Genomic DNA, 218238 nt, shown 5'->3' on the forward strand with positions numbered 1-218238 from the left:
TGAGCTTCCTCGAGGAGCTGCGCGCCTGGTTCGCCGCCGAGCGGCCCCACGCGGCGATCCTCGTCGGCGATCTCAACATCGCCCCGCGCGAGGACGACGTCTGGAACCACCGCCAGCTCCTCCGGATCGTCTCGCACACGCCGGTCGAGACCGAGGCGATGGAGGCGATGCGCCTCGCCGGGCACTGGGTGGACGTCACGCGCAAGGACATTCCCGACGGGCGGCTCTATTCCTGGTGGTCGTACCGCTCGCCGAACTGGGAGGCGGCGGACAAGGGCCGCCGGCTCGACCATATCTGGGCGACGCCCGACCTGGCCGAACGCTCGGGCGGCAGCCGGATCCTGAAATCCGCCCGCGGCTGGACCCAGCCGAGCGACCACGTTCCCGTCGTCGCGGAATTCGAGGTTTCATGATGATCGACGCCCGTCTGGACGGCCGGACCGGCCGGCTCACGCTGAACCGGCCGGAGGCGCACAACGCGCTCGACGCCGCCGCGCTCGGGGCGCTGCGCGAGACGCTGGAGGCATGGGCGGAGGAGGATCTCCGCGCCCTCGTGCTGACGGGGACGGGCGGGAGCTTCTGCTCCGGCGTGTCGCTCGGCGACGTGGCGGAACTCGATTTCGCGACGGACAACCCGCTGACGCGCCTCTGCGACACGCTGGAGCGGTTTCCCGCCCCGACGATCGCGGCGCTGAACGGCGGGGTCTATGGCGGCGGTGTCGAACTGGCGCTCGCCTGCGACTTCCGCGTCGGGGTGACGGGCATGCGCGCCTTCGCGCCCCCCGCCCGGCTGGGCATCCATTACGAGCCGGCGGGCATCGATCGCGCGATCCAGCGGCTCGGCGCGCAGATGGCGCGGCGGATCTTCCTGCTCGCCGAGGAATTCGAGGCGGAGGCGCTGCTGGCGCACGGCTTCCTCGATCACCTCGTCGCGCCCGAGGCGCTCGACGCGAAGGTGTCCGGGATGACGGCCACGCTGGAAGGGCTCGCCCCGCTCGCCGTGCGCGGCATGAAGCGCACGATCCTCGAACTGACGCGGGGCGCGCTCGACGCCGAGGCCGCCCGGACCCGCGTCGCCGCCTGCTTCGCCTCGGCCGACCACGCCGAGGGGCTCGCCGCTCGGAAGGAACGCCGCGCGCCCCGGTTCGAGGGCCGCTGAGGCGAGCCCTCCGGGCGGTGGCGCCGCGTCTGGCGCTCCGCCCGTGGCAAGGCCGCGCCCGCGGCGCGCTCCGGAACCTTCGCCTCTCGGGGCGCTCCGCCGGAAGCGGCGCGCCACGTCGCATCCGCCGGCTGTTCGGGCCGCCGGGTGCCCGGCGCGCGGCTCGCTTCTTCCCATGTTTCATATGGGCATGAAATCTATCGGGCAGTCCGCGCAGGAGCCGTCAGGCGCCGGAGCGAGGGGCCCCGCCAACAGGCGGGGAGAAAAAGGACTCGCGGCCAAAGCGCCGCTCCGTCCGATCCCGCCACAGGCGGGATCGCCCCCGCCCGGCTCAGTCCGGCGCCAGCATGTAGCCCGAGCCCCGCACCGTCTGCAGATACCGCGGCGCCTTCGGATCGAGTTCGATCTTGCGCCGCAGCCGGGTGATCTGCACGTCGACCGCGCGCTCCTGCGCCTCGGCGATGCCGCCGCCGAGATCCTCGACCAGTTCCTGCCGGCTCACCGGCTCATGCGCCCGCGCGGCGAAGATGCGCATCAGCATCGCCTCGGTCGCGGTCAGCCGGATCGGCTCGCGCCCGCGCCAGAGCTCGCCCCGCGTCAGGTCATAGCGTACCTCGCCGAGCTGCAGGGTCCTCGGCGGCTCGGCCTTCGCCGGCGGCTTCGGCACCCGGCGCAGGATCGCGTGGATCCGGAGCAGCAGCTCGCGCGGCTCGAATGGTTTCGGCAGGTAGTCGTCGGCGCCCGCCTCCAGCCCCTTGATCCGGTCGTCCGCGTCGCCGCGCGCGGTCAGGAGCAGGATCGGCGTCGAGAGATGCTCGCGCAGGCTCGCGGTCAGCCGGAGCCCGTCCTCGCCCGGCATCATCACGTCGCAGACGATGATGTCGAAATCGAGCCCCTCGAGCAGCCGGCGCGCATGGGCCGCGTCGCGCGCGGCGGTCACCCAGAACCCCTCGCGGGTCAGGAACTTGCGCAGGAGCTCGCGGATGCGCGAATCGTCGTCGACGACGAGCACATGCGCCTCCTTGCCGGGTCTCTCCCCGTTCATGGCCGCGCCGCCTCGAGCGAGCGCAGCACCTGTTCGCGCAGTTCCGGATCGATCATCTGCTCCAGCACCTGGCGGAAGCCGTGCACCGCCTCGGGTCCGGCGTTCGAGAAGGCGACGCGCATGCGCCGGCGCTGCGCGGCGGAGAGCTCCTGCTCGAGCTGCCGGCCGGCCTCGGTCAGATAGAGGTTGCGCTGCCGGCGGTCCTCCCGGCCGACGCGACTCGCCACCAGCCGGTCCTCGACGAGCTGGCGCAGGACGCGGTTGAGGCTCTGCTTCGTGACCCGCAGGATGTCGAGAAGCTCGTTGACCGTGAGCCCCGGCCGGCGGTTGATGAAATGGATCGCGCGATGATGCGCCCGGCCGTAGCCGCGCTCCTCCAGCATCCGGTCCGGATCGGCGGTGAAGCCGCGATATGCGAAGAACATCAGTTCGATACCCTGGCGCAGCTGCTCGTCCGTCAGGAACAGGAGCTGCTCGCCCCGGGTCGTGGTCGCGGAATGCCTGCCCTGTGCCATGTCCTGCCTCGCAGCCCCTCGTCGGGCCGCCTTGCTCCTCGGGCGCGCAGTTTATGTCAGACATGTTGACATTCCAAGGGGCGAATGATACCGCCAAGGCCGAAGCCGGGAAAGAAACTGTCGCACGCGGCACCGGCTGCGAAACAAGCTGAAACGAGACTGTGAAATTCTAGGAGCGTATCATGGCTGGGGCGTATGACGACCGCGACGGTGTCATCTGGATGGACGGCGCCTTCGTGCCGTGGCGCGAGGCCAAGGTGCATGTGCTGACCCACGCGCTGCACTATGCGAGCGCCGTCTTCGAGGGCGAGCGGAGCTACGGCGGCAGGATCTTCAAGAGCGCCGAGCACACGACGCGGCTCCTGAACTCCTGCGACCTGCTCGACATGCCGCATCCCTTCTCCTTCGAGGAGATCGAGGCGGCGAAGGCGGCGACGGTCGAGAAGATGAACATGCCGGATTCCTATGTCCGCGCGATCATCTGGCGCGGCTCGGGCGAGGACATGGGCGTGGCGTCGAACCGCAACCCGGTCCATTGCGCGATCGCGGTCTGGGAATGGGGCGCCTATTACGGCGATGCGAAGATGAAGGGCGCCAAGCTCGACATCTCGAAATGGAAGCGTCCGAGCCCGGAGACGATCCCGAGCGCGGCGAAGGCGGCGGGTCTCTACATGATCTGCACCATGTCCAAGCACGCGGCCGAGGCCAAGGGCTGCTCGGACGCGCTGATGATGGACTACCGCGGCTATGTCGCGGAGGCGACCGGCGCGAACGTCTTCTTCGTCAAGGACGGCGAGGTGCACACGCCCGAGCCCGACTGCTTCCTGAACGGCATCACCCGCCAGACGGTGATCGGGATGCTGCGCGCGAAGGGCATCCGCGTGAACGAGCGCCATATCGAGCCGAGCGAGATGGCCGATTTCCAGCAGTGCTGGCTGACCGGCACCGCCGCCGAGGTCACGCCGGTCGGGCAGATCGGCGAGTACAGCTTCGAGGTGGGCGAGCTCACGAAGGAGATCGCGCGCGACTACGAGAAGCTCGTCCGGGGCCAGCTCGTTCCCGCCTGATCCTCCGGACCTTCCGGAAGGGGCCGGCCGCCGTCGCGGCCGGCCTTCCCGTCTCCTGGAGTCGCCATGACCTCCGCGCCCCGCAAGATCATCATCGACACCGATCCCGGCCAGGACGACGCCATCGCGATCCTGCTCGCGCTCGCGAGCCCGGAGCTCGAGGTGCTCGGCCTCACCGCCGTCGCGGGCAACGTGCCGCTCGCGCTGACCGAGCGCAACGCGCGCCGGATCTGCGAACTCGCGGGGCGGAGCGATCTCGCGGTCCACGCCGGCGCGGCCCGGCCGCTCAGCCGGAAGCTCGTCACGGCCGAGGCGGTGCATGGCCGCACCGGGCTCGACGGGCCGGACCTGCCGGAGCCGGTCATGCCGCTCCGCGCGGCCCACGCCGCCGATTTCATCGTCGAGACGCTGCGGCGCGAGGAGCCGGGGGCGGTCACGCTCTGCACGCTCGGCCCGCTCACCAACGTCGCGCTCGCCTTTGCGAAGGCGCCGGAGATCGTGCCGAGGGTGCGCGAGATCGTGACCATGGGCGGCGGCGCCTTCGAGGGCGGCAACACCACGCCGGTCGCGGAATTCAACATCCTCGTCGATCCGCACGCGGCGAAGGCGGTGCTCGGAGCGGCGGGCGCGGCGGGCGTGCCGGTGACGATGATGCCGCTCGACGTGACCCACAAGGCGCTGACGCGGGCGGACCGGATCGCCGCGATCCGCGACCTGCGCACGCCGGTCGGCGACGCGGTGGTCGCGCTGCTCGAATTCTTCGAGCGGTTCGACGAGGCGAAATACGGCACCGACGGCGGGCCGCTGCACGATCCTTGCGTGATCGCCTGGCTGCTCGCGCCCGGGATCTTCGGCGGCGGGCTCGTCAATGTCGAGATCGAGACCGGGTCGGAACTCACGATGGGGCAGACGGTGGTCGACTGGTGGGGCGTCACGACGCGCCCGCGCAACGTCCGCTTCATCCGCGAGATCGACGCCGACGCCTTCTTCTCACTGCTGACCGAGCGGATCGGCCGGCTCCCGCGCGAGGCGGGGCCGAGCCATCCTTGACGCGGCGCCGACGGCCTTCTTGAGAGAAGGGGGCATCCGCGCTACATTATGGGATGTCAGCGCCGGGCGAACGGCGCAAGTCACGGAGGAACAGAAACCTGTCCCAGCACTCCCCGGCGGCCTCGGCCGCGTCCCCCGCGGACAGCTTCATGCCCGCTTCGGGGAAATCCGACGGCGGTTCGCTGCTGTCGACCGTCCTCGCCTCGCTCGAAGACGACAAGGCGGAGGACATCCTCTCGATCCCGCTCGCCGGCAAGTCGGAAATGGCCGATCACATGGTGATCGCCACGGGCCGGTCGTCGCGCCAGGTGGCCGCGATCGCCGAGCATCTCGCCGACCGGCTGAAGCAGGATCTCGGGCTTCTGGTCCGGACCGAGGGCCAGGAACTCGGCGACTGGGTGCTGATCGACGCGGGCGACGTGATCGTCCATGTCTTTCGCCCCGAAGTGCGCGAGTTCTACCAGCTCGAGAAGATGTGGATGCCGCGCGAGGCGGCGAAGCCGACCGCCGCGACCACGGTCTGAGCCAGGCCGGCGCCGCTCCGTCCGGGCGGCGCCCCGATCCCCCGCCCCCCGGCGCCTCGGGAGCCGGAGATGCGCGGGCAGGCCTGCGCGCCCGATCCGCCTGTCCCGGCGCCTCACAGGCGCGCCGCGATCCCGGCGGCGTCGGATTCCGGCCCGCCCGGATCGGTTCCCTCGGCGAAACACGCGACAGTGACGGGATCCGGCCGATCCGGAAAGTGATAGACCGCGCAGGTCCCGAACGGCCCGCCGCCCGAATGGCCGATCGCGCGCCCGGCCTTCCCCATCCTTCCGATCATCAGCCCGAGGCCATAGCCATGCTCCGTCCAGGGCCGCCCCGGCACGGCGTCGCCGAGGCGGCGCGGCGCGCGCATCGCCCGCCATGCCTCGGCGCCGAGCAGCTGGCCGGAGACGAGGCCGCGCAGCAGCATCGCGGCGTCGCGCGCGGAGCCGATCAGGCAGCCGTGATAGACCCATCCCGGATGGTAGCTGGCCGCGGCGCGCCAATGCACGCGCGAGAAGGCCGCGCGCGTGGTCGCGAGTTCGACGCTTCCGAGGCCGAGCGGCCGGAGGATCATCTCGTCGAGCAGGCTCGCGAGGCTCCGGCCCGTCGCCGCCTCGAGATGCTCGCGGGCGAACATGTAGCCGATGTTGGAATAGGCCCAGCCCTCACCCGGCGCGAAGAGCGGCCCGCCCGCCAGCGCCGCGCCGAGGAGCCTGTCGCGCGGCCAGGGATCCTCGCCCGCCGCGACGGCGCGGTGATAGGCGGCGAGGGCGCCGTAGTCCGGCAGCCCGGCGGTATGGGCGAGAAGCTGCCGCGGCGTGTAGCCGGTGCCCTCGAGCGGCGCGTCGAGATCGATCGTGCCACGTTCGTGGAGCCCCAGCGCGCGGATGGCGATCGCGGTCTTGGTGAAGCTCCACCAGGGGAAGATCAGGGTCGGGTCGCCCCGGACGTGCTCCCGGCCGCTTTCGGTGATCGCGAAGGCGTGGCTCTCCGGCATCCGCGTGGCCTAGCACGGATGGCGGGGCGGAGACAGCGCGGCGGCGCGAACGTCTCGACAAGCCGGCCGGCGCGGCCGATCATGAGAACAGGGAGGCCAACATGCGGGTCCATATCCTCGCCATCGGCCGGTTGCGCGGCGGGCCGGAGGCGGCGCTGATCGAAGACTATCTCGGCCGGTTCGACCGAACGGGCCGGGCCCTCGGGCTCGGGCCGGCGCGCGTCGTCGAACTCGAGGACCGCAAGGGCGGCGGCCCGGAGGCCGAGGCCGCGCTGATCGAGGCGGCGCGGCCCAGGGGCTCGCTCCTCGTCGCGCTCGACGAGCGGGGGCAGATGATGACCTCGCCCGAATTCGCGACCAGCCTCGCGCGCTGGGCCGAGACCGGGACGCGCGACCTCGCCTTCGCGATCGGCGGCGCGGACGGGCTCTCGGGGGGGATGCGCGACCGGGCGGACTACCTGCTCTCGCTCGGGCACATGGTCTGGCCGCACATGCTGGTCCGGGTGATGCTCTGCGAGCAGCTCTACCGCGCCGCATCGATCCGCGCGGGCGGCCCCTATCACCGGGGTGGCTGATCGCCCGGGCGCGCCATCGGCGCCGGGTGCCCGTGGTGCCGCTTGTGGAACCAGTGCGCCACCCGGTCGCCGAAGAGATAGACGAGCAGCGCGACGCCGAAGTTGCGCGCGCCCCGCGCGAGCAGCACGGCGACGGTGAAGCTCAGCGTCGGCACGCCGAAGGCGCCCGCGCCGATCATCAGGATCTGCGTCGGCAGCGGCGTGAAGCCGAGCGCCACCACCGCCCAGAAGCCCCATTCCTGCAGGAACTGCTCGGCGTCGCGGAACTGCGCCTGCCAGCCCATCCAGGCGATCAGCGGCGCGCCGATCTGCTCGTAGGCGAGCGCCCCGATCGCGAATCCGGTGATCGCCGAGGCGAAGAACCCGGCGAGCGCGATCGCGGGGATGAGCCAGAGGATGTCGCGGCGAAGCTGCATGAAGGGAACGATCACCGCCTCGATCGGGATCGGCAGGATCGCGCCTTCGAGATAGGCATAGCCGAACAGCGCCGGAAGAGCGAAACGCCGATGCACGACGCGATGGAGGAATTCGCGCGGGTCGCGCAACCACTTCATGAGCAGGCTCCGGCCGCCCGTCTCGATGCCCGGGCCGCTGGCGACTTAATCCTTCCGGCCGCCCGTGCCAAGGCTTCCGGACCGATCGGGGCGGGACGGAGACCGGTTCCGCCCTCTCCGCGCGATGTGCGCCGCGGCGCAAAGTCGCTGGACCGACGGCTGGTTCCGTTCTAAACGGCTGGGATACCCGACCGAATGGAGGCATCCGGCGGAGGGATCGAATTGCGCTCCCTCGCGCGGGGTAAGGCAAGGAGAAGGCGTGTGGCCCATGTAGACGAACCATCCGGAACGCGGCGCGATTTCCTTTACGTCGCCACCGGCGCGGCGGGTGCGATCGCCACCGGAGCCGCCGTCTGGCCGCTCATCAACCAGATGAACCCCAGCGCGGATGTGCAGGCGCTCGCCTCGATCCAGGTCGACATCTCGGGGGTCGAGACCGGCAGCCAGCTGACCATCAAGTTCCTCGGCAAGCCGGTCTTCATCCGCCGCCGCACCGCCGAGGAGATCGAGGCCGGCCGCGCCGTGGAGATATCCGAGCTCGTCGACCCGACGGCCGAGAACGAGAACCTGACCCCCGACGCGCCCGCGACCGACCAGAATCGCACGCTCGACGAGGCGGGCGAATGGCTGATCATGACCGGCGTCTGCACCCATCTCGGCTGCGTGCCGATCGGCGAGGCCGGGGACTTCGGCGGCTGGTTCTGCCCGTGTCATGGCTCGCACTATGATACCGCCGGCCGCATCCGCAAGGGTCCGGCGCCCAGGAACCTGCACATCCCCGTGATGCGCCGCGTTTCCGATACCGTGGTCGAACTGGGCTGAGCGGAACGAGGGAGAGAAAATGTCTGGAATTCCGCACGACCATTACGAGCCCGAGACAGCGGCGGAGAAATGGGTCGAGAGCCGCGTGCCGGTGATCGGCCTCGCGCATGCGACGCTGACCATTCCGACGCCGAAGAACCTGAACTGGATGTGGATCTGGGGCATCGTGCTCGCGTTCTGCCTCGCGCTCCAGATCGCGACCGGCATCGTGCTCGCGATGCACTACACGCCCCATGTCTCGCTCGCCTTCGCCTCCGTCGAGCACATCATGCGCGACGTGAACGGCGGCTGGGCGCTGCGCTACGTCCATGCGAACGGCGCCTCGCTCTTCTTCTTCGCGGTCTACTGCCACATCTTCCGGGGCATCTACTACGGCTCCTACAAGACCCCGCGCGAGATCACCTGGATCATCGGCATGCTCATCTACCTGCTGATGATGGGCACGGCCTTCATGGGCTACGTGCTGCCCTGGGGGCAGATGTCCTTCTGGGGCGCGACCGTGATCACCGGCCTCTTCGGCGCGATCCCGGTGGTGGGCGAGCCGATCCAGACGCTGCTCCTCGGCGGGCCGGCGGTCGACAACCCGACGCTGAACCGCTTCTTCTCGCTGCACTATCTGCTGCCCTTCGTGATCGCGGGCCTCGTGATCGTCCACATCTGGGCCTTCCACACCACCGGCAACAACAACCCGACCGGGGTCGAGGTGCGGCGCACGTCGAAGAAGGAGGCGGAAGCCGACACGCTGCCCTTCTGGCCCTATTTCGTGATCAAGGACCTCTACGCGCTCGTCTTCGTGCTGGTGGTCTTCGCCGCGATCGTGGGCTTCATGCCGAACTTCCTCGGCCACCCCGACAACTACGTCGAGGCGAACCCGCTGCAGACGCCCGCGCATATCGTGCCGGAATGGTACTTCCTGCCCTTCTACGCGATGCTCCGGGCGATCACCTTCGACATCTGGTTCATCGACTCGAAGCTCGGCGGCGTGATCGCGATGTTCGGCTCGATCATCCTGCTCGTGCTGCTGCCCTGGCTCGACACGAGCGCGGTGCGCTCGGGCCGGTACCGTCCGATGTTCAGGATCTGGTTCTGGCTGCTGGTCGTCGATTTCGTGCTGCTGATGTGGTGCGGCTCGCAGCCCGCGGAGCAGCCCTACATCATCATCAGCCAGCTCGCGACGCTCTACTGGTTCGCCTTCTTCCTGGTGATCATGCCGCTCCTCGGCGTGATGGAGAAGCCGGAGACCCCGCCCGCGACGATCGAGGAGGATTTCGCGGCCCACTACAGCCCGGCGACCGGCGGAACCACGCTGGTCGGAAACCCGGCGGAATAAGACGAGCGAGGGACAGAGCCAATGCAAGCCAAGACCATTCTCGTCCGTCTCGCGGGCCCGGCGCTGATCGCGCTCGGCCTCGTCGCGACGCCCGCGATGGCCGCGGAGGAGCCGGAGATCACCGACTTCTCCTTCTCCTTCGAAGGACCGTTCGGCCGGTTCGACCAGTCGCAGCTGCAGCGCGGGCTGCAGGTCTACACGGAAGTCTGCTCGGCCTGCCACGGGCTGAAGTTCGTGACCTTCCGCACCCTGGCCGATCCCGGCGGCCCGGCGCTGAGCGAGGAGGCGATGCGCGCCTTCGCGGCCGAGCATACCGTCACCGACGCCACGACGGGCGAGGACCGGCCGGCGACGCCGACCGACCATTTCCCGATGTCCTCGCTCCCGAACGCGCCGGACCTCAGCCTGATGGCCAAGGCCCGCGCCGGCTTCCACGGGCCGATCGGGCTCGGGATCAACCAGATCCTGTTCGGCATGGGCGGCCCGGAGCACATCGCCTCGATCGTCAACGACTTCACCGGCGAGGAGAAGGAAGAGGCGGGCGTGACGCTCTACGGCAACCACGCCTTCCCGGGCGGCTGGATGGCGATGGCGCCGCCGCTCTCCGACGACCAGGTGGAATACGCCGACGGCACGCCCGCGACGGTGGAGCAGATGGGCGAGGACGTGGCCGCCTTCCTGATGTGGACGGCGGAGCCGCACCTGATGGCGCGCAAGCAGGCGGGTCTCGTCGCGGTGCTGTTCCTCGCGCTGCTCTGCGTGCTGCTCTACTTCACCAACAAGAAGATCTGGTCGCCCTTCAAGGGTGGCAAGAAGCGGGCCTGACCCCAGGCCGGCCCGACGGCATCAAGGCCCCGCCCGACCGGCGGGGCCTTTTCGCTTGGCGGCGATGCCCCGCCCGCTCCTCCGCGCGCCGGCCCGGTCAGTCCCCGGCGTAGCGCTCCTCCGCCCAGGGATCTCCGCGCATGTGATAGCCGTTGCGCTCCCAGAAGCCCGGCGCGTCATGGGCGCGGAACTCGATCCGGCGCAGCCATTTCGCGCTCTTCCAGAAATAGAGCCGCGGCAGCACGAGGCGCATCGGCCCGCCATGCTCAACCGTGAGCGGCGCGCCCTGCCAGTGGGTCGCGAGGATCGCATCCGCCGCGGCGAAATCGGCGAGCGTCAGGTTCGTCTCGTAGCCGTCGTGGCTCGTCAGCATCACCGCCCCCGCTTCCCCGTCAGGCTGGACGAGGTCGAGCAGGTCCCGCGTCAGCACGCCGCCCCAGTCGTTGTCGTAGCGCGACCAGGTGGTGACGCAGTGGATGTCCGAACGGGTCTCGCTCCGGGGCAGCGCGCTGAAAGCCGCCCAGTCGAGCGTGACGGGATTGCCGACCATGCCCCGGATGTCGAGCCGCCAGGCCGTGAGCGGCACCTCGGGCTGTTCGCCGAGATCGAGCACCGGCCAGTCCCGCACCAGATGCTGGCCCGGCGGCAGCCGCTCGGCCTCCGGCCGGCCGTGCTGGCCGGTCAGGAAGCGGCCCTGTTCCGCCCAGGCACGCTTGGTCCGGGTGAGCTTGGTCTCGGGGGGCGTTTCGGCGGGCGTCTGGTCGTCGGACATCGGGCCTCGCTCCTGCATCCTGCGGGCCGCGATGGTTCCAGAGTCCCGCGCGGCTGTAAAGCGGCGGCGCGAGGCCCGGGGCTTTTCGCGGCCCCGCCCGCGCGCTAAGGGGAGGCGCCCGCGCAGAGGAGGAACGCCCCCATGTCGATCAACGGTTTCGGCCATCTGTTCCGCGTCACCACCTGGGGCGAGAGCCACGGGCCGGCGCTCGGCTGCGTCGTCGACGGCTGCCCGCCGGGCGTGGCGCTGTCGGAAGCGGCGATCCAGCCCTGGCTCGACGCGCGCAAGCCCGGCACCAGCCGCTTCACCACCCAGCGGCGCGAAGCCGACGCGGTCGAGATCCTCTCCGGCGTCTTCGAGGGAAGGACCACCGGCACGCCGATCAGCCTGATGATCCGCAACACCGACCAGCGCTCGAAGGACTATGGCGACATCGCCGAGAAGTTCCGGCCGGGCCACGCGGACATCACCTATTTCCAGAAATACGGGATCCGCGACTATCGCGGCGGCGGCCGGTCCAGCGCGCGGGAGACGGCGGCGCGGGTCGCCGCGGGCGGGGTCGCCCGGGCCGCGCTGGCGGAACTCGTCCCCGGGCTGCGGATCCGGGGCGCGATGGTGCGGATGGGGGCGATGGCGATCGATCCCGCCGCCTGGGACTGGGAAGAGGTCGGGGCGAATCCGTTCTGGTGCCCCGACAAGGGCGCGGCCGCGGACTGGGCCGACTATCTCGACCAGCTGCGCAAGTCCGGCAATTCGATCGGCGCGGTGGTCGAGATCCGCGCCGAGGGCGTGCCGCCCGGCCTCGGCGCGCCGGTCTACGGCAAGCTCGACACCGAGATCGCCGCGGCGATGATGTCGATCAACGCGGTCAAGGGGGTGGAGATCGGCGCGGGCTTCGCCTCGGCGGAACTGACCGGCTCGGAGAACGCGGACGAGATCTTCATGGGCAACGACGGCCCGCGCTATTCCTCGAACCACGCGGGCGGCATTCTGGGCGGCATCTCGACCGGGCAGGAAATCGTCGCGCGCTTCGCGGTGAAGCCGACGAGTTCGATCCTGACGCCGCGGCGCACGATAACGAAGTCCGGCGAGGAGACCGAGATCGTGACCAAGGGGCGCCACGATCCCTGCGTCGGCATCCGCGCGGTGCCGGTGGGCGAGGCGATGATGGCCTGCGTCCTGCTCGACCATCTCCTGCTCCATCGCGGCCAGGTCGGCGACCGCGGCGGCCGGATAGCGTAGGGCGGACATCTGTCCGCCACCCCCCGGCCCGCCATCCCGCGCCGCGCCTCTCCGGCGGACCGAGGTCCGCCCTACCGGGTGAGGGCCGCCGCGATCTCGACATGGCCGGACCAGCGGAACTGGTCCACGACCTGGACCCAGTCGAGCCGGTAGCCGCCCTCGGCGAGGATCGCCACGTCGCGTGCGAAGGTGACGGGATCGCAGGAGACCATCGCGACCCGGCGCACGCGGGAGGCCGCGAGCGCGCGCGACTGCGCCTCCGCCCCGGCGCGGGCGGGATCGAGCACCACCGCCTCGAACGCGTCGAGTTCCGCGCCGGTCAGCGGCCGGCGGAAGAGGTCGCGCCGCTCGGTCGTCACGCGACGCAGGCCCCGCGCCTCGCGCCAACCCCGGTCGAGCGCGGCCAGCGCCGGCGCGGAATTCTCCACCGCGCGCACCTCCGCCCCCTCGGCGAGCGGCAGCGAGAAGGTGCCGCAGCCCGAGAAGAGATCCGCGACCCGCCGCGCGCCGCCGGCCGCCTCCAGCACCGCGCCCGTCAGCGCCGCCTGTCCCTCCGCCGTCGCCTGCAGGAACCCGCCCGGCGGCGGCGTCACCCGCGCGGCGCCGAAGGCCTGCCAGGGCGGGCGGCGCAGCGCCACCGTCTCGCCGTTCCAGCTCAGCCGCGCGAACTCGCCCGCCTCCGCCAGCCGCGCCGCCGCGACGAGCCCCGCCCCATCGAGCGGCTTCGCCTCGCGCACGTCGAGATCGAGCCCGCCCTCCGAGCTCGTGAGCGCGAGCCGGATCGTCCCGCCCCGCCCCGCGCCGAGCGCGGTGAACTCGGCGAGGAGCGGCTTGGCCGCGAGCAGTTCGGGCCGGATCAGCGGGCATTCGATAATATCGACCACCGCCTCCGACCGGCGCGCGTGAAAGCCGAGCGCGACGGTCTTGCGCGTCCGCCGCCCGGCGAAGCTCGCGCGCCGGCGGGAGCGCGCCGGCGAGGTCGCGACCGGCCGGAACGGCGCCGAAAGGCCGTGGCGGGCGAGCGCCACCTCGACCGTCTCCCGCTTCCAGCGCGCGAGGAAGGCGTCGGAGGCATGTTGCAGCGCGCAGCCGCCGCAGGTTCCGAAATGCCGGCAGGGCGGCGTCACGCGCTCCGGCGCGGCCTCGACGATCTCGTCCGGAACGAGTATCCCGTCGACGGGCAGGCCCCTCACCCGCTCGCCGGGCAGGGCGAAGGGCACGGTGAGCGCCGCCTCGCCGCCCGCGACGCCCTCGCCCGCGCGGTTCAGCCGCTCGACGCGCGCCTCGCGCGGTGCCTCGCCCGCCTCCGTCATGCCCCGCTCCCCCCGCGGATCCCCGGCCGCCTCAGCGGCGGGGCGGCGCCGCGCCCTCGAGGCCGATCCGCGCGCGCATCTCGGGATCGCGGAGCGAGATCTCCTCGCCCGCGAAGGCCGCCGCCGCGTCGGTGCAGAGCCAGACCAGCGCCTTCGCCGGATCCTCGGGCGCCGCGTGGCTCGCGAAATCCATCTGGCTCACCGGGTTGATGCCCGAGGCCTTGATCCGGCGCTGCATGTCGGTCGCGACCGTGCCTGGCGAGAGGCCGAAGACGCGGATCCCGTGCCCCTTCATCTCGAGATGGGCGCAGCGCGTCAGCATCGCCACCCCCGCCTTTCCGGCGCAATAGGCGCTCCAGCCCTCCAGCGGATTGCGCGCGGCGCCGGAGCTGAGGTTCACGATCACCCCCCGCCCGCGCGCCCGCATCGCCGGGAGGGCGGCGCGCATCCCGTGATAGATCCCCTTCAGATTGACGTCGATGTGATGCGACCACTCGCCCGGATCGCCGGTCGCGAGCGGGGCGATCGGGTCGATCATGCCGGCGTTGTTGATGAGCGCGTCGAGCCCGCCCAGCCAGTCCGCGGCGTGGCCGATCGCCGCCTCCACCTGGGAATAGCGCGCCACGTCGCAGGTCATCGCCTCGACCCGCGCGCCGCCGGCGCGCAGCTTCTCCGCGAGCGCCGTGAGCCCCTGCGACGAGCGTGCGAGCAGGAGCAGGCTCGCCCCCTCCGCCGCCATCGCCTCCGCCGCCGCCGCGCCGATCCCCCGGCTCGCGCCGGTGATCACGATCGTCTTGCCGGCCAGCCTGTCGCCCATGGGTATTCTCCTTCGATCCGCGGGGCCGATAAAGGCGCGGGGATACCCGGAACGCAACCCCGCCATCGGAACCGGCTCGCGGTTGTCTCCCCGGGCGGAAGGGATTACCTCTGCCAGGTCCCGTCCTGCCAAAGGTACCGCGCATGCCGCCCGAAGTCACGCAAGGGCTTGTGATCCCGGAGTTCCGCGCCGGCCTGCCCGGCGCCGGACGCGGGCTCTCCGCCAGGGGCGCCGGGCGCGCCCTTCCCACCCCGCCGAGGATTTCCTGACATGGCCCCCGATACCGCCCGCGACGCGGGCCCAGACCTGACGCTGCTGACCGAGGCGCTGCTCGACGCCGCCCGGACCGCGGGCGCCGACGCCGCGGACGCGATCGCCGTCCAGGGCGAGAGCCTCTCCGTCGGCGTGCGCGACGGCGCGCTGGAACAGGCGGAACGGTCCGAGGTCGTCGACATCGGGCTTCGCGTGCTGATCGGCCAGCGCCAGGCCTGCGTCTCGTCGAGCGACATCCGCCCGGACACGATCGCCGCGATGGCCGAGCGCGCCGTCGCCATGGCGCGGGAGGCGCCCGAGGATCCCTGGTGCGGCCTCGCCGAGCCCGAGGAGATCGCGCTGGAATGGGATGCCGAGGGGCTCGACCTGATCGACCACGTGCATCTGCCCGGCCCCGAGGACCTGCGCGCCGCCGCGCTGACCGCGGAGGCGGCGGCCCGCGCCGTGCCCGGGGTGAGCCGGATGGACAGCGCCGGGGCGAGCTGGGGTGCGAGCCGCTTCCATCTCGCCGCCAGCAACGGCTTCTCCGGCGGCTACGGCCGCACCCACCACGGGATCGAGGCGGTGGCGATCCAGGGCGAGGGTCTCGCGATGGAGCGCGACTACGCCTATGACTCGCGCACCCATTTCACCGACATGGAGGATCCCGAGACCATCGGGCGGCGCGCCGGCGAGCGGGCCGTGGCGCGCGGGGGCGCGCGCAAGCCGCCGACCGGCGCCTTCCCGGTGGTCTTCGACGAGCGCGTGGCCCAGACGCTGATCGGCCATCTCGTCCAGGCCGCGAACGGCGCCAGCGTCGCGCGCGGCTCGAGCTGGCTGCGCGACGCGATGGACACGCCCGTGCTGCCCGAGGCCTTCGACCTCATCGAGGATCCCCACCGCCCGCGCGTCGCCGGATCGCGTCCCTTCGACGCCGAGGGCATCCTCGCGCGCCGCCGCGCCATCGTCGCGGGGGGCGCGCTGCGCTCCTGGACGCTCGACCTCGCGACCGCGCGCCAGCTCGGCCTCGCGACCACCGGCAACGCGAGCCGCGGCACCTCCGCCCCGCCCTCGCCCGGTCTCTCGAACCTCGCGCTCACGCAGGGGACGGCCAGCCGCGACGAGCTGATCGCCGCCATGGGCACCGGGCTCATCGTCACCTCGCTCATCGGCGCCTCGATCAACCCGACCACCGGCGACTATTCGCGCGGCGCCGGCGGCTTCTGGGTCGAGAAGGGCGAGATCGTCCATCCGGTGAACGAATGCACCATCGCCGGCAACCTGCGCGAGATGCTGGGCTCCATCGTCGCGGCGAACGACGCGCGGACGCACCTGTCGCGCGTGGTGCCGAGCCTGCTCCTCGAAGGGATCGTCATTGCCGGCGACTGATCTCGCGCTCATCACCGAGGCGGCCGAGGCGGCGGGCGAGATCGCGCGCCGCCATTTCAACGCCGCCCCCCGGACCTGGGAGAAGCCGGGTGGCTTCGGACCGGTGACCGAGGCCGATCTCGAGATCGACGCGATGCTCCACGAGCGGCTGCTCGGCGCGCGACCCGGTTACGGCTGGCTGTCGGAGGAGAGCCCGGACGATCCGGCGCGGCTCGAGGCCCGGCGCGTCTTCGTGCTCGACCCGATCGACGGCACGCGGGCCTTCATCGCCGGGCAGAAGGGCTGGGCGCATTCGATCGCCGTCGCCGAGCGGGGCGAGATCGTCGCCGCCGTGGTCCACCTGCCGATGCTCGGGCGCACCTACGCCGCCCGCCTCGGCCATGGCGCGACGCTGAACGGCCAGCCGATCGCGGCGAGCGGGCGCGAGGCGCTCGACGGCGCGCGGCTGCTCGCGACCAGCGCGACGATGGATCCGGGGCGCTGGGTCGGGCGCGCGCCGGAATTCGACCGGCACTTCCGCCCCTCGCTCGCCAACCGCGTCTGCCTCGTCGCCGAGGGCCGTTTCGACGCGATGCTGACGCTGCGCCCGACTTGGGAATGGGACGTCGCGGCGGGCGACCTGATCGCGCGGGAGGCCGGCGCCGCCGTCGCCACCGCGACCGGCGCGGCGCCGCGCTACAACGCGCCCGATCCGCGCCTGCCCGGCTTTCTCGCCGCCGCCCCGGCGCTCCGCGCGCCCCTCCTGCGGCGGCTCGCGGCCGACTGAGAGGGCTTCTCGCGGGCGCGGCATTGATTTCGCGGCCGCGTTGTCTAAGCTTGGCCAACCCCTTCCAAGAGCAAGGACGCTCCATGGCCCAACTGTTGCATCTCGTGTTCGGCGGCGAACTGACCGATACGCGCGGAACCGAATTCCGCGACGTGGACGCGATTGATATCGTGGGAATTTTCCCGAACTACGCGACCGCCTACGCCGCCTGGAAGGCGAAGGCGCAGGGTACGGTCGACAACGCGCAGGTCCGCTATTTCATCGCGCATCTGCATCGGCTACACGACGAGCCGAAACCCGCCCCCGGCGGCTGACAGCTCTGAGGGATCATGGCCTCCGTCGCGCCCCGCTCGGCCCTGCTTGGCCTCTACCTCTTCGTGTCGCGACGCCTCGGCCGGGTGACCCTGCGCCTGCTCGCCCGGCGCAAGGCGGAGGGCAAGGAGCATGGCGAGCGCATGCCCGAGCGCATGGGGATCGCCGGGACGCCCCGGCCCGACGGGCGGCTCGTCTGGTTCCACGCGGCCTCGGTCGGCGAGGCCGCCTCGCTCCTCGAACTGCTGCGCCGGCTGCAACTCGCCCGTCCCGAGGTCACCACGCTCGTCACCACCGTGACGGTGACCTCGGAGCGCTTCCTCGAGGAACGCCTGCCGCCGGGCTGCGTCCACCAGTTCGCCGCCGCCGACGTGCTGCCCTGGGTCGAGCGTTTCCTCGACCACTGGCGCCCGGATGTCGCGGTCTGGACCGAAAGCGAACTCTGGCCCGCGACGCTCTACGCGACCTCCGCCCGCGGCGCGGCGATGCTGCTCATCAACGCGCGGATCTCGCACCGGAGCTACCGGCGCTGGCGCCTCGTCCGCGGCCTCTCCCGCGCGCTGCTCGGCCGCTTCGACCGGATCCTCGCGCAGGACGATCTCGCCGGCCAGCAGCTGATCGCGCTCGGCGCCGATCCGGAGCATCTGAGCGTCACCGGCAGCCTGAAGGAAGGCGCGGCGCCCCTGCCCCATGACGAGGCCGAGCGGGTGGCGATCGCCCGCGCCTTCGCCGGCCGGCCGGTCTGGCTCGCCGCCTCGACCCATCCGGGCGAGGAGGAGGCCGCGATCGCCGCGCATCTGACCGCGCGCCGCGGCCTGCCGATGCTGGCGCTGATCCTCGCGCCGCGCCATCCCGTCCGGGGCGACGAGGTGGCCGCGCTCCTGCGCGCGCGCGGACTCACGGTCGCCCAGCGTTCGAAGGGCGAGAAGATCGGGGCGGAGACGGATGTCTATCTCGCCGACACGCTCGGCGAGATGGGGCTCTGGTACCGGATCGCCTCGGTCAGCTTCATCGGCGGCAGCCTGGTCGAGGTGGGCGGGCATAATCCGTTCGAACCCGCGCTCCTCGGCAGCGCGATCCTCTACGGGCCGCATGTGCGCAACTTCGCCGACGCCTATGCGCGGCTGAAGGCCGCCAACGCCGCGATCGAGGTGACCGACGCCGAGGAACTCGGCCGCGAACTCGCGACCGCGCTCGCCCCCGACCGCGCGGCGGCGATGGCGGCGAATGCCTGGGCCGCCTGTTCCGAGGGGGCCGAGGTCACCGACACGGTTCTCGAGACGATCACCGCCCTGCTCGACCGGCCGCGCTGATGCGCGCCCCGCGCTTCTGGGGCAATCCGCCCGCGCGGCCGGGCTGGCAGGCGCGGCTGCTCGCGCCGCTCGCCTGGCTCTGGGCGGCGGCGACCGCGCGGCGCCTCGCCCGAGGCGCGCGCGCGCGCGTCGGCGCGCCGGTGATCTGCGTCGGCAACATCACCGTCGGCGGCAGCGGCAAGACGCCGACCGTCATGGCGCTCGTCGAACGGCTGACCGCGCGGGGCCGGAAACCGCATGTGATCTCGCGCGGACATGGCGGAAGCCTCGAAGGCCCGCTCCTGGTGGACGAGCGGCGGCATACCGCGGCCGAGGTCGGCGACGAGCCGCTGCTCATCGCCCCCTTCGCCCCGGTCTGGATCGGCGCCGACCGCGCCGCCTCGGCCGCCGCCGCCGTCGCCGCGGGCGCGGACGCGCTGGTGATGGACGACGGTTTCCAGAACGCCGGGCTCGCGCAGGATCTCGCCATCGTCGTGGTCGACGCCGAATACGGTTTCGGCAACGGCCGCGTGCTGCCGGCCGGACCGCTCCGCGAGCCGGTCGCGGCCGGCCTCGCCCGCGCCGATCTCCTGCTCGCCGTCGGTCCGGAAGCGGCCCGCGCGCGTTTCGCCCGCGACTGGCCGGCCCGCGTTCCGCTGCTCGGCGCGGAGCTTCGCCCGCTCGCGACCGGAATGGACTGGACCGGGCTGCGCGCGCTGGCCTTCGCGGGGATCGGCCGGCCGGAGAAGTTCTTCGCCACGCTGAGGGCGCGGGGGGCCGAACTGGTCGCGACCCGCGCCTTCGACGATCACGCGCACTACGATCCGCGCCTGCTCGCGCGCCTCAGGGCCGAGGCGAAGGCGCTCGGCGCGCAGCTCGTCACCACCGAGAAGGACGCCGCGCGCCTGCCGCCCGCGCTCCGCGCCGGGGTGCTGGCGCTGCCGGTACGGCTCGCCTTCGCGGATCCGGCCCCCCTCGACGCCGCGCTGGACCGGCTCGGCCTCTAGCCCTTTCGCGCCGCGATCAGGTACTCCGTATTGCCGTCGCCGCCGAGGATCGGGCTTACCTCCTCGCCGATGACGCGCCAGCCCGTTCCGGTCAGGAAATCGCGCACCGCCGCCCGGGCGCGCGCGACCGCCTCCGCGTCGCGCACGATCCCGCCCTTGCCGACGAAGGCGGGGCCGACCTCGAACTGCGGCTTCACCAGCGCCACCAGCACCGCGCCCGGCCGCGCCAGCGCCAGCGCCGGGGGCAGCGCCTTGGCGAGCGAGATGAAGGAGAGGTCGGAGACGACGAAATCGGGCGGCGGCGCGTGCTCCGGCCCGAGGTCGCGGGCGTTCAGCCCCTCGATCGCCCGGAGCCTCGGCTCGGCCCGCAGCGCCGGGGCGAGCTGGCCATGCCCGACATCGACCGCCCAGACCTCCGCCGCGCCGCGTTCGAGCAGCACCTGGCTGAACCCGCCGGTCGAGGCGCCGAGATCGAGCGCCACCGCACCCGCCGGATCGAGCCCGAAGGCATCGAGCGCGTGGACGAGCTTCAGCGCCGCGCGGGAGACATAGGGCAGCGGATCGCCGGTCAGCGCCAGCGCCGCCTCGGGCCCGACCTTGCGCGCGGGCTTGCGCTCCACCGCGCCGTCGACCGTCACCACGCCGGCGGCGATCAGCGCCTGGGCCCGCGCCCGGCTCTCCGCGAGGCCGCGCGCGACCAGCGCCTGGTCGAGCCGCGCGCTCATCGGAAGTATCCGGGCGAGGCGCGGAGGGACGGCGGACCAAGGTCCGCCCTACGCGGGCCGCTCCGTAGGGCGGACCTCGGTCCGCCATCCCCCCCGCCCCGCAGCGCGCTCCGTAGGGCGGACCTCGGTCCGCCGTCCCCCCCGCCCCCCGTCATTCGGCGGCGAGGTCGATGAAACCGCCCGACTGGCGGTTCCAGAAGCCCGCGTAGAGCCCGCCCCGGCGCAGGAGTTGGGTATGGCCCCCCTCCTCGACGATCCGGCCGCCGTCGAGCACGACGATCCGGTCCATCCGCGCGATGGTCGAGAGCCGGTGCGCGATCGCGATCACCGTCTTGCCCTCCATCACCGTGTCGAGCGTGTCCTGGATCGCCGCCTCCACCTCCGAATCGAGCGCCGAGGTCGCCTCGTCGAGCACCAGGACCGGCGCGTTCTTCAGGATCACGCGGGCGAGCGCGATCCGCTGGCGCTGGCCGCCCGAGAGCTTCACGCCGCGCTCGCCGAGATGGGCGGCGTAGCCCTCGCGCCCCTTGAAGTCGCGCAGGCCCAGGATGAAGTCATGCGCCTCCGCCCGCCGCGCCGCCTCCTCGACCTCCTCGATCGTGGCGTCGGGCCGGCCGTAGCGGATGTTCTCGAGCGCGGAGCGGTTGAACATCGCCGTCTCCTGCCGCACCACGCCGATCTGGGCGCGCAAGCTGTCCTGCGTCAGGTCGCGGATGTCGGCGCCGTCGAGCAGGATCCGCCCGCCCTCGACGTCGTAGAGCCTGAGGAGCAGCGAGACCGCCGTGGTCTTGCCCGCGCCGGAGCGGCCCACCAGCGCCACCCGCTCGCCCGGCCGGACGCGGAGCGTGAACCCGTCGAGCGCCGCGCGGGTCCGGCCGTAGCCGAAACGCACCTCCTCGAAATCCACCTGCCCCCGCGCCGGGGCGGCGGCCGGCGTCGCATGGGAGGCGTCGGTGATCCGGTGCGGGGGCGAGAGCGTGCGCATCCCGTCCTCGATCTCGCCGAAATTCGCGACGATCCCCATCGCCGTCATGCTGACCCAGCCCGACATCTGCGCGAGCCGCGTCGCGATCATCCCCGCCGTCGCGATCTCGCCCGCGCTCGCCGCGCCGCGCGTCCAGAGCAGGAGCGAGCCGCCGACGAGCAGCACCGGCAGCCCGCCCGAGAGCGTCATCAGCCAGAAGCGGAAGGACGCGCTCGCCGTGCCGAAGCGGATCGCCGCCTGACGATAGCCGCCGAGCGCCTCGCTCGTCGCGCGGTCCTCGCCCTCGCCATGGGAGAAGAGCTTCACGGTGGCGATGTTGGTGATCGTGTCGACCACCTGGCCCGTCACGATGGCCCGCGCCGCCGCCCGCGCGGTCGAGCCGCCCCGGATCCGCGGCATGTAGGTCCGGATCAGCACGACATAGCCGCCGAGCCAGACCAGCATCACGACGCCGAGCCAGAGGTTCACCCCGGCCATCACCGCGATCGCGCCGACGATGGCGGTGACCGCGAGGCCGAGCGTGTTGACCGTCTCGCTCACCGCCTCGGTGATCGCGCGCGCGGTCTGCTGCTGCTTCTGCGCGATGCGCCCGGCGAAATCGTCGTCGAAGAAGGAGAGCGACTGGCCGAGCGTGTGCCGGTTCAGCCGCGACAGCACCAGCGGATAGAGGTTCGGGTTGAGCGTGAGCGCGTTCACCGCCGCGCCCGCTCCCATGAGCGCGGGCCGCAGCAGCAGGAAGAAGCCCATCGCGAGCAGGAGCTGGTGCCAGTGCCGGGCGATCAGGTCGGCCGGCCCGCTCGACTGCGCGAGGTCGATGAGCCAGCCGATGATCTGCGCGCTCAGCACCTCGGTGACCCCGACCGAGACCGAGATCGCGAGGCCGATCAGCACGGCCGGCAGCGCGCCCCGAAGCGCCCAGCGCAGGAAGATCCAGAGCCGGTCGGGAGGCGGCCCCTCCGCCGTCCGGGTATGATCGATCAGTTCGGAAAAGAACCGCTTCACTCGGCCGCCTCCAGATTGATGAAGCCGCCCGACTGGCGGTTCCAGAACATCGCATAGAGGCCTCGGCGCGCGAGAAGCTCCGCGTGGGTGCCTTCCTCGGCGATCCGGCCCTGATCGAGCACGACGATCCGGTCCATCCGCGCGATGGTCGAGAGCCGGTGCGCGATCGCGATCACCGTCTTTCCCTCCATCACGCCGTAGAGCGTGTCCTGGATCGCCGCCTCGACCTCCGAATCTAGCGCGCTGGTCGCCTCGTCCAAGATCAGGATCGGCGCGTCCTTCAGGATGACGCGCGCGAGCGCGATGCGCTGGCGCTGGCCGCCCGAGAGCTTCACGCCGCGCTCGCCCACCACCGCGTCGTAGCCCGCGCCGCCCTCGGCGTCGCGGAGCGCGGTCACGAAGTCATGCGCCTCGGCCCGGCGCGCGGCCGCGATCATCTCGGCCTCGCCCGCCTCCGGCCGGCCGTAGAGGATGTTCTCCCGGACCGAGCGGTGCAGCAGCGAGGGATCCTGCGTCACCATCCCGATCCGCCGCCTGAGGCTGTCCTGCGTGACCGAGCGCAGATCCTGGCCGTCGATCGCCACCGTCCCGCCCTCGGGATCGAAGAAGCGCAGCGCGAGGTTCACGAGCGTCGACTTGCCCGCGCCGGAGCGGCCGACGAGCCCGACCTTCTCGCCCGGCGCGATCGTCAGCGTCAGCCGGTCGAGCCCGCCCGCGCCGCGGCCGTAATGATGCGAGACGGCGGAGAAGACGATGCCGCCGCCGCTCACGCGAAGCTCGGCCGCGCCGGGCGCGTCGGGCAGGTCGATCGGCTGCGCGATGGTGCGCATCCCCTCGCGGATCACGCCGATCTCGCGGAAGAGGCCGGAGAGGACGAACATGATCCAGTAGGTCATCGAAGTGAGCCGCAGCGTCAGCGCGGTGGCCGCGGCGACCGTCCCGACGCTGGCCGCGCCGAGGCCCCAGAGCCAGGCGGCGTAGCCCACGACCGCGACGATCAGGAGTCCGTTCAGCAGCGACAGGCCCATGTCGAGCAGCGTCATCTCGCGCGCCTGCCGGAAATGGGCGGCCCGGCTCGCCGCGATCGCCTCCTCCGCGTAGGCCTCCTCGGCCCGGCCATGGGCGAAGAGCTTCACGGTCTGGATGTTCGCATAGGCGTCCACCATGCGCCCGTTGAGCGTCGAGCGCGCGTCGGAGAAATCGCGCGACGCCGCCTCGAGCCGGGGGATCATGCGCCCGATCAGCGCGAGATAGAGCCCCGTCCAGACCACGAGCGGCAGCGCGAGCCGCGGATCGGTCCCCGCGAGCAGCCAGATCGCCCCGCCGAGATAGACGACCGCGTAGGCGAGCGCGTCGAGCACCTGGAACATCACCTCGGTGACGGCGGGCGCGGTCTGCATCAGCCGGTTGGCGATCCGGCCGGCGAAGTCGTTCTGGAACCAGCCGACCGACTGGCGCAGCACATGGGCATGCGCCCGCGACCGCGCCAGCGCCTCGACATTGGGCATCAGCGACTGGTTGATCAGCGCCGCGCCCAGCGTCTGGACGAGCGGCTTCGCGACGAGGAGCAGCGCCGCGGCGAGGGCGAATTCGCCGCCGTGCCGCGCCCAGACCTCCGCCGGCGCGCCCGAGGCGAGCAGGTCGACGAGCCGCCCGGCGTACCAGATCAGCAGCACTTCGCCCGCGCCGACCAGGATGACCGTGGCGAGCGTGAGGAGAATCGCCGTCCGCGCCGGGCGCAGATACGCCGCGACGAAGGGCCGGAGCCGGTCGGGCGGCGGCGCGTCGCGGTCATGGGGCGCGGCTGGGTCGACGAGCGACTCGAGAAAGCGGAACATGGCGGGAGACCTTGGAAGAGGGAGGCGGAGCTGTGGAAGCGGGGCGAGCCACGCGGCCCGATTCGCGGGACGGCGGCTCAGAAGCGCGCGGAAATCCCGGAAATTGCCATTCCACATATCCCTCCCGAAGGTCGGCGGCCTTTTACCGCGGACGCGGCCGGATGTCACGCCTCGATCGGCCCGGCGCTTCGCGAAGGCTTGATTCAGCGCAAGGCGCGCCGGGCGCGGCGGGCGCAGACCGCTCGGCGGCGCCGCGGGTCCATCGCGGCTGGACAGGAGCGGAAAGATGTCGGTAACCGGGATCCGGAAATGCCGGGATGAGGATCAAATGGTCGGTCGGGTCGAAGTCGAGACGGTCTCCGAGGAGGCGAGCGCGGAGCGCAAGGCCCGCGCCAGCGCCTGGTTCACGGAGTTGCGCGACCGGATCCGCGCCGCCTTCGAGGCGCTGGAGGACGCGCAGGACACCGGCCCCTTCGCCGACCTGCCCCCGGGCCGGTTCGAGCGCAAGGAGACCCGGCGCCAGTCCGCCGTGGCGGGCGAGGACGCCGGCGGCGGCGTCATGTCGGTGATGCGCGAGGGCCGGGTCTTCGAGAAGGTGGGCGTCAACATCTCGACCGTGCACGGCACGCTCGAGCCGATGGCGCGGCGGCACCTGACCGCGCGCAAGGAGATCCCGGGCCTCGACGAGGATCCGCGCTTCTGGGCGAGCGGGATCAGCCTCGTCGCGCACATGCGCTCGCCGCTGACGCCGGCGGTGCACATGAACACGCGGATGTTCTGGACCCCGGCGGGAAGCTGGTTCGGCGGCGGCGCCGATCTCAACCCGATGTTCGACGTGGCCGAGGACACGGCCTTCTTCCACGCGAAGCTCCGCGAGGCCTGCGACGCGCATGATCCCTCCTACTATCCCCGGTTCAAGGAATGGGCGGACGAGTATTTCATGATCCGCCACTGGAACGAGCCGCGCGGTGTCGGCGGGATCTTCTACGACGATCTCTCGACCGGCGACTGGGAGGCGGATTTCGCCTTCACCCAGGACGTCGGCCGCGCCTTCCTCGCCGCCTTCCCCGCGATCACCGAGCGGCACATGCGCGAGCCCTGGACCGAGGCGCAGCGCGAGGTCCAGCTCGTGAAGCGCGGGCGCTACGCCGAGTTCAACCTAGTCTATGACCGGGGTACCCAGTTCGGACTGCGGACCGGGCACAATCCCGAGGCGGTGCTGATGTCGCTGCCGCCGGTCGCCAAGTGGCCGTGACAGCGCCCGATATGTAAACGCATATCGCGCCGCCGGCGACGGGATCGGCGGCGCTCCGGGTGAATATGCATATGCATATTCGCCGCGCTCAGGCGCCCTGGGCGGCGGGGTGGCGCAGGAGGTCGGCGCGGGTGAGGGTGAAGCCCGAGTCGATCCAGGCCCCCTCCAGCGCGCGCAGCGCCGCGCCGAGCGCGGGGCCGCGCAGCGGCAGGTCGGCGGCGGAGACCGGCATTTTCGCGGCGGCGCCGCGCGCGATCTCGCCGGCGAGACCCGGGTCGGGCACGGCCGCGAGGGTGGCGACGCGGATCAGCGCCGCGTCCCGCGCCGCCTCCGCCCCGTGGCGATAGGCCGCCTCCGCCGGATTGGCGCGGCCGAGCGCGGCGCCGATCGCCGCGATCCGCCGCGCCTCGGCCTTGGAGAGCCGCAGCCGGTCCGCCCAGTCGGGCGCCCCGCCGAGCGCGGCGAGCCGGCGCGGCCAGTCCGGGCCGACCCCGAGCTTTCGCTCCGCGAGCAGGAGCGGCCCGATGGCCCGGGGATCGGCGCCGGGCAGGATCCGGGCGAGGATCCCGGTCCCGGCCATCGCGCCGAGCGCCGTCGCCGGATCGGGCGCGGCGAGCAGCTTGCGCGTCTCCGCGCCCACGCGCTCGCGCGAGAGCGCGTCGAGCCCCTCCTGCCCCGCCGCGCAGGCGGCGAGCCCCTCCGGGTCGAGCCCGCCCTCGGGATCGGCGTACCAGGCATGGAAGCGGAAGAAGCGCAGGACGCGGAGGTAATCCTCGGCGATGCGCTCCTGCGGATCGCCGACGAAGCGGAGCCGGCGCGCCGCGAGATCGGCGAGCCCCTCGCCCAGCGGATCGAGCACCGCGCCCGATCCGTCCGCGTAGAGCGCGTTCATCGTGAAGTCGCGCCGCGCCGCGTCCTCGGCGAGCGAGTCGGAGAAGGCGACGACCGCGTGCCGGCCGAAGGTCTCGACGTCGCGGCGGAAGGTGGTCACCTCGAAGGGGGCGCCCCTGAGCACGAGGGTCACGGTGCCGTGCTCGATCCCGCTCGGCACCGTCCGGATCCCGGCGGATCCCGCGAGGTCCAGCACGCGCTCCGGCCGGGCGTCGGTCGCGATGTCGATATCCGTCGCCGCCGCGCCGATCAGCGCGTTGCGCACGCAGCCGCCGACGAAATAGGCGCGATGCCCGGCGCGGGTCAGCAGCGCCATCGCCTCGGGCGCCCCGCCCCCGACCAGCCAGTCCGCCGAGACGCGGGTCGCGAGGGTCACGGCGCGCCGATCAGGTCGCCGAGCGTCGCGAGCATCCGCGCCGTGGCGCCCCAGATGTAATAGGGGCCGTAGGGGATCGCGAGATAGATCCGCCGCCCCCCTCCCCAGGCGCGGCTGTGCCGCCGCCGGTGCGCCGGATCGACGAGGAAGGCGAGCGGAACCTCGAAGACCTCCTCGACCTCCGAAGGGTCGATCCGGGGCTCGAATCCCGGCGTCACCAAGCCGACGAAGGGCGTCACCGAGAACCGCGTCACCGTCTCGTGCCGGTCGAAGGAGCCGAGGATGCTGACCGAGGCGGGATCGAGCCCGATCTCCTCGCGCGCCTCGCGCAGCGCCGCGTGCAGCGGCGTCGGATCGCCCGGATCCTGCTTGCCGCCCGGAAAGGCGATCTGCCCCGGATGATGCCGGAGCCGCGCGGCGCGGCGCGTCAGCACGACGTTGAGCCCCGCCCCGCGCGCGATCAGCGGCACCAGCACCGAGGCGGCGCGGAGCCGGAGCGGTCCCTCCGGCCGCCATTCCGGGTTGAAGTCGAAATCGGAGGTTCCCGCGAAATCCCCGCCGTCCGGCGGGCGCAGCGCCGATCTGATATGTGCGATGTTGAGCCGTTGCTGATCCATGCCGACGCCGCGGAAATCCCTTTCGGAAAGGATGGTATGCCAGCCCCCCGCGTGCAAGCCCGGCAAGCCCGGACCGGCCGGGCGAAAGAGCCGATTCGCCGCCGCGACGCCGCTCGCGCGCGAAATCGTGTCGCAATCGCGCGCGCGGAGGGGGAGGAACGGGGCTAGGACGGGGGACGTTTTGCCGGGTTCCCCGCGATCTGCGATCGCGGTATCAGTCCCGGCGAAATCCCTCATGGCCCGGAGTACCGCCCCCGTGAAAGACATCCCGACCGAAAGCGGCTTTTTCACCGAGAACCTCGGCTCGCGCGATCCGGAGCTGGCGCGCGCGATCGGCAACGAGCTGACGCGGCAGCGCGACGAGATCGAGCTCATCGCCTCGGAGAACATCGTGAGCCTCGCGGTCCTGCAGGCGCAGGGCTCGGTGCTGACCAACAAATACGCGGAGGGCTATCCCGGCCGCCGCTACTACGGCGGCTGCCAGTATGTCGACGTGGCCGAGCAGCTCGCGATCGACCGGGCGAAGCAGATCTTCGGCGCCGGTTTCGCGAATGTGCAGGCGAATTCCGGCAGCCAGGCGAATCAGTCGGTGTTCCTCGCGCTCTTGAAGCCGGGCGACACCTTCCTCGCGATGGATCTCTCGGCCGGCGGTCACCTGACGCATGGCGCGAAGCCGAACATGTCGGGCAAGTGGTTCAACGCGGTGCATTACGGCGTGCGCCAGCAGGACAGCACTCTCGACTACGACCAGATGGAAGAGCTCGCCCGCGAGCATCAGCCGAAGCTCATCATCGCCGGCGGCTCGGCCATCCCGCGCCAGATCGACTTCGCGCGCTTCCGCAAGGTCGCCGACGAGATCGGCGCCTATCTGATGGTCGACATGGCGCATTTCGCGGGCCTCGTGGCCGGCGGCCAGCATCCGAACCCGCTCGAGCACGCGCATGTGGTCACGACCACCACGCACAAGACCCTGCGCGGTCCGCGTGGCGGCATGGTGCTCACCAATGACGAGACGATCGCGAAGAAGATCAACTCGGCGATCTTCCCGGGGCTTCAGGGCGGTCCGCTCATGCATGTGATCGCCGGCAAGGCGGTGGCCTTCGGCGAGGCGCTGCGGCCCGAATTCTCCGAATACGCGGCGAACGTGGTCGCCAATGCCCGGACGCTGGCCGAGACGCTGATGAAGGGCGGGATCGACATCGTCACCGGCGGCACCGACACGCATCTGATGCTGGTCGACCTGCGGCCCAAGGGCGTGACCGGCAAGGACGCGGAGGCCGCGCTCGGCCGGGCGCATATCACCTGCAACAAGAACGGCATCCCGTTCGACCCGCAGCCGCCGACCGTGACCTCGGGCGTCCGGCTCGGCACGCCCGCGGGCACGACGCGCGGCTTCGGCGAGGCGGAGTTCCGCGAGATCGGCGAACTCATCGTCGAGGTGGTGGACGGTCTCGCGAAGAACGGCGTGGACGGCAACGGCGAGGTCGAGGCGAGCGTGAAGGCGCGCGTGCGGGCGCTCTGCGACCGCTTCCCGCTCTACCCGGGCCTCTGATGATCCGGGCGCGTCCAGCGCGCCCGACACGCCCCGCGCGGCGGTTCGCCGCGCGCGCGGGGCTCGCGCTTCTCGCGCTCATCCTCGCCGCGACCGGCGTCGCGGCGCAGGAGGCGCCGGACGCCGCCCTGCCGGAGGGCGTCGAGCGCTATACCAAATCCCGCTCCGACTGCTTCCTGCCCGGCGAGCGCCGGGACTATGACAAGTGGATCGCGCAGTTCCGCCAGCCCCTGGCCGGCTGCGACGTCGGCGTGATCGCGCCGCCGCGCGTGATCCAGTCCCACCGTCTCTACAAGGAGCGCTCCGGCTGGATCGTCGACTGCGTCGGCATGCGCCAGAAGGAATTCGCCACCCGCTTCATCGACACCTATCTGGGCGAGATCGTGTCCCGCGCCGAGGAGGCGGAGACCTCACCCGCCGCTGCGACCTGCGGCGCGAACATGTTGCGGGTCTGGGCCGAGGCCGATGCGATGACCGAGATCGGCGACGGGGGGTACGAGGGCCAGAGCGAACTCAAGATCAGCTGGACCTTCGGCGGGCTCTCCGCCGCCTATTTCATCCATCCGAAGCTCCGCGAGGCCGCGCGGGAGATCAGGACCGCGGACGGCGGCACGGCGGATCAGGAAATCCTCGCCTGGTTCCGCAAGCTGTCCGGCCCGGTCTCGGCGCAGATCGACCGCGAGCGCGCGGAGAACAACGAGGACAACCTCCAGTACTGGCGGGGCTATGCGATCCTGCCCACCGCGTTCATGACCGGGGACGCCGAACTGACGCGGCAGAGCCGGCGGGTCTTCGACGCGGCGCTCGGCCAGGTCGTCATGGGGTCGAAGGATCCGGCCGACGACGGCTGGCTGCCGTACGAGATGGAACGCGGGCCACGCGCCCTGCTCTACCAGATGTACGCGACCACGCCGGTGCTCGCGATGGCGCTGCTGTCGAAATCCGAGGGCTGCGGCTTTCTCGCCGGCGAGGAGGCGCGGGCGCGGCTGACGATGATGCTCACCCGCGTGCTGGAAGGCTGGTCCGATCCGACGATCGTCTCCGCCCAGGTGGCGCGCTATGGCAGGAACGGCAAGCGGCTGAGGCAGATCAGGACCGGGACGCCGCGCCGCGCGGCGCGGCTCCTCTATCTCGCGAACCAGATCGACCCGAAGCTCTACGAGGCGGTGGATCGGAACCTCGCCGCCTTCACCGGCGAGCCGAGTCCGGTCTTCAAGCCGACGACCGGCGCCAAGGCGGGCAACGACCGGCTCGGCGGGGATTACCGGGACATCGCCGCCGCGGCGGAACGGCCGGGGCCGCCGCCGGCGGCGATCGCCGGCGTCTGCCGCGCCAAGGGCTGAACCGGCGGCTGAACGGGCGCCTGGCCCGCCCCGGGGGTGGGAATCAGGCCGTCTCGGCGGGCTTGTCGAAACGGTGCTTCACGTAGCTTCCCGGCGCGGGCTCGACAATGCCATGCACGGCGCCGGGCTCGCGCGCGGCGACCATCTCGCCCGAACGCTCCTTCAGCCAGGCGTCCCAGTCCACCCACCAGCTGCCCGGCGTCTCGTGCGCCCCCCTGAGCCAGTCGTCGAGCTCGGCCCCGGACATGTCGGCGTTGGTCCAGAACTGGTACTTGCCGAGCACCGGCGGGTTGACCACGCCCGCGATATGGCCGGAGCCGGAGAGGACGAAGCGCAGGTCCGCGCCCTTCATCTCCTTCGCGCCGCGATAGACCGAGGCGGCCGGGGCGATGTGATCCTCGCGCGTCGCCACGTGATAGACCGGCCCCCTGATGTCGGCGAGGGTCACCGGCACGCCGCGGACGCTGAACTGGCCCTTGGCGAAGGCGTTCCGGATGTAGAACTGCTGCAGGTAGAAGCCGTGCACCCGCGCGGGCATCGCGGTCGAATCGGCGTTCCAGTACAGCAGGTCGAACGGGAACGGCTCCTTGCCGAGCATGTAGTTCGAGACGACGTAGCCCCAGATCAGGTCGTTCGCGCGCAGCATGTTGAAGGCCGAGGCCATCCGGTCGGCGGGCATGTAGCCCTTCTCCATGTCGCCGTCGATCACGCCGATCGTCTGCTCGTCGACCAGGATCTGCAATTCGCCCGCGTCCTCGAAATCGAGCTGCGCGGTGAAGAAGGTCGCCGAGTTCACCCGGGTGTCGCCGGTCTTGCCCATGTAGGCGAGCATCGTTCCCGCGAGCGTGCCGCCGATGCAGTAGGAGGCGATGTCGAGGCTGTCCTGCCCGGTCTCCCGCAGCACCTCGTCGATGGCCGCGGACATGCCGTTGAACATGTAGCTGTCCCAGGTCTCGCCGCCGTGCCGCTCGTCGGGATTGACCCAGGAAACCATGAAGACCGTGTGGCCCTGATCGACCAGCCACTTGACGAGGCTCTTCTTCGGATTGAGGTCGAGCACGTAGTACTTGTTGATCCAGGGCGGGATGATCAGCAGCGGCTTCGCACGCACCTGCTCGGTCGTCGGCGCGTACTGGATCAGCTGCAGGATCTGGTTCTGCCAGATCACCGCGCCGGGCGAGACGGCGGTGTTCCGCCCCACCTCGAACGCGTCCATGTCCGTCTGCCGGATGATGAGCTTGCCCTTTCCGCGCTCGAGATCCTGCAGCATCATCTTGAGGCCGCGCACGAGGTTGTCGCCCTTCTGCGAGACCGTGGCCTCGAGCACCTCGGGGTTGAGCGCGAAGAAATTCGCCGGGTTCATCGCCTCGGCGAACTGGCGGGTGTAGAAGGCGGCCTTCTTGCGCTCCTTCGGATCCATCTCGCCGACGGTTCCGACCGCGTCCTGGATGAAGCCCGAGGTCAGCAGATAGGACTGCTTGAGATAGTCGAAGACCGCGTTCTCGCTCCAGTCCTTGTGCGCGAAACGCTTGTCCGCCTTCATCATGTGCGGCAGGTCGAGATTCTCCGGCACATCCTTCGCGCCGAGCCACTTCAGCATCGAATTCTGCCAGAGCGCGTTCTGCGCCGCCCAGTATTCGAGCGTCTTGTCCGCGACCTGCTTCGGGTTGTCCCACATCTGCCGGTAGAGCTCGGCGAAGGTGGGCCAGGTGTTCAGCGGGTCGGGACGCACCTGCCCGCCGCCTTCCTGCATCTGCGCCGCGAGAAACTTCTGCCAGATCTGGCCCGAGATGTCGAAGACCTCGGCCATGTTGTGCGCGACATGCTGGCCCTGCTCCGCCAGCGTCTGCTCGTCCTTCGTATCCATGGCCACGCGTTTCCCCTCCGAGATAGACCGCCGAGCTTGCCGCCCGACTTTGGTACCGATACTACTGTCACGCGGGCGGGCGCGCCAACAGCGAAAATCCTCATTCCCGGGAGCGACATGCGACACTCCGGCGCCCTGCCAGACCGGTTGCCCGCCGCGCCGCGGCGCGCCGGACGGCTGCTCGGCCTCGCGCTTCCGGGCCTCGCGCTGCTCGGTCTCGCCGCCTGCGACGCGCCGCCCGAGGCGCGGTTTCCGATCTCCGAGAAGGGCGCCGCCCTGCCCACGCCCGAGCTTGGCGAGACGGCGCGTTTCGGCCGGGTCGCGGGCACGTCCGGGACCGAGGGCGGCGCGCTCGAGGCCGACCGCGCCGCGCTCGCCGCCCGCGCGGAGGCGCTGCGCGCGCGGGCCGCCGATCTCTCCGGCCCCGTGCTCGATCCCGCGACCCGCACGCGTCTGCTCGACGCGCGCGAGAGCGGGGCCGCGGCCCCGCCGCCCTGACCGCCACCTTGACCGCCTTCGCGCCGCGCGCGCTTTCGAACGGGGCCTCGCGATGATCTCCGACTTCGCCCGACAAGCGATCGTGCTCGGCCTGCTCGGCGCGGTCGGCCCCTTCGCGATCGACATGTATCTGCCGGCGCTTCCCACCATCGCCGCCGATCTCGGGGCGACGACGGCCGCGACGCAGATGACGCTGATGGTCTTCTTCCTCGCCTTCGGCCTCTGCCAGCTGATCTACGGTCCGGTCTCGGACATGACCGGCCGGCGGCCGCCGCTGGCCTTCGGCCTCGGCCTCTTCGCGCTCGCCTCGCTCGGCTGCGCGCTCGCGCCGACGATCGAATGGCTGATCCTCGCCCGCTTCCTGCAGGGCGTGGGCGCCTCGGCGGTGATGGTGATCCCGCGCGCGATCATCCGCGACCGCTATACCGGGACCGAGGCGACGCGGATGATGGCCCTCGTCATGCTGGTGATCAGCGTGAGCCCGATGCTCGCGCCCCTCACGGGCAGCGCGCTGATCGCGCTTTTCGGCTGGCGGGCGGTCTTCGCCGGGATCCTCGCCGCCTCGCTGCTGAGCCTCTTCCTGGTCCTGCGCGTCCTGCCCGAGACGCACGCGCCGGAGAAACGGGCCCCGCTCAGCTTCGCCGCGCTCGGCCGGGGCTTCGCCACCCTGGCGCGGGACCCGGTCTTTCTCGGCCTCACCTTCATCGGCGGCCTCGGCATGGCGAGCTTCTTCGCCTTCCTCGCCGCCTCCTCCTTCCTCTACATCGACCATTTCGGGCTGACGCCCACGCAATACAGCCTCGCCTTCGCGATGAACGCGATCGGCTTCTTCGCCGCCTCGCAACTCGCGGCCCGGCTCGGGGAGCGGCACGGCGCGCCGAAGGTGGTGAGGGCGGCGACGGCGGGCTACGCGGCGGGCATGCTCACGCTGCTCGCCGTGACGCTCGCGGGGATCGACAGCCTGCCCGCGCTGATGGCGCTGCTCTTCGTGAGCTTCGCCTTCCTCGGGCTGGTGATCCCGACGGCGATGATCCTCGCGCTCGAGGAGCACGGCGAGATCGCCGGCATCGCCTCGGCGCTCGGCGGCACGCTCCAGATGGTGCTGGGCGCGCTCTCCATCGCCGTGGTGAGCGCGCTCTTCGACGGAACGCCGCTGCCGATGGTCGCGACCATCGGCGTCTGCGCGACGGTGGCGCTCGTCCTGTCGCGCACGGCGCTCCGCCGGCTGGGGGCGTGAGGGGGGGAGCCGGGGGGGGTGGCGGACAGATGTCCGCCCTACGGAAGGGGTGGCGGACTGAAGTCCGCCCTACGATTCGAGGACGGTCTCGAAACCTTCGAAGCGGGGGCCGCCGACGTAGAGGGGCTTGCGCTCGCCGGCCCCGGCATGGGCGTGGCGGAACTGTTCGGAGCGCGTCCAGGCCTCGAAGGCGGCCCGGTCCTTCCAGAAGGAATGCGAGATGTAGAGCGTATGCTCCTCCGTGCTCGGCCCCCGGAGAAGCCGGAAGCTCTCGAAACCGGGCACCTCGCGGAGCCGGCTGTCGCGGTTGCGCCACATCTCCTCGAAAGCCGCCTCCGACCCGGGAACGACCTGGAAGCGGTTCATCGCCACGAACATCACTCACCCTCCTGACTGGCCGGCGCACCATCGCGAAAGACGCGGCGCGCCGCAAGCCCGGGGCACGGAAACGCGAAAGCCCCGCGCGCGGGCGCGGGGCCTCGTCGCATCCGCGCCGGGGGCGGAATCTATTCCTCGTCGTCCTCCTCGGCCGGGCCGAGGCCGGTGAACAGGCTCTCGGCATCCACCTTCGCCTCCTCCCGCGAGCGTTCGCCCGCGCCGATCTTGAAGTTCTCGAGGCCCGAGATGCTGGAGGGAACGCGCGGCTCCGGCTCCTGGCTGAGCGATTCCTGGGTCGAGACCAGCTTCATCCGCTCCGCGTCGCTCATCACGCCGTCCTTGCCCTGCTTCGCGACGGCCTTCGCCACGGCGATGTCGAGCTCGGACTGCTTGCACATGCCGAGCGCCACCGGATCGACCGGCGAGATGTTGGCGATGTTCCAGTGCGTGCGCTCGCGGATCGATTCGATCGTCGGCTTGGTCGTGCCGACCAGCTTCGCGATCTGCCCGTCCGAGAGCTCGGGATGGAACTTGACGAGCCAGGCGATCGCCGCCGGCCGGTCCTGCCGCTTCGAGAGCGGCGTGTAGCGCGGACCCTTCCGCTTCTGCTCCCCCTCGGCCGCCGGATTGCGCCAGAGCCTGAGCGTCGCGCGCGGATCCTTCTCGCAGCGCGCGATCTCCTCGGCGGTCAGCTGGCGGTTGGCGACCGGATCGAAGCCCTTGATCCCCTGCGCGACCTCGCCATCGGCTATGCCGTTGACCTCGAGCTCGTGCAGGCCGCAGAATTCGGCGATCTGCCGGAAGGTGAGCGTGGTGTTCTCCACCAGCCAGACGGCGGTCGCGCGTTGCATCAATGGAAGCGCCATGAGCCGAATCTCCTCCTGTCGAACAAAACCCTCCCCGAGCCGAAAACTCGGGTGTGCCGCGGCACAGGATACGGTCTTCGTGGGGAATACGCCGTGCTATATAGGCGCTCGGATGCGAATGATAAAGGGGCTTCGACTCCTGCTCGCGGCGGCCGCGCTCGCGCTCGGCGCGGCGGGGGGCGCCTCCGCCGTCGATCCGGAACCGGGCGATTTCGACTACTACGTGCTGGCGCTGAGCTGGAGCCCCACCTGGTGCGAGGCGGAGGTGGCCGCCGGCGACGCGCCCGATCAATGCGCGCCGCATCGCGACATCGGCTTCGCGCTGCACGGGCTCTGGCCGCAATACGACGACGGCGGCTGGCCGGAATACTGCGACACCGCCGAACGCGATCCTTCGCGCGGGCAATCGGCCGCGATGAAGGACATCATGGGCTCGCCCGGCCTCGCCTGGTACCAGTGGAAGAAGCACGGGCGCTGCTCCGGGCTCGGCGCCGCGCCGTATTACGACCTGTCGCGCCGGGCCTTCGAGAAGGTGAGGATGCCCGGGATCGGCGGGAAGACGATGAGCGCGGAGGCGATCGAATCGGCCTTCCTCGACGCCAACCCCTGGCTCGCGCCGGACGACCTGATCGTCACCTGCGCCGGGGGCAAGCTGCGCGAGGCGCGGATCTGTCTCTCCCGCGATCTCGCGCCCCAGGCCTGCGCCGCGGACGTGCGCGCGGATGCCTGCCGCGCCGGCGCCGCGCTGGACGTGCCGCCGATCCCCTGACGCGCGTCAGACGACGCTGAGCACGATCTTGCCCACATGCGCGGAGCTTTCCATCCGCGCATGCGCCGCCGCCGCGTCCTCGAGCGGGAAGACCCGGTCCATCACCGGCGCGATCCGGCCGCTGGCGAGATGCGGCCAGACCTCGCGCCCGAGCGCCTCGGCGATCCGCGCCTTCTCCTCGATCGAGCGCGGGCGCAGCGTCGAGCCGGTGAGCGTCAGCCGCTTCGTCATCACGAGGGCGAAGTTCACCTCGACCTTGGCCCCCCCGAGGAAGGCGATCATCACCATCCGCCCGTCGGGCGCGAGCGCGCGGATGCCCCGGGGGATGTAGTCGCCCCCCACCATGTCGAGGATGAGGTTGACCCCCTCGCCCCCGGTCGCCTCCTTGACGACAGCCACGAAATCCTCGTCGCGGTAGTTGATCGCGACCTCCGCGCCGAGGTCGCGGCAGGCGGCGCATTTCTCCGGCGAGCCCGCGGTCGCGAAGACCCGCGCGCCCCGGAGCGCGGCGAGCTGGATCGCCGTCGTGCCGATCCCCGAGGAGCCGCCGTGGACGAGGAAGCTTTCGCCCGCCCGAAGCCCGCCCCGGTCGAACACATTGCTCCAGACCGTGAAGAAGGTCTCGCAGAGCGCCGCCGCCTCGGCCATCGTCAGATCGCCCGGGATCGGCAGCGCATGCGCCTCGGGCGTCACCGCGTATTCGGCGTAGCCCCCGCCCGGCAGCAGCGCGCAGACCGGGTCGCCGACGCGCCAGCGCGTGACGCCGGCCCCGACCTCGGCCACCACGCCGGCGCATTCGAGCCCCGGCAGGTCCGAGGCGCCGGGCGGCGGCGCGTAGGCCCCGGCCCGCTGCAGCGCGTCGGGGCGGTTGACCCCGGCCGCGTGCACCGCGATCAGGATTTCCCCCGCGCCCGGCACCGGCGCCTGCCGCTCGGCGAGGCGCAGCACCTCCGGTCCGCCCGGCTCCGTGATCTCGATCGCCCGCACGCCCGTTCCTCCGTCGTCTTGATGTCGTCGCAACGGCGGGCCAGGCCCGCGGACCCGCGGGCGGCCCATGGGCCGGTGGTCGCGGGATCCGCGGAGGCCCGGGCCGCCGCCTTCCCGCAATACCCCGGGCTCAGTCCGCGTACCACCCCGGCAGATCGCGGCGCGGCGGCGCCGCGGGCGCCCGGACCCGGCCGAGCAGCCGGAGCGGGCCGCTCAGCACCGCCCGGGCCACCGGATTGGCACCGATCCGCGCCTTCGCCTTCTCGAACCGCATCAGATCCTCGATCCGGCGCCGGGTGAAGGCGCGGGTGCGCGGAAAGCCCGGCTCGTCCTCGCCGAGCCAGTAGAGCAGCGCCGAGGAATAGATCGCCGACAGCGTCGCCCGTTTCGAATACCAGTTGAAATCGTCGCTCGTGTCGCCGAGCGCCGTCCAGATCGCATCGGCGGTGTGCCAGAGCGCCAGCGCCCCCTCCGGCGCGTGACGCGGCAGCGCGAGGAGCGCCACGCCGCGGCGGACCGCGTCCTTCTCCCCGGCGACGACGTCGAGCCGGGTGTCGATCGCCACCGCCACCTTGTCGCGGAACCGCAATCCCTCGAGATCCAGCGCCGCCAGCCGTTCCGCGAAATCCCGGTCCCGCGCCCTGTGATAGGCGAGCAGAAGGTCGAGGCCGCCGCGCGCGAACTCGAACCGCGCGAGCGCCGGATCGACCCCGGCCTCCGCGATGGCGAGCGCGAGCGTCTTGTCCGTCCAGCCGTCGAAGGGCACATGCGGCAGCGCGGCGGCGATCACATGCGCGCGCAGCCGCTTGCCTCCGACGGGGTTCGCGACCTCCGTTCCGCTGGCGGGCATTTCGGGGAAATCGGCCATTCACGCTCCTCTCTCCGGTCACGGGGAACCGGGCACACCGGACTCGGCCGCGACCGGTGGACATGGCCGGTCGCATCCCCTATATAGCGCCTTCCTGCCGAATTTCGAAACTCTTGACTGGAAGGTGGTGACTACCCGTGCAGGTAATGGTTCGTGACAACAACGTCGATCAGGCGCTCCGTGCTCTCAAGAAGAAGCTGCAGCGCGAAGGCGTGTTCCGCGAGATGAAGCTGAAGCAGCATTTCGAGAAGCCCTCCGTGAAGAAGGCTCGCGAAAAGGCCGAGGCCGTGCGGCGCGCGCGCAAGCTGGCGCGCAAGAAGATGCAGCGCGAAGGTCTGCTCTGAGGCGACCTCAAGCCATGCAATACTTGCGCGGCCTCGCGCCGCGCACCGCCAGAACCCCCGGGGCCCCCGCCTCGGGGGTTTCTTCTTGCGGGGCGGACTTGCGCCGCCTTATCCGGCCCGTCAGGGCTTCGGGCCGGGGGCGGTCGCGTCCTGTTCTTCCCAGACCTTGTTCTGGCCCTTGTCGTTCTCGTAGATCCGATGCGTCCGCACACCCGGCAACTCCGCGAAATCGCGGTGAATCGATTCGGGGAAGAGCGACGAGCCGACCACGCCGGTGAAGGGCGGCACCGGCTTGAGCACGTCGGCGACCGCGAGCGCGCATTCCATCTTCAGGCTCTTCCCGTGCTCCACCGCGTTCGCGAAGATCCGGTCGGCCTCGGCCTTCGTGACCGCCACGCGCTGCGTCTCGACGTAATAGCCGGCGCGGGCATGGTAGCGTTCGTAGTAGTCGACGAAGCGCGGCGTCATCCCGTAGTGGATGTCACCGGCGCGGGGCAGGTCGGGATGGGTGAAGGTTCCCGCCGGGTCGAACAGGACCTGTTGCGACCCGTTGATCAGCAGCCCGGCATGCGCCGACTTGTCCGACCGCTCGTCCACCATGGAAAGGAGCGTGATCGAGGGCGGTTCGGGGCTGATGTAACGCGCCCGGGCGATCTCCTCGGGCGAGGCGGGGGTATAGAACTCGCAACCCGACAGGGTGGCCGCGACGACCGCGGCCAGCAACAGACGCGACAACACCGAACGGAACTCTCGCGAAGGGCGATCAGCTGTTGAACAGCGCGAGGAAGATCAGCACGAGAATCGCACCGCCGAAGAGATAGACCCAGAACTTCATGAAGGCCCCGAACATCCTCTCATGCTCGGTGATATCCATCGTCCCGGGGACGTGCTCGGTCGCGGGGTGATGCTCGGCCATGCGTGAACTCCGTGGTCTTCGCCCCTGCTCCGGGGCCTCGCGCGGCACTCTAGCCGCGCTCGGCGGCGCTGTCAGCGGCAATCGGCGGGGATGCGACCGATTGCCTGGTCGGCGCGCGCGGCCTTCGCGCTTTCCGGCGGCGGCGCGACGGGGTAGAACCGTCGGCGCCGGCCGGGTGGCGGCGAGGGACCGGCGCGCGGAGGATCTGTTGGCGGACCTGATGAACACGATCCTGCTCTCCGATACGCCCCGCGGCCTGCGCGCGGCGGCCGGGCTGCTGCGCCAGGGCGGAACCGTGGCCTTCCCGACCGAGACCGTCTACGGCCTCGGCGCCGATGCGCGGAACGACCGGGCGGTGGCGCGGATCTACGCCGCCAAGGGCCGTCCGAGCTTCAACCCGCTCATCGTCCATGTCCGCGACCTCGCCCATGCCGAGGCGATCACCGAGATGTCGCCCGCCGCGCGCGCGCTCGGCGCCGCCTTCTGGCCCGGGCCGCTCACGCTGGTCCTGCCGCGCCGCGCCGCCGCGGATCTCTCCGAACTCACCACGGCGGGGCTGCCGAGCGTGGCGATCCGCGTGCCCGACCACGATCTCGCCCAGCGCCTGCTCGCGGAATTCGGCGGCCCGCTCGCCGCGCCCTCGGCCAATCCCTCCGGCCGGGTCAGCGCGACGCGGCCCGAACACGTGATGGAGGGGCTCGAGGGCCGGATCTCGGCGGTGTTCGACGCCGGGCCGACGCCGGTCGGGCTCGAATCGACCATCCTCGCCTTCGACGGCGACACGCCCGTGCTGCTGCGCCCCGGCGGCCTGCCGGTCGAGGCGATCGCCGCGGCGCTGGGCCGGCCGGTCGACACGCGCGCCGCGCGCCACATCACCGCGCCGGGCCAGCTCAGTTCGCATTACGCGCCGCGCGCCACCCTGCGGCTCGAGGCGGCGGGACCGGGCCCGGACGAGGTCTGGCTCGGCTTCGGGCCGCTCTCGGTGCTGCGGCCGGGCCTGAACCTCTCGCCCCGGGGGGATCTGGTGGAAGCGGCGGCGAATCTCTTCTCGCATCTGCGCGCCGCGGACGCGCTCGCGGCCGAGACGGGGGCGGCGCGGATCGCGGTGGCGCCGGTGCCGCGCACCGGGCTCGGCCTCGCGATCAACGACCGGCTGGAACGCGCGGCCGCGCCGCGCCCGGGAGAGTTCTCCGCGACGCTCTGAGCCGCGCGGTCAGGCCCGCCCGCCCTCGGCGGAGAGGAGCCGCGGGTCGATCGAGATCGAGCGCAAGGCTCCGGACCATTTGCCCGCATCGGCCGCGCCGAAGACGAGGTCGCTGTCCGCCGGCGCGGTCAGCCAGCCGTTGGCCTGGATCTCGCCCTCGAGCTGCCCCGGCCCCCAGCCGGAATAGCCGAGCGCGAGCAGCGCGCGTTTCGGCCCCTGGCCCCGCGCGATGTCGCGCAGGATCTCGACGGTCGCCGTCATCGCGAAGTCGCTGTTCACCCGCAGGCTCGATCCCTCGACGTGATAGTCGCCGGAATGCAGCACGAATCCCCGCCCGTGCTCCACCGGGCCGCCCAGATGCACCCGTGTCTCGGGCAGATCGGCGGCGGCGGGGATGCTCAGCTGTTCGAGAAGATCGGCGAACCGCAGGTCCGGCGCGGGCTTGTTGACGATGAGCCCCATCGCGCCTTCCTCGGAATGGGCGCAGACGAAGACGAGCGAGCGCTCGAATCGCTGATCCCCCATCCCGGGCATGGCGATGAGAAACTGACCGCAGAGAAAGTTGGCATCCGGGTTGTCCATGCAGCCAGAGATTATAGCGCCGCCGCGCGTTTACAATGGAGAGGCGGCGAAATCACGCGGTCTTCGCGGGGCCGCGCGCGGGAAGCCGCCGCGGCTCGCCGCGATTTGACCGGGCGCGGGGCGCGAGGGGCTTTCGCCGCGGCGCCCGGCGTGGAAAATGGGACCCATGTTCCATGCCGCCCCGCCCTCGCTGATCGCGCCCGCCTTCTTCGCCGGCCTCCTCGCCGCGACCGCCCTCGCAGGCCCCCACGCCGCCGCCGCCGAGGCCGCGCCCGACGGGGCGGCGATGGTCGATGGCGCGGCGCGCGTCTCGCTGATCGACGGCTGGCGCGCGCCGGACGGGCGCGTGGTCGCAGCGATCTCCGTGAGGCTGGCGCCGGGCTGGCATACCTACTGGCGCAATCCCGGCGACGTCGGCATGCCGCCGAGCTTCGACTGGGGCGGGTCGGAGAACCTCGCCGGCGTCGCGATCGACTGGCCGCGGCCGAAGCTGTTCGAGGCCTTCGGCGACCGCTCAATCGGCTATGACGGCGATCTCGTCCTGCCGATCACGCTGACGCCGCGCGATCCGTCGCGTCCCGTGGACCTGTCGCTCGACCTCGCGATCGGTGTCTGCTCGGATGTCTGCGTCCCCGACCAGGCGAAGCTCTCCGCGCGGTTCGGGCCCCGGCCGAGCGATCCCGATCCCGCGCCGATCCGCGCGGCGCTGGCGGACCGGCCGCGCACGGCGGCGGAGGCGGGCGTCGCGGAGGTGACCTGCGATCTGGCGCAGGGTCCGGACGGGCTCGAGATGACGGCGACGGTCACCTTCGACGGCCCCGCGAAGCCCGGCCAGATGGCGGTGATCGAAAGCTCCCAGCCCGGCCTCTGGATCGGGGCGCCGGAGGCGCGGTCCCGGGGCCGCTCCCTCGTCGCGCGCGCGCCGGTGGAGGCGAAATCCGCCGCGATCGACCGGGGCGACCTGCGCCTCACGCTGGTCGGCGACGACGACGCGATCGACATCCGGGGCTGCGGCTCGGCGCGTCGGGCCTCCGCCGCGCGCTGAGGCGCCGCGCGGCCTTGCCGCCCGACGGCGCGGAACCCATCTGAAAGGGGTGTGGGGACCGCGCCGGGGGAGGCGGGGTCCGGGGGAGGCGTCTTGTGATCGAGATCCGCTGGTCGACGGCCGAGGACGCCGAGCCGCTGGCGCGGCTCCACGCCGCCTCCTGGCGGAACGCCTATGCCGGCATCCTGGCGCGGCCGGTGATCGACCGGATGATCTCCTACCGGAGCGCGGCCTTCTGGCGGCGCACCGGCGGATCGGGCCGCGCGCTCGTCCTCGTGCTCGACGGCGCGGTGCTCGGCTATGCGACGATGGGCTTCGACCGCCGCGCGCTGCGCGCCGGGACGCGCGACACGGGCGAGATCTTCGAACTCTATCTCGCGCCCGAGGCGCAGGGGATCGGCCTCGGCCGCCAGCTCTTCGAGGCCGCCCGGCGCGAACTCCGCGCCCACGGCTTCCGGCGGCTGCGCGTCTGGGCGCTCGCCGAGAACGAGATCGCCCGCCGCTTCTACGCCGGGCTCGGTGGCCACGAGGAGGAGCGGGCGGTGGAGCGCATCGGCGAGCGCGACGTCGAGAAGGTGGCCTTCACCTGGGACTGAGCCGTGCCGGCCACGATCCTTCCGGAAACCTTCGCGGCCGAAACCCGTAGCCACGCGCGGCCGCGCGTGGCACAAATATTCCTCAAGGTCCTCAAGGGCCACCAAGGGGAGGAATATCCATGCTGACACGTCGCGGCTTCAACGCCCTGACGGCCGGAGCGCTCGCAACCCTGTCGGCGCCAGGCATCGTCCGCGCGCAGGACAAGATCACCGTCAAGTTCAGCCACGTCGTCGCGCCCGACACGCCGAAGGGCAAGGGCGCGCTCCGGTTCAAGGAACTGGCGGAGCAGTATACCGACGGCGCGGTGACGGTGGAGGTCTATCCCAACAGCCAGCTCTACAAGGACAAGGAGGAGCTCGAGGCGCTCCAGCTCGGCGCGGTGCAGATGCTCGCGCCCTCGCTCGCGAAATTCGGCCCGCTCGGCGTGCAGCAGTTCGAACTCTTCGACCTGCCGATGCTGATGAACAGCCGCGAGGATCTGCGCAAGATCACCGACGGGCCGGTCGGCAAGCAGCTGCTCGGGATGCTCGAGCCGAAGGGGATCATCGGCCTCGCCTACTGGGACAACGGCTTCAAGATCATGTCGGCGAACTCGCCGCTGCACGTTCCCGACGATTTCCTCGGCCTCAAGATGCGCATCCAGTCCTCGAAGATCCTCGAGGCGCAGATGGAGGCGCTCGGCGCGGTGCCGCAGGTGATGGCCTTCTCCGAGGTCTACCAGGCGCTCCAGACCGGCGTCGTCGACGGGACCGAGAACCCGCCCTCGAACATGTATACCCAGCGGATGAACGAGGTGCAGAAACACGCGACGCTGTCGCGCCACGGCTATCTCGGCTACGCGGTCATCGTGAACGCGGACTTCTGGAAGGGCCTGCCGGAGGATACCCGCGCCAGCCTCGACAAGGCGATGGCGGAGGCGACGGTCTATGCCAATTCGATCGCCGAGGAGGAGAATGCGAACGCGCTCCAGGCGATGATGGACGCGGGCACCACCACCTTCTACGAGCTCCCCCCCGACGAGCGGGCGGAGTGGGAGGCGGTGCTGAGGCCGGTGCACGAGCAGATGGCGGACCGGATCGGCCCCGAGCTGATCCAGCAGGTCTACGACACGCTCGGCACGCCGAGCTGATCCATCCGCGGGCGGGCGGAGGATCCGCCCGTCCCCTGCCCGAGGGCGTGCCATGCTCCTGCGTATCCTCGACCGGTTCGAGGAGATCCTGATCTCGGTGCTGATGGCGCTCGCCGTCGCGCTCATCTTCGTCGCGGTCCTGCACCGCTTCTCGATCGGCTTCGCCGCCGACCTGGTCGGCTGGGCGAGAGCCTACGAGCTGCCCTGGCTGATGGATTTCGCCCGCTCGACCTTCAAGGCGATCAATTCGATCAAGCTCACCTGGGCGCAGGAGGCCTGCATCTACCTCTTCGTCTGGATGGCGAAGTTCGGCGCCGCCTATGGCGTCAGGATCGGCATCCATGTCGGCGTCGACATCCTCTCCGACCGGCTGCGGGGCCCGGCGAAGACCATCATCACCGTTATCGCCATGTCGGGCGGCATCCTCTTCACCGCGATCATCGCCTGGATCGGCGCCGAATTCGTCTGGCACGTGCGCGCGGGCGGCCAGACCTCGCCCGATCTCGAGATGCCGATGTGGATCATCTATCTCGCCGTCCCGCTCGGCTCGGCGCTCATGTGCTTCCGCTTCATACAGGCGCTCTGGATCTACCTGCGGACGGGCGAGATCGCGCATCATGATCTCGCCTCGGTCGAGGGCGTCAGGGAAGAGGGGCGCGACGTCGCCGAGGGAGGCCACGGATGACCGCGCTCATCATCTTCCTGATCCTCGCCGCGCTTCTGATCACCGGCATGCCGGTCTCGATCGCGCTCGGCCTCACGGTCTTCGCCTTCCTGTTCGGCTTCACCACGATCCCGCTCGATTCGATCGCCCTGAAGCTCTTCACCGGCATCGAGAAGTTCGAGATCATGGCGATCCCGTTCTTCATCCTCGCCGGCAATTTCCTGACCCATGGCGGGGTGGCGCGCCGGATGATCCGCTTCGCGACCGCGATGGTCGGGCACTGGTACGGCGGCATGGGGCTCGCCGCCGTGCTCTCCTGCGCGCTCTTCGCGGCGATCTCGGGCTCCTCGCCCGCGACGGTGATGGCGGTCGGCTCTATCCTGCTGCCCGCGATGGTCCAGCAGGGCTATCCGCCGCGCTTCGGCGTCGGCACGGTCACGACCGCCGGCGGGCTCGGCATCCTGATCCCGCCCTCGATCGTGATGGTGATGTATTCGGTCGCGACCTCCGGCATGGTCGCGACCGGGCCGGACGGCGGGCAGGTGCTCTCCGCCTCGATCGGCACGCTCTTCATGGCGGGCGTCGTGCCCGGCATCCTGCTCGCCATGATGCTCGGCGCCACGACGATCTTCCGCGCCTGGCGCAATGACTACCCGAGGATGGAGCGGGCGGGCTGGGGCGAACGCTGGCGGGCCTTCCGCGAGTCGATCTGGGGGCTCCTGCTCATCGTCATCATCATGGGCGGGATCTACGGCGGGATCTTCACGCCCACCGAGGCCGCGGCCGTCAGCGCGGTCTACGCCTTCGTGATCGCGGTCTGGGTCTATCGCGACATCCGGCTGCGCGACGTGCCCCGGGTGCTGCTCACCTCCGCGGCGATGTCGGCGATGCTGCTCTACATCATCACCAACGCGGTGATGTTCGCCTTCATCCTGACCTCGGAACAGATCCCGCAGGCGATGTCGAGCTGGATCGTCGACCAGGGCCTCGGCAGGATCGGCTTCCTGCTCGTCGTCAACGTGCTCCTGCTCGCGATCGGCATGGTGATGGAGCCCTCGGCCATCGTGCTGATCATGGCGCCGATCCTCTACCCGGTCGCGGTCAGGCTCGGCGTCGATCCGGTGCATTTCGGGATCATGATGGTGGTCAACATGGAGATCGGCCTCTGCACGCCCCCGGTCGGGCTCAATCTCTACGTGGGTTCCGCGATCTCGAAGCTCGGCCTGACAGAAGTCACGAGGGCGGCGGCGCCCTGGATCCTCACGGCGCTGGCCTTCCTGATGCTCGTGACCTACCTCCCCGACATAACGCTGCTTCTGCCGAGGCTCCTCGGGATGAACTGAGCGGCCGGGACCAGGCCGCGCGGTCCGCCGCGCGGCGACCAGAGGGAAGTGAATGCCTCTCGACGCGCGTTTCGCCGGACTGGCCGGTGTGCTTCCGGCGGGCGTGATGCTCGCGATGATCGGCTACGAATACACCGGCCACCCGGCCTGGACCGCGATCGCGGGCGTGCTCTCGGTCGCCGCCATCGCCGTCTTCAGCCTCGACGCGCCGCCCTCCCGCTCGGCCTTCGTCGTCGTCGGCCTCGGCCTCGCGGGATGGGCGGTCGCGACCCGACCCGACTGGCGCGCCGGCCTCGGCACGGCGATCGAGCGCGGCGCCTTCATCATCGCGCTCTTCACCGCGCTGACCGCGATCCGGACGGCGGCGATGAGCTCGCGCGAGATCGTCGCCTGCGGCCGCTTCCTCGCGCGCCAGCCTCCGGGCCGGCGCTACCTCGCGCTGACGCTCGGCGGGCACCTCTTCGGGCTCGTGCTCATGTACGGCTCCATCGCGCTCCTCGGCGGGCTCGCGGCCGAGAGCACCGCGGCCGAGCCGGATGCCGAGATCCGGCGCCACCGGCTGCGGCGGATGCTGCTCGCGGTGCACCGGGGCTTCGCGGCGACGCTCTGCTGGTCGCCGATCGCCTTCTCGATGGCGATCACCACGACCCTGGTGCCGGGCGCGAGCTGGAGCCGCGCCGTGCTTCCCTGCCTCGTCAGCGCCGCGCTGCTCCTGCTCGGGGGCTGGGCGCTCGACACGGTCTTCAAGCCGAGGCTGTCACGCCCCGCGCCGCCGCCGGCGGCCGTCGAGCCCGGCGGCTGGGTCGAGAACCTGCGCCCGCTCATCCTGCTGCTCGTCACCGTGGTCGCGGGGGCGGCGCTTCTGCGCGCGCTGACCGGGGTCGAGATCGTCGGCGCGGTCATGTCGCTCGTGCCCGCCGTCGCGGTCGGCTGGATCTTCCTCCAGGGCTCGCCCTTCGGCCGGAGCCGGGGCGCGCATACCGCCTCGCGCGTGGCGGACTTCGTCACCGGAGAGCTGGCGGCCTTCCGGGGCCAGATCCTGCTCCTCTTCATGGCCGCCTTCATCGGCAGCCTCGGCGCCTTCGTCCTCGTGCCGCTGATGGCCGATCACGGCCCCGACCTGACCGCGCCGCCGCCCGCGCTGATCGCGCTCGCGCTGCTCTGGATCATCCCGCTGACGGGGCAGCTCGGCATGAACCCGATTCTCGCGGTCTCGCTGCTGATCCCGCTCGTGCCCGCGCCGGCGGCGCTCGGCCTCGACCCGACCGTGCTCGTCGCCGCGATCACCGGCGGCTGGGCGCTGAGCGGCACGACCTCGCCCTTCACCGCCTCGGTGCTGCTCGTCGCCTCGATCGGCCGGGTGCGGCCGATCCGCGCGGGACTGGCCTGGAACGGCGCCTACATGCTCGTCATGGGCGCGGCGCTCTCGCTCTGGGTGCTGATCCTCGCCGCGCTGCTCTGATCTCAGGCGTCGTATTCGTCGCGCGGCGATTCGAGATCGAGCACGGCGCTGAGCGTGCCGCGCGAATGCAGACGCACCCGCGCCCCGCGCGCGCCGCGCGAATCGACGTCGCGCGCCAGATTCGCGGCCAGCCGTTCGAGCAGGGTCGGAGAGGCGGCGCAGGGGATCGCCCGGATCACCTCGCCGGTCGCGAGATCCGCGACATCGCCGGGGCCGACCACGGTCAGCCGGATGTCCTTCGCGACGAAACTGTCGCTCTGGAGCTCCAGCGCCGAGGCGGCGGTGTCGACGAGGACGAAACCATGCCGCCCCCGCGCCTCGAGCCGCGCGCCGTTCGCGGTGGCCACCACCGCGCTTTCCTCGCAGACGCCGATCCCGAAACGCTCGTTCTCCTCGGCGCAGGCGACGACGAGGCGGCCGAGCCGGCCCGAGGAGATGAGGTTCTGGTCGACGATTCCGGCGCCGAGAAAGCCGATCCCCTCCTGGATCACCAACCCGGGATGGCCGAGATCGGAGGTCACGCCGTAGCGCAGCGCCTCCTCCGAACTGCCGCCCGCGATCATCACCGAGGAAAGCGCCGCCGCCGCCCCGCTCGGCGCGATCAGCGCCGCGCCCCGCGCATGGGCGCGCGCGATGGCCCTCAGCACGCCGCTTTCCTCGCCCCGGTGCAGCATGGTCTCGACCAGCCGGATCTGGTTGCCGCCGCAAAGGAGCACCGCGTCGAGTTCCGCGATCCGGTTCAGCTGGTCGGGATCCGCGGACACATACTCGACCGTGTCGATCGTCACCCCGAGATCGATCCCGCGCAGCCCGGCCCGCTCCAGCGCGCGCAGATGGTCGGCCGCGGTCCGCGCCGGCTCGGCCGAGGCGGCGGCGATCACGCCGATCTCCCCGTTCCCGACCAGATCGCGCACCGCGCGCAGCAGGTCCCCGCCCCCCTCCCCGAGCGGCGAGGAACCGAGAAGGATGAGCGGCGCCCCCGGATTGACCGATTCCGCGCTCCAGCCGCGGCGGCCGGCGCGATCGGCGGCCCGCGCCTCGCTCAGATGCTCGCGGACCAGTTCCGCGCGGAAGTTCAGCGCCGTCATCCTGAGCCCGGTCTCGGGCGTCGCGATCAGGCCGCGCGAGAGCCGCGGCGGCTTTTCGAGCGTCACCGCCGCGTTGATCCCGGTCCTGACGTCGAGCGCCTCGCCCCGGTCCTCGGTGTAATGCGCCGGATCGCCGAGCACGAGCCGCGCCATCAGGTCGTAGAGCGCGTAGGCGCCGAAGACGTTGCGGCGCGAATTGGCCGGCGCGCGATAGGCGAGTTCGCGTTTGCGCACCCGCCGCTTCGCCGCGCCCGGATGGCCACGCAGCTTGCGCAGATCGATCCAGTCGCCGTCGTCGACATAGGAGAGCCGGAATTCCTGCACCGCCCGGCCTTCCGCGTCGGTCTTGCGCCGCCGCAGATCGACGAGCATCACGCCGTATTCGCCGCGGACCCGCGCGACATCGCCCTCGACGAGGAGCGCGGTGTTCTCGTCGATGCCGAAGCCCCAGCGCGCGCCCGCCGACTGCATCCCGACGATGAGCCGGCCGAGGCGGCCGCGCTTGATGAAATGCTGGTCGACCATGCCGAAGCCGAAGAAGCCGAGGCCGGTTCCCATCAGGAGCCCCGGCGCCTCCGGGTCGGAGGTGAGCCCGTGCACCACCGATTCGAGCGAGGTGCCGCCGAGGATCATCGGCCCCGACATCATCGCCGCGCCCGCGCTCGATCCCGCGACGAGCCCCCCGCGTCCATGCGCCGCGCGGATCGCCGCCAGCACCGGCGTCTCGGCCCCGTCGCGCAGGAGCGCGTCCACGATCTTCGCCTGATCGCCGCCGGTGAAATAGACGCTGCCGAAGGCGGCGATCTTCTCGATGATTCCCGGGTCGAAGGCGGCGCGCGCCGCGTTGCCCTCGTGCAGGTCGCAGACCTCGACCTCGAATCCGTGGCTCAGGAAGGCGTTCCGCGTCTCCGCGCCCACCTCCGCCGGCTCGCCGGAGGCGGTCGGAAAGACCAGGATCCGCCCGCCCGACAGGCGGTGCATCTCGCCGTAGACGGCGACATTGTCGTCCTCCAGCCGTCCGCCGATGACGGCGAGGCGCTTGCCGCCGGCGGCCGCGGCCCGCTCGGCCAGCACGGACCAAGGGGCCATGCGTTTTTTCCGATCAGTCAAGGGGGGCGATACGCACACCGCGCTCGTCGCTCACGATGCGATACCCTTCCGGTACATCGAAACCGGAGGCGGCGACCAGAGTCTCCGGCGCCACCGGCTCGGGTTTTTCCACCGGGTTGAAGTAGATGATGCGCTTCCAGGACCGCGTGATCCCCTCGCAGAAGATGAGCACCAGATCCTGCGGCCGCGCCATGTGGAGGGCGGTGTCGATCGAGTCCTCTTCCCGCGGCACGACCTCGATCCGCTCCGGATCGACGCCCTGCTCGATCAGGCGGGCCTTGATCATTTCCGGCACCTCATCGGCCGTCCGGCCCCGCGGATCGTCGTCGGAATGGCAGATGTAGTGATCGAAATGGCCTGCGATCTTGTCGGCGATCGCGCGCACGTCCTCGTCGCGCCGGTCGCCCGGGCAGGTCGCGCAGATGATGCGCTTGCCGAGCGGCTGGAGCCGTTCCACCAGATCCACCATCGCGCCCACCGCCGCCTCGTTGTGGCCGTAGTCGAGGATCACGCGGAAGCCGTGCTCGTCATAGACGTTCATCCGGCCCGGGCTCTGGTAGAAGGTGTTGTCGAAGGTCCTGAGCCCGTTGCGGATCTGGTCCAGCGTCAGCCCCAGCGCATGCGCCATGGCGGCGGCGAACATCGCGTTCTCGACGTTGTGCAGCGCCTTGCCCTCGAGCGTCGCCGGGATGAGATGCGTCCAGATCAGCGGAACCTGCGCGCCATTCAGGTAGATCACGATCTGATCGCCGTTCAGCCCCTGCTCCAGTACGACGGCGGGCTGGCCGAGCCGGATATGCTCGCGCACGAGCGGGTGATCCGGGCGGCGCGTGACGTAGCAGATCTCGCGCGCCTCGGTGAAGGCGGCCATCTTCAGCGTCTGCTCGTCGTCGGCGTTCAGCACCGCGCAGTCCTTGGCGACCTCGACGACCAGCCGCTTGACCGTGGCCAGTTCCTCGAGCGTGTCGACCCCGCCGAGCCCGAGATGGTCCGAGGTCACGTTCAGCACCGCGCCGACGTCGCAGTAGCGGTAGCCGAGCCCCGCGCGCACGATCCCGCCCCGCGCCGTCTCGAGCACAGCCATGTCGACCGACGGGTCGCGCAGGACCATCGAGGCCGCGACCGGCCCGGTCATGTCGCCGCGCACCGTGACGTTGCCGTCGATATAGACCGCGTCGGTTGAGGTCTGGCCGACGACATGCCCGGCCATCTTCAGCACATGGGCGAGCATGCGCGCCGTCGTCGTCTTGCCGTTGGTGCCGGTCAGCGCCGCGATCGGGATCCGGCTCGGCGTGCCGGCCGGGAACAGCATCTCCATCACCTTGCCGCCGACGTCGCGGCTCTTGCCCTCGGAAGGCGCGATATGCATCCGCATGCCGGGCCCCGCGTTGATCTCGCAGATCGCGCCGCCGGTCTCGCGGAAGCTCCGGGTGATGTCGGAGGTGAGGAAATCGACGCCGCCGATATCGAGGCCCACGCCCCGGATCGCGCGTTCCGCCATCAGCTTGTTGTCGGGATGGATCACGTCGGTCACGTCGATCGCGGTGCCGCCGGTCGAGATGTTCGCGGTCTTGCGAAGATAGACCACCTCTCCGTCCGCTGGCACCGTCTCGTGCGTGTAGCCCTTTTCCCGCAGCAGCGCGTCGGCGGCCTCGTCGAGTTCGAGGCGCGTCAGCATGTTCTCGTGCCCGACGCCCCGGCGCGGATCCTGGTTCACCACGTCGACCAGCGCGGCGATCGTGCTCTTCCCGTCGCCGACGACATGGCCCGGCATCCGGCGCGCGGCGGCGACGAGCTCGCCGTTCACCACGAAGAGCCGGTGGTCGTCTCCGAGGATCATGCTCTCGACCACGACGCCGCCCGAGCCTTCCTCCGCCGCCCGCTCGTAGGCGGCGGCGACCTCCTCGTCGGCTGTGAGATTGACCGCGACGCCGCGGCCGTGATTGCCGTCGACCGGCTTCACCACCACCGGGTAGCCGATGTCCTTCGCCGCGTCGATCGCGTCCTCGGCGTCGCGCACGAAGACCTGGCGCGGAACCGGCAGGCCGAGATCGTGGAGGAGCTTCGTGCAGAGTTCCTTGTCGGAGGCGATCTCGACGGCGATATGCGAGGTCTGGCTCGACAGCGCCGCCTCGATCCGCTTCGCGTATTTTCCCTGGCCGACCTGGATCATGCTGGCCTCGTTGAGCCGCGTCCAGGGAATGTCGCGCGCCTCCGCCGCGTGAACCAGCGCGAGCGCGGAAGGACCAAGCGCGCGGCGGCCGGCGAAGGAGTCGAAATCCTCGATCTCCTCGGCGATGGCAGCGGCGTCCGCGCCCTCCTCCGGAGCGATCAGGTCGAGGATGATCTCCCGCGCGACCTCGCCGGCCTCGAGCCCGACCTCGCGCGATTCGTAGCCGTAGAGCACCTCGACGCAATCGGCCTCGGCCGAGGGCCGGGTGAAGGCCCCGTCGGAGGGGGCGCCGGCCCGGATCTGGAGCGCGAGCGCCACATGGGCGAGCAACTCGCCGAGGTGGCAGTCCGGCGCCTCGCGCAGCCTCGGCAGCAGGGGCGCGCCGGTCTCGGTCAGCGCATGCGAGAGCGTCGGCAATTCGCGCAGCAGCGGCGGCAGGAGAGCCTCGGCGTAATCCCGCACCGGTATCCCGGCGCGCCGATGCAGATCGAGCGTGAGCCGGATCATCGGCTGCCGGGAATAGACGTTCGGGCCGACGTAGACCGAGGACGAGACGATTTCCATGACCGCTCCTGTTAACCGGACACTCTCAGTGGTAATCCGGGGCGCGGCTCCCGAAAAGCACCAATCGAGGGGCGCGAGAGCCGGAGGGAAACGCGATGACGGGCGAGGCGACGAGCGAGCCGGGGCGAGGGGGACGGCGCGAGGTGATCGCGCTGCCTCCGGTCGCACCCGGAACGAGACGGGAGCTGACGGTGCTCCGGTTCGGGACGCCGGGCGCGCGGCCGAAGGCCTATCTGCAGGCGGGTCTGCACGCGGACGAACTGCCCGGGATGCTGATCCTCTCGATCCTCGCCGACCTCCTGGCCGGCGCGGAGGCGCGCGGCGAGATCCGGGGCGAGATCGTGCTCGTGCCGGTCGCGAATCCGATCGGCCTCGCGCAGCACCGCGCGGGCTTCCTGCTCGGCCGCTACGACAACAGTTCGACCGGCAACTACAACCGCGACTACCTCGACCTCGCCCGGATGATCGAGCCCCGCCTCGCCGGTCGCCTCGGGGCCGACGCGGCGGCGAATGTCGCGATCATCCGCGCCGCGATGGCCGAGGCGCTGGCCGGGGAGGAGCCGCTGACCGAGGTCGCGGCGCTCCGCCACGCGCTGCTCACCCTGTCGCACGACGCGGATTTCATGCTCGACCTGCACGCGGACAACGCGGCGGAGGTGCATCTCTACACCGGCACGCCGCTCTGGCCCGACGCCGCCGATCTCGCGGCCGGGATCGGCGCGCGCGCCGTGCTGCTCGCCGAGCTTTCCGGCGGCAACCCGTTCGACGAGGCGGTTGGCGGCCCCTGGTGGAGCCTCGCCCGCGCCTATCCCGACGCGGCGATCCCGCCCGCCTGCCTGTCCGCGACGCTCGAGATGCGCTCGAACGACGCGGTGGACGGCGACCTTGCCCAAGGCGACGCGCTGGCGCTCCTGGACTTCCTGAGGCGCCGGGGACTGGTTTCGGGCGCGGCCGCCGAGTTGCCCCGGTCGCTCTGCGACGCCACCCCGCTCGAGGCGATGCAGCAGGTGACCGCCACGGCCGCGGGCATCGTGGTCTACAAGGCCGCGCTCGGCGCCATGGTGGCGGACGGCGACCTGATCGCCGAGATCGTCGACCCGCTCGGCCTGACCCCGCCCGCGGAGATCCGCGCGCGCACCGCCGGCGTCCTCTTCGCGCGGCATTCGCAGCCCTATGCCTGGAGCGGCAAGATCATCGCCAAGATCGCCGGCGCCGAGCCGCTGCCCGAGCGGACGGGAAAGCTCCTGCCCGGCTGACGGGGGCGCGACACGGGGCGGCGGATCGGAATCTGACGTGCGAGGCGGGAAGGGGCGGACAAATGTCCGCCCTACGGCGGGATGGCGGACAAATGTCCGCCCTACGGTGGGGCGGACCTCGGTCCGCCGGCCCTCTACCCCAATTCCGCGAGCAATATGCTCGTCTCCGAATTCGCCACCGCCGGCATCGCACGGATCGCGGTCAGCGCCGCGTCGAGCGCGGCGAGATCGGGCGTGACCAGTTCCGCGATCATGTCCCAGCGGCCGTTGGTCGAATGCACCCGGCCCACCTCGGGCATCCGCCGCAGTTGCGCCACCACGCGCCGCGCCTCGGCGGCGCGCAGTTCGATCGCCATGATGGCGCGCACACCCCCGCCACCTTCGTCGCCGCGCACCCGCGCGGTGAAGCCGAGGAGCACGCCCCGGCGCAGCAGCCGGTCGATCCGGTTCTGCGCCGTGCCCCGCGAGACGCCGAGATGGCGCGCCAGCGTCGCCGTCGGCATCCGCCCGTCCGCCCGCAGCAGCCCGATCAGCCGTGCATCGAGGTCATCCAGCCCGCTCATCTGACGATCCGCGCATGAAATCTGACGATACGTCAGCAGATAGGACGGAATGCTCCACTTTGCCAGCTTTTCGCTAGCGCGCGGCCGCCATAGAAAAAGGCAGACCTCCGCCCGTGCACAAAAAGGGAGCGCGCATTGTACGACAGGCCGTGTCCGGAAGAATACCTCGCCTCGCATACCCGTCAGGACATCCTGATGCTCGGGATCGGGCTCGAACTCGGCGCTTCGACACGCGGCGCGCTGATGGGGCCGGACGCGCTGCGCACCGCCGGGATCGCGCCGATGCTCGCCAATCTCGGCCACCGCTTCGCCGATCGCGGCACGCTGCGCGAGGCCGAGCCGGTCCGGGTCGACATGGCCCCCGAATGGGCGGCGCGCTGCAATCACCTCGCGGAGATCGGCGGATGGACACGCGCGATCCATGACCGCGCCCATGCGATGAGCAAGGGCGCTGGCGGTCCCGGCGCGCCGGTGCCGCTCTTCGTCGGCGGCGACCATGCGATCTCGATGGGCACGATCTCGGGCGTCGCCCGCGCCTGCGCCGAGGCGGGGCGCGAGATCGCCGTGCTCTGGGTCGACGCCCATCCCGACTACAACACGCCCGAGACGACGCCCTCGGGCAACATGCACGGCATGTCGCTCGCCTTCCTCGCCGGCGACCCGATCCTCGCGCCGCTGCTCGACGGGAGCCGTCCGCTCGCGCCGGTCGCGCGCGAGAACATCCATGTCATCGGCGCGCGTTCGATCGACCCGGGCGAGCGGGCGCGGCTGCGCGCGCACGGGATCGACTGCGTCGACATGCGCCACATCGACGAGCGCGGCGTCTGCGCGCTGATGGAGGAGCGAATCGCGCGCTGGAAGGAACGCGGCGTCCACCTGCACCTCAGCCTCGACCTCGACAGCCTCGATCCCTCCGTCGCGCCGGGCACCGGCACCCAGGTTCCGGGCGGCGCGACCTACCGCGAGGCGCATCTCATCATGGAGATGCTGTCGGACAGCGGCCTCGTCGGTTCGATGGATCTGGTCGAACTCAACCCTTTCCTCGACGAGCGCGGGCGCAGCGCCGTGGTCGCGGTCGAACTGATCGCGAGCGTCTTCGGGCGCACCGTGCTCGACCGCCTGCCTGACGCGCGGCGCTTCGCCGACCTCCCCGCCCGCGCATGACCGGGCGCCCGAAGATGAGCCAAGGAGAAAAAGAAATGCTCGACGCCGCCGAACTGATCGCCCTCGAACACCGTCTCGGCGCCCACAACTACAAGCCGCTCGACGTGGTCCTCACCCGCGGCCAGGGCGTCTGGGTCGAGGATGTGGCGGGCAACCGCTACCTCGACTGCCTCTCGGCCTATTCCGCCGTGAACCAGGGCCATTGCCATCCGAAGATCCTCGCCGCGATGATCGACCAGGCGAGCCGGCTGACGCTGACCTCCCGCGCCTTCCGCAACGACCAGCTCGGCCACTTCTACGAGGAACTCGCGACGCTGACGAAGAGCCACAAGGTGCTGCCGATGAACTCGGGCGCCGAGGCGGTCGAGACCGCGATCAAGGCGGTGCGCAAATGGGGCTACGAGATCAAGGGCGTGCCCGAGGACCGCGCCGAGATCATCGTCTGCGAGAACAACTTCCACGGCCGCACGCTCGGCATCGTCTCCTTCTCGACCGACCCGGACGCGCGCGGCGGCTTCGGCCCGTTCCTGCCCGGCTTCAAGGTGATCCCCTTCGGGGACGCCGAAGCGCTCGAGGCGGCGATCACCGAGAACACCGTCGCCTTCCTCGTCGAGCCGATCCAGGGCGAGGCCGGCGTCATCATCCCGCCAGCGGGCTATTTCACGCGCGTCCGCGAGCTCTGCTCCGCGAACAACGTCACGCTGATCCTCGACGAGATCCAGACGGGCCTCGGCCGCGCGGGCAAGCTGCTCGCCGAGGAGCACGAGGGGATCGAGGCCGACGTGACGCTGGTCGGCAAGGCACTCGGCGGTGGCTTCTACCCGATCTCGGCGGTGCTCTCGAACTCCGACGTGCTCGGGGTGCTCCAGCCGGGCCAGCACGGCTCGACCTTCGGCGGCAACCCGCTCGCCTGCGCCGTGGCCCGGGCGGCGCTCAGGGTGCTGGTCGAGGAGGGGATGATCGAACGCTCGGCCGAACTCGGGGCCTATTTCAAGCAAGGCCTGGAAGCGATCCGCTCGAACCGCGTGAAGGAGGTGCGCGGCCGGGGCCTGATGCTCGCGGTCGAGCTCCACGAGGAGGCCGGGCCCGCGCGGCCGGTGGTCGAGGCGCTGCGCGAGGCGGGGCTGCTCGCCAAGGAGACGCATGGCCAGACCATCCGCTTCTCGCCGCCGCTCGTCATCGAGCGGGCGGAGGTGGACTGGGCGCTCGAACGGATAGGCGCGGCGCTGCGGTGAGGGCGGCGGGTGCGAGCACCCACCCTCAGAGCAGCGTCGCCGCGCCCCGGTCGAGGTAGGTTTCGAGGAACTGGTCGATCCGGGGCTCGCGCGGCTTGGCGAAGACCTCGCCCGGCGCCCCCTCCACCAGGATCCGCCCGTGGTCGAGGAAGGCGATCTTCGAGCCGACCGAGGCGGCGAAGCCGATCTCGTGCGTGACGACCAGCATCGTCATGCCGCTCTCCGCCAGCCGCCGCATCACGTTCAGTACCTCCCCCGTCAGTTCGGGATCGAGCGAGGCGGTCGGCTCGTCGAAGAGCATGATCCCGGGATCGAGCGCGAGCGCGCGGGCGATCGCGACGCGCTGCTGCTGGCCGCCCGAGAGCTCGCTCGGGTAATGTCCCGCCCGCGCCCCCAGGCCGATCGCGTCGAGTTCCTTGCGCGCGCGCTCCTCCGCGTCGGCCCGGCTCATGCCGCGCACCGTCACCAGCGCCTCGGAGACGTTGCCGACCGCGGTCATGTGCGGCCAGAGGTTGAACTGCTGGAACACCATGCCGATCCGGCTCCGCACCTTGCGGATCTGGCGCGCCGGCAGCTTCACCCGCGCGCCGTTCGGCCCCCGGTCGAAGCCGAGCGGATCGCCGTTGATCGAGATATAGCCGTCGGTCGGCTCCTCTAGCAGCGCGACGCAGCGCAGCAGCGTGGACTTGCCCGAGCCGGAGGGGCCGATCAGACAGGTGACCTTGCCGCGCGGGATGTCGAGGTCGATCCCGTCGAGCACCCGCGTGGTGCCGAAATCCTTGCACAGCCCCTCGATGCGGACGGCGGGCATCGGCGCGCTCATGTCGCGAACCGGTATTTCGAGAGCCGCGCCTCGGCCCGGCGGCCGAGCGCGCCGCAGATCTCGACCAGCGCCCAGTAGAGGAGCGCGAGCACGGTGAAGCTCTCGACGAAGGCGTAATGCTGGGTGCCGATCGCGCTGACGCTCAAGGTCAGTTCCGGCAGCGAGATGATCGAGAGGATCGCCGTCTCCTTCAGGATGAGGATGGTCATGTTCACCATCGAGGGCAGGACGAGCACCGTCATCTCCGGCAGGATGATCCGCCTCAGCGTCTGCCATTCGGTGAAGCCGACGCAGTCGGCGGCCTCGAGGTGCCCCTTCGGGATCGCGTCGAATCCGGCGCGCCAGAGCTCGGAGTAATAGGCCGCGGCGTAGATCGCGAGCGCGAGGATCCCCGCCGGGATGTTCTCGAGCCTCAGCCCGATGAAGGGCCCGCCATAGTAGAGCAGGAACACCTGCACCAGGAAGGGCGTGCCCCGGATCACCTCGACGATGCCGCGCAGCAGCCAGCCGAGCGGCGCCGGGCCGTAGCGCCGGCCGACCGCGACGGCGAAGCCGACCGCGAGGCCGAGGGCCGAGCCGATCACCCAGAGCATCAGCGTGACGCCGAGCCCCTCGAGAATCCGCGGCAGATAGGAGAGGATGAGGCCGAGGTCGAAGCTCATATCCGCCCCCATCTCAGCCGCGCCTCGAGCCCGGTGCCGAGCAGGGCGACGACGATGTTGATGACGAGATAGATGAGCCCGGCGGCGGCGTAGAGTTCGAGCGGGCGGTAGGTGCTCGCCGCGAGATCCTGCGCCATGCGCGTGAGCTCGATCACGCCCACGACCGAGACGAGGGACGAGCTCTTCAGCATCATGATCGCCTCGGAGACGAGCGCGGGCAGCGTGAGCTTGAAGGCGATCGGAAGCCGGATCCTCCGGAAGGTCTGGGCCGCCGACATGCCGGTCATCTCCGCCGCCTCGAGAAGCCCGCTCGGCACCGCGCCGAGGCCGCCGCGCATGATCTCGGCCTGATAGGCGGCGGTGCAGAGCGCCATGCCGGTGATCGCCGCCACCTCGCTCGGCACGTCGAGCCCGATCGAGGGCAGCAGGTAGTAGATGAGCAGCAGCTGCACGAGGAGCGGCGTACCCCGGAAGAAGCTCACGAAGAGCCGCCCCGCCCCGCGCGCGACCCGGTTGTGCGAGAGCATGCCGGCGCAGACGAGGCAGGCGATCAGGAAGCCGATGGCGATCGCGCCCGCGGAGAGCAGCACGGTGAGCCGCGCCGCCTCCACCAGCAGCCAGAAGAGCTTCCAGGACATCGGCCGCTCAGCGGATCAGAACGCCGCCTCGGTCACCTGGTCGGGCGTGTCGAAGGTCACGCCGAACCACTTCTTCTGCATCTCGCCGAGCCGGCCATCGGCTTTCATCTTCAGGATCGCCGCGTCGATCGCGTCCATCAGGGTCTTGTATTCGGGATCCTTGCGGCCCGGGAAACCGAAATAGGTCTTCACGCCGAAGGGCGGCTCGACCAGGGCGAAGGTCTCCGGGCGCTGCTGCGCGACATAGGCGATGTTGGGGTAGGAATTCGCGACCGCGACGATCCGGCCGGCGGCGAGATCGGCGTAGGCCTCGTTGAAGCTCACGTATTCCTTGATCTCGGAGGGCGGCGAGGGCAGCGTCGCCGCGTATTCCTGGAGCTGGGCGAGCTGGGCCGTCGCCTTGCCGCTCCCGACCGCCATGCCGCTGATCTGGTCGGGCTCCGTTACGCTGTCGTCGCCCGCCTGCTTGAGGAGCGCGACGGTCGCCTCCGCGACCGGGCTGGAGAAGCGGTAGCGCTCCATCCGCGCCTGGGTGATCGTCGCCGGGCCGGCCACCATGTCGAACTTGCCGCTCTCGAGCCCGGGCAGTACGCCGTCCCAGGGCAGCGTCACCCATTCGATCTTCACGCCCAGCTCCTTGCCGATCTCGTCGAAGAGATCGACGTTGAGCCCGACATGCTCGCCCGCGTCGATGAAGTCGAAGGGCGCGAAGGCGGTCTCGGTGCCGACGGTCAGCACGCCCGCCGCCTTCACCTTGTCGAGCACGTCCTCGGCCAGCGCGGCGGTGCCCACGGAGGCGGCGAGCGCGGCGGCGAGAATGGATTTCAGGAACATCGAGGCAACCCCCTGGCTGATGGTCGGGCTAAGTCGGTCGCCGAATGGCCGGCGCTTCGCAACATCTCCGTCGGGTCAGGGGAGCCCGGCGCGGCGCGCTTGTCAATCGGCTGGGCAATCGAACCTTAACCGCCGTCAAATCAGGCAGGCCGCGATCAGGCTCCGCCCCGGCTTCCGGGATCGCGCTTCCCCGCCGGGGGCGAGCCCGCGATCAGCGCGGCGGCGTCGGCGAGCGGCGCGGTGGGCGCGAGGACGGAACGCGCGCAGAGGTAGATCGGCCGCCAGTCCGGGGCGAATTTCTGCCGGAACCGCCGGACGCCGCCGACGTCGTAGTCCCGCTCGCCCCGGCGGTGGATCAGCGCGGCGAAGCGGATCCAGACATCCGCCTCGCGCCCGCCGCCGCGGGCCGAGGCCAGCGGCGCGGGGCCGAGGCTGAATTCGCGATAGCCCTCGAGCGAGAGCCGCCGCATCGTCTCGCTCAGCAGGAAGGCCATCGCGTCGCGCGGGGCGTCGGGGTGATGGCGCATCAGATCGACCGCGGCGCCATCGCGCGAGCGGGTGACGAAGAGGCTCGCGAAGGCCACGATCTCGCCCCGCTGGCGCGCCACGGCGATCGGGAAGCCGCGCAGATAGGCCGGATCGAAGAAGCCGAAGGCGAAGCGCCGCTCCCGCCCGCCCCGCTGCGCGAGCCAGGCGTCCGAGACCCGCCGCAGCGCCGGCCAGAGCCCGGGCGCGTGCGGCGGCCGCAGGATCTCGACCGAGAGCCCGGCGCGCCGGCCCCGCCGCGCGATCCGGCGCAGCTCCCGCCGGGCCGGCCCCTCGAGCGAGAAGCCCGTGAGCGGCACCACCGCCTCGTCGCCCATCCGGTGGAGCGCGAGGCCGAGTTCGACCGACTGTCGGATGAAGCGTTCCGGCGCCCCGAAGAAGATCGGCCGCGCGCCCGCCGCCCGCGCGGCGTCGTGGAACGCCCAGGCGAGGCTGCCCCGCGTCTCCGCCGCGCCGACCGGGGCGCCCAGCGCGATCCAGGAGCCGCCGCGCACGCCGTAGGAGACGACCGCGTCGCCGGTCTCGGAGAACATCAGCATCTTGTCGCCCGTGACCGCGAGCATCTCCGGGGCGCGGCCGTGCGCCTCGATGATCGCGCGGGCGCGTTCGAGCGAATCCGGGTTCGACGCCTGCGACGGCCAGGCCCGCGTCTTCATCGCTGCGAAGAGCAGCGCGAGCATCAGCGCGACGCTGCCGGTCAGCGCGGCGCGGAGCGCGCGCGGCCCGCTCTCCTGCACCGAGAACTGCCACCACATCGCCCCGGTATAGGGCGCGCTGCGGTGGACCGCGTAATAGGTGACCCCGATCGAGAGCAGGATCGCCAGCGTGAACAGGATCCATTGCGGCGAGAGCACGCCCTGGGTCAGCCGCGCGTCGCGGTAGAACTCCCGCCGGCAGGGCAGGATCAGCAGCGCGAGCAGCGCGAGGATCAGCGCCCGGTCGTAATCGGCGCCGTGCAGCAGCGAGGCGCCGATGCCGAGCCCCATCGCGCAGAGCGCCAGCCAGAAGGCGGCGCGGGAGCGGCGGAACATGCCGAGCGCCAGCACGACGAGCGCCGAGCCCAGCACCGAGGTGAGCAGCGCGCCCCCTTCGAGCAGCAGGAGCGGCATCACGTGCTGGACCGCGTCCTCCACCGCGTCGTTGCGCAGCATCGGCCCGCGCAGCAGGCCGGAGAACATCATGAAGAGCCCGGCGGCGAGCACGACCATGCCCATCGCGAGCGGAATGACCGACTGCCCGGCCTGGAGCACCGGCTGGAGCCGGGCCAGCGTCTGGCTCTTGCCGGTCGCGGTCCAGATCTCCGAGAGCGAGAGCAGGACGAGGGCGAGGACGAAGGGCAGGATGTAGTAGATGATCCGGAAGAGCAGCAGCCCCGTCACCGCGTCCGCCACCGGCACCGAGGCGCCGAGGGCCGCGATGATGACGCTCTCGAACACGCCCACCCCGCCCGGCACGTGGCTCGCCACGCCGATCATCACCGCGACCGCGTAGACCGCGATGAAGGTCACGAAGCCGATGTCGCCCGTCGGCAGCAGCACATAGAGCGCGAAGGAGGCGGCGGCGATGTCGACCGAGCAGAACAGGATCTGCCAGGAGACGTCGCTGAGCCGCGGCGCCCGGATCTCGAACCAGCGGAGCCGGAGCGAAGCCTGGCGCAGCGTCAGGACCAGGATGATCCCGACCATCGCGACGAAGGCCGCGACGGAGAGGAGCCGGACTGTCCCGGGCGGCAGCGCGCTGATGCCCGCGATCGCGGTCGGATGGAGCGCCAGCGCGCCGAGGCCGATCACCGTCGCGCCGAGCCCGTAGGCGATCGCGACATAGCCCGAGATCGCCGCCACGTCGTAGCCGTCGAGCCCGAGCGAAGTGTAGATCCGGTAGCGCACCGCGCCGCCGGAAAGGGCCGAGAGGCCGATCGTGTTGCCGAAGGCGTAGCCGAGGAAGCCGCCGAGCGCGACCGAGGGCAGCGGCAGGTGCTTGCCGATGTAGCGCGCGCCCGTCCAGTCGTAGCCGACCAGCGCCGCGTAGCCGATCGCCGTGGCGCCGATCGCCGAGAGATAGATATGCGTCGGGGTGGCGCGGATGCTCCGGAGCACGTCGCGGAAGTCGAGCGGAGCCAGCAGCCGGTGCAGCGCGTAGAGCCCGGCGGCGAAGAGGCAGAGCGTGATCAGGACGGGCGCGTGCTTGCGCAGGAGGTCGAGCGGGCCGCCCCCGCTCGGCTCGTCCGGGCAGGCGCCGGCGAGATCGGCCGCGCCGCCGAGACCCGCGCTCCGGGTCGCGCGGGAATCACCGCCGCGCCCGTCGCCGCGGCGTCCGCCGGCGCGCGCTTCCCTTCCGGGGGGATCCCGCCTCGGCGCGGCTTGGTCTCTCACGGACTTGTCCTTAAGCGCCCTCTGTTCCGGCTCGAATAACCGAACTCGCGTCCGAGAGCCAGCGCGGCGAGCCGCCGCGGACGGCCGGCGGACCCGGGATCAGCCGCGCGGGCGCCCCGCCTCGAACAGGAACCAGACGCGTTCCTCCGTCTCGTCGATCCAGTTCTCGAGCAGGCTCGCGGTGCCGACGTCGCCGTGGTCGTCGCAGGTCACATGCGCCTCGCGCATCGCCGCGGCCAGCGCGAAATTGTCCTCGCGCAGTTCCGCCAGCATGTCCTCGGGCGCGACGAAATCGGCGTCGTTGTCCCGCAGCCGCTGCAGCTTCGAGACTTGGCCGATCGAGCGCAGCGTCGTGCCCCCGAGCTTGCGCACCCGCTCCGCCATCGGATCGGTCATCGCGAAGATCCGCGCCGCCTGCTCGTCGAGAAGCAGGTGGTAGTCGCGGAAATGCGGGCCGCTCATGTGCCAGTGGAAGTTCTTGGTCTTGAGATAGAGCGCGAACACGTCCGCGAGCAGTTCGTTCAGCGCCGCCCCGATGTCGCGCCGCGCCTCCTCGCCGAGGCCGTTCGGGGTGGTCATCGCCGCCTTGCGCGCCGCGGTCCGTTGCTTGGTCTTCGAGGCCATCGCCGGTCCCTCCTCGCCATTGCCATCGCGGAGAGGACGCCGGGCCGGCGCTTTCGTTCCACGCGACGCCCGCCGATCGCGGCGAAGCGATCCGGCTTGACCGGGCCGGCGGGGGCGGGGCAGACCGGCGAGGCGCGCGCTCAGGCCGCGCCGGCCAGGGGGAAGCGCTTCAACAGATGGAAATTCCCGTTCAGATCCTCGCCGAACAGGCAGATGTCCTCGACCCGGCAGGATCTCGCGAGCGCCTCGTCGATCAGCGGGGCGAGCGCGCGCGCGGTCGCCGCCCGCTCCGCCTCGGGCAAGGGGCCGGTCAGCGTGAGATGGAAGCGGAAATCCGAGAGGACGAAGGGATAGCCCCAGGTCTCGAGATGGGCGCGCTGGCTCTCGGTCAGGCGGTCCGGCCGGCGCCGCGCGATCTCCGAGGGCGAGGGCGGGGCGCGGAACGCGTCGAGCCAGGTGACGCAGGCGCGCGCCAGATGGTCGAGTTCCGGCACCGGCCGCGCCGGGACCAGCGCGAGGAAATCGCCCAGCGTTCCGACGGCGAGCGGCAGGTCGAAGGGCGCGAATTCCCGCGCCAGCGCCGTGATCTCGGCGTCGAGCGCGGCGGGCTCCCGCCCCTCGGCCAGCACGAAGGGCGGCTTCAGCGTCCCGTGGAAACCGTACCGGCGCGGCGGCTCCGTCAGGGTCTCGCGCGGGGCGGGCAGGCCCGCCACCTCGAGCCCCTTGCGCGCCCGGCCGGCCTGGGCGTCCCAGCCGAGCCAGTCGGCGCCGAAACGGGCCAGCGCGCTGTTCATCTTCGGGGCGACATAGACCGCCCAGCGCAGGATGTCCCGCATTCGCTCGCTCCTCGGGATGACAGGTACTGCCATGCCACATGAAACCGCCGCCCCGCAACCGCTCCGCCTCGCGAATGCGCGTCTCGTGCTGGAGGACAGAGTGTCGCGGGGCGGCCTCGTCCTGAGCGGGGGGCGGATCGCGGAGATCGTCGCCCCGGACGCCGCCGGAGCGGGCGCGATCGACTGCGCGGGCGACTACCTGCTGCCCGGTCTCGTCGAACTGCACACCGACAATCTGGAACGCCACCTCCAGCCCCGCCCGGGGGTGCGCTGGCCCGAGACCGCCGCGATCCTCGCCCATGACGCGGAGATCGCGGGCACCGGGATCACCACCGTCTTCGACGCGCTGCGCGTCGGCTCGCTGGTCGGAAGCAAGGCGGGATATGCGAAATACGCCCGCGGCCTCGCGACCGCGATCGGCGGGCTGCGCGGCGCGGGCGCCCTCAAGGCCGATCACCACCTGCACCTGCGCGCAGAGATGTGCTCGGAGACGCTGATCGGGGAACTCGCCGAATTCCTTCCCGAGGACGGGATCGGCATCGTGAGCCTGATGGACCACACCCCCGGCCAGCGGCAGTTCAGGGATGTCGACCAGATGCGCCGCTATCAGCGCGGCCGGCTCGACGAGGCGGAGTTCCAGGCCCATGTCGCCCGGCTGCTCGACCTCCGCCGGACCCTCGGCGCCGCGCATGAGCGGGCCGCGGTCGCCGCCGCGCGGCGGCTTGGCGCGGTGATCGCGAGCCATGATGACACCGACGCGGCCCATGTCGCCACCTCCGCCGCGCATGGCGCGAGCCTCGCGGAATTTCCGACCACCTCCGAGGCGGCCCGCGCCTGCCGCGCCGCCGGCATCGCGGTGATGATGGGCGCGCCGAACCTGCTGCGCGGGGGATCGCATTCGGGCAATGTCGCGGCGGCCGAACTGGCCGGAGCCGGGCTGCTCGACATCCTCTCCTCCGACTACATCCCCTCGGCGCTGCTGCTCGGCGCGTTCCGTCTCGGGGAAATGACCGGCGACCTGCCGGCCGCGGTCGCGACGGTCACCGCCGCCCCGGCGCGGGCGGCGCGGCTCGCCGACCGCGGCCGGATCGCGCCGGGGCTGCGCGCCGATCTCGCGCGGGTCCGGGTGATCGGCGGGCTGCCGGTCGTCCGGGGGGTCTGGGTGGCCGGGGCGAGGGTGGCCTGAGAGCGGAAGCTTCGGGGAGGCGGCCTTGATCTCGGCGCGCGGGCCTGTTCACATGGGGCCGACAGTGGCCATCCGGACCGGCTCCCCATGCTCTCCTACCAGCACGTCTATCACGCCGGCAACGCGGCCGACCTGCACAAGCATATCGTGCTCGCGGAACTGCTGAGCCGGCTGACGCGCAAGCCCCGGCCGATCAGCTATGTCGAGACCCATGCCGGGCGGGGCGTCTACGACCTCGCCGCGCCCGAGGCGATCAAGACCGGCGAGGCGGCGCGCGGGATCGACCGGCTGGCGCCCGACGCCGCCTCGCCCTATGGCGCCGCGCTCGCGGCCTTCCGCGCGCGCCACGGCGCCCGCGCCTATCCCGGCTCGCCCGCGCTCGCCCGCGCGCTGCTCCGGCCCGAGGACCGGATCTGGCTCATGGAACTGCACCCGGCCGAGCACGCCGCGCTCGCCGCGGCGATGGCGGGCGGCGGCGTCGCGATCCACCGCCGCGACGGGCGCGAGGGCGTGCTCGCGCTCGCCCCGTTCAAGCCGCGCCGCGGGCTCGTGCTGGTCGACCCCTCCTACGAGGTGAAGGACGAATACGCCGAGACGGCGGCCTTCTGTCGCAGGCTGGTCCAGAAATGGCCCGAGGCGGCGATCCTCGTCTGGTACCCGATCCTGCCCGCCGGCCGGCACGCGGAACTGCTCGACGGGCTGGCCGCGCTGCCGCTCCGCCTCGACGAGACGCGGTTCCGCGAGGCGCCGGAGCGGGGCATGACCGGCTCCGGCCTCATCCTGATCAACGGGCCGCACGGATCGGAAGCCGCCTTCGCGGCGGCGCACCGCCTCGCGGCGCCGGTGCTGTCTCCCGCCTGAGACCCGCGACAATTTGATGGATCGAACCGCTTTCCTTCCCGCGCGGAACGCGTAGATTGCTGCGATGCGGTATCTCGTCTCGCTCAACCAGCGCTACTGGCCCGTCCTGGTGCTCGTCCTGCTCGTCCTCGTGACGGCGGGCAGCCTCGATCCGGGGCACGAGCCGCTGCCGGGCTTCCTGCCCTGGGACAAGGCGCGGCACTTCCTCGCATACGCCGCCGTCGCCTTCCCGATCGCGCTGGCCCGGCCGCGCCGCTGGGGCTGGATGATGCTCGGGCTGCTCGGCTGGGGGCTCGCGATCGAGTTCATCCAGCCCGCCGTGGGGCGGGACCAGGACATGCGCGATTTCCTCGCCAATTCCTCCGGGGTGCTGCTCGCGGTCCTGCTGTCGGAGACGCTGCGCCGGCTCGCCCTCGCCTTCCGGCGCGGCGTTCAGTCCCTGCCCTTGCGCAGGATCAGCCCCTTCGACGGATCGTAGGCGATCACCGCGAGCGCGAGGAAGACGATGCCGCAGGCCACCACCACGCCGAGCGAGAGCCAGTTGATCCGCAGATAGAAGGCGAAGCGGATGAGTTCGACCGCGTGGGTGAACGGATTGAACTGCGCGATCCGCCAGAGCAGCACGCTCGATTCGCGGATCCGCCAGAGCGGGTAGAGCGCGGAGGAGGCGAAGAACATCGGGAAGATGACGAAATTCATCACGCCCGCGAAATTCTCGAGCTGCCGGATCACCGAGGAGAGCAGCAGCCCGAAGGCGCCGAACATCAGCCCCGAGAGGATCAGCGCCGGCAGGACCGCGAGATGGCCGAGCGGCGGCGGCTCGATCCCCCAGAGCCAGGCGACCAGCACGAAGGCGTAGACCTGCAGCACCGAGACCGCGACGCCCCCGGCGAGCTTCGAGGTCAGCAGGAACCAGCGCGGAAAGGGGCTCACGAGCAGGGTGCGCATCGCCCCGGTCTCGCGGTCGTAGACCATCGAGAGCGAGCTCTGCATCCCCGCGAAGAGCAGGATCATCGCGCAGAGCCCCGGCATGACATAGGTGTCATAGAGCACATAGGTCTCGTAGGGCGGGATGATCGACATGCCGAGCACGGCGCGGAAGCCGGCGGCGAAGATGAAGAGCCAGACGAGCGGACGCACCAGCGCCGAGAGGAACCGCTCGCGCTGCCGGGTGAAGCGCATCGTCTCGCGCCAGACGATGCCGCGCAGCGCCCGCAGGCGGCCGCGCCAGGAAAGATCGCCCGCCGGGGTCATGCCCGCGCCTCCGCCTCGCCGGCCGCGCCGGTGAGGTCGAGGAAGGCGGGGGCGAGGCCCTTGTCGCCCGCGATCTCCGCCGCCGACGCCTCGGCGCGCACCCGCCCCCGGTGCAGCACGACGACCCGGTCCTCCGGTTCGATCTCCTCGAAGATATGGGTGGCCCAGAGCACGCCCATGCCCTCCCGCGCGACCAGATCGCGCACGAGCCGCCCGACCTCGGCGCGCGCGCGCACGTCGAGCCCGGCCGTCGCCTCGTCGAGCAGCAGGAGCGCGGGCCGGTGCATCAGCGCCCGCGCGATCTCCGCCCGCCGGGTCTGGCCACCGGAAAGCGTCGCCACGCGGGCGTCGTGCTTCTCGCTCAGGCCGACCGCCGCCAGCACCTCGCGCGCGCGGCTCCGCGCCGCGCCCCGCGCCATGCCGTGGAGCGCGGCGTGATAGCCGAGGTTCTGCGCCACGGTCAGGTCGGCGTCGAGCGCGCGGCTCTGGAACACCACGCCGAGCGCGGCGAGCGCGGGACCGGGATCGGTCCTGAGATCGTGGCCGAGCACGGCGATATGGCCCGAGCGGCTGTTGTAGAGCCGGGTGATCAGCGAGAAGAGCGTGGTCTTGCCCGCGCCGTTCACGCCGAGGAGCGCGACGAAGCGCCCCCGGGGAACGGTCAGCGAGACGTCGTCGAGCGCCCGGAGCGCCCCGAACGAGTGGCTGACTCCGCCGACGGTAAGCGCGTTCTCTGTCACCTGGGGACTGGCTCCCTGTTCGCCGCCCGCGAGCTTCGGCCCCGGGCCGGCGCGGGGTCAAGCCCGCCCCGCCGCCGCGCGCCCTCCCCCGCGATCACTTGATGATGAAGGTGGCCCGCTGCGTCTCGCCGGTCGTGCCGCGGATGCGCAGGTGGTACTGGCCCGGCGTGATCGCGATGAAGGAGATCCGCGCCTCGCCCTCGTCGTCGAACTCGATCGAATCGAGGCCGAGCGGACGAATCTCGATGTCGTTGATCACGACCTCGTTGACCCAGACGTTGCGGAAGAGATCCGGCCCCTCGACCGCGGTCTCGGCGGTGCCGTCCGACTTCACGTCGATCCGGTAGTAGCCGCCGGCGTTCAGTTCGTAGGTGCCCGCGGATTTCATCGCCCCCGCCGTGAGCTCGACCGGATCGAGATCGGTCCGGTTCGACCGCTCCATCAGCCCGGCCGGGCCGATCTCGAGCACGCGGTTCTGCGCGAGCGCCATCTGGCCCGCGCCGAGCGCGAGCGCCGAGGCGAGCGCGATCCTCAGGAATGACATCCGGCGTTCCTCCATCCAGTACGCATGTGCTTTTCCGTCAGTCCGCCCTGATCGCGACGCCCCAGGGCTGCTCCCCGACCTGGATCGACTTCACGACCTTCAGGTCGTCCACGTCGATCACGGAGACGTCGTTCGAGATGCCGTTGGTGGTCCAGAGCTGCTTCTCGTCCGGCGAGAAGGCGAGCTGCCAGACGCGCTGACCGACGAGAAGATACTCCTCGACCTCGAAGCTTTCGCCATCGACGACGGCGACGCGGTTGGCGGGGCCGAGCGCGACGAAGATCTTCTTCCCGTCCTTCGTCACCCGCACGCCGACCGGCTGCAGCGCCTCCTTCGGCACGCCCGGCACCTCGAAGCCGATCTTGTGGATCACCTCGTGCTTTTCCGGGTCGATCACGCTGACCGTGCCGCCGATCTCGGCGGAGACGAAGAGCAGCCTGCCATCGTCGGTGAACTGGGCGAAGCGCGGGCGCTGGTCGACGAGCACGTTGGCGACGATCTCGTCCGTCCCGGTGTCGATGAAATGCGCCATGTTCGTCGTCTCGGAGGTATTGACGAGGATCTTGCCGTCCGGGCTCACCCCCATCCCCTCGGGCTCGATGCCCACGGGGATCTCGGCCTTGACCGTGCCCGAGGCGGTGTCGATCGCGGTGACGAGATTGTCGTCCTCGTTCGCGACGTAGAGGATGGAACCGTCCGGCGTCAGCACGCCGAGTTCCGGATCCGGACCGGAGGGCAGCGTGCCGAGGATCTCGTGCGTCGCGGCGTCGAGCACCTGCACCGTGTCGTCGTCGGAGGCGAGGATGTAGAGCTTCGCTCCGTCGGGGCTCATGATGATGCCGCGCGGGCGCTGGCCCACGTCGATCGTGTCGGTGACCTCCATGGTCTCGCCGTCGATCACCGAGACCGAATTGCCGCGCTCGTTCGAGACGAAGACGGTATAGGCGCCGGCCGGGACCGGCGCGGCGAGGCCCAGCAGGGCGGCGGACGCGAGGAGCTTGCGCATGGGTCTGCCTTTCGGGGTCACTTGAAGGAGCACTTCGTCTCGGGCGCGTCGGTCCCGAGCGTGTCGAGCGGCGTCACCTGGTGCAGGAACCCGTCCTGCGGCGAGACCGAGACCACGAGGTGGTCGGAGGCGAGCAGGACCGGCTGGCGCAACTGGTGGTCCCAGGGGCGGTAGTTGACCGGCTGGCCCTTGAAGGCGGCGAGCTGCAGGTCGGGACTCCCGATATAGGCGGCCATCGCGGCGAGGCCGGTGTCGGGCGCGCGCGTCGCGGCCTCCCCCAGCGTGCGGATCGCGAGCCAGGCGTTGTAGTCGAGCGGCCGCATCGGCCGGCCCGCCCGCTTCTCGAAGCGCGTCTGCAGCTGCGCGCCGCCCCAGGCATCCGCCGCCGGGCTCCAGGTCGTGGGCGTGAGCCCGGCGGAGCCCACCACGGGGCGCGGATCCCAGGTGTGATAGGGGAGATAGGCGGCGAAGACCTCGTTCTCGTCGGCGGCGACGAGCACGTCGTGATCGGGGGCGGACTGGGTGAAGACCGGTATCTGTGCCTGGACCTGCGCGAGACCGGTATCGGTCTGGCGCGAGCCGCCGGTATCCTCGAAGACCCGGGTCTCGACGATCTTCCCGCCGAACTTCTTCGCCGAATGCGCGTAGGCCTCGCCGAGCGCTCTGTCGCCCGGGTGGGAGCCTTCGACGAGGAACCATTTCGGCCAGCGCTTCCAGGCGAGGAACTGCGCGACCGCGTCGGTGCCCATCGACCGGCTGAGCGCGACGTGGAAGACGTTGGCGCGGCAGTCGGCGTTGCGCAACGCGTCATCCGGCGCCTGGGCGTTGAAGAGGATCGCGCCCTTTCCGGCGGCGTCCGACATCGCCAGAAGTTCCGGCGCGTCGGCGAGCGCCACGATGTAGTCGACCCCCTTCGCGACCAGATCGCGGACGGCCGCCGCCGCCTCGCCCGGCTTCGCCTCGACGGTCTCGAGCGTGAAGCTCTGGCCCATGAAGGCGCCGGTCGTGTTGTTGTCGCCGGTCCCGAGCTCGGCGCCGGCGAAGCCGAGATCCGCGGGCGGCAGGTCGACGCGGGAGATCGGCAGCGGACGGTCGTAATCGACCCGCACCACCGCCGCGGCGACCACCGCCTTCGCCGCGCCGGCGGGGGCGCCGGTCTGGCCGAAGGCGGTGCCGGCGCAGCAGAAGGCCGCGGTTGCGATGATCGCGCGAAGCGAGGTCATGGCCGGTTCTCCCCCGCGCCCCCGGGCGCGACTTTCCGGGGTCCGCGCCCCGGTTCCGCGTCATACCTCGCAAGCTCCGCCGCCGCTTGTCCACCGGAAAGACCGGAACTCACGCGAATTTCGGAGAAAAAGAGTCGGGATCCGATCGTCCGGCCCCCGCCCCTTTCCGTGAACTTCGACCTTGGTACCATGGCGGGGACAGTCCGGAGGCCCTCATGACCCGTCTGAACCCCGCCCTGATTCTCGCCCTGACGTTCGCTCTGGTCCAGCCGGCCGCGGCGGAGGAGCTCTGGCAGGGGCGCTCGGCCGCCTTCTTCGGGGCGCACTGGATCGATACGTCGACCGAGGGCGCGATCAACGGCCCGCGCGCGGACGAGACCGCGCGTGTCCGGATGCTCGACGACTATATCGCCGAGGGGCTGAGGGCGGGCGGGCTCACGCTCGTCGATCTCGGCCCCGCGGAGGCGAAGCTGGCCGCGGTCAGGAACCCCGAACATTGCAACGGCTGCGACGTGAGGATCGCGCGCGAGCTTGGCGCGGATTATTCCGTGGTCGCCGAGGTCCAGAAGGTCTCGAACCTGATCCTCGCGATCAACATCTACGTCCGCGACGCCGCGACCGGAGCGCAGCTGCGCGGCCAGGCGGTGGATATCCGCGGCAATACCGACGAGAGCTGGCGGCGCGGCGCGCGCTACATCCTGAGGAACAACATCTTCGCGCAGTGAAAGGCGTCCCTCCGGGACGCGGCGGAGCGGCCCTTTGGCCGCGAGTCCGGTTTCTCCCCGCCTGTTGGCGGGGCCCCTCGCTCCGGAGCCTGACGGCTCCTGCGCGGACTGCCCGATAGATTTCATGCCCATATGAAACATGAGGAAGAAGCGAGCTTGAGGGGAGCACCCGGCGGGGCGAACAGCCGGCGGGGTTTCGGCGCCGCGCTCAGGGCGCGGCGGGAGCGGGCCGGGCCGGATCGGGCGCGACATGAGGCCTGACGCGCTCGAGCGGCCATCCTTGCGCGGCCCATCCGTCGGTGCCGGCGGGGTACCAGAAGATCCGGGCGTAACCCGTCTCCACCGCGCGTTTCGCGCCGTTCCAGGACATCCAGCAGTCCTGCTTGCAGAAGAAGACCATGGGCGCGTCCATCCGCCCCCCCGAGAGTCCGGCGAGGGCGTCGAGGAAGTAGCGCTCCGTGGCGGGGTCGAGCGCGTCGTAGCCGGTGTTCGCGAGCCAGGTCGCGCCCGGGATCGTCTCGTGGGGCGGGTCGCGCCAGAGCGTGCCGGCCGGCAGGTTCGCGGGCCTGACCGGAGTCGGAAGCAGGTCGACGAAGGGGATGCCGGCGCGCCAGAGCGCATGCGCCGCCGCGTCCCCGATCACCTCCGCGCCTTTCAGCGTCGCGGGAACCGGCGAACGGTAGGGTTCGCCGTGATAGCTATCGGGCTCTGGAACCTCATCCGTCGCCGCCTCCGGCCGGGCGGCGGGCGGCTCCGCCTCCGCGCCGGCCGGGCGCGGGGGCGGCGGCGCGGCGGCGAGCCCCTCGCGCGCGGCGGGAGGCGGAACGCCCTCCTGCGCGGCGCGCGCGGCGGCGGGCGCGGCGAGGACGGCGAGGGCGCTCAGGCAGAGCGCGCCCGCCGTCCCCGCCCGGGTCATTGCGTGACCTCCGGCTTCAGCGCCGTGCCCATGTCGTTGAGGAGCGGCACGCCCGCCTCGCGCAGGATCTCGTCGATCCGGGGCTGGACCTTGCGGAGCGTCGAGTTGAGCTCGCGCTTCCACACGTCCTCGCCGTTCCGCACGCCCATGGAGACGCGGTAGAAGAGCCGGGGGGCGCCCTGGGGTTTCGGCTCCCCCACCAGCGGCGTGAGCTTCAGCGGCGCGCCCGACTGCTTGACGAGCGGCCCGGCGACCGGCCCCCACATCACGGCGATGTCGAGTTCGCCGGCTTCGAGCGCCCTCAGCATGTCCTCGTTCGGGCTCTCCACCCTCCGGTCGACCTGGAGGTTGTAGCCCCGCACGGTCTTGAGGAGCCCGTAATGCGCGAGATAGCTCGCCGGCGGGGTGCCGGCGATCACGCCGATCCGGCGGCCCCGGAGCCGGGGATCGGCGAGGGTCGTCACGTCGGCGAGGTCGCTGTCCTCCCGCGCGACCAGCGCGTAGGCCGAGGTATAGTAGGCGTTGGTCGTCATCACCATGTCCTCGCCCTGGGCGTAGCCGATGATGACGTCGCAATTGTAACCGAGCAGCGTGCGGCGCACGAAGCCCATCGCCATCGGCGACCAGAAGTACTGGAGCGGCCGGTCGAGGGTTTCCGCCATCAGCTCCGCGATCCGGTTCTCGAAACCCGTCCCGTCCTTGTCGCTCTCTGGCGCGTTGGCGGGATCGGCGCAGACGCGGAAGGCGGTGCGCGACACCAGATCCGTGGGCTGGGCCGCGAGCGGCCCGCCGATCAGCAGCAGCGCCGCCGCGAGGGCGGCGGCGGGGCTAGCCCATGCAGGCATCTTCTTGCTCTTTGTAGGCGTCGGGCTTGTCGGCGCGCTTCGCCGGCCGGCCGCGCGGAATCGCATCCATGCCCATCGCCTTGAGATAGACGTAGATGTCGTCGAGGTAGCACATGACGTTCTTGTTGTCGCCGAAGGAGGGCATCACCAGGTTGCCCTGCTGCTTGCCGCCGGCGACGATGCCGAGCACGTCGTAATAGTCGAGCCGGAGCATGGATTTCGCCAGCGCCGGCGCGTAGGTCGAGCCCTGGCCGTCCGGACCGTGGCAGACGAAGCATTCCGAATTGTAGCGCCGGAAGCCGGAGAAGGTGTACCAGTCGACGGTGCCGTCCTCCTGGACCTTGAAGGTGGGGATATCCTCCTTCGTGAACCACTTCCCGTCGACCTCGTGATCGGCGGTGATGTTGCTCTCGATCTGCTCCGGCGTGAGCTTCACCTCCTGCGCCGAGGCCGCCTGGGCGAGCCCGAGCGCGGCGAGGGCGGAAAGTGCGATGGATGCCGATTTGGCATGGATCATCAAATGGTCCTCCAAGACCCTGCTTGTGTAGGTTGGGTTTCGACAGGGTCTGCGCCCCTTGAAACGGTTCGAGGCCTGGCCGTTCCAAGCAAGAGGGCGAAACACCGGGTGTGTCCCGCCCCCTTCCGGTCCGCTGCCTCAAGGTCCGGGCGCGCCGCTACTCCCCAAGCGCGTGCCCGCCCGAACCTCGATGCCGGAAGCTCAGCTGTCCGGCAGCGAGAAGACCGTCAGCTGGCCGCCGAGGGCGGTGTAGTCGCTGAGGGCCGAGTAGCCGCCCACGGCGCCGAGGCCTTCGTTGGGGTTCGTGAGACCGGCCGCGAGGCCGATGCCGGCCCAGCCGCCGACGCCCGAGAGGACCGCGACGTACTGCTTGCCGCCGTGCTCGTAGGTCATCACGTTGCCGATGATGCCCGAGGGGGTCTTGAACTTGTAGAGTTCCTTGCCCGTCTCGGCGTCCACCGCCTTCAGATAGCCTTCGAGCGTGCCGTAGAACACGACGTCGCCCGCGGTCGCCAGCGCGCCCGACCAGACCGAGAACTGCTCGGGGATCGACCACTTGATCTCGCCCTTCGTCGCGTCCCAGGCGATGAAGTTGCCCATGCCGCCATGGCTGTTCGGCGCGGGATACATCGAGAGGGTGGCGCCGACATAGGGCTGGCCGGCGGTGTAGCTCACGCGGAACGGCTCGTAATCCATGCAGACGTGGTTGGTCGGCACGTAGAAGAGCGAGGTCTTCGGCGAGAAGGAGGCGGGCTGCTGGTCCTTGGTGCCGAGCGCGGCCGGGCAGATGCCGGTCGTGTTCTCGTCCTCGCCATTGGCCTCGGTCGAGAATTCCTTCACCACGGCCGGGCGGCCGAAGGTCTCGGAATCGCGGTTCATGTCGACGCCGGTGGTCCAGTTCACCGCCGGGTCGTACTTCTCCGCCACCAGCAGGTCGCCGTTCTCGCGGTTCAGCGTGTAGGCGATGCCGTTACGGTCGAAGTGGACGAGAGCCTTGGTGTCCTTGCCGTCGATGTTGAGGTCGGCGAGGATCATCTCGTTGACGCCGTCGTAGTCCCATTCGTCATGGGGCGTCATCTGGTAGACCCATTTCGCCACGCCGGTATCGGCGTCGCGGGCGAAGATGGTCATCGACCACTTGTTGTCACCCGGGCGCTGCGACGGGTTCCAGGTCGAGGGGTTGCCCGAGCCGTAGTAGATCAGGTTCAGGTCGGGATCGTAGGAATACCAGCCCCAGGTGGCGCCGCCGCCGATCTTCCACTGGTCGCCTTCCCAGCTCGAGATCGAGCTGTCCTTGCCGACCGGCTTGCCGAGCGCGGTGGTCTTCTCCGGGTCGAACAGCAGCTGATCGTCGGTGCCGACCGAATAGGCCCGCCAAGCCATCGAGCCGTCCTTGATGTTGTAGGCGGTCACGTGGCCCTGCACGCCGAATTCGCCGCCCGAGATCGAGACGAGCAGCTTGTCCTTGAAGGGCATCGTGGTCGCGGTCGCGGTCTCGCCCTTGGCGGGATCGCCGTTCTTCACGCTCCACTTCACCTCGCCGGTCTTGGCGTCGAGCGCCACGACGGTCGTGTCGGCCTGGCTGAGGAAGACCATCCCGTCGGCGTAGGAGAGGCCGCGGTTCACGGTGTCGCAGCACATCACGCCGATGACGTTCGGATCCTGCTGCGGTTCGTACTTCCAGAGGATCTTGCCGTCGTTGTTGAGGTCGAGCGCGTAGACCGTGTTCGGGAACGGCGCGTGGACGTACATCACGTCGCCGATCACCAGCGGCGAGCCCTCATGGCCGCGCAGCACGCCGGTGGAGAAGGTCCAGGCCGGGCGCAGGTCCTTGACGTTGTCCTTGGTGATCTGATCGAGCGTCGAATAGCGATGGTTCGCGTAGTCGCCGGTCTGGATCGCCCAGTTCTTCGCGTCGCCGATCGCCTCCTGGGTGCTTTCGTTGGCGAACGCGCCGAGACTGCCCGAGAGCATCAGGGCGGCCGCGGCCGGCAGTGCGTATCTGATCATATAACCCTCCCACTGGGTTGTTTTCATCGGCCTTGGGAGGAGGGTACGCCAGTCACTCCGCCATCACCCGCGGGTGACAGAGCGCGACTGACCGGGGCGATTCCTCCGCCTGAAAGACACTTTCCTCCCTGAGAGGAGGCCCTTTCTTATCGTTCTTGCAGGCATATAAATGCCCGCTCGCGGAGCCGGTCAATAACAAAGCCTCGGCATTGGCATAAAGTAGTACCCCATGCCAAGGGAGGCGTCCCGAGTCGCGCAATCCCGCGACCGCGACGGCGTAACGTCTTGTTAAGAAAGGATTTCCGGAGGAGGCCGCGCGGATCGCGCGGAGCGCTTCCCCGCGCCGTCGGAAGTCGGCTCCGGGGAGATGGCCTTCCCGCGAAGGCCGGGCGGGGCGGCCGGAAGAGCGGCCCCGCCCCCCGCCCGGACAGCGGCCCGGGCGGAGGAGGATGACCCCGCGCGCGGCGCGGGGTCGGGGGCGGATCAGTAGATCACGACGCCCCGGATCGACTCGCCGTGGTGCATCAGGTCGAAACCCTTGTTGATGTCCTCGAGCGGCATCGTGTGGGTGATCATCGGGTCGATCTGGATCTTGCCGTCCATGTACCAGTCGACGATCTTCGGCACGTCGGTGCGGCCGCGCGCGCCACCGAAGGCGGTGCCGAGCCACTGGCGGCCGGTGACGAGCTGGAAGGGCCGGGTCGAGATCTCGGCGCCGGCCGGGGCCACGCCGATCACCACCGACTTGCCCCAGCCGCGATGCGAGCATTCGAGCGCCTGGCGCATCACCTTCACGTTGCCGGTGCAGTCGAAGGTATAGTCGGCTCCGCCGATCTGGTCCGCGCCCCGCTTCGTCATGTTGACGATGTAGGGAACGATGTCCTCGCCGATCTCGGTCGGGTTGATGAAGTGGGTCATCCCGAACTTCTCGCCCCACTCCTTGCGGTCGTTGTTGAGATCGACGCCGATGATCATGTCGGCGCCCGCGAGCCGCAGGCCCTGCAGGACGTTGAGGCCGATGCCGCCGAGGCCGAAGACGACCGCGGTCGAGCCGACCTCGACCTTCGCGGTGTTGATCACCGCGCCGACGCCGGTGGTGACGCCGCAGCCGATGTAGCAGATCTTGTCGAAGGGCGCGTCCTCGCGGACCTTCGCGACCGCGATCTCGGGCAGGACCGTGTAGTTCGAGAAGGTCGAGCAGCCCATGTAGTGATGGATCGGATCGCCGTCGAGCGTCGAGAAGCGCGAGGTGCCGTCGGGCATCAGCCCCTGACCCTGCGTCGCGCGGATCGCGGTGCAGAGGTTGGTCTTGCGGCTGAGGCAGGAGGGGCAGCCGCGGCATTCGGGCGTGTAGAGCGGGATGACGTGATCGCCCTTCTTCACCGTGGTCACGCCCGGCCCGACCTCGACCACCACGCCCGCGCCCTCGTGACCGAGGATCGCCGGGAAGATCCCTTCCGGATCGGCGCCGGAGCGGGTGAATTCGTCGGTATGGCAGATCCCGGTCGCCTTGACCTCGATCAGCACCTCGCCGGCCTTCGGCCCCTCGAGATTGACCTCCGTCACCTCGAGCGGCTTGCCCGCCTCGAACGCAACAGCTGCGCGTGTCTTCATGGCTTCCTCCGATTGGCCTTCCGGTGGCCGGCGCGCGCGCCGGCCACATGCGCGCCGACAATCGGGCCGCGCACGTCCGGTTACAACCTTATTCCGGCCTCCGCCGATAGGACTTTGGTCCGAAACCGAGGCGGCCGGAGGACGTCCCGGCCCCGGGAGGCTCAGACGTCGATCTCGCGCCGGCTCGACTCCTCGCATTTCCAGGACACGATCGTGAAGGCGGGATGTTCGCGCGCCCAGGTCGCGAGTTCGGGCTGGGCGCGCATGAAGCAGGAGGTCCCGGAGGCGGCCTCTCCCTCCCAAACGTAGCTCAGGATCTTCTGCTCGCAGGTCCGGGGTTCGGCCTTGAGGCAGGCGACGAAGACGAGTTCGATCATGCTGTGCTCCCATGGCCGCGCCCGCGCGGGCACGGCCCCGGCGCGGACTCGGTCGCCAAAAGGTCAGTCTTGACCAGAGCGGCGCCATGAACAAGTCAGGAGAAGCTGCGACGAACCGCGCGCCAAGGAGGAAACCCATGCCAGCGAAATCCGGCCGAGCCTCGCTCGCGGCCCTGACGGCCCTCGCCCTCGGCCTCCCGCTCGCGGCCGGGCCCGCCCGCGCGGCGGACCAGAGCGACCCGGACTGGCCCTGCGTCCAGCGCAAGGTGCCCTCGCTCTCGATGGGGCAGATGTGGGCGGGTCCGCCGGCGGAGGGCGACTGGCAAGAGGATCCCGAGATCGCCCGGCTCGCCGGGGTGATGGCGGCGCGGCGGACCACGCTCGACGAGGTGAAGGCGCTCGCCGGGGACTACGCCGCGAAGCTCGACCCGGACGCGCGGCCGGGCCGGATGGCGCTGCTCTTCCAGGGGGTGCTCGACCGGATCAATTCCGAGCGGGCCGACGTGATGAGCGGCATCAGCCGCTACGCGCATCACCAGATCGAGCTCTCCGACGGCGTGAAGGCGGAGGAGGCCGCGCTCGCCGCGCTCAAGGCCGATCCGAAGGCGGATCCCGACAAGGTCGAGGAGGCGCAGGACAAGCTGAACTGGAACATCCGCGTCTACCGCGAGCGCGCGCAGTCGCTCACCTATGTCTGCGAGACCCCTGTCCTGCTCGAACAGCGCGCCTTCGCGATCGCGCGGATCCTGGCCGAGATCGCGTAGGGCCGCCCGCGTCTCAGAGCGGCGGCTGGGCCAGCGGATCGTTGCGCTCCGCCACGCTCTCCCGCATCTCGCGGCAGCGCCACTTGGCGATGCTGCGCTCGGGATGGGAGTTGACCCAGGAGGCCAGCTCCGGCTGCGCCTGATACATGCAGAGCGCGGCGCTGGCCGCCGGCATGAATTTCACGACCTTTTCCTGGCAATCGGCGGGGTCCGTTCGCAGGCAGGCAAGAAAAACGAGCTCAATCATTGTCTATCCCTTGACGTTATTGAGAGTTGCCCGCCGAAGCGGCCAATTCCGGGTCAACGGGCTCCCTCCCAGGGAGAATCTTGAATGATCTTTTAGGTTGTTCACGCCTTGAGCGATTATGCCAAGACTTCTACGACTAATGTCCTATTGTATCCCGAATCACCCCGGGCCACCAAGCGCATTCTTTGCTGCGCTGCAAAAAAGAATTATTCCCACTCCAGCTCGCGATAGACCGCCGTCGCGTTGCGCGCGTTGAAGTCGTCGAACAGCAGCCAGTCGCCGCGCAGATCCGCGCCGAGGTGGCGGCTCGCCTCCCCGAGGCTCTCGCCTCGGGCGAGCGCGGCGCGGGTCTCGGCGACCAGCGCGGTGAAATAGGCCCGCGTCGTCTCGGCGCCCGCGGGCCAGGGCAGGCTCGCCGCGCCATGGCCCGGTACGATCCGTGCGGCGGGCTTCGCGCCCAGTTCGTCGAGCAGCCGCAGCCAGCCGAGGACGGAGCCGTCCATCGAGGGCGTCTGCCGGTCGAAGACCAGATCGCCGGTGAACCAGGTGTCGGTCGCGAGATCGCGCGCGGTCAGGTCGTTGTCGGTATGCGCCGTCGGCCAGGCTTCGAGCCGCAGCGCCCGCCCGCCGAGGTCGAGGTCCCGGCTCTCCTCCACCGTCTCGTCCGGCAGAACCGTCCCGGCGCCGAGCCCCACGAGCGGGCCCATCGCGCGCGCCGCCGCCGCGGCGTAGCTGTCGGAGCGGTTCAGGAGCGCGTCGGGCAGCCGGGCGTGGCCGATGATCCGCGCGCCGGCCTCGTGGAAGAATTCGGCGCCGAGCGTGTGATCGGGATGCATGTGCGTCAGGACCAGCCATTTCACCGGCAGATCGGTCCGCGCCCGGATCGCGGCGTAGAGCCCCTCCGCCACCTGGCGCGACCCGCCCGCGTCGATCACCGCCACGCCCGCGGCGCCGATCACGAAGCCGAGATTGGCCTCGTCGCCCGCGTTCTCGGGATCCGCGAGCTCCTGCCGCCCGGGATGGACGAAGACACCCGGCGCGACCTCGGTCACGTCGAGCGCCGGACGCGCCGCCGGATCGGCGCAGGACCAGCCCCGGAGCACCAGTTCCGGCCGGGCGGCCACCCAGTCGCGCGCCGCCGCCTCGACGCAGGGCACGGGCAGGAGATGGGCGGCGCAGCGGTCCGGCTGGCCGGCGAGGCAGAGATCCATCAGAAGCTCGATCACGCGATCCTCCCCGGGACGAATGTCCCGCTACGAAAGGCGGGGCTCCGGGTGTATGCTCTCCCCCGCTTCGGGGGAGGGAGCCCGCCATGACAGATTTCAGCCTTTCGCGCCTCTTCGCACCCGTCGCCGCGGTCCTCGTGCTGGCCGTCGCGCCGGTCCACGCCGAGACGGCGGATCAGGGGCGCGACACCACGATGCGGCCAAGCGAGGCCTGGGACGAGATGCGCGGCGATGTCCTCGGCCCGGGCGAGATCCGCGACGGCGCCGGTCTCTTCACGCTCGACGCGCCGTTCCGGGCGGAGGACGCGGCGACCGTGCCGGTCCATATCGTCCAGAAGCCGGGCACGCCGCGGATCGCGAAGCTCACGCTCGTCGTGGACGAGAATCCCTCGCCGGTCGTCGCCACCTTCACCTTCGGGCCGGCGATGGATCCGCTCGACCTCGAGACGCGGATCCGGGTCAACGCCTATTCCAACGTGCGCGCGATCGCGGAGACCGAGGACGGGGCGCTGCTGATGACGGGGCGCTACGTGCGCGCCGCCGGCGGCTGCTCCGCGCCCGCCTCCAAGGACGCCACCGCCGCGCTGGCCGCGCTCGGCCAGATGAAGACGCGCTGGTATTCGGAGGAACCCGCCGCCGTCGGGACCCGGCGCGAGGCGCAGGTGATGCTGCGCCATCCGAACTATTCCGGTCTGCAGCGCAACCAGGTCACCCATCTCTTCGTGCCGGCGCGCTTCATCGACACGCTGGAGGTGAGCCAGGGCCCCGATCTCTTGTTCCGGATGGAGGGCGGGATCTCGATCAGCGAGGATCCGACCTTCCGCTTCCGCTATGTCGACGGCGGCGGCGACGAGTCGCTCAGCGTCCGCGCGCATGACACCGACGGGCAGGCGTTCGAGGGCAGCTTCCCGCTCGGCAGCTGAGCCGCGCCGCTCAGAAGCAGCGCACATCGCCCTCGGCCTGCGCCCGCTTCAGGTCGCGGACGAAATCGTTCGCGACCGGCGCCGTGCGCATCATCCCCACGCGCTCGCCCGCGACCTGGCGCATCGCCAGCACCGTCTCGGCGTCGACGTATTTCTCGTAAGGGATGATCGAGGCGATCACGTCGATCGAGCAGGAGCAGCGCCGCAGCGCCTCCCGCGTCTGCCCGTTGGTCGCCATGCAGACGAAGACGTAATCGGCCCGCGCCTCGGTCGGGTAGTCGTTGACGAGCGCCGCGCCGCTGTCCGCCTCCGGAAGCGGCGCCCCGACCTGCTGGGCGAGGGCCGGGGCGGCGGCGAAGGCCACGGCCGCGAGGATCACCGCGGAGCCGCGCATCTCACCCCTCCTCGATCTTCGAGAGCGTCAGGCTGAGGTCCATGAGCGGCGGCGCCTCCGGCTTCGCCGCCCCCCCGGCCCTCGCCGCGTCGGGCGCCGCGGCGTCCGGGCCGGTCACCGCCTCCATCCGGGCGAATTCGCCCGGGATCTCGTCGCTCATCGTGAAGCGGATCGTGAGATCGACGAAGGCCGGCCCCATCTTGTCGGCGTTCCTGTCGCTCAGGAAGGGCTGGAAGGTCAGCACCCGCGCCGGCACCTCGCGCCCTTCGTAGGCGACCGTCGTCTCCTCCACCGCGTCCTGCGCGCCGAGCGCCTCGCGCATCCGGTTGCGGATGTAGAAGGAACTGCCGCCGGTCAGTTTCGACATCGTGGCGACGGCCTCCTCCATGAAGACCATGAACATCGGATTGCCCGCGTCCGCCGGGAACGGATCGAAATTCGCGATCAGCTTGTCGCCGTCGCGCACCAGCGCCACGGCGGCGCGCTTGCCGGCCTCCTCGCCCGGCTCGACCGTGAGCCGCGCCTCGCCATGGGCGATCTTGTCGAGCTTGTCGCCGGAATAGGCGCCCTCGCGCGAGAAGTCGTAGACGAGCGTCTCGCCGGTCCTCACCTCGTCGAGCGCGCCGAGCGCGAAGAGGCGGTCCTGCGCCTCGCCGGCGAGCGCCCCCCGCGCCAGAAGCGCCAGCGCGAGCGCGGCGACACCGAGCCGCGCCCCCCGTCCCGTTGGACCTGTCATCCGAAATTCCTCCCGCGAGATCATTCGCCGCGGCGCCGGCCGGCCCCCGCGACGGTGCGAAGTCTTTGCGCCGGAGTTTAGCCGCCGGGCGCCGGGCGACAATCCGCGTCGCGCGAATCTCGCACCTTTGTCTGTGTGCCGTCTTGGCGCGCGCGCCGAAAAGGTTCAAGCTGGCCCGGCACACACTCGCGTGGGCGCCAGGCCAGCCGATCATGACGACGATCCTGACACGAAATGCGACAACCGAGGCGGGGCCGCGCGCCGCCGCCCCGGGCCCGGCTGTCTTCACCTTTGGTCTAATATCATCGCGGGAGACGTCGATGCTAGCATCACGCGGCATTGACTTGAGGATCCCCGCATGCGGTCCGCCGTGATTTCTTTGACGAATCCTCCGGGTCAGGGCGCGCAGCATGTGATGGTGGTCGATGATCATCCTCTGTTCTGCGAAGCCCTCGCCATGACCCTGACCGGGGCGCTCGGCGTCTCGACCATTACCATGGCGAACTGCCTCGCCGACGGGCTCTCGAAGCTCCGCGCGGGGGAGGCCCCGGATGCCATCCTGCTCGACCTGAACCTGCCCGACGTCGCCGGACTCGACGGGCTGGTGCGGCTGAAATCGGCCGCGCCGGGCATCCCGGTGATCGTCGTCTCCTCCTTCCAGGACAGCCGGATCATCACCTCGGTGATCCAGGCGGGCGCGGCGGGCTTCATCCCGAAGCATTCCGCGCGCGAGGTCTTCGTGAAGGCCTTCAGCCAGATCTGGGCGGGCGAGACCTTCACGCCGGACAGCTACGTGCCGCCGAAGGCGCCGACCTCCGCCGCCAAGGCGGTCGATCCCGCCGCGCGGCTCTCCGACCTGACGGCGCAGCAGGCGCGCATCCTCGACCTCGTCTGCGAGGGCAAGCCGAACAAGCAGATCGCCTACGAACTCTCGATCGCCGAGACCACGGTCAAGGCGCATATCACCGCGATCCTGCGCAAGCTCGGCGCGCAGAGCCGGACCCAGGCCGTCCTCGTCGCCAACAAGGCGAGCTTCGCCTCGATCTTGCGCTCCGACAACAAGGGCGACTAGATTCGACGGATGGGAGAGCTGCTCGGCCTCGCTGAGGATAGATCGAACGAGGCGAGCGGGCGCGTTCGCCGCGCGCAGTCGCTCCGCGGCGACGATTTCGCCGCCGTGGCGGAGGTCCGGCGCGCGCTCGGCCCCGGCCCCTTCGCCCTCGTCATCCTCCTCGTCTCGTCGAACCGCTCGACCGACGCGATCTCGGCCGCCGTGATGCGCGAATTCCCCGGCCAGGTGGTGATCGGGGCGACCACGGCGGGGGAGATCGGCGTCACCGGCTATCTCGACGGGGCGATCGTCGCCGTGGCGCTGCCGGCGGCGAATTTCCGCGCGCAGACGCTGATGATCCCCGATCTCGAGCAGTTCCCGCGGCATGTCTCGATCCAGGAGGTGCTGCGCCTGCGCAACGGCCTCGCGGGCAGCGTGCCGACCTGGCCGAACGAATTCGCCTTCCTGCTCTCCGACGGGCTCTCGCTCCGGGAGGAGCAGTTCGTCTCCGCCCTCGGCCCCGCGCTCGGCGGCGCGCCGCTCTTCGGCGGCTCGGCGGCGGACGGGGTGAATTTCGAGCGCACCTTCGTGCTCGCCGACGGCGCCTTCCGTTCCAACACCGCGGTGCTCGCCTTCATCCGCACCAACTGCCGGGTCAAGGTCTTCCGCTTCGACCATCTGCTGCCGACCGAGCAGCGCATGGTCGTGACCGCCGCCGATCCGGCGCGCCGGCTGGTGATGGAGATCAACGCCGAACCCGCGGCGCGCGCCTATGCCCGCGCGCTCGGCCGCGATCCGGACCAGCTCTCGCCCTTCATCTTCGCCGCGCATCCGGTGGTGGTCCGCATCGGCGGCACGCATCATGTCTGCGCGATCCAGCAGGTGGAGCCGAACGGCGACCTGAAGCTCTTCTCCGCCGTCGACCAGGGCCAGGTGCTGACGCTGGCCGAGGGCCAGGAGATCGCCGCCCATCTCGAACGCTCGCTCGACGCGCTCTCCCCCGACGGCCCGCCCGAGGCGATCATCGCCTGCGAATGCATCCTCCGCCGCCTCGAGATCGAGGAGACGCAGGTGAAGGGCGTGATGTCGCGGACGCTCGCGCGCCACAACGTGGTCGGCTTCAACACCTATGGCGAGCAGCTCAACATGCTGCACGTGAACCAGACCTTCACGGGCGTCGCGATCTACCCGCCCCTCGGGGAAGACAGATGAAACCGCTGCTGCTCGATCCGGCGGACGACCTCGCGACCGAGAACCGCAAGCTCCGCCGCATCGCCGACGTGCTGATGGAGCGGATCGAGCGCGAGATCGCCGAGGGCGGCGGCGCGGGCTATACCCAGTTCCAGCTCGCCGCCGCGCTCGAGGAACAGGTGCGCGCCCGCACCAAGGATCTCGACGACACGATGAAGATGCTCTCGATCGCCAACGCGCGGCTCAACGTCGCGCGTCAGGAGGCGGAGCAGGCGCGCAACGATCTCTACGACGCGATCGAGGCGGTGCAGGAGGGATTCGCGCTGTTCGGCCAGGACGACGCGCTGATCCTGTGCAACAGCCGCTTCTCGGCGCAGCTTCCCGATGTCGCGCCCAGGCTCGGGCCGGGGCTGAAGTTCGTCGATTACGTGCGGATGGTCTCGCGGAGCGAGCATCTGCAGGTCGAGGACGACGAGAGCCGCGAGGAATGGGCGCGGCAGCGCCTGAAGGACCACCGGAGCCCCCGGATCGTATTCCTCGTCGGGCTCATCAACGATCGCTGGCTGCAGGTCAGCGCCTATCGCACCCCCTCGGACGGCACCGCCGTGCTGCAGACCGACGTGACCGACATGGTCCGGCGCGAGCGGGAGGAACGCGACCGGCTGCTCGACGACCAGGCCCGGCTCCTGCGCGCGACGCTCGACCACATCACCCAGGGCGTCGCGATCTTCGATGCCCAGCGCCGGCTCGCCGGCTGCAACCAGCGGCTGCGCCGGCTGGCCTCGCTGCCGCTGCAGTTCACCCAGGCGGGGGCCGATTTCCGCGGGCTGCTCGACTACATGTCCGCGGGCGCCCGCTTCCTGCCCGCCGCCCAGCTCGAGGCGCTCGGAGCCTGGGTCGAGCGGGACGAGCGCGGCGGGCCGCTGTCGCTCGAACTGCGGCGCAGCGACGGCGCGGTGCTCGACGTCTTCTGCCAGGAGATGCCGGACCGGGGCTTCGTGATCAGCTTCACCGACATGACCGCCGAGCGCGAGGCGGTGGCCGCGATGCACCACGCCAACGAGACGCTGGAGCAGCGCGTCGCAGCGCGCACCCGCGAGCTCGAGGCCGCGCGCGACGAGGCGGAGCGGGCGAACGCGTCGAAATCGCGCTTCGTCGCGAGTTCCAGCCACGACCTGCTCCAGCCGCTGAACGCGGCGAAGCTCTTCGTCTCCTCGCTCACCCATACCGAACTCGACGCGGAGCAGCGCGGCATCGCCGACCGCATCCGGAGCGCCTTCGAGAGCGTGGAGACGATCCTCGGCGCGCTGCTCGACATCTCGAACCTCGATATCGGCAAGGCCTCGACCGAGGTGACCGTGATGCCGGTGGCGCCGCTCCTGCGCTCGATCGACCAGGAGTTCCAGGGCCTCGCGCGCGAGCGGGGGCTGGAACTCCGCGTGATCCCCTGCTCGCTCTGGGTCGAGAGCGATCCTGCCTATCTGCGGCGGATCCTGCAGAACCTCGTCGTCAACGCGCTGCGCTACACCAAGCAGGGCAAGGTCGTGGTCGGCGCGGTCCGGCGCGGCGACCGCCTGCGCTTCCTGATCTGCGACACCGGCCCCGGCATTCCGCCCGACCGGCGCGCGGAGATCTTCGACGAATTCGTCCGGCTCGAGCATTCGCCGGGCACGCCGCAGGGCATGGGGCTCGGCCTCGCGATCGTGGAACGCGCCTGCGCGCTGCTCGATCACCCGCTCTCGCTCGACAGCGAGGTGGGCCGCGGCACCCGCTTCGGCGTCTCGGTGCCGGTCGCCGAGCCCGCCACGGCGGCGGAGGAGGACGAGGAGCGCGGCAATCACCGCGGCCCCCTGCTCGACGATCTGATCGCCATGGTAATCGAGAACGACGACGCCGTGCGCGCGGGCATGATCGCGCTGCTCGAGGACTGGGGCACGAGCCCGCTCGAAGCGCGCGACATCGCGGGCGCCGAGGCGCTGGTCGACGATCTCGGCACCGCGCCGGACGTGATCATCGCCGACTACCTGCTCGACGACGGCGAGACCGGCCTCGCCGCGATCCAGCGGCTGCGCGCGGCGCACGGGCCGATCCCCGCCGTCATCGTCTCGGCCGACCGCGGCACCGAACTGCGCGCCGCGGCCGCGCGCGAGGACATCACGCTCCTGCACAAACCCCTGGAACTGCACCGGCTCCAGGCGGTGCTGCAGTGGGTCAAGACCAGCATTTCGCGCGAGCGGGCCTGACCGCCCGGCTCGCGACCTATTGGCAATTGATTTCACAAAACCCGGGGCGCAGCGTCGGGTTCAACGACGACACCAGGAGGGAGAACCCACATGGGACTGCTTGCAAGTATCTTCGGCGGCGGCGGCGCCACCACCACCGAGGCGCCGCGTCCCCCGGCACCGAGCTATTCGGGTGTGAAGATCCACCCCTCGGTCGACAACGGCTTCCCCCCGGCCACCGCCGGCTTCTCGGGCGGAACCCTGACCTGCAAATGCGCGACCAACCCGGTCAAGGTGAAGATCGGCGCGCAGACCGCGCATAACCACGTCTGCGGCTGCTCCAAATGCTGGAAGCCCGCCGGCGCGATCTTCGCCCAGATCGCCGTGGTCGGGAAGGATCAGGTCCAGGTCACCGAGAACGCCGACAAGCTGATGATCGTCGACGAAAGCGCCACGATCCAGCGCCATGCCTGCAAGGAATGCGGCGTGCACATGTACGGCCGGATCGAGAATACCGGCCATCCCTTCTACGGGCTCGATTTCGTCCATACCGAGCTCAGCTCGGAATCCGGCTGGTCCCCGCCCGAATTCGCCGCCTTCGTCTCCTCGATCATCGAGCAGGGGTTCGACCCGTCGAAGATGGACGGGATCCGCGGCCGGCTGCGCGAACTCGGGCTCGAGCCCTACGACTGCCTCTCGCCGCCGCTGATGGACGCGATCGCGACCCATATCGCGAAGCAGAGCGGCAAGCTGCCGGCCTGAGCCTCGGACGCGGGAGCGCCCGGGGCGTTCCCGCGCGACGCAGGGTAAGGCGGACAAATGTCCGCCCTACGCCGTGGCGCCCCGGTCCGCCCTACCTCACCCGGTATAGGTCTCGTCGAGCGCGTAGCCGCTGGAGCGCACCGTGCGGATCGGATCCTTGTCGCCGCGCCGGTTCAGCGCCTTGCGAAGCCGCCCGACATGGACGTCGACGGTCCGGCTCTCGACATAGACGTCCTGCCCCCAGACCCGGTCGAGCAGCTGCTCGCGCGAGAAGACCCGCCCCGGCCGCTGCATCAGCACGTCGAGCAGGCGGAACTCGGTCGGGCCGAGATGCACGTCGCGCTCGCCCCGCCGGACCCGGCAGAGCTGGCGGTCGAGCACGATGTCGGCGAAGCTCGCCACGTCGCCCGCGACGGCGGGCGAGGCGCGGCGCAGCACCGCGCGCATGCGCGCGACGAGCTCGGACATCGAGAAGGGCTTGGTCACGTAGTCGTCCGCGCCGGTCATGAGGCCGCGCACGCGGTCCTCCTCCTCGCCGCGGGCGGTCAGCATGATGACCGGGATCTCCCGCGTGTCCATCTGCCCGCGCAGCTGCCGGCAGAGCTCGATCCCCGAGACGTTCGGAAGCATCCAGTCGAGCAGGATCAGGTCGGGCCGGTTCTCCTTGACCGTCAGCATCGTGTCGTCGCCATCGGCGGCGACGGAGACCGCGAACCCCTCCTTCTCGAGGTTGTAGCTCAGCAGCGCGCTGATCGCCTCCTCATCCTCGACAATCAGTACCTTGGCGCACATGGATTCCCCGGTCTCCCGTTTCAGGCGCGGATGAAGTCGACGCCGGCCGGCTCGCCCTTGGGGCGCTCCTCGCCGATCGGCTTGCCCCGCACGATATAGTAGACCATCTCCGCGATATGGGTGGTGTGGTCGCCGATCCGCTCGAGGTTCTTGGCGATGAACATGAGCTGGGCGCCCATGCCGATCAGCCGGCTGTCCTCGACCATGTAGGTGACCACCTCGCGGAAGATGGCGTTGTACATCTCGTCGATCTCGTAATCCTGGTTCCAGATCTGCACCGCGAGATCGACGTCGCGCGCCGCGTGGGCGTTCAGCACGTCCGAGAGCTGCACCAGCGTCTGGCGGCCCATCCGGACGATCGAGGTCGTGACCCGGCCATGGGTCGCCGCCGAGAGCGGGATCGCGCGCTTGGCGATGTTCTTCGACAGGTCGCCGATGCGCTCCAGCGTCGAGGCGATCTTCATCGCGGCGATCAGCACGCGCAGGTCCGCCGCCACCGGCTGGCGCAGCGCGATCACCTTGACGACCGATTCCTCGAGCGCGACCTCCATCAGGTCGAGCGCCCGGTCGCGCTCGATCACCACGCGGGCGAGGTCGGTGTCACGCGCCTGCACGCATTCCAGCGACTTCGACAGCAGTTCCTCGCAAAGCCCGCCCATTTCCGAGATCCGGGCCTGCACCTGAACCAGATCCTCGTCGAACGCCGTCACAATATGCGCCATCTATTTCCCGTCTCGCCCGTTCCCGGGTCGTTCTCCCGTCCCGGCGCGCGCGGTCGCACCCCGGGGAATCGCCGTCGCGATCGGCCGGGAGTATAGCCCGGCCAACGACATCCGCGTTACAGTTTCATGACGTTTTCGAGACGCCCCGGTTCCCTCAGGCGATCCGCTGATCGGCCTCGGCGGGCGCGCGCTCCTCGGTCGCGACCGCCTCCCCGGCCGGTCCGGCCTCGGCCGGCCGCAGCCAGACGGTGAAGACGCTGCCCTCGCCGGGGGCCGAGGCGATCTCGAGCCGGCCGCCATGGCGGTTCAGGATATGCTTGACGATGGCGAGGCCGAGGCCGGTTCCGCCCTTGTTGCGGCTCTGGCTCGCGTTCACGCGGTAGAAACGCTCGGTCAGGCGGGGCACGTGCTCGCGCGGGATGCCCGGCCCGGTGTCGGAGACGGAAATGCCGACCCGGTTCGGAAAGGCCTTGCTCGGCGGCGCGGCGAAGACCCGGACCACCGCGTCCTTGCCGCCGTATTTCATCGCATTGTCGACGAGATTGGCGAAGACCTGGGCGAGCTGGTCGCGGTCGCCGGCCACCGGCGCCCCGCCCGTCGGCACCTCGACGCGCAGATGCACCCCCTGCTGCTCGGCCACCGGCAGCAGCGCGGTCGCGCTCTCGAAGGCGATCTGGTTGAGCGACCACTGCTCGCTCGGGCGCAGATGCTCGTGCATCTCGATCCGGCTGAGCGAGAGCAGATCGTCGACGAGGCGACGCATCCGTCCGGCCTCGCGCGCCATGATGCCGAGGAACCGCTCGCGCGCGCCCGGATCGTCGCGCGCGTGATGCTGCAGCGTCTCGACATAGCCGATGATCGCGGCGAGCGGCGTGCGGAGTTCGTGGCTCGCGTTGGCGATGAAGTCGGAGCGCTGCTGCTCGGCGCGCCGGGCCTGGGTGCGGTCGTCGACGCGCACGATCACCTGGCGCTCCGGCCCGAAGCTCCCGGTCTCCGGCAGCCGCGCCACCCGCGCCTCGAAGAACCGCTCCTGATCGCGCAGCGTCGTGAATTCGATCGTGCGCTCGCCGCCGTCGGCGAAGGTGGCATTCACCGCCTCGACGAAGGCGGGCGCGCGGATCACGCCGGCGAAATGCTCGCCCGACCGGATCCGGGGCAGCGCCGCCCGCGCGGCGGAATTGGCGAAGCTGATCCGTCCGCCCTGGGCGATGATGAGAAGCGGCGTCGGCAGGCGCTCGACCAGGTCCTGGGCGAAGGCCGAGCTCATCTCCCGGCTCTCCCGCGCCTCGGCCTCGACGGCCGCGGCGCCCGGCGGCTCCGCGCCCGGCTCCGGCGTCGCGAAGCTCACCGCCCGCCGCCGTCCCGGCAGGCGCGCCAGCGCGAAGGCGAGCACCGCGCCGATCGCGAAGGCGAGCAGCGGCGGCAGCGGCACGGCGACCGCGGCCGCCATCAGCGCCCCGGCCGCGAGCGCGAGCCAGATTTCCAGTGCCTTCGACATGCGGCGGTCTCTCCCGGGCGCTCTCTCCCCTCGCATATCATTTCGAAGGGCCATCCCGAAGGAAGATTGTTTTCATCCCGGCGTCACATATCTAGTAGGAAAGACCGCTTCCCGTGAGCCACACCTCGATGATCCGCTTTTCGCTGCGTTGCGACAAATCCCACCGTTTCGAGTCCTGGTTCGGCTCGGGCGCCGATTACGACCGGCTGAGCGCGGCCGGCCTCGTCTCATGCCCGGTCTGCGGCGGCGACAAGGTCGAGAAGGATCTGATGGTGCCCAATATCGGCGCCCGGTCCGGGGAGAGCGCCCGCGACGCCGCGCCGGACCTCTCGGCCCCCGCCTCGCCGGCCGAACAGGCGCTCGCGGAACTGCGCGCGCGCGTCGAGGCGCGCTCCGAGAATGTCGGACGGAACTTCGCCACCGAGGCGCGCAGGATCCACGAGGGCGACGCGCCCGCCCGCCCGATCATCGGCGAGGCGCGCCCGGCCGAGGCGCGCGGCCTGATCGAGGACGGCATCCCGGTCGTTCCCCTGCCCTGGTCCTCCCGCAAGGGCGACTGACGCCGCTCCGGCGCCCCCGCGGTCTGCTCTGACCATCGCTCGCTCCCGCGCCGTTGCCTTCCCCGTCCCGCCGGCCTAGGTTCCGCCCGATCCCTTCTCCTCCAGGAACAAGGCGCGCCCCCATGAACCATCCGCTCTCCAATTCGCAGAGGCGCGACGCCGAGGCGCTGCTCCATCCCTATGCCAACGCGGTCGCGCTCCGCGCGAACGGCGTGCAGATGATCGAGCGCGGCGAGGGGATCCGCGTCTATGACGAGACCGGCAAGAGCTATATCGAAGGGCTCTCCGGCCTCTGGTGCGCCGGGCTCGGCTTCCACAACGCCGAACTCGTCGAGACCGCGCGCGAGCAGATGGCGAAACTGCCCTACTACCACCTCTTCACCGGCAAGAGCCACGAGACGGCGGTGGAACTGGCCGAGAAGATCAAGGAACTCGCCCCCGGCCGGATCGCGCGCGTCTTCTACCAGTCGAGCGGGTCCGAGGCGAACGAGACCCAGATCAAGATGGCCTGGTACTACAACAACGCGCTCGGCCGCCGCGAGAAGAAGAAGATCATCAGCCGGGTGAAGGCCTATCACGGCACGACCATCGTCTCCGCCTCGCTCACCGGCCTGCCTTACAACCACCTCGACTTCGACCTGCCGGTCGAGCGGATCAGGCACACTTCGACGCCGCATTTCTGGAAGGGCGCGGAGCCCGGCGAGACCGAGGCGGAGTTCACCGCCCGGATCGTGCGCGATTTCGAGGAGATGATCCTCGCCGAGGGGCCGGACACGGTCGCGGCCTTCATCGCCGAGCCGATCATGGGCGCGGGCGGGGTGATCGTCCCGCCGGAGGGCTACTTCTCCGCGATGGCCGAGGTGGCGCGCAAATACGACATCCTGATGATCTCGGACGAGGTGATCTGCGGCTTCGGACGCACCGGCCAGTGGTTCGGCGCGCAGACGCTCGGCTATGATGCGACGTCCTATTCGATGGCGAAGCAGCTCACCGGCTCCTACCTGCCGCTCTCCGCGGTCGGCATCAACGAGGACATGGCGGAGGTGATCGAGAAGCACACGGGCGAGATCGGCACCTTCGGCCACGGCTACACCTATGGCGGCCACCCCGTGGGCTGCGCGGTCGGGATCAAGACGCTCGAGATCTACCACCGGATCGACGCGCCGGGCCGGGTCCGCGCGCTCGCGCCGCGCTTCGCCGCGCATCTCGACCGGCTCGCCGGGCATCCGCTGGTCGGCGAGGCGCGCCACACCGGCCTCGTCGGCGCGCTGGAACTCGCGCCCGGGAAGTCGCCGAAGGGCTTCGCCACACCCGGCAAGCTCGGCCCCCGGCTCGCGCAGGAGCTGCTCGAACGCGGGGTGATCGTGCGCCCGATCGTCGACTCGATCGCCTTCTGCCCGCCGATGGTCATCACCGAGGAGGAGATCGACGAGCTCTTCGCCCCGGTCGAGGCGGCGCTCGACGCGACCGAGGCCTGGGCGAAGGCGGAGGGGCATCTCGGCTGACGGCCGCCCGGTCCGCGGGGTCCCGCGTGCCAGCTTCCCAGAGATGAAAGACGTCGAATGACCGGCCCGCTCCGCGGCATCGCCTGCAAGATCGCCTCCGTCACCTGCTTCACGCTGATGGCCACCTTCATCAAGTCGACGGCGGCCGAGGTGCCTTCCGGCCAGGCGGTCTTCTTCCGGTCGTTCTTCGCGATCCCGGTCATCCTGATCTGGCTCGTGGCGCGGGGGGACCTGCGCCACGGGCTCGCGACCGTGAGCCCGATGGGCCATGCCTGGCGCGGGATCGCCGGCACCACCTCGATGATGCTGGTCTTCGCCGCGCTCGGCCTGCTGCCGCTGCCGGAGGCGACCGCGCTCGGCTACGCCGCGCCGCTGCTCGTCGTCGTCTTCGCCGCGATGTTTCTCGGCGAGCAGGTCCGCGCCTTCCGGCTCGGGGCGGTCGCCCTCGGCCTCGCCGGGGTGCTGATCGTGCTCTGGCCGCGGCTCACGCTCGGCGCCGGGGGCGCCACGCCGACGCAGACGCTCGGCGCGGTGCTGGCGCTCGGCGCGGCGGTCTTCGCGGCGCTGGCGCAGGTCTTCATCCGCAAGCTCGTCCATTCGGAACAGACGGCGGCGATCGTCTTCTACTTCTCGGTGACCGGCGCGATCGTGGGCCTGCTCACGCTCCCCTTCGGCTGGGTGCTTCCGGATCCGCGCGCCGCGGCGCTGCTCGTGGGGGCGGGGCTCGTCGGCGGCGTCGGGCAGATCCTGCTGACCGAGAGCTACCGCCACGCGGAGGCGAGCGTGGTGGCGCCGTTCGAATACACCTCGATGCTGCTCGCGATCGCGCTCGGCTACTTCGTCTTCGCGGAAGTCCCGACCTCGACCACGCTCGCCGGCGCGGCGCTGATCGTGATCGCCGGGCTCTTCATCATCTGGCGCGAACGCCGGCTCGGGCTGCAGCGCGCGCGGGCCCGCGAAGTGATGACGCCGCAGGGCTGAGGGCGCGAACGATGTTGACGCCGCCGCCCGACCGCGCCATGGATCGGGAACCATGCTGATCTTCAAGGTCTTCCGCGCGCCCGAATGGGCCGACCTGGTCGAGAACGGCACCACGCCGGGTTCCGCCGTGGACCGTTCGGACGGATTCGTGCATTTCTCGACCGCCACGCAGCTGCCGGAGACGCTCCGCCGCCATTTCGCCGGCGATACCGGGCTCGTCCTCGTCGCGATGAAGGCCTCGCTCGGCGGCCCCTGGCTGCGCTGGGAGCCGTCGCGGGGCGGGGATCTCTTCCCGCATCTCTATCGCGACCTCGAGCTTTCGGACGTGCACTGGTCGCGCGACCTGCCCGACGACCCGGCCGAGCGCCAGCTCCCGGTCGAGCCGACATGCGCCTGACCACCGCATGGGCCTGAGCGACCGCATCGGGACCGCGCTGCTGCGCGGCCTCGCCGATCCCGAGACCGCGCACGGGCTCGCGCTCCGCGCGCTCGCCGCGGGCCTCGGCCCGCGCGGCGGGCCGCCGACCTCCCCCCGGCTCACGACCCGGCTCGCCGGGCTCGACCTGCCGAACCCGGTCGGGCTCGCCGCCGGTTTCGACAAGAACGCGACGGCGCTGGCACCGCTCGCGCGGACCGGTTTCGGTTTTCTCGAGGTCGGCGCGGCGACGCCCCTGCCCCAGCCCGGCAACCCGCGCCCGCGGCTCTTCCGGCTCGACGCGGACCGCGCGGCGATCAACCGCTTCGGCTTCAACAACGACGGCGCGGAGGCCATCGCCGCGCGCCTCGCCCGGCGCCCGGCGGGCGCGGTGATCGGCCTCAATCTCGGCGCCAACAAGACGAGCACCGACCGCGCGGCGGATTTCGCGAAGGTGCTGAGCCTCGCCGGGCCGCATGTGGATTTCGCCACCGTCAACGTCTCCTCGCCCAATACCGAGAAGCTGCGCGACCTGCAGGGCCGCGCCGCGCTCGACGCGCTGCTCGGCGGCGTGATGGCGGCGAACGCGGATCTCGCCCGGCCGGTGCCGATCTTCCTCAAGATCGCGCCGGACCTGACCGACGCGGAACTCGCCGAGATCTGCGAGGTGGCCGAGGCGCGCAGCGTCGCCGCGCTGATCGCGACCAACACCACCCTCTCGCGCGACGGGCTGAGCGATCCGCGCAAGGCCGAGGCCGGCGGCCTCTCCGGGCGGCCGCTCTTCGCGCGCTCCACCCGGATCCTCGCGAAGGCGTACCGTCTGACCGGCGGCCGCCTGCCCCTGATCGGCGTCGGCGGCATCGCCTCGGCCGAGGACGCCTACGCCAAGTTCCGCGCCGGCGCCTCGGCCGTCCAGCTCTACACCGCGATCGTCTTCGAGGGCATCGGCCTCGCGGGCGAGATCGCCCGGGGGCTCGACGCGCTGCTGGCGCGGGATGGGTTTGGGAATGTCGCGGGGGCGGTGGGGCGAGACGCCGAGGAATGGGTAGGCGGAATGAGTGGGCAGTTGCGACGCTCCAAGGCATAGAGATTGTGCGTCGAGAGCCCTGTCAGACGGCATCCGAGTTGCAGAGTTGATCAGAGCGCCATTCGACTGTAGCCTCCCAACAGCGTGCGGCTGATTGGGAAGTTTGGTCGTGGACAAACGAGGAATAGCTACCGAAATTCGCGCTATCTCAATTTTTGTGGCGACAGCGGCCGCGCTAACGAGTGCCGCGCGCGCGGAAGTCTGTGATTACACGCCCTCACATTGGGCTGGCAAGACTGCCACCACAATCGGCACTGCGGTTGCGGGGAGCAGCGCGGTCGCCGGAGCCGGCCTGCAAGCGGCTGGCTACTACACATTGGTGCATGCTGGCTCCGGCCTAACCATGCTGGGTTCTACGGCCGCCGGAGCCTCTGCGGCAGGTACGGTGGGGATCATCGCCGGCACAGCGGGTACCATCGGAACGGCGGCATCGATATTGATGGCTCCGGTTACGATAGTTGTAGGCAGCGTAACTGTGGTCGCCGTTGGCGTGTTTGAAGGAGCATGCTACTTTCGCGTCGAGAGAGTAACCGATCCATATGATGTACGCCGGGTGATCGAGAGTGTTGCTTTGCAAGATAAGGCAGTTTCGATCGTTTCGACTGAAGACGGCGATGCGATGGGGCTAACGATCTCTGGAGAGACTGAAACATATCTCCTTCGCAACCTCTACATCGCAGACGGCCATTTGAAGTACCGAGATTATGGCCCGAATACGGATCTTGGCCCAATCTTGTATATGTCCGAGCCCGTTGAGGATTGACGGGGCTTCGTTAAGCCGAGCACCACCTACCGCCCTACGCCCGCGCCTCGATCTTCCGATACCTCAACCCCAGCGTCACCCCGCGCGTCGTGTTCAGGATCATCAGCCCCGCCCAGAGTCCGTGATTGCCGATGAGCGGAATGAGCACCATCAGCGACAGCGCGTAGACCGCGACCGAGAGGAGCGCCGCGTCGCGCATGTCTCGGGTCTGGGTCGCGCCGATGAAGATGCCGTCGAGCATCCAGGCGGCGATCCCGACCAGCGGCGCCGCGACCAGCCACGGCAGGTAGTGCCGCGCCGCCGCCCGCACCTCCTCCGAGGTCGTCATCACGTCGATGATCGCCGGTCCCGCGAGAAGGAACGCCGCCGACAGCGCCGCCGCGAAGCCGAGCCCCCATTGCGAGGACAGGACCGCCGCCTGGCGGAGCGCGCCCCGGGCGCGGTGGCCGAGCGCCTGGCCGACCAGCGCCTCGGCGGCGAAGGCGAAGCCGTCGAGCGCGTAGGCCGTCACCTCGAGGAACTGCAGCAGCACCTGGTTCGCGGCGAGGGTGACGTCGCCGAAACCCGCGCCAAGGAACATGAAGCTCGTGAAGCAGCCCTGCAGCGCGATCGAGCGGATCATGATGTCGCCGTTGACCCGCGCCATCCGCCGCAGTTTCGCCGGATCGAAGACCCGCGCCCAGTCGCGCCACTGCGCGCCGGAAAAGGCCGCGCGGCAGAGCCAGAGGCCGAGCGCGAGCCCCGACCATTCCGCGATCAGCGTGCCGAGCGCCACGCCCGGCACGCCCCAGCCGAGGCCGAGCACGAAGGCGACCGAGCAGATCACGTTGACGCCGTTGGTGAAGAGCTGGAGCAGCAGCACGCCCCGCGCCCGCTCCATCGCGATGAGCCAGCCGGTCAGCGCATAGGCCGCGATCGCCGCGGGCGCGCCCCAGACCCGGATCGCGAGATAGCTCCGCGCCAGCCCCTCCACCTCCGCCGAGGCGGGGGCGATCCGGAAGGCCGCCCAGAAGATCGCCGCCTGGCCGAGGATCATCGCCGCCCCGGCGGCGAAGGCGATCATCACGCCCCGCGTCAGCAGCGCCCCGGTCTCGGCCACGTCGCCCGCGCCACGCGCCTGGGCGACCATGCCGGTCGTGCCCATCCTGAGGAAGCCGAAGATCCAGTAGATCGAGATCAGGATGATCGCGCCGAGCCCGACCGCGCCGATCGGCGCCGCGCGGCCGAGCTGGCCGACCACCGCGGTATCGACCGCGCCGAGGATCGGCACCGTCGCGTTCGAGACGACGATGGGCAGCGCGACGGCCAGCACGCGGCGGTGGGTGATCGGGGCGACGACGGCGGACATGGGCTCAGGCGCTCCGGGGCGCGACCGGGGCGCGCGTCACGCCGCGCCCTCCGGCATCAGGAAATGCCCGGTCGCCTGCGCGATCGGCCGGCCGCGGTTGTCCTGCCAGCCCTCGACATGGACGCTGGCGTAACGCCGCCCCATCCGCGCCACCCGGGCGCGGGCATAGACGTCGCGCGGCAGGCCGGAGCGCATGTAGTCGATCGTGAAGTCGATCGTCTTCGGCCAGGGCGGGAAGCGGCCCGCCTCGATCTCCGCCGCCCCCGCGCCGCCGCCCTCCATCCGCTCCCAAGTGAGCGCCCAGGCGAGTTCCATGAGCGCGGTGATCTCGAGGAAGGCGCCGATCGCGCCGCCATGGAGCGCCGGGATCCGCGGATTGCCGATGAGCTTCTCGTCGAAGGGCAGCCGCGCGGTCAGTTCGTCCCCCCGGCGGTCGAACTCGACGCCGAGGTGGCGGACATAGGGCACGCTTCGCGCGAGATGGGCGAGCGCCGCGTCGCGCCGGCGCTTCGCGACCTGGACCGGCTCGATCTCCCTCACACCACGTCCTCCCCTCTTCCGCCCTCGACCATGAAGGCGCCCGCCGCCGCCGCGACCGGCTCGCCGAGCCCGTCGGCGTAGGCGAAGGCGCGGACGAAGGCGACGCTGCGGGTGACGCGATAGCATTCCGCGCGGGCGGTGATCGCGCGCCCCGGCGGCGCCGCGCGCATGTAGTCGATCCGGAGGTCGATCGTCGCCGTCCTGCCCGGTGTCGAGGGATGGCTCATCACCGCCGCGCCGCAGCAGGTGTCGAGCAGCGTGGTCACCACGCCGCCGTGCAGCACGCCGGTGTCGGGATCGCCGATGAAGCGCTCGTCATAGCCGAGGCGCAGCGCCGCCCGGCCGCCGCCGAGCTCGATCACCGCGATCCCGAGGTCGCGCGCATGCGGCAGCGCGTCGATGAACCGCTGCGCCCCCTCGATCCCGTCGCCATCGCCACCGGCCATGCCATTCTCCCTTTCGCGGCGAGAGATGGCCACATCCGGCCGGGCGGCACAATGGGCGGCCGCCCCCCCGATCAGCCCCCGACCCGCCACCCGCCCCGGGTGACGTCGCGTCACCTTGACGTAAACGTCACTTTTCCGGCTTGCCTCGCGGCCGCGCCCGGCCAATCCTGCGCGGGGAGGAGATCCGGAGGGAGGTCCGCGATGCCGGAGGAAACGCCGGACAGCGCCGCCGCCACGCGGGGCATCGGGCAGATGTGCGCCGAATTCGGCGTCACGCCCCGGACGCTGCGCTTCTACGAATCGCGCGAGCTGATCTCGCCGATCCGCAAGGGACAGCGCCGCCTCTATACCCGGCGCTGCGCGGCCCGGCTGAGCCTGATCCTGCGCGGCAAGCGCTTCGGCTTCAGCCTCGAGGACATCCGCCAGCTCCTGAACCTCTACGACCTCGGCGACCAGCAGGTGACGCAGCTCGGCCGGACCTGCGCGCTCGGCGCCGAGCGGCTCGCCGCGATGCGGGCGCAGCGCGACGAGCTCGACCTTGCCATCGCCGATCTCGAGAAGCAGCTCGCCGCCGCCAGCGCCCTGCTCGCCCGGCGCTCCGAGACGGGCGCGCGCGCATGAGCTACGCCCCCCCGCTCGACGATCTCGCCTTTCTCCTCCACCGCGTCTTCGAGGTGGCGCGGAGCGGGATCCCCGGCTACGCCGAACTCGACCCCGATACCACGGCCGCGATCCTCTCCGAGGCGGGCCGGCTCGCGACGGAGAGGCTCGCGCCGGTGAGCCGGGCCGGCGATCTGGAGGGCTGCCGGTTCGAGAACGGCGTGGTGCGGGTGCCCGAGGGATTCAAGGCCGCCTACGACGCGGTGCGCGCGGGCGGCTGGACCGCGCTCGACCTCGATCCGGACTATGGCGGCCAGGGGATGCCGACGCTGATGAATTCGATCACCGGCGAGATGTTCGTCGCCGCGAACATGGCGCTCGACATGTACTGGGGCCTGACGCACGGCGCCTACAACGCGATCCACGCCCATGGCACGGCGGAGCAGAAGGCGACCTACCTGCCGAAATTCGCCTCCGGCGAATGGACCGGCACGATGAACCTGACCGAGCCGCAATGCGGCACCGACCTCGGCCTCCTGCGCACCCGGGCCGAGCCGCGCGGCGACGGAACATATTCGGTCAGCGGGCAGAAGATCTTCATCTCCTCGGGCGAGCACGACCTCGCAGAGAACATCATCCACCTCGTGCTCGCGCGCATCCCCGGAGGCCCGCCGGGGGTGAAGGGGCTCTCGCTCCTGATCGTGCCGAAGTTCCTGCCGACGCCCGAGGGGACCCTCGGCGCGCGCAACGGCGTCTCCTGCGGCGCGATCGAGCGCAAGATGGGGATCCACGGCAACCCGACCTGCGTGATGAACTACGACGGGGCAACCGGCTTCCTGATCGGCGAGCCGCACCGGGGCTTGCGCGCGATGTTCACGATGATGAACGAGGCCCGCCTCGCCGTCGCGGCGCAGGGGCTCGCCCAGGGCGCCGCGGCGCTCGCCCAGGCCAGCGCCTATGCCCGCGACCGGCGGCAGGGCCGCGCCCTGCCCGCGCCGGCGGAGCCGGGGGCGCCGGCCGATCCGCTCATCGTCCATCCCGACATCCGCCGTGCGCTGATGGACATGCGCGCCTTCGTCGAGGGCGGGCGGGCGCTGATGATCTGGGACGCGATGTTCCTCGACCGCGCGCGCGCGGGCGACGCGGAGGCGGAGGGGCTCGCCGCGCTGCTGACGCCGGTCTTGAAGGGCTTCCTGACCGACCGGGGCTTCGCGGCGACGGTGGAGGCGCAGCAGGTCTTCGGCGGCCATGGCTACATCGAGGACTGGCCGATGAGCCAGCTGGTGCGCGACGCCCGGATCACGATGATCTACGAGGGGACGAACGGCATCCAGGCGCTCGACCTCGTCGGCCGCAAGCTCGCCCAGGACGGCGGCGCGCCGATGCGCGCCTTCCTCGCCATCGTGAAGGACTTCCTGCGCGAGGCGGAGGCCGGGACCGACGCCGAGTTCAAGGCCACCTTCCTCGATCCGCTCGCGGCGGCGATCGGGGACCTCGAGGCGGCGGTGCTGACCTTCCTGCGGGTGGGCATGACCAATCCGAACGCGGCGCTCGCGGGCTCGACCGATTTCCTGCACCTGCTCGGCCTCGTCTGCCTCGGCCTGATGTGGGCGCGCATGGCCCGCGCCGCCGATGGCGATACGGCGTTCGACCGGGCGAAGCGGCTGACCGCGCGCCACTACATGACCCGCCTCCTGCCCGAGACCGCGCTCCGCCGCGCGCGGATCGAGGCCGACCCCGAACCGCTGCTCACCCTGCCGGCGGAGGCATTCTGACCGATACGTGACCCGAGGAAACCGATGTCCGAATACCAGCTCCATTCCTTCGCCCAGTCCGGCAATGCCTACAAGGTCGCGCTCCTGCTCGAGCTCGCCGGAGCGGACTGGGAGCCGGTCTGGGTGGATTTCTTCCACGGCGGGACCAAGACGCCGGACTATCTCGCGATGAACGAGATGGGCGAGGCGCCGGTGCTGGTGCATGGCGACCTCAGGCTCAGCCAGTCGGGCGTGATCCTCGACTATCTCGCCCAGCGCTACCGCGACTACGCGCCGAAGTCGGAGGAGGAGCGGCGCGAGGTGCTGCGCTGGCTGCTCTGGGACAACCACAAGTTCACGAGCTACATCGCGACGCTGCGCTTCCTGATGACCCTCGCCGCCCCCGACAAGCGCGACCCGGCGGTGATCGCCTTCCTCGACGGGCGGGCGCGGGCGGCGATGAAGGTGCTCGACCGCCATCTCGGCGCGCGCCCCTGGATCGTGGGGGAGCGGATGACGATCGCGGATTTCTCCTGCGCGGGCTATGTCTACTACGCCGAGGAATACGGCGTCGACATGGCGGGCGAGTATCCCGGGATCGAGCGCTGGCGGAACGAGATCGCCGCGCTGCCCGGCTGGAAGCATCCCTACGACCTGCTGCCGGGCCATCCGCCCGGCGGCTGAGAGGAGACGGAGATGGCCGACGCCTATGTCTACGACGCGATCCGCACGCCGCGGGGCCGGGGCCGGGCCGATGGCGCGCTGCATGAGGTGACGGCGGTCCGGCTCTCGGCCGACGTGCTGAACGCGCTCCGCGCACGCACCGGCACGGCGACCGACACGGTCGAGGACGTGATCTGGGGCAATGTCACCCAGATCGGCGAGCAGGGCGGCTGCCTCGCGCGCTCCGCCGCGCTGCTCTCCGACCTGCCCGAGACGGTGCCGGGGCTCTCGATCAACCGTTTCTGCGCCAGCGGGCTCGAGGCGGTGAACCTCGCCGCCGCGCTCACCGAGGCGCGGGGCGGCGGCTATGTCGCGGGCGGGGTCGAGATGATGAGCCGGGTCGCGATGGGCTCGGACGGCGCGGCGATCGCGGTGGACCCGGCGCTGACCTTCGGCACGCATTTCGTGCCGCAGGGCATCGCCGCCGACCTGATCGCGACGAAACACGGCTTCACCCGCGACGATTGCGACGCCTACGCGGTCGAGAGCCAGCGCCGCGCCGCGCGCGCCTGGGAGGAAGGGCGCTTCGCCCGGAGCGTGGTGCCGGTCACGGACATCAACGGCCTGACGCTGCTCGAGCGCGACGAGCATCCCCGGCCCGGCACCGACATGCAGTCGCTCGGCGCGCTCCGCCCGGCGTTCAAGGACATGGGCGAGACGATGCCCGGTTTCGACGCGGTGGCGATCCTGCGCTATCCGGAGCTCGAGAAGATCGACCACGTCCATCACGCCGGCAATTCGAGCGGCATCGTCGACGGCGCGGCGGCGGTGCTGATCGGAGATTTCGACTTCGGCGTCCGCCACGGGCTGAAGCCCCGCGCCCGCGTCCGCGCGACGGCGAAGGTCGGGACCGATCCCACGATCATGCTGACCGGGCCGGTGCCCGCGACCGCGAAGGTGCTCGAAGCCGCCGGGATGGAGATCGGCGACATCGACCTCTTCGAGGTGAACGAGGCCTTCTCCGCCGTCGTGCTGCGCTTCCTTCAGGCCTTCGGCGCCGATCCGGCCAAGGTCAACGTGAACGGCGGCGCGATCGCGATGGGCCACCCGCTCGGCGCGACCGGCGCGATGATCCTCGGCACCGCGCTCGACGAGCTGGAACGATCGGGCGGGGAAACCGCGCTCGTCACCCTCTGCGTCGCCTCCGGCATGGGGGCCGCGACGATTCTGGAGCGCGTCTGATGCCGAGGATCGACCTGCCCCCCCGCCCGGAGTTCGAACTGACCCAAGGCTATGCCCCGCCGGAGCACGATCCCGGCCCCTTCGCCTCGATCCCGGTCGGCGAGATCGGCGGCCTTACCCGCTTCGGCGTCCGGATCGAGACGCTGCCGCCCGGCTCCGCCTCCTCGATGCGGCACTGGCACAGCGAGGAGGACGAATTCGCGCTGCTGCTCGACGGCGAACTGACGCTGGTCGAGGATACCGGCGAGACGGAGATGCGCCCCGGCGAGGCGGCGGGTTTTCCGCGGGGCCGGCCGAACGGGCATCACTTCGTCAACCGCTCCGCCGCCGAGGCGAGCTTCCTGATCGCCGGCAATCGCTCCCCCGCGGACATCTGCACCTATTCCGGCCAGGATCGCCAGTGCCGCCAGATCGGCGGCCGGGGCGTGATGACCCGCCGCGACGGAACGCCGCTCGAACCCTCCGACGCCTCGGTTCCGACGGTGGAGGATCCGGTGCCGGACGTGCCCGGCGCCGTGATCGATGCCGCGGCCGCGCCCCATCTCTCCGGCGGCTCCTATCCGCCGCCGCATGACGCGGTGACGACGCGCCGCTCCTGGATCCGGCTCGGGGCCGCGGCCGGGCTGACGCGGCTCGGGGTCAATCTCGTCACCATCGCGCCGGGCGGCTTCAGTTCGCTCCGCCACTGGCACACCGGCGTCGACGAGTTCCTGATCATGCGCGCGGGCGAGCTCACGCTGGTCGAGGACGAGGCCGAGACGCCGATGCGCCCCGGCGACTGCGCCGCCTTCCCGGCGGGCAACGGCATCGGCCATCACCTGCGCAACGACACAGACGCCCCGGCGGTCTTTCTCGTCATGTCGGACACGAACGAGCGCGACACCTGCCACTATCCGGATGTCGATCTCGTCGCGCATGTCGACGGCGCCCGGCGCTGGTACAGGCTGCGCGACGGGACCGTGATCAAGGAGTTCTAGGGATGGCGATCTTCACGCTCGAAACCGATGCCGAAGGGATCGCGACGATCACCTGGGACCTGCCCGGCCGGTCGATGAACATCCTGACCTACGAGGGAATCGCGGAACTCGAAGCCGCCTTCGACGCCGCGCTCGCCGATCCGGCCGTCAGGGGGATCGTGCTGACCTCGGCCAAGCCCGATTTCGCCGGCGGGATGGACCTCGGCATCCTCGCGCGGATGAAGGCGGAAGCGGGGCCGGAGCCGGCGCGCGGGCTCTTCGAGGGGCTCATGAACATGCACCGGCTGCTCCGCAAGATCGAGCGCGCCGGGATGGATCCGAAGACGCTCAAGGGCGGCAAGCCCGTCGCCTTCGCCTCGCCCGGCCTCTGCGCCGGGATCGGCACCGAGATCGCGCTTGCCTGCCACCGCCGCTTCCTCGCCGACCAGCCGAAGGCGCGGATCGGTCTGCCCGAAATCCTGCTCGGCATCTTCCCCGGCGCGGGCGGCACCACGCGGGTGAGCCGGATGCTCGGCCTGATGCCCGCGGCCCCGATCCTGCTCGAAGGCAGGATGCTCCGCGCGAAGGAAGCCCGCGCCGCCGGGCTGGTGGACGAGACCCCCGCGCCCGCGGACCTGCTTTCCGCCGCCCGCGCCTGGGTGCTTTCGGCCCAGGAGAACGACCTTGCGAAACCCTGGGACCGGAAGGGCTTCAAGATGCCCGGCGGCGCGCCCTATTCACACGAGGGGTTCATGACCTTCGTCGGCGCCTCGGCCATGGTCCAGGGCAAGACGCAGGGCGCCTATCCGGCGGCGAAGGCGATGCTCTCGGCGATCTACGAGGGCGCGCTGACCGATTTCGACACCGCGCTCCGGATCGAGGCGCGCTGGTTCACCCATGTCCTGATGAACCCGTCGTCCTCCGCGATGATCCGCACGCTCTTCCTCTCCAAACAGGCGCTGGAGAAGGGCGCCTCGCGCCCGGCGGGGGAGCCGGACCGGAGCGTGCGCCGGCTCGGCGTGATCGGCGCGGGAATGATGGGCGCCGGCATCGCCGGGGTGGCGGCGGAGGCGGGGATCGAGACGCTGCTCCTCGACCGCGACGAGGCCGACGCGGAACGGGGCAAGGCCGGCCTCGCCGCCGCGCTCGACAAGCGCGTGGCGCGCGGCCGCCTCTCCCCGGAGCGGCGCGAAGAGATCCTCGGGCGGATCACCGCGGGCGCGGATTTCGCCGCCCTCGCCCCCTGCGACCTCGTGATCGAGGCGGTGTTCGAGGATCCCGCCGTCAAGGCCGACGTCATCGCGCGGGCCACCACGGCGCTGGGGCCGGAGGCCACCTTCGCCACCAACACCTCGACGCTCCCGGTCAGCGAACTCGCACGGGCGGCGGCGGACCCGAGCCGTTTCATCGGCATCCATTTCTTCTCGCCGGTGGAGCGGATGAAGCTCGTCGAGATCATCCTCGGCCGCGAGACCGGCCCCGCCGCCATCGCCCGGGCGCTCGATTTCGTCCGCGCGCTCCGCAAGACGCCGATCACCGTGCAGGACGCGCGCTTCTTCTACGCCAACCGCTGCGTCCTGCCCTATGTGCTCGAGGGCGTCCGGATGGTGGCCGAGGGCGTCGCGCCCGCGCTGATCGAGAACGCGGCGAAGCAGCTCGGCTTCCCGCTCGGTCCGCTTCAGCTGACCGACGAGGTATCGATCGATCTCGGCGTGAAGATCGCGCGCGCGACGAAGGCGGCGCTCGGCTCCGCCTATCCGGCGAGCCCGGGCGACGCGGTGCTGGAGACGCTCGCGCTTCTCGGCCGGCTCGGGCGCAAGGCGGGCGCGGGCTTCTACGACTACGACGCGAAGGGCGGGCGCGCCGGCCTCTGGCCCGGCCTCGCGGATCACTGGCCGGTCGCCGCCGAACAGCCGGACCTCGCCGGGATCCGGAACCGCCTCGCGATGGTCCAGACGCTGGAGGCGGTCCGCGCGCTCGACGAGGGTGTGCTGGGCGATGTCCGCGAGGGCGACGTGGGCGCGATCCTCGGCTGGGGCTACATGCCCTGGACCGGCGGGCCTTTCTCCTGGCTCGACATGCTGGGCGCTCCGCGCGCGGTGGAGATGGCGCGCGACCTCGCCGCCCGCCACGGCGCCCGGTTCGACCCGCCCCGGCGTCTTCTCGACCTCGCGGAGAGCGGCGGCGCCTTCTATCCGGCCGACGCCGCCTGAGGCTGCCGGTCGCCTCCGAAGGAAGCGCGGGGGAGACGCCTTTCGGCCCGCCCGCCCTTTCCTGCGGCGGCGTCCTGCTCTAGACCGGGTCGCACCGTCCCCAGTTCCGAATGTCGATGACGGCCGCCGAGACCCGCCCCCGCCTCCAGACCGCCGGCCTCTGGCGCGAAAGCGCCCATGCCGAGCCGCGTCCGGTCACCGCCGTGCTCGGCAGTTCCACCGTGGTGCTCACGGGCGACGGCGGACAGTTCCTCGGGCACTGGGCGCTCGCCGGGATGCGCGTGGTCGGGGAGGAGGACGGCGCGACGCGCTACGCGATTCTCGACGACGACGGCGAGACGCTCGAACTCCGCGACACGGAGGCGAAGGCGGCGATCGCCGCCGCCGCGGGCGATTTCGACGCGCCCTGGACCGCGCCCCCGCCGCCGGGCGGCGCGCGGATCTCGATCTCGGGCCTCATCCTGCTGGCGCTCGCCCTCGCGCTCGTCCTCCGGGGGCCCGACCTCGTCCGCGCCCAGGCCGCGCGCATGGTGCCACCCGCCCAGGCGCGGGAATTCGGCGACCGGATGCTGCTCTCGATCCTCGAGGAGCACGGCCCGCTCTGCGCCGCGCCCCGGGGCACGCGCGCGCTCGCCGGGTTCGGCGCGCGTGTCGCGCCCGAGGCTTCCTTCCGTGTGCTCGATCTCGGCTTCGGCCGGGGGGTCGCGGCGCTGCCGGGACCGACGGTGCTGATCGACCGCGCCGCGCTCGCCCGCGCGAAGAGCCCCGAACAGCTCGCCGGCTGGGTGGCGCAGGCGCTCGGCCCCGAGCCGGGCACCGGCCAGACGCGGGCGCTGATGCGCGCCGTCGGCCCCTTCGCCGCGCTCGGCTACGTGTTCCGGGGCACGCTCCCGGACGCCGCGCTCGCCCGCGCGGCCGATGCGGCGCTGGCGCCCCCCGCCTCGCCCGACAGCTACCCCCCCGCCCCCGACGCCGCCGATTTCCCGGCGGCGGACTGGCACGCATTGCGCCGGATCTGCGGCTGACCCACCTCAGCCCTCGACGATCCGCCCGTCGCGCAGGTGAAGGATCCGGTCCATCCGCGCCGCGAGGTCGGGGTTGTGTGTGGCGATGAGCGCGGTCAGCCCGGTCTCGCGCACGCGCGCGAGCAGCATCGAGAACACCTGTTCCGAGGTCTCCGGATCGAGGTTGCCGGTCGGCTCGTCCGCGAGCAGGAGCTTCGGCGCGTTCGCGAGCGCGCGGGCGACCGCGACGCGCTGCTGCTCCCCGCCCGAGAGCTCCGCCGGGCGGTGCGAGACGCGATGCGCGAGGCCGACGCGGGCGAGCAGGTCGCGCGCACCCTCCTCCGCCGCGCGCCGGCCGAGCCCCGCGGCGCGCCGGGGCAGCGCCACGTTCTCGAGCGCGCTGAACTCCGGGAGCAGGTGGTGGAACTGGTAGACGAAGCCGATCGCGTCGCGCCGGAGCCTTGTACGCGCGCGATCGTCGAGTCCGGCGGTGGAACGCCCGTCGACGTGCACCACGCCCGCGCTCGGCGTGTCGAGCAGCCCGGCGATATGCAGGAGCGTGGATTTCCCCGTCCCCGAAGGCGCCACGAGCGCGACGATCTCCCCCGCGTCGAGCGCGGCGGAGGCGCCGTCGAGCACGACGACCGGCTCCCGCCCGCCGTCGTGATAGGCCTTGCCGATCCCCTCGAAGCGCAGCGCCTCACTCATAACGCAACGCCTCGACCGGATTGAGCCGCGCCGCGTTGCGCGCGGGCATCAGCGTAATGACGAAGGAGAGGATGAGCGCCGTTCCCGCCACCGCGGCCACGTCGACGAGGCGGAGCCGGGCGGGAATATGCGTGAGATAGCGGATCTCGGGATTCCAGAGCGAACCGCCGGTCACCCATTCAACGACCGACTGGATCTCCTGGATGTAGAAGGCGAAGAGGCAGCCGACGATCACGCCGAGCACGGTCCCCACCACGCCGATCATCGAGCCGCAGATGAAGAAGACCCGCATGATCGCGCCCCGCGTCAGCCCCATCGTCCTGAGGATGCCGATATCGCGGCCCTTGTTCTTCACGAGCATCACGAGGCCCGAGATGATGTTCATCGCCGCGATCAGCACGACGAGCGAGAGGATAATGAACATCACCCGCCGCTCCACGTCGAGCGCGGAGAGGAAGGCGCCCGAGGCCTGCTGCCAGGTCCAGATCTCGCCCCTCGGCGCGGTCGCCGCGAGCAGCGGCGCGCGCAGGTCCTCCACCCGGTCGGGGTTCGCCACCATCACGTCGATCTCGTCGGCGCCCGCCTCGCGGTTGAAATAGCCCTGCGCCTCGGCGAAGGGCATGTAGACCCGCGTCCGGTCGATGTCGTAGCGGCCCATGCCGAAGATGTATTCGACCGTGTAGTCGTTGATCCGGGGCTGCGTGCCGAAGGGCGTGTCCATCCCGTCGGGCGAGATCAGCGTCACCACGTCGCCCACCGTCACGCCGAGTTCGCGCGCTACGCCGGAGCCGATCGCGACGCCCTCGCCGAAGTCTCCCAGGTTCCCTTGCTGTACCTCCGGATGGACGAGCAGCGGCACCTCGCCGAGATCCGCGGGCCGGATCCCCATCACCTCGACGCCGAGCGCGCGGCCATGGGCGGAGATCATCACCTGCCCCCGGATCATCGGCGCGGCCGAGGTGACGCCGGGGATCGCGCCGATCCTCGCGGTCCAGCCGTCGTAATCCGCGATCAGCCGGTCCGGATTGCCCTCCGCGTCGAAACTCGGCGCGGCGTAGACGGTGACATGGGCGTTGGCGCCGAGGATCTTCTCGGTGAATTCCTCGCGGAAGCCGTACATCACCGCCTGCACCACGATGAGCGTCGCGACGCCGAGCATCACGCCGATCAGCGCGTACCAGGCGATGACGGAGATCCCGCCCTCCCTGCGGCGCGCGCGCAGATAGCGCCATGCGATCAGCCATTCGAAGGCGGAAAAGGGCGGCGTGCTCGCGGACAAGGTTCGGCTCCCGGCAAGATCGCGCGGACCCTGTGGCGCCGTCCGGCCGAGGTCAAGCGCCAACCATGCCCGCGCCGATCACGAACGGGCGCGATGGCGGAGCGGGCGGACCGGCGCGAGCGCGCGCCGGTCCGACGCCGTGCCTCAGAGCGACTCCGAGGTCCGCTCCATCCACGCGCGGTGGCGCAGCTCGTCCGCGTGGGCCTTCTCGAAGAAGGCGCGTGTCCTGGCGATGGCATCGTCGTGGCGCGCCGCGCGCTCGTAGGCGGCGACGGTGTCGTCCTCGTTCGTCTTCATCGCCTTCAGGATCGCGCCATCGCCCATCAGATTGGCGAGCGCGATCTTGCCGGTGGTCAGCATCTGCTTCATGTCGCCCTCCTCCGGCGCCTCGGCGCCGGTCTCGCGCGCGATCTCTTGGAGCACGTCGAGATGCTGGAGGTGATCCTGCCGGAAGGTCGAGATCTGGCTCCTGAACGACTCGTCCGAAAGCCTCTCGATACAGGAGTCGTAGGCGGCGATGGCGTCGTGCTCGAGCAGGATGAGATCCTTGATCAGGCTCTTGATGTCGCCTTCGACGGCGCCGGTGGTCGTTGCCATGCGGGTCTCCTCGCGTGTCCGAAGTTTGGGTCGGAGCGTCGCGCAGCCGCGATCGCCCACGCAGCCCGAACATCGGTCGGCGGCGGTTGTTCCCTGTTTCCTCCCGGCGCGGCGGATCGCCGCTACGCGGCCGGCCGTCCGTCCAGGTGGCCGCGATAGATGTCCGAGAGCCGGGCGATCGCGGCGCCGGGCGACATCTCCTCGCTCTCGCCGGTGCGCCGGCTGGTCAGTTCGACCCTGCCGTTCGCGAGTCCGCGCGGGCCGACCGTGATCCGCCAGGGCAGGCCGATCAGGTCCATCGTCGCGAATTTCGCGCCGGCGCGCTCCTCGCGATCGTCGTAGAGCGGATCGAGGCCCGCGGAGCGCAGCTCGGCGTAGAGCGCCTCGCAGGCCGCGTCGGCGGCGCCGTCGCCCTGCTTGAGATTGACGATCCCGACATGGAACGGCGTCACGCCCTCGGGCCAGATGATGCCCTTCTCGTCGTGGTTCGCCTCGATCAGCGCGCCGACGAGCCGGCTGACGCCGATCCCGTGGCTGCCCATCTGCACCGGCACGCGCTCGCCCGCCTCGTTGACGACCACGGCCTTCATCGGCTCGGAATACTTGGTGCCGAAGAAGAAGATCTGCCCAACCTCGATGCCGCGCCCCTCGACGCGCCGATCCTCGGGCACCTTCGCGAATTCCGCCGCGTCGTGGCGCTCGTCGGTGCGGGCATAGGGCGCGGTCCAGGTCGCGACGATCTCGGAGACCTGCCCCCGGTCGGCGAAGTCGATCGCCCGGTCGCCCAGCGTCAGATCCGTCACCGCGCGGTCGTAGAAGACCGCGCTCTCGCCGGTCGGCGCCAGCACCAGGAACTCATGCGTGTGGTCGCCCCCGATCGGCCCGCCGTCGGCGCGCATCGGGATCGCCTTCAGCCCCATCCGCTCGTAGGTGCGGATGTAGCTCACCATGTGGCGGTTGTAGGCGTGCATCGCGTCCTCGACCGTCAGGTCAAAGTTGTAGCCGTCCTTCATCAGGAACTCGCGCCCGCGCATCACGCCGAAACGCGGCCGCATCTCGTCGCGGAACTTCCACTGGATGTGGTAGAGTGTCAGCGGCAGGTCCTTGTAGGACGAGACCGCCGAGCGGAAGATGTCGGTGATGAGCTCCTCGTTGGTCGGCCCGTAGAGCATGTCGCGCTCGTGCCGGTCCTTGATCCGCAGCATCTCGGCGCCGTAATCGTCGTAGCGCCCGCTCTCGCGCCAGAGATCCGCCGATTGCAGCGTCGGCATCAGGAGCGGGATGTGCCCGGCGCGCTGCTGTTCCTCATGGACGATCTGTTCCAGCCGGCGCAGCACCTTGAAACCGAGCGGCAGCCAGGAGTAGATCCCCGCCGTCGCCTGCCGGATCATCCCCGCGCGCAGCATCAGCCGGTGGCTCGCGATCTGCGCCTCGGCCGGGTTCTCCCGCAGGACCGGCAGAAAGTACTTCGTCAGGCGCATGGCTCGTCCTCCCCGGTCGCTTTCGAGCCCCGCCGCTTTAGGCGATGCCCGCCGCGCGCGCAATGCCGCCGCGTGCCTTGCGCTCAGGAGATACCCGGTATGCGCGAGGCGAAAATCACGGTTGCAATCGGCTCACAAAGCTGTTTATTTCCCTCCTGCCGACAATGGGCGCCCAAGGGGAAAAGGCAGGAAATGGCGAAAAGCCACCGCTGTCCCCGAAGGCAAGCGAGGACCCGTTGGCATGGCCCAAGTCTTGGGGGGAGAAATCGGAAAGCGGCTCGCGAACGCGCGGGCCGCTTTTCCCGTTCAAGGGGAATCTCACGCGTCGAGCAGGTCGATCCGCGCCTCGCACTGCAGGCGCGAAGCGAGCGAATGCAACCGCCGTTCGACCGCCTCGCCGCCGAATTCGCGCGCCGGTCCGCGCAATGCGAGCACAAGTGCATCATTCTCGCGCTCGATCCGCGCATGTTCGAGCACGCCGACCGAGGAGCCCGACAGCATCGCGCCGAGCCGCATGGCCCGGCCGAGGATCACCGCCTCGGCCGCCCGTTCCTTCGGGAGCAGCGCCGCGTAGCGCGAGGCCTCGTCGCTCGGGCCGACGGTCTTGTAGCGGTTGAGCAGCGCGAGGCCGAGGAAGATACGCTCGGGATGATCGATTCCCGCCATGTTCGCCCGGGCCACTGATTCGTAGGAGACCTCGGCGCGATAGTCCGGATGCGCGCGCCAGTTCACGTCATGGAGCAGCGCGGCGGCGTGGATCAGCCGCCGCTCCGCCGCCCCCGCCTCGGGAAAGAGCGGCAGCAGCCATTCGTGCAGCGCGTCGCCGAAGCCGGGCGCCCGCGCCGAGAGCAGTTCCTGATGGCGGCAGGCCTCGATCAGCGGATCGAGCCCGCGCATCTCGGCCGGCATCTGCCGATAGAGCAGCCCCTCGCGCAGCCCGTAGGCCGAGATCACCACCCGCCCCGGCTCGATCCGGCGCAGCAGTTCCCTCAGCACGAGGCTCGCGAGCGGCACGAGCGAGAGCCGCGCGGCGGAGGTGCCGGTCATGTCCGACATCCGCGACTGTTCCTGCGTCTGGATCCAGTCGAGCGTCTCCCGCAGCTGGTCGACCGGCGGCTCGTAGGCGTGCAGCACCTTCAGCGGATAGTCGACCCGCTCCATGTCGAGCCGCGCGATCGCGCGCCAGGAGCCGCCGACGAGATAGAGCCGGGGCGCGGCCTCGGGCACGGCCTTGCGAAGCGCCTTCGCGGTCTTGCGCAGGTACTTCTCCCGCTTCTCCGCGTCGGTGAAATCGGCGAGCTTCAGCGGCCCGAGCGGCGAGGTCGCGCCATGGACCATCCGCCCGCCCGAGACGTGGGCGAGTTCGACCGAGGCGCCGCCGATGTCGCAGACCAGCCCCTCCGCGTCGGGCCAGCCGAGCAGCACGCCCTGCGTCGAGAGCCGCGCCTCCTCCGATCCGCTCGCGATGTGGAGCGTGACCCCGGTCTCGCGGCGGACCTGATCGCAGAAGGCCGGGCCGTCCTCCGCCTCGCGCACGGCGGCGGTGGCGACGGCGATCATGCCGGAGAGGTTCATCCGTTCGGCGAGCGCGGCGAAACGGTGCAGCGCGCGCAGCGCGCTCTCCCAGCCGGCCGGGCTGAGCCGCCCGGTCTCGCTCATCCCCGCGCCGAGGCCGCAGAGCACCTTCTCGTTGTAGAAATAGGCGGGGCTGCGCGCCATCCCGTCGAAGACGACGAGGCGGACCGAGTTGGAACCGACGTCGATCACGCCGATCCGCTCCAGCCGCGCCTTGTCGAGTTCGGGTACGCCGGGGATCGCCCGGTCCAAGGTGCCTCGCCTGGTCATGAGCCGCTCCCCGGGTTCTGCTGTCCCGGGGACCGGTCTGGCATCCCCGGGACAGGGCGTCAATCCGGGGGGCGTCAATCCGGGGGCGTCGATCCGGGGGCGTCGATCAGTCGTGGCTGTGCACGAGCTGGATCACATCCTCCGCCCCCGCCCGGCCGCGGCCCGAGAGCGAGGGGTTCTCCATGAAGAAGCGGTGGCAGCTGAAGAGCTGCGCCCCCGGCGCCGCGTCGTGGCGCAGATAGCTGCCATTGGGCCGCGCCACCCAGCTCTGCGCCTGGTCGGCCATGTTCGCGGCCATCACCTGGTCGATGATCTGCGCGTGCACCGTCGGGTTGGTGATCTCGACCAGCGTCTCGATCCGGCGGTTCAGGTTGCGCTCCATCCAGTCGGCCGAGCTGATGTAGACCCGCGCCTCCGGCGAGGGCAGCCCGTGGCCGTTGCCGAAGCAGACGATCCGGCTGTGTTCGAGGAAGCGGCCGATGATCGACTTCACCCGGATGTTCTCCGAGAGCCCGGCCACCCCCGCGCGGAGCGAGCAGATGCCCCGGATCACCATGTCGATCTTCACGCCCGCCTGGCTCGCGCGGTAGAGCGCGTCGATCACCTCGGCGTCGGTGACCGAATTGAGCTTCACCCAGACCTGCGCCGGCCGTCCCGCCCTCGCATGCGCGATCTCGGCCTCCAGCCCTTCGAGGATGCGCGGCTTGATCATGTGCGGGCTGATCGCGAGATTCTCGAGGCTCTCGGGCTTCACATAGCCGCTGAGGTAGTTGAACACCTTGGTCGCGTCGCGGCCGAGCGCCCTGTCGCAGGTGAAGAGCGAGAGGTCGGTGTAGATGTTCGCCGTGCCCGGGTGATAGTTGCCGGTGCCGAAATGGGTATAGGTGACGAGCTCGCCCCCCTCGCGGCGGACGACGGTCGAGATCTTCGCATGGGTCTTCCAGTCGATGAAGCCGTAGACCACCTGCGCGCCCGCCCGTTCCAGCCGCCGGGACTGGCGGATGTTCGCGGCCTCGTCGAAACGCGCCTTGAGCTCGACCAGCGCGGTGACGGACTTGCCGTCCTCCGCCGCCTCGCAGAGCGCGGCGACGATCGGGCTGTCGCGGCTGGTGCGGTAGAGCGTCTGCTTGATCGCGAGCACGTTCGGATCGCGCGCCGCCTGCTGCAGGAAGGCGACCACGGTCCCGAAGGATTCGTAGGGGTGGTGCAGCAGCATGTCCTTCTGCCGGATCGCGGCGAAGATGTCGCCGTCGAAATCCTGCACCCGCTCCGGCGCCCTCGGCGTGAAGGGCGGCCAGAGCAGGTCCGGCCGGTCGATCCGGCAAAGCTCCGACAGATCGCCGATGCCGATCAGCCCCGGCACCTGGATCACCTCGTCCTGCCCGACGCCGAGCGAGGCGACGATCATGCGCCGCAGGTCCTCGGGGGCGTCGTCGGTCATCGTGAGCCGGATCACCTGACCTCGGCGGCGGCGCTTCAGCGCGGTCTCGAATTCGCGGACCAGGTCCTCCGCCTCTTCCTCGACCTCCAGATCGCTGTCGCGCAGCACGCGGAAGGCGCATTTGCCGAGCATGGTGTAGCCGGGGAAGAGCCGGTCGAGGAACACTTCGAGCAGCGCCTCGAGCGGCAGGAAGCGGACCTCGCCCTTCGCGCCTTCCGGCAGCCGGATGAAGCGCGACACCTGCGCGGGCACCGGCAGCAGCGCCTCGAGCCCGGTGCCATCGGAATCGCGGCTGAGCTGGAGCGCCATCGCGAAGCCGCCGTTGGCGATGAACGGGAAGGGATGCGCCGGATCGATGGCGAGCGGCGACAGGATCGGAAAGACCTGCTCGAAGAAATGCTTCTCCATCACCTTCAGATCGGCGCCCCGGAGTTCCTCGGCGCCGAGGATGACGATCCCCTCCGCCCGCATGAGCTCGCGGATCTCGCCGAGGCAGTCGTGCTGGCGCAGCATCAGCGCGCGCGCGTCGGCGTCGATGCGGAACAGCTGCTCCTTCGGCGAAAGCCCGTCGACGCTCGACGAGGCGACGCCGGCGCGGGCGAGGCCGCGCAGGCCCGCGACGCGGACCGAGTAGAATTCGTCGAGGTTCGAGCCGGAGATCGACAGGAACCGCACGCGTTCGAGCAGCGGGACGCTCGGGTTCTCCGCCTCGTGCATCACCCGCCAGTTGAAGGCGAGCCAGCTCAATTCGCGGTTGATGAACCGCTCCGGCCCGGTGATGTCGACCCCCGGCAGGTCCCGCCCCGCCGGCGCGGCGGAATCGAGGAAATCGGCGTCGACTCCCTCGGACATGATGCTTTCGAGCACGGTGCTCCCCCTCGTCCCTGATGCGCGCCGCCCCCTGGCGCCGCGCCGTTGTTCCGGCACCGTATATGGCACAGCTCGCGCGCGGGGGCGACCATGACCGCCGCGCCCGTCAGCCGCGTTCGCGCAGGATCTCCGCGGCGAGGCTGCGCGTGATCCGCCGCCGCCGCTCCAGCCCCGCCGCGTCGAGCCGGGCGACGAGCGATTCGGCGGCGACGAAGGAGCGGTCCATGCGCGCGACGAGATAGCTGACGAGATCGGGCGCCACCGGCAGCTGCCGGTCGGTGAAGAGCTTCACCAGCACCGCCGCGAGCAGCGCGTCGTCCGGCGGCTCCAGCCGCGCGACCGGCGCGGCGCCGAGCCGGCTCGCGAGATCGGGCAGCGCGAGATCCCATTGCGCGGGCGCCCGCCGGCCCGAGACCATGAGCCAGCCGCCCCCCGCCGCGAGACGGTTCGCGATGTGGAAGAGCGCCTCCTCCGCCTCGCGGCGCGGCGCGGGGCCGAGCCCGGCCAGACGGTCCGCGTCCTCGACCGCGAGCGCGGCGTTCGCGGGCAGCCGCGCGAGGTCGATCGCCGGCAGGTCCCGCGCCGGCAGGATCCGCGCCCCGGATCCCGCCGCCCAGACATGGGCGAGATGCGTCTTGCCCGATCCCGCCGGCCCGGTGACCGCCAGCCGCCCCTCCGGCCAGTCGGGCCAGGTGTCGAGCTGCGCGAGCGCGAGCCGGTTCGCCGGCGACACGAAGAAATCCGCCCGGCCGAGCGCCGGACGGGTCGCGAGGTCGAGAACGAGCTGCTGACCCCGCCGCGCCAAGGCTCATTCTTCCCCGATCGGCGGCGCCGCGGGATCCAGGACCTCCTCGCCCTCCTCGTCCTCGGGAGGCGTCGCGCCGCTGTAGAGTGGACTCTCGAGGTATTTCTCGAAGGCGTAGCGCCCCAGCACGCCGAGCGCGGCCGCGAGCGGGACCGCGATCAGCAGCCCCGTGAAGCCGAAGAGCACGCCGAAGACCGAGAGGGCGAGCATCAGCGTGACGGGATGCAGGCCGACCGACTTGCCGACCAGCATCGGCGAGAGGATGTTGCCCTCGAAGAACTGGCCGATCATGAAGACGCCCGCCGTGGCGAAGATCCAGAACGGCTCCTCCCAGAAGGTGACGGCGGCGATGCCGGTCCCGACCAGCAGCCCGACCGTGGAGCCGACGAAGGGGATGAAGACGATCATCCCCGAGACGATCCCGACCAGGAGCCCGTAGGGCACGCCGATCAGCATGAGCGAGATCGCGTAGAACGCGCCCAGCACGACGCAGACGAGAAGCTGCCCCCGGACGAAGCCCGCCATCACCGCGTCGATCTCGCGGCAGAGCCGGCGGATCGTCGGCGCGTGCGCGCGCGGCAGCGCGGCGTTCACGCGCGCGACGAAATGGTCCCAGTCGATCAGCAGGTAGAAGGCGACGACCGGCGTCACGACCAGGACGTAGAAGAAGTTCAGCACCTGCAGCGAGGAGGCGAGCACGGAGCCGAGCACGACCCCGCCGCTGTCGCGCAGCGCCGTCTCGGCCGAGGCGAGCCCGCGTCCGATGGCGGAGCTTTCGTCGAAGAGCTGCGGGAAGCGGCCGCCGAGGAAATGCGAGGCCGAGGCGAGATAGTCGGGGATCGCACCGATGAGCGACTGCGCCTGCTCGACGAGGAGCGGCACGGCGAGCAGGAGGCCCAGCGCGATCAGGAGCGTCAGCGCGGCGGCGATGATCGTCGTCGCCGTGATCCGGCCGAGCCCGAGCCGCTCCAGCCGGTCGGCGACCGGGTCGAGCAGATAGGCGAGCGCGGCCCCGCCGAAGAAGGGAAGCAGCGTTCCGGCGAGAAGCCAGAGCAGCAGCAGGACGCCCGCGATCACGAGTCCCCAGATGCGCCACTGCTGCGCGGCGGTGAGTGCCATGTCCTTCTCTCCCTGATCCGGGGCCTGATGCCGCGGGGCCGGCGTCGTGACAAGTCCCGCCGCCGCCGGCCCCCCCGGCGGCTCCGGAAATACGCGGCCCGGGCCGCGAAGTTGCGACCGATGGCGCGCGATCAGGCGAATTGTTCGCGGATCAGCCGCTCCTCGAGCCCGTGGCCGGGGTCGAACAGGATCGTGTGCACGATGTCGGGCCGGCTCTCGACCTCGATCAGCACCGCGTCGCGCACCTCGGTCGAATCAGCCACCGCGCTGACCGGGCGCTTCTCGGGCTCGCGCACCTCGAAGGTCACCCGCGCCGCCTTGGGCAGCAGCGCGCCGCGCCAGCGCCGGGGGCGGAAGGCCGACATCGGCGTCAGCGCCAGGATGTCGGCGCCGATCGGCAGGATCGGCCCATGGGCGGAATAGTTGTAGGCGGTCGATCCCGCCGGCGTCGCGACCAGCGCCCCGTCGGCGACGAGCTCGGGCATCCGCTCCTTGCCGTCGATCAGGATCCGCAGCTTCGCCGCCTGCGGCCCGGAGCGCAGCATCGAGACCTCGTTGATCGCCAGCGCCTCGATGCTCTCGCCCGAGGCCGTCGTCGCCCGCATCCGGAGCGGATTGAGCGCCGCGGGCTCCGCCGTCGCGAGCCGCGCCTCGAGCCCGTCCTCGGCGTATTCGTTCATCAGGAAGCCGACGGTGCCCCGGTTCATGCCGTAGACCGGCGCGGCGAGGTGCTGGGTCGCGTGCAGGGTGGAGAGCATGAGCCCGTCGCCGCCGAGCGCGACGATCACATCCGCCGCCTCCGCCGGCGCCTGGCCGTGGCGCGCGATCAGCCGCGCCATGCTCTCCTGGGCGAGCTCCACCGGGCTGGCGACGAAGTGAACGCGCTGGAATGTCAAGGAATGCTCCGTCCCACCCGACCGCCGGGCGCGCACTGTGACCCGTGGCGCCGGATTGTTCAAGGCGCGCCCGTCCGACGCACCCGTCGCGGTTCGGCTTGCAAACCGGCGCTCCGGACGCGAAAACGGAACGGCCGCGCCGCCCGGCGGGGAAACCGCGGGCGGGCGACGAGCCGCGAGGGGGGACAGGAATGAGCCGCGTCGGCGCCGGAACGGCGGATAGGACGAAGACCGCGCGGCCGCGCCGGAAAGGGCGGCGGCTTGGCTGATCACGACACGACCCGCGCCGCGCCGCCGGTCTGGCGCTTTCTTCCCGCCATCGTCGCGGCCGCGGCCACGCTCTGGCTCGCGCGCTTCCTCGGCCCGGTCGCGGCCGGCGTCCATCCCGAATGGTCCCTGCCCTGGGCGCCCTCGCTCGGCATCGCCTTCGCCTTCCGGCTCGACGGGCTGGCGCTCGCGATGGCGCTGCTCATCTGCGGCATCGGCGCGCTGATCTTCCTCTACGCCGCGACCTATTTCGCCACCGACCGCCGCCTCGGCACGCTCCTCGTCACGCTCTCCTTCTTCGCGGTCTCGATGCTCGGCCTCGTCTGCGCCGACGACGCGATCACGCTCTTCCTGTTCTGGGAGGGGACGACGATCACCTCCTGGCTGCTGGTCGGCTTCGACCACGAGCGGCGCGAGGCCCGCGCGGCGGCGGTCCAGGCGCTGCTCATCACCGGCGCGGGCGGGCTCGCGCTGCTCGCCGGGCTCCTCGTCATGAGCGCGGTGGCCGGCACGACGCGGCTCTCGGAGATGAACGCGGCCGGCGACGTGTTCCGGCAGAGCGCCGCCTACGCGCCGATGCTGCTCCTCGTGCTGCTCGGCTGCTTCACCAAGTCGGCGCAGGTCCCGTTCCACTTCTGGCTTCCCGGCGCGATGGCGGCGCCCACGCCCGTCAGCGCCTATCTCCATTCCGCGACGATGGTGAAGGCCGGGGTCTACCTGCTCGCGCGGCTCACCCCCGCGCTCGGCGGGACCGAGCTCTGGACCGGCCTGCTCGTCCCGGTCGGCGCGGTGACGATGATCCTCGGCTCGGTCTGGGCGGCGCGGCAGACCGACATGAAGCTCATGCTGGCGCAGACGACGCTGATGGGCCTCTCCGCGCTCGTGATGCTGATCGGCCTCGGCACCGAGGCGGCGATCGCCGCGGCGATGACCTTCCTGCTCGTCCACGCCTTCTACAAGGCCGCGCTCTTTCTCACCGTCGGCATGATCGAGAAGGGCGCGGGCTCGCGCGACTACCGCCATGTCGCGGGCCTCGCCCGGGCGATGCCGCTGACCGCGACGGCGGCCGCGATCTCCGGCCTCTCGATGGCGGGCTTCCCGCCGCTCTTCGGCTTCGTCGGCAAGGAACTCATCTACGAGGCGACGCTGACCGGGGCGGCGGTCACGCTCGCCGCGCTGGTGGCGAACCTCTTCATGGTGATCTGCGCCGGCATGGTCGCGATCCGCCCCTTCCACGGCGCCGAACGCCGCTCGCCGAAGGACCGGCCGGGCGATCCCGCCTGGGGGCTCTGGCTCGGGCCGCTCGTCCTCTCCGGGTTCAGCCTGCTCTTCGGCCTCGCCCCGGCGCTCGCCGGGGACTGGCTGATCGCGCCGATGGTCGCCGCGGTGACCGGGGAGGAGATGCACGGCCATCTCGCGCTCTGGCACGGGCTGACGCCGATGCTCGTCCTGAGCCTCGTCACCTTCGCCCTCGGCATCCTCGGCTATCTCGCCCTTGACCGGCTGCGCGACGGGCTCGCGAAGGCGGAGCCGGGGCTGCCCCGGATGGAAAGCTGGTACGAGGGCGCCCTCGCCGGGATCTTCACGCTGGCCCGCTCCGTCACCGCCGCCTCGCAGAACGGGCAGATGACGCATTACCTGCGCGCCACCTTCGCCGCCTGCGCGGTGCTCACCTGGGGCGGCGTCGTCCTCGGCCGGATGGCCTGGCCCGGCTTCACGCCGGGGCCGGGGCTGATCGACTGGATGGTGGTCGCGATCATCCTCGCCTCGGTCGCGGTCGTCCTCGTCACCCGGTCCCGGCTGACGGCGATCTGCGCGCTCGGCGGCGTCGGCTCCGGCATCGCCATCGTCTTCGTGCTCTACGGCGCGATCGACGTCGCGATGACCCAGCTCTTCGTCGAGATCCTCGTCGTCGTCTTCATGGCGATCGCGATGGTGCGCCTGCCCTCCTGGGGCGAGATCCCGTTCCATCCCGGCAACGCGCTGATCGCGGTCGTGCTCGGCCTCGGCGTGACGCTCGGAACCCTCGCGGTGCTCGGCACCCCGCTCGATCCCTATCTCACCACCTTCTTCGAAGCGAACAGCGTGCCGAAGGCCGGAGGCCACAACATCGTCAACGTGATCCTCGTCGACTTCCGCGGCTTCGACACGCTGGGCGAGACCTCGGTCATCGTCATCGCCGGGATCGCGGCCATCGCGGCGCTGCGCGCGGGCCGCCGGAGACTGCGGGGGGCGCCGCGCCGATGAACTCGCTCATCCTCTCCACCGCCGCGCGGTTCCTGATCCCGGTCATCCTCGCGCTCTCGCTCTTCATCTTCTGGCGCGGCCACAACGAGCCGGGCGGCGGCTTCATCGGCGGACTGCTCGCCGCGACCGCCTTCGCGCTCCTCGCCAAGGCGAGCGGCACCGCCAAGGCGCGGCGCACGCTCTACCTCCGCCCGCGCGCGATCGCGGCCTTCGGCCTCGGCTGCGCGCTCGTCGGCGGGATCTGGGGCGGGCTCGCCACGGGCGCCTTCCTCAAGGGCATGTGGCCCTTCCTCACCATCGACGCGGAGGGGCACAAGCACGGCCTGCCCTTCGGCTCGATCATGCTCTTCGATTTCGGCGTCTATCTCGTCGTGCTCGGCACGGTGACGGGGATCCTCTTCGCGCTCGAGGATTCGCTCGCCGAGGACGCGGCCGGGGCCGAGGACGTGCCCCTCGACAAGGAAGACGGCCGATGGAGGTGATGCTGGCCCTGACCGCGGGCGTCCTCGTCGCCGCCGGCGCCTATCTGATGATGACGGGCAAGACGGTGCCCTACGTCTTCGGCCTGACGATGATCTCGAACGCCGCCAATCTCATCATCTTCTCGACCGGGCGCCTGACGCTCGCCAAACCCGCGCTGGTGCCGGGCGAGGCGATCACGATCTCCGGGGCGGCGAACGCGCTGCCCCAGGCGCTGATCCTGACCGCGATCGTGATCGGCTTCGGCCTGCTCGTCTTCGCCCTCGCCCTCGCCTACCGCTCCTACTACGCGCTCGGCACGGCGGAGATGGACGAGATGCGCGTGGCCGAACCGGTGGAGCGCGACTGATGCTGCTGTTCTGGCCCCTCGTCATCCCGTTCCTGACCATGGTCGCGACGCTCTTCGCCTGGCGCTCGATCCGGACGCAGCGCGCGCTCTCGCTGCTCGGCGCGGCGGCGCTGCTCGCGGTGGCGCTGGTGATCCTGACGCGCGTCATCGCGGACGGACCCTTCGCCGAACAGGCCGGCGCCTGGCCCGCCCCCTTTGGCATCACCATGGTCGCCGACGGGCTCTCGGCGGCGATGATCACGCTGACCGGCCTCGTCGCGCTCGCCGCCGCGGTCTTCGGCCTCCAGGACGTGAGCGACGGCGAGGCGCGCAGCGGCCACCACCCGCTCGCCAACGCGCTGCTCGCGGGCGTCTGCGGCGCCTTCCTGACCGGCGACCTCTTCAACATGTACGTCTGGTTCGAGGTGATGCTCATCTCCTCCTTCGGGCTGCTGGTCATCGGCGGGCGCAAGGCGGCGCTCGACGGCGCGACCAAATACGTGGGCCTCAACCTGATCGCGACCGTCGCCTTCATCTCGGGCGTCGGCCTGCTCTACGGCACCACCGGCGCGCTCAACATGGCCGACCTGCACGGACGCCTCGCGGGACGCGGCGGCGAGGCGGGGATCCTGATGGCGACCGGGCTCATCATCTTCGCCTTCGGCGCCAAGGCCGCGCTCTTCCCGCTGCACTTCTGGCTGCCCGCCTCCTACCACACGCCCTCCTTCACCACCTCGGCGCTCTTCGCCGCGCTCCTGACCAAGGTCGGCGTCTACGCGCTCATCCGCTACTTCACGCTGATCCTGCCGATCGCGGACACGCCGGCGCAGCCCGCGCTCCTCTGGATCGGCGGCTTCACGATCCTCGCGGGCGCGCTCGGCGCGCTGGCGCAAAGCGGGGTCCGGCGCGTGCTCAACTACTCGATCATGTCCTCGATCGGCGCGATGATCCTCGGCCTCGCGCTCGCCACGCCGCTCGCGCTCGTCGGCGCGGTCTTCTATCTCGCCCAGGACATGATCGTGAAGGCGAACCTCTATCTCGTCGCGGGCTCCGCCCGGCGGCTCGCGGGATCGGAGGATTTCGCCGAGGCGGGCGGCCTCTGGCGCGCCGCGCCCTGGCTCGCCGCGCTCTTCCTCGTCCCGGCGCTCTCGCTCGCCGGCGTCCCGCCCTTCTCCGGCTTCTGGGCCAAGCTGATCCTGACGCGCGCGAGCCTCGAGGCCGGCGGCTACTGGTGCGCCGCGCTGATCCTCGGGAGCGGCCTCATGACGCTGCTCGCGATGGCGCGGATCTTCGCGGAGATGTTCTGGAAATCCCATCCCGAGGGCGACGTGGCCGCGGGTGGGCGCCTGCCCGCCGCCGCCTGGGCGCCGCTCGTCGCGCTCAGCCTGCTGATCGCGGGGGCCGGGATCTTCGCCGCGCCGGGGGTCGAGGCGTCGGAGGCCATCGCCCGGAACCTGCTCGCCCCCGACGCCTATCTCGCGGCCGTGCTCGGCCCCGGCGCGGAGGTCCGGCCATGAGACTCGTCGCCCAGATCGTCGCGGTGCCCTGGCTCGCGGTCATGTTCTTCTACGATCTCGTCGTCTCGAGCATCGCGGTCGCCCGCGCCGTGCTCTCGCCCGGCGACGTCGTCGCGCCGCGCTTCGTCGTCGTGCCGATCAAGGCGCGCTCCGATCTCGGCGTCACCCTCGTCGCGAACTACATCACGCTGACGCCCGGCACGCTCACCGTGGACGTGAGCCCCGACCGTTCGCGCCTGCTCATCCACGACCTCTTCGCGGGCGAGAGTGGCGACGGCACCCGCGCGGGCATCCAGGAGGGGATCGAGCCGCGCGTCCTCCGGGTGACGCGGCGATGATGGGGATCATCATCGATACCGAGGTCGGCGGCGTGCTCGGCGCGGCGCTGGAACTCACCGTCCTCTGCGTCGCCTTCGCCCTCGCCGCCGCCGTCTACCGGCTACTGCGCGGGCCGACGCTCGCCGACCGCGTGGTCGCGCTCGACATGATCTCGGTGCTGCTCGTCGTCTTCCTCGTCGCTTTCCGGATGGTGAGCGGCGTCGACGCCTACATGTTCGTCGCGATCGGCCTCGCGCTCATCGCCTTCCTCGCCACCGTCGCCTTCGCCGGCTACATCGACCGCGCCCGGGGCGACCAGGTGCAGACGACGATGAACGGTGATCCGGGCCACACGGCCGAGGGCGGAGCGGGGCACGGACCGGCGGCGCGCGAACCGGAGGGGGAGGAATGACCGACTGGATCGCCGCGGCGCTGCTGCTCGGGGGCGGGTTCTTCTGCGTCGTCGCGGGTCTCGGCCTGCTCCGGCTCGGCGACGTCTACTGCCGGATGCACGCCGCGACCAAGGCCGGTACGCTCGGCCTCGCGCTGGTCTGCCTCGGCGCGATGGTCCGCGCCGGGAACTGGGGCGAACTGCTCGAACCGCTCTTCGTCTTCGTCTTCATGATCGCGACCGCCCCGATCGGCGCGCATCTGATCGGCCGCGCCGCCTTCCGCAAGCATTGCGAAACGCTCCCCCGCACCGGCGCCGATCCCGGCACGGAGGCCTTCCGCGGCTGACCCGCGGCCCTCAGTGCCCGCCGCCGCCGGCGAGCCGCGCGCGCACGCGGTGCATCATGAACCAGACGCCAAGGACGACGGGAACGACGAGCAGCGCGGTGAGCACCGGCTTCTCGATCCCGCCCATCTCAGCGAGCGGCCCGAGCAGATAGCCGCCGAGGCTGACCGCGTAGTAGCTGATCGCGACCACCGACAGCCCCTCGACCGTCTCCTGTAGGCGAAGCTGCATCGCGCCGCGCTCCGACATCTGCGCGAGGATCTCGTTGTTCTGCCGCTGGTTCTCCACGTCGACCCGGGTCCTGAGCAGGTTCGCCACCCGCTCGGCGCGGAGCGAGAGCTCCGTCAGCCGCTCCCGCGCCGAACGGCAGGTCCGCATCGCCGGATCGAAGCGGCGCATCATGAATTCCTCGAAAAGCTGCCGCCCGCCGATCCGCTGCTCGCGCAGCACCTGGATCCGGTGGTTCACGATCGCCTCGTAGGCTTCCGCCGCGCCGAAGCGGAAGGCCGAGGTGGCCGAAAGGTGCTCGATCTCGGCGGAGACGCCGAGGAGCCGCGCCAGCGTTTCCGAATCCTCGCCCGCGCCCTCCGCCATGTCGCCGACGATCGCGCTCAGCTGCGTGTCGATCCGGCTGACCGCCGCGGCGACCGTCTGCGCCCTGGGCAGGGTCAGGAGCGCCATGCTCTTGTAGGTGTCGATCTCGAGCAGCCGCTGCGCGATCCGCCCGAGCCGGCGCCCGCCGATGTCGGGCTGGGCGAAGATCGCCATCCGGCTGTGGCCGTTCTCGTCGATCCGGAAATCGGTCGCGATCACCGCCTCGCCGTCGATCACCCGGCTCGCGGTCAGGCTCTCGGGCACGAACCACCGCTCCGCCTGGTCGCGCAGGCGCGATTCGGTCGTCTCCTGATCCATCCGCTCCACCCGGATCAGCGCGGAGGTGACGATCTTGCCGGGCGCCTCGGCCAGCCAGTCCGACGGGAAGAGCGCGAAGAGGTCGCCCGAGAACGGCTGTTCCGAGAGGCCCGGCGCGAAGATCGTGTAGGTGACGAATTCGGTATGCATCTCCCATTTCAGGAAGCCCCGGCCGATCTCGCCCGCGTAATGGTTCGCCCCCGGCGGCGGATGCGGCGCGCCGAACCGGTCGAGCAGTTTGATGAGATGGGCGAAATCGACCGACCGATCCCGCTCGGAGGCGCGCGTGGGCTGCTTGATCGCGAGATGGGCGGCGCGGCAGGGCGCCCGCAGCTCCGGAAACGGCCGCGCATGCAGCTCGTTGGCGAGCCGGTAGCGATCGGGATGATCGTCGAGCGAAAGCTGGGTCATGCCTGGAACGTCCCCCGTGGCCTTTTCCGCCTTGTTCCGCCGGATCGGCTCCGGTTTCAAGCACGGCTTTCGGCCGGGTCCGCCTCAGGACTCCGGCAGCCGGACGAGGCGGGGCGCGGGTTCTACCCCGGCGGCCTCCTCGCCCGGGCTGAAGTCGATCGCCTCGAGCCTGCGCGCGCGATTGCCCGCCCGGTCGGCGGAGATGCGGATCTCCTCGAGATCCTTCTGCGCCTGGGCGAAATGCCGGTCGAGATTGCCGACCCGCGCGCCGAGCCGCTCCACATCCTTGTGCAGAAGCCCGAGCTCGCGCCGGATCCGGTGCGCCTCCTCCCGCATCCGCGCGTCCTTCAGGACCGCGCGGAGCGTGTGCAGCGTCGCCATGCAGGTCGTGGGCGAGACGGTCCAGACGCGGAGCGCGAATCCCTCGCGCACCTGCTCGCCGAAGCTCGCATGCATCTCGGCGTAGACCGCTTCCGAGGGCAGGAACATGAGCGCGCCCTCCGCCGTCTCCCCCTCGATGATGTATTTCTCCGCGATCGCCTTCATGTGCGCCCGGAGCGCCGCCCGCATCCGCCGCTGCGCCTCCTGCGCCTCGGCCGGCGTGCGCGCGGCGCGAAGCTGCTCGTAGGGCTCCAGCGGGAATTTCGCGTCGACCGCGATCGGCCCGGGCGGAAAGGGCAGATGGATGAGGCAATCCGCCCGTGTCCCGTTCGAGAGCGTGACCTGGAAGCTCGCCGCGTCGGGCGGCAGCGCGCGGGTGACGATCTCGCGCAGCTGGATCTCGCCGAAGGCGCCCCGGGTCTGCTTGTTGGCGAGGATGTCCTGCAGGCCGAGCACGTTCGAGGAGAGTTTCTCGATGTTGCTCTGCGCCTTGTCGATCGCGCTGAGCCGCTCCTGAAGCTCGCCCAAGCCCCGCGCCGTCCGGACCGCGCTCGCGCCGAGCGACTCGGTCAGCGCCCGCGTCACCTCCGCGAGCCGGGTCTCGAGATTGGCGCTCACCCGCGCCTGCGCGCTCGCCTGGGTCTCCGCGACCTGAACGAGCCCGCCGTGGAGCCGCTGCTGCCCTTCCGCCAGCGCGCGGATGGCGCCGTCCACCTCCTCGAGATGGCGGACCAGCGGCTCCGTCGCCCGGCCCGCGCGGGAGGTCGCGCGCAGGAGCATGAGGAACCCGGCCGCCGCCGCGACGGCGATCCAGAGCCGGGGATCGTCCCAGCCGATCGCGACGGATCCGATGGTGATCATCCGCGGCGTCCGAACAGGCGTTCGATATCGGCGAGCCTGAGCTCGACCCAGGTGGGGCGGCCGTGGTTGCACTGGCCCGAGAGCGGCGTCGCCTCCATCTCGCGCAGCAGCGCGTTCATCTCCGCCGCCGTCATCCGCCGCCCCGCCCGGATCGAGCCGTGGCAGGACATCCGGCTCAGCACCGCGTCGATGCGCTGGCCGAGCCCGTCCCCAGCCCCCTCGATCAGCGCGTCCGCGACGTCGCGGAGCAGCGCGCCGCCGTCGACCTCGCCGAGGATCGCCGGCGTCTCCCGCAGGCAGAGCGCGCCCCGGCCGAAGGGCTCGACCACCAGCCCGAGCCCGTCCAGCGCCTCGCGCGCCTCGAGCACCGCCGCCTCCTGCCCGGCGTCGAGTTCGACCACCTCGGGGATGAGCAGCATCTGGCCCGGCACCCGCGCGCCCTGCCGCGCCGCCTTCAGCCTCTCGTAGACCAGCCGCTCATGCGCGGCGTGCTGGTCGACGATCACGATCCCGTCCGGGGTCTGCGCGATGACATAGGTCTCGTGGAACTGAGCCCGCGCCGCGCCGAGCGGGTGGGATTCGGGCGCCTCCTCCTCCGGCTCCGGCTCGACCCGGGCCGAGGGCGCCTGCATCTCCTCCGCGAAGCCGAGCGCCCGCGCCGAGGGGCGCGGAGGCGGCGAATATGCATATGCATAATTGCGCGGCGCGGCGGCTGGCGGCGAATATGCCTTTGCATATTCGCCGCTCTCGGGCCGGAATGCGCCGAGCATCCCCGCTCCGGTGGTGGTCGAACCGCGATGCCCGGCCCCCGCCAGCATCTGCTTCAGCGCCCCGATCACGAGGCCCCGGACCAGTCCCGGATCGCGGAACCGCACCTCGGCTTTCGCGGGGTGCACGTTCACGTCGACCGCCTCGGGCTCGCAGGTCAGGAACAGCGCCGCCGCCGGATGCCGGTCGCGGGCGAGCACGTCGGAATAGGCGGCGCGGAGCGCGCCGAGCAGCAGCTTGTCGCGCACCGGGCGGCCGTTGACGAAGAGATGCTGCGCCACCGCCGCGCCGCGCGAGAAGGTCGGGAGCGCCGCGAAACCGCCGAGCGCGATCCCCTCCCGCTCGGCCTCCACCGCGAGCGCGTTCTCGGCGAAATCGGGGCCGAGGATCGCCCGGAGCCGGGCCGGCAGCCCGTCGAAGAGCTCGCCGGGCTCGGGATCGAGCCGCAGGATTTCGCGCGGGGAGCCTTGGTCGGTCACGTCGGAGAGGGTGAAGCCCACGCCGGGCGCGGCCATCGCGAGGCGGCGCAGGATCTCCCCGATCGCCTGCGCCTCCGCCCGGTCGGAGCGCAGGAACTTGAGCCGCGCCGGTGTCGCGGTGAAGAGGCCGGCGAGTTCCACCACCGTGCCCTTCGCGAGCGCCGCCGGACGCGTCGCCCCCTGCTCCTCGCCGCGCACGCTGATGCTCGCCGCCTCCGCCGCGCCGGCGGCGCGCGAGGTGACGGTCAGCCGCCCGACCGCGCCGAGCGAGGGCAGCGCCTCGCCCCGGAAGCCGAAGGAGCGGATGTTGGTGAGGTCGGTCCCGTCGATCTTCGAGGTCGCATGGCGCGACAGCGCGAGCGGCAGTTCCTCCGCCGGAATGCCGTGGCCGTCGTCGCTGACCCGGATCAGCGTCTTGCCGCCGTCGGCATAGGCGACCGCGATCCGCCGCGCGCCGGCGTCGAGCGCGTTCTCGACCAGTTCCTTGATCGCGGAGGCCGGGCGCTCCACCACCTCGCCCGCCGCGATCCGGTTCGCCGCCGCCGCGTCGAGCTGGCGGATCGGGCGACGAGCCTCGGGACGGGCCTCTGACTGCATGTTGGGGACCGCGACATTCATGCCGCTAGGTCTAGCATGGCACCTGGGCGCGGCGCCACCGATTAATGGTTAATCGGTGGCCTTGAGCCCCTCGGGCTGGCCCACCACGACGAAGGTGAGTTCCCCCGGATCGAGCAGCCGCTTCGCCACCCGCGCCACGTCCTCCTTCGTCACCGCCTCGACGAGATCGTTGCGCTTGTTGACGTAGTCGATGTCGAGGCCGGCGACCTGGATCCCGAGCAGCTGCTGGGCGATCCTGCCGTTGCCCGCGAACCTGAGCGGATAGGCGCCGGTGAGATACTTCTTCGCCGCCTCGAGCTCGGCCTCGGTCACGCCGCCCTCGGCCATCCGCTTCCATTCGGCGCGCACGAGCTCGACCGCCTGCGCCACGCGGTCGTTGGCGGAGGCGAAATGGCCCATGTAGAGCGCGCCGAGGTCGTAGGGCACCAGCATCGTGTTGATGCCGTAGGTGAGTCCCCGCTTCTCCCGCACCTCGGTCGAGAGCCGCGAGCCGAGCCCGCCGCCGCCGAGGATGTAGTCCATCACGAAGGCCGGGATGAAATCGGGGTCGTCGCGGTCGAGCCCGTGCTGGCCGAAGAAGACGATCGACTGCGGCACGTCGAAATCGATGACGCTGAGCGTGCCGGGCAGCTTCGGCTCCACCGCGGGCGGCAGGGTGGGTCCGGTCGCGGGCAGGTCGCCGAAGAGCCTGTCGAGCATCGGGCCGAGTTCCTCGGGCGTGATGTCGCCCACGACCGCGAGCCGCAGCCGGTCGCGCGTCATCGTCGCGTCATGCGCGGCCTCGATGTCGGCCCGGTCGAGCGCCCTGACCGATGCGAGCGTGCCATCGACCGGCACCGCGTAGGGATGGCCGGGGAAGGCCTTCGCGTAGAAGGCCTCGCCACCGATGGCGCCGGGATCGGTCGCGTCGTCTTCGAGACCGGCGACCACCTGCCCCCGCACCCGCTCCACCGCGGCGGGCGCGAAGCTCGGCCGCGCCAGCGCCTCGCGCAGCAGGTCGACCGAGGCGGCCTCGTTCTCGCTCAGCATGTCGAGCGAGACGGAAACCTCGTCCCGCCCGCAGTCGAAGCCGTAATGCGCGCCGAGATCGTCGCGCCGCTCGGCGAAGCCGGTCGAATCGAGATCGCCCGTCCCCTCCTCGAGCAGCCCCGCCATCAGCACGCAGACGCCTTCCTTGCCGGCGGGGTCGAGGCTCGCCCCGCCCTGGAAGCTCGCCTGGAGCGTGACCATCGGGATCGTGTGATCCTCGTAGAGCCAGGCGTGGAGGCCGCCCGGCGAGGTGACGGGCGTGATGGTGATCGCGGCCCGCGCGGGCAGGCCGGCGCCGGCGATCAGGAGGGCGGCGCCGAGCGTGGCGAGGCAGTGTCTCATTGGATCGCGACCTCGCCTTTCACGGGACGGGCGGGCAGGAGCCAGCCGGTGACCGAGGCTTCGGGGTCGAAGACCAGCTTCGCCGCCGCCTGTACCTCCGCGGGCGTCACCGCGCGCAGCGCGTCGGGCCAGGCCTCGACGTCGTCGATGGTGAGCCCCGAGGTCAGCGCCTCCCCGAATTCGTTGGCCCGGTCCTCGGTATCGTCGCGCTCGTAGACCTCCCAGGCATCGACCTGGCGCCGCGCCCGTTCGAGATCGGCCGGATCCGGACCTTTCGCGATGAAATCCGCGATCAGCGCGTCGAGCCGCGCCTCCGCCGCCTCGGGATCGACGCCCGGTTTCAGCGCCATGTGGAGCGTGAAGCTGCCGGGATCGAGGCTCACGTCCTGGTAATACGCGCCGGTATCGACGCAGATCGCGTCGGGGCCGAGTTCGAGTTCGCGGCTCATCACCGAGGTTGTGCCCTTGCCGATCAGCTTCGCGAGCATGGCGAGCGCCGCCGCCTGCTTCTGGTCGCCCGCCCGCCGGGCAGGCGCGAGATAGGCGCGCGTCATCACCGGGAGGGTCACGCGGGGGTCGCCGTGCTCGATGCGCCGCGCGCCGAGGGGCGGCGGCTCCTGGGGGCGGTCGCGCGGCGCAATGCGGTCCGAGGCCGGAATCGGGCCGAAATGCTTCTCCGCGAGCGCCTTCACCTGATCCGGCGTCACGTCGCCGCCGACCACCAGCACCGCGTTGTTGGGCGCGTAATGGTCCTTGTAGAAGGCCATCGCGCTTGCGAGCGTGATCTTGCCGATCTCGCTCCGCCAGCCGATCGTCGGCCGCCCATAGGGGCTGTTCACGTAGAGCGCGGCGTTGCGCCGCTCCATGAACGGCCCCTCAGGCGTGTTGTCGATCCGCGTCCGCCGCTCCTCGAGCACCACGTCGCGTTCGGAAAGCGCGCCCTGCTCGCCCGGATCGAGGTTCACCATCCGGTCGGCCTCCATCCCGAGGACGAGGTCGAGCCGGTCGGCCGAGATGTTCTGGTAATAGGCGGTGAAATCGGCGGTGGTGAAGGCGTTCTCGTCGCCGCCATTGGCCGCGATCACCGCGCTGAACTCGCCGTCCGCGAGCGTGTCGGTCGCCTTGAACATCATGTGTTCGAGGAAATGCGCGAGGCCGGTCCGCCCGGCGGGGTCGTCCGCGGCGCCGACCTTGTACCAGACCATCGAGGTCACGACCGGCGCGCGGTGATCCTCGATCACCACGCCCTGGAGGCCGTTCGGCAGGGTGAAGGTCGAAACCGCGGGATCGGCGGCGGCGAAGGCCATCGCGGGCGCGAGGGCGAGCGGAGCCAGCGCGAACAGGCTCGGGCGGGGAAGGCGGGTCAAGCGGCGTCTCCTCTCGGACGCGGCCACCCTATCGCGCTTTGCGCCGCGATCAACGGCGCGCGGCGCGGTCTTCCGAAATGTGATCCGGGCGTGACGGGCGCGGCGTGAAACGCGCCGCGGCGGCTCAGTCGCTTTCGAGCGCGCTCGGCGGCGCCGCCGGGACGCCCACGCCCCGGGCGCGCATCCGCTCGAACTCCGCCGGCGCGTCGAGGGTCACGGCGCGGTAGGTGACGTCGTTGGGGTCGCGCGCGAAGAGCCGGGGCAGAAGCTTGCCGCGGTTCTCCTCGCGGAAGACCACGTCCTCCTGGGCCAGTCGGGCGCGGATGTTCGGATCGACCGGACCGGCGCGCGCGATCAGCGCCGCGGCGCCCGCGGTGCCCGCGGCGGCGGTGTCCTTGCCCGTCAGGCTCGCCACCGCTTCCTCGCGCGGGTCGATGTCGACGCGGTTCGGCGCGCCGGGCGTCGGCGGCGGCAGGCTCGCGAGGTTCCGGGGCATCTCGAGCGGCCGGGTCGGCAGCACCATGAACTCGTCCGGGGAGCCCGCCGAGCGGAGTTCCCCGTCGCCGGTGCTGCGCGAACAGGCGCCGAGCGCCATCGCAGAAACGATCATTGCCGCCCCGGAAAGGGCACGTGGCCACCCCATGAGGTCCCCGTCCGCCGAAAACGCCCCCTCCTACCGCGGAACGCGGGCCGCGTCACCTCCTCTTGCGCGCGCGGCCTCCGGATTGTGACTTCCGGGGCGCGGGTTCGCGGGCGAAGATCAGCAGCAGGACCGCGCCAAGGAAGATCGCCGCGTCCGCGACGTTGAAAGCGAAGGGGTTGCGGACGCCCGGAACGGAGAAGTTCAGGAAATCCGCCACCGCGCCGTAGCGGATCCGGTCCCAGACATTGCCGAGCGCGCCGCCGATGATGAGCCCGACGCCGAGCGCGTCCATGACGCCGGTCCGCCGCCGCGCCCAGAAGAGCAGCCCCGCGCAGATCGCGAGCGCGAGCCCGATCAGCGCCCAGCGCCCCGCGTCCGGCCCCATGTCGAAGAGGCCGAAGTTGATGCCCTGGTTCCAGGCCATGGTGAGGTTGAACCAGGGATCGAGCACCGCGACATGGCCGCGGCTCCGCAGGTCGAGCACCTCGACCACCCAGAACTTCGTCGCGCGGTCGATCAGGTAGACAAGCGTCGCGATGGCGACCACGCGGCGGAGCGTCGGGTTCATCTCAGTGCCGGAAGTGACGCATGCCGGTCAGGACCATCGCAAGGCCCGCCGCGTCGGCCGCCGCGATCACCTCCGCGTCGCGCATCGAACCGCCGGGCTGGATCACCGCCGTGACGCCGTTGCCGGCCAGCACCTCGATCCCGTCCGCGAAGGGGAAGAAGGCGTCGGAGGCCGCCACCGCGCCCTTCGCGGGGCTGTCGCCGAGGCCGAGTTCCGCCGCCATGCGCTCGGCCTTCAGGGCGCCGATCGTCGTCGAATCGACCCGGCTCATCTGGCCCGCGCCGACGCCGACCGTCGCGCCGTCCTTCGCATAGACGATGGCGTTCGACTTCACGTGTTTCGCGACGCGCCAGGCGAAGGCGAGATCGGCCAGTTCGCGCGCGGTCGGCTGGCGCTTCGTCACGACCTTCAGATCCTCGATCGCCACCCGGCCCGCGTCGCCGTCCTGGACGAGGAAGCCGCCCGAGACCTGGCGGAAGGTCAGCGGCTTCCTCGCCGGATCGGGCAGACCGCCGGCGACGAGCAGGCGCAGGTTCTTCTTCGCGGCGAAGACCGCGGCCGCGGCCTCGGTCGCGTCGGGGGCGATGACGACCTCCGTGAAGATCTCGGCGATCGCCTTCGCCGTCTCTTCGTCCAGCGTCCGGTTCAGCGCGACGATGCCGCCGAAGGCCGAGGTTCGGTCGCAATCGAAGGCGGCGCGGTAGGCGTCGAGCAGGCTCGGCCCGGTCGCGACGCCGCAGGGATTGGCATGCTTGATGATCGCGCAGGCCGGACCCGTCGCCGGATCGAACTCGGCGACGAGTTCATAGGCCGCGTCGGTGTCGTTGATGTTGTTGTAGGAAAGCTCCTTGCCCTGAAGCTGGCGCGCGGTGGCGACGCCGGGGCGGTCGGAGCCGTCGCGGTAGAAGGCCGCGCCCTGATGCGGGTTCTCGCCGTAGCGCAGCGTCTGCGCCAAGGTGCCCGCGAAGGCGCGGCGGCGGGGCGTCGGCTCCTCGTAGGCCCCGGCCATCCAGGTCGAGACCGCCGCGTCATAGGCCGCCGTCCGGCCGAAGGCGGTGAAGGCGAGGCGCCGGCGGAAGGCGAGCGAGGTCGCGCCGTCGTTGCGCGCCAGCTCATCGGTCAGCGCGGCGTAATCCTCGACATCCGTCACCACCGCGACGAAGGCGTGGTTCTTCGCCGCCGAGCGCAGCATCGCCGGGCCGCCGATGTCGATGTTCTCGATGCAATCCGCGACCGGGGCGCCGGAGGCGACCGTCGCCTCGAACGGGTAGAGATTGACGACGAGCAGGTCGATCGGCCCGATCCCGTGCGCGGCGAGCGCGGCCTGATGGCTCTCGGCGTCGCGCACCGCGAGCAGCCCGCCGTGGACCACCGGATGCAGCGTCTTGACGCGCCCGTCGAGCATCTCGGGGAAACCCGTGAGCTCGGCGACGTCGCGCACGGGCAGGCCCGCCTGCCGGATCGCCTGGGCGGTGCCGCCGGTCGAGACGAGCTCCACCCCCCGCTCCGCCAGCGCGCGCGCGAGGTCCAGAAGCCCGGTCTTGTCGGACACCGACAAGAGGGCGCGGGTGATGGGCACGAGATCGGCGGGCATGGGGGCGGTTCCTTCAAGGGGCTCTGGCGCGGCCCTCAGGGTTCGGCCGGCGCCCGCGCGAACGGGTCGGACGCGCGCGGAGCCTCGGCGACGCGTCCGAAGGACCAGGTGATCTGCCCCAGATACTCGACCACCTCCGCGCGGACAACCACCTGTTTGGTCGTCCGTGGCCGCGCCGCCCCGGGGTCGAACCAGACCGAATCCTCGATCTCGATCTCGCCCCCGGCGGCGCGGAACTGCCAGGGATCACCCTCCGGAACGGTGAGCGTCGCGACCTGGCGATAGCCGTCGAATTCCACCCCGATCGACGGGTGGAGGTGGAAGCGCGCGGCGATGACCACGGATCCGCGCGCCGCCGCCCGGTCGAAGCGGGCGCGCGCCTTCGCATCGGTCACGCTCAGGATTTCCTCGCCCCGCGCCTCGCGGCCGCGCGCGTCGAGAAAGATCCGCCGCTCGTGCAGGAGCCCGTGGCTCGCCACGTAGCCGTCCTGCGTCGCGAGCAGCCACATGCCGGTCGCGTCCTGCGCCTGCCGCACCGAGACCAGCGTCGGCCCGTCCTCCAGCCGTTCGCCGAAGGTCCGCGCCGCGAAATCGCGCGAGACGATCCGGGCGGAGGAGCGGTTGTCGACCTCGACCGTGCTCGCCGCCGCGGTCTGGCGGCAGAGATGCGCCCAGTCCGCGCCGAAATCCTGCCCCGGGCCGGCGTTGACGACGAGCGGCTGGCGGCCGTCGCTCATCTCGAAGGCGAGCGCGGAGGCATGGGCGCCGAGCGCCGCCGCGCCCGACGGGGGCGCCGCGCCGTCCATGACGAGCGTCAGGCGCCCGCCGGTCAGCCGGACATAGCCCATCGGGAGCCGGGGCTTGGCCTGCGCGCCGAGGCGCAGTTCCGCGAGCGCGAGGTCGAGCCGCTCCGGCGTTCCCGGCCCGCCGCCATGGAAGCGCGCGAGCGCGCCGTCGCCGAGACGGAGCGCGCGCAAAACCGGCACCGCCCGGGCGATCGCGGCGAGAAGCGCCGGGCTCGCGGGCGCCGCGCCGTCCTCGAGCAGCCGCGCGGTCCAGGTGAGCAGGATCACCGCCTCCGCCAGATCCTCGGGCACCCGGGAGGCCATCGCCCCCTCGGCGTCGATATATTCCCCCGCCACCTCGCCCAGCAGGGCGACATGCGCGCCATGCTCGCGATGCGGCAGAACCCGGCCAACCCAGACGAGACCCGCGAGCGCGCGGAGCCGGGCGAGCCCGTCCGGCGCCTTCTCCCAGGCCGCGCCGAGATAGCGCCCCTGGGCGGCGAGCGCGCGCCAGAAGCGATCCGCCCCGCCCTGATCGACGCCCTGGGTCAGCATCCCGGCGTGCAGGCTCCAGGCCATCGCGCGAAGGCCCGCGCTTTCCGGCGCCCAGCCGGGGCCGGAGCCCGAGCCGTAGTGCCGGATCCAGTCGAAGGTCCAGGATTGCGCGAGGCCGCGCGCCGCCCGGCTCCCGAGCGTCGCGAGATCCTCGAGCCAGCGGAAATCCTGCCGCGCCGCCTCGACGCGCGCCACCTGCCCCGCGGGCGGAACGGCGTCCCAGATCGAGCCCGGCCCCACGGGGAGTTCGAGCCCGTCGAACACGGGCCAGAGGCCAGCCACCATGCGCCGCCCGCGATCCGCGTCGCCGTGCAGCGGCGGCTCTGGCAGCGTCTCGGCCACCTTCGGCTTGGCCCCGAGCTTCGCGCGGCTCGCGCGGACGCGGTTCCGCAACTGATCGCCGGGACGCGCCAGCCGGGCGCCCAGCGCCTTCAGGAACAGAGCGGAATTCGCCATGACGGCTTCGAAAACTGCCTCGGGAACCAGAATTTTCGTGTCCCCGTGAGCCTAGAGCATCCCGGGAAGGCGGGAAACGGCTTTCGGGGACAGGAGTTCACGCGCCTCCGCCGGCGTGGCTTCCGTGCCATCCCGGGTTCAGCCCCGGGCGAGCACCGCGGCGAAGAACCCGTCCATCCCGCCGCGCTCCGCCCAGAAGTCCGGCCGCGTCCGGAGCGCGCCCTCGGGCGTGATCCAGGCCGGATCGAGCCCGAGCCCGGCGGGCGGCGGAAGGGGCCGCGCCTCCGGCGTCTCCGCGCGGAAACGCGCGATCCGCTCCTCCCCTTCCGCGGGCAGGAGCGAGCAGACGCAGTAGACGAGGCGCCCGCCCGGGGCGAGCCAGGTCCAGGCGCGGGCGAGCAGCGCGGCCTGAAGCCCGGTCAGCGCCGCCACCTCGGCGCCGCCGCGCAGATGCGGCAGGTCGGGATGGCGCCGGATGGTCCCGGTCGCCGAACAGGGCGCGTCGAGCAGGATGGCGTCGAACGGCGCCTCCGGCGCCCAGTCCCGCGCATCCGCGACGACGATCTCGGCCCCGAGCCCGGTCCGCGCGAGATTGTCGCGGAGCCGCCCGAGCCGCCCCTCCGAAATGTCGAGCGCGGTGACGCGCGCGCCCGCCGCGGCGAGTTGCAGCGTCTTTCCCCCCGGCGCGGCGCAGAGATCGAGCACGCGGAGCCCCGCCACCGGCCCGAGCAGGCGCGCGGGCAGCGCGGCGGCGACGTCCTGCACCCACCAGTCGCCGCTCTCGTAACCCGGCAGCGCGGAAAGCTGGCTCCGCGTCCGGAGCCGGAGCGAACCGGTCGGCAGGAGTTCGGCGCCGAGCCGCTCGGCCCAGAGCGCGGCCGCCGCCGGATCGCGCGGAGTGAGATCGACGGGCGGCGGTCCGGCGTGATGCGCGGCGGTGATGGCGGCGAGCACCTCCGGCCCATAGGCGCGGCGGAGCGGCTTCGCGAGCCAGGGCGGCGTCTCCGCCTCCGCCGCCGTTTCCCAGAGCTCCGCCCCGCGTTCGCCGATCCGCCGGCCGACCGCGTTGACGAGCCCGGCGAGATGGCGCCCCTTCGGATGCTGGCGCGTCAGCCGGACGGCCGCGTCCACCGCCGCGTGCGCCGGCACCGCGTCGAGCCGCGTCTCGGCCACGGCGAGGCGGAGCGCGTTCAGCGCCGGGGCGGCGGGGGGCTTGGTCAGGAAGGCCGAGAGCACGGCGTCGATCCGGCCGAGATGGCGCAGCGCGCCGGTCGCGAGCGCCTGCGCCCGCGCCCGGTCGGCCGGGACGAGGCCGGCGAGCGGCCCGGCGGGCGCCGCGATCTGATCGGCGAGGCTCGCGCCACGTTCGAGCACGCCGGCGAGGAGCGCGGCGGCGGCGCTCCGCGCCGCGAGGCCCGGCACCGCCTCGGGACGGTCCGCGCCCGCCCGCGCCTGGGCCCGGCTCACCGGCGCCCGGCGGGCCGGCCCGCGCTCGGAATGCTGGTGGGCCGCAGGCCCGCCTCGTCGAACGCCCGCTCCGGCATCGGCGCGCGGCGCGCGGACCCGCCCGCGCGGCCACCGCCCGCCATCGCCTCGAGCGCGCGGATGCGGTTCTCGACATTCGGGTGGGTCGAGAAGAGGTTGTCCATGCGCTGGCCCGAGAGCGGGTTGATGATGAAGAGCGGCGCCGTCGCCGGGCTGCGCTCGGCGCTCGGCATCTCGATCCGGTGCGCGTGGCCGGAGATCTTGCGCAGCGCGCTCGCAAGCGCGAGCGGCTTGCCGGAGATCTCGGCGCCCAGCTTGTCGGCGGAATATTCCCGCGTCCGGCTGATCGTCATCTGGATCACCATCGCCGCGAGCGGCGCGAAGAAGACCGCGAGCAGCACCGCGATCGGCCCGAGCGGGTTGTCGCGGTCGCGCGAGCCGCCCCCGAAGAAGAGGCCGAACTGCGCGAGCATCGAGATCGCGCCCGCCACCGTGGCCGCGACGGTCATGATGAGCGTGTCGCGGTTCCTGATATGGGCGAGTTCGTGGGCGATCACGCCTTCGAGTTCCTCCCGGCTCAGGAGCTGGAGGATGCCGGTCGTCGCGGCGACGGCGGCGTTTTGCGGATCGCGCCCGGTCGCGAAGGCGTTCGGCTGGTCGGCGCGCACGATGAAGACGCGCGGCATCGGCAGGCCGGCGTTCTTCGCGAGTCGCGCGACCATGTCGTGGAGCTCCGGCGCGGAGGCCCGTGTCACCGCCTCGGCGTTATGCGCGCGCAGCGCCAGCTTGTCGGAATTCCAGTAGGCGAAGGCATTGGTCCCGATCGCGAAGACGAGCGCGATCAGCATGCCGCCGGTGCCGCCGATCAGGTAGCCCACGCCCATGAAGAGCGCGGTCAGCCCGGCGAGCAGCAGCATCGTCCTGAAGTAGTTCATCCGTCCTCCACCCCCGAAGCCGCGTCGAACCGCCCTTGCGAGCGGCGGCGCCGGGACCATATGATCGGCCAACCGATCCGGGAGACTATATATGTCCAGCCAGCCGACTGAAAAAGAGGCGCGTCAGGCCGCCCAGGCCGCCCGCGCGCTGGCCGAAGCCGCGGAACGGCGCGCGGGCGAGCCCGCGCGGATCCTTCCCGTCGAGCACGGCGGCCCCTCCGGCCCCGAGCCGACACGCTACGGCGACTGGGAGAAGAAGGGCATCGTCAGCGATTTCTGAGACGATGCCGGGCGCGCCGATCAAGCAGGTCGTCTGCATCAACTGGGGCACCAAGTACGGCGCGCCTTACGTGAACCGGCTCTACGCCGGGGTCGCGCGCAACATCACGCCGCCCTTCAGCTTCACCTGCTTCACCGACACCGAGGCGGGTCTGCGCCCGGAGGTGCGGCGCTTCCCGCTGCCGCCGATCGACGTGGCGATGCCGACGGGGACGAAGGGGATCTGGCCGAAGGCGCGGCTCTGGGGGGCGGAACTCGGAGATCTGACCGGGCCGGTGCTGTTCATGGATCTCGACCTCGTCGTGACCGGGAACATGGACGGGTTCTTCACCGAAGGGGCCCCGGATGACGTGATCCTCGCCCGAAATCCCTCCACGCCGCTCGAGAAGCTCGGCCAGACCTCGCTCTTCCGCTTCCCCGTCGGCAAGCTCCTGCCGCTTCAGGAGCGGTTCCGGGCCGATCCGCAGGGAGTCGCGGACACCTACCGTTTCGAGCAGCGCTTCGTCACGCGCGAGGCGCCGGGCGGGATCTCGTTCTGGCCTTCGGGCTGGGTCAGGAGCTTCCGCAACGACTGCGCCCGGCCGTTTCCGCTGAACTTCTTCCTGCCGCCCCGGCTGCCGGAAGGCGCGAAGGTGGTGATCTTTCCGGGTGGCCTGCTGCCGCCGCATGCGATCGCCGGGCACTGGGGCCGGCACTACCGGCCGATGACGCGGATGGAGCACCTCAGGGGCGTGTTCGGGCCGGACCGCCCCGACCCGCCGCTGCGCTATCTGCGGCATTTCATCCTGCCGAGCGACTGGGTGGCGAAGGCCTGGGCGGAGTGAGCGGGGACGGCGGCGCGGGGTGAAGGGGATGGCGGACCGAGGTCCGCCCTACGCCCCGTAGGGCGGACATTTGTCCGCCGCCCCCTCGCGCTCAATGCGCCGCCGCCCAGTTCGCGCCGCTGCCCGCCTCCACGACCAGCGGCACGTCGAGCGCGAGGACCGGCATCGTCGCCGCCTCCATCACCGCCCTGACCGCCGCCGCCGTCTCCTCGACCGCGCCGGCCTCGACCTCGAAGAGAAGCTCGTCGTGCACGGTCAGGAGCATCTTCGCCGGCAGCCCCGCGATCGCCGCCGGCACCCGGATCATCGCGCGGCGGATGATGTCGGCGGCGGTGCCCTGGATCGGCGCGTTGATCGCCGCGCGCTGGGCGAAACCCGCGTGCGGCCCCTTCGCATTGATCTCGGGCGTGTGGATGCGCCGGCCGAACAGCGTCTCGACATGGCCGTTCGCCTTGGCGAAGGCGACGGTCGCGTCCATGTACTCGCGGATGCCGGGGAAGCGCTCGAAATAGGTGTCGATGAACTTCTTCGCCACGTCGCGCGGGATGCGCAGATTGTTGGCGAGACCGAAGGCCGAGATCCCGTAGATGACGCCGAAATTGATCGCCTTCGCCTGCCGGCGGATGTGGCTCGGCATCCCCTCGATCGGCACGCCGAACATCTCGGAGGCGGTCATCGCATGGATGTCGAGCCCCTCGCGGAACGCCTCCTTGAGCGCGGGAATGTCGGCGATATGGGCGAGGATGCGGAGCTCGATCTGGCTGTAGTCGAGGCTCAGCAGCTGCTGGCCCTTCTCGGCGACGAAGGCCTCGCGGATCCGCCGCCCCTCCTCGGTCCGGACCGGGATGTTCTGCAGGTTCGGATCGGTCGAGGCGAGCCGGCCGGTATTGGCGCCCGCGATCAGGTAGGAGGTGTGCACCCGCCCGGTGCGCGGATTGATCGCCGCCTGCAGCGAATCGGTATAGGTCGATTTCAGCTTCGAGATCTGGCGCCAGTCGAGCACCCGCGCCGGCAGGTCGTGCCCCTGCGCCGCGAGTTCCTCGAGGATGTCGGCGCCGGTCCCGTAGGCGCCGGTCTTGCCGCGCTTGCCGCCCGGCAGGCTCATCTGGTCGAACAGAACCTCGCCGAGCTGCTTGGGCGAGCCGATGTTGAACCTGCCCCCCGCGAGCCTGTGGATCTCGTCCTCGAGCCCCGCCATGCGCTGGGCGAAATCGCCGGAGAGGCGCGACAGCTGGCCCCGGTCCACGCGGATCCCGTGCGCCTCCATCTCGGCCAGCACCGGGACGAGCGGGCGTTCCAGCGTCTCGTAGACCCGCGTCACCTTCGCGAAAGGGAGCCGGGGGCGCAGCGTCGCGCGGAGCCGCCAGGCAACCTCCGCCTCCTCCGCCGCGAAGGGCGCGGCGGCCTCGATCACGACTTCCCCGAAGGTCTTGGGTCCGCGCCCGCCCATCAGCGACTTGCGCGGGATCACCGCGTGGCCGAGATATTTCTCGGCCAGCAGGTCGAGCCCGTGCCCGTGCAGCCCGGCGAAGAGCGCGTAGCTCAGGAGCATCGTGTCCTCGATCGGCGCGACCGCGACCCCGTGGCGGAGCAGGATCTTGGTGTCGGCCTTCATGTCGTGGCCAATCTTCAGGATCGCCGGATCCTCGAGCACGGGACGCAGCAGCGCGAGCGCGTCGTCGAGGGGCATCTGGCCCGGCACGCGGGTCTCGCCGCTCAGCAGATCGGCGGGGCCGCTCATGTGGCCGAGCGGGAGATAGGCGCGCTCGCCCGGCCCGGTCGCGAGCGAGATCCCGACGAGATCGGCCAGCATCTCGTCCGGGCCGTCCATCTTGACGCCGATCGCCACCGTGTCGCGATCCGCGATCCGCGCGACCCAGGCTTCGAGCGCCGCGGCGTCGCGGATGACCTCATGGCGCGCGGGATCGAGCGGCGGGAATTCCGGCCGGGCCGGACCCTGCGACGCCTCCGCGCGCGGCGCGGCGCCCGCGCCCGGCGCCGTCGCGGCCTCGGCGACCGGCGCCGCGACGCCGAGCTTCGCGGCGACGCGCGCGGTCAGCGTGCGGAATTCCATCCTGTCGAGAAAGCCGAGCAGCGTCTCGGGATCGGGCTCGCGCACCTCGAGCGTCTCGAGCGGCTCCTCGACCGGCGTGTCGCATCTGAGCGTCACCAGATCGCGCGAGACGCGGATCTGGTCGGCGAAATTGATCAGCGTCTCGCGCCGCTTCGGCTGCTTCACCTCGGAGGCGCGGGCGAGCAGCGTGTCGAGATCGCCGTAATCGGCGATGAGCTGCGCCGCCGTCTTGATGCCGATCCCGGGGGCGCCGGGGATGTTGTCGACGGAATCGCCCGCGAGCGCCTGCACCTCGATCACATGCTCGGGATAGACGCCGAACTTCTCGAACACCTCGTCGCGCCCGATCCGCCGGTTCTTCATGATGTCGAACATCTCGATCCCGGGCCGGACCAGCTGCATCAGGTCCTTGTCCGAGGAGATGATCGTCACATGCCCCCCCGCCTCGGCCGCCTGGCAGGCATAGGTCGCGATGATGTCGTCGGCCTCGTAGCCCTCGAGCTCGACGCAGGCGAGGTTGAAGGCGCGCGTCGCCTCCCGGATCAGCGGGAATTGCGGGCGCAGGTCCTCCGGCGGCTCCGGCCGCTGCGCCTTGTAGGCGGGATAGAGCGCGTTGCGGAAGGTCCGGGCGGAATGGTCGAAGACGACGGCGACATGGGTCGGCGCGTCGGCCCCCTTCGCATCCTCGACCATCTTGTAGACCATGTTGCAGAAACCCGCGACGGCGCCGATCGGCAGGCCGTCGGACTTCCGCGTGAGCGGCGGCAGGGCGTGATAGGCGCGGAAGATGAACCCCGAGCCGTCGATCAGATGGAGATGATGCCCCTTGCCGAAACGCTCCACATCAATGGCCCCCTCGGCCTCAGGTCGGGATCAGTGGTGACCGGCTTCGGCGCCGGGCTTCAGCACGTAGCGCCTGTCGCAGTAGCCGCATTCGACATAGCCCTTCACGGGATCGATCTCGAGCCAGACGCGGGGATGTCCGCCCGCCCCGCCGCCCCCGTCGCAGGCGACGCGGCTCTTGGTCACTTCGATCATCTCCGGCTCGGGCGCAGGCATGAAGGGGCTCCGTGATTGGGCGCGGGTCGCGCCTGATTAGCCCCAAGTTAGCCGGGCGGCAATGGGCGCCGCAACGGGAGAAGCGGCGCCCGGCGCGGCGGACGACCAGACGGCGGGTGAGGCGGCGGGTCAGGCGGCGGCCGCGTCGAGCCAGGCGCCGAGCCGTCCGAGCGTGCGCTTCCCGCCCTCGATCGCGCCGAAGGTGCGCGCGACGTTGTCGCGCACCTCGACCGAGGCGAAGCGCATCGTGAGCGTGAGCCGGGTGCCCTCCGGCACGGCCGCGAAGGTCACGTCGGTGTCGAAGACCGAATCCTCCACCTCGTCCTCGCCCTGGTGGCGATAGGCGAGATGACGCGCCGGATCGACGGTGACGAAGCGGATCCGGTTCGGATAGTTCCGCCCCTCCGGCCCGTGCATGGTGAACTGCCAGACGCCGTTCTCGCGGAAGTCGAAGGCATGCGTCGTGGTCGTGAATCCGTCCGGCCCCCACCATTCCCCGAGCGCGCCGGCCTCCGACCAGGCGCTCCAGACGTGCCGGGGCGGATGCGGAAAGATCCGGATGAGCCGGATCACCGGCTCGCCCGCGGGCGCCGGGTCCGCGGCGATCATCTCGGAGAGGCGGGCGTCGAGGCGCGCGAGCGCCTCCGCCCAGCCCGCGCGATGCAGGTCGCGGGTCGCCTCGTCGGCGAAGGGACCCATCCCGAGGCCGAGCCGGGTGCCCTCCTCCCGGTCGGAGAGGGTGAATTCCACCCGGTATTCCGGGCCGCGCGGCCCGTCCCCCGCCACGCGGCGCTGGCTCTGCGCGATCCGGCGGCCGGGATCGATCTCCAGATAGACGCCCTCGACCCAAGCCAGCGCCCCGTCCGCGCCGGTCATCTCGCAATGCCAGGCGCCGCCCTCGCGGAAGTCGCCGGCGCCGTCGGTCACGGTGAACCCCTCGGGCGCGCACCAGCGCCGCTGGCGGGGGCCTTCGGCCAGGGCGGCGAAGACGAGGGCGCGGGGCGCGTCGACATGGCGGGTGAGTTCGAACCGGTACCCCGGCCGGTCCGCCGTCCGGGTGTCACTGCTCGCTTCCATCGGAAATCCCCCCTCTCAGCTCCGGCGGGCCGGGGTCGAACGCGTGAAGCGTCAGGTCCCAATGCCCGCGATATTCGTCGAGCCAGTCCGAAACCGCCCTGAGGGGCGCGGGTTCCAGACGGCAGGGGCGCCATTGCGCCGCGCGGCCGCGCGCGATCAGCCCGGCGCGCTCCAGCACCTTCAGATGCCGCGAGACGGCGGGCAGGCTCATCGCGAAGGGCGCCGCGATCTCGCCCACCGTCGCCTCCCCCCGGGAGAGCCGCGCGAGAATCGCCCGGCGGGTCGGATCGGCGAGCGCCGAGAGTGTCGCGGAGAGCGCGTCGGGCTCATGGGCCGGAACGAGCAGGGCCATGCTATTTAGCAGGTTCGTTAATTAACATGTCTGCTAAGTACACGGATCGGGGCGCCGCGTCAATGCGGCGCCCCGTCTCAGGCCCGTCTCAGGCCCGTCTCACGCTTCTCCCGGCCACGCCTCAGCTGGCGGCGACGAGCATCCGCCCGAGCGGCCGGCCCGCGAGGATATGGATATGCATGTGCGGCACTTCCTGATGCGCGTTCTCGCCGGAATTGGCGATCAGCCGGTAGCCCGCCCCGCCCTCTCCCGGGGCGGCGCCGAGCTCGCGGGCGATCCGGGCGACGGTCCGGTTGAAGTCCACGATCTCCTCGGCGCTGGCCTCGGCGCCGAAATGGTCGAAATTCACATAGGCCCCCTTCGGGATCACCAGCACATGCGTGGGCGCCTGGGCGCGGATGTCGTGGAAGGCGAGGCAGTGCTCGGTCTCGAGCACCGTCTTGTTCGGGATCTCGCCGCGCAGGATGCGGGCGAAGATGTTCTCGGGATCGTAGTCATAGGCCATGCGATTGCCTCCCTCTGGGTTCCGGCGCGAAGCAAGAGGCAAAGCGCGCCGAGGTCAAGCCCGAGCCGCGCTTGCCAAGCCGGCGCGGTTGGAGGAGCCTCGGTCGGTGACCGGCGGAGGGAGAGCGATGCTGCTGAACGCGCGAGGCTCGGAGCTTCTGGTGATCGACGTCCAGCCCCGGCTGATGGCGGCGATCGACCAGGCGGCGGCGATGATCCTGAACCTGACGCGGCTCACGCGCGCGGCGCGGATGCTCGGCGTGCCGGCGCGCTTCGCCGAGCAGAGCCCGGAGAAGCTCGGGGCCACGCTGCCGGAACTCGGCGCCCGGCCGGAGGAGGTGATGGAGAAGGCGACCTTCGACGCGCTGGCGACGCCCTCGGTCGCGGAGCGGCTGAACCTCGAAGCCACGCTGGTCGTCGCCGGGGCGGAGGCGCATGTCTGCGTGACGCAGAGCGTGCTCGACCTGCTCGGGCGCGGCGCGAAGGTCGCGGTGGTCGCCGACGCGGTCGGCTCCCGCGCCCCGGCGAACCGGGAGGCGGGGCTCGCGCGCATGGCGCGCCACGGCGCGGAGATCGTGACGACCGAGATGGTCCTCTTTGAATGGCTCGGCGCCGCGACGCATCCGGAGTTCAGGGCGGTCACCGCCCTGATCAAGTAGGGTCAGACGAGCCCGCCGTTCGCGAAGAGCTCGCGCAGATCCGCCTCCGGCCGCGCGCCGATATGGCTGATTACCTCGCCCGCCGCCGCGCAGCCCATGCGCGCGCAGGTGATCCAGTCGCGCCCGGTGGCGACGCCGAAGAGGAAGCCCGAGGCGAAGAGATCGCCCGCGCCGGTCACGTCGACCACCTTCGCATCGGCCGCCGCCGGCGCGTGCACCCGCGTCTCGCCGGCTAGCACATGCGCGCCCCGCGCGCCGACCGTGCAGGCGGTGATCGGGATCTCTCCCTGCGCGCGCAGCATCGCCGCTTCCAGATCGTCGGTCTGGTAGAGCGACTGGAGCTCGTGCTCGTTCGCGACCAGCAGGTCGACGTCGTCGCGGATCATGCGCAGGAACTCGCCCCGGTGCCGTTCGACGCAGAAGGGATCGGAGAGGGTGATCGCCACGCGCCCGCCCGCGGCCTTCGCCGCCCGCACCGCCTTCTCGAAGGCCGCGATCGAATCCGGCCCGTCGAAGCGGTAGCCTTCGAGGAAGATCCATTCGGCCGCCGCCATCTCGGCCTCGTCGATGTCGGCGGGCGCGAGGAATTCGGACACGCCGAGATAGGTCGACATCGACCGCTCGCCGTCCGGGCTCACCAGCACCATGCAGCGCCCGGTCTCCGCCGCGTGCTCCTTCGGGGCGAGCGGCGTCGCGTAATGCGCGCCTTGCGCGCGCAGGTCATGGGCGAAGATCGCGCCGAGCTGATCGTCCTTCACCTTGCCGACATAGGCCGTGCGCGCGCCGAGCGCCGCGAGCCCCGCGATCGTGTTCGCAGCCGAGCCGCCGGAAACCTCCCGCGCCGGACCCATCCGGCCGTAGAGTTCGACCGCGCGGTCGGTATCGATCAGCGTCATGATCCCCTTCTCGACGCCATTCGCGGTCAGGAACTCGTCCTCGACCGTGGAGATCACGTCGACGATGGCGTTGCCGATGCCGACAACCTGATAGGCCTTGTTCAAAGGTTCTTCTCCTCGAACTCACAGAGATCACGAATGAGACAGAGCCGGCACGCGGGCGCGCGGGCGCGGCAGACGTAGCGGCCGTGCAGGATCAGCCAGTGATGGGCGTGGAGCTGGAAGGGCGCGGGCACGTGGTCTTCGATCGCCCGCTCCACCGCCACCACGTCGCGCCCAGGCGCGATGCCGGTGCGGTTGGCGACGCGGAAGATGTGGGTGTCGACCGCCTGCGCCGGAAAGCGCCACCACATGTTGAGAACCACGTTCGCGGTCTTGCGCCCTACCCCCGGCAGCGATTGCAGCGCGGCGCGCGAACTCGGCACCTCGCCACCGTACTGCTCGACGAGGATGCGCGAGAGCGCCATCACGTTCTTCGCCTTGTTGCGGTAGAGGCCGATGGTGCGGATGTGCTCGATGAGCCGCTCCTCGCCGAGATCGAGCATGGCCGCGGGCGTCGTCACCTCGCGGAACAGCGCCTCGGTCGCCTTGTTCACGCCCTTGTCGGTCGCCTGCGCCGAAAGCGCGACGGCGACGAGCAGCGTATAGGCGTTGACATGGTTGAGCTCGCCCTTCGGTTCGGGCTCGGCCGCGTGGAAGCGGCTGAAGATCTCGTGGATCGTGAGGTAGTCGAGCTGCGCCGCCATGCGCCCTCCCTTCGCACGGGCCGCGCGGCCCGGCAAGCGCGAGAGCGCTTCCGGACCCCGCGAAACACGGTTGGGCGGGACGGCGCGGTCAGCCCGCGCAGTCGCGGCAGGTCGCGGCGTGCGGCACGGCGTCGAGCCGTTCCTCGGCGATCGGCTCGCCGCAGACGGCGCAGGTTCCGTAGCTGCCCTGCCGGATCCGGTCGAGCGCCGCCTCGATCATCCGGATCTCCTGCAGGCCCGCGGCGCCGAGATCCTCGAGCACCTCCTCGTCCTCGCGCTCGACCGCTTCCTCGCCGGTGCCGACCGGCTCGTCGAGCGCGTCGTCGATCCGGTGCAGCCGCGCGTTCAGGTAGTCGAGCCGCGCCCGAAGCTGCTTCTCGTGAATCTCGACGCTCGATTCATTCATGGCCTTCTCCCCATCCCGGAGCGTTCCGGTGCTTTTTCGCTCAGCCAATGCCCTGGGGGCCATCCTTGTCAAGGCCGCGCCAGAGCGCGTGGAAATGATGGACCGGCCCGTGCCCGTGCCCGACCGCGAGTTCTTCCGCCGCCGCGATCGCGCCGGAGAGCCAGTCCTTCGCCCGGCGCGCCGCGACCTCCGGCGCCGCCCCCCGCGCCAGTTCCGCGGCGAGCGCGCTCGAGAGCGAGCAGCCGGTGCCATGGGTGTTGCGCGTCGGAACCCGCGGCCCTTCGAGCCAGGCGAGGCCCGCCGCCGTCGCCAGCACGTCCGGGCTCGCCTCGCCCGCGAGGTGCCCGCCCTTCAGGAGCACCGCCTCCGGGCCGAGATCGAGAAGCGCGCGGGCCTGATCCGCCATCTCCGCCCGCGACGTCGCCTCGTCCCGGCCGAGCAGCGCGGCGGCCTCGGGCAGGTTCGGCGTCAGCATCGTGGCGACGGGCAACAGCGCGGAGCGGAGCGCCGCCACCGCCTCGGGCATCAGAAGCGCGGCGCCGCCCTTGGCGATCATCACCGGGTCGAGCACGACCGGCACGCCCCGGAGCGGCGCCAGCGCGGCGCCGACGGCCTCGGCGACCTCGGCCACGCCGATCATGCCGATCTTGACCGCGTCGACGCGGATGTCGGCGAGGATCGCCTCGATCTGCGCGGCGACGAAGGCGGGCGGGACCGGGTGGATGCCGGCGACGCCGGTGGTGTTCTGCGCGGTGAGCGCGGTCAGCACCGCCATGCCGTAGCCGCCGCGCGCGGCGAAGGTCTTCAGATCGGCCTGGATCCCGGCGCCGCCCGAGGGATCGGAGCCCGCGATGGTGAGCAGGTTCGGGATCACGCCACGCCCTCCCGCGCCAGCGCGATCTCGCCCGCGAGCGCGCGGCTCGCCGCCTCCGGATCGGGCTGGCCGCAGATCGCCGAGACGACCGCGAGGCCCGCCGCCCCGGCGGCGAGCACAGCGCCGGCGTGGCCGGGCTTCAGCCCCCCGATCGCGACCGAGGGGACCGGGCTCGCGGCCACGAGGCGCGCCAGCCCGTCGAAGCCGATGGCGGGCTTGTGGCCGGGCTTCGTCCCGGTCGCGAAGACCGGACCCGCGCCGGCGTAGTCGACGAGCGCGGGATCGATCGCGCGGGCGAGCGCCTCGGTCTCGACGGAGAGACCGAGGATCGCGTCCGCGCCGATCCGGGCCCGCGCCTCGGCCGGCGACATGTCCTCCTGGCCGATGTGGAGCCCGTCGGCGCCGAGCACGCGCGCCGCCTGCACGTCGTCGTTGACGATGAGCGGCACGCCGGAGCCCGCGAGCGCCGCCCGGAGCGCGCGGCCGCTCTCGATCATCCGGGCGGTCCCGCCCTCCTTGTCGCGCAGCTGGATCATCGTCGCCCCGCCCCGGACGGCGGCGCGCGCGGTCTCGACGAGGCCGGGGCCGGCGCAGAGTCCGGGATCGAGCACGAGGTAGAGCGAAAGGGCTCGGGGGTTCATCGCATGTCTCATGCGGGAAGGACGCGGCCGGGCGCGTCGAGTTCCGCCGGGCCGACCGCCGCCAGCGCGTCGAGGAACATCCAGCCGAAGCCGCCGGGGCCCCGCGCCTCGCGCGCCGCCATCTCGCCGGCGGCGGCGAACATCGCCAGCGCCGCCACCGTGGCCTCGAAGAGCCGGTCGGGGCGGGTGGCGGCGAAGGCGCCGACGAGGCAGGTCAGCGCGCAGCCGAGCGCCGTCACCCGCGGCATCAGCGGCGAGCCCCCCGCGATCCGCGCCGAGCGCGTGCCATCGGTCACGAAATCGACCTCGCCCGTGACCGCGACCACCGCCCCGCTCGCGCGGGAGAGCGCGACGGCCGCGCCCTCGGCGGCGGCGACCGGGTCGCCGCTGTCGACGCCCCGCCCCGAACCGGCGCCGCCCGCGAGCGCGAGGATCTCGGAGGCGTTGCCGCGCAGGATGTCGGGGCCGAGCGCCATCAGCCCGGCGGTGGCGCGGCGGCGGAAATCGGTGGCGAAATGGGCGACGGGGTCGAGCACCCAGGGCCGGCCCGCCGCCTTCGCCGCCTCGGCCGCGGCGCGCATGCCGCCGAGCCATTCGGGCGAGAGCGTGCCGATATTGACGGTCAGCGCGCCGGCGATCGCCGCGAATTCGCCGGATTCGCGCATGTCATGCACCATCGCCGGCGAAGCGCCGGCCACGAGCAGCGCGTTGGCGGCGATGTTCATCGCGACGAAATTGGTGATGCACTGGACGAGCGGCGCCCTGGCGCGCATCTCCTCGAGAAGGGTTCCCGGACCCGGCTCCGCCATCTTTTCCTCCCGCGCGGGGGGAAGCGGCCCGGCGGGGCGAGGCGGCCCCGATCCGAAACGGCTCCCTCCGCCAGCATGATCTGGTTCAGGTTCGAAGGGTGCCTCTCAGCCCGCGCGGCACGCGGGCGCCCCCGGTTTCAGGGCGGTTTTCTGGCAGATCGGGGCGGCGAAGTCACGCCGAAACCGCGCGCCGCCCCCAAAGCGGACAGGCCCGCTCCGGGGTGGAGCGGGCCTGTCGGGATCCGGTGTCCGGGAAACGGGGTCAGTGCAGGCGCGCGCCGACCTCGGAAATCGCCGCGTCGATCATCGCATTGCCGTCGGAGGCCTTGATCCGGTCGCGCAGCACATCGCCCGCGGCCGCGACCGCGACGTTGACGGCGCGGTCCTTGATCTGGCGGATCGCGGCCTTCTCGGCGGCGTCGATCTGGTCGGTCGCGGCCGAGAGGCGCCGGGCGACCGAGCGGCGGATGTCCTCCTTGGCGGTCTCCGCCGCGCGCTCGGCATCGGCGCGCGCGTTGGCGACGATCTCGTCGGCCTGGTCGCGCACTTCCTTCTGCTTGCGCTCGTAGCTCGCGAAGAGCGCCTGGGCCTCCTCGCGCAGCGCCCGCGCCTCGGCGAGATCGGCCTTGATGCGCTCGGCGCGCTGGTCGAGCTTCGAGGCGAGCAGCCCCGGCACCTTCAGGTAGCCGAGCACGGCGACGAAGATGAGGAAGCCGAGCGTGACGACGACTTCGGTGTTGTTGAGGAAAGCCATGGCGTCAGCCCTTCAGCCGGTTGGCGACGGCCGCGCCGACCGCCTCGGAATCCGCGGCCTTCGGCACGAAGGCCTCGACGATCGCCTGCGCGGTCTCGAGCGCGACTTCCTCGACGCTGCGGGTCGCGCTGTCCCGGATGTCGCGGATCCGCGTTTCCGATTCCGCCGTCTTCGCGGCGATCTCGGCGTCGGCCTTGGCCATCAGGGTGGAAAGCTCCGCGTTGATCTGGGCCTTGGTATCGGCGGCGATCTTCTGCGCCTCCTCCCGCGCGGTGGCGAGGGCGGCGTTGTAGGATGCCTCGGCCTCCTCGGCGCGGCGCTTGTAGAGCGCGGCCTCCTCGAGGTCGTTGGCGATCGCGTCGTTGCGCTCCGCGAGCACCGCGGCGATGCGCGGCAGCGCGAAGCGGGTCAGGATGAAATAGAGGGCGACCAGGGCGACGATCAGCCAGAAGATCATGTTCGGGTAGGTGGTGACGTCGAGCTGGGGCATGCCACCCTCGGCATGTTCCAGCTGGATCTCACTCAGGGTCTCGGTCGCCATGTGTCACTCCGGCAGGGGCTCCGTGCGCGCCGCCCGGATTGGCGGCGCCCGTCAGGTCTCGATCGTAGGATCAGACCGCGAACATCAGCAGGAGCGCGACGAGGAACGAGAAGATCCCGAGCGCCTCGGCGAAGGCGATGCCGATGAAGAGCGTCGCGGTCTGCTCGCCGGCCGCGCTCGGGTTGCGCAGCGCGCCCTGCAGGAAGCTGCCGGCCACGTTACCGACACCGATGCCGGCGCCGCCGATCCCGATGCAGGCCAGGCCCGCGCCGAGGTACTGACCGAGTTCCGCGATATTGCCTTCCATAGTGGGTCTCCCGTGGATTGGAATGGCTTCAGAAATGAGTTCGGAGCGGGGGCTCCCGGCCTCAGTGGCCGGGATGCAGGGCGTCGTTGAGGTAGACGCAGGTCAGGATCGCGAAGACATAGGCCTGGACGACCGCGACCATGAGTTCGAGCGCGTAGATCGTGCTGATCGCGAGGATCGGCACCACCGAGAAGAGGCCGAGCGCGCCGGCGAAGCCCGCGAAGACCTTCAGCACCGCGTGGCCCGCCATGATGTTGCCGGCAAGTCGGACGCTGTGGCTGATCGGGCGGACGAAGTAGGAGATCACCTCGATGAGCGCGAGCACGCAGCGCAGCGCGACCGTCGGCGCGCTCGACACCCAGAACAGCTTCAGGAAGCCCGCGCCGTGCTTGGCGAAGCCGATCGCGGTGACCGAGATGAAGACCGCGAGCGCCAGGATCACCGTGACGGCGATGTGCGACGTGGTCGAGAAGCTCGTCGGGATGAGGCCGAGCAGGTTCGCGAACAGGATGAAGAGGAAGAGGGTGATCACGTAGGGGAAGTACTTCACCCCGTGCTTGCCCGTGACGTCCTCGACCATCTTGTAGACGAAACCGTAGGTGAGTTCGGCCATCGACTGGCCGCGCGAAGGGATGAGCGCCCGGCCGCGCGAGCCGAAGACCATGAGCAGCGACACCGCCACCACGGTGATCCCGAGCCAGAGCGTCGCATTGGTCGGCGTGTACCAATGGATCTCGTCGCCGCCGAACAGCGGCTTCAGCAGGAACTGCTCCATCGGGTGGATATTGAAACCGCCGCCGCCTTCCGCCATCGCGCTCTCGCTCCCTAGCGCGGATCCTCGGGATCCGTGTCCGAATTCGCGGGGTCGCGGCCCATCAGCGCGGCCTCTCCCCGATGTTCCTTCACCTCGGCCGCGGTGCGCAGCATCGTCCGGACGCCGGCCGCGAAGCCAAGAAGGGCGAAGACGAGAAGGAACGCGGGTCGCGTCCCGAAGAGCTCGTCCAGCCCGTAGCCAATTCCGATGCCGAGGACCATGCCCACGACGAGTTCGATCACCATCCGCCAGGCAAGCGAGCCCTGCTGGTACTCGCTCGGCCGCCGCTCCGGCTCCTTGCGCTGCTCCCGGGCCGCCGCCAGGCGATCCTCGAGCCGCTTCATGCGTTCCGCGAACGGATCCTCGGACATGGAACATCGCCCCCCGGCCAGTCCTTCGCGCGGGACAGGTGGTAACGGATCGTTGAAGGCCGGTCAAGGCCGGGATTTACTCTTCCATTCGGTTTAACATGTTGATTTCATTATAGTCGAACTCCGGCACCGGCGCTTTGTCGCGGGCGCCGCGCCGCGCGCCCGGGCGCCGGTCCGGCCGGGTTGAAGGCGCGCTTCCGGCGCCCCATAGTCGGCGGAGGAGAGGGGAGCGCGATGCGGGACGCGGAGGAACTGGATCTCGACCGGGTCTTCGCCGCGCTCGCCGATCCGACGCGGCGCGCGATCCTGACCGCGCTGCTCGCGGGGGAGGCCAGCGTGAGCGACCTCGCGGCGCCCTTCGACATCTCGCTCGCGGGGGTTTCCAAGCATCTCCAGATCCTCGCCCGCGCCGGGCTCGTCAGCCAGGTCCGCGCCGGGCGGGAGAAGACCTGCCGGCTGGAACCCGACGCGCTGAACGCGGCCGCGATCTGGATGCGCGGCTTCGGCGGCTTCGAAGGGGTCGATCTCGACGCGGTCGAGCGGATCCTCGAAGGGCTGATCGGGGAGGACGGGGAGCGCGCCTTTCTCCCGGGTGAAGACTAGACGCGCCTCCCGGGAGGCGGCGGAGCGGCCCTTTGGCCGCGAGTCCGGTTTCTCCCCGCCTGTTGTCGGGACCCCTCGCTCCGGTCCTTCGGGCCGGCGCGGGCTTCCCGATGGATTTCATGCCATATGAAACAGAGGAAGAAGCAAGTGACGGGCCGGGCGCCCGGCGGGCGAACGGCCGGCGGGTGTAAGGAGGCGCGCCGCTTCGGGCCGAGCGCCCCGACAGGCGAAGGTCGTGAAGCGCGCCGCGGGCGCGGCCTTGCCACGGGCGGAGCGCCCGACGCGGCGCCACCGCCCGGAGGGCCGCTCTCAGATGACGCGGACCGGCGCGCCGAGCCTCACGCGGTCATAGAGGTCGATCACGTCCTGGTTCAGCATCCGGAAACAGCCGGAGGACGCCGCCCAGCCGATGCTGCCGGGCTGGTTGGTGCCATGGATCCGGAAGCCGGAATCCGCGCCCCCGAAATAGATGTAGAGCGCCCGGGCGCCGAGCGGGTTCCGGGGACCGCCCGGCATGCCCCCGGCCCAAGGCCGAAGCGAGGGATCGCGTGCGATCATTTCCGGGGGCGGCGTCCAGCCCGGCCAGCGCGCGGTCCGGGCGATCCTGCCCTCCCCGGTCCAGCCGAAACCCTCGCGCCCGATCGCGATCCCGTAGCGGATCGCCTGGCCGCCCGGCTCCACGTAGTAGAGGAACGGTCCCTTGGTATCGATGACGATCGTGCCCGGCGCCTCGGCGCCCGCGTAAGGCACGGTATGGCGCAGCAGGCCCGGCGGGAAGCGGCCGACGTCGATGGCGGGAATCGTCCAGGCGCCATCGGGGCGGGCGGCGTAGAGCGCGGGATCGACCGGCTCCGTCTCGGGGGAGAGCGACAGCCGCGCCGCCTCCGGGCTCTCCGCCTGGACCAGGCCCGCGGGCTCCGTCGGGGCGCAGGCGCCGAGCGCCAGCGCGAGGCAGGCCGCGCCCGGGGCCATCGCGGTACGAATGCGCGAAAGAAGAATCATCCTCTCACCGGCGAACGAAATGAAGCGGCGCCCCGACCATAGCACAGGGGCGCGCGATTCCGCCGCCGGACCCGTCGTTCCGGCCGGTTTTTCTCGCGGATTGGTTGACGGGACCGTTCAGCCGCGGGCGGCGTCGTAGATCATGTCGATCATGCGCTGGTTCCCGCGGGAGAATTCGAGCGGGCAGGCGTAGTCCGCGCCATCGAGCACCGCGGCGTTGAACGCGTCGATCTGCGCCCGGTACTGGTCCGCCGCCGGGAACCGCTCGATCGTCGTCACCCCGTCGGCGGCGCGAAGCTCGATCGCCGACTCGCCGTAGACGCGGGCGTTGAACGGCGTCGTGACCGAGACGAAGCCCTTGTCGCCATGGAAGACCATCTGTTGCCGGGGCGCCATCCGCATCGAGACGTAGAAGTCGAGCAGGAAGCCCGGGAATGCGACCCGCGCCGTGGCGGTCGCGTCGATCCCCATGTCCCAGTCGATCACCGCCGAGGCGGAGACGGGCTCCGCCCCGGTGACGAAGCGGGTGGTGACGCTCGGATAGACGCCGATGTCGCGCAGCGCGCCGCCGCCGAGTTCGGGCATGTTGCGGATGTTGGCCGCGTCGGCGTTGAAGAAGCTGAAGGCGCCCTGAACGAGGCGGAGCGTTCCGATGGCGCCCGAGTCGACGAGCTCGCGCACCCGGCGCCATTGCGGATGATGCGTGACCATGAAGGCCTCGGCCGCGAGCAGGCCCGTCTCGTCGCGGAGCGCGATCAGGGGATCGATCTCCTCGGCGCGAAGGGCGATCGGCTTCTCGCAGAGCACGTGCTTTCCGGCGCGCAGGCAGCGCGCCGTCCACTCGACATGCTGGCTGTTCGGCAGCGGAATGTAGACGGCGTCGATACCGGGATCCGCGAGCATCGCGTCATAGTCGTCGAAGACGCGCAGGCCCGGATAGACCGCGAAGGGCTCCGCCTTCCCCGGCGAGCGGCTCGCCACCGCCGCGACGACGCCGCGGTCGCTGATGTGGATCGCCGGCGCCAGAAATTCCCGCGCGATCTTCGCCGCCCCGAGAATACCCCATCTCACCGCCTCGGCCATGCCGCCCTCCGTTCACAGGTCGGGCGGACCCTAGGGCGGAAGGCGGCGGGAGGCAAACGGCGAACCGCGCGTCAGTTGACCGAAGGCACGAGACCGGTCTCGGCGGCGCGCTCGCGCATCACCTTCTGCAGCTTCTCGAAGGCGCGGACCTCGATCTGGCGGATGCGCTCGCGGCTGACGCCGTATTCCTGGCTCAGGTCCTCGAGGGTCATCGGCTCGTCCTTCAGCCGCCGCTCGGTCAGGATGTGGCGCTCGCGCTCGTTGAGGCTTCCCATCGCCTCCATCAGCAGGCCCTGCCGGCTCTCGAGCTCGTCGCGCTCGGCGAGCGCGGCGGCCTGGTCGGCGTCCTCGTCCTCGAGCCAGTCCTGCCACTCCGCCGTGCCCTCGCCGTCGCCCTTGATCTGGGCGTTGAGGCTCGCGTCGCCGCCCGACATCCGGCGGTTCATCGAGATCACCTCGTCCTCGGAGACGTTGAGGTCATGGGCGATCCGCGTCACGTTCTCGGGCCGAAGCTCGCCGTCCTCGATCGCGCCGATCTTGTTCTTCGCCTTGCGCAGGTTGAAGAAGAGCTTCTTCTGCGCCGCCGTGGTGCCCATCTTCACGAGGCTCCACGAGCGCAGGATGTATTCCTGGATCGAGGCGCGGATCCACCACATCGCATAGGTCGCGAGGCGGAAGCCCTTCTCGGGCTCGAACCGCTTGACCGCCTGCATCAGGCCGACATTGGCCTCCGAGATCACCTCGGCGATCGGCAGGCCGTAGCCGCGATAGCCCATGGCGATCTTGGCGGCGAGACGCAGATGGCTCGTCACCAGCTGGTGCGCCGCGTCCGTGTCCCCGTGATCGACCCAGGCCTTGGCCAGCATGTATTCCTGCTCGGGCTCGAGCATCGGGAACTTGCGGATCTCCTGCATGTACCGCGACAGACCCTGTTCGGGCGACGGCGCGGGAAGTTTCGTATAGCTCACGCATCCTCCTCTCGCCGGGGCGATCCCCGGCTCGCTGTCATATAGTATGAACCGACCGTTCTTCTAATGTTAAACATCCGCGTGACCGAGCCGGCGCAGCCGGTCGACCAGATCGCGGAAGTCCCCGGGCGGCGGCGCCTCGAAGCGCATCGCCTCCCCCGTCACCGGATGAACGAAGCCGAGCGTCCGGGCGTGCAGCGCCTGACGCGGGAAACCGGCCTCGACCCCCACCCGCTTGCCGTAAACGCGGTCGCCGATCAATGGATGCCCGGCGAAGGTCATGTGCACGCGGATCTGGTGGGTCCGCCCGGTCTCGAGCCAGCATTCGACGAGCGAGGCGACCGGCGGCGCCCCGGGCGGGCCGAAGCGTTCGAGCACGCGCGCCCGCGTCACCGCGCGGCGTCCGTCCCGGCTCAGCACCGCCATGCGCTTGCGATCGCCCGGATGCCGGCCAATCGCCCCCTCGATCCGGAGCACGCCGCCCGGCTCCCAGGAGATGCCCGCGAGTCCCCGGAGCCGGGGATCCGCCGGGTCCGGCGCGCCGCGCACCACGGCGAGGTAGCGCCGTTCGAGGTCATGCGCCTTGAATTGCGCCGCGAGCCCCTGATGGGCGGCGTCGTCCTTGGCGACGACGAGCAGGCCGGAGGTTTCCTTGTCGATCCGGTGGACGATGCCGGGGCGTATCTCGCCGCCGATGCCAGAGAGCGAGCCGCCGCTGTGATGGAGAAGCGCGTTGACGAGGGTGCCGTCCCGCTGGCCGGGCGCCGGATGCACGACGAGCCCCACGGGCTTGTCGAGAACGATCAGATGGGCATCCTCATAGACGATTTCAAGCGGGATGTCCTCCGGTTGCGCGGCGGCGGGAATCGGCGCGGGCAGGGTCAGCGTGAACTCTCCCCCCGCGACCCGCGCCTTCGGGTCGGAGACGACCACGCCGTCGGCGCGCGCGACCGCGCCCTCCGCGATCAGCGCCTGGAGGCGGGAGCGGCTGAGGCCGAGCCCCTCTGGCACCGCCGCCGCCAAGGCCTTATCAAGCCGCGATTCGGGGCCGGCGGCCAGCGCGACCCGGATCTCCCGCGGCGGGGGAATGCGAGACGAAGGCGGAGGCAAAGTCATGGCCCGCGGGGCTCCCGATAGCGAGGAATTGCCGGAAACGCCGTCGCTGCGCCGGCTGAGGCGGCTCGTGACGACGCTGACGATCACGTTGATCCTCGGCGTGATAACGGTCGTCGCGCTGCTTGTCATCCGCCTCGCCCAGATGACGCCGCCGCCACCCCTGCCCGCGACGATCGCCCTGCCGGCGGGCGAGCGGGCGACGGCGCTGACGCGCGGCGCGGGCTGGGTCGCGGTCGTGACCGTCGACGCCGGGGGCCGCGAGCGGATCCGGGTGATCGACGCCGAGACCGGGGCTCCGCGCGGCGTGACCGAGATCGCGCCCCGCTGAGCCCGGCCGCGGCTTCCGCTCCCCCCGCCAGTCTGGCACACTCTCCCGATCACACGAATCTCCGAAAGACGCGATGTCGCTTCCCCCCGGTTTCATCGACGAACTGCGCGATCGCGTGTCGCTCGCCCAGGTGATCGGGCGCAAGCTGACCTGGGACAGGAAGTCCAACGCCGCGCGGGGCGACTACTGGGCGCCCTGCCCGTTCCACCAGGAGAAATCGGCCTCGTTCCACGTCGATGACGCGCGGGGCTACTACTACTGCTTCGGCTGCCACGCGAAGGGCGACGTGGTGACCTTCCTGCGCGAGACCGAGAATCTCGGCTTCATGGAGGCGGTGGAGCGGCTCGCCGGGATCGCCGGCATGACCATGCCCGCCCGCGATCCGGAGGCGGCGAAGCGCGCCGAGAAGCGCAACGGCCTCGTCGAGGCGATGGAGGCGGCGGTCCAGTTCTACCGGATGAACCTGCATGGCGCGCGCGCGATCGAGGCGCGAAGCTATCTCGACCGCCGGGGGCTGACCGCCGGCACCCAGACGCGTTTCGACCTCGGCTACGCCCCCGACAGCCGGACGGCGCTGATCGAGCATCTGAAGGGCAAGGGCTTCGCGGTCGAGAAGATCGTCGAGGCGGGGCTCGCCGGGGTGCCGCGCGAGGGCGGCGCGCCCTATGACCGTTTTCGCGGCCGGATCATGTTCCCGATCCGCGACGCCCAGGGCCGCGCCATCGCCTTCGGCGCCCGCGCGCTCGGCCCGGGGCAGGAGCCGAAATACCTCAACTCGCCCGAGACGCCGCTCTTCGACAAGGGCCGCGGCCTCTACAACATCGGCCCGGCCCGCGCGGCGGCGGGCAAGGCCGGGACGATCCTCGTCGTCGAGGGCTACATGGACGTGATCGCGCTCGCCCAGGCCGGATTCGAGAACGCCGTCGCGCCGCTCGGCACCGCGATCACCGAGACGCAGCTGCGGACCTTCTGGCGGATGACGCCGGAGCCGCTCGTCATGCTCGACGGCGACGCGGCGGGGCTGCGCGCGGGGCAGCGGCTGATCGACCTCGCGCTGCCGCTTCTCGGCGGGGGCCAGTCGCTGCGCTTCGTGATCCTGCCCCCGGGCCAGGATCCCGACGACGTTCTGCGCGACGGGGGGGCGGCGGCGATGACGGCGTTGATCGGCGCGTCGCGGCCGCTGCTCGACCTGCTCTGGAGCCGGGAGACCGAGGGCGCGGTGCTCGACAGTCCGGAGCGGCGCGCCGCGCTCGACGCGCGGCTGCGCGCGCATCTCGGCAGGATCGCGGACCCGGGCCTGCGCGCGCATTACGAGGCCGAGATCCGGACGCGCCGCGCCGAACTCTTCGCGCCCCGGCGCGACGGCGCGGCGGCGGGACGGCGGACAGGCGGAACGCGCAAGGCGGCCCCGCCGCGGCGCGGCCGCGCGCCCGCGGGCGGACCGGTCGCGAGCACGCGCGCCTCGCTGCTCGCGCGGGGCGAGGCGGCGATCGCCGAGGCGCGGGTGCGCGAGAGCGCGATCCTCTACGGCTGCCTGAACCACCCCGAGATCGCGCTGGCGCAGGAGGAGCGACTCGGCCGCGCCGATTTCCACTGCGCCGATCTCGCGGAGATTCGCGACGCCCTCTTGTCCGCGCTGCTCTCCATCCTAAATGGCGAATCGCGCGCCGAATCGGTGGCGACTCTCGTGGCACGGCGGCTGGGGCGGGACGTGTTGGCGGATCTCGATTGTCTCGGACAGGTTCGGGCGAACCCGCATCTGCGCGCCGACGCGGATCCGGAGAAGGCCGCGCTCGCGGTCGAGGAGGAACTGATCCGTCAGGCGGCGCTGACCGGCTGGCTGGCCGAGACGCGCGACGCGGCGGCCGGGCTGAGCCGCGACACGGTGGACTGGATCGGACCGAGATTGCGCCGCGCCGCCGAGGCCGCGCACGAGGCGGGCATCAGGCCCCTCGCCGGGGAAAACGCCGATCTCGGGATCGAGCGCGAGGAATTCGCCTCCACGCTGGCAAGCGTGGAAGAGCAGCAACGGGCGCACAGGAACCGGAAGCGAAAATCCTGAGCATTTGAGACGAATCATTGCGAATCATTGCGAATCACTGATTCGTGCGAGACATACCGAGACTTCTCCCGAACGGGATCCCCCGGGACGCAAGGCATGGAGTTGAGAATGGCGAAAGACATGGAGCCGCGCAAGCCCGAGGAAGGCCAGGACAACTCCGGCCCGATGCTGGACATGAGCCAGGCCGCGGTCAAGAAGATGATCGCGGCGGCCAAGGCTCGCGGCTATATTACCTATGACGAACTGAACCAGGTCCTGCCGCAGGATCAGGTGTCCTCGGAGCAGATCGAGGACGTGATGGCGATGCTCAACGAGATGGGTATCAACGTGACCGAGGCGGACGACAGCGACGACGAGGAAGAGGGCGGCGAGACCGCCGAGGCATCGGAATCCGACAGCGGCTCGCGCGAGCTCGCGGTCACCTCGGTCGGCGGCGAATCGCTCGACCGGACCGACGATCCGGTGCGCATGTACCTGCGCGAGATGGGTTCGGTGGAGCTCCTGTCCCGCGAGGGCGAGATCGCGATCGCCAAGCGCATCGAGGCGGGGCGCAACACGATGATCCTCGGGCTCTGCGAGAGCCCGCTCACCTTCCAGGCGATCACGATCTGGCGCGACGAGCTGCTCGACGAAGCCATCATGCTGCGCGACGTGATCGACCTCGAGACCACCTTCGGCGCCTCGATGGAGAGCGACGAGGTCGAGAGCGTGCTCTCGGCGCTCAAGAGCACCTCCGATCCGCTCGGCGAGCCGGCGCCCGGCCTTCGCCCCGCCCGCCCGGCGCCCGCGGCCGCCCCGGCGCCGGCCGCCGCCCGCGACGCGCAGGCGGCGGACGAGGAGGAGGAGGAGGACGGCGCCCCCACCCCCGCCGACGAGGAGGAGGAGGAGGATCAGGGCAACCTGTCGCTCGCCGCGATGGAGGCGGCGCTGAAGCCGCAGGTGCTCGAGACGCTCGACCGGATCGCCGGCGATTACGCGCGCCTCGCCGAGATGCAGGACAGCCGCATCTCCGCGACGCTCAATCTCGACGAGACCTTCTCCTCGGGCCAGGAGCGGGAATACCAGCGGCTGCGCGGCGAGATCGTGGAGCTCGTGAATTCGCTCCACCTGCACAACAACCGCGTCGAGGCGCTGGTCGACCAGATCTACGGGATCAACCGCAAGATCATGGCGCTCGACGGCGCGATGGTGAAGCTCGCCGACCAGGCGCGGATCAACCGCCAGGAATTCATCGACGAATACCGCGGCACCGAACTCGAGCCCGGCTGGCTCGACCGCGTCGCCAGGCTCGGCGGCCGCGGCTGGGACCAGCTCGCGACGCGCTACCGCGACAAGGCGGAGGACATCCGCTTCGAGATGGCCGAGGTCGGCCAGTATGTCGGCGTCGACATCTCCGAATTCCGCCGCATCGTCTCCCAGGTCCAGAAGGGCGAGAAGGAGGCGCGGCAGGCGAAGAAGGAGATGGTCGAGGCGAACCTCCGCCTCGTGATCTCGATCGCGAAGAAATACACGAACCGCGGCCTGCAGTTCCTCGACCTGATCCAGGAGGGCAACATCGGGCTGATGAAGGCGGTCGACAAGTTCGAGTACCGCCGGGGCTACAAGTTCTCGACCTATGCGACCTGGTGGATCCGGCAGGCGATCACGCGCTCGATCGCCGATCAGGCGCGCACGATCCGCATCCCGGTCCACATGATCGAGACGATCAACAAGCTGGTCCGCACCGGCCGCCAGATGCTCCACGAGATCGGCCGCGAGCCGACCCCGGAGGAGCTGGCCGAGAAGCTGCAGATGCCGCTCGAGAAGGTCCGCAAGGTGATGAAGATCGCCAAGGAGCCGATCTCGCTCGAAACGCCGATCGGCGACGAGGAGGATTCGCAGCTCGGCGATTTCATCGAGGACAAGAACGCGATCCTGCCGCTCGACAGCGCCATTCAGGGCAACCTGAAGGAGACGACGACGCGGGTGCTGGCCTCCCTCACCCCGCGCGAGGAACGCGTGCTCCGGATGCGCTTCGGGATCGGCATGAACACCGACCATACGCTCGAGGAGGTCGGCCAGCAGTTCAGCGTCACCCGCGAACGCATCCGCCAGATCGAGGCGAAGGCGTTGCGGAAGCTGAAGCACCCGAGCCGGTCGCGGCGGCTCAGGAGCTTTCTGGATCAGTAACTGGCCTTAAACGATGGCTCTCAGTGATAGCCTCTCTGCAGCGGCTCTGGTTGTCGCGCTAATAGCCCTATGGTTAACGTGGGTGTCTTGGCGTCGGCAGTTTCGGCCTATTGTATCGGCTGCGGTTAAGACGCGAGCCTCTGGAAATGCTGCGACGATCTACGATTTAGTGCTCCAGAACTCCGGCACTATGCCAGCTCGGAATATTTCCATTCGAGCCAAGTCTGAAACTCTTCAGGCAGCACTCGGAGAACAAGCCACCCAAAGCCAGAAGCAGCAATGGCTCGCTTGCTTCGAGCCAAGCAAATCGATACGAATCCTACAAAATGGCGACACAACATCTTGCTCATTCGGCTTTACGAGCAGAGAGGAGACCAGTTTTTGGAAATACGGTTCAGAAATCGAATTAGATATCATATATTACGATTGGTTTGAGCGCAGAATTTCTGAAACTCAAATCATATGCATCGAAAATTCTAAAAGTTTTACTCCCTACCATTGGACTGACGGAGACGACGGGTAGCATTGACTGAGCGTACGCAATTACGTATACTTGCCCCGTGCGAACCCTCTCCTCCGCCGCCCTGCGCGCCAACCTTTCCGCCGAGATGGACAAGGTGAACGACGACCACGAGCCGGTCATCATCACCCGCGCCAAGGGCAAGCCCGTGGTCATGGTTTCGCTCGAAGATTGGGCCTCGATGGACGAGACGACGTATCTCCTTTCCAGCCCGCGCAACGCTGAACGCCTTCGGGAAGCCGTGGAAGGCCTGAAGGCGGGCGACGCGGTCCGGCGCGACCTGATCGAAGAGTGAACCTCGCCTTTCATCCCGCGGGCTGGGACGACTATCTTCACTGGCAAGCCACCGACAAAGCGATGCTCCGCAAGCTGAACGGCTTGATCCAGGAATGCATGCGTCACCCGTTCGAGGGCACAGGCAAGCCCGAGCCGCTCAAGGGCGATCTCGCAGGCTTCTGGTCTGGCCGGATCGACCGCGAGCATCGGCTGGTCTACCGCGTCACGGCGACGGCCGTCGAGATCGTCCAGTGCCGCTACCACTACTGATCCGCGCCCTTCCCACCCTTGCCGCCGCTCCGAAAGCCCGGTAATCCCGGACCGACAGCGATGGAGAAGGGCCAATGACCGCCAGCGATCAAAGCCTTCTGGTCTCGACCGACTGGCTCGCCGCGCATCTCGGCGCCCCGGATATCCGGGTGCTCGATGCGAGCTGGCACATGCCGGCGGAAGGGCGCGACGCCCAGGCCGAGTACCGGGAGCGCCATATTCCCGGCGCGCGTTTCTTCGATATCGACGAGATTTCCGACGAGCAGTCCGACCTGCCGCACATGGCGCCGCCGGTCGAGAAGTTCATCAGCCGGATGCGCGCGATGGGCATCGGGGACGGGCACCGGGTGATCGTCTACGACACGAAGGGCCTCTTCAGCGCCGCCCGGGTCTGGTGGCTGTTCCGCCTCTTCGGCAAGACCGACGTCGCCGTGCTCGACGGCGGCTTTCCGAAATGGCTGGCCGAGGGGCGGCCGGTCGAGGACGGGACGCCGATCCTGCGCGACCGGCATTTCACCGCCCGCCGCGACGCGAGCCTGGTGCGCGACGTGACCCAGGTCGCGGCGAGCGCGAAGCTCGGCGACGCGCAGATCGTCGATGCCCGCTCGCCCGCCCGCTTCCGGGGCGCGGAGCCGGAACCGCGGCCGGGGCTGCGCTCCGGGCATATCCCGGGGGCGTTCAACGTGCATTACGCGGCGCTCGTGAACGCGGACGGCACGCTGAAGGCACCCGATGAGCTCAGGGCGGCGTTCGAGGCGGCCGGGGTCGATCTCGCGAAGCCGGTCGTGACCTCCTGCGGCTCGGGCGTCACCGCGGCGGTGCTGAGCCTCGCGCTCGAACGCCTCGGCCACCGGCAGCACGCGCTCTACGACGGGTCATGGGCCGAGTGGGGCTCCTACCCCGATCTCGCGGTCGAACAGGGGTAGGGCATGAGCCTCAAGGCCGGCGACAGCGTCGAAGTGACGATCACCCATCTCGAGATGGCGGCGCGGCCCGCGCATCCGATCCCGCACATGCCCGCCGGCGCCCCCTCGATGCTGGTCGCCGCCGAGCGGCCGCCGGCCTGGTACTTCCTCCAGCTCTACGACGCGGTCGGCGCCGATTACGAATGGACCGACCAGCACCAGCGGAGCACCGAGGAACTCGCGGGGCTCCTGCGCGATCCGAAGGTGACACTCTGCACGCTGATCCGGGCGGGCTGGCCGCACGGGTTCTTCGTGCTCGACGCGCGCGCCGAGGGGGTCTGCGACCTGTCCTATTTCGGGCTGGTGGCGGAGGCGATGGGCCAGGGGCTCGGCACCTTCCTGCTCTGCACCGCCGTCCACATGGCCTGGGACCAGCCCGGCACGCGGCTCGTCACGGTCAACACCAACACGCTCGACCATCCCCGGGCGCTGCCGCTCTATCAGAAGGTCGGCTTCCAGCCCACGCGGCGCGAGGTCGTGACCCGGATCCTGAATCGCGACCGCGCCTGACGGAAGGCCGCGCGCGCGCCCCGCGCCCCGGAGGAGAACCCATGCTCGAAGCCCTGAATACGCCCGCCCCCGACAAGATCATCGAACTGATGGGCCTCTACGCGGCCGACACCCGGGAGGACAAGCTCGACCTCGGCGTCGGCGTCTACAAGGACGCCCAGGGCCGCACGCCGATCATGCACGCCGTCAAGGCGGCGGAGAAGCGGCTCTGGGAGGAGCAGACGACGAAATCCTACGTGGCGCTGCTCGGCGACACGGAATTCGTCGAGCAGATGCGCGGCCTCATCTTCGGCGAGGCGGTGCCCACCGACCGGATCGCGGGCTGCCAGACGCCCGGCGGCACCGGCGCGGTGCACCAGCTCTTCGAGCTCATCCAGCGCGCCGACCCGGAGGCGAGCGTCTGGTATTCGGATCCGACCTGGCCGAACCACCCGGCGATGCTCGCCCATCTCGGCATCGAGGCGAAGACCTACCGCTATTTCGATGCCGCGACCTGCGAGGTGGATTTCGAGGGCATGCTCGCCGATCTCGCCGGAGCGAAGGTCGGCGATGTCGTGCTGCTGCACGGCTGCTGCCACAACCCGACCGGCGCCAATCCGACGCTGGAACAGTGGCGCACGCTGGCCGAGCTCTTCGCGCGGCGGGGGCTCGTGCCGATGATCGACCTCGCCTATCAGGGCTTCGGCGACGGGATCGATTCCGACGTGGCGGGCCTGCGCTACATGGCGGGACAGGTGCCCGAGATGCTGGTCGCGGCCAGCTGCTCGAAGAACTTCGGCCTCTACCGCGACCGGGTCGGCGCCGCCTTCGCGATCAGCTCAGCCCCGAACCTGACGCCGATCGCGCGCGGCAACCTCGCCTCGCTCAACCGGATGAACTTCTCCTTCCCGCCCGATCATGGCGCGAAGACCGTCGCGATCATCCTCGGCGACAGCGGGCTCCGGATGGACTGGGTCACCGAGCTCGAGGGGATGCGGCGCGGCATGCTGACGCTGCGCCAGAGCTTCGCCGAGGCGCTGCGGCGGGCGACGAATTCCGACCGCTACGATTTCGTCGCGACCCACCGGGGCATGTTCTCCCGGCTCGGCCTCACGCCCGAACAGGTGGCCCTGCTCCGGAGCGATCACGGGATCTACATGACCGGCGACAGCCGGATCAACATCGCGGGGCTTCCGGCCCAAGGGCTCGACAAGCTCGCCGCCGCCATCGCGGCGGTGGAATAGGACCCGCGGCAGGCACCGGTCCCAACGAAAAGAGGCCCGCGCGGGCGGGCCTCAGGTCGCGCCCCGAGGGGCGCGGGCGGCCGGATCCGTCAGGCGGACCGGCCTTTGACGCGCGATCAGCGCACCAGCGCGATCTGGCTGGCCGAGGTGCGGCCGTCGCGGCCGGTCTCGAGCTCGTAGCTGACCTTCTGTCCGTCCGCGATCTCGCGAAGCCCGGCGCGCTCCAGCGCCGAGATGTGCAGGAACACATCCTTGCCGCCGCTCTCGGGCTGGATGAACCCGAAGCCCTTGGTGGCGTTGAACCATTTCACAGTGCCGTTGGCCATTCTCTTCGTCTCCAGTGAAGCCGCCCGCGAAATGCGGCGGCCGCGGGTCAAGTCAAACCAAGATCGATAGTCTGACCGGCGAGACGACGAGCAGATAGTTCGAGAGGTAACTTTACCGGCTGCTCACCTACGACAGAATCGGCCTCCGCGCAACGGGATTTGCCCGCGCCCGGCTCAGAGACCGAGGCCGAGCACGTCGCGCATCGTATATTCGCCGGGCGCGCGCCCCTGTCCCCAGAGCGCCGCGCGCACCGCGCCGCGCGCGAAGAGCATGCGGTCGCTCGCGACATGGCCGAGCGTGACCCGCTCGCCGGCGCCGGCGAAGAGCACCTCGTGCTCGCCGATCACGTCGCCGCCGCGCAGGCTCGCGAAGCCGATCGCCCCCTCGGGCCGCGGGCCGGTCAGCCCGTCGCGGCCGGCGACGCGCGCCTGGTCGAGCAGGACGCCCCGTCCCTCCGCCGCCGCCTCGCCCAGCATCAGCGCCGTGCCGGAGGGCGCGTCGACCTTGTGGCGGTGGTGGGTCTCGACGATCTCGATGTCGTAATCGGGGCCGAGCACCGCCGCCACCTTCCGGGTGAGCTCGACGAGCAGGTTGACGCCGACGCTCATGTTGCCGGAGCGCACGATCACCGCGTGGCGGCCGGCGGCGCGCAGATGCGCGAGATGCGCGGGCTCGAGCCCGGTCGTGCCGATCACATGCGTCAGCCGCGCCTGCGCCGCGAGTTCGGCGAAGCCCACCGTCGCCTCCGGCGTCGTGAAGTCGAGCACCGCCTGGCTGCGCGCGAAGACCTCGAGCGCGTCGTCGTCGACCTTCACGCCGACCGGCGCGCCGCCCATCGCCTCGCCGAGGTCCTGCCCCGCCCAGGGGTGCCCCGGCCGCACCGTCGCACCGCTGAGGTAGGCGCCCGGCGCCTCCTCGACCGCCGCCACCAGCATGCGCCCCATCCGGCCGGCGGCGCCGACGACCGCGATCCCCACGCCCTTTTCCATGCTATTCTCCCGTCCAGTCGCGCGGATCCTCCGGGGCGAAGCGACGCCGCCGCCCTTGACTCCGCGCGCGCGTGATAGGATGTGACCCGGATGGCAAAGACAAGACCCCTTTCCGGCGGCCCGAGCCAGCGCCAGCTGCGCGTGGCGGAGGTGATCCGGCGCGCGCTGTCGGACATCCTCGCCCGCGGCGACGTGCACGATCCCGAGCTCGGCTCGGCCTCGATCACCGTGGCCGAGGTCAAGGTCTCGCCCGACCTCAGGCATGCCACCGTCTTCGTCCTGCCGCTCGGCGGGGTGAATACCGAGGGCGTGCTGAAGGCGCTGACGCGCAACCGGCAGGAGTTGCGCCGGCAGGTGACGGGCCAGATCGACCTGAAATTCTCGCCGGAGCTGAGCTTCCAGCCGGACCGGCGTTTCGACCAGATGGACCGGACCCGCGAATTGCTGAATTCGCCCGAGGTGCGCCGGGACATCGATTCCGACTGACGAGGTTTTCCCATGGCCAGACGTCGACGCGGCCGGCCGGTGCACGGCTGGCTCCTGATCGACAAACCCGCGGGGCCGACCTCGGCCCAGGTGGTGGCGAAGGTCCGCTGGGCGCTCGACGCGTCCAAGGCGGGGCATGCCGGCACGCTCGATCCCGCGGCGACCGGGCTTCTCGCCGTCGCGCTCGGCGAGGCGACGAAGACGGTTCCCTATGTGACCGACGCCGACAAGTGCTACCGCTTCACGGTGCGCTGGGGCGCGCGGACGGCGACCGACGACGCCGAGGGCGCGGTGATCGCGACGAGCGACGCGCGGCCCGCGCCGGGAGAGATCGCGGCGGCGCTCGCCGCCTTCCGGGGCGACATCCTTCAGATCCCGCCCGATGTCTCGGCGGTGAAGGTCGAGGGCGAGCGCGCCTATGACCTCGCCCGCGCGGGCGAGACGCTGGAACTCGCGGCCCGGCCGCTCCACGTCGCCCGGCTGGAACTCGTCGGCACGCCCGACGCCGATACCGCCGTGCTGGAGATGGAATGCGGCAAGGGCGGCTATGTCCGCGCCATCGCCCGCGATCTCGGCGCGGCGCTCGGCTGCCACGGCCATGTGACGGAGCTGCGCCGCCTCTGGGCCGGCCCCTTCGACGTCGCGGACGCGATCGGCCTCGACGAGGTGGATCGCCTCGCGCGCACCCCCGATCTCGACGCGCGCCTGCTGGGGCTCGAGGCGGGCCTGGGCGACCTGCCCTGCCTGCCGGCGACGCCGCAGGGCGCGGCGCGGCTCCGCAACGGCAATCCCGGTCTCGTCCTGTCCTCGAACGTCGATTACGGCGACGAGGCCTGGGCGAGCTACGAGGGCGCGCCGGTCGCGATCGGCGTCTATCGCGGCGGCGAGCTGCACCCGACCCGCGTCTTTCGGCTCGACGCCGATTGACGATGCCCCATAATCCCTCCGCGCAGGCGGGGGGATGGCATGGACGACGGCTCGAAACCGGGTGAGACGCTGACGGCGCGGCCGCTCGTCACCGCCTATGAGGCCTTTCCGGAACTCGAACGGCTCTTCCTCGGCGCGACGACGGAAATCTGGGCCGGGTTCCGGATCTTCGATCTCAGGACGAAGCTGCGCTCGCCCGAGGGGCGGGCCGTCGGCGAGAGCTGGTTCGACCTGATCGTGCACCGGCTGCGCGCGGGCGTGAGGATCCATTTCCTGCTCGCCGATTTCGATCCCGCGCTGGCGACGCCGCTGCATCGGGGAACCTGGCGCTCGGTGCGGCAGTTCTGCGCGGCGCGCGAGATGGCCGGCGGCGCGGGGCTCGACCTTCTCGCCACGCGGCACGGCGCGCGGGCGGGCCTCGCCCCCCGCGGCCTCTTCTGGCCGGGCGTTCTCGCGAAGATCAGGGGCCAGATCCAGGCCCTGCGCGAGCTCGAGGAAGCCGAGCGGCGCGAGGCGCTCAGCCTCGCCGTCGGCCTGCGCCCCTGGATCCGCGATCCGCTCGCGGGCGGCTTCGCCTTCCGGCTCTGCCCGGTTCCGCATATCCATCCGGCGACGCATCATCAGAAGCTCGCGGTCTTCGACCGGCGCGCGCTCTTCATCGGCGGACTCGATCTCGACGAGCGGCGCTACGACGACCCGCGCCACGACCGCCCGGCGGAGGAGACATGGCACGACGTCTCCGTCGTCACCGAGGCGCCGGACTGCGTCGCGGCGGCGCAGGCCCATCTCGAGGCGATGCTGGGCGGGCAACCGCCGCCGCCGCCCCAGAGCCGGGGCAACCCCCGCCTCGTCCGCACCGTCTCGCGCGCGGGATCGGCCAATCCCTTCCGGCTCTCGCCCCGGCCGATGATCCGGGAATCGGAGGCGGAGCATTTCCGGATCTTCGCGGCGGCGCGCCAGCTCATCTTCATCGAGACGCAGTATTTCCGCCACCGGCCGCTCGCCCGGGCGCTGGCGCGGGCGGCGCGTCGCAACCGTGATCTGCAGCTCATCATGATGCTGCCGGCGGCGCCGGAGGAGGTGGCCTTCGAATCACGTCCCGGGCTCGACTCGCGCTTCGGCGAGTACCTGCAGGCGCGCTGCGTGCGGAAGGTGAAGAGCGCCTTCGGACCCCGCGCCTTCATCGGCATGCCGCTTCGGCCCGTGCCCTCGCGGAGCGCGTCGCGCGACACGGCGCTCGGCTCCGACATCGTCTATATCCATGCGAAAGTGACGGTCGCCGACGACCGGGCGGGGCTGGTCGGCTCGGCCAATCTCAACGGCCGCAGCATGCGCTGGGACACCGAGGCGGGCGTGGTCTTCGACGACGCGCCCACCGTCGCGCATCTGCGCCGCCGGCTCTTCGAGCACTGGCTGCCGCCGGACGCGCCCGCGGCGGCCTACGACCTCGCCACCGCCCGCGCGGCCTGGAGCGAGATCGCGCGCGAGAACACCCGACGCCCGCCTCGGGAGCGGCGCGGCTTCATCGTGCCCTACAACGTGCGACCCGCCGAGGAATTCGGCCAGCCGGTGCCGGGCGTGCCCGAGGAACTCGTCTAGCTCAGAGGCACACGCCGTCGATCACCACCCCGCCCGAGCCGCCGTCGTCGCAACCGGTCTGGCGGCTCTGGAGCAGCGGGTGCTTCGGCGGCGCGGGCCCGGAACAGGCGGAAAGGGCGAGGACCTGCCCGAGCACGAGCAGGAACAAGGCGTGGCGCATCTCGACATCTCCCCTCGTCGCGGGCCAGAGCATCCCAGCCCCGGCCGCCGCGATCAAGAGCGGAGGATCAGGCGGCGCGGTCCCAGGTCGGGTGGAAACGGCCGGCGGGCGACAGCGTGAAGATCTCGCAGCCGTCCTCGGTCACGCCGATCGAATGCTCGAACTGGGCCGAGAGCGAGCGGTCCTTCGTCACCGCCGTCCAGTCGTCGTCGAGCACCTTGGTCTCCGGCCGGCCGAGGTTGATCATCGGCTCGATCGTGAAGAACATCCCCGGCTCCAGCACCGGTCCCGAGCCCCAGCGGCCGTAATGGAGCACGTTCGGCGCGGCGTGGAACACCCGGCCGAGCCCATGGCCGCAGAAATCGCGCACCACCGAGCAGCGGTTGGCCTCGGCGAAGCGCTGGATCGCGGCGCCGATGTCGCCGAAGGTATGGCCGGGCCTCACCTGCTCGATGCCCTTGAAGAGGCAGTCGTGGGTGATGTCGATCAGCCGCTCCGCCTTGCGGTTGGGCGTGCCCGCGACATACATCCGGCTCGAGTCGCCGTACCAGCCGTCGACGATCACTGTGACGTCGATGTTGAGGATGTCGCCGTCGCGCAGCCGCTTGTCGGAGGGGATGCCGTGGCAGACGACATGGTTGATCGAGATGCAGGAGGCGTGCTGATAGCCCTTGTAGCCCACGGTGGCCGAGATCGCGCCGGCGGCGCGAATCATGTCGTGGATCGCCGTGTCGAGTTCGAGCGTCGAGACGCCCGGCTTCACCAGCGGCGCGACGCGATCGAGAATATCCGCGACCAGATGCCCCGCCGCGCGCATTCCGGCGAAATCCTCTGGCGCGTGAATGCGAATGCCGTCCTTGTTCAGGCGGCTCGGCGAATAACCTTCCACGGCGGTGTCTCCTGACAGTCTGATCGTCCCCTCGAAGCGTGCGGCGGGCGGAATGCCGAAGATCGGGATCCCCGCCCGGAATATCAGCCGCGGACCCCGCGCACAGTGGCATGTAGGCCTTCGGCCCGCCGGGGGCAACCGCCCCGGCCCTCCGCCGCCCGCGGGACCGCGTTGCATCGCGCGCCGGCTTGGGTCTCTGATGGCGCGAGAACCGCCACCCGAGAAACCGCCCGGAGACCCGCCATGACCCCCGTCGACCCAGGCCCGACCGCCGCCATGATCACGATCGGCGACGAGATCCTCTCGGGCCGGACCCAGGATGCGAACATGCCCTTCCTCGCCCAGGCGCTGGCCGCCAAGGGCATCCCGATGCGGGAGGCGCGCGTCGTGCCCGACGTGGCCGAGGAGATCGTCGCGGCTGTGAACGCGCTCCGCGCGAAATACACCCATGTCTTCACCTCGGGCGGGATCGGCCCCACCCATGACGACATCACCGCCGATTGCGTCGCGGCCGCCTTCGGCGTCGGGATCGGCGTGCGCGAGGATGCGCGGGCGATCCTCGCCACCAATTACGCCGATCCGGAGCGCGACCTGAACGAGGCGCGGCTCAGGATGGCGCGGATCCCGGACGGGGCCGCGCTGATCGACAACCCGGTCTCGAAGGCCCCGGGCTTCACGCTCGGCAACGTGCATGTGATGGCCGGCGTGCCCCGCGTATTCCAGGCGATGGTGGCGGCCCTGCTGCCCGGCCTCGCGGACGGGGTGCCGGTCCTGAGCGAGTCGATCCGGATCGACCTGCCGGAGGGACGGATCGCGGGGCCGCTGCGGCTGGTCGCCGAGGCGCATCCGGACGTCTCGATCGGCAGCTATCCGTTCCAGAACGACGGAGGCTTCGGCGCGAACATCGTCGCGCGGAGCACGGATCCGGCGGCGCTGGCCGAGGCGATGGCGGCGCTGCGCGAGATGGCGGCGCTGCTCGCCGCGCCGGCCTGAGCGCAGCTTTCCCTTGCCTTGACCGGGGAGAAGGCCTTACCAGCGAAGGCGCCGGGGCTTGGCGAAATTGGTAGACGCAAGGCACTTAAAATGCCTCGGGCTTGTCCCGTACCGGTTCGATTCCGGTAGCCCCGACCAACCCTCACTCCGCCGGGGCCGGCCGCGCCCGATGTCCCGAGACCGCCGCGCCCGCCTCGCGCGGCAGGCGCAGGAAGACGGCCGCGGCGATGACCGCGACCCCGGCGACGCCGAGGAAGGCGGTGTGGAAATCCGCGAGCGTCAGTCCGGCGGCTCCGCCCCGCGCCCGGCTCGAGACGTCGAGAATGGCCCCCGCGAGCGCCACGCCGGTCGCGAGCGAGATCTGCTGCGCCACCGCGTTGATCGCGGTCGCCTGCGAACTGTCCGCGTCGGTCACCTCGGCGAAGACGAGCGCGTTCACCCCGGTGAAGTAGAGCGAGCGCAGCACGCCGCCCGCGTAGAGGCAGGCCATGATGAGCGCGACCGGCGTCGCTGGCGTGAAACTCGCGTTGATCGCGATGAAGAGCGCCGAGGCGAGCGCGCCGAAGCCGAGCAGATCGCGGAAGCCGAAGGCGCGGAAGGCACGCCGGGCGACGAATTTCGAACTGAGCGCGCCCGCCGCCGCGACGAAGGTCACGAGGCCGGAATGGAAGGCGTCGAGCCCGAAGCCGAGCTGCAGCATCAGCGGCAGCAGGAACGGGATTGCCCCGATGCCGATCCGGAAGAGCGACCCGCCGAGGATGCCGGCGCGAAACAGCGGGTGCCGCAGCATCGCCGGATCGAGCAGCGGAAAGGGCGCGCGGCGGGCGTGCCGGACGTAGCCGAGGCTCGCCGCCAGGCCGATCGCGATCGTCGCATAGCCATAGGCGATCGGCAGCGCGGGCAGGCTCACGACCGACATGCCGAAGACGATTCCCGCGACGGCGAGCCCGCAGAGGACGAAGCCCGGCAGGTCGATCGGGCGCGGCTCCCGCGGCGCGCCATCCTCGAGGAAGCGGGTCACCAGCAGGATTCCGGCCACGCTGATCGGCACGTTGATCCAGAAGATCCAGTGCCAGCTGAGGTAGGTGGTGAGAAAGCCGCCCAGCGGCGGGCCGAGCAGCGGGCCGATCAGCGCGGGGATCGTGAGCCAGGCCATGGCGCTCACCAGATCCTCGCGCCGCGTGGCCCGGACGAGGATGAGCCGGCCGACCGGCGTCATCATCGATCCGCCGATCCCCTGCAGGAACCGGGCGAGCACGAAACCCTCGATCGATCCGGCGAAGGCGCAGGCGACCGAGCCCATCGCGAAGATCCCGATCGCGAGGCGGAAGACGTGCTTCGCTCCGAACCGGTCGGCCATCCAGCCGGAGATCGGGATGAAGATCGCGAGCGCGACCAGATAGGAGGTCACGGCGAGCTTCAGCGACACGGGCGACGTGCCGATATCGGCCGCGATCGCCGGCAGCGAGGTGGCGATCACCGTCGAATCCATCTGCTCCATGAAGAGCGAGACGGCGAGCACCAGCGGAGTGATTGGAGCGTTCAGGCGGGGCAAGGAAATCTTCCGGGAACTGGTTCCGGAACGCGCCGCGCTCCGGGCGAGGGGCCAGATAGCCCGGAGGTGCCCCCGCGGCAATGGTTCGCGAGCCAAACTATTCGTCGTCGGCGTCTCCGGGCGGCAGCAGCGCCTCCAGCGCCTCGATCCGGTCCGCCTCGGATGGCGGCTTGTCCCAGCGGAGCCGGCTGATCCGGGGAAAGCGCATCGCGACCCCGGACTTGTGCCGGGTGGACCGGTTCAGCCCCTCGAAGGCGACTTCGAGCACGAGGCCGTGGCCGGGTTCCGCCCGCACCGCCCGCACCGGGCCGAACCGCTCGACGGTGTTGTCGCGCACGAAGCGGTCGATGCGGACGAGTTCCTCGTCGGTGAAGCCGAAATAGGCCTTGCCCACGGGGACGAGCGCGCCATCCGGCGCCCAGACGCCGAAGGTATAGTCGGAGTAATAGCCGGAGCGCTTGCCGTGCCCGCGCTGCGCGTACATCAGCACCGCGTCGATCACGCGGGGATCGCGCTTCCACTTGTACCAGTGGCCGGCCGGGCGGCCTGCGAGATAGGGGCTGTCGCGGCGCTTCAGCATCACGCCCTCGATCACCTCCTCCGGCGGCGCGGCCCGTTCGCGCGCGAGTTCGGCCCAGCTTTCGAAGCCGATGAGCGGCGAGAGGTCGAACCGGTCGCGGTCGAGCCCCGCCGCGAAGGCCTCGAGCCGGGCGCGGCGGGCGTCGAAGGGCGCGGGCCGCAGATCCTCCCCGCCCTCGCGCAGCAGGTCGTATAGGCGGAGGAAGGCCGGGAAGCGCCCCATCTCGCGCGCCGTCACCGTCTTGCGGTTCAGCCGCCGCTGCAGGTCGCCGAAGGGCGCCGCCCCGGCCCCGAGCCCCTCCGGCCGCGCGACGAGCAGTTCCCCGTCGAGCGTCGCATCGAAGCGCATCGCCTCGACGAGATCGGGAAAGGCGCGCGAGATCTCCTCGCCCGTGCGCGAATAGAGCCGCTGGCCCTCCGGCCCGGCGGAGGCCTGCACCCGGATCCCGTCCCATTTCCATTCCGCGCGGAAATCGGCCGGGTCGAGCTTCGCCCGGTCGGCCTCCTCCAGCGGATGGGACAGCATGACGGGGCGGAAGCCGAGCCGCGTGTCCGCGGCCGGCCGCGCCCCCGTTCCGCCGAGCCAGGCGAAGAGCGCCGCGTAGGGCGGCTCCAGCCCGTGCCAGACCTCCTCGATCTCGTTCACGTCCCGGCCGCCGAAATCGGCCAGCGCCTGTTTCGCGAGTCGGGCCGAGACGCCGACGCGCAGCCCGCCGGTGACGAGCTTCAGGAGCGCGAAGCGCGCGGGCGCGTCGAGCGCGTCGAGCCGGCGCTCGACCAGGCGCGGCGCCTCGCGCCGGGAGGCGCCGCGCAGTTCCGCGACAACCTCCCCCAAGGGCGGGTCGGCGGGCGGGGTGGCGCCTTCGGGCCACATCAGCGCGATCGTCTCCGCCAGATCGCCGACGAAGTCGTGGGAGAGCGCGAAGAGTTCCGGATCCGCCCGCTCGGCGATCAGCGCGCGGAGCATCGCGGGCTTCACCGTGTCGAGCCGCAGGTCGCCGGTGATCGCCGCGAGCCCCCAGCCGCGATCGGGATCGGGCGCCTCCGCCAGATAGGCCTCGATCAGCCGCAGCTTGCCGTTGCGCGACGGCGTGAGCGACAGGCGGTCGAGCAGGGTGGCGAAGCGGCGCATCAGTCCTCCGCCTCGTCCTCGTAGCCGACGAGATGCAGCGGCCGCGCCGCGCGCCGCTCGAGCGCGCACCAGCGCAGCAGCGCCTCTTCCCGGCCATGGGTGATCCAGGTCTCCGCCGGGGAGAGTTCGGTCAGCGTCGCGGTCAGTTCGGACCAGTCGGAATGGTCGGAGATGACGAGCGCGAGTTCGACACCCCGCTGCCGTGCCCGCGCGCGCACGCGCATCCAGCCGGAGGCGAAGGCGATCAGCGGATCGGCGAAGCGCCGGACCCAGGTTGCCGCGAAGGCCGAGGGGGGACCGAGCACGATCTCCCCCGCGAAGCCCCTGCCCCGCTGCCCGGCCACGGTCGCCGGGGCGAGCGGGCCGAGATCGATGCCGCGCGAGACGTAGTAGTCGCACATCCGCGAAAGCGCGCCATGGATCCGGATCGGCGCGTCATGGCCCACGTCGCGCAGGAGCCGGATGAGCCGCTGCGCCTTGCCGAGCGAATAGGCGCCGACGAGATGCGCCCGGTCCGGGAAGAGCGCGAGCGAGTCGAGCAGCCGCCGCGCCTCCGCCTCCGGCGGCGGATGGCGGAACACCGGCAGGCCGAAGGTCGCCTCGGTGATGAAGATGTCGGAGGGGACAGGCTCGAAGGGCGCGCAGGTCGGATCGGCCGCGCGCTTGTAGTCCCCCGCCGCCGTGATCCGGAGCCCGCGCCAGGCGACGGAGATCTGCGCGGAACCGAGCACATGGCCCGCGGGATGGAACGAGACCGCGACGCCGCCGATATCGACCACCGCGCCCGGCACCGCCTCCTGCCGCGCGCCGGCGAAATCCTCGCCCATCCGGATCGCCATGATGTCGAGCGTCTCGCGCGTCGCGAGCACCGCGCCATGGCCGGCACGCGCGTGGTCGGAATGCCCATGGGTGACGAGCGCGCGCGGCACCGGCCGGACCGGATCGATGTGGAAATCGCCCGGAGGGCAATAGAGCCCCTCGGGGCGCGGAACGAGGAGGTCCGAGGGGCGGATCATTTCGCTTCAACCGCGAGGCGGGTCGGGAGTTCCCGCGAGGATGGCCGCGGAACCGCCGTCTGTCGGGCGCGGCCCGCCGGCATCCTTCCGCCACGGGCGCGGCCCCTGAAATGCGCCGCGGGCGCCAGGCTCGCCACGGGCGCGCCGCCCGACGCGGCGCCACCGCCCGGAGGGCCTTTCTCCATGCGAAAGGCCGCCCCTGGGGGCGGCCTCGCCAGTCATGCGCGAAAGGTTCCGGCGCGGGGTCAGGTGCGATCGACGACGTCCTTGGCCGCGTCCTTCGCATCGCCCTTCGCCTGCTGCAGCTTGCCCTTGGCCTCCTGCCCGGCGCCCTCCGCCTCCATCTCGGGGTCGTCGAGCGCGCGGCCGGTCGCTTCGCGGGCCTTGCCGGCGAGTTCGTTGGTCGTGCCCTTCACCTTGTCCGTCGTGCTGCTCATTCTGTTCCCTTTCATTTCACTGGGTCAGTGACGCCGGGAAAACGACGGGGAACGCGATTGGTTGCACGGGAGCCGATCACGGCCCGCTGAGCGGCGCGCCGCCGCTCAGGCCGGCGCGGAAACGCCTTCCGGTCGCCGGGATTCCGCCACGTCGCCATGCGAGATGTAGGTGTAGAACATCGGCACGACGAAGAGGGTGAACATCGTCCCGATCAGCATGCCGGTGAAGATCACGAGCCCGATCGAGTAGCGCGCCGCCGCGCCCGCGCCCTCGGCGAAGATGAGCGGGATCACCGCGAGCGCCATCGCCGCCGTCGTCATCAGGATCGGCCTGAGACGGACCTTGGCCGCGGCCACGATCGCCTCGCGTTTCGAGAAGCCGTGCGCCTCGCGCTGCTGGTTGGCGAATTCGACGAGCAGGATGCCGTGCTTGGTGATGAGGCCGATCAGCGTGATGAGCCCGACCTGGGTGTAGATGTTGAGCGTGCCGAGCCCGAGGTTGAGCGGCAGGACCGCCCCGAAGATCGAGAGCGGCACCGACATCAGGATGATGAACGGGTCGCGCAGGCTCTCGAACTGCGCCGCGAGCACCAGATAGATCACCACGATGGCGAGCGCGAAGGCGATCAGCAGCGTGTTGCCCTGCGTGACCTCGAGCCGCGACTGGTCCGAATAGTCGATGAAGAACCCGTCCGAGATCTCCTCCTCGGCGATCTGGCGCAGCGTCGCGAGCCCCTCGCCCGAGGTGACGCCCGGCAGCGGCAGCGCCGAGAGGGTGGCGGAGTTGAGCTGGTTGAACTGTTCGATCGCGGCGGGCGAGGCGTTGGTGCCCACGGTCACGACCGAGGAGAGCGGCACCATCTCGCCGGTCGAGGCGCGCACGAAGAAGTCGCCGAGCTGGTCGGGATTGGCGCGCCATTCGCGCGGCACCTGGGTGATCACGTCGTAGCTGTTCGAGTCGCGGTCGAATTGCCCGATCGAGGCGCCGCCGACCATGAGGCCGAGCGTGTTGCCGATGTCGGCGACCGAGACGTTGAGGCTGGCCGCGCGGTCGCGGTCGATCGTGACGCGGGTCTGCGGCTGGTCGAAGGACATCGAATCCTGCACGACGATGTACTTGCCGGTCGCGGTGGCGCGCTGCTTGATCTTCTCCGCGAGTTCGTAGACCCGCTCGGGCGAATAGATCGACTGCAGCACGAGCGAGATCGGCAGCCCTCCGCCCGCGCCGGGCAGCGTCGGGGGCGCGAAGACGAAGCCCTGCATCCCCGCCTGGCGGTTCAGCATCACCTGGATTTCCTGCTGGATCTCGCCCTGCGACCGGTCGCGCTCCGCCCAGTCCTTCAGCGCCCAGATGTAGAAGGCCGAGCCGGGCGTGCCGAGCGCGCCGCCGATCGAGAAGCTGGTGCGCACCTCCGGCGTGTCCTTGGAGAGTTCGTAGATCTGGTCGGTATAGAGCTTGGTATATTCGTTCGTCGCGTATTTCGGCCCGTTCAGGATCGCGAAGAGCGCGCCCGAATCCTCGTCCGGGGCAAGCTCGGAGGTGGTGTTGAGGAACATGAAGACCGTGACGCTGAAGAGCGAGACCACCATCAGCAGCGTCACCGGGCGATAGTCGAGCGAGCTCGACACCCGGCGCTCGTACCAGTTCGCGAGCCCGTCGAAGGCGCGGTCGACGATACGCTGGAACCGCCCCGGCTCCCCCGCCTTCAGGAGCCGCGCCGACATGGCCGGCGTGATCGTGAGCGCGATCACGCCCGAGAGGATCACCGCGCCGGCGAGGGTGAAGGAGAATTCGCGGAAGAGCGCGCCGGTCAGCCCGCCGGTGAAGCCGAGCGGCGTCAGCACGGCGGCGAGCGTGATCGTCATCGCGACGACGGGCCCCGCGATCTCCTTCATGCCGATGACCGACGCCTCCATCGGCGTCAGCCCCTCCTCGATATGGCGGTGGATGTTCTCCACCACCACGATCGCGTCGTCGACGACGAGCCCGATCGCGAGAACCATCGCAAGCAGCGACAGCAGGTTGATCGAATAGCCGAGCGCGAGCAGCAGGAAGCAGACGCCGATCAGCGACAGCGGAATCGTCACGATCGGCATCAGCACCGAGCGGAACGAGCCGAGGAATAGGATGATCACGATCACGACGATGACCACCGCCTCGCCGATCGTCTTGAACACCTCGCGGATCGAGGCGGAGATGGTCTCCGTCGAATCGTAGACGAGTTCGATCGACATGCCGCGCGGCAGCGAGGCGTTGATCGCGGGAAGTTCCGCCACCACCGCGTCCGCGACGTCGAGCGGGTTCGCCGCCGGGGTCGGGAAGATGCCGATGAAGGTGCCGGCCTTGCCCCCGAAGGTCACGATGGTGTCGTGGTTCTCGGCCCCGAGCTCGATCCGTGCCACGTCGCGCAGCCGCACCACCGCGTCACCCTCGCCCCGGATCGGCAGCGTGCCGAAGGCCTCGGGCGATTGCAGCGTCGACTGCAGCGTGATCGATGTCGCGGTGAACTCGTTCTCGGTCTTGCCGGGCGCGGAGAGGAAGTTCGAGTTGCTGATCGCCTGCAGCACCTCGCCCGCCGTCACGCCGCGGGCCGCGAGCGCGAGCGGATCGAGCCAGATCCGCATCGAATAGTTCGCCGCGCCGATGATCTCGATCTCCGCGACGCCGGGGATGGTCGACATCCGGGGCCGGATCACCCGGTCGAGATATTCGGTCAGCTGCTCCTGGTTCATGTTCGGGTTCTGCGCCGCGAGATAGAGGAGCGCGAACTGCTGGCCGGTACCCTTGACGATCGACGGATCCTCCGCCCCGTCGGGCAGCTGGCTCCGCACCTGCTGCACCTTCGCGAGCACCTCGGTCAGCGCGACGTCCGGATCGGAGCCGAGCTTCATGTGGACCTGCACGACGCTGACCGAGGGCGTCGATTGCGAGGTGACGTAGTCGATGTTCTCGGTCGTGGCGACCGCCTGCGCGATCGGCGAGGTGATGAAGCCCTGGATCAGGTCGGGCGGCGCGCCCTGGTAGACGGTGGTGACGGTCACGACCGTCTCCTCGACCTCGGGATATTCCCGGATCGCGAGGTTGAAGATGCCGTAGAACCCCGCCAGCAGCATGAAGGCCGCGAGCACCGTCGAGAGGACGGGCCGGCGGATGAAGAGCTCGCTGAGGTTCATCGCGCCGCCCCTACTGCCCGATGGCCCGGAATTCGGCGTCGGCGGGATTGATCGTGTTGTCGATCTTCACCGGGGCGCCGGTGAAGAGGCGGTTCTGGCCCGCCGTGACCACGACATCGCCCGGCGAGAGCCCGGAGGTGACCTCCACCCGGCCGAGCGAGCGGCGGCCCACCTGGACGAAGACCTGCTCGACCGTCGTCTTCTTCTGGTCGCCCTCGCCCTCTTCCTGCACCACGTAGACGCCGTCGCCGTAGAGCGTCGAATTGACGGCGGTCTGCGGCAGCGAGATCACGCCCTCCTCCGCCGGAAGCTCGACGCGCACCCGCAGGAACTGGCCGGGATTGAGCGAATGGCCGGGATCCTCGATCTCGGCCCGCACGGTGACGAGCCGGCTGTTCGGGTCGATCCGGGGCTCGATGCCGATCACCTGGCCCCGGAGCGAGATGTCGCCCACCTCGGAAGTCGCCACGACGGGCATGCCGATCCGCACGATGCGTCCCTGCTGCTCGGGGATCGAGAAGTCGACGCGCATCGAATCGAGATCCTGCAGCGTCGCATAGACCGTGCCGGCGGCCAGATACTGGCCGACATCGACCTGCGGGATGCCGATCGTGCCGGCGAAGGGCGCGCGCAGCGCCTTCTGGCGCATCACGGCGGTCAGCTTCTCGACCTCCGCCCGCGCGCTGGTCGCGCTGGCCTGGGCCTCGTCGAGGTCGTTCGCCGCCGTCACGCCCCGCGCCTGGAGCGTCTGCTGGCGTTTCAGCTGGGTCTCGCTCAGGTTCAGCGTCGCATTCGCCGCGGCGAGGTCGGCCTGTTCGATCGCATCGTCGAGCTGGACGAGGATCTCGCCCGCCTCGACCTCGTCATTGGCCTGGAACCGGATCTGCTTGACGATGCCCGGCGTCTCCACGCCGAGTTCGACGCCCTGTTTCGCGCGGGCGGTGCCGATGGCCTCGACCCCCGGGGTCCAGGTTCCGGGCTCGACCGCGACGGTCGAGACCGCCACCGGCTCGGGCTGCCGGTTGGCGAAGAACTGCCCGATCATCTTGTCGCGGAACAGGTTGAAGCCGACGATGCCGCCGACGACGAGCCCGAGCAGGATGACCGCGATAATAAGCCGTTTGATCATCCGACACCCGATCCCACAGACCCGAAACTCCGCCCGCCGCGGGGCCGCGTGCCGCCCGCGCGCGCCGGACAAAATACGACCGCCTCAAGAAATTCGCGAGAAGTCCTGCGCTGTTTCGGTCACGCGGTCAAGTCTCCGCGACGGGATCCGCGACCTGGACGAGTAGCGGACGAGCGCGGTTGATCCGGGCGACGCCGATGCCTAACACTGCGCGCGACGTATCGAGAAGGAGGGACTGCGATGCGGAACATTCTGGCTCTGACGGGCGCGGCCGCGCTGGCGCTCGCCGCCTGCGCGGGTCCGATGGCGGGACCGCGGACGGCCGCCACGGGCGAGACGATCCTGGCCCAGGGCACGGTCGTCTCGGTCGATCAGGCGACGCGCGAGGTCGTGATCGCGGGGCCCGAGGGCAACCGGATCGCCTTCGTGGCCGGGCCGGAGGTGCGCAACCTCGCCCAGGTCGCGGCCGGCGACACGGTCACGGTCGGCTATCACGATTCCGTCGTGCTCAGCATGGCCGAGGCCGACGCGCCGCAGGGCAGCGTCGCGGGGGTGTCGCGGGCGCCCGAGGGCGCGCGGCCGTCGGGCGGCGCGGTCATCGCGACCGACGTCGTGGTGACGGTCGTCTCCTACGACGACAAGTCGGGCTTCGCCGTCTTCCGCACCGACGACGGCGTGACCCATCGCGCCACCGTGCCGCCGGAACTGCGCACCTTCGCCGAGCGCGCCGCGCCCGGCAGCCGCGTCAAGGTGTCGCTCACCGAGGCGCTCGCGGTCAGCGTGACCGAGAACTGACGCCGGGAACGGCCCCGCCGCGCGGCGCGCGGCGGGGCTCAGGGCTCGTCCGCGCCCAGGACCGCGCGAATGGCCCGGAGCGTCGGCAGCGCGTCGCGCAGACGCCCCGGGCCGAGTTCCTCGAGCAGGTCGTCGAAGACCGGCGCCATCGCGATCACCGCGCGGTCGCGCGCGGATTGGCCGGCGGGGCTGATGCCCACCCATTTGCGGCGCGCGTCGTCCCAGTCGGGACGGACATGGACGTAGCCCGCCGCGTCGAGCCGGTTCAGCGTGTTGGTCATCGCCCCCTTCGTCACGTGGAAGATCCGGGCGAGCTGGCCGGGGGTCTTTTCGCCGCCGAGCCGCGCGAAATGGTTGAGCACCATGAAATGCGACAGCTCCATCCCCCGGGGCAGCGCGCGCTGCAGCCGGCCGCGGGCCAGCTGCTCGATCATCACGATCTCGCTGAAGAAGACGATCACCATCGGATCGCGCGGCGATTCGACCGGCGCGCGCCGGGGAGGCCGGCTCACGAGGTGGCGGGCTCCGCCGGCGCCTGGACGGCGGGCCGCTCGAAGCTCCGGTCATGGCGAAGCTGCGGCACCATGTCACGGACCTTGCGCACCTCGGTCAGGTCGAGATTGGCGAAGATCACGCCCGGCCCGTCCGGCGCCTCGGCCAGGATCTCGCCCCAGGGGCCGACGATCAGGCTGTGACCATAGGTGCGCCGATCCGGCCCCTCCGTCACCGCGTGATGCCCCGACTGGGCGGCGGCGAGGATGAAGCAGCCGGTCTCGATCGCGCGGGCGCGCAGCAGCACGTGCCAGTGGGCGCGCCCCGTCGGCACGGTGAAGGCGGCGGGCACGGTGATGATGTCGGCGCCGGCCTGGCCCAGTGCCCGGTAGAGCGCCGCGAAGCGCATGTCGTAGCAGATGCTGAGGCCGAGCCGCGCCCCCGGCAGATCCGCGACCACGGCCCCGGTCCCCGGGCGGAAGGCGGCGGATTCGCGGTAGGACTCGCCCTTCCCGAGCGCCACGTCGAACATGTGGATCTTGTCGTAGCGCGCCGCGATCGCCCCGTCGGGCGCGATCAGGAAGGAGCGGTTGGCGAAGCGGCCGTCCGCGTCGTGGGTCAGGATCGCGAGACTGCCGATGACGAGCCAGATCCCGCGCTCCGCGGCGATGTCGCGCAGCCGCGCCAGCGTCGGGTCGTCCTCCTCGTGGCGCAGCATCGCATTCTGGCGCGCCCGGCTCGAGGAGACGATGTTGGTGACCTCGGGCGTGACGACGAGCGTGGCGCCGCCATCCGCGGCCTGGCGCACCAGACCCTCCGTCGTCGCGAGATTCGCGGCCGGGTCGTCGGAGGAACAGAGCTGGACAAGGGCGACGCGCATCCGACCGCCCTCAGCCCGCCGCGAGCAGCGGGTCGAGCCCGCCCGCGCGGTCGAGCGCGTTGAGATCGTCGAAACCACCGATATGGCGTCCGCCGATGAAGATCTGCGGCACCGTGCGGCGGCCCGCCGCGCGCTGCACCATCTCGGCCCGGCGTCCGGGCTCGGCGGCGACGTTGATCTCCTGAAAGTCCGCGCCCTTCGCGGTCAGGAGCCGTTTCGCGGCCATGCAGTAGCCGCAGGTCGGGGTCGTGTACATGAGGATCGGGGGCATCGCACATCCTGGGTGAGGCCGTTCCCGGAACTATATAGATCCGAACTCCGCGAACGCAACGCGCGCGAGGACGAGCACATCCACCCGCGCCGCGCCGCCTTCCCGCAACGCCCCGGCGCAGGCCGAGAGCGTGGCGCCGGAGGTCAGCACGTCGTCGATCAAGAGGATCGAGCGCCCCTCGATCCGCGGCCGGTGGCGGGGCGCGACGGCGAAGGCGCCGGCCTGGTTGCGGGCGCGGGCCTCGCGGTCCATGCCTTCCTGCGGCGTGGTGAAGCGCCGGCGGGTCAGGAGGTCCACCGCCACGGGACGCTCCGCCCGGCGGGCGAGCGCGCGGGCGAGTTCGGCGGACTGGTTGTAGCGCCGCCGGAGCAGACGGCGCCAGTGCAGCGGCACGGGTGCGATCAGATCGGCCCGGGCGAGGAGCCTTCCCCCGGCGGGCAGCATCCATTCCGCCAGCGTGTCGCGCATGTCGAGCCGGTCGCCATGCTTGAAGGCGAGCACGACGCGCCGCGCCGCGCCGCCGTAGAGGACCGCCGCCGCGCCCGCGTTCCATCCGGGCGGGTGCCGGCGGCAGGGGTCGCAGACATCGGCGCCGTCGATCACCGCGGCGGCGTCGTCCATGAGTCCGGAGGCTTCGCCGACCAGGGGCAGGCCGCATTTGACGCAGGCCTCGCCCGAGATGAAATGCGTGTCGCGCCAGCAGGCGGCGCAGAGGCCGCGCTCCCCCTCCGTCATCTCGCCGCAGGCGAGGCAGCGCGGCGGGTAGAGCGTGTCGACGAGCGGGCCGATCACGGTGGATTTGAGCCGCTGGAGCATGGCCTTCTCTCTCCGTCTCGCCTATGGCTGCGCCCTTGCGAGGACATCCGATGCCGACACCGCCAGCCCTGTTCGATCCCGACCTGCTCGCCCTGCGGCGCGCGCGCGCCGAAGCCGGGGAGCCCGCCGATTTCCTGCGCGAGGCCGCCGCCGCCGAGATCGCAGAAAGGCTGAGCGAGGTTAACAGGAGCTTTCGCGCCCCGGTGATCATCGGGCCGCGCGGCGCGCTCTGGGCCGAGGCGCTCGGCCTGCCGGGGGCGCGGCTGATCCCCGACGCGGAGGTGCTGGACCTCGCCGAGGGCGAGGCGGATCTGATCGTGCACGCGCTGGCGCTGCACTGGGCGAACGATCCGGTCGGCCAGCTCGCCCAGGCGCGGCGCGGCCTGCGGCCGGACGGTCTCTTCATCGCTGCGCTCTTCGCCGGCGAGACGCTGACGGAGCTGCGCCGCGCGCTCGCGGAGGCGGAGGTTGAGACGACCGGCGGGCTCAGCCCCCGGGTGGCGCCGATGGGCGAGATCCGCGACCTCGGCGGCCTGCTGCAACGCGCGGGGCTCGCGCTGCCGGTCGCGGATTCGCAGCGGCTGCCGGTCAGCTATGCGACGATGTTCCATCTGATGCGCGACCTGCGCGCGATGGGGGAGACCAGCGTGCTGCGCGAGCGGAGCCGGCGGCCGATGCCGCGCGCGCTCCTCGCCCGCGCGGCGGAGATCTACGCGGAGCGGTTCGGCGACGCGGAGGGGCGCGTGGGCGCGACCTTCGAGATCGTCTATCTCACCGGCTGGGCCCCCTCCCCCGACCAGCGCAAGCCGCTCCGCCCCGGCTCCGCCGCCGCGCGGCTCGCCGACGCTCTCGGCACCGAGGAGCATGGGGCGGGGGAACGCGCGGGGGACGCGCGGGTTCAGGAAGATCGCAACGAGGGAGCGGGAGAGAATGGGACGAGCTGAGAGATGGCCGGATCCGGAGCGGAGGGACGGGAGGCCCGCATGACCGACAGCCTGAAGCCCGGCGAGGGCCGCCTCGCCTTCGCCCCCGCCGACCATCCCGCCGTGCCGCCCGCCCGGATCGGCGTGATCCTCTCCAATCTCGGGACGCCGGATGCGACCGACTACCGGTCGATGCGCCGCTACCTCGGCGAGTTCCTCTCCGACCAGCGGGTGATCGACTATCCGCGCTGGAAGTGGCAGCCGCTGCTCCAGCTCGTCATCCTGTCGCGCCGGCCGTTCTCCTCCGGCAAGAACTACGAGGGGATCTGGGACAAGGAGCGCGACGAGAGCCCGCTGCTCACCATCACCCGGGCGCAGACGCGCGCGGTGGCGGAGGCGCTGACGGCCGCGCATGGCGACCGGATCATCGTCGATTTCGCGATGCGCTACGGCAATCCGTCGACGGAATCGGTGATCGGGAAGCTGGTGGGGAAGGGCTGCGAACGGATCGTGTTCTTTCCGCTCTACCCGCAATACGCGGCGCCGACGACCGCGACGGCGAACGACCAGGCGTTTCGCGCGCTGATGAAGCAGCGCTGGCAGCCCGCCTTCCGAACCGTGCCCGCCTATTACGACGAGCCGCTCTACATCGAGGCGCTGGCCGGGTCGGTCGAGCGCGCCTATGCCGGGCTCGAGCGGCGGCCGGAGATGCTGCTCACAAGTTATCACGGCATGCCGGAGCGCTACCTCGCGCTTGGCGACCCCTATCATTGCCAGTGCCAGGCGACGACGCGGCGCCTGCGCGAACGGCTCGGCTTTCCGGCCGAGGAGGTGCGCGTCACCTTCCAGTCGAAGTTCGGCCCGGAGGAATGGCTGAAACCCTACACGGTCGAGGAGGTCGCGCGGCTCGCCAAGGCGGGGGTGAGGCGCCTCGCGGTCATCGCGCCCGCCTTCTCCGCGGATTGCGTCGAGACGCTGGAGGAGATCCGGGGCGAGATCCGCCACGCCTTCGAGGCGGCGGGCGGGGAGGAATTCACCTACATCCCCTGCCTCAACGACGACCCGGCGCATGTGAGGATGCTTGTCACGATCCTCGAGCGGGAACTTTCCGGCTGGCTGTGAGTTCTGCTTCCATGTCGGGGATCGCGGCGGGTTTCCGACCTATGGGAGGTATTGCCTCCTCCAGACGCAAGACGGGCCAGGAAGAACCTGGCCCGTCTCAGATCGGCAAGTCGTTCAGGACGGCTTCAGACCGCCTCCGGAGCGGACGCCGGCTGGATCGGCCGGACGATGCCGGCGGAAAACGAGCGGTCGCCCCGCCGGATCGGCTGGCCGCGGTACAGTTTGCGGCCGTCCCGCACGAGGACGTCGCCGTTGGCGAGGGATTCGACGAATTCGCCCTGAATCGAGACACAACTGGAAACTCGGATCGTCTGATACAGCATCTTTTCCACCCTATGATCTGTGCTGTTGGGTCAAGATTTTACGGGAACCCTCTCCGAGTGTCACGGTAAATTCGTAAAAATTCCACCAAAGGTTGTATCGACTAAAGTAGGTCGCGCAGAACCGGGATCACCGGGAGATCGGCCGGCGGCATCGGATAGTCGCTCAGATCGCGGGCGCGGACCCATTTCAGCGCCTGATGTTCGCGGTTGATCGGAACGCCTTCCCACCGGCGGCATACGAACAGCGGCATCAGCAAGTGAAAGTCGGCGTAAGCGTGGCTGACAAATGTGAGCGGCGCGAGGCAGCTCTTCCACGTGCCGATTCCAAGCTCTTCCTGCAACTCTCGAATGAGCGCATGCTCCGGAGACTCGCCATCCTCGACCTTGCCGCCCGGAAATTCCCAGAGGCCGGCGAGATTTTTTCCCTCCGGTCGCTGCGCGAGCAGTACTCTTCCGTCCGAATCAATCAGCGCGACGGCCACGACGAGCATCAGCCGCCGGGGTGATTCGCCTTGCGCGCCCGCCCCGGTCACGAGCGGTAATCGGCGTTGATCTCGATGTAGCGATGCGTGAGGTCGCAGGTCCAGACCGTGGCCGCGCCCGCGCCGATCCCCAGATCCACGCCGATCACGAGCTCGGCCTGCTTCATGTAAGCGGCGCCCGCGGCCTCGGTATAGCTCGGGGAGACCCAGCCGTTCTCCGCCACGAGAATGTCGCCGAAGCGGATCGAGAGCCGGTCGCGATCGGCCTGCTCGCCGGACTTGCCCACCGCCATCACCACGCGGCCCCAGTTCGGATCCTCGCCGGCGAGGGCGGTCTTGACGAGCGGGGAATTGGCGATCGCGAGGCCGACCTTCCGCGCCGCCCGATCGGAAGCCGCGCCGGTCACGGCGATCTCGACGAATTTCGTCGCCCCCTCGCCGTCGCGCACCACCTGATGCGCGAGGTCGAGCATCACGCCTTCGAGCGCGTCGCGGAAGAGCGCGGCGCGCGGATCCTCGGCGCTCGCGATCACCTCCATCGGCGCGCGGCCGGTCGCGGCGACGATCAGCGAATCCGAGGTCGAGGTGTCGCCGTCCACCGTGATGCAGTTGAACGTCTCCTCGTTGATCGAGGCGACCATCCGGGAGAGCAGTTCCTGCTCGATCGCCGCGTCGGTGAAGATGAAGACCAGCATCGTCGCCATGTCCGGCGCGATCATGCCCGAACCCTTGGCGAAGCCGGAGATCCGGACGTCGGTGCCGTCGAGATCGACGAGCGCCGTCGCGCCCTTGGCGAAGGTGTCGGTCGTCATGATCGCCCGCGCCGCGCGGCCGGCGGCGCCGGGATCGAGCGCGTCGCGCAATTCGCCGAGTTTCGCGGTGATCCGCTCGGCGGGCAGCGGCTCGCCGATGACGCCGGTGGAGGCTACGAAGACATGGTTCGCCGGGATGCCGAGGAGATCGGCGGTGGCGTTCACCGTCGCGTCGACCGCCGCGCGGCCGACCCCGCCGGTGAAGGCGTTCGAATTGCCCGAATTGACGAGGATGGCATAGCCGCCCGCGCCGGCGCCCTCGCGCGCGATCGCAGCGAGATTTTCCTCGCACCGGAGCACCGGGGCGGAGCGCGTCGCGGAGCGGGTGAAGACGCCGGCCACCGAGGCGCCTTCCGCGACCTCGGCCAGCATCACGTCGAGCCGGCCCTTGTAACGCACGCCCGCCTCGACCGCGGCGAAGCGCACACCCGCGATCACGGGCAGCTCCGGGAAGCCGCCGGCCGGGGCCAGGGGCGAAATCAGCGGCGCGGCGACGGGCGCCGGCTTCTTCTTTTTCTTCTTGTCCTTCGACATCTCGATCCGCCCCCCGCGTCTGTCAACGGACGCCGAGTACACCGACCCGGCGCCCGTTGGAAGCGGGTCAGTTCAGCAGATCGTTGTCGCGGATGGCCGCGGCCGGCACGGCGGCCGCCTTGATCTCGATATTGGCCGCGGCGCGCAGCTTCTCGAGCTGGTCCTGGAAGGCCTTCTGCCGCAGCTGCTGCTCGATCTGCGGGCGCGATTCCTCGAGGCTCGGCGGGCTGCTCTCGCGCGTGTCGTTGAGCTTGATGAGATGCCAGCCGAACTGGGTCTGGATCGGGCCCGAGACCTCGCCCTTCTTCATGTCGACGACGGCGGTCTCGAATTCCGGCACCATCTGGCCCTTGCCGAACCAGCCGAGCTCGCCGCCCTGCTGGGCCGAGCCGTCGGTCGAATTGTCCTTCGCGACCTGCGCGAAATCGGCGCCGCCGTTGATGTCGTCGAGCAGCTTCTTCGCCTCGTCCTCGGTCTTCACGAGGATGTGGGAGGCGTCGTATTCCGGCGCGGGCTGGAAGTCCTTCACCTGCTCGTCATAGGCGGCCTTCACCGCCTCGTCGCTGACCGGCGCGCTCATCGCCTTGTCGGCGACGATGTTCGCCAGCGCGGCGCGGCGGTCGTTCTCGAGCTGCAGTTTCACGGCCAGCGGATCCTCGTCCGGATTGGCCGAGACGCTGTCGGCGAGCACGAGCTGGTCGGCGAGCTGCTGGACGAGGCCGGACATCAGCGTCTCGTCGGGAAGCTGCTGATACTGCGCGGGAAGGCGCTCGCGCATCGCGACGACATTGCCGAGCGTGATGTCGGTGCCATTGACGGTCGCGACCACCGTGTTCACATCATAGTTGGCGGTCTTCGCGGCGTCGGCCGGCTTCGCGGCCTCGGCATCCTGCGCGTAGGCGCCCGGAACCAGTGCCGCGCTGGCCAGAAGGCCCGCGATCAGAAGGTTGCGCATCCGTTTCTCCCGTTGGTGGTCCGCCTTCGGCGGGGTCCACGTAAAAGCCTCCGGGCGCGCCCCGGAGAGGGGGCGCCGTTGACAGGCACGGCTGGCCCGCTTACATCCCTAGCCGGCTGAGCGGGGTCCGACCGCGCGCAGGGCGCAGACTTAGACCGTTCGCATCCAGTGAACAAGCTAGCCCGTCATGACAATTCGGTGGGCTCCGAACCGAGGTCGGCTGACGCATTCGGCGCCCAGGCGCCGGGAGATTTGAGGACAAGGATTCATGCTGGGATTCGGCACGCTTGCCAAGAAGGTGTTCGGAACGCCGAACGACCGCAGGATCAAGTCGGCGCGCCCCCTCGTCGAGCGCATCAACGCGCTGGAGCCGGAGTTCCGCGCCCTCGACGACGACGGGCTCAAGGCCAAGACGGCGGAATTCCGCGACCGGCTCGGCAAGGGCGAGCCTCTCGACGCGCTGCTGCCGGAAGCCTTTGCGAACGCGCGCGAGGCGGCCCGCCGCGCGCTCGGCCTGCGCCCCTTCGACGTGCAGCTGATGGGCGGGATCTTCCTGCATCAGGGCAACATCGCCGAGATGAAGACCGGCGAGGGCAAGACGCTGATGGCGACGCTGCCGGTCTATCTCAACGCGCTGACCGGCCGGGGCGTGCATGTCGTCACCGTGAACGACTACCTCGCCAAGCGTGACGCGGAATGGATGAGCAAGGTCTATCACGCGCTCGGCATGAGCGTCGGCGTCGTCGTGCCGGGGATGCAGGAGCCCGACAAGAAGGTCGCCTACGACGCGGATGTGACCTACGCCACGAATAACGAGCTCGGCTTCGACTATCTGCGCGACAACATGAAGTCGGACCTGGCGCAGGTGCTGCAGCGCGATCACTACTTCGCGATCGTCGACGAGGTCGACTCGATCCTGATCGACGAGGCGCGCACGCCGCTGATCATCTCCGGGCCGAGCCAGGACCGCTCCGAACTCTATGTCGCGGTCGACAAGCTGATCCCCGAGCTGAACGAGACCCATTACGATCTCGACGAGAAGCAGCGCTCCACCACGCTGACCGAGGAAGGCAACGAATATCTCGAGCAGCGGCTGCACGCGCTCGGCCTGCTCGACGCCGAGGCGTCGCTCTACGATCCCGAGAGCACGTCGCTCGTCCATCACGTGACCCAGGCGCTCAGGGCGCATGTGCTCTTCAAGCGGGACAAGGATTACATCGTCCGCGACGGCGAGATCATGCTGATCGACGAGTTCACCGGGCGCATGATGCAGGGCCGCCGCCTCTCCGAGGGGCTGCACCAGGCGATCGAGGCCAAGGAAGGCGTGCAGATCCGGCCCGAGAACGTGACGCTGGCGAGTGTCACCTTCCAGAACTACTTCCGCCTCTACGACAAGCTCGGCGGGATGACGGGCACCGCGGCGACCGAGGCGGACGAGTTCTTCGAGATCTACAAGCTTGGCGTCGTCGAGGTGCCGACCAACAGGCCGGTGATCCGCGAGGACCACGACGATCAGGTCTATCGCACCGCGCGCGAGAAGTACGAGGCGATCGTCACCGAGATCCGGCGCGCGCACGAGGCGGGTCAGCCGATCCTCGTCGGCACGACCTCGATCGAGAAGTCCGAGATGCTCTCGGGCCTGCTGAAACAGGCGAACGTGCCGCACAACGTGCTGAACGCGCGCTATCACGAGCAGGAGGCGCGCATCATCGCCGAGGCGGGCGTGCCGGGCGCGGTGACGATCGCGACGAACATGGCAGGCCGGGGCACCGACATCCAGCTTGGCGGCAACGTCGAGATGCACGTGATCGACGCGCTCGAGGCGGACGAGGACGGCGCCGATCCCGCCGCGATCCGCGAGCGGGTCGAGGCCGAGGTGGCCCAGCGCAAGCAACAGGCGCTCGAGGCCGGCGGGCTCTACGTGCTCGCGACCGAGCGCCACGAGAGCCGGCGCATCGACAACCAGCTCCGCGGCCGCTCCGGCCGGCAGGGCGACCCGGGCCGCACGAACTTCTATCTCAGCCTCGAAGACGACCTGATGCGGATCTTCGGCTCCGACCGGCTCGACTCGATGCTCGGCAAGCTCGGCATGAAGGAAGGCGAGGCGATCGTTCACCCCTGGGTGAACAAGGCGCTCGAAAAGGCCCAGGGCAAGGTCGAGGCGCGCAACTTCGACATCCGCAAGAACCTGCTGAAGTTCGACGACGTGATGAACGACCAGCGCAAGGCGATCTTCGCCCAGCGCCGCGAGATCATGGAGGCGTCCGACCTTTCCGAGGTCGTGCTCGACATGCGCCATCAGGTCATCGACGATCTGGTGCATGAGCACATTCCGCCCCGCGCCTATGCCGATCAGTGGGAGACCGACGGGCTTCGCACGAAGATCCGCGAGACCTTCGGCATCGACGCGCCGATCCCGGACTGGGCCGAGGAGGAAGGCGTCGACGACGAGCAGATCCGCGAGCGGCTGAACCGCGCCGCGGACGATCTGATGCGCGAGAAGCTCGACCGCTACGGCCCGGAGACGATGCGCGCGATCGAGAAGCAGGTGCTTCTGCAGACGATCGACCAGAACTGGCGCGAGCATCTCGTCACGCTCGAACATCTGCGCAGCGTCGTCGGTTTCCGCGGCTATGCCCAGCGCGATCCGCTGAACGAATACAAGTCCGAGGCCTTCCAGCTCTTCGAGGGGCTCCTGAACCGGCTCCGGGTCGAGGTTTCCCGCATGCTCGCGCATGTGCAGGTGATGACCGAGGCCGAGCAGCGGGCGATGATCGCCGAGATGCAGGCCCGCGCCCAGGCGGCGCAGGCGACCCAGATCGAGACCCCCGTGCCCGAGCCGGGCAGCGCGGAAGAGGCGCCGCGGCGCGAGCCGGCGCTCGCCATGGTCGGCGGCGCGGAGGCCGCGGCCCCCGGCACCGCGACGCAGGGCTTCGCGGAAGGGATCGACCCGGGCGACGAAGCGACCTGGACGCGCAGCGGCAGGAACGATCCCTGCCCCTGCGGCTCGGGCAAGAAGTACAAGCACTGCCACGGCCGTTTCTGACCGGTCCCCGGAGGGTCCGGACGGGCGGCCGGGCGACCGGCCCAATCCGGAGGAGCCTTTCCGTGACCCTCACCGACGCGACCGTCGACCGTTACCTGACCTTCTTCCGCGCCGCCGAGGCGCTCAAGGACACGATGCGCAGCGGCCACACCAGCCAGGGCCGCCGCGAGAGCACGGCCGAGCACAGCTGGCGGCTCTGCCTGATGGCGCTGACCCTCGCGCCCGAACTCGAGGGCGTCGACGTCGCCCGGCTGATCGCGCTCCTCATCGTCCATGATCTCGGCGAGGCGATCAGCGGCGACATTCCCGCGCCCGAGCAGACCGGCGACAAGACGGCGGAGGAGCGCCGCGACCTGCTGACGCTGCTCGCCCCCCTGCCCGAAGCGTCGCGCGCGCGCATCCTCGCCTTCTGGGACGAGTACAATGCGATGGCGACGCCCGAGGCGCGGCTCGCGAAGGGGCTCGACCGGCTCGAGACGGTGCTCCAGCACAGCCAGGGCGACAATCCCCCCCAATTCGACATCGGCTTCAACCTCGGCTACGGCCGGGCACAGACCGACGCGCACCCGCTGATCGCGGCGCTTCGCGCGCCCGTGGACGCCGAGACCGAGCGGCTGGCGCGGGAGCGGGCCCGATGAGCGCGGGGCTGGAACGCTTCGTGACCGCCCAGGCGCCGGTCTGGCAGGCGGTCGAGGCCGAACTGGCCGCCGGACGGAAGCGAAGCCACTGGATGTGGTTCATCTTTCCGCAGATCGCCGGACTCGGCCGGAGCGCGACCTCCGTCCATTACGCGCTCGACGACATCGGGGAGGCGCGCGCCTACCTCGCCCATCCGCTGCTCGGCGCGCGGCTTCGCCGGGCGGCGGAACTGATGCTGACGCATCGCGGCCAGCCGGCGGAGCGGATCCTCGGCGGCATCGACGCGGTCAAGCTGCGCTCCTCGATGACGCTCTTCGCCGCCGCTGACCCGTCCGAGCCGCTCTTTCCCGCGGTGCTCGATGCCTTCTTCGAGGGAAGCCCCGACCCCGCGACGCGCGCCCTCATCTGACGCCGCGGCGGGCAACGGTCGCGTTGCTCGCCAAAGCGTTAGGCGGATTCCCCCCCACGGGGTAAGTTTTTCGCGGGTCGCGCCCGCGAATTGTGGCCCCGCCCGGCGGGAGGGTGCTAAGAGGGCTTCGGGAGATCCGGACCCGGTCACGGGTACCTCCAGGGGGAACGCGCGGCGCGGCGTTCTCGCGAGGGAAGAGTTCTTCCGGTGTGGGGTTGTGTAAGGTTCAGGCGGTGGTTGCTCGGTTTTCGACGGTGGCCCTCATGCGCGAGGAGCCCGAGGTCGTGGCGCGTTTCGCCACGTATTATCACGATCTGGGCGCCCGGATGGTGCTCATCTACCACGACGGGCCAGCCGATCATCTGCGGGATCTGAACGACGCCCGGACGACGATCATCGCCTGCGACGATGCCTTCTGGGAGCGGCTCGGTGGCCGGCCGCCCGGGCTCGAGGAACGGCAGGCGGCCGTCTTCGCAAGCGGCATGGCGCGGTGCGAGACGGAGTGGGTCCTGCTCTGCGACGGCGACGAATTCGTCTTCGGAGACCGGCCCGTCGAGCAGTTCCTGGAATGGATCCCGGAGACGGTCGATTCGGTGCGGCTGCGCACGGCCGAGGCGGTCTGGGGCCCGGGGGACGAGGTGGACACGCCCTTCGGCTGCACCTGGTTCCGGGTGCCCTGGACCAATGTCCGGCTCTGGAAGCTGCTGCGGCGGGTGGTCTACGGGAAGCAGTGCCGGTTCCTGCGGCGCGGGCTGGTCGCCCATGTCTCGGGCAAGCAGTTCCTCAGGACCGGCCGCCGCTACACCAATATCGGCAATCACTATTCCGAGCGCGACGGGGTCCAGATCACCGTCTGGGCGCATGACCTCGGCCGCGGCGGCGCGGGCATGTTCCTCGGCCATTTCGACGCGATCGGCTTCCAGCGCTGGCGCCAGAAATGGGCGCAGCGCATCAGCCGCGAGACGCAGACGAGCCGGATGGCCAATACGCGCGCGGCCCAGATGGACGTGATCGCCGCGGCGATGGCGAAGGGCGACGCGGCGACGCGGCGGGTCTTCATGGACCTCTACGCGCTGAACCGCTGGCAGGCGCGCATCCTGAGCACGCTCGGCTACGCCTTCCAGCGCGACATCTTCCGGCGCGCCCGGACCGAGGACGGAGAGCGCCGCCGGCCCTGAGCCGATCCGGGATCGGACCGCGGACCGATACTTTCGTCGGAGGGCCGTTTGCCCGGCGTCACGCCGCGTATAGGTTACGCGCCGTGGGAGGATGACATGAAGAACAACATGGTTGGATTCGCCGCCGCCCTGCTCGGCGCGGCGCTGCTTGGCACGGCCGCGCTGGCCGAGACGCCGGTCCTGCGCATCGCCGCGCAGAAATCCGGCACGGTGAACTGGGAACTCGAGACCATCAAGGATCAGGGGCTCGACGGGAAGAACGGCTTCGACCTCCAGGTGATGGACGTCGCGGCGGGCCCCGCGGGCCAGGTCGCCTTCCAGGGCGGCGAGGCCGATGCGATGGTCACCGACTGGATCTGGGTCGCGCGCCAGCGCGCCGCCGGGGAAGACTATGTCTTCATCCCCTATTCCCGCGCGGTCGGCGGGCTCATGGTCCCGGGGGACAGCCCGGCTAAGACGCTCGCGGACCTCAAGGGCGCGAAGATCGGCGTCGCGGGCGGGCCGCTCGACAAGAGCTGGATCCTGCTGCGCGCCTATTCGCAGAAGGAATACGGTTTCGACCTCGCCGACCAGACCGAGCAGGTCTTCGGCGCCCCGCCGCTGATCGCCGAGGTGGCGGAGCGGGGCGAGGTCGGCGGCGCGATCAACTTCTGGCATTTCCTCGCGAAGATGAAGGTCGCGGGCATGCGCGAGCTGATCGGCGTCTCGGAGGTCGCGGAGGCGCTCGGCCTCGACCCCGACACGCCGCTGCTCGGCTATGTCGTCCGGGGGGAACTGCTGCGTGACCAGCCAGAACTGGTGCATGGCTTCGCCACCGCCTCGCGCGAGGCGAAGGAACTGCTCGCGAGTGATCCCGCCGCCTGGGACCACATCCGCCCGATGATGAACGCCGCGGATGAGGCGCAGTTCGACGCGCTGAAGGCGGGCTTCATCGCCGGCATTCCGGCGGACGGGCCGGTGAACGAGGAGGCCGCCGGCCGGATGCTGGGCCTGATGGCGCGGATCGGCGGCGACGAACTGGTGGGCGGCGCGACGACGTTGCCAAAGGGGCTCTTTGTCCAGCCCGGCAGTTGAGAACCGGGACCGGATCGCACGCCCCCCGGTCCGGAGCGGCGGCCGCCGGGGTGGCGGCCCTTGGGTCGCGCTCGCCTCGATCGCGCTCCTGATCGCGGTCTGGTCGGTCGCGGCGCTGGTCCAGCGCGACCCGCGGATCCTGCCCGGCCCCTGGATCGTCGGCCCGCTGACCTGGCACGAACTCGTCGCCGGCCCCCTGCTGACGGATATCGGCGCGACGCTGCGGCGCGTCGCGCTCTCCTTCCTCATCGCGATGGGGCTCGGCGCCGGGCTCGGGATCGCCATGGGGCGCAGTTCGCGGCTCGACCGCTGGCTCGATCCCTGGCTGATCTTCTTCCTCAACCTGCCCGCGCTGGTGCTGATCGTGCTCGCCTATCTCTGGATCGGGCTGAACGAGACCGCCGCGGTGCTCGCGGTGGCGGCGAACAAGATCCCGACCGTCGTCGTGACGATGCGCGAAGGCGCGCGGGCGCTCGACCCGAAGCTCGCCGACATGGCGCGGGTCTTCCGCATGACCCCGCTCGCGCGGCTCCGCCATGTCGAGGCGCCGCAACTCGCGCCCTATGTCGCGGCGGCGGGCCGGTCGGGGATCGCGCTCATCTGGAAGATCGTGCTGGTCGTCGAATTCCTCGGCCGCTCGAACGGAGTCGGATTCAGGATCCACATGTATTTCCAGCTCTTCGACGTGGCGCGGGTGCTCGCCTATGCGCTCAGCTTCGTCGCGGTCATGCTGCTCATCGAGGCGGCGGTGTTCCGCCCCTGGGAACGCCGGGCGACGCGATGGCGCGCGGGGTGATCGCGCTCGACCTCGCGTCGAAGCATTTCGGCGACCGGCCGGTGCTCGGCCCCATCGCCTTCGCGGTGGCCCCGGGCGAGGCGGTCGCGCTGACCGGCCCCTCGGGCGCGGGCAAGACCACGCTCTTGCGGATCCTCGCCGGACTCGACCGGGATTTCGAGGGATCGCTCAGCGCGCCGGCGCGGATCGCGATGGTGTTCCAGGAGCCGACGCTCCTGCCCTGGCGCGACGCGGCGGCGAACATCATGCTCACCACCGGGGCGGACGCCGCCACCGCCGAACGGCTGCTCGGCGAGGTCGGGCTCGCCGGGCGCGGCGCGGCCTATCCGGGCCAGCTCTCGCTCGGCCAGCAGCGGCGCCTCGCGCTCGCGCGGGCGCTGGCGGCGGAGCCGGAACTGCTGCTGCTCGACGAGCCCTTCGTCTCGCTCGATCCCGCGCTGGTCGAGGAGATGCTGACGCTGACCGAGGCGGTCCTCCGGCGGCGGCGGGCGGCGAGCGTGCTCGTCACCCATTCCCGCGCCGAGGCGGAACGGCTCGCCGACCGGATCGTGACGCTTGGCGGAAGCCCCGCCCGGATCGTGAGCGAGGAGCGTCCGTAGGGCGGACATCTGTCCGCCGCCCCCTCAGAACGGCGCCGCGCTCTCGAAGGCCACATGCGCGCCGCCCTCCGGATGCCGGAAGGCGAGCCGCGCGGCGTGAAGCTGCAGCCGAGGCGCCGCGGCGAGCGCCTCGGGCGGCGCGTAGAACCGGTCGCCGAGGATCGGATGGCCGAGGCTCTTGAGATGCACGCGCAGCTGATGGCTGCGCCCGGTCAGCGGACGCAGCGCCACGCGGGTCGCCGCCGCCTCCCGTTCGAGCACGCGCCATTCGGTGACGGCGGGCTTGCCGCGCTCGTGGCAGACCATCTGCAACGGCCGGTTCGGCCAGTCGCAGATCAGCGGCAGGTCGATCCGGCCTTGGTCCGCCGCCATCAGCCCGGCGACGCGGGCCACATAGGTCTTGCCGACCTGCCGCCGCTCGAACTGCCAGCCGAGATGGCGCTGGGCGAGCTTCGTCCGGGCGAAGACCATCAGCCCCGAGGTGTCGCCGTCGAGCCGGTGGATCAGCAGCGCCTCCGGGAAATCCGCCCGCACCCGCGCCTCGAGGCAATCCTGGGGGCCGGGCGGCTTCGCGGGCACCGAGAGCAGGCCGGAGGGTTTGTCCACGATCAGGATCCCGGCGTCGGCGTGGACCAGGCGATAGGTCTCCGCCGGAGGGTCCGGCGGGGAAGGGCGATACCCGGACGGCAGCAAAGGCTGTCGAATATGCATTTACATATTCCGCGAACTGGGTGCATATCCCCGCCGCTGCGCGGCGATATGCATTTGCATATTCAGGCCCTGAGCGCCGCCAGCGCCCCGAGGAGGCCGGCGGTGGAGCCGTCCTTCGACTCCGCCCCCTCTCCGCCCTTGACCAGCGGCAGGAGCGCGGTGGCGAGTTCCTTGCCGAGCTCCACGCCCCACTGGTCGAAGGAGTTGATGTCCCAGATCACCCCCTCGACGAAGACGCGATGCTCGTAGAGCGCGATGATCCGGCCGAGCGTGTACGGGTCGAGCTTCGCATAGACGAGCGTCGTCGAGGGCCGGTTGCCCGGAAAGACCTTGTGCGGGGCGAGAGCGGGATCCTTCACCGTCTTCTCGGCGGCGGCGAGGTCGCGGCCGCGCATCAGCGCCTCCGACTGCGCGAGGCAATTCGCGATGAGTAGCTCGTGATGCTCGCGCAAGTCCGGCTCGTGCCCGTTCGAGGCGACCATGAATTCGCAGGGGATGACGTTCGTGCCCTGATGGATCAACTGGTAGAAGGCGTGCTGGCCGTTGGTCCCCGGCTCGCCCCAGACGATCGGCCCGGTGGGCTGGCTCACCGGCGAGCCGTCCAGCGTCACGCCCTTGCCGTTCGATTCCATGTCGAGCTGCTGGAGATAGGCCGGCAGCCGGCTGAGGCGCTGGTCGTAGGGCAGCACGGCGCGCGAGGGATAACCCATCACGTCGCGGTGCCAGACGCCGATGAGCCCGAGCAGCACCGGCATGTTCCTCGCCAGCGGCGCCTCCTGGAAATGCCGGTCCATCGCATGGGCGCCGGCGAGGAAGTCGAGGAAGTTCTCTGGACCCACCGCGATCATCACCGGCAGCCCGACCGCGCCCCAGACCGAATAACGCCCGCCGACCCAGTCCCAGAAGCCGAAGACGCGCTCGGGCTCGATGCCGAAGGCCGCGGTCTTGTCGAGCGCGGTCGAGACGGCGGCGAAATGCCGGTCCGCCGCCGCCCCGAGCGACTCCGCCGCCCAGGCCTTCGCGGTTTTCGCATTGGTCATGGTCTCGATCGTGGTGAAGGTCTTCGAGGCCACGATGAAGAGCGTGCGCGCCGGATCGAGGTCGGCCAGCACGTCGTGGATATGCGCGCCATCGACGTTCGAGACGTAATGCGCCTTCGGCCCGTCGGCGTAGGGCGCGAGCGCCAGCGTCGCCATCACCGGCCCGAGGTCGCTGCCGCCGATGCCGATGTTGACCACGTCGGTGAAGGGCCGCCCGTCCGAGGCGGCGATGGAGCCATCGCGGATGCCGCTCGCGAAGGCCGACATCCGGCCCAGCACCTCGTTCACGCCGGGCATCACGTCCTCGCCGTCGACGAGGACCGGCGTGTTCGCGCGGTTGCGGAGCGCGGTGTGCAGCACGGCGCGGTCCTCGGTCACGTTGATCCGCTCGCCCCGGAACATCGCGTCGCGCTTCGTCGCGACCCCCCGGGCCTCGGCGAGTTCGACAAGCGCGGCGAGCGCCGGCGCGTCGATGTTCACCTTGGAGAAGTCGAGCAGCATGTCGCCGAGCGAAACGGAGAACCCCCGGAACCGGTCCGGATCGCCGTCGAACAGCGACATGAGCGAACGCTCCTCCGCCTGCGCGCCCGCGCGCGCCAGCGCCTCCCAGATCCTGTCGGCCATCTGACTTATCCCTTGAGCTTGCTCGCTTCGCGCGCGAGCGCCTCGATCTCGTCCCACTTGCCGCCCGCCATCAGGGCCTTGTCGCAGACCCAGGAGCCGCCGACGCACATCACGTTCGGAAGCGAGAGATAGGAGGCGGCGTTCTTGGGGCTGACACCCCCGGTGGGGCAATAGTTCATCTGCGGCAGCGGGCCATTGAACGCCTTCAGCGCCGGCGCGCCGCCGTTTACCTCGGCGGGGAAGAACTTCGCCACGTCATAGCCGCGCGAGAGCATGAACATCGCTTCCGAGATCGTCGCCGTACCGCCGAGCAGCGGTAGTTCCGCCTCCTCGCAGGCATCAAGCAGTTCGTCGGTGACGCCGGGCGAGACCCCGAATTCCGCGCCGGCCTCCTTCGCGGCCCTTACGTCATCGGGCGTCAGCAGCGTTCCCGCGCCGACGATGCCGCCCGAGACCTGCTTCATCGCCTTCACGACGTCGAGCGCCACGGGCGTCCGGAGCGTCACCTCGAGCACCGGCAGCCCGCCCGCGACCAGCGCGGTGGCGAGCGGCACGGCATGGGCGAGGTCGTCCACGACGATCACGGGGACCACGGGCGCGAGGCCGCAGATCTCCTTGGCAAAGGCCGATGCGTCCTTCGGTGTCATGACCATGGCCGGTCCTCCTTCGGGTATCAGGGTCTCAGAACAGCGGCGAGGCGCCGAGCTCGGCCGCGCCGACGTTGGCGCGGAAGGCCGCGAAGAGCTCGCGCCCGACGCCGTGCTGGTTGTGCGTGAGGTCGGGATGGCGCACCGGCCGGTCGAGCGCGCCCGGCGTCAGCACGTCGAGCGTGCCCTTCACCGCGTCGACCCGGATCAGGTCGCCGTCCGCGATCCGGGCGAGCGGCCCGCCATCGAGGGCCTCGGGGCTCACATGGATCGCGGAGGGCACCTTGCCCGACGCGCCCGACATGCGCCCGTCGGTCACCAGCGCGACGCGGAGCCCCTTGTCCTGCAGCACCGCGAGCACCGGCGTCAGGCTGTGCAGTTCCGGCATCCCGTTCGCCTTCGGCCCCTGGAAGCGGACGATGACCACGGTGTCGGTGGTGAACTCGCCCGCCTTGAAGGCGCGCTTCACCTCCTCCTGATCCTCGAACACCCGCGCCGGGGCCTCGATCACATGCCGCTCCGGCGCGACGGCGGAGACCTTCATGACGCCGGTGCCGAGATTGCCGCCGAGCCGCTTCACGCCGCCGGTCGGCTGGAACGGATCGGAGGCCGGGCGCAGGATCTTGTCGTTCAGCGTCTCGCCCGCGCCGGCCTCCCAGGTGAGCGCGCCGTCGATCAGCTTCGGCTCCTGGGTATAGCGCGCGAGCCCGTCGCCCGCGACGGTGCGGGTGTCGTCATGCAGCAGCCCCGCGTCAAGCAGCTCGCCGATCATGTAGCCCAGGCCCCCCGCGGCGTGGAAATGGTTCACGTCCGCGAGCCCGTTCGGATAGACCCGCGCCATCAGCGGCGTGACGTCGGAGAGCTCGGCGAAATCCTCCCAGTCGAGCAGCACGCCCGCGGCGCGCGCCATCGCGATCAGGTGGATGAGCAGGTTGGTGGAGCCGCCGGTGGCGTTGAGCCCGACGATCCCGTTCACGAAGGCGCGCTCGTCGAGCACGTCGCAGACCGGCGTGTACTGGTTGCCGAGCGCCGAGATCGCCATCGCGCGCCGCGCGCCCTCCACGGTGAGCGCCTCGCGGAGCGGCGTGTTCGGGTTCACGAAGGAGGCGCCGGGCAGGTGCAGGCCCATGAACTCCATCAGCATCTGGTTCGTGTTCGCCGTGCCGTAGAAGGTGCAGGTGCCCGGCCCGTGGTAGGAGGCCATCTCCGCCTCCATCAGCTTGTCGCGCCCGACCTCGCCGGTCGCGAACTGCTGGCGGACCTTCGACTTCTGGTCGTTGGGGATGCCGGACGTCATCGGCCCGGCGGGCAGGAACACCGCCGGCAGATGGCCGAAGGTCGCCGCGGCGATCACGAGGCCCGGAACGATCTTGTCGCAGACGCCGAGATAGACGGTCGTGTCGAACACGTCGTGGCTGAGCGCGATCGCCGAGGCCATCGCGATCACGTCGCGCGAGAAGAGCGAGAGTTCCATCCCCGCCTGCCCCTGGGTCACGCCGTCGCACATCGCCGGCACCCCGCCCGCGACCTGCGCCGTGCCGCCCGCCTCGCGCGCGGCGCGGCGGATCAGCTCGGGGAAATGCTCGTAGGGCTGATGCGCCGAAAGCATGTCGTTGTAGGCGGTGACGATGCCGAGATTGCCGGCCGTGCCGGTGGCGAGCGCCGCCTTGTCGCCCTCTGGCATCGCCGCGTAGGCGTGCGCCTGGTTGCCGCAGGTCAGATGGGCGCGCTTCGGCCCCTCGTCCCGCGCCCGGGCCATCCGGTCGAGATAGGGGCGGCGCACCGGCGCGGAACGATCGACGATGCGCTGGGTCACGCGGGCGATGGTGGCATGCAAGGACATGAGGCTCCCTCCTCCGGGTCGGGTTGGGGATCCGGCGGGACGCGCCGCGCGGAGCGGCACGTGGCGCCGGGAGGATCAATCGGCGTAGTGGACGGTCACGGGACAGGGCGCGTCGAGGATCGCGCGGATCGGCGCCTCCTCCGCCGGCCCCGGCGCGAGCGCGCGGTCGAGCGCGGCGAGCTTCTCCGCCCCCGTCAGCAGGATATGGATCACGCCCGAGCCCCGGAGCACCGGGGCGGAGAGCGTCAGCCGCGCCTCCGGCTGGCCGGGCGGATGCATCGCGACGACATCGGGCGCGGTGCCGGCCAGCGCCGCGGCGAGTTCGGGCGTGCCCGGAAAGAGCGAGGCCGTATGCATGTCCGCGCCCATGCCGAGCACCGTCACGTCGAGCGGCAGCGCCTCGGCCACCCGCTCGCGCACCGTGTCGAGCAGGAAGTCGGCCCCGCCGATCGCATGGAACCGGAGCAGGTTCGCCCCCGCCGCCGCGTTCCGCATCAGCGTCTCGCGCAGGAGCCGCGTGTTCGACCGTTCGCTGTATTCCGGCACCACGCGCTCGTCGGTCAGCATCACGGTGATCTCGGGCCAGTCGAGATCGGCCTCCGACAGCGCCGTCAGGAAGGGGCCGGGCGTCGTTCCGCCCGGCACGGCGAGCGAGGCGCGTCCCTTCGACGCGTGCGCCGCGCGCAGCTGGTCCCCGACGAGTTCCGCGAGGCCGCGCATCAGCGTGTCCCGGTCGGGGTAGAGCTGGCGCGCGACGTCCCGGCTCACGCCTCGATCTCCCGCCAGAGATGCCCGTCGGAGCTCGTCAGCTTGTAGGACTGGATCGGCCCCGCGCTGCCCTGGTCGTAAGGCAGCGGCTTGGTGCCGGCGTCGTCCCAGGCGCGGATGATCGGATCGGTCCAGGCCCAGGCCGCCTCGACCTCGTCGCCGCGCATGAAGAGCGTCTGGTCGCCCCGGATCACGTCCATGATCAGCCGCTCGTAGGCCTCCGGCATCAGCCCGTCGGCGCCGAGCGCCTCGGCGAAGGTCATGTCGAGCGGCACCTCGGTCAGGCGCATCCCGCCCTGGCCCGGCTCCTTGATCGTCACGCGCAGCGTGATGCCCTCGTTCGGCTGCAGCCTTATGATGAGCGCGTTGCCCCGGTGATGCTCGACCTGCGGGAAGATCGTGTGCGGCGGCGCCTTGAACACCACCGCGATCTCGGAGAAGCGCGAGCCGAGCTTCTTGCCGGTCCTGAGGTAGAAGGGCGTGCCCGCCCAGCGCCAGTTCGAGATATGCACCTTCAGCGCGACGAAGCTCTCGGTATGGCTGTTCGGATCGCCGACATGGTCGAGATAGCCGCCCTCCTTGCTGCTCGGCCGGTACTGGCCGCGCACCGTGTCGCCGATCGTCAGCGGCTCCAGCGCGCGGATCACCTTGAGCTTCTCGTCGCGCACCGCGTCCGGGTCGAATTTCGACGGCGGCTCCATCGCGGTCAGGCAGAGGAGCTGCATCATGTGGTTCTGCACCATGTCCCGCATGGCGCCGGACTTGTCGTAATAGGCGCCGCGGCCTGCGACGCCGATCGATTCCGCGACCGTGATCTGCACATGATCGACGTAGTTCGAGTTCCACAAGGGCTCGAAGAGCGCGTTGCCGAAGCGGATCGCCATCAGGTTCTGGACGGTTTCCTTGCCCAGGTAATGGTCGATCCGGTAGATCTGGTGCTCGTCGAAATTCCGCGACAGCTGCGCGTTCAGCGCCTTCGCCGAGGCGAGATCCTTGCCGAGCGGCTTCTCGACCACGATCCGGCTCGCCGGCGTCGCGATCCCGTGCTTCGCCAGCCGGTCGGAAATGTCGCCGAAGAGCGCGGGCGCCACCGAGAGATAGAAGGCGCGGATGTGGTCCGGCTTCTCGTCGAGCTTCTTCGCGAGCGTGCCCCAGCCGTTGTCGCCGGTCGCATCCACCGTCACGTAGTCGAGCCCGTTGATGAATTCCTCGACCAGCGCCTTGTCGAGCCCGGCCTCGCCGATGAATTCCAGGAGCGCGTCGCTCACCTCCTTGCGGAATTCGGCCCGGCTCATCTTCGCGCGCGCGGCGCCGATGATGCGCGCCCCGGCGGGGATCTGATGCACCGCGAGGCGGCGATAGAGGCTCGGCAGGATCTTGCGGCGGGCAAGGTCGCCGGTGGCGCCGAAGATGACGAGATCGAACGGCTGGACGGGGATGACGGTCGAGACCAAGGCGGGCTTATCCTTGTGAGGCTGCGAGCAGGTCGGCGGCGCGAGGCAGGTCGGCTCCGCGCCGGGAACAGGTGATGGCCGCGGCGCGCGCGGCGTAGTCGAGCAGTTCCGCCAGCGCCGGGGTGTCGAGCCCGTCGAGCGCGGCGAGCGCGCCCTCCGGGCGCTGGATCAGCCGCGCGATCAGCGCGGCCTGGAAGGTATCGCCGGCACCGACCGTGTCGATCACCCGGACCCTGGGCGGCGTCGCCGAGGCCCTGAGGCCCGAGCGGGTCCAGCCATGCGCCGCCTCGCCGCCGTCGGTCACGACGACGAGCCGGACGCCATCGGCGAGTCGCGCCTCGGCGAAGATCTCCGGCTTCATCCCGGGATGCAACAGTTCGAGATCCTCCGCGCTGATCTTGAGCAGCGCCACATGCGGATAGAGCGCGCCGAGCCGCTCCCGCCAGACGTCCATGTCCGGCTCCACATTGGTACGAATGTTCGGATCGAGCGTGACGAAGCCGCCGCTCCGCGCGCGGGCGAGCCCGGCGAAGGCATCCGCGGTCGGCGGCGCCGCCAGCGAATAGGAGCCGAAATGCACGCCCTCGACCTCGGGCCCGAGCGCGGGCAGATCCTCCGGCCGCACGCCGGTATCGGCGGAGCCGTTCTTGTAGAACTGGTAGGCCGGCACCCCCTCGGCGTCGAGCCCGACGAGGCTCAGCGTCGTCGGCCGGTCCGTCGGGATCGCATAGGCGGTCGACACCCCCTCGTCGCGCAGCACCCGCGCCAGCCGCTGGCCGAGCAGATCGGTCGAAAGCCCGGTCAGCAGCCCCGAATCCGACCCGAGCCGCCGGACCCCGATCGCGACGTTGAAGGGCGAGCCGCCGGCGCGGGCCGCGTAGGTGGCGGCGGCCGGACCGTCCTCGGTCTCGAGGAAGAAGTCGAACAGCGCCTCGCCGCAAACAAGAAACATTGTCTCAATCCCTGCTGGTCGCGCGCGCGGCGGCCGGGGGTGGGTCGCTGGCCCGGAGCCTCGCGCATGGACCCGTTCCGCGCAACCGCGAACCGCCCGCGCGCTGTCGTCACCGGTAGAGGTACGACTTTTCCTCGGCGTCGAACAGATGCAGCTTGGCGGGATCCGCGGAAAGCCGGGCCGTCTGGCCGCGTCCGAGCCGGTGGATGCCCGGCAGCTTGGCAATGATCGGATCCGCGCCGCCCTCCGGCGTGAAATAGAGCAGCGTCGTCTCGCCCAGCGCCTCGACGATCGAGATCTCCCCGGAATAGAGCGCGGGTCCGTCGGTCAGCGTCAGGTCCTCGGGCCGGACCCCGAGCTTCACGACGCTCCCGACATCCTCCGCGCGCCCGGGGATCGGCACCGCGACCGCGCCGCCGCCCTCGATCTCGACCGTCGTGCCGTCGGGCCCGGCGGCGGTGACGCGGGCGGGGAACATGTTCATCGCCGGCGAGCCGATGAAGCGCGCGACGAAGACATTCGCCGGCCGCTCGTAAAGCTCGAGCGGGGTGCCCACCTGCTCGATGTCGCCCCCGTGCAGCACCACGATCCGGCTCGCGAGCGTCATCGCCTCCACCTGGTCGTGGGTGACGTAGATCATCGTCGATTCGGGCATGTTGTCCTTGAGCTGCGCGATCTCGATCCGCGTCGCGACCCTGAGCGCGGCGTCGAGATTGGAGAGCGGCTCGTCGAAGAGGAACACCTTCGGATCGCGCACGATCGCCCGCCCGATCGCGACCCGCTGCCGCTGCCCGCCCGAGAGCGCCTTCGGCAGCCGGTCGAGATAGGGCGTGAGTTGCAGGATGCGCGCGGCGTTCTCGACCGCCTTGTCGATCTCGCCCTTCGGCCGTTTCGCGATCTTCATCCCGAAGGCCATGTTGTCGCGTACCGTCATGTGCGGGTAAAGCGCGTAGGACTGGAACACCATCGCGATGCCGCGCTGCGCCGGCGGCACCTCGTTCATCCGCGCCCCGCCGATCTCGAGCGTCCCGCCCGAGATCTTCTCGAGCCCGGCGATCATCCGGAGCAGCGTGGACTTGCCGCAGCCCGAGGGCCCGACAAAGACGACCAGCTCGCCCTTCTCGATGTCGAGATTGATGTTCCGGAGCACCTCCACCGAACCATACGACTTGCTCACTTCAGTCAGGGTGACGGCCGACATTCCCGAGACTCCCTATCCTGTCACGCGTTCGGCGAAGACCGCCCGGCAGGGCGGCGCGGCCGCCCCGCTTGTCGAGGCCGCCTGGCAAAAACCGCGAATGATCCCCGCGTTTCGGCGTCCATCCGGCGTCACCCTCCCTTCACCGATCCCGCGAGCAGGCCGCGGACGAGGTAGCGTTGCAGGGTGAAGAAGACGAGGAGCGGCACGACGATGGTGATGAAGGCGGAGGCGGTCAGGATCTCCCAGTTGCCGCCCCGGCTGCCGAGCAGGTTCACGAGCCGGCCGGTCAGCACCAGGCTCTCGTCCTGCGCGCCGAGGAAGACGATCGCCACCAAGAGGTCGTTCCAGACCCAGAGGAACTGGAAGATCGCGAAGGAAGCGAGCGCGGGGAAGCTGAGCGGCAGGATGATCTTCGTGAAGATCTCGAAATCGGAGGCACCGTCCACGCGCGCGGATTCCAGCACCTCCCGCGGCAGCCCGGCCATGTAGTTACGCAGCAGGTAGATCGCGAGCGGCATGCCGAAGCCGGTATGGGCGAGCCAGATCCCGAGATAGGTCTTGGCCGGCACGCCGAAGACCTCCGCGACGCCGTTGTAGAGCCGGAGCAGCGGGATGAGCGACATCTGGAGCGGCACGACCAGAAGACCGACCACGGCCGCGATCAGCAGCGCGCGGCCCGGAAACTCCATCCAGGCGAGCGCGTAGGCGGCGAAGGCCGCGATCAGGATCGGGATGATCGTCGCCGGAACCGCCACGGTCAGCGAGTTGACGAAGGACCGCCCGATCCCCTCGGAGCGCAGCACCTCGCGGTAGTTGTCGAGCGTGAAACGCGGCGGCTGCTCCGCCGTCACGAAGACGCGCTGGCCGCGCTTGGACTCGAAGGGGACCGGGGATTCTAGGCGATAGGCGCCGTCCTCGCCCACGGTCAGCGTGGCGCCGTCGCCGAGATCCGCCGCGGCGCCGGCCTCGTAGGCTTCCGGCTCGCGGCTCGTGGTGCCGAAGGCGGAGACGCGGCCGGCCGTGTCCCCGAGCAGGTTGCCGGTGATCACGTAGACGCCGTTCTCCTCCTTCTGGTCCGGCGCCGCGCCGGTGCGCCCCTGCAGGCTCTGCGAGGAGGAGGACAGCGCGGTCCACCAGCCGGAGACGGCGAGCTGGTCCTTGTCGCGCAGCGAGGAGATGAAGAGCCCGGCCGTCGGCAGCGTCCAGAGCGCGACGAGCAGGAGCACGGTCAGATGCGTGACGAGGGTGAGCGGCGATTTCGTCGCGGGTGTCGCCTCCATCTCAGTGCCCCTTCATCTCGGCGTTCGCGCGGCGGATGTTCCAGACCATGATCGGGATCACCAGCACCATGATCACGACGGCGATGGCCGCGCCCCGGCCGAAGTCGCCGCCACCGCGGAACATCCAGTCGAACATCAGGTTGGCGAGCACCTGCGTGCGCCACTGGCCGTTGGTCATCGCCAGCACGATGTCGAAGACCTTCAGCACCAGGATCGTGATCGTGGTCCAGACGACAGCGATCGTGCCCCAGATCTGGGGCATCTTGATCCTGAAGAAGATCTGGATCGGGTTCGCCCCGTCGAGCACCGCCGCCTCCACCGTCTCCTCCGGGATGCCGCGCAGCGCGGCGGAGAGGATGACCATGGCGAAGCCGGTCTGGATCCAGACGAGGATCACCATCAGGAAGAAGTTGTTCCAGAACGGGATCGTCAGCCAGGCCTGCGGATCGCCGCCGAACCAGGTGACGAGCGCGTTCAGGATGCCGATCTGCGGTTCGCCCGGGGCGCGGTAGTCGTAGATGAACTTCCAGATCACCGAGGCGCCCACGAAGGAGATCGCCATCGGCATGAAGATCAGCGACTTCGCGATGTTGCCCCACCAGATCCGGTCCGTGAGCGCCGCCGCCGCGAGGCCGAAGCCGGTCGCCGCCGCCGGTACGACGAGAAGCCAGAGCATGTTGTTGAACATCGACTCGCGAAAGCCCGGGTCGTTCAGCATCCAGACGTAGTTCGACAGGCCGACGAAGTTCTGGCCGGACCGGTCATGGAGCGACAGCCAGACGGATTCGATCACCGGATAGACAAGGTAGATCCCGAGCGCGAGGATCGCCGGCGCGAGGAACAGCCAGGGCCGGATCAGGTTCGCGCGGTTGATGTTGCGCCCGGCCCTCACGGGATCGGGGCCGCGCCCGGGCAGGAGCGTGTCGAGCACCAGATTGGAGACGTAGAAATAGCCGGCGCATCCGACGACGCCGATCACCACCGTGCCGAGCGCCCAGAACAGCTGTTGCATGCCGAGACTCCCCTCGCTCCCGGACCCGGGCCCGCGCGCGCGGGGCCGGGGTCGCCGCGTTCCGGCGGGTTACTTGATCGCCTGCCAGGCGTTCTGGATCTTCGTCGCCGCGTCCTCGGCCGAGGCGCCGCCGACGAAATCGACCATGCCGGTCCAGAAGGCGCCCGCGCCGATCGCCCCCGGCATCAGGTCGGACCCGTCGAAGCCGAAGGTCGTGGCCTCGGTCAGGATCTGCCCCTCCGCGCGCAACAGGTCGTTGGCGTAGGCTTCGGGATTGGCCGCCTTGTAGGGCGTCAGGAAGCCCGACTGCGCCATCCAGACCTCATGAGCGATCGGAGTCTCGAGCCATTCGATGAAGGCGCGCGCGGCCGGCGTATCGCGGGTGATCATCGCGAAGGTGCCCGCGCCGAGCACCGGCTTGCCGAGTTCCGGCTTGCTCGCATAGGGGGGGAAGTAGAAGAAGTCGAAGTCCAGGCCCGCCTCGACCCCCTGCGGGAAGAAGGTCGGGATGAAGGACGCCTGGTGGTGCAGGTAGCATTTCGGCGGCGAGGAAAACAGGCCGGCCGGGCTCTCGCGGAAGTCGGTCGCGCCCACCGCCTGGACCCCGCCCGCCACGAAGTCGTCGTTCTTCGCGAACCAGCCGAAATCCTCGATCGCCGCGACCACGCGCGGATCGTTGAACGGGATCTCGTTCGTCGTCCATTGCTGGTAGACATCCTCCGGCTGCTCGCGCAGCATCAGATCCTCGACCCAGTCGGTCGCGGGCCAGCCCGTCGCCCCGCCCGAGCCGAGGCCGATGCACCAGGGCGTGCCGCCGTCGGCGACGATCTGCTCGGTCAGCGCCTTGAGATCCTCCATCGTCTCGGGAACCTCGTAGCCCGCCTCGTCGAAATTGTCGGGCGAGTACCAGACGAGCGACTTCAGATCGGCCTTGTAGGGAAAGGCGTAGAAAGCATCCGACGCGTCCGGACCCTCGTAGGTGCCGAGCTTCACCCAGGAGGCGCCGGCGGCGTAGTTGTTCTCGATGAAATCGCGCGGCCCGTCGCCGAGCGGGATCAGCCGCCCCTTCCGCGCGAGATCCGCGATCAGGCCGGGCTGCGGCAGGATCGCGATGTCGGGCGGGCTGCCCGCCTCGGTGTCGATCACGATCTGCTGCTCGTAATTCTCGGATGACGAGTAACGCACATCCGCCCCGGTCGCCGCGACGAAATAGGCCAGCATGTGCTCGACCAGCGTCTGGTCGTCGCCGCGCCAGGGGCCGAAGATCGTCAGCGTCTGGCCGTCGAGCTTGTGGCTCGCCGCGAAGTCGTCGTAGCTCTGCCAGTTGAAGCGCGCGTCCTCGCCCGGCTTGAACATGAGATCCTGCGCGACCGCCTGGGACGCGACCAAGGCGATCCCGGCCGCGCCGACCCAAAGCGAAACCCTCATGAATACCTCCCCGCTTGCCGCCCCGAGGGGCGGCCGAACGCGCCCGAACCGTTGCCCGGCTTCAAAGCGCTTTGGACCCTGGCACGATGCGGTGAGCCATCGCGGCTGTCAAGCGGGGAAACCGGCCTCACAAATTATGCATTGCCAGCGGAACACATCTGGTTCAGGACTCAAAGCGCTTCGGATAGAAGGGCGCCCGATGAACCTCAAGGAGCTGGCCTCGCTCTTGAACCTGTCCACCACGACGGTGAGCCGGGCGCTGAACGGCTATCCGGAGGTGAACGCCGAAACCCGGGAGCGCGTGGTCGCCGCGGCGCGCCGGCATGGCTACGCGCCGAATCAGGGCGCCCGGCGCCTCGCGACCGGCCGCGCGCATGCGATCGGCCATGTGATCCCCCTCGCCCGGCACCAGATGATCAACCCGATCTTCGCCGAGTTCATCTCCGGCGCCGGGGAGACCTATTCGATCGCCGGCTACGACATGATCGCGTCGGTTGTCCCGGAAGCCGACGAAGCCGACGCCTACCGGGCGATGATCGCGCAGCGCAAGGTGGACGGAATCCTCGTGCACACGCCGCGCCTGCTCGACCCGCGGATCGACCTGCTGTCCGGATTCAGCCTCCCCTTCCTGATGCACGGCCGCGATTCGCGGCCCGAGCGGGACTATTGCTGGATCGACATCAACAACCGCCGCGCCTTCCTGCGCGCGACCGATCTGCTGCTCGACCTCGGGCACCGGCGGATCGGCTTCCTGAACGGCATGGAACATCTCAACTTCGCCCAGCGCCGGCGCTCGGGCTATTGCGCCGCGTTGACGGCGCGCGACATCGCGCCCGATCCCGATCTGATGCGCCACGCGGAAATGACGGAAGCCTATGGCTACGACGGCGTGCGCGAGATGCTGGGCCTGCCCGATCCGCCGACGGCCTTCCTCGCCTCCTCGATCATTACCGCCTTCGGCGCCCTGCGCGCGGTGAGCGAGGCGGGCCTCAGGCTCGGCGCCGACATCTCCATCGTGACCCATGACGACGAACTGTCGCACATGTCGAACGCGGGGCCGGTGCCGCTCTTCACCGCCACGCGCTCCTCGATCCGCGCCGCCGGCCGGCGCGCCGCCGAGATGCTCATCGCCCTGATCGAACAGCCCGGGGCCGCGACGCGGAGCGAGCTCTGGGAAGCCGACCTGACCATCGGCCGGTCGACCGGACCGCGCGTCTGACCCGAGAAGGAGGAAACCGGATGGAAGAGACGATGGCGCCCGAAAACGTTACCGAGGGGCTGGGCTTCACGCGGGAGGACTTTCCGCCGGGCTTTCTCTTCGGGGCGGCGACCTCCGCCTATCAGATCGAAGGCACCCGCCACGGCGGCGCCGGGATCTGCGAATGGGACACGTTCGCCGCGACTCCCGGCAATGTCGTGAACGCCGAGGACGGGTCTCGCGGCTGCGACCACTATCACCGCTGGCCCGAGGATCTCGACCTGATGCGCGACGCGGGGCTGGACGCCTATCGCTTCTCGATCTCCTGGTCGCGAGTGATGCCGGAGGGCCGCGGCCGGGTGAACGCTGCGGGGCTCGACTTCTACGACCGGCTGCTCGACGGCATGGTCGAGCGCGGGCTGAGCCCCTGGGCGACGCTCTATCACTGGGAACTGCCCGCCGCGCTCGCCGATCTCGGCGGCTGGCGCAACCGCGACATCGCGGACTGGTTCGCCGATTACGTCGACGTGGTGATGCGCCGCCTCGGCGACCGGATCGACGGGGCGGCGCCGATCAACGAACCCTGGTGCGTCGCCTGGCTCAGCCATTTCATCGGCCAGCATGCGCCGGGTCTGCGCGACATCCGCGCCACCGCGCGCGCGATGCACCATGTGCTCCTCGGGCACGGCCGGGCGATCCAGGCGATGCGCGCCCTCGGCCAGACCAATCTCGGCGCGGTGATGAATCTCGAATTCGCCCAACCCGCCGACGACGGCCCCGAGGCGGCGGCGGCGGCCCGGACCTACGACGCGATCTACAACCGCTGGTTTCTCGGCGGCGTGCTGGAACGCCGCTATCCGGAGGAGGCGCTGGCGGGCCTCGGGCCGCACATGCCGAAGGGCTGGGAGCAGGATCTCGACCTGATCGCGGCGCCGCTCGACTGGATCGGCATCAACTACTACACCCGCAAGCTGATCGCCCCCGCGCCCGGCCCCTGGCCCGCGCTGCGCGAGGTCCCCGGGCCGCTCCCCAGGACCGACATGGGCTGGGAGATCTATCCGGACGGGATCCGCCACTTCCTGAAACGGGTGAACGCCCTCGTGCCGGCGGGGACGCGGATCTACGTGACCGAGAACGGCATGGCCGCGTCGGAGCCGCGCGAGGATCTCTCGCGCATCGGCTATCTCCGCGACCACCTCGCCGCCCTACGCCGCGCAATGGCCGAGGGGGCGCGGCTCGATGGCTATTTCACCTGGTCGCTGCTCGACAATTACGAATGGTCGCTCGGCTACGGCAAGCGCTTCGGCCTCGTCCATGTCGATTTCGACACGATGGAGCGCACCCCGAAGGCAAGCTGGCACGCGCTTCGCGCCGCGCTGACGCCGGCCGGCTGAGCCCCCCGCGCGGCGCCTCGCCTCAGCTTTCCGCGACCGCCCGCGCGGCGGAGGCCTGCGCGCCGATGAGGCCGAAGCGGCGATGCCGTCCGCGATAGCCTTCCACCGCCTCGGCGAGCACGGCGGGGGTGAAGTCGGGCCAGGGCAGCTTCAGGAAGGCGTATTCGGCATAGGTCGCCTGCCAGAGCAGGAAATTCGATACGCGGCACTCGCCCGAGGTACGGATGATGAAATCCGGGTCCGGCAAGTCCCGCGTGTCGAGCGCCTCGGCCACCGCCGCCTCGCCGATCGTCTCGGGCGCCAGCGCCCCCCCGGCGGCTTGCGCCGCGATGTCGCGCAGCGCGCGGGTCAGCTCGTCGCGTCCGCCGTAATCGATTGCGATGGTGAGGTTCAGCCCGCGGCACGCCCGCGTCTTGTCCTCGAGCAGGTCCATGAGCTGGCGCAGATGCGCCGGCACCCGGTGACGCATGCCGATGAAGCGTACCCGCACGTCATGGGCGCGCAGCGAATCCATCTTGCCGAGGATGTAGCCGCGGAAGAGCCGCATCAGCCCCTGCACCTCGGCCACCGGCCGCTGCCAGTTCTCGGTCGAGAATGCGTAGAGGGTCAGATGGGTGATGCCGAGATCCGGGGCGGCGGTGACGATCTCGCTGACGCGCCGCGCCCCCTTGGTATGCCCGGCGACGCGGGGAAGCCCCCGCGCCTCGGCCCAGCGGCCGTTCCCGTCCATGATGATGCCAACATGAAGTCTGGTCGATTCGTCACGCGGCATCACAGTTCCATCCTGCCCCGAAATACATGATACAAGTCCGCCTTCGCACCCGCAACACGCGGGATGAAGGTCACAGCAGCCGCGCCAGCCTCAGGGGCAGATGCGCGGCGTTGAGGGACATGACCCGGTAAAGCTGCCCATAGATATAAGCGGTGAGAAAGAAGAACGCGGCGCTCAGCGCCGGGTTCCGGTAGCTCGCCATCACGAGGAGCGTCGTCAGCACCGGCAGCGTCCAGGTGACGAGGCTGGTGGCGGGATTGCGCAGGTGCGAAGCCCGCTTCGCCCTGACGATCCGCCGCGCGTAGTGGCGATAGGCGAGCATGTGGAAATGCACCCGGTCGGGCTGGCCGACGCTGTGGCCCTCGCGCCGCGACTTCCGGCTCATCGAGGACAGCGTCTCGATCACCGGATAGGCGCAGATCAGGATCGCCGTCCAGGCCGAGACCTCGGGATTGCGCGCCGGCAGCAGCACGCCCAGCACCGCGAGCAGATAGCCGCAGAAATAGGCCCCGCCATCGCCGAGGAAGATCTTGCCGAGCGGGAAGTTCACGCAGAAGAACCCGAGCACCACGGCGGCGAAGAGCAGCGCGAGCTGGAACACGAGATCGTCCCCGACCTGGTGCGCGACCCAGGCGAAGGTTCCGAACAGGATGAGCAGCGTGCCCGCGGCGAGCCCGTTGAACCCGTCGATGATGTTGACCGCGTTGGCGACGCCCCCCATCGAGAAGCCGGTGAAGAGAAGCGCGATCGCGTAGAAACCAAGGAGCCAGTCGACGCCGGGAAGATCGACCTTGTCCATCACGTAGCCGGTCAGCAGCGCGAAGATCACGCCCGCGCCCATCGTCGCCCCGAGCCGCCACTTCACGCCGACCCTGCGCGTGACATCCTCGGCGAGCCCGGCGAGCAGCGCGGGCAGCCCCGCGAGTCCGACCAGGATCCAGAGCGCGCGCAGTTCCGGCTGCAGCAGCGGCGTCACCGCCGCGTAGCTCAGCGCGAGCGCGAGCCCGCCGATGCGCGGCACCGCCGTCTTGTGGAACTTCTGCGGCCCGTTCATGTGGTCATGGGTGAAGCGGCCGTGCCACCGCTGCGTGACGACGAAGGCGAGGCACAGCACCAGGCTCAGGACGAAGGCCGCGAACGCGGCGCCGTCGATCGCCTCCCAACCGATTTCTGTCACGACACTGCCCATGCGGGGAGGGTGATCCCCAGTTCTGATTGTTCTTGGCCGGCAGAAATACCGTGTTTCTCCGCGGTTTACGAGGGTCTTGGCGGCATTGAACGATCACATTTCGCCCGGGAGCGGTGAAACAGGCGGAAACATGGGCGGATGCCCGCCTCCGCGCCGATTTTCGCATCACCGGCATGAAAAGGCCGCGGCCCGAAACGGGTCGCGGCCGCGCCACCCGGCGAGGTGGCCAGGCGAGGGATCCGTCTCAGCTGACGTTCGGCCCCCGGATCACGCGAATGGCCGCGCGGACCTTGCGCCACTGCTCCGCGGCGCTCTCGTCGCCGCGCTCCTCGCTCGCCTTGGCGCGCTGCGCCGCCTCGTATTCGGCCTGATCCCCGTGCGCGGCGTAGAGCCGCTGGGCGTAGTCGTCGATATGCACCGCTGACATGTGTTTCCTCCGATTCTCATTATGTTCTTTCAAAGCCCGGAGCGTAACATCTTCGCCGCGCCCCGTCAGCCCGCGAAGCACCCCGTCGTTGCGCAAACGCCTCGCGGACCGATCCGTTCCGGGGCGCTCGTCCCCTCCGCCGATGCCTAGCCGCAGTAGACCCGGGCCACCTTGTCGCCCGATCCCACCTCGACGTTCATCCGGTCCTCGCGATGGTCCGTCGTCGCCGGCATCCCGGGGAAGAGCACCCGGGTTCCCTCCGGCAGCGCCGCGGGATCGAGCGTCGCGGCGCTCTGCCCGACGAGGCTCTGATGATCGATCGCGCCGCAGCTGTCGCGTCCGGATCCCGCGGAGGCCGCGGCGACCTCCTCGCCCCCGGATCTCAGCCCGGCGCAGGCGCCGAGCGCCAGCAGGGCGCCAAGGCCGAGACAGGCCGCGCGGAACGGATGATTCATGGTCGCTCTCCTCGCATCTCGATGCCCGCGGAGGCAATCACGCGGCGTCCGGGAACACAAGCCACCCCCACCCGAGCCGGGGAGGCGAGAGTAGATCATCTCTAAGTTGTAAAATCGCTTTCGCTCCGCGATCCCTTCGCCTATCCTTCCTTCATGCGAACGGCCTCGCGGCGAGCCTCGTGCTTCAGGAAAGGATGTCTCGGGGGCATGAAATCCAGCCTGCAGCCTCGGATTCCGAAGTATCTGCCTGTCGTCGTCATCGCCGGCGCGAGCTTCCTCGTGGGTTTCGCGATCACGCGGCCGCCGGATCTCGGGCGCGCGCCCATCGGGGCCGCCGAGTGGATCGCCGCCCTTCCCGCCTCGCTCGCCGCGGTCACCGTGCTCGCGGGCGCGCTCGCCGCCGCGGGCCTGCTCGTTCGGCGGGTGCTTGGCACCCGGCCGGAGGCCGCTCCGGCTCTCGCGCTCGAGGCCGCGGGCATCGGGACGCGGGAAATCGATCCCGAGACGGGCATGCTCTCCTGCGACGCGCGCGCCCGCGACCTGCTCGGCCTGACGGAGCGGCGCTGCGCGGAGGCGGACTGGCTCGCCCGGATGCGCCCGGAGGATCGGACCGAGGCGCTGGACCAGACGCGCCGGGCGCGCGGCTCCGGGCGGAGCGTCGCCATCCTCTACCGTGTGACGCTCCCGGACGGGCGGACCCGCTGGATCGAGGACATGCTCGCCCCGATCCCCGGCGGCCGGCTGATCGCGCTGCTCCGCGACGTGACCGAGCAGCGCGAGGCGGCGGAGCGGCTGCGCTTGCGCCAGGGCCAGGCCGAGGCCACCGCCGAGGAAACGGCGCGCTTCCTCGCCGTGATGAGCCACGAGATCCGCACGCCGATGACCTGCGTCCTCGGCATGCTCGACCTGCTGACCGACGAGCCGGACGCGCGGACCCGGGCCGAACGGCTCGAGATCGCGCGCCGCTCGGCCGGCGCGCTGCTCGCGATCCTGAACGACGTGCTCGCCTTCTCCCGCGCGGAGGGCGGTCGGTTCGAGCTCAGGCCGGTCCCGACGGAGCCGGGGCGCCTCGTCGCGGAGGTCATGGACATGATGCTGCCCCGGGTCGAGCCGAAGGGCGTCGCGCTCGACTGGACCATCGCCCCCGACGTGCCGGAGCGGGTGCTGACGGATCCCGGCCGCATCCGGCAGATCCTCGTGAACCTCGTCGGCAACGCCGCGAAATTCACCGACCAGGGCGAGATCGCCCTGCGCGTCGAACGCGCCGACGCCCCCCCGGGCCGGATGGCGCTGGCCTTCGAGGTGCGCGACAGCGGCGTCGGCATGGCGCCGGACGTGCTGGAGCGGGTGTTCGACCGTTTCGTGCGCGACGAATCCGCCGGCGCCGGGCGCGAGGCCGGCACGGGGCTCGGCCTCGCGATCTCCAGGCACCTCGCGCAGCTGATGGGAGGCACGATCGAGATGACGAGCGCCCCCGGCGCGGGCAGCGTCGCGCGCTTCGTGATCCCGGTCGAGCGGGCCGACGCCCCCGCGCGCGAGGCGCCCCCGGCGGAGGAGAGCACCGAGGCTCCCGGCCCGTTGCGCGTCCTCGTCGCCGAGGACAATGCGACCAACCGTTATCTCGTGCGCGCCCTGCTGGAGCGCGAGGGGCACGAGGTGACGACCGTCGCCGACGGGATCGAGGCGGTGGCGGCGGCGGACCAGGGTTTCGACGTGATCCTGATGGACGTGCAGATGCCGCGGATGGACGGCGCGACGGCCACGCGGGCGATCCGGACTTCCGGCCTCGCCAGCGCCCGGACGCCGATTATCGCGCTGACGGCGAACGCGCTCGCCGCCGATCGGCGGATCTATCTCTCGGCGGGGATGAGCGACTACGTGTCGAAACCGATCGAGCTCGCCGCGCTCAACGGCGCGCTGGCGCGGGCCGCGCGGAGCCGGCGGGCGCGGGCCGAGGCGGAGCGGCCCGTCAGCGGCTGAGCAGGGCGAGATTGGCGGCGGCGCCGAGCGCCGCGGCCGAGAGGAGCGACAGATAGACCCGGCCGGGCAGCGACCGCTGCCCCGTCGCCCAGACCGCGACCGCGGCCCCGAGCAGGCCGAGCCCGGCGAGACCGATCGCCGCCGGCAGGCTCCGCACCCAGGACCAGCGCGCCGGGATCGCCCCCATGACGACGAGCGTCTGCTCGTTCACCAGCGTCGAGCCGACGGCCAGCACCAGCCCCGCGAGGCAGAGCACCGCGAGCAGCGCCGCCGCCGCCGCGAGCCAGGGCGCGGAGCGCGACAGCCGCCCCGCCGCGCCCGCGACGGCCCTCGGCGGGGGCCGCCCGCTCAGCCGCGCGATGAGCGCGCCGAGCGGATAGACGAACAGCGCCGTGGCGAGCACGATGGCCGCCAGCACCGCCGGGATCGCCAGAACGCCCGAGAGCGCGATCCCCCGGACTCCTTCCGTTGCCATCAGCCGCCGCAGCGTGCCGAGAAAGATCACGTCGTCGGCGGTCACGAATTCCCGCGGCGGATCCGCCGCGCAGGCGGTGTCGAGCGGCGCGGCGGGGTCGTCGAGAAAGGCTGCGATGATCCGGTTCGCGCAGGCGCTCGCCATCGCCTGGCCATGCGCGCCGGCGAGAAAGACCACGTGGCGCGCGTTCGGCAGCGTCGGCAGCAACTTCTCCGCGTAGGCGGGCGGCGTGATCGGGTCGAAATCGCCGGAGAGCAGCAGCGCCGGCAGATCGCTCGCCACCGGCGCGAGATCCCCGCGCGGCAGCGGCGGCACGCCCCAGTCGCGGCAGACCCGCGCCGCGACCTCCGCCTGGGCGCGGGTCGCCTCGGCGAGCCTCGGCATCACCCCGGGAAAGTCCATCGCCGCCGCGTCGACATCACCGTGATCGGCGCAGGTCACCGTCATGTGCATCCCCTCGGCCATCGAGGTATCGAACAGCGTCGCCGGCAGGAGCAGCGTGGTCAGCAGCGTGAAATCGCCCTTGTCGGCGCGATCGATGACGAGCGGCGCCAGATCGTGCAGATCCGAATAAAGCGCGCCGTAGATCGCCCCCTCCAGCATGTCGCCGGTCAGGCGGACCTCCACCGGCTCGCTCGCCGGCCCGGCCGCGCCGTCGGGCAGCGGCACGACGGTCACTGTGACCGGATCCGCGTTCAGCCGGTCGACCAGCGCGAGATAGCGCGCGGCGAGATCGGGGAAGGCCTTCGCGCAGCGGGGCGCGGCGGCGCAGCCGCGCAGGTATTTCTCGCCGATCCGCTGCTGGGCGAAGGCGGGCTCGGTGAAGAGGTCGTAGTCGAGCGGCACCACCGCGTCGAGCACGACGGCCGAGAGGATCCCGGGGTGGCGGCGCATCAGGAACTGGCCGAGTTCGGAACCGTAGGAGACGCCGTAGAAGGCGATCCGGTCGAAGCCGAGCGTGTCGCGGATCGCCGCCACGTCGTCCGCGCTCGCCGCCGACTGATAGGCGCCGAGGTCGATGCCCGCGGCCCTGAGTCGCGCGCCGCAGACCTGCATCGCCGCGAAGAAGGCCGCGTCCTCGGAAGTCGCCGAATCCACCCCGGCCGCGCTCGCGCGCTCGGCGTCGGCGAGTTCCGGACAGGTCAGCGCCGGTTTCGAGAAGCCTGTGCCGCGCTGGTCCCAGAGCACGAGGGGCCGGTTCCGCGCGGGCCGCGCCCGGGGGTCGTCGAGCAGCGCCTGGGCGAAGGATCCGATGGTGCCGACACCGGGCCCGCCCTGCGCCATGAAGAGCGGCTCCGGCGCGGCGGGCTCGTCGACCGGCGCGAGGATCGCCACCGCGAGATCGATCCGGGGCGAGGCGCCGAGATCCCGGCGCTCGCGCACGCTGACGAAACCGCACTCCGCCCCGCGCCCTTCCGGAGGTGACAGGCTGAACGTCGCGCAATCGGCCGCGGTCCAGCCCGCCCCACGCGGGAGCGCGGGAGACGGCGGCTGCGCGGACGCGGCGAGCGGGCCGAGCAACAGGAACAGGAGCGCGATGAACCACCTGAACACCGTCGCTCCCCCCTCCGTTCTCCGGAGAAACTCTGGTCCCCGCCGGGTCGCATTGCAAGCGGCGAGGAGGGCCGGTTCCCGCCCGCGGGAGGTGGACGCCCCACGCGGGCGGGGCGTCCGTCGCCTCAGGCGCGGTTCATGCGGTTGTCGATGAGGTCCTCGACGACGGTTGGATCGGCGAGGGTGGAGGTGTCGCCGAGGGCGGCGTAGTCGT

General features: G+C 70.7%; 217 protein-coding genes, 1 tRNA gene and 1 riboswitch (1 of these 219 only partly in view). Of the genes, 93 read left to right on the top strand and 125 right to left on the bottom strand.

What is annotated here, in order from left to right; all coding sequences use genetic code 11:
• Both FJM51_RS06490 and FJM51_RS06495 read left to right on the top strand, forming a co-directional pair.
• Positions 1-413 carry the 3' portion of an exodeoxyribonuclease III gene (locus FJM51_RS06490; protein WP_140453313.1) on the top strand. The gene continues 379 nt to the left of window position 1, outside the view, so 413 of the gene's 792 nt are visible here — the last part of the coding sequence; its start codon lies beyond the left edge, outside the window; the stop codon is at positions 411-413.
• Positions 413-1159, top strand: coding sequence for an enoyl-CoA hydratase/isomerase family protein (locus tag FJM51_RS06495; RefSeq protein WP_181164467.1), 747 nt, complete (start codon positions 413-415; stop codon positions 1157-1159). The genes FJM51_RS06490 and FJM51_RS06495 overlap by 1 nt, the downstream gene beginning before the upstream one ends.
• A 331-nt stretch (positions 1160-1490) precedes the next feature.
• On the opposite strand, the gene FJM51_RS06500 is transcribed toward FJM51_RS06495, so the two are convergent.
• Positions 1491-2204 carry a response regulator gene (locus FJM51_RS06500; protein WP_140453315.1) on the bottom strand — a complete coding sequence of 238 codons (714 nt, stop codon included), beginning with the start codon at positions 2202-2204 and terminating at the stop codon, positions 1491-1493.
• The gene (locus FJM51_RS06505) at positions 2201-2719 is read right to left on the bottom strand and encodes a MarR family winged helix-turn-helix transcriptional regulator (protein WP_140453316.1); all 519 of its coding nucleotides are present in this window, start codon (positions 2717-2719) and stop codon (positions 2201-2203) included. The genes FJM51_RS06500 and FJM51_RS06505 overlap by 4 nt, the downstream gene beginning before the upstream one ends.
• 182 nt (positions 2720-2901) lie before the next feature.
• Between FJM51_RS06505 and FJM51_RS06510 the strand changes: the two genes are divergently transcribed.
• The 3 genes from FJM51_RS06510 to rsfS all read left to right on the top strand — a co-directional run bounded on the left by FJM51_RS06510 (position 2902) and on the right by rsfS (position 5360).
• Positions 2902-3786: a branched-chain amino acid aminotransferase gene (locus FJM51_RS06510; protein WP_140453317.1), complete on the top strand. Its 885-nt coding sequence runs from the start codon at positions 2902-2904 to the stop codon at positions 3784-3786.
• A 66-nt stretch (positions 3787-3852) separates the two neighbouring features.
• Positions 3853-4836, top strand: a complete 984-nt coding sequence (locus FJM51_RS06515) for a nucleoside hydrolase (RefSeq protein WP_140453318.1) — start codon at positions 3853-3855, stop codon at positions 4834-4836.
• A 149-nt stretch (positions 4837-4985) separates the two neighbouring features.
• The gene (rsfS, locus tag FJM51_RS06520; RefSeq protein ID WP_140453319.1) at positions 4986-5360 is read left to right on the top strand and encodes a ribosome silencing factor; all 375 of its coding nucleotides are present in this window, start codon (positions 4986-4988) and stop codon (positions 5358-5360) included.
• Positions 5361-5473: 113 nt separating this feature from the next.
• Here rsfS and FJM51_RS06525 read toward each other — a convergent pair whose 3' ends face one another.
• A complete protein-coding gene (locus FJM51_RS06525; RefSeq protein ID WP_140453320.1) occupies positions 5474-6358 on the bottom strand; it encodes a serine hydrolase domain-containing protein in 885 nt (294 codons plus the stop codon).
• 101 nt (positions 6359-6459) lie between these two features.
• Here FJM51_RS06525 and rlmH point away from each other — a divergent pair, with 101 nt between their 5' ends.
• Complete coding sequence (gene rlmH, locus FJM51_RS06530; protein ID WP_140453321.1) at positions 6460-6933, top strand: 23S rRNA (pseudouridine(1915)-N(3))-methyltransferase RlmH; 474 nt, start codon at positions 6460-6462, stop codon at positions 6931-6933.
• Here the strand turns inward: rlmH and FJM51_RS06535 are convergent.
• Positions 6918-7487, bottom strand: coding sequence for a YqaA family protein (locus FJM51_RS06535; RefSeq protein WP_140453322.1), 570 nt, complete (start codon positions 7485-7487; stop codon positions 6918-6920). The two genes, rlmH and FJM51_RS06535, sit on opposite strands and share 16 nt — an antisense overlap.
• A gap of 261 nt (positions 7488-7748) precedes the next feature.
• Between FJM51_RS06535 and petA the strand changes: the two genes are divergently transcribed.
• The 3 genes from petA to FJM51_RS06550 are packed head-to-tail and all read left to right on the top strand — an operon-like array spanning position 7749 to position 10464.
• Complete coding sequence (gene petA / locus FJM51_RS06540) at positions 7749-8309, top strand: ubiquinol-cytochrome c reductase iron-sulfur subunit (RefSeq protein ID WP_140453323.1); 561 nt, start codon at positions 7749-7751, stop codon at positions 8307-8309.
• A gap of 19 nt (positions 8310-8328) precedes the next feature.
• Complete coding sequence (locus FJM51_RS06545; RefSeq protein ID WP_140453324.1) at positions 8329-9639, top strand: cytochrome b; 1311 nt, start codon at positions 8329-8331, stop codon at positions 9637-9639.
• Between the two features lie 21 nt (positions 9640-9660).
• Complete coding sequence (locus FJM51_RS06550) at positions 9661-10464, top strand: cytochrome c1 (protein WP_140453325.1); 804 nt, start codon at positions 9661-9663, stop codon at positions 10462-10464.
• 97 nt (positions 10465-10561) lie between these two features.
• Here the strand turns inward: FJM51_RS06550 and FJM51_RS06555 are convergent, their stop codons facing one another.
• Positions 10562-11236, bottom strand: coding sequence for a sulfite oxidase-like oxidoreductase (locus FJM51_RS06555; RefSeq protein ID WP_140453326.1), 675 nt, complete (start codon positions 11234-11236; stop codon positions 10562-10564).
• Between the two features lie 141 nt (positions 11237-11377).
• Here FJM51_RS06555 and aroC point away from each other — a divergent pair, with 141 nt between their 5' ends.
• Positions 11378-12478, top strand: coding sequence for a chorismate synthase (gene aroC, locus FJM51_RS06560; RefSeq protein WP_140453327.1), 1101 nt, complete (start codon positions 11378-11380; stop codon positions 12476-12478).
• A gap of 71 nt (positions 12479-12549) precedes the next feature.
• On the opposite strand, the gene FJM51_RS06565 is transcribed toward aroC, so the two are convergent.
• Together FJM51_RS06565 and FJM51_RS06570 are read right to left on the bottom strand one after the other, a co-directional pair.
• Positions 12550-13791 carry a class I SAM-dependent RNA methyltransferase gene (locus FJM51_RS06565; RefSeq protein WP_140453328.1) on the bottom strand — a complete coding sequence of 414 codons (1242 nt, stop codon included), beginning with the start codon at positions 13789-13791 and terminating at the stop codon, positions 12550-12552.
• Between the two features lie 31 nt (positions 13792-13822).
• Positions 13823-14608 carry an SDR family oxidoreductase gene (locus FJM51_RS06570; protein WP_140453329.1) on the bottom strand — a complete coding sequence of 262 codons (786 nt, stop codon included), beginning with the start codon at positions 14606-14608 and terminating at the stop codon, positions 13823-13825.
• Positions 14609-14878: 270 nt separating this feature from the next.
• On the opposite strand from FJM51_RS06570, the gene FJM51_RS06575 reads away from it, so the two are divergent.
• The 5 genes from FJM51_RS06575 (at position 14879) to lpxK (ending at position 19626) form a co-directional block, all read left to right on the top strand.
• Entirely contained in the window at positions 14879-16249 is a 1371-nt protein-coding gene (locus FJM51_RS06575) for a TldD/PmbA family protein (RefSeq protein WP_140453330.1), read from the top strand.
• Entirely contained in the window at positions 16236-17015 is a 780-nt protein-coding gene (locus FJM51_RS06580) for a 3'(2'),5'-bisphosphate nucleotidase CysQ (protein ID WP_140453331.1), read from the top strand. The genes FJM51_RS06575 and FJM51_RS06580 overlap by 14 nt, the downstream gene beginning before the upstream one ends.
• 83 nt (positions 17016-17098) lie before the next feature.
• Positions 17099-17329, top strand: a complete 231-nt coding sequence (locus FJM51_RS06585; RefSeq protein WP_140453332.1) for a DUF4170 domain-containing protein — start codon at positions 17099-17101, stop codon at positions 17327-17329.
• A 15-nt stretch (positions 17330-17344) separates the two neighbouring features.
• Positions 17345-18640 carry a 3-deoxy-D-manno-octulosonic acid transferase gene (locus FJM51_RS06590; protein WP_140453333.1) on the top strand — a complete coding sequence of 432 codons (1296 nt, stop codon included), beginning with the start codon at positions 17345-17347 and terminating at the stop codon, positions 18638-18640.
• On the top strand, positions 18640-19626 hold the full coding sequence (lpxK, locus tag FJM51_RS06595) for a tetraacyldisaccharide 4'-kinase (protein WP_140453334.1): 987 nt from the start codon (positions 18640-18642) through the stop codon (positions 19624-19626). Before FJM51_RS06590 ends, lpxK begins: the two co-directional genes overlap by 1 nt.
• Here lpxK and FJM51_RS06600 read toward each other — a convergent pair.
• The 3 genes from FJM51_RS06600 to FJM51_RS06610 form a co-directional block, all read right to left on the bottom strand.
• Positions 19623-20351 (bottom strand): TlyA family RNA methyltransferase, encoded by a 729-nt coding sequence (locus tag FJM51_RS06600; protein WP_140453335.1) that lies wholly within the window; start codon positions 20349-20351, stop codon positions 19623-19625. The genes lpxK and FJM51_RS06600 overlap by 4 nt on opposite strands.
• Positions 20352-20502: 151 nt before the next feature.
• Positions 20503-22338, bottom strand: coding sequence for an ABC transporter ATP-binding protein (locus FJM51_RS06605; RefSeq protein ID WP_140453336.1), 1836 nt, complete (start codon positions 22336-22338; stop codon positions 20503-20505).
• Positions 22335-24176: an ABC transporter ATP-binding protein gene (locus FJM51_RS06610; protein WP_140453337.1), complete on the bottom strand. Its 1842-nt coding sequence runs from the start codon at positions 24174-24176 to the stop codon at positions 22335-22337. The genes FJM51_RS06605 and FJM51_RS06610 overlap by 4 nt, the downstream gene beginning before the upstream one ends.
• 328 nt (positions 24177-24504) lie before the next feature.
• Here FJM51_RS06610 and hemF point away from each other — a divergent pair, with 328 nt between their 5' ends.
• Positions 24505-25431, top strand: coding sequence for an oxygen-dependent coproporphyrinogen oxidase (gene hemF / locus FJM51_RS06615; RefSeq protein WP_140453338.1), 927 nt, complete (start codon positions 24505-24507; stop codon positions 25429-25431).
• 88 nt (positions 25432-25519) lie between these two features.
• On the opposite strand, the gene FJM51_RS06620 is transcribed toward hemF, so the two are convergent.
• Both FJM51_RS06620 and FJM51_RS06625 read right to left on the bottom strand, forming a co-directional pair.
• Positions 25520-26638: a CCA tRNA nucleotidyltransferase gene (locus FJM51_RS06620; RefSeq protein WP_140453511.1), complete on the bottom strand. Its 1119-nt coding sequence runs from the start codon at positions 26636-26638 to the stop codon at positions 25520-25522.
• Between the two features lie 56 nt (positions 26639-26694).
• Complete coding sequence (locus FJM51_RS06625) at positions 26695-27315, bottom strand: NUDIX hydrolase (RefSeq protein ID WP_140453339.1); 621 nt, start codon at positions 27313-27315, stop codon at positions 26695-26697.
• A 265-nt stretch (positions 27316-27580) separates the two neighbouring features.
• On the opposite strand from FJM51_RS06625, the gene glyA reads away from it, so the two are divergent.
• Both glyA and FJM51_RS06635 read left to right on the top strand, forming a co-directional pair.
• Positions 27581-28867, top strand: coding sequence for a serine hydroxymethyltransferase (glyA, locus tag FJM51_RS06630; protein ID WP_438502750.1), 1287 nt, complete (start codon positions 27581-27583; stop codon positions 28865-28867).
• Positions 28867-30210 (top strand): alginate lyase family protein, encoded by a 1344-nt coding sequence (locus tag FJM51_RS06635; RefSeq protein WP_140453341.1) that lies wholly within the window; start codon positions 28867-28869, stop codon positions 30208-30210. The genes glyA and FJM51_RS06635 overlap by 1 nt, the downstream gene beginning before the upstream one ends.
• Positions 30211-30253: 43 nt before the next feature.
• On the opposite strand, the gene FJM51_RS06640 is transcribed toward FJM51_RS06635, so the two are convergent.
• Positions 30254-32077, bottom strand: coding sequence for a PHA/PHB synthase family protein (locus tag FJM51_RS06640; protein ID WP_233713022.1), 1824 nt, complete (start codon positions 32075-32077; stop codon positions 30254-30256).
• A gap of 117 nt (positions 32078-32194) precedes the next feature.
• On the opposite strand from FJM51_RS06640, the gene FJM51_RS06645 reads away from it, so the two are divergent.
• Positions 32195-32575, top strand: coding sequence for a hypothetical protein (locus tag FJM51_RS06645; RefSeq protein ID WP_140453343.1), 381 nt, complete (start codon positions 32195-32197; stop codon positions 32573-32575).
• A gap of 52 nt (positions 32576-32627) precedes the next feature.
• The gene (locus FJM51_RS06650) at positions 32628-33812 is read left to right on the top strand and encodes a multidrug effflux MFS transporter (RefSeq protein ID WP_140453344.1); all 1185 of its coding nucleotides are present in this window, start codon (positions 32628-32630) and stop codon (positions 33810-33812) included.
• 69 nt (positions 33813-33881) lie between these two features.
• Here FJM51_RS06650 and hmuQ read toward each other — a convergent pair whose 3' ends face one another.
• Both hmuQ and FJM51_RS06660 read right to left on the bottom strand, forming a co-directional pair.
• Positions 33882-34190 carry a heme-degrading protein HmuQ gene (hmuQ, locus tag FJM51_RS06655; RefSeq protein WP_140453345.1) on the bottom strand — a complete coding sequence of 103 codons (309 nt, stop codon included), beginning with the start codon at positions 34188-34190 and terminating at the stop codon, positions 33882-33884.
• A 128-nt stretch (positions 34191-34318) separates the two neighbouring features.
• Positions 34319-35056 carry a DUF1013 domain-containing protein gene (locus FJM51_RS06660; RefSeq protein WP_140453346.1) on the bottom strand — a complete coding sequence of 246 codons (738 nt, stop codon included), beginning with the start codon at positions 35054-35056 and terminating at the stop codon, positions 34319-34321.
• A 118-nt stretch (positions 35057-35174) separates the two neighbouring features.
• Here FJM51_RS06660 and FJM51_RS06665 point away from each other — a divergent pair, with 118 nt between their 5' ends.
• Positions 35175-35825: a ribonuclease T2 family protein gene (locus FJM51_RS06665; protein ID WP_140453512.1), complete on the top strand. Its 651-nt coding sequence runs from the start codon at positions 35175-35177 to the stop codon at positions 35823-35825.
• Positions 35826-35831: 6 nt separating this feature from the next.
• Here the strand turns inward: FJM51_RS06665 and FJM51_RS06670 are convergent, their stop codons facing one another.
• Both FJM51_RS06670 and FJM51_RS06675 read right to left on the bottom strand, forming a co-directional pair.
• A complete protein-coding gene (locus tag FJM51_RS06670; RefSeq protein WP_233713002.1) occupies positions 35832-36812 on the bottom strand; it encodes an NAD(P)H-quinone oxidoreductase in 981 nt (326 codons plus the stop codon).
• A 130-nt stretch (positions 36813-36942) separates the two neighbouring features.
• Positions 36943-37680, bottom strand: coding sequence for a COQ9 family protein (locus FJM51_RS06675; protein WP_233713004.1), 738 nt, complete (start codon positions 37678-37680; stop codon positions 36943-36945).
• A gap of 137 nt (positions 37681-37817) precedes the next feature.
• Between FJM51_RS06675 and rpsU the strand changes: the two genes are divergently transcribed.
• A complete protein-coding gene (rpsU, locus tag FJM51_RS06680) occupies positions 37818-38024 on the top strand; it encodes a 30S ribosomal protein S21 (RefSeq protein WP_140453348.1) in 207 nt (68 codons plus the stop codon).
• A gap of 120 nt (positions 38025-38144) precedes the next feature.
• Here the strand turns inward: rpsU and FJM51_RS06685 are convergent, their stop codons facing one another.
• Both FJM51_RS06685 and FJM51_RS06690 read right to left on the bottom strand, forming a co-directional pair.
• Positions 38145-38759, bottom strand: coding sequence for a hypothetical protein (locus FJM51_RS06685; RefSeq protein WP_140453349.1), 615 nt, complete (start codon positions 38757-38759; stop codon positions 38145-38147).
• A gap of 28 nt (positions 38760-38787) precedes the next feature.
• Positions 38788-38940: an aa3-type cytochrome c oxidase subunit IV gene (locus FJM51_RS06690; protein ID WP_140453350.1), complete on the bottom strand. Its 153-nt coding sequence runs from the start codon at positions 38938-38940 to the stop codon at positions 38788-38790.
• Between the two features lie 220 nt (positions 38941-39160).
• Between FJM51_RS06690 and FJM51_RS06695 the strand changes: the two genes are divergently transcribed.
• A complete protein-coding gene (locus FJM51_RS06695; RefSeq protein ID WP_140453514.1) occupies positions 39161-40144 on the top strand; it encodes an L-threonylcarbamoyladenylate synthase in 984 nt (327 codons plus the stop codon).
• Positions 40145-40153: 9 nt separating this feature from the next.
• Here FJM51_RS06695 and FJM51_RS06700 read toward each other — a convergent pair whose 3' ends face one another.
• Positions 40154-40726, bottom strand: a complete 573-nt coding sequence (locus FJM51_RS06700; RefSeq protein ID WP_140453351.1) for a YqgE/AlgH family protein — start codon at positions 40724-40726, stop codon at positions 40154-40156.
• Between the two features lie 166 nt (positions 40727-40892).
• On the opposite strand from FJM51_RS06700, the gene FJM51_RS06705 reads away from it, so the two are divergent.
• From FJM51_RS06705 to FJM51_RS06730, 6 genes are all read left to right on the top strand, one after another.
• Complete coding sequence (locus FJM51_RS06705) at positions 40893-41771, top strand: protein-disulfide reductase DsbD domain-containing protein (protein WP_181164468.1); 879 nt, start codon at positions 40893-40895, stop codon at positions 41769-41771.
• Positions 41772-41866: 95 nt separating this feature from the next.
• Positions 41867-42367, top strand: a complete 501-nt coding sequence (locus FJM51_RS06710; RefSeq protein WP_140453353.1) for a GNAT family N-acetyltransferase — start codon at positions 41867-41869, stop codon at positions 42365-42367.
• Positions 42368-42486: 119 nt separating this feature from the next.
• Positions 42487-43497 carry a TRAP transporter substrate-binding protein gene (locus tag FJM51_RS06715; RefSeq protein WP_140453354.1) on the top strand — a complete coding sequence of 337 codons (1011 nt, stop codon included), beginning with the start codon at positions 42487-42489 and terminating at the stop codon, positions 43495-43497.
• Positions 43498-43549: 52 nt separating this feature from the next.
• Positions 43550-44182: a TRAP transporter small permease gene (locus tag FJM51_RS06720; protein WP_140453355.1), complete on the top strand. Its 633-nt coding sequence runs from the start codon at positions 43550-43552 to the stop codon at positions 44180-44182.
• Positions 44179-45504, top strand: a complete 1326-nt coding sequence (locus tag FJM51_RS06725) for a TRAP transporter large permease (protein ID WP_140453356.1) — start codon at positions 44179-44181, stop codon at positions 45502-45504. Before FJM51_RS06720 ends, FJM51_RS06725 begins: the two co-directional genes overlap by 4 nt.
• A 52-nt stretch (positions 45505-45556) precedes the next feature.
• Positions 45557-46966 carry a hypothetical protein gene (locus tag FJM51_RS06730; RefSeq protein ID WP_140453357.1) on the top strand — a complete coding sequence of 470 codons (1410 nt, stop codon included), beginning with the start codon at positions 45557-45559 and terminating at the stop codon, positions 46964-46966.
• Positions 46967-46968: 2 nt separating this feature from the next.
• Here FJM51_RS06730 and FJM51_RS06735 read toward each other — a convergent pair whose 3' ends face one another.
• Both FJM51_RS06735 and cphA read right to left on the bottom strand, forming a co-directional pair.
• Positions 46969-49143, bottom strand: coding sequence for a cyanophycinase (locus tag FJM51_RS06735; protein ID WP_140453358.1), 2175 nt, complete (start codon positions 49141-49143; stop codon positions 46969-46971).
• Between the two features lie 13 nt (positions 49144-49156).
• Positions 49157-51901, bottom strand: coding sequence for a cyanophycin synthetase (cphA, locus tag FJM51_RS06740; RefSeq protein WP_140453359.1), 2745 nt, complete (start codon positions 51899-51901; stop codon positions 49157-49159).
• Between the two features lie 95 nt (positions 51902-51996).
• Here cphA and FJM51_RS06745 point away from each other — a divergent pair, with 95 nt between their 5' ends.
• Entirely contained in the window at positions 51997-53157 is a 1161-nt protein-coding gene (locus tag FJM51_RS06745) for a succinylglutamate desuccinylase/aspartoacylase family protein (RefSeq protein WP_140453360.1), read from the top strand.
• 134 nt (positions 53158-53291) lie between these two features.
• On the opposite strand, the gene FJM51_RS06750 is transcribed toward FJM51_RS06745, so the two are convergent.
• On the bottom strand, positions 53292-53720 hold the full coding sequence (locus tag FJM51_RS06750) for an Lrp/AsnC family transcriptional regulator (RefSeq protein ID WP_140453361.1): 429 nt from the start codon (positions 53718-53720) through the stop codon (positions 53292-53294).
• Positions 53721-53855: 135 nt separating this feature from the next.
• Here FJM51_RS06750 and rocF point away from each other — a divergent pair, with 135 nt between their 5' ends.
• A complete protein-coding gene (gene rocF / locus FJM51_RS06755; RefSeq protein WP_233713005.1) occupies positions 53856-54884 on the top strand; it encodes an arginase in 1029 nt (342 codons plus the stop codon).
• Between the two features lie 35 nt (positions 54885-54919).
• A complete protein-coding gene (gene rocD / locus FJM51_RS06760; RefSeq protein WP_140453362.1) occupies positions 54920-56119 on the top strand; it encodes an ornithine--oxo-acid transaminase in 1200 nt (399 codons plus the stop codon).
• 25 nt (positions 56120-56144) lie between these two features.
• On the opposite strand, the gene FJM51_RS06765 is transcribed toward rocD, so the two are convergent.
• The 7 genes from FJM51_RS06765 to FJM51_RS06795 form a co-directional block, all read right to left on the bottom strand.
• The gene (locus FJM51_RS06765) at positions 56145-56930 is read right to left on the bottom strand and encodes an amino acid ABC transporter ATP-binding protein (protein WP_140453363.1); all 786 of its coding nucleotides are present in this window, start codon (positions 56928-56930) and stop codon (positions 56145-56147) included.
• A gap of 8 nt (positions 56931-56938) precedes the next feature.
• The gene (locus FJM51_RS06770; protein WP_140453364.1) at positions 56939-57604 is read right to left on the bottom strand and encodes an amino acid ABC transporter permease; all 666 of its coding nucleotides are present in this window, start codon (positions 57602-57604) and stop codon (positions 56939-56941) included.
• Positions 57601-58242, bottom strand: a complete 642-nt coding sequence (locus FJM51_RS06775) for an amino acid ABC transporter permease (protein WP_140453365.1) — start codon at positions 58240-58242, stop codon at positions 57601-57603. The genes FJM51_RS06770 and FJM51_RS06775 overlap by 4 nt, the downstream gene beginning before the upstream one ends.
• A 15-nt stretch (positions 58243-58257) precedes the next feature.
• Complete coding sequence (locus tag FJM51_RS06780) at positions 58258-59076, bottom strand: transporter substrate-binding domain-containing protein (RefSeq protein WP_140453366.1); 819 nt, start codon at positions 59074-59076, stop codon at positions 58258-58260.
• A gap of 155 nt (positions 59077-59231) precedes the next feature.
• Complete coding sequence (gene mprF, locus FJM51_RS06785; RefSeq protein WP_140453367.1) at positions 59232-61994, bottom strand: bifunctional lysylphosphatidylglycerol flippase/synthetase MprF; 2763 nt, start codon at positions 61992-61994, stop codon at positions 59232-59234.
• Between the two features lie 99 nt (positions 61995-62093).
• The gene (locus FJM51_RS06790) at positions 62094-62618 is read right to left on the bottom strand and encodes a Dps family protein (protein WP_140453368.1); all 525 of its coding nucleotides are present in this window, start codon (positions 62616-62618) and stop codon (positions 62094-62096) included.
• Positions 62619-62758: 140 nt separating this feature from the next.
• Positions 62759-63454 (bottom strand): DUF1045 domain-containing protein, encoded by a 696-nt coding sequence (locus FJM51_RS06795; protein WP_140453369.1) that lies wholly within the window; start codon positions 63452-63454, stop codon positions 62759-62761.
• Positions 63455-63485: 31 nt separating this feature from the next.
• Here FJM51_RS06795 and FJM51_RS06800 point away from each other — a divergent pair, with 31 nt between their 5' ends.
• The 3 genes from FJM51_RS06800 to FJM51_RS06810 all read left to right on the top strand — a co-directional run bounded on the left by FJM51_RS06800 (position 63486) and on the right by FJM51_RS06810 (position 65979).
• On the top strand, positions 63486-64640 hold the full coding sequence (locus FJM51_RS06800; RefSeq protein ID WP_140453370.1) for an alpha-D-ribose 1-methylphosphonate 5-triphosphate diphosphatase: 1155 nt from the start codon (positions 63486-63488) through the stop codon (positions 64638-64640).
• Positions 64641-64727: 87 nt separating this feature from the next.
• Complete coding sequence (gene rlmJ, locus FJM51_RS06805) at positions 64728-65501, top strand: 23S rRNA (adenine(2030)-N(6))-methyltransferase RlmJ (protein ID WP_140453371.1); 774 nt, start codon at positions 64728-64730, stop codon at positions 65499-65501.
• A gap of 64 nt (positions 65502-65565) precedes the next feature.
• Positions 65566-65979 carry a VanZ family protein gene (locus FJM51_RS06810; protein WP_140453372.1) on the top strand — a complete coding sequence of 138 codons (414 nt, stop codon included), beginning with the start codon at positions 65566-65568 and terminating at the stop codon, positions 65977-65979.
• Here FJM51_RS06810 and FJM51_RS06815 read toward each other — a convergent pair.
• From FJM51_RS06815 to FJM51_RS06835, 5 genes are all read right to left on the bottom strand, one after another.
• Positions 65934-66755, bottom strand: a complete 822-nt coding sequence (locus FJM51_RS06815; protein ID WP_140453373.1) for an ABC transporter permease — start codon at positions 66753-66755, stop codon at positions 65934-65936. The two genes, FJM51_RS06810 and FJM51_RS06815, sit on opposite strands and share 46 nt — an antisense overlap.
• Entirely contained in the window at positions 66752-67495 is a 744-nt protein-coding gene (locus tag FJM51_RS06820) for an ATP-binding cassette domain-containing protein (RefSeq protein WP_140453374.1), read from the bottom strand. Before FJM51_RS06820 ends, FJM51_RS06815 begins: the two co-directional genes overlap by 4 nt.
• Before the next feature lie 94 nt (positions 67496-67589).
• A complete protein-coding gene (locus FJM51_RS06825; RefSeq protein WP_233713006.1) occupies positions 67590-68039 on the bottom strand; it encodes a hypothetical protein in 450 nt (149 codons plus the stop codon).
• A gap of 37 nt (positions 68040-68076) precedes the next feature.
• Positions 68077-69045: a YVTN family beta-propeller repeat protein gene (locus FJM51_RS06830; protein WP_140453376.1), complete on the bottom strand. Its 969-nt coding sequence runs from the start codon at positions 69043-69045 to the stop codon at positions 68077-68079.
• A 17-nt stretch (positions 69046-69062) separates the two neighbouring features.
• Entirely contained in the window at positions 69063-70268 is a 1206-nt protein-coding gene (locus FJM51_RS06835; protein ID WP_140453377.1) for an ABC transporter substrate-binding protein, read from the bottom strand.
• 215 nt (positions 70269-70483) lie between these two features.
• On the opposite strand from FJM51_RS06835, the gene FJM51_RS06840 reads away from it, so the two are divergent.
• Positions 70484-70993 carry a DUF3280 domain-containing protein gene (locus tag FJM51_RS06840; RefSeq protein ID WP_140453378.1) on the top strand — a complete coding sequence of 170 codons (510 nt, stop codon included), beginning with the start codon at positions 70484-70486 and terminating at the stop codon, positions 70991-70993.
• 208 nt (positions 70994-71201) lie between these two features.
• On the opposite strand, the gene FJM51_RS06845 is transcribed toward FJM51_RS06840, so the two are convergent.
• From FJM51_RS06845 to FJM51_RS06870, 6 genes are all read right to left on the bottom strand, one after another.
• Positions 71202-71909 (bottom strand): PQQ-dependent catabolism-associated CXXCW motif protein, encoded by a 708-nt coding sequence (locus FJM51_RS06845; protein WP_140453379.1) that lies wholly within the window; start codon positions 71907-71909, stop codon positions 71202-71204.
• On the bottom strand, positions 71906-72754 hold the full coding sequence (locus tag FJM51_RS06850; RefSeq protein ID WP_140453380.1) for a substrate-binding domain-containing protein: 849 nt from the start codon (positions 72752-72754) through the stop codon (positions 71906-71908). The genes FJM51_RS06845 and FJM51_RS06850 overlap by 4 nt, the downstream gene beginning before the upstream one ends.
• Positions 72738-73271 carry a c-type cytochrome, methanol metabolism-related gene (locus tag FJM51_RS06855; protein ID WP_140453381.1) on the bottom strand — a complete coding sequence of 178 codons (534 nt, stop codon included), beginning with the start codon at positions 73269-73271 and terminating at the stop codon, positions 72738-72740. The genes FJM51_RS06850 and FJM51_RS06855 overlap by 17 nt, the downstream gene beginning before the upstream one ends.
• A 201-nt stretch (positions 73272-73472) precedes the next feature.
• Positions 73473-75281 (bottom strand): methanol/ethanol family PQQ-dependent dehydrogenase, encoded by a 1809-nt coding sequence (locus FJM51_RS06860; RefSeq protein WP_140453382.1) that lies wholly within the window; start codon positions 75279-75281, stop codon positions 73473-73475.
• A gap of 483 nt (positions 75282-75764) precedes the next feature.
• Positions 75765-76895: an S-(hydroxymethyl)glutathione dehydrogenase/class III alcohol dehydrogenase gene (locus FJM51_RS06865; RefSeq protein WP_140453383.1), complete on the bottom strand. Its 1131-nt coding sequence runs from the start codon at positions 76893-76895 to the stop codon at positions 75765-75767.
• Positions 76896-77056: 161 nt separating this feature from the next.
• Positions 77057-77272, bottom strand: a complete 216-nt coding sequence (locus FJM51_RS06870; protein WP_140453384.1) for a hypothetical protein — start codon at positions 77270-77272, stop codon at positions 77057-77059.
• Between the two features lie 137 nt (positions 77273-77409).
• Here FJM51_RS06870 and FJM51_RS06875 point away from each other — a divergent pair, with 137 nt between their 5' ends.
• A complete protein-coding gene (locus FJM51_RS06875; RefSeq protein ID WP_140453385.1) occupies positions 77410-78036 on the top strand; it encodes a hypothetical protein in 627 nt (208 codons plus the stop codon).
• Between the two features lie 13 nt (positions 78037-78049).
• On the opposite strand, the gene FJM51_RS06880 is transcribed toward FJM51_RS06875, so the two are convergent.
• Both FJM51_RS06880 and FJM51_RS06885 read right to left on the bottom strand, forming a co-directional pair.
• Positions 78050-78220 carry a hypothetical protein gene (locus tag FJM51_RS06880; RefSeq protein WP_233713007.1) on the bottom strand — a complete coding sequence of 57 codons (171 nt, stop codon included), beginning with the start codon at positions 78218-78220 and terminating at the stop codon, positions 78050-78052.
• A gap of 269 nt (positions 78221-78489) precedes the next feature.
• On the bottom strand, positions 78490-79509 hold the full coding sequence (locus tag FJM51_RS06885) for a quinoprotein relay system zinc metallohydrolase 2 (RefSeq protein WP_140453387.1): 1020 nt from the start codon (positions 79507-79509) through the stop codon (positions 78490-78492).
• Positions 79510-79595: 86 nt separating this feature from the next.
• On the opposite strand from FJM51_RS06885, the gene FJM51_RS06890 reads away from it, so the two are divergent.
• Complete coding sequence (locus tag FJM51_RS06890) at positions 79596-80432, top strand: quinoprotein dehydrogenase-associated SoxYZ-like carrier (protein WP_140453388.1); 837 nt, start codon at positions 79596-79598, stop codon at positions 80430-80432.
• Positions 80433-80442: 10 nt separating this feature from the next.
• On the opposite strand, the gene FJM51_RS06895 is transcribed toward FJM51_RS06890, so the two are convergent.
• Together FJM51_RS06895 and FJM51_RS06900 are read right to left on the bottom strand one after the other, a co-directional pair.
• The gene (locus FJM51_RS06895; RefSeq protein ID WP_140453389.1) at positions 80443-80826 is read right to left on the bottom strand and encodes a hypothetical protein; all 384 of its coding nucleotides are present in this window, start codon (positions 80824-80826) and stop codon (positions 80443-80445) included.
• A 1-nt stretch (position 80827) separates the two neighbouring features.
• Entirely contained in the window at positions 80828-81562 is a 735-nt protein-coding gene (locus FJM51_RS06900; RefSeq protein ID WP_140453390.1) for a hypothetical protein, read from the bottom strand.
• 358 nt (positions 81563-81920) lie between these two features.
• Between FJM51_RS06900 and FJM51_RS06905 the strand changes: the two genes are divergently transcribed.
• The 4 genes from FJM51_RS06905 to gfa all read left to right on the top strand — a co-directional run bounded on the left by FJM51_RS06905 (position 81921) and on the right by gfa (position 86788).
• Complete coding sequence (locus FJM51_RS06905) at positions 81921-82634, top strand: response regulator (RefSeq protein ID WP_181164469.1); 714 nt, start codon at positions 81921-81923, stop codon at positions 82632-82634.
• Positions 82635-82643: 9 nt separating this feature from the next.
• A complete protein-coding gene (locus FJM51_RS06910; protein WP_140453391.1) occupies positions 82644-83825 on the top strand; it encodes an FIST N-terminal domain-containing protein in 1182 nt (393 codons plus the stop codon).
• The gene (locus FJM51_RS06915) at positions 83822-86047 is read left to right on the top strand and encodes a hybrid sensor histidine kinase/response regulator (protein ID WP_140453392.1); all 2226 of its coding nucleotides are present in this window, start codon (positions 83822-83824) and stop codon (positions 86045-86047) included. The genes FJM51_RS06910 and FJM51_RS06915 overlap by 4 nt, the downstream gene beginning before the upstream one ends.
• A 90-nt stretch (positions 86048-86137) precedes the next feature.
• Positions 86138-86788 (top strand): S-(hydroxymethyl)glutathione synthase, encoded by a 651-nt coding sequence (gene gfa / locus FJM51_RS06920; RefSeq protein ID WP_140453393.1) that lies wholly within the window; start codon positions 86138-86140, stop codon positions 86786-86788.
• A 96-nt stretch (positions 86789-86884) separates the two neighbouring features.
• Here the strand turns inward: gfa and phoB are convergent, their stop codons facing one another.
• The 3 genes from phoB to FJM51_RS06935 all read right to left on the bottom strand — a co-directional run bounded on the left by phoB (position 86885) and on the right by FJM51_RS06935 (position 89800).
• Entirely contained in the window at positions 86885-87580 is a 696-nt protein-coding gene (gene phoB, locus FJM51_RS06925; protein ID WP_140453394.1) for a phosphate regulon transcriptional regulator PhoB, read from the bottom strand.
• Between the two features lie 20 nt (positions 87581-87600).
• Positions 87601-88302 carry a phosphate signaling complex protein PhoU gene (gene phoU, locus FJM51_RS06930; RefSeq protein WP_140453395.1) on the bottom strand — a complete coding sequence of 234 codons (702 nt, stop codon included), beginning with the start codon at positions 88300-88302 and terminating at the stop codon, positions 87601-87603.
• A gap of 154 nt (positions 88303-88456) precedes the next feature.
• Positions 88457-89800: a sensor histidine kinase gene (locus tag FJM51_RS06935; protein ID WP_181164470.1), complete on the bottom strand. Its 1344-nt coding sequence runs from the start codon at positions 89798-89800 to the stop codon at positions 88457-88459.
• 128 nt (positions 89801-89928) lie between these two features.
• Between FJM51_RS06935 and FJM51_RS06940 the strand changes: the two genes are divergently transcribed.
• From FJM51_RS06940 to FJM51_RS06965, 6 genes are all read left to right on the top strand, one after another.
• Entirely contained in the window at positions 89929-90360 is a 432-nt protein-coding gene (locus tag FJM51_RS06940; protein ID WP_140453517.1) for a DUF1178 family protein, read from the top strand.
• A 122-nt stretch (positions 90361-90482) separates the two neighbouring features.
• Positions 90483-91865: an aminotransferase gene (locus tag FJM51_RS06945; RefSeq protein ID WP_140453397.1), complete on the top strand. Its 1383-nt coding sequence runs from the start codon at positions 90483-90485 to the stop codon at positions 91863-91865.
• A 57-nt stretch (positions 91866-91922) separates the two neighbouring features.
• Positions 91923-92846 carry a DMT family transporter gene (locus tag FJM51_RS06950; protein WP_140453398.1) on the top strand — a complete coding sequence of 308 codons (924 nt, stop codon included), beginning with the start codon at positions 91923-91925 and terminating at the stop codon, positions 92844-92846.
• Positions 92847-92898: 52 nt separating this feature from the next.
• Positions 92899-93243 (top strand): DUF952 domain-containing protein, encoded by a 345-nt coding sequence (locus tag FJM51_RS06955; RefSeq protein ID WP_140453399.1) that lies wholly within the window; start codon positions 92899-92901, stop codon positions 93241-93243.
• A gap of 7 nt (positions 93244-93250) precedes the next feature.
• On the top strand, positions 93251-94348 hold the full coding sequence (locus FJM51_RS06960; protein ID WP_140453400.1) for a quinone-dependent dihydroorotate dehydrogenase: 1098 nt from the start codon (positions 93251-93253) through the stop codon (positions 94346-94348).
• 109 nt (positions 94349-94457) lie between these two features.
• Positions 94458-95111 carry a hypothetical protein gene (locus FJM51_RS06965; RefSeq protein WP_140453401.1) on the top strand — a complete coding sequence of 218 codons (654 nt, stop codon included), beginning with the start codon at positions 94458-94460 and terminating at the stop codon, positions 95109-95111.
• A gap of 34 nt (positions 95112-95145) precedes the next feature.
• Here the strand turns inward: FJM51_RS06965 and FJM51_RS06970 are convergent, their stop codons facing one another.
• From FJM51_RS06970 to FJM51_RS06980, 3 genes are read right to left on the bottom strand one after another with little or no spacing between them, the layout of a single operon-like run.
• Positions 95146-96459 (bottom strand): MATE family efflux transporter, encoded by a 1314-nt coding sequence (locus FJM51_RS06970; RefSeq protein WP_140453402.1) that lies wholly within the window; start codon positions 96457-96459, stop codon positions 95146-95148.
• 36 nt (positions 96460-96495) lie between these two features.
• Positions 96496-96999 carry a PaaI family thioesterase gene (locus FJM51_RS06975; RefSeq protein ID WP_181164479.1) on the bottom strand — a complete coding sequence of 168 codons (504 nt, stop codon included), beginning with the start codon at positions 96997-96999 and terminating at the stop codon, positions 96496-96498.
• Complete coding sequence (locus tag FJM51_RS06980; RefSeq protein ID WP_140453404.1) at positions 96996-97445, bottom strand: PaaI family thioesterase; 450 nt, start codon at positions 97443-97445, stop codon at positions 96996-96998. Before FJM51_RS06980 ends, FJM51_RS06975 begins: the two co-directional genes overlap by 4 nt.
• 201 nt (positions 97446-97646) lie before the next feature.
• Here FJM51_RS06980 and FJM51_RS06985 point away from each other — a divergent pair, with 201 nt between their 5' ends.
• The 7 genes from FJM51_RS06985 to FJM51_RS07020 all read left to right on the top strand — a co-directional run bounded on the left by FJM51_RS06985 (position 97647) and on the right by FJM51_RS07020 (position 105898).
• Positions 97647-98066 (top strand): MerR family transcriptional regulator, encoded by a 420-nt coding sequence (locus tag FJM51_RS06985; RefSeq protein ID WP_140453405.1) that lies wholly within the window; start codon positions 97647-97649, stop codon positions 98064-98066.
• The gene (locus tag FJM51_RS06990) at positions 98063-99820 is read left to right on the top strand and encodes an acyl-CoA dehydrogenase family protein (protein WP_140453406.1); all 1758 of its coding nucleotides are present in this window, start codon (positions 98063-98065) and stop codon (positions 99818-99820) included. The genes FJM51_RS06985 and FJM51_RS06990 overlap by 4 nt, the downstream gene beginning before the upstream one ends.
• 24 nt (positions 99821-99844) lie before the next feature.
• A complete protein-coding gene (locus tag FJM51_RS06995) occupies positions 99845-100483 on the top strand; it encodes a glutathione S-transferase family protein (RefSeq protein ID WP_140453407.1) in 639 nt (212 codons plus the stop codon).
• Between the two features lie 12 nt (positions 100484-100495).
• Positions 100496-101704 carry an acetyl-CoA C-acetyltransferase gene (locus tag FJM51_RS07000; protein WP_140453408.1) on the top strand — a complete coding sequence of 403 codons (1209 nt, stop codon included), beginning with the start codon at positions 100496-100498 and terminating at the stop codon, positions 101702-101704.
• Positions 101704-102681, top strand: a complete 978-nt coding sequence (locus FJM51_RS24090) for a cupin domain-containing protein (protein ID WP_210240218.1) — start codon at positions 101704-101706, stop codon at positions 102679-102681. The genes FJM51_RS07000 and FJM51_RS24090 overlap by 1 nt, the downstream gene beginning before the upstream one ends.
• 2 nt (positions 102682-102683) lie before the next feature.
• The gene (locus FJM51_RS07015; protein WP_140453409.1) at positions 102684-104873 is read left to right on the top strand and encodes a 3-hydroxyacyl-CoA dehydrogenase NAD-binding domain-containing protein; all 2190 of its coding nucleotides are present in this window, start codon (positions 102684-102686) and stop codon (positions 104871-104873) included.
• 116 nt (positions 104874-104989) lie between these two features.
• Positions 104990-105898, top strand: coding sequence for a hypothetical protein (locus FJM51_RS07020; RefSeq protein ID WP_140453410.1), 909 nt, complete (start codon positions 104990-104992; stop codon positions 105896-105898).
• Between the two features lie 6 nt (positions 105899-105904).
• On the opposite strand, the gene FJM51_RS07025 is transcribed toward FJM51_RS07020, so the two are convergent.
• The 9 genes from FJM51_RS07025 to FJM51_RS07065 all read right to left on the bottom strand — a co-directional run bounded on the left by FJM51_RS07025 (position 105905) and on the right by FJM51_RS07065 (position 116918).
• Positions 105905-106585, bottom strand: coding sequence for an ABC transporter ATP-binding protein (locus tag FJM51_RS07025; RefSeq protein WP_140453411.1), 681 nt, complete (start codon positions 106583-106585; stop codon positions 105905-105907).
• Complete coding sequence (locus FJM51_RS07030; RefSeq protein ID WP_140453412.1) at positions 106578-107864, bottom strand: lipoprotein-releasing ABC transporter permease subunit; 1287 nt, start codon at positions 107862-107864, stop codon at positions 106578-106580. The genes FJM51_RS07025 and FJM51_RS07030 overlap by 8 nt, the downstream gene beginning before the upstream one ends.
• A gap of 144 nt (positions 107865-108008) precedes the next feature.
• Complete coding sequence (locus FJM51_RS07035) at positions 108009-108461, bottom strand: DUF2383 domain-containing protein (RefSeq protein ID WP_140453413.1); 453 nt, start codon at positions 108459-108461, stop codon at positions 108009-108011.
• A gap of 122 nt (positions 108462-108583) precedes the next feature.
• Positions 108584-109942, bottom strand: a complete 1359-nt coding sequence (gene proS, locus FJM51_RS07040; RefSeq protein ID WP_140453414.1) for a proline--tRNA ligase — start codon at positions 109940-109942, stop codon at positions 108584-108586.
• A 318-nt stretch (positions 109943-110260) separates the two neighbouring features.
• Positions 110261-111787, bottom strand: a complete 1527-nt coding sequence (locus tag FJM51_RS07045; RefSeq protein WP_140453415.1) for a Ppx/GppA family phosphatase — start codon at positions 111785-111787, stop codon at positions 110261-110263.
• Positions 111788-111893: 106 nt separating this feature from the next.
• Positions 111894-114080, bottom strand: coding sequence for an RNA degradosome polyphosphate kinase (locus FJM51_RS07050; protein ID WP_140453519.1), 2187 nt, complete (start codon positions 114078-114080; stop codon positions 111894-111896).
• Between the two features lie 124 nt (positions 114081-114204).
• Entirely contained in the window at positions 114205-114903 is a 699-nt protein-coding gene (locus FJM51_RS07055) for a P-loop NTPase family protein (RefSeq protein WP_140453416.1), read from the bottom strand.
• A 3-nt stretch (positions 114904-114906) separates the two neighbouring features.
• Positions 114907-116022, bottom strand: a complete 1116-nt coding sequence (locus tag FJM51_RS07060) for an AI-2E family transporter (protein ID WP_140453417.1) — start codon at positions 116020-116022, stop codon at positions 114907-114909.
• Between the two features lie 131 nt (positions 116023-116153).
• The gene (locus FJM51_RS07065) at positions 116154-116918 is read right to left on the bottom strand and encodes an NAD kinase (protein WP_140453418.1); all 765 of its coding nucleotides are present in this window, start codon (positions 116916-116918) and stop codon (positions 116154-116156) included.
• A 261-nt stretch (positions 116919-117179) separates the two neighbouring features.
• Between FJM51_RS07065 and mbhE the strand changes: the two genes are divergently transcribed.
• From mbhE to mnhG, 7 genes are read left to right on the top strand one after another with little or no spacing between them, the layout of a single operon-like run.
• Positions 117180-119432 carry a hydrogen gas-evolving membrane-bound hydrogenase subunit E gene (gene mbhE / locus FJM51_RS07070; protein WP_233713009.1) on the top strand — a complete coding sequence of 751 codons (2253 nt, stop codon included), beginning with the start codon at positions 117180-117182 and terminating at the stop codon, positions 119430-119432.
• Entirely contained in the window at positions 119429-119914 is a 486-nt protein-coding gene (locus FJM51_RS07075) for an MnhB domain-containing protein (protein WP_140453419.1), read from the top strand. Before mbhE ends, FJM51_RS07075 begins: the two co-directional genes overlap by 4 nt.
• Entirely contained in the window at positions 119905-120261 is a 357-nt protein-coding gene (locus FJM51_RS07080) for an NADH-quinone oxidoreductase subunit K (RefSeq protein WP_140453420.1), read from the top strand. Before FJM51_RS07075 ends, FJM51_RS07080 begins: the two co-directional genes overlap by 10 nt.
• On the top strand, positions 120261-121757 hold the full coding sequence (locus tag FJM51_RS07085) for a proton-conducting transporter transmembrane domain-containing protein (RefSeq protein ID WP_140453421.1): 1497 nt from the start codon (positions 120261-120263) through the stop codon (positions 121755-121757). The genes FJM51_RS07080 and FJM51_RS07085 overlap by 1 nt, the downstream gene beginning before the upstream one ends.
• Positions 121754-122095: a Na+/H+ antiporter subunit E gene (locus FJM51_RS07090; RefSeq protein ID WP_140453422.1), complete on the top strand. Its 342-nt coding sequence runs from the start codon at positions 121754-121756 to the stop codon at positions 122093-122095. The genes FJM51_RS07085 and FJM51_RS07090 overlap by 4 nt, the downstream gene beginning before the upstream one ends.
• Positions 122092-122487 (top strand): MrpF/PhaF family protein, encoded by a 396-nt coding sequence (locus FJM51_RS07095; protein WP_140453423.1) that lies wholly within the window; start codon positions 122092-122094, stop codon positions 122485-122487. Before FJM51_RS07090 ends, FJM51_RS07095 begins: the two co-directional genes overlap by 4 nt.
• Positions 122484-122813 carry a monovalent cation/H(+) antiporter subunit G gene (mnhG, locus tag FJM51_RS07100; RefSeq protein ID WP_140453424.1) on the top strand — a complete coding sequence of 110 codons (330 nt, stop codon included), beginning with the start codon at positions 122484-122486 and terminating at the stop codon, positions 122811-122813. The genes FJM51_RS07095 and mnhG overlap by 4 nt, the downstream gene beginning before the upstream one ends.
• A 10-nt stretch (positions 122814-122823) precedes the next feature.
• Here mnhG and FJM51_RS07105 read toward each other — a convergent pair whose 3' ends face one another.
• From FJM51_RS07105 to htpX, 11 genes are all read right to left on the bottom strand, one after another.
• On the bottom strand, positions 122824-124134 hold the full coding sequence (locus FJM51_RS07105) for a DUF3422 family protein (RefSeq protein WP_140453425.1): 1311 nt from the start codon (positions 124132-124134) through the stop codon (positions 122824-122826).
• A gap of 84 nt (positions 124135-124218) precedes the next feature.
• Positions 124219-125376, bottom strand: coding sequence for a DNA recombination protein RmuC (locus FJM51_RS07110; protein WP_140453426.1), 1158 nt, complete (start codon positions 125374-125376; stop codon positions 124219-124221).
• Positions 125373-127220, bottom strand: a complete 1848-nt coding sequence (mutL, locus tag FJM51_RS07115) for a DNA mismatch repair endonuclease MutL (RefSeq protein ID WP_233713010.1) — start codon at positions 127218-127220, stop codon at positions 125373-125375. Before mutL ends, FJM51_RS07110 begins: the two co-directional genes overlap by 4 nt.
• A 69-nt stretch (positions 127221-127289) precedes the next feature.
• On the bottom strand, positions 127290-128612 hold the full coding sequence (locus FJM51_RS07120; protein ID WP_140453428.1) for a M16 family metallopeptidase: 1323 nt from the start codon (positions 128610-128612) through the stop codon (positions 127290-127292).
• Entirely contained in the window at positions 128609-129979 is a 1371-nt protein-coding gene (locus FJM51_RS07125) for a M16 family metallopeptidase (RefSeq protein ID WP_233713011.1), read from the bottom strand. Before FJM51_RS07125 ends, FJM51_RS07120 begins: the two co-directional genes overlap by 4 nt.
• A gap of 124 nt (positions 129980-130103) precedes the next feature.
• Entirely contained in the window at positions 130104-130589 is a 486-nt protein-coding gene (locus FJM51_RS07130) for a DUF3035 domain-containing protein (RefSeq protein ID WP_181164471.1), read from the bottom strand.
• 85 nt (positions 130590-130674) lie between these two features.
• Positions 130675-131190, bottom strand: coding sequence for a signal peptidase II (gene lspA, locus FJM51_RS07135; protein WP_140453430.1), 516 nt, complete (start codon positions 131188-131190; stop codon positions 130675-130677).
• 1 nt (position 131191) lies between these two features.
• Positions 131192-132784, bottom strand: coding sequence for a bifunctional phosphoribosylaminoimidazolecarboxamide formyltransferase/IMP cyclohydrolase (gene purH, locus FJM51_RS07140; protein ID WP_140453431.1), 1593 nt, complete (start codon positions 132782-132784; stop codon positions 131192-131194).
• A 35-nt stretch (positions 132785-132819) separates the two neighbouring features.
• A complete protein-coding gene (locus FJM51_RS07145; RefSeq protein ID WP_140453432.1) occupies positions 132820-134580 on the bottom strand; it encodes a heparinase II/III family protein in 1761 nt (586 codons plus the stop codon).
• Positions 134581-134718: 138 nt separating this feature from the next.
• A complete protein-coding gene (locus tag FJM51_RS07150; RefSeq protein WP_233713012.1) occupies positions 134719-136047 on the bottom strand; it encodes an RsmB/NOP family class I SAM-dependent RNA methyltransferase in 1329 nt (442 codons plus the stop codon).
• Positions 136044-137000, bottom strand: a complete 957-nt coding sequence (htpX, locus tag FJM51_RS07155) for a zinc metalloprotease HtpX (RefSeq protein ID WP_140453433.1) — start codon at positions 136998-137000, stop codon at positions 136044-136046. The genes FJM51_RS07150 and htpX overlap by 4 nt, the downstream gene beginning before the upstream one ends.
• Positions 137001-137091: 91 nt before the next feature.
• Between htpX and FJM51_RS07160 the strand changes: the two genes are divergently transcribed.
• Together FJM51_RS07160 and FJM51_RS07165 are read left to right on the top strand one after the other, a co-directional pair.
• The gene (locus FJM51_RS07160) at positions 137092-137280 is read left to right on the top strand and encodes a DUF1674 domain-containing protein (protein ID WP_140453434.1); all 189 of its coding nucleotides are present in this window, start codon (positions 137092-137094) and stop codon (positions 137278-137280) included.
• Between the two features lie 4 nt (positions 137281-137284).
• Entirely contained in the window at positions 137285-138103 is an 819-nt protein-coding gene (locus FJM51_RS07165; protein WP_140453435.1) for a glycosyl transferase, read from the top strand.
• 91 nt (positions 138104-138194) lie between these two features.
• On the opposite strand, the gene polA is transcribed toward FJM51_RS07165, so the two are convergent.
• The 5 genes from polA to FJM51_RS07190 all read right to left on the bottom strand — a co-directional run bounded on the left by polA (position 138195) and on the right by FJM51_RS07190 (position 143170).
• Positions 138195-141020, bottom strand: coding sequence for a DNA polymerase I (gene polA, locus FJM51_RS07170; RefSeq protein ID WP_140453436.1), 2826 nt, complete (start codon positions 141018-141020; stop codon positions 138195-138197).
• A gap of 30 nt (positions 141021-141050) precedes the next feature.
• Positions 141051-141236 (bottom strand): zinc-finger domain-containing protein, encoded by a 186-nt coding sequence (locus FJM51_RS07175; protein WP_140453437.1) that lies wholly within the window; start codon positions 141234-141236, stop codon positions 141051-141053.
• Between the two features lie 129 nt (positions 141237-141365).
• Positions 141366-142313: an SRPBCC family protein gene (locus FJM51_RS07180; RefSeq protein WP_140453438.1), complete on the bottom strand. Its 948-nt coding sequence runs from the start codon at positions 142311-142313 to the stop codon at positions 141366-141368.
• Positions 142297-142665, bottom strand: coding sequence for an ArsR/SmtB family transcription factor (locus tag FJM51_RS07185; protein WP_140453439.1), 369 nt, complete (start codon positions 142663-142665; stop codon positions 142297-142299). Before FJM51_RS07185 ends, FJM51_RS07180 begins: the two co-directional genes overlap by 17 nt.
• A 121-nt stretch (positions 142666-142786) precedes the next feature.
• Positions 142787-143170: an HIT domain-containing protein gene (locus tag FJM51_RS07190; protein WP_140453440.1), complete on the bottom strand. Its 384-nt coding sequence runs from the start codon at positions 143168-143170 to the stop codon at positions 142787-142789.
• A 127-nt stretch (positions 143171-143297) separates the two neighbouring features.
• Between FJM51_RS07190 and FJM51_RS07195 the strand changes: the two genes are divergently transcribed.
• Positions 143298-143828 carry an isochorismatase family protein gene (locus tag FJM51_RS07195; protein WP_140453441.1) on the top strand — a complete coding sequence of 177 codons (531 nt, stop codon included), beginning with the start codon at positions 143298-143300 and terminating at the stop codon, positions 143826-143828.
• Between the two features lie 2 nt (positions 143829-143830).
• Here FJM51_RS07195 and FJM51_RS07200 read toward each other — a convergent pair whose 3' ends face one another.
• The 11 genes from FJM51_RS07200 to FJM51_RS07250 form a co-directional block, all read right to left on the bottom strand.
• Complete coding sequence (locus FJM51_RS07200) at positions 143831-144829, bottom strand: adenosine kinase (RefSeq protein WP_140453442.1); 999 nt, start codon at positions 144827-144829, stop codon at positions 143831-143833.
• Entirely contained in the window at positions 144826-145470 is a 645-nt protein-coding gene (gene nth / locus FJM51_RS07205) for an endonuclease III (protein ID WP_140453443.1), read from the bottom strand. Before nth ends, FJM51_RS07200 begins: the two co-directional genes overlap by 4 nt.
• Positions 145471-145558: 88 nt before the next feature.
• The gene (locus tag FJM51_RS07210) at positions 145559-145876 is read right to left on the bottom strand and encodes a TraR/DksA family transcriptional regulator (protein WP_140453444.1); all 318 of its coding nucleotides are present in this window, start codon (positions 145874-145876) and stop codon (positions 145559-145561) included.
• A gap of 40 nt (positions 145877-145916) precedes the next feature.
• On the bottom strand, positions 145917-146750 hold the full coding sequence (thiD, locus tag FJM51_RS07215) for a bifunctional hydroxymethylpyrimidine kinase/phosphomethylpyrimidine kinase (RefSeq protein WP_140453445.1): 834 nt from the start codon (positions 146748-146750) through the stop codon (positions 145917-145919).
• Positions 146747-147391, bottom strand: coding sequence for a thiamine phosphate synthase (gene thiE / locus FJM51_RS07220; protein WP_140453446.1), 645 nt, complete (start codon positions 147389-147391; stop codon positions 146747-146749). The genes thiD and thiE overlap by 4 nt, the downstream gene beginning before the upstream one ends.
• Positions 147392-147399: 8 nt before the next feature.
• Positions 147400-148200 (bottom strand): hydroxyethylthiazole kinase, encoded by an 801-nt coding sequence (gene thiM / locus FJM51_RS07225; protein ID WP_140453447.1) that lies wholly within the window; start codon positions 148198-148200, stop codon positions 147400-147402.
• A 45-nt stretch (positions 148201-148245) separates the two neighbouring features.
• Positions 148246-148343: riboswitch (TPP riboswitch) on the bottom strand.
• Between the two features lie 119 nt (positions 148344-148462).
• The gene (locus FJM51_RS07230; RefSeq protein ID WP_140453448.1) at positions 148463-148954 is read right to left on the bottom strand and encodes a F0F1 ATP synthase subunit B family protein; all 492 of its coding nucleotides are present in this window, start codon (positions 148952-148954) and stop codon (positions 148463-148465) included.
• A gap of 4 nt (positions 148955-148958) precedes the next feature.
• The gene (locus tag FJM51_RS07235) at positions 148959-149495 is read right to left on the bottom strand and encodes a F0F1 ATP synthase subunit B' (RefSeq protein ID WP_140453449.1); all 537 of its coding nucleotides are present in this window, start codon (positions 149493-149495) and stop codon (positions 148959-148961) included.
• A gap of 70 nt (positions 149496-149565) precedes the next feature.
• Entirely contained in the window at positions 149566-149802 is a 237-nt protein-coding gene (locus tag FJM51_RS07240) for a F0F1 ATP synthase subunit C (protein WP_140453450.1), read from the bottom strand.
• Positions 149803-149863: 61 nt separating this feature from the next.
• Positions 149864-150613, bottom strand: coding sequence for a F0F1 ATP synthase subunit A (locus FJM51_RS07245; protein ID WP_140453451.1), 750 nt, complete (start codon positions 150611-150613; stop codon positions 149864-149866).
• A 14-nt stretch (positions 150614-150627) separates the two neighbouring features.
• Positions 150628-150987, bottom strand: a complete 360-nt coding sequence (locus FJM51_RS07250; protein ID WP_140453452.1) for an AtpZ/AtpI family protein — start codon at positions 150985-150987, stop codon at positions 150628-150630.
• A gap of 234 nt (positions 150988-151221) precedes the next feature.
• Between FJM51_RS07250 and FJM51_RS07255 the strand changes: the two genes are divergently transcribed.
• A complete protein-coding gene (locus tag FJM51_RS07255) occupies positions 151222-151590 on the top strand; it encodes an ArsR/SmtB family transcription factor (protein ID WP_140453453.1) in 369 nt (122 codons plus the stop codon).
• Between the two features lie 309 nt (positions 151591-151899).
• On the opposite strand, the gene FJM51_RS07260 is transcribed toward FJM51_RS07255, so the two are convergent.
• The 4 genes from FJM51_RS07260 to FJM51_RS07275 all read right to left on the bottom strand — a co-directional run bounded on the left by FJM51_RS07260 (position 151900) and on the right by FJM51_RS07275 (position 155759).
• Complete coding sequence (locus FJM51_RS07260) at positions 151900-152592, bottom strand: L,D-transpeptidase (protein ID WP_233713014.1); 693 nt, start codon at positions 152590-152592, stop codon at positions 151900-151902.
• Positions 152593-152709: 117 nt separating this feature from the next.
• Positions 152710-153675, bottom strand: coding sequence for a Gfo/Idh/MocA family protein (locus tag FJM51_RS07265; RefSeq protein WP_140453454.1), 966 nt, complete (start codon positions 153673-153675; stop codon positions 152710-152712).
• Positions 153676-153746: 71 nt separating this feature from the next.
• A complete protein-coding gene (gene rpoH / locus FJM51_RS07270; RefSeq protein WP_267901389.1) occupies positions 153747-154643 on the bottom strand; it encodes an RNA polymerase sigma factor RpoH in 897 nt (298 codons plus the stop codon).
• Between the two features lie 69 nt (positions 154644-154712).
• Complete coding sequence (locus FJM51_RS07275; protein ID WP_140453455.1) at positions 154713-155759, bottom strand: RluA family pseudouridine synthase; 1047 nt, start codon at positions 155757-155759, stop codon at positions 154713-154715.
• Between FJM51_RS07275 and FJM51_RS07280 the strand changes: the two genes are divergently transcribed.
• The 9 genes from FJM51_RS07280 to FJM51_RS07315 all read left to right on the top strand — a co-directional run bounded on the left by FJM51_RS07280 (position 155758) and on the right by FJM51_RS07315 (position 164082).
• A complete protein-coding gene (locus FJM51_RS07280; RefSeq protein WP_140453456.1) occupies positions 155758-156087 on the top strand; it encodes a DUF6476 family protein in 330 nt (109 codons plus the stop codon). The two genes, FJM51_RS07275 and FJM51_RS07280, sit on opposite strands and share 2 nt — an antisense overlap.
• 73 nt (positions 156088-156160) lie before the next feature.
• Complete coding sequence (gene dnaG / locus FJM51_RS07285; protein ID WP_140453457.1) at positions 156161-158149, top strand: DNA primase; 1989 nt, start codon at positions 156161-156163, stop codon at positions 158147-158149.
• 108 nt (positions 158150-158257) lie between these two features.
• Positions 158258-160318, top strand: a complete 2061-nt coding sequence (gene rpoD, locus FJM51_RS07290; protein ID WP_140453458.1) for an RNA polymerase sigma factor RpoD — start codon at positions 158258-158260, stop codon at positions 160316-160318.
• A 13-nt stretch (positions 160319-160331) separates the two neighbouring features.
• Positions 160332-160841 (top strand): DUF8453 domain-containing protein, encoded by a 510-nt coding sequence (locus tag FJM51_RS26025; protein WP_497707165.1) that lies wholly within the window; start codon positions 160332-160334, stop codon positions 160839-160841.
• 37 nt (positions 160842-160878) lie between these two features.
• Positions 160879-161133, top strand: a complete 255-nt coding sequence (locus FJM51_RS07295) for a type II toxin-antitoxin system Phd/YefM family antitoxin (RefSeq protein ID WP_140453459.1) — start codon at positions 160879-160881, stop codon at positions 161131-161133.
• Complete coding sequence (locus FJM51_RS07300) at positions 161130-161384, top strand: Txe/YoeB family addiction module toxin (protein ID WP_140453460.1); 255 nt, start codon at positions 161130-161132, stop codon at positions 161382-161384. The genes FJM51_RS07295 and FJM51_RS07300 overlap by 4 nt, the downstream gene beginning before the upstream one ends.
• A gap of 74 nt (positions 161385-161458) precedes the next feature.
• Positions 161459-162310, top strand: coding sequence for a 3-mercaptopyruvate sulfurtransferase (gene sseA, locus FJM51_RS07305; RefSeq protein ID WP_140453461.1), 852 nt, complete (start codon positions 161459-161461; stop codon positions 162308-162310).
• A 3-nt stretch (positions 162311-162313) separates the two neighbouring features.
• Complete coding sequence (locus FJM51_RS07310) at positions 162314-162859, top strand: GNAT family N-acetyltransferase (RefSeq protein WP_140453462.1); 546 nt, start codon at positions 162314-162316, stop codon at positions 162857-162859.
• A 41-nt stretch (positions 162860-162900) separates the two neighbouring features.
• The gene (locus FJM51_RS07315; RefSeq protein ID WP_140453463.1) at positions 162901-164082 is read left to right on the top strand and encodes an amino acid aminotransferase; all 1182 of its coding nucleotides are present in this window, start codon (positions 162901-162903) and stop codon (positions 164080-164082) included.
• A 116-nt stretch (positions 164083-164198) separates the two neighbouring features.
• Here FJM51_RS07315 and FJM51_RS07320 read toward each other — a convergent pair whose 3' ends face one another.
• Together FJM51_RS07320 and dapB are read right to left on the bottom strand one after the other, a co-directional pair.
• On the bottom strand, positions 164199-164408 hold the full coding sequence (locus tag FJM51_RS07320; RefSeq protein ID WP_140453464.1) for a cold-shock protein: 210 nt from the start codon (positions 164406-164408) through the stop codon (positions 164199-164201).
• Between the two features lie 174 nt (positions 164409-164582).
• Complete coding sequence (gene dapB / locus FJM51_RS07325; RefSeq protein ID WP_140453465.1) at positions 164583-165398, bottom strand: 4-hydroxy-tetrahydrodipicolinate reductase; 816 nt, start codon at positions 165396-165398, stop codon at positions 164583-164585.
• A gap of 90 nt (positions 165399-165488) precedes the next feature.
• Between dapB and rbfA the strand changes: the two genes are divergently transcribed.
• Genes rbfA through FJM51_RS07340 form a run of 3 tightly spaced genes read left to right on the top strand, consistent with a single transcriptional unit; the run spans position 165489 to position 168410 of the window.
• The gene (rbfA, locus tag FJM51_RS07330) at positions 165489-165884 is read left to right on the top strand and encodes a 30S ribosome-binding factor RbfA (RefSeq protein WP_140453466.1); all 396 of its coding nucleotides are present in this window, start codon (positions 165489-165491) and stop codon (positions 165882-165884) included.
• A gap of 12 nt (positions 165885-165896) precedes the next feature.
• The gene (gene truB, locus FJM51_RS07335; RefSeq protein WP_140453467.1) at positions 165897-166811 is read left to right on the top strand and encodes a tRNA pseudouridine(55) synthase TruB; all 915 of its coding nucleotides are present in this window, start codon (positions 165897-165899) and stop codon (positions 166809-166811) included.
• A 39-nt stretch (positions 166812-166850) separates the two neighbouring features.
• Positions 166851-168410: a phospholipase D family protein gene (locus FJM51_RS07340; protein ID WP_140453468.1), complete on the top strand. Its 1560-nt coding sequence runs from the start codon at positions 166851-166853 to the stop codon at positions 168408-168410.
• Position 168411: 1 nt separating this feature from the next.
• Here FJM51_RS07340 and FJM51_RS23720 read toward each other — a convergent pair whose 3' ends face one another.
• Complete coding sequence (locus tag FJM51_RS23720) at positions 168412-168570, bottom strand: hypothetical protein (protein ID WP_181164472.1); 159 nt, start codon at positions 168568-168570, stop codon at positions 168412-168414.
• A 67-nt stretch (positions 168571-168637) separates the two neighbouring features.
• A complete protein-coding gene (gene map, locus FJM51_RS07345; RefSeq protein ID WP_233713015.1) occupies positions 168638-169459 on the bottom strand; it encodes a type I methionyl aminopeptidase in 822 nt (273 codons plus the stop codon).
• A 243-nt stretch (positions 169460-169702) separates the two neighbouring features.
• Here map and FJM51_RS07350 point away from each other — a divergent pair, with 243 nt between their 5' ends.
• Together FJM51_RS07350 and FJM51_RS07355 are read left to right on the top strand one after the other, a co-directional pair.
• On the top strand, positions 169703-170452 hold the full coding sequence (locus tag FJM51_RS07350; RefSeq protein WP_140453470.1) for a competence/damage-inducible protein A: 750 nt from the start codon (positions 169703-169705) through the stop codon (positions 170450-170452).
• Between the two features lie 52 nt (positions 170453-170504).
• Positions 170505-170590, top strand: a tRNA-Leu gene (locus FJM51_RS07355).
• Positions 170591-170594: 4 nt separating this feature from the next.
• On the opposite strand, the gene FJM51_RS07360 is transcribed toward FJM51_RS07355, so the two are convergent.
• From FJM51_RS07360 to FJM51_RS07385, 6 genes are all read right to left on the bottom strand, one after another.
• The gene (locus FJM51_RS07360; protein WP_210240219.1) at positions 170595-172007 is read right to left on the bottom strand and encodes an MFS transporter; all 1413 of its coding nucleotides are present in this window, start codon (positions 172005-172007) and stop codon (positions 170595-170597) included.
• A gap of 97 nt (positions 172008-172104) precedes the next feature.
• Entirely contained in the window at positions 172105-173718 is a 1614-nt protein-coding gene (locus FJM51_RS07365) for a cisplatin damage response ATP-dependent DNA ligase (RefSeq protein WP_140453471.1), read from the bottom strand.
• A complete protein-coding gene (locus FJM51_RS07370; protein ID WP_210240220.1) occupies positions 173718-174734 on the bottom strand; it encodes a ligase-associated DNA damage response exonuclease in 1017 nt (338 codons plus the stop codon). The genes FJM51_RS07365 and FJM51_RS07370 overlap by 1 nt, the downstream gene beginning before the upstream one ends.
• A 245-nt stretch (positions 174735-174979) precedes the next feature.
• Positions 174980-175171: a CsbD family protein gene (locus FJM51_RS07375; protein WP_140453472.1), complete on the bottom strand. Its 192-nt coding sequence runs from the start codon at positions 175169-175171 to the stop codon at positions 174980-174982.
• 105 nt (positions 175172-175276) lie between these two features.
• On the bottom strand, positions 175277-178345 hold the full coding sequence (locus tag FJM51_RS07380) for an efflux RND transporter permease subunit (RefSeq protein WP_140453473.1): 3069 nt from the start codon (positions 178343-178345) through the stop codon (positions 175277-175279).
• A gap of 10 nt (positions 178346-178355) precedes the next feature.
• A complete protein-coding gene (locus FJM51_RS07385) occupies positions 178356-179474 on the bottom strand; it encodes an efflux RND transporter periplasmic adaptor subunit (RefSeq protein ID WP_140453474.1) in 1119 nt (372 codons plus the stop codon).
• A gap of 240 nt (positions 179475-179714) precedes the next feature.
• Here FJM51_RS07385 and FJM51_RS07390 point away from each other — a divergent pair, with 240 nt between their 5' ends.
• The gene (locus tag FJM51_RS07390) at positions 179715-180269 is read left to right on the top strand and encodes a hypothetical protein (RefSeq protein WP_140453475.1); all 555 of its coding nucleotides are present in this window, start codon (positions 179715-179717) and stop codon (positions 180267-180269) included.
• A gap of 38 nt (positions 180270-180307) precedes the next feature.
• Here the strand turns inward: FJM51_RS07390 and FJM51_RS07395 are convergent, their stop codons facing one another.
• Genes FJM51_RS07395 through FJM51_RS07410 form a run of 4 tightly spaced genes read right to left on the bottom strand, consistent with a single transcriptional unit; the run spans position 180308 to position 182728 of the window.
• On the bottom strand, positions 180308-180733 hold the full coding sequence (locus FJM51_RS07395; protein WP_140453527.1) for a MarR family winged helix-turn-helix transcriptional regulator: 426 nt from the start codon (positions 180731-180733) through the stop codon (positions 180308-180310).
• A 44-nt stretch (positions 180734-180777) separates the two neighbouring features.
• Complete coding sequence (locus FJM51_RS07400; RefSeq protein ID WP_140453476.1) at positions 180778-181641, bottom strand: carbon-nitrogen hydrolase family protein; 864 nt, start codon at positions 181639-181641, stop codon at positions 180778-180780.
• Between the two features lie 10 nt (positions 181642-181651).
• Positions 181652-181912, bottom strand: coding sequence for a glutaredoxin 3 (grxC, locus tag FJM51_RS07405; RefSeq protein ID WP_140453477.1), 261 nt, complete (start codon positions 181910-181912; stop codon positions 181652-181654).
• Between the two features lie 30 nt (positions 181913-181942).
• Entirely contained in the window at positions 181943-182728 is a 786-nt protein-coding gene (locus FJM51_RS07410; RefSeq protein ID WP_140453478.1) for a ComF family protein, read from the bottom strand.
• Between the two features lie 50 nt (positions 182729-182778).
• Between FJM51_RS07410 and FJM51_RS07415 the strand changes: the two genes are divergently transcribed.
• Both FJM51_RS07415 and hemH read left to right on the top strand, forming a co-directional pair.
• Positions 182779-183672 carry a methyltransferase domain-containing protein gene (locus tag FJM51_RS07415; protein WP_140453479.1) on the top strand — a complete coding sequence of 298 codons (894 nt, stop codon included), beginning with the start codon at positions 182779-182781 and terminating at the stop codon, positions 183670-183672.
• Positions 183673-183711: 39 nt separating this feature from the next.
• Positions 183712-184773 carry a ferrochelatase gene (hemH, locus tag FJM51_RS07420; RefSeq protein WP_140453480.1) on the top strand — a complete coding sequence of 354 codons (1062 nt, stop codon included), beginning with the start codon at positions 183712-183714 and terminating at the stop codon, positions 184771-184773.
• Positions 184774-184898: 125 nt separating this feature from the next.
• Here hemH and FJM51_RS07425 read toward each other — a convergent pair whose 3' ends face one another.
• The 4 genes from FJM51_RS07425 to FJM51_RS07440 form a co-directional block, all read right to left on the bottom strand.
• A complete protein-coding gene (locus FJM51_RS07425; RefSeq protein WP_140453481.1) occupies positions 184899-185096 on the bottom strand; it encodes a hypothetical protein in 198 nt (65 codons plus the stop codon).
• 101 nt (positions 185097-185197) lie between these two features.
• The gene (locus FJM51_RS07430) at positions 185198-185587 is read right to left on the bottom strand and encodes a (deoxy)nucleoside triphosphate pyrophosphohydrolase (RefSeq protein WP_140453528.1); all 390 of its coding nucleotides are present in this window, start codon (positions 185585-185587) and stop codon (positions 185198-185200) included.
• Positions 185588-185625: 38 nt separating this feature from the next.
• Positions 185626-186924 carry a bifunctional glutamate N-acetyltransferase/amino-acid acetyltransferase ArgJ gene (gene argJ / locus FJM51_RS07435; protein WP_140453482.1) on the bottom strand — a complete coding sequence of 433 codons (1299 nt, stop codon included), beginning with the start codon at positions 186922-186924 and terminating at the stop codon, positions 185626-185628.
• Between the two features lie 67 nt (positions 186925-186991).
• Positions 186992-187879 carry a peptidylprolyl isomerase gene (locus FJM51_RS07440; RefSeq protein WP_140453483.1) on the bottom strand — a complete coding sequence of 296 codons (888 nt, stop codon included), beginning with the start codon at positions 187877-187879 and terminating at the stop codon, positions 186992-186994.
• 268 nt (positions 187880-188147) lie between these two features.
• On the opposite strand from FJM51_RS07440, the gene secA reads away from it, so the two are divergent.
• From secA to FJM51_RS07475, 7 genes are all read left to right on the top strand, one after another.
• Positions 188148-190925 carry a preprotein translocase subunit SecA gene (secA, locus tag FJM51_RS07445; protein ID WP_140453484.1) on the top strand — a complete coding sequence of 926 codons (2778 nt, stop codon included), beginning with the start codon at positions 188148-188150 and terminating at the stop codon, positions 190923-190925.
• A 62-nt stretch (positions 190926-190987) separates the two neighbouring features.
• Complete coding sequence (locus tag FJM51_RS07450) at positions 190988-191563, top strand: HD domain-containing protein (protein ID WP_233713016.1); 576 nt, start codon at positions 190988-190990, stop codon at positions 191561-191563.
• A complete protein-coding gene (locus FJM51_RS07455) occupies positions 191560-191973 on the top strand; it encodes a DUF1810 domain-containing protein (RefSeq protein WP_140453485.1) in 414 nt (137 codons plus the stop codon). Before FJM51_RS07450 ends, FJM51_RS07455 begins: the two co-directional genes overlap by 4 nt.
• 263 nt (positions 191974-192236) lie before the next feature.
• The gene (locus FJM51_RS07460; protein ID WP_140453486.1) at positions 192237-193151 is read left to right on the top strand and encodes a glycosyltransferase family protein; all 915 of its coding nucleotides are present in this window, start codon (positions 192237-192239) and stop codon (positions 193149-193151) included.
• A gap of 96 nt (positions 193152-193247) precedes the next feature.
• Positions 193248-194225, top strand: a complete 978-nt coding sequence (locus tag FJM51_RS07465) for an ABC transporter substrate-binding protein (protein ID WP_233713017.1) — start codon at positions 193248-193250, stop codon at positions 194223-194225.
• Positions 194206-195021: an ABC transporter permease gene (locus FJM51_RS07470; protein ID WP_438502749.1), complete on the top strand. Its 816-nt coding sequence runs from the start codon at positions 194206-194208 to the stop codon at positions 195019-195021. The genes FJM51_RS07465 and FJM51_RS07470 overlap by 20 nt, the downstream gene beginning before the upstream one ends.
• Positions 195006-195620: an ATP-binding cassette domain-containing protein gene (locus tag FJM51_RS07475; protein ID WP_140453487.1), complete on the top strand. Its 615-nt coding sequence runs from the start codon at positions 195006-195008 to the stop codon at positions 195618-195620. The genes FJM51_RS07470 and FJM51_RS07475 overlap by 16 nt, the downstream gene beginning before the upstream one ends.
• Before the next feature lie 24 nt (positions 195621-195644).
• Here the strand turns inward: FJM51_RS07475 and FJM51_RS07480 are convergent, their stop codons facing one another.
• From FJM51_RS07480 to FJM51_RS07530, 11 genes are all read right to left on the bottom strand, one after another.
• Positions 195645-196331: an RluA family pseudouridine synthase gene (locus FJM51_RS07480; RefSeq protein ID WP_140453488.1), complete on the bottom strand. Its 687-nt coding sequence runs from the start codon at positions 196329-196331 to the stop codon at positions 195645-195647.
• A 62-nt stretch (positions 196332-196393) separates the two neighbouring features.
• Positions 196394-197995 carry a glucose-6-phosphate isomerase gene (gene pgi / locus FJM51_RS07485; RefSeq protein ID WP_140453489.1) on the bottom strand — a complete coding sequence of 534 codons (1602 nt, stop codon included), beginning with the start codon at positions 197993-197995 and terminating at the stop codon, positions 196394-196396.
• A 5-nt stretch (positions 197996-198000) separates the two neighbouring features.
• Positions 198001-198642 (bottom strand): bifunctional 4-hydroxy-2-oxoglutarate aldolase/2-dehydro-3-deoxy-phosphogluconate aldolase, encoded by a 642-nt coding sequence (gene eda / locus FJM51_RS07490; protein WP_140453532.1) that lies wholly within the window; start codon positions 198640-198642, stop codon positions 198001-198003.
• A gap of 34 nt (positions 198643-198676) precedes the next feature.
• Positions 198677-200485 carry a phosphogluconate dehydratase gene (gene edd / locus FJM51_RS07495; protein ID WP_140453490.1) on the bottom strand — a complete coding sequence of 603 codons (1809 nt, stop codon included), beginning with the start codon at positions 200483-200485 and terminating at the stop codon, positions 198677-198679.
• 75 nt (positions 200486-200560) lie between these two features.
• Positions 200561-201253 (bottom strand): 6-phosphogluconolactonase, encoded by a 693-nt coding sequence (gene pgl, locus FJM51_RS07500; protein WP_233713019.1) that lies wholly within the window; start codon positions 201251-201253, stop codon positions 200561-200563.
• The gene (gene zwf, locus FJM51_RS07505; RefSeq protein ID WP_140453491.1) at positions 201250-202707 is read right to left on the bottom strand and encodes a glucose-6-phosphate dehydrogenase; all 1458 of its coding nucleotides are present in this window, start codon (positions 202705-202707) and stop codon (positions 201250-201252) included. Before zwf ends, pgl begins: the two co-directional genes overlap by 4 nt.
• Positions 202708-202714: 7 nt before the next feature.
• Positions 202715-203659: a carbohydrate kinase family protein gene (locus tag FJM51_RS07510; RefSeq protein WP_140453492.1), complete on the bottom strand. Its 945-nt coding sequence runs from the start codon at positions 203657-203659 to the stop codon at positions 202715-202717.
• A gap of 109 nt (positions 203660-203768) precedes the next feature.
• Positions 203769-204860, bottom strand: a complete 1092-nt coding sequence (locus tag FJM51_RS07515; RefSeq protein WP_140453493.1) for an ABC transporter ATP-binding protein — start codon at positions 204858-204860, stop codon at positions 203769-203771.
• 128 nt (positions 204861-204988) lie between these two features.
• Positions 204989-206140, bottom strand: a complete 1152-nt coding sequence (locus tag FJM51_RS07520) for a carbohydrate ABC transporter permease (protein ID WP_140453494.1) — start codon at positions 206138-206140, stop codon at positions 204989-204991.
• A gap of 1 nt (position 206141) precedes the next feature.
• Positions 206142-207152, bottom strand: coding sequence for a carbohydrate ABC transporter permease (locus tag FJM51_RS07525; RefSeq protein ID WP_140453495.1), 1011 nt, complete (start codon positions 207150-207152; stop codon positions 206142-206144).
• 69 nt (positions 207153-207221) lie between these two features.
• Complete coding sequence (locus tag FJM51_RS07530; RefSeq protein ID WP_140453496.1) at positions 207222-208580, bottom strand: ABC transporter substrate-binding protein; 1359 nt, start codon at positions 208578-208580, stop codon at positions 207222-207224.
• 199 nt (positions 208581-208779) lie between these two features.
• Between FJM51_RS07530 and FJM51_RS07535 the strand changes: the two genes are divergently transcribed.
• Positions 208780-209799, top strand: a complete 1020-nt coding sequence (locus FJM51_RS07535; protein ID WP_140453497.1) for a substrate-binding domain-containing protein — start codon at positions 208780-208782, stop codon at positions 209797-209799.
• A gap of 59 nt (positions 209800-209858) precedes the next feature.
• Positions 209859-211172 (top strand): GH1 family beta-glucosidase, encoded by a 1314-nt coding sequence (locus tag FJM51_RS07540; protein ID WP_181164478.1) that lies wholly within the window; start codon positions 209859-209861, stop codon positions 211170-211172.
• A gap of 22 nt (positions 211173-211194) precedes the next feature.
• Here the strand turns inward: FJM51_RS07540 and uppS are convergent, their stop codons facing one another.
• The 4 genes from uppS to FJM51_RS07560 form a co-directional block, all read right to left on the bottom strand.
• Positions 211195-211944 carry a polyprenyl diphosphate synthase gene (gene uppS / locus FJM51_RS07545; protein ID WP_140453499.1) on the bottom strand — a complete coding sequence of 250 codons (750 nt, stop codon included), beginning with the start codon at positions 211942-211944 and terminating at the stop codon, positions 211195-211197.
• Between the two features lie 70 nt (positions 211945-212014).
• Positions 212015-213121, bottom strand: a complete 1107-nt coding sequence (locus tag FJM51_RS07550; protein ID WP_181164473.1) for an MraY family glycosyltransferase — start codon at positions 213119-213121, stop codon at positions 212015-212017.
• Between the two features lie 256 nt (positions 213122-213377).
• Positions 213378-213560 carry a hypothetical protein gene (locus tag FJM51_RS07555; RefSeq protein ID WP_140453501.1) on the bottom strand — a complete coding sequence of 61 codons (183 nt, stop codon included), beginning with the start codon at positions 213558-213560 and terminating at the stop codon, positions 213378-213380.
• 146 nt (positions 213561-213706) lie between these two features.
• Complete coding sequence (locus FJM51_RS07560; RefSeq protein ID WP_181164474.1) at positions 213707-214015, bottom strand: I78 family peptidase inhibitor; 309 nt, start codon at positions 214013-214015, stop codon at positions 213707-213709.
• A 207-nt stretch (positions 214016-214222) separates the two neighbouring features.
• Between FJM51_RS07560 and FJM51_RS07565 the strand changes: the two genes are divergently transcribed.
• On the top strand, positions 214223-215995 hold the full coding sequence (locus tag FJM51_RS07565; protein ID WP_181164475.1) for an ATP-binding protein: 1773 nt from the start codon (positions 214223-214225) through the stop codon (positions 215993-215995).
• Here the strand turns inward: FJM51_RS07565 and FJM51_RS07570 are convergent.
• Positions 215985-218024 carry an alpha/beta fold hydrolase gene (locus FJM51_RS07570; RefSeq protein ID WP_181164476.1) on the bottom strand — a complete coding sequence of 680 codons (2040 nt, stop codon included), beginning with the start codon at positions 218022-218024 and terminating at the stop codon, positions 215985-215987. The two genes, FJM51_RS07565 and FJM51_RS07570, sit on opposite strands and share 11 nt — an antisense overlap.
• Positions 218025-218238 lie beyond the last annotated feature (214 nt).

This window comes from Amaricoccus solimangrovi, from assembly GCF_006385685.1.
Taxonomy (GTDB): Bacteria; Pseudomonadota; Alphaproteobacteria; order Rhodobacterales; family Rhodobacteraceae; genus Amaricoccus; species Amaricoccus solimangrovi.

Coding starts and splice junctions, on each gene's coding strand:
- FJM51_RS06495 (WP_181164467.1), top strand. CDS start 413: ATGATCGACGCCCGTCTGGACGGCCGGACCGGCCGGCTCACGCTGAAC.
- FJM51_RS06500 (WP_140453315.1), bottom strand. CDS start 2,204: ATGAACGGGGAGAGACCCGGCAAGGAGGCGCATGTGCTCGTCGTCGAC.
- FJM51_RS06505 (WP_140453316.1), bottom strand. CDS start 2,719: ATGGCACAGGGCAGGCATTCCGCGACCACGACCCGGGGCGAGCAGCTC.
- FJM51_RS06510 (WP_140453317.1), top strand. CDS start 2,902: ATGGCTGGGGCGTATGACGACCGCGACGGTGTCATCTGGATGGACGGC.
- FJM51_RS06515 (WP_140453318.1), top strand. CDS start 3,853: ATGACCTCCGCGCCCCGCAAGATCATCATCGACACCGATCCCGGCCAG.
- rsfS (WP_140453319.1), top strand. CDS start 4,986: ATGCCCGCTTCGGGGAAATCCGACGGCGGTTCGCTGCTGTCGACCGTC.
- FJM51_RS06525 (WP_140453320.1), bottom strand. CDS start 6,358: ATGCCGGAGAGCCACGCCTTCGCGATCACCGAAAGCGGCCGGGAGCAC.
- rlmH (WP_140453321.1), top strand. CDS start 6,460: ATGCGGGTCCATATCCTCGCCATCGGCCGGTTGCGCGGCGGGCCGGAG.
- FJM51_RS06535 (WP_140453322.1), bottom strand. CDS start 7,487: ATGAAGTGGTTGCGCGACCCGCGCGAATTCCTCCATCGCGTCGTGCAT.
- FJM51_RS06545 (WP_140453324.1), top strand. CDS start 8,329: ATGTCTGGAATTCCGCACGACCATTACGAGCCCGAGACAGCGGCGGAG.
- FJM51_RS06550 (WP_140453325.1), top strand. CDS start 9,661: ATGCAAGCCAAGACCATTCTCGTCCGTCTCGCGGGCCCGGCGCTGATC.
- FJM51_RS06555 (WP_140453326.1), bottom strand. CDS start 11,236: ATGTCCGACGACCAGACGCCCGCCGAAACGCCCCCCGAGACCAAGCTC.
- aroC (WP_140453327.1), top strand. CDS start 11,378: ATGTCGATCAACGGTTTCGGCCATCTGTTCCGCGTCACCACCTGGGGC.
- FJM51_RS06565 (WP_140453328.1), bottom strand. CDS start 13,791: ATGACGGAGGCGGGCGAGGCACCGCGCGAGGCGCGCGTCGAGCGGCTG.
- FJM51_RS06570 (WP_140453329.1), bottom strand. CDS start 14,608: ATGGGCGACAGGCTGGCCGGCAAGACGATCGTGATCACCGGCGCGAGC.
- FJM51_RS06575 (WP_140453330.1), top strand. CDS start 14,879: ATGGCCCCCGATACCGCCCGCGACGCGGGCCCAGACCTGACGCTGCTG.
- FJM51_RS06585 (WP_140453332.1), top strand. CDS start 17,099: ATGGCCCAACTGTTGCATCTCGTGTTCGGCGGCGAACTGACCGATACG.
- FJM51_RS06590 (WP_140453333.1), top strand. CDS start 17,345: ATGGCCTCCGTCGCGCCCCGCTCGGCCCTGCTTGGCCTCTACCTCTTC.
- lpxK (WP_140453334.1), top strand. CDS start 18,640: ATGCGCGCCCCGCGCTTCTGGGGCAATCCGCCCGCGCGGCCGGGCTGG.
- FJM51_RS06600 (WP_140453335.1), bottom strand. CDS start 20,351: ATGAGCGCGCGGCTCGACCAGGCGCTGGTCGCGCGCGGCCTCGCGGAG.
- FJM51_RS06610 (WP_140453337.1), bottom strand. CDS start 24,176: ATGTTCCGCTTTCTCGAGTCGCTCGTCGACCCAGCCGCGCCCCATGAC.
- hemF (WP_140453338.1), top strand. CDS start 24,505: ATGGTCGGTCGGGTCGAAGTCGAGACGGTCTCCGAGGAGGCGAGCGCG.
- FJM51_RS06620 (WP_140453511.1), bottom strand. CDS start 26,638: ATGGCGCTGCTGACCCGCGCCGGGCATCGCGCCTATTTCGTCGGCGGC.
- FJM51_RS06625 (WP_140453339.1), bottom strand. CDS start 27,315: ATGGATCAGCAACGGCTCAACATCGCACATATCAGATCGGCGCTGCGC.
- FJM51_RS06635 (WP_140453341.1), top strand. CDS start 28,867: ATGATCCGGGCGCGTCCAGCGCGCCCGACACGCCCCGCGCGGCGGTTC.
- FJM51_RS06640 (WP_233713022.1), bottom strand. CDS start 32,077: ATGGATACGAAGGACGAGCAGACGCTGGCGGAGCAGGGCCAGCATGTC.
- FJM51_RS06645 (WP_140453343.1), top strand. CDS start 32,195: ATGCGACACTCCGGCGCCCTGCCAGACCGGTTGCCCGCCGCGCCGCGG.
- FJM51_RS06650 (WP_140453344.1), top strand. CDS start 32,628: ATGATCTCCGACTTCGCCCGACAAGCGATCGTGCTCGGCCTGCTCGGC.
- hmuQ (WP_140453345.1), bottom strand. CDS start 34,190: ATGTTCGTGGCGATGAACCGCTTCCAGGTCGTTCCCGGGTCGGAGGCG.
- FJM51_RS06660 (WP_140453346.1), bottom strand. CDS start 35,056: ATGGCGCTTCCATTGATGCAACGCGCGACCGCCGTCTGGCTGGTGGAG.
- FJM51_RS06665 (WP_140453512.1), top strand. CDS start 35,175: ATGATAAAGGGGCTTCGACTCCTGCTCGCGGCGGCCGCGCTCGCGCTC.
- FJM51_RS06675 (WP_233713004.1), bottom strand. CDS start 37,680: ATGGCCGATTTCCCCGAAATGCCCGCCAGCGGAACGGAGGTCGCGAAC.
- FJM51_RS06690 (WP_140453350.1), bottom strand. CDS start 38,940: ATGGCCGAGCATCACCCCGCGACCGAGCACGTCCCCGGGACGATGGAT.
- FJM51_RS06695 (WP_140453514.1), top strand. CDS start 39,161: ATGAACACGATCCTGCTCTCCGATACGCCCCGCGGCCTGCGCGCGGCG.
- FJM51_RS06700 (WP_140453351.1), bottom strand. CDS start 40,726: ATGGACAACCCGGATGCCAACTTTCTCTGCGGTCAGTTTCTCATCGCC.
- FJM51_RS06705 (WP_181164468.1), top strand. CDS start 40,893: ATGTTCCATGCCGCCCCGCCCTCGCTGATCGCGCCCGCCTTCTTCGCC.
- FJM51_RS06715 (WP_140453354.1), top strand. CDS start 42,487: ATGCTGACACGTCGCGGCTTCAACGCCCTGACGGCCGGAGCGCTCGCA.
- FJM51_RS06720 (WP_140453355.1), top strand. CDS start 43,550: ATGCTCCTGCGTATCCTCGACCGGTTCGAGGAGATCCTGATCTCGGTG.
- FJM51_RS06725 (WP_140453356.1), top strand. CDS start 44,179: ATGACCGCGCTCATCATCTTCCTGATCCTCGCCGCGCTTCTGATCACC.
- FJM51_RS06730 (WP_140453357.1), top strand. CDS start 45,557: ATGCCTCTCGACGCGCGTTTCGCCGGACTGGCCGGTGTGCTTCCGGCG.
- FJM51_RS06735 (WP_140453358.1), bottom strand. CDS start 49,143: ATGGCCCCTTGGTCCGTGCTGGCCGAGCGGGCCGCGGCCGCCGGCGGC.
- cphA (WP_140453359.1), bottom strand. CDS start 51,901: ATGGAAATCGTCTCGTCCTCGGTCTACGTCGGCCCGAACGTCTATTCC.
- FJM51_RS06745 (WP_140453360.1), top strand. CDS start 51,997: ATGACGGGCGAGGCGACGAGCGAGCCGGGGCGAGGGGGACGGCGCGAG.
- FJM51_RS06750 (WP_140453361.1), bottom strand. CDS start 53,720: ATGAGCGGGCTGGATGACCTCGATGCACGGCTGATCGGGCTGCTGCGG.
- rocD (WP_140453362.1), top strand. CDS start 54,920: ATGCTCGACGCCGCCGAACTGATCGCCCTCGAACACCGTCTCGGCGCC.
- FJM51_RS06765 (WP_140453363.1), bottom strand. CDS start 56,930: ATGCCCGCCGTCCGCATCGAGGGGCTGTGCAAGGATTTCGGCACCACG.
- FJM51_RS06770 (WP_140453364.1), bottom strand. CDS start 57,604: ATGAGCTTCGACCTCGGCCTCATCCTCTCCTATCTGCCGCGGATTCTC.
- FJM51_RS06775 (WP_140453365.1), bottom strand. CDS start 58,242: ATGTCCTGGAAGCTCTTCTGGCTGCTGGTGGAGGCGGCGCGGCTCACC.
- FJM51_RS06780 (WP_140453366.1), bottom strand. CDS start 59,076: ATGTTCCTGAAATCCATTCTCGCCGCCGCGCTCGCCGCCTCCGTGGGC.
- FJM51_RS06790 (WP_140453368.1), bottom strand. CDS start 62,618: ATGGCCTCGAAGACCAAGCAACGGACCGCGGCGCGCAAGGCGGCGATG.
- FJM51_RS06795 (WP_140453369.1), bottom strand. CDS start 63,454: ATGCGGGACATCCTGCGCTGGGCGGTCTATGTCGCCCCGAAGATGAAC.
- FJM51_RS06800 (WP_140453370.1), top strand. CDS start 63,486: ATGCCACATGAAACCGCCGCCCCGCAACCGCTCCGCCTCGCGAATGCG.
- rlmJ (WP_140453371.1), top strand. CDS start 64,728: ATGCTCTCCTACCAGCACGTCTATCACGCCGGCAACGCGGCCGACCTG.
- FJM51_RS06810 (WP_140453372.1), top strand. CDS start 65,566: ATGCGGTATCTCGTCTCGCTCAACCAGCGCTACTGGCCCGTCCTGGTG.
- FJM51_RS06815 (WP_140453373.1), bottom strand. CDS start 66,755: ATGACCCCGGCGGGCGATCTTTCCTGGCGCGGCCGCCTGCGGGCGCTG.
- FJM51_RS06825 (WP_233713006.1), bottom strand. CDS start 68,039: ATGTCATTCCTGAGGATCGCGCTCGCCTCGGCGCTCGCGCTCGGCGCG.
- FJM51_RS06830 (WP_140453376.1), bottom strand. CDS start 69,045: ATGCGCAAGCTCCTCGCGTCCGCCGCCCTGCTGGGCCTCGCCGCGCCG.
- FJM51_RS06835 (WP_140453377.1), bottom strand. CDS start 70,268: ATGACCTCGCTTCGCGCGATCATCGCAACCGCGGCCTTCTGCTGCGCC.
- FJM51_RS06840 (WP_140453378.1), top strand. CDS start 70,484: ATGACCCGTCTGAACCCCGCCCTGATTCTCGCCCTGACGTTCGCTCTG.
- FJM51_RS06845 (WP_140453379.1), bottom strand. CDS start 71,909: ATGACCCGGGCGGGGACGGCGGGCGCGCTCTGCCTGAGCGCCCTCGCC.
- FJM51_RS06850 (WP_140453380.1), bottom strand. CDS start 72,754: ATGCCTGCATGGGCTAGCCCCGCCGCCGCCCTCGCGGCGGCGCTGCTG.
- FJM51_RS06855 (WP_140453381.1), bottom strand. CDS start 73,271: ATGATCCATGCCAAATCGGCATCCATCGCACTTTCCGCCCTCGCCGCG.
- FJM51_RS06860 (WP_140453382.1), bottom strand. CDS start 75,281: ATGATCAGATACGCACTGCCGGCCGCGGCCGCCCTGATGCTCTCGGGC.
- FJM51_RS06865 (WP_140453383.1), bottom strand. CDS start 76,895: ATGAAGACACGCGCAGCTGTTGCGTTCGAGGCGGGCAAGCCGCTCGAG.
- FJM51_RS06870 (WP_140453384.1), bottom strand. CDS start 77,272: ATGATCGAACTCGTCTTCGTCGCCTGCCTCAAGGCCGAACCCCGGACC.
- FJM51_RS06875 (WP_140453385.1), top strand. CDS start 77,410: ATGCCAGCGAAATCCGGCCGAGCCTCGCTCGCGGCCCTGACGGCCCTC.
- FJM51_RS06890 (WP_140453388.1), top strand. CDS start 79,596: ATGACAGATTTCAGCCTTTCGCGCCTCTTCGCACCCGTCGCCGCGGTC.
- FJM51_RS06895 (WP_140453389.1), bottom strand. CDS start 80,826: ATGCGCGGCTCCGCGGTGATCCTCGCGGCCGTGGCCTTCGCCGCCGCC.
- FJM51_RS06900 (WP_140453390.1), bottom strand. CDS start 81,562: ATGACAGGTCCAACGGGACGGGGGGCGCGGCTCGGTGTCGCCGCGCTC.
- FJM51_RS06905 (WP_181164469.1), top strand. CDS start 81,921: ATGCGGTCCGCCGTGATTTCTTTGACGAATCCTCCGGGTCAGGGCGCG.
- FJM51_RS06910 (WP_140453391.1), top strand. CDS start 82,644: ATGGGAGAGCTGCTCGGCCTCGCTGAGGATAGATCGAACGAGGCGAGC.
- FJM51_RS06915 (WP_140453392.1), top strand. CDS start 83,822: ATGAAACCGCTGCTGCTCGATCCGGCGGACGACCTCGCGACCGAGAAC.
- gfa (WP_140453393.1), top strand. CDS start 86,138: ATGGGACTGCTTGCAAGTATCTTCGGCGGCGGCGGCGCCACCACCACC.
- phoB (WP_140453394.1), bottom strand. CDS start 87,580: ATGTGCGCCAAGGTACTGATTGTCGAGGATGAGGAGGCGATCAGCGCG.
- phoU (WP_140453395.1), bottom strand. CDS start 88,302: ATGGCGCATATTGTGACGGCGTTCGACGAGGATCTGGTTCAGGTGCAG.
- FJM51_RS06935 (WP_181164470.1), bottom strand. CDS start 89,800: ATGTCGAAGGCACTGGAAATCTGGCTCGCGCTCGCGGCCGGGGCGCTG.
- FJM51_RS06940 (WP_140453517.1), top strand. CDS start 89,929: ATGATCCGCTTTTCGCTGCGTTGCGACAAATCCCACCGTTTCGAGTCC.
- FJM51_RS06945 (WP_140453397.1), top strand. CDS start 90,483: ATGAACCATCCGCTCTCCAATTCGCAGAGGCGCGACGCCGAGGCGCTG.
- FJM51_RS06950 (WP_140453398.1), top strand. CDS start 91,923: ATGACCGGCCCGCTCCGCGGCATCGCCTGCAAGATCGCCTCCGTCACC.
- FJM51_RS06955 (WP_140453399.1), top strand. CDS start 92,899: ATGCTGATCTTCAAGGTCTTCCGCGCGCCCGAATGGGCCGACCTGGTC.
- FJM51_RS06960 (WP_140453400.1), top strand. CDS start 93,251: ATGGGCCTGAGCGACCGCATCGGGACCGCGCTGCTGCGCGGCCTCGCC.
- FJM51_RS06970 (WP_140453402.1), bottom strand. CDS start 96,459: ATGTCCGCCGTCGTCGCCCCGATCACCCACCGCCGCGTGCTGGCCGTC.
- FJM51_RS06980 (WP_140453404.1), bottom strand. CDS start 97,445: ATGGCCGGTGGCGATGGCGACGGGATCGAGGGGGCGCAGCGGTTCATC.
- FJM51_RS06985 (WP_140453405.1), top strand. CDS start 97,647: ATGCCGGAGGAAACGCCGGACAGCGCCGCCGCCACGCGGGGCATCGGG.
- FJM51_RS06990 (WP_140453406.1), top strand. CDS start 98,063: ATGAGCTACGCCCCCCCGCTCGACGATCTCGCCTTTCTCCTCCACCGC.
- FJM51_RS06995 (WP_140453407.1), top strand. CDS start 99,845: ATGTCCGAATACCAGCTCCATTCCTTCGCCCAGTCCGGCAATGCCTAC.
- FJM51_RS07000 (WP_140453408.1), top strand. CDS start 100,496: ATGGCCGACGCCTATGTCTACGACGCGATCCGCACGCCGCGGGGCCGG.
- FJM51_RS24090 (WP_210240218.1), top strand. CDS start 101,704: ATGCCGAGGATCGACCTGCCCCCCCGCCCGGAGTTCGAACTGACCCAA.
- FJM51_RS07015 (WP_140453409.1), top strand. CDS start 102,684: ATGGCGATCTTCACGCTCGAAACCGATGCCGAAGGGATCGCGACGATC.
- FJM51_RS07020 (WP_140453410.1), top strand. CDS start 104,990: ATGACGGCCGCCGAGACCCGCCCCCGCCTCCAGACCGCCGGCCTCTGG.
- FJM51_RS07025 (WP_140453411.1), bottom strand. CDS start 106,585: ATGAGTGAGGCGCTGCGCTTCGAGGGGATCGGCAAGGCCTATCACGAC.
- FJM51_RS07035 (WP_140453413.1), bottom strand. CDS start 108,461: ATGGCAACGACCACCGGCGCCGTCGAAGGCGACATCAAGAGCCTGATC.
- proS (WP_140453414.1), bottom strand. CDS start 109,942: ATGCGCCTGACGAAGTACTTTCTGCCGGTCCTGCGGGAGAACCCGGCC.
- FJM51_RS07045 (WP_140453415.1), bottom strand. CDS start 111,787: ATGACCAGGCGAGGCACCTTGGACCGGGCGATCCCCGGCGTACCCGAA.
- FJM51_RS07050 (WP_140453519.1), bottom strand. CDS start 114,080: ATGTCCGAGGGAGTCGACGCCGATTTCCTCGATTCCGCCGCGCCGGCG.
- FJM51_RS07060 (WP_140453417.1), bottom strand. CDS start 116,022: ATGGCACTCACCGCCGCGCAGCAGTGGCGCATCTGGGGACTCGTGATC.
- FJM51_RS07075 (WP_140453419.1), top strand. CDS start 119,429: ATGAACTCGCTCATCCTCTCCACCGCCGCGCGGTTCCTGATCCCGGTC.
- FJM51_RS07080 (WP_140453420.1), top strand. CDS start 119,905: ATGGAGGTGATGCTGGCCCTGACCGCGGGCGTCCTCGTCGCCGCCGGC.
- FJM51_RS07085 (WP_140453421.1), top strand. CDS start 120,261: ATGCTGCTGTTCTGGCCCCTCGTCATCCCGTTCCTGACCATGGTCGCG.
- FJM51_RS07090 (WP_140453422.1), top strand. CDS start 121,754: ATGAGACTCGTCGCCCAGATCGTCGCGGTGCCCTGGCTCGCGGTCATG.
- FJM51_RS07095 (WP_140453423.1), top strand. CDS start 122,092: ATGATGGGGATCATCATCGATACCGAGGTCGGCGGCGTGCTCGGCGCG.
- mnhG (WP_140453424.1), top strand. CDS start 122,484: ATGACCGACTGGATCGCCGCGGCGCTGCTGCTCGGGGGCGGGTTCTTC.
- FJM51_RS07105 (WP_140453425.1), bottom strand. CDS start 124,134: ATGACCCAGCTTTCGCTCGACGATCATCCCGATCGCTACCGGCTCGCC.
- FJM51_RS07110 (WP_140453426.1), bottom strand. CDS start 125,376: ATGATCACCATCGGATCCGTCGCGATCGGCTGGGACGATCCCCGGCTC.
- mutL (WP_233713010.1), bottom strand. CDS start 127,220: ATGCAGTCAGAGGCCCGTCCCGAGGCTCGTCGCCCGATCCGCCAGCTC.
- FJM51_RS07120 (WP_140453428.1), bottom strand. CDS start 128,612: ATGAGACACTGCCTCGCCACGCTCGGCGCCGCCCTCCTGATCGCCGGC.
- FJM51_RS07130 (WP_181164471.1), bottom strand. CDS start 130,589: ATGATCGTTTCTGCGATGGCGCTCGGCGCCTGTTCGCGCAGCACCGGC.
- lspA (WP_140453430.1), bottom strand. CDS start 131,190: ATGAACCCGACGCTCCGCCGCGTGGTCGCCATCGCGACGCTTGTCTAC.
- purH (WP_140453431.1), bottom strand. CDS start 132,784: ATGCCCGCCGATCTCGTGCCCATCACCCGCGCCCTCTTGTCGGTGTCC.
- FJM51_RS07145 (WP_140453432.1), bottom strand. CDS start 134,580: ATGGCGAATTCCGCTCTGTTCCTGAAGGCGCTGGGCGCCCGGCTGGCG.
- htpX (WP_140453433.1), bottom strand. CDS start 137,000: ATGAACTACTTCAGGACGATGCTGCTGCTCGCCGGGCTGACCGCGCTC.
- FJM51_RS07160 (WP_140453434.1), top strand. CDS start 137,092: ATGTCCAGCCAGCCGACTGAAAAAGAGGCGCGTCAGGCCGCCCAGGCC.
- FJM51_RS07165 (WP_140453435.1), top strand. CDS start 137,285: ATGCCGGGCGCGCCGATCAAGCAGGTCGTCTGCATCAACTGGGGCACC.
- FJM51_RS07175 (WP_140453437.1), bottom strand. CDS start 141,236: ATGCCTGCGCCCGAGCCGGAGATGATCGAAGTGACCAAGAGCCGCGTC.
- FJM51_RS07180 (WP_140453438.1), bottom strand. CDS start 142,313: ATGGAAGCGAGCAGTGACACCCGGACGGCGGACCGGCCGGGGTACCGG.
- FJM51_RS07185 (WP_140453439.1), bottom strand. CDS start 142,665: ATGGCCCTGCTCGTTCCGGCCCATGAGCCCGACGCGCTCTCCGCGACA.
- FJM51_RS07190 (WP_140453440.1), bottom strand. CDS start 143,170: ATGGCCTATGACTACGATCCCGAGAACATCTTCGCCCGCATCCTGCGC.
- FJM51_RS07195 (WP_140453441.1), top strand. CDS start 143,298: ATGCTGCTGAACGCGCGAGGCTCGGAGCTTCTGGTGATCGACGTCCAG.
- nth (WP_140453443.1), bottom strand. CDS start 145,470: ATGGCGGCGCAGCTCGACTACCTCACGATCCACGAGATCTTCAGCCGC.
- FJM51_RS07210 (WP_140453444.1), bottom strand. CDS start 145,876: ATGAATGAATCGAGCGTCGAGATTCACGAGAAGCAGCTTCGGGCGCGG.
- thiE (WP_140453446.1), bottom strand. CDS start 147,391: ATGAACCCCCGAGCCCTTTCGCTCTACCTCGTGCTCGATCCCGGACTC.
- thiM (WP_140453447.1), bottom strand. CDS start 148,200: ATGGCGGAGCCGGGTCCGGGAACCCTTCTCGAGGAGATGCGCGCCAGG.
- FJM51_RS07230 (WP_140453448.1), bottom strand. CDS start 148,954: ATGGCTTTCCTCAACAACACCGAAGTCGTCGTCACGCTCGGCTTCCTC.
- FJM51_RS07235 (WP_140453449.1), bottom strand. CDS start 149,495: ATGGCGACCGAGACCCTGAGTGAGATCCAGCTGGAACATGCCGAGGGT.
- FJM51_RS07240 (WP_140453450.1), bottom strand. CDS start 149,802: ATGGAAGGCAATATCGCGGAACTCGGTCAGTACCTCGGCGCGGGCCTG.
- FJM51_RS07245 (WP_140453451.1), bottom strand. CDS start 150,613: ATGGCGGAAGGCGGCGGCGGTTTCAATATCCACCCGATGGAGCAGTTC.
- FJM51_RS07250 (WP_140453452.1), bottom strand. CDS start 150,987: ATGTCCGAGGATCCGTTCGCGGAACGCATGAAGCGGCTCGAGGATCGC.
- FJM51_RS07255 (WP_140453453.1), top strand. CDS start 151,222: ATGCGGGACGCGGAGGAACTGGATCTCGACCGGGTCTTCGCCGCGCTC.
- FJM51_RS07260 (WP_233713014.1), bottom strand. CDS start 152,592: ATGATTCTTCTTTCGCGCATTCGTACCGCGATGGCCCCGGGCGCGGCC.
- FJM51_RS07265 (WP_140453454.1), bottom strand. CDS start 153,675: ATGGCCGAGGCGGTGAGATGGGGTATTCTCGGGGCGGCGAAGATCGCG.
- FJM51_RS07280 (WP_140453456.1), top strand. CDS start 155,758: ATGGCCCGCGGGGCTCCCGATAGCGAGGAATTGCCGGAAACGCCGTCG.
- FJM51_RS07275 (WP_140453455.1), bottom strand. CDS start 155,759: ATGACTTTGCCTCCGCCTTCGTCTCGCATTCCCCCGCCGCGGGAGATC.
- dnaG (WP_140453457.1), top strand. CDS start 156,161: ATGTCGCTTCCCCCCGGTTTCATCGACGAACTGCGCGATCGCGTGTCG.
- rpoD (WP_140453458.1), top strand. CDS start 158,258: ATGGCGAAAGACATGGAGCCGCGCAAGCCCGAGGAAGGCCAGGACAAC.
- FJM51_RS26025 (WP_497707165.1), top strand. CDS start 160,332: ATGGCTCTCAGTGATAGCCTCTCTGCAGCGGCTCTGGTTGTCGCGCTA.
- sseA (WP_140453461.1), top strand. CDS start 161,459: ATGACCGCCAGCGATCAAAGCCTTCTGGTCTCGACCGACTGGCTCGCC.
- FJM51_RS07310 (WP_140453462.1), top strand. CDS start 162,314: ATGAGCCTCAAGGCCGGCGACAGCGTCGAAGTGACGATCACCCATCTC.
- FJM51_RS07315 (WP_140453463.1), top strand. CDS start 162,901: ATGCTCGAAGCCCTGAATACGCCCGCCCCCGACAAGATCATCGAACTG.
- FJM51_RS07320 (WP_140453464.1), bottom strand. CDS start 164,408: ATGGCCAACGGCACTGTGAAATGGTTCAACGCCACCAAGGGCTTCGGG.
- dapB (WP_140453465.1), bottom strand. CDS start 165,398: ATGGAAAAGGGCGTGGGGATCGCGGTCGTCGGCGCCGCCGGCCGGATG.
- rbfA (WP_140453466.1), top strand. CDS start 165,489: ATGGCAAAGACAAGACCCCTTTCCGGCGGCCCGAGCCAGCGCCAGCTG.
- truB (WP_140453467.1), top strand. CDS start 165,897: ATGGCCAGACGTCGACGCGGCCGGCCGGTGCACGGCTGGCTCCTGATC.
- FJM51_RS07340 (WP_140453468.1), top strand. CDS start 166,851: ATGGACGACGGCTCGAAACCGGGTGAGACGCTGACGGCGCGGCCGCTC.
- FJM51_RS23720 (WP_181164472.1), bottom strand. CDS start 168,570: ATGCGCCACGCCTTGTTCCTGCTCGTGCTCGGGCAGGTCCTCGCCCTT.
- FJM51_RS07350 (WP_140453470.1), top strand. CDS start 169,703: ATGACCCCCGTCGACCCAGGCCCGACCGCCGCCATGATCACGATCGGC.
- FJM51_RS07365 (WP_140453471.1), bottom strand. CDS start 173,718: ATGCGCCGCTTCGCCACCCTGCTCGACCGCCTGTCGCTCACGCCGTCG.
- FJM51_RS07370 (WP_210240220.1), bottom strand. CDS start 174,734: ATGATCCGCCCCTCGGACCTCCTCGTTCCGCGCCCCGAGGGGCTCTAT.
- FJM51_RS07375 (WP_140453472.1), bottom strand. CDS start 175,171: ATGAGCAGCACGACGGACAAGGTGAAGGGCACGACCAACGAACTCGCC.
- FJM51_RS07380 (WP_140453473.1), bottom strand. CDS start 178,345: ATGAACCTCAGCGAGCTCTTCATCCGCCGGCCCGTCCTCTCGACGGTG.
- FJM51_RS07385 (WP_140453474.1), bottom strand. CDS start 179,474: ATGATCAAACGGCTTATTATCGCGGTCATCCTGCTCGGGCTCGTCGTC.
- FJM51_RS07390 (WP_140453475.1), top strand. CDS start 179,715: ATGCGGAACATTCTGGCTCTGACGGGCGCGGCCGCGCTGGCGCTCGCC.
- FJM51_RS07395 (WP_140453527.1), bottom strand. CDS start 180,733: ATGGTGATCGTCTTCTTCAGCGAGATCGTGATGATCGAGCAGCTGGCC.
- FJM51_RS07400 (WP_140453476.1), bottom strand. CDS start 181,641: ATGCGCGTCGCCCTTGTCCAGCTCTGTTCCTCCGACGACCCGGCCGCG.
- grxC (WP_140453477.1), bottom strand. CDS start 181,912: ATGCCCCCGATCCTCATGTACACGACCCCGACCTGCGGCTACTGCATG.
- FJM51_RS07410 (WP_140453478.1), bottom strand. CDS start 182,728: ATGCTCCAGCGGCTCAAATCCACCGTGATCGGCCCGCTCGTCGACACG.
- FJM51_RS07415 (WP_140453479.1), top strand. CDS start 182,779: ATGCCGACACCGCCAGCCCTGTTCGATCCCGACCTGCTCGCCCTGCGG.
- hemH (WP_140453480.1), top strand. CDS start 183,712: ATGACCGACAGCCTGAAGCCCGGCGAGGGCCGCCTCGCCTTCGCCCCC.
- FJM51_RS07425 (WP_140453481.1), bottom strand. CDS start 185,096: ATGCTGTATCAGACGATCCGAGTTTCCAGTTGTGTCTCGATTCAGGGC.
- FJM51_RS07430 (WP_140453528.1), bottom strand. CDS start 185,587: ATGCTCGTCGTGGCCGTCGCGCTGATTGATTCGGACGGAAGAGTACTG.
- argJ (WP_140453482.1), bottom strand. CDS start 186,924: ATGTCGAAGGACAAGAAGAAAAAGAAGAAGCCGGCGCCCGTCGCCGCG.
- FJM51_RS07440 (WP_140453483.1), bottom strand. CDS start 187,879: ATGCGCAACCTTCTGATCGCGGGCCTTCTGGCCAGCGCGGCACTGGTT.
- secA (WP_140453484.1), top strand. CDS start 188,148: ATGCTGGGATTCGGCACGCTTGCCAAGAAGGTGTTCGGAACGCCGAAC.
- FJM51_RS07455 (WP_140453485.1), top strand. CDS start 191,560: ATGAGCGCGGGGCTGGAACGCTTCGTGACCGCCCAGGCGCCGGTCTGG.
- FJM51_RS07460 (WP_140453486.1), top strand. CDS start 192,237: ATGCGCGAGGAGCCCGAGGTCGTGGCGCGTTTCGCCACGTATTATCAC.
- FJM51_RS07465 (WP_233713017.1), top strand. CDS start 193,248: ATGAAGAACAACATGGTTGGATTCGCCGCCGCCCTGCTCGGCGCGGCG.
- FJM51_RS07475 (WP_140453487.1), top strand. CDS start 195,006: ATGGCGCGCGGGGTGATCGCGCTCGACCTCGCGTCGAAGCATTTCGGC.
- FJM51_RS07480 (WP_140453488.1), bottom strand. CDS start 196,331: ATGCATATTCGACAGCCTTTGCTGCCGTCCGGGTATCGCCCTTCCCCG.
- pgi (WP_140453489.1), bottom strand. CDS start 197,995: ATGGCCGACAGGATCTGGGAGGCGCTGGCGCGCGCGGGCGCGCAGGCG.
- eda (WP_140453532.1), bottom strand. CDS start 198,642: ATGACACCGAAGGACGCATCGGCCTTTGCCAAGGAGATCTGCGGCCTC.
- edd (WP_140453490.1), bottom strand. CDS start 200,485: ATGTCCTTGCATGCCACCATCGCCCGCGTGACCCAGCGCATCGTCGAT.
- FJM51_RS07510 (WP_140453492.1), bottom strand. CDS start 203,659: ATGTTTCTTGTTTGCGGCGAGGCGCTGTTCGACTTCTTCCTCGAGACC.
- FJM51_RS07515 (WP_140453493.1), bottom strand. CDS start 204,860: ATGTCGGCCGTCACCCTGACTGAAGTGAGCAAGTCGTATGGTTCGGTG.
- FJM51_RS07520 (WP_140453494.1), bottom strand. CDS start 206,140: ATGGAGGCGACACCCGCGACGAAATCGCCGCTCACCCTCGTCACGCAT.
- FJM51_RS07525 (WP_140453495.1), bottom strand. CDS start 207,152: ATGCAACAGCTGTTCTGGGCGCTCGGCACGGTGGTGATCGGCGTCGTC.
- FJM51_RS07530 (WP_140453496.1), bottom strand. CDS start 208,580: ATGAGGGTTTCGCTTTGGGTCGGCGCGGCCGGGATCGCCTTGGTCGCG.
- FJM51_RS07535 (WP_140453497.1), top strand. CDS start 208,780: ATGAACCTCAAGGAGCTGGCCTCGCTCTTGAACCTGTCCACCACGACG.
- uppS (WP_140453499.1), bottom strand. CDS start 211,944: ATGCCGCGTGACGAATCGACCAGACTTCATGTTGGCATCATCATGGAC.
- FJM51_RS07555 (WP_140453501.1), bottom strand. CDS start 213,560: ATGTCAGCGGTGCATATCGACGACTACGCCCAGCGGCTCTACGCCGCG.
- FJM51_RS07560 (WP_181164474.1), bottom strand. CDS start 214,015: ATGAATCATCCGTTCCGCGCGGCCTGTCTCGGCCTTGGCGCCCTGCTG.
- FJM51_RS07565 (WP_181164475.1), top strand. CDS start 214,223: ATGAAATCCAGCCTGCAGCCTCGGATTCCGAAGTATCTGCCTGTCGTC.